Origin of the sequence: Mesobacillus boroniphilus (assembly GCF_018424685.1) — a bacterium.
In the GTDB taxonomy this organism is placed as follows: domain Bacteria; phylum Bacillota; class Bacilli; order Bacillales; family Cytobacillaceae; genus Mesobacillus; species Mesobacillus boroniphilus_A.
Window position 1 is genome coordinate 403,701 of record NZ_QTKX01000003.1, and the last position, 230,686, is coordinate 634,386.

The window sequence follows — 230,686 nt, forward strand, 5'->3', positions numbered from 1 at the left end:
TGCCCATGAAAATAAAGAAAGATATCGGTTTTATCCAGTTTCAGCATTAGTAAGAGAAGTAAGAGTATTAAAGGATTTAAAAGCTACATGGCAATTAAAAAAAATTATGAGTGAATTCCAGCCGGACATCATACACTGTCATAGTTCAAAAGCAGGCGGAGCTGGAAGATTGGCTGCGCTATTTTATAGAAGGAAAAAAATTATTTATACTCCGCATGGCTATATCATGCAATATCCATATATCAGTGAACGAAAAAAACGGTTTTATGGATTGCTTGAAAGATTTCTTGGCAGGTTTACCGATTATACTATCAATGTTTCGAAAGGGGAGCAGGCTGTTGGCCTTCGCCATAATGTCTTTCACTCCCATAAAAGTGTAATCATATACAACGGAGTCGAGGAAAGGGAAGTTCCTGATCAGCGAATCAAAAAAAAGATTGTGATTGGAACTTTAGCAAGGTTTGACCAATCGAAGGATCCGGAAGCCTTCCTGGAGATAGCAAAAGCCGTTGTAGGTGGTAATCCTAATGTCGAGGTCTGGTATGCAGGAGATGGAGAGTACTTTAAGGAGGAATTTTTAGAAACAATAGAACATTTTCCCAGGGTAAAGTATTGTGGATTCCTTAGTTCTACAGATCAATTCCTGAACGAGATTGATCTGTATTTATCAACTTCTTTGCATGAAGCCTTACCGTATTCTGTCATCGAGGCGATGGCAATGAGAAAGCCTGTTGTGGCAACCAATGTTGATGGCAATAATGAGCTAGTTATCCATGAATATAACGGATTCTTATTTACCCCTGGCCAAGTTGATGAAGCTGTATGCTACCTCGAAAAACTGGTCAATGATCCATCAACGGCTTGCAAATTTCAAGAAAACAGCTATCAGCTCTTCAAGGAAAAGTTTCATATCCAGGCAATGATCAATAGATTGGAAGAGTTGTATGAAAAGTAATTCTGGGGAGTATTTTTTCACTTAGAACAATTAATGATAATAGTCCAAATAACGGAGTTGAAAGTAATGGATCAGGTGAAAAACTATTTTCTAAAAACGCTTCTCATCGGGTTGTTATCTTTGTTATTGGGATGCATGGCTATTTATCTTTCATCACCGGTAAATTATACAGAAAATAATGTTCTTCTGGTGATTGTCTTGTCCTTCATTGGAATTGCCGTGTTGGCTATTCTCCTTTTGTTAAAATGGGAGTATTTATTATTTATTTTCGCATTAAGCATCGGGTTTCAAGTTTACGATCCTTCACCCTTTGAACTTATGTTTTTTATCTTAGTTCTCCTGTCATTAGTAAGGCAAATCCCGCTAAATAAAAACATGTTTATTAACATTCTGTTCTTCATGCTGATTGTATTCCTTGTATTTGGAACCTTCGCGGTTATTATGTCCATGAATATTTATAAAGCAGCCGTCTGGCATCTCATTACTGTCTATTTGGCAATCTGTGCACTATTTCTCGCGTCGATCATTAAAAATGATAAACAGCTGTTCTTTTTTCTGAAAGGATATGTATTTGGTGCAGTGGCGAATAGCTTCCTCGGACTGATTACTTATTTAGCCGGTAAAAGCCAGGGAAGGGGAAATCGTTTAGAGGGTTTTTTCCAGGATCCTAATATTTTTAGTCCATATATAATCATTGCCATTTTGTTAGTAATCGAAGATCTTTTTTCTCCTAAATTATTTAAATCCAAAACATTTAAATTTTTGTCAATCCTTCTGATGATCAGTGCTGTCGTTCTAGCAATGTCGCGCGCAGGCTGGATCAATCTCGCGATAGCTTTATTATTATATTTTGCGATTAAAGTAATGAAGCGGCAACTCAAGCTCGGATTCGTTTTAAAGACAATATTAATACCAATATCTTTGCTATTATCCATTTATTTTTTATCACCTGTTTTATCAGATAAAGTGGTGGGACAGTTAAAAGAGCGCACCACTCTACAATCCTATGACAATGAAAGGTTTGGTGCGCAATTCTTCACGCTCGACATTGTAAAAAACAATGCTTTTGGAATAGGGCCCGGAGAAATCACGACTATTTATTATATGGACCCTCACAATACATATCTCAGAGTATTTGCTGAATATGGGTGGGTTTCAGGAATTTTACTGTTGCTCCTCTTCCTGGTCATTACTGGTGTATTGCTGAAAAAAAGTGTGTTCCATCATAAAAGCGAATTCAATATATACTTAGTCCTTTTATGTGCTTTAGCCGGTACTTTAGTGAACATTATCGTTGTTGACGCCCTTCATTGGAGACATTTCTGGGTATTATTTGCCCTTTGTTACTATGTAATCATTTTTAAAAAGGACCATGCTGCTGATATAAAGGAGAAATCCTATGAAAAAATTAATGGGAAATAGATTGGTAGGGAATATTATTTCCTTAATCGTCCTCCAGGGAAGCAACTTTCTATTTCCTCTTATTACTTTTCCTTACCTGGTCAGAACCCTCGGCATTGAAAATTATGGCGTCCTGTTATTCTGTATTTCCATCATGCAATTTTTAAATATTTTGATCGATTACGGTTTTAATATTTCAGGTACAAGAGACATTTCTATCAATAAAGACAGGATGGATAAAGTCAACGCCATCTACAATGTTATTTTGACGATAAAAATCTTACTCGCACTTTTATTTGGACTGATCTATTTTAGCATCATCCTCAGCATCCCGTTTTTCAGTGAGAACCGTGCAGCATTTCTTATAATCTTCCTGATGATTATCGGCAATACTTTTTTTCCTCTCTGGTTGTACCAGGGCCTGGAAAGAATGAAGTATATTACTTATTTCAATGTTATTGCCAAAGCTTTCGTGACCATTTTAGTTTTTATGTTTATCAAAAGTGCAGATGACCTAAGCCTCGCAGCGTTCTTTCACTCCCTTTATTTTATCTTGCCTGCCATCATTTCGGTTCTGTTCGCAAAAATAAAGTTGAAGATGGATTTTAAGATCGTACTGGATGTTCATAAAATTAAAGATGAGCTCAAAAGGGGAAAGCATGTTTTTATGACCAGCCTTTGGGTCAACTTTTACAGCCAGGGGCCGATTGTCATTTTGGGCTTTATCTCTGGAAGCCGCGCTACCGGAATTTATGGAATAGGGGAAAAAGTCCAGGGAGCATTTTATGGGATTTCTCAGCCGTTTACACAGGCGCTTTATCCATATTTATGTGACCTGTTTGAAAATGAAAAAGAGCGATTTGATCAATTCAAACGGAAGTTAATGTGGATTGGAATTTCATTTTCCATTTTGATTGCGATTTCATTATTCATTTTTTCTGCTCCAATCGCAGCAATTGTTTCCGGCACAGCTGACCCAAAAATCACGGCCTTGATCAAAGTTTTTTCGGTCATCGTTTTCTTATCGATTACCAATACGTTAATGGCAAGAATCATGCATGCAGTCAATCTATCTAATGTTTTAAATAAAAATTACTTAATTGCTGCCATTGTTTTTATTGTTTTTTCAATCCCTCTTACGATATGGCTTCATCAATTCGGAATGGCAGTGGCCGTTATTTTTGCTGAAGGTACAGTTTTTGTCCTTAATATCCGGAATGTGACAGGTATCAAAGCAACTGAAATTCTACCCCCCATACAAAACGAGGTTGATAGGCAAAGGGCTTAATCATGAATACAGTGGAAAGGCTTGAATAGACTATAGCATGCTCTAATGTGACCTTGGATTACCTAGTTAGATGCAGGAGGTGCATTGAGCGTCTAGGGAAAATTACTCTTCAATTAAATAGGAAGTAAGGAGTTGACTCTCATGCGAAGTGATAAACAGGGCACTTTTATAATCTCCCTGGATTTTGAACTCTTTTGGGGTGTTCATGATGTATACGAAAAAGAAGAGTATGAGCAAAATGTCCGGGGCGCCCACAATGTGGTTTTGTCATTATTAGAGATGTTTCACCTTCATCAAATTCATGCGACCTGGGCGATTGTCGGCATGATTTATTTTAAGAATATAGAAGAATTACAAAGCATGGTTCCAGAGCATAAACCTGGTTATGATCATCCAAAACTATCTTCCTACCATTACATGGAAAACAATCCGATCACAGCAGAGGATTTTGACCTTTTCTTCGCACCATATCTGATTGAAAGCATTTCATCGACTCCAAACCAGGAGGCAGCTACGCATACTTTTTCCCATTATTACTGCTTGGAACATGGACAAACACTGGAACAATTCTCAGCAGATTTGCAATTAGCACAGCAGATAAGCCGTAAACATGGAAGTGAAATTAAATCAATCGTTTTTCCGCGCAATCAAATTAATGAAGAATATATAAGAGAATGCAAGAGGCTCGGACTGGTATCTTACCGCGGGAATGAGGACAGCTGGGTGTACCGCCTGGAATCACAGGAAAAAAAGCGGTATGTGAAGCGAGGCTTGCGGCTTTTAGACCGGTATATCAATATTTTTGGCCATCAGGCCTTTGATTTGCCCGTTCCGACGGAAAATCTGCCGCTCAATATAAAATCCAGCCGTTATTTGGCGAGATGTTCGGAAATGCTGAAGCCGCTGGAAGGATTGCGGTTGAAGCGAATACTGAACGATATGACCTATGCAGCAAAACATGGCAAGGCTTATCATCTATGGTGGCATCCCCATGACTTTGGTGTGAATACAGCTGGGAATTTAAAATTCTTAGAACAAATCCTGGAGCATTATTTACACTTGCAGGACAAGTATGGCTTCAGAAGCAGGAATATGAATGAACTCGCACTCGAAATAATTTCGAAGGAGGAGGGGTGAAATGTATATCCATTGGAAAAAGCTGATTTTTAAAATGAATGAGATATACGGATCAGATGCAGCAGACAATCTGCCCAAGGCTGATGTTAATGCCTATTTTCAGCAGAAAAGACTAATCGGCCCCGATAAGTGGAATTCGCTCCACAAAGAAACAAAAACACTGCTAATTGACCTAGAGAAAGCCGAAGACCAGCTAAGGAAAGAGCTAAATAAATCAACGCGCTACCAAATAAATAAGGCTGAAAGAGATAATTTGACGATAGAAGTGATTTCCAATCCCAGTTATGAAGATATCGAAGACTACAAAGAATTTTTCAACCCGTATGCAAAAGAGAAAGGTATTGAACCGTTTCAGGATGACAGAGTGGAGGCTATTAGGCAAAAAGGCATGGCAGTCATTACCTATGTGTTCCATAAAGAAGGCCAAAAGCTTGGAGGCCATTTATACTTTGCAGATGCAACCAGGGCCCGGATGTTCTACTCATGCTCCGCCCGGTTCACAGCCGCCGAAATACCCAAAAATGATATAGGCCGGGCAAACCGCTATCTGCACTGGCATGCGATATTATTTTTCAAAATGAAAAACTACCAGGAATATGACTTCTTTGGGTTGTCGATGGACGAAAATAATGTTGACCAGCAAAACATTAACACTTTTAAAAAGAGTTTTGGGGGAGAAGAAGTAACCGAATACCGAAGCTTTATCCCGCAGACGCTGAAGGGGCATATACTGGTTCTCATGATGAAATTGAAATGGCGGAAACAGGTGGAGGTTGTTAGAGGAGAAAGGGCAAGGAAGAAACAGGTTTTATAATTATAGGCTATGTAATAATGGTTATTGATGTAGCGTAGGCCTATCCATTGTTTTTGTTTTGTTAACTTAAAGCTGCTGACGAATTCGTCAGCGGCTTATTATCATTCTTATTTTAATAATTGAACATATCAGGCACTGATGTATAGACCTTACCAACCATAACCCCATTACTGTAATTCAGAATTATAATTATATCTTGTTCCCTAGGGATCAGCCGCTTTATATACAGAGTATGATATCAAACCAGTAGATTTTTTTTATTAGTCTTTTTAAAATATCCAAGTTCTGGTATGAATCATTATTGAAAAAGCTATGAAAAAGGAATACTATTATTCTATATAAAGAACATAATATTAAATAATGATTCTTTATCAAGAATTGGAGGGGGTTTTTTGAAGAGGATAAAAGGGCTGTTATCAGAAGAAAAGGGTCAGTCTTTAGTGCTGGTGGCAATTTTTATGGTGGTCCTCATTGGCTTTGCTGGTCTGGCAATCGATGGTGGCAGATTGTATATTGCCAAATCCCAGCTTCAAAAAGCGGTGGATGCCGGTGCGCTGGCAGGAGCAGATATAATGGTTGATGGGGTGAATGCTTCAGGAGTATTTAACCATACTGATTCAGAAACTGAGGCAAAGGTAATGGCAGTAAAAAATTACAATAGCAACATGCCTTACGAAGTGTCTTTTCCCGAAGACAACATCATAAAAGTTTATGGGAAAGAGAATGTGCCGCTGTTGTTGATGCCTGTGTTGGGTATGGCTGACACCACTTTAGTTGTTGCAGAAGCGCGGGCAGAAGTAGGCAGACTAAAAAGGGTTGTGAAAAATACAATCATCCCAATTGGAATTCACATTAATGATGGTTTTGAATTAACATTTGGAGAGGTTTGGAATTTAACAGAAAGTCCAGGAGATGGCTCTAAAGGAAATTTCAATCTTTTGGATTTCTCAACTTTGCCTGGTGTAACAGGAGGAGAAAACGGCTCCCAGGGAGTTGCTTATTATATTAATAATGGTTCTCCGGTGCCAATTGAAGCTGGGACTACGACAGTATATCCTCAAACGGGAGATCCAATAAACAGCAATGCGATTAAAACCGCAATCACAGCGTTAGAAGGGCAAATTGTTTATGTACCCATTGTAAGCGAATTTTCCCAGGGAAGCAGTGATCCAGTAACGATTACAGGATTTGCAGCTTTTAGAATAGATGACTTTTATAAAGATAGAAGTGTCCATACGATTAAGGCCACTTTTATTAAGACTGTACTTCCAGGTGAAATCGGAACTGTAGTTGAGGAATATGGAACATACGCATCTCAATTGATTTATTAAGCTGTGGAAAATAGAAAAAGAGACAGAATCAGCAGGCTTAAGCTGAAACTGTCTCTTTTACATTTAGTTCTAAAATATCCCCTGTTTGAAGATCAAACTTTTTTATGGTTCCTACAGGAAGCTCCACAACAGAGTATGCGTTAGGAATCGGTTTTACAATTTTCCATGGATCCAAATCACCGACTAATTTGACTATCCTGACCTCCTTATCCAGGAATACAGCATCAATCGGAAAGTTCATAAAAAACATGTGGATCGAGTTGCACGGAGTGATCCACAACCCCTGCCTATCTAAAGGTGACCTTCGGAACATTAGACCTTTTAGTCTTGCAGAAAAAGTATTAGCAATTTTAATTCGGTAGGGAAGTGATTTCTTCGGAATGGTTTTCATATATTAATAATCTCCCTTTAACAATGATTAACTATAGTGTAAATCAAACTATTATCGTTCTCAATAAAGAAAAAAGTCGAAGCTTGACTAATTCTATTTTTAGAAAATTTATGGAAATGTATTTACAAAAAAGGGTGAACCATATATGATTTAATCAATAAGTTCTTTATATAGAACAAACAAAAAGAATGTAAAGAACACGATGTGTGTTTCTTAAAAAGAACATCTGGTAGTTAGGAAATTATCGTTACATTGGTTTCAAGTAAGAAAGGATCGATCCAGATACATAGACATATCAATCCTTACTGCTTAAACATAAATAATTTAAATCTGGGAGGAAAAACAAATGCTAGAAAAAATGAAGAATTTAGTTGTTGAAGAAGAAGGGCAAGCGTTGACGGAGTATGGGTTGATTGTTGGGTTAATTTCTGTTGCAGTAATTGCAGCTTTGCTATTAATTGGACCACAATTAGACAGATTATTTAGGGCGATTGCAACTACTCTTACCGGAGTGACTACACCTTAATTATTATTTAAAAGTTAGCTTAATTTTAAGCCCTACTATTTTGGTAGGGCTCTCATTCTTATATAAAAGAGGTCTTCTTATGGTTAGTATTATTATTTTGATATTGGTACTTCTTATATCCTTAATCACTGATATAAAAAAACGAAAGATATTAAACATTGTTACTTTGCCTGCAATATTATATGGATTTGCTTATTACCTAACAGAAAATGGAATTAATGGTTTTTTGTTTAGTGGAAAGGGCTTTCTAGTTGGTTTGGGGTTATTAGTGATTCCATATCTTTTAGGAGGCATGGGGGCAGGAGATGTAAAGCTAATGGCAGCGATCGGAGCTCTTATGGGAGCAAGTTTCGTTTTTTATAGTTTCATATATACTGCCATAATTGGTGGCATTATAGCACTTGTACTGATTGCGAAGAAGAGGGGGATTATTAATCCAATAAAATCACTTCTTTTCAATCTAACCTTTTTTAGAAGTAATCTTGGATCAATGATAATAGCAGATAAAGAACAAAAACACTCTAGCATTTCATTCCCGTACGGTGTAGCAATCGTATTAGGTACTTTCTGCAATCTAGTCTGGGGAGGCTTTCAATGAGATCGGAGAAAGGACAATCACTGGTTGAGTTCGCACTGGTCCTGCCGTTGTTGGTCCTTTTATTATTTGGAATAGTGGATTTTGCCCGTATTTTTCATGTGTATTTGACAATGGACCATGCCGGGAGGGAAGCAGCAAGGGCTGCTAGCATAGGCAAGGATGATACGACAATCAAAAGTGTGGCGGTTGGTGATGGTGCGAGCATAAATTTAACTGAAGGAAATGTCTTAATTACACCTGAAGGAACACGTACTTCAGGGACAGATGTTGTAATCACCATTAATTATTCGATAAACTTCCTGACTCCCGTCATAGGCAATATTATTGGCGAAGTCAATCTAACAGACAAGACGGTCATGCGGATTGAATAGTCGATGAAATGGAAATTGAAATTTGAGCAGTTTGGCCAATTGGTTGACTGCTTTTATAAATATAAGAAGAGTATGTAGTAAATGAATGCAATCCTGGGGGGAGCATAGTGAGCGTAAAGAAAATCTGGATGATGTCACTGACTATGGGAGTTTTGGTGGCAGTTCTTGCATATATAGTTTTGTTTTACAAGCCGGCAGCAAAGACTTCTACAGAAGAACAGGTTAAACAGGAGGAAAAGGTGGACACGGTCCAGGCTGCTGAAAAAGAGAAGGAAGAGGAGACAGGTGAAATACCGAAGCGTGAAATGACGAACCCGATTGTGGAAGTCAGCAAAGGGATGCGGGCGATCTCTTTATTTGTTGAACTTGCTCCTGGTGTTTCAGGCTATGTCCAGCCAAACTCAATAGTAGATGTAGTTGCCTATGAAACATTTAGAGATGACAAAACTGAAAAAGAATATAAATCCGCTGTCCTAGTACTGGAGAAGGTTAAGGTCCTTACATCTGGTAAGTCTTCTGATAATAAAGAGGAAGCGTTTGGTTATGATACCGTCACACTGGAAGTGACTCCTGAAGAAGGGGTCATGCTCAGTTTGGCTACGAGGGATAAAGATGGGTTTTATTTGATGCTAAGAAATGAAGAAGATGAGGAAGTTGGAAAGCAAGGCTATAAGGAAACAAGAGAGATTTTCAAGGACAAGAAAGAAGAGGAGGAGAAGAAATAATCATGACAATCAATTGGTATTACTTTTCGGACACGAATTCTCCTCCGGGGGAAATCAAGACTTTTTTGCATAAGCTGGATGCATCTTTCACCAGCGTGACACAGGTTGAAAGCCTTCATAAAAAGCTGGCTGAAAATGAACATTCGGTACTGTTCATCAGATCCAACCCTGTTTTAAATGGATATGATCTTTGCCAGGAGGTTTCGATTCTCCATCCTTCTGTCTATATAGTTCTGATTGTTCCGGATAATATGGAAAACCTCAAAAAAGCGATGCATATGGGTGCTTCCGATATTCTCAGGTATTCTTACACCTTTGAAAAGATGAGGGAGACCATCTTACGGGCAAAGAGGTATATGGAATTCAGGTCAAATAAAGAAACTCATAATACCTTTAAATTAATCAATGGCGACAGCAGGGTAATCACTGTGTGCAACCCTAAGGGCGGGATCGGCAGAACAATGCTGACAGTGAACCTGGCAGCTTCCTTTGCCAAACGGGGAAAAAGAGTGGCGATCATTGATGCAAACCTCCAATTCGGCGAAGTAACAATGTTTTTGAACATAAAAACGAAACGGACGATTTACGAGTGGGTCAAGGAAGCATACGGACGGGAAGAACTAACCATTGATCAATATATGGCCACACATGAATCAGGCGTTTCGGTGCTGGCAGCTCCATTAAGGCCGGAGTTTTTTGAAGGGATTACCGAAACTCACGTACGGGCCGCAATTGAAGAAGTGAAACAGTATTATGATGTAGTGCTGATTGACACGCCTGCTTTTATCTCCGATATCCATCTTAGCTGCCTCGATCTATCAGACGAGATTCTGCTCGTGACGATAAATGATTTATCTGTGATGAGAATCAGCAAGCTATATCTAGAAACCCTGGAAACGATCAGACAGAGGGAAAAAGTTAAGGTGATTCTCAATAAACAGGGAAAAAATAAATCCCTTGATCTGAAAAAAATCGAAGAAATCTTAACATCTGAAATATATTCTGTTATTCCAGAGCAGGATTCTGTTTCAAACTCCTCAATATCGACCGGGCAGCCATTCATTATTTCCAATCCCCGGAGTCATATTGGCAAAGCTGTCTGGCAGCTGACGGAAAAGATGCTTGCCCCGGCAGATGGAAGCACCTCAGCAGATAAAAGAGGAAAGCGCTGGTTTTTAGCCGCCAAATAAGGAGGAGACAGACTTGTCACTTTTCAATCGTTATAAACAAGAAAATCGCAGCCTTGAACCGCAATTTCAGGAAAAAACAGTCATTACAAAACCTAAGGAATTCTGGGAAATGGAATCAAAGCTTCATACATTCTTGCTGGAAGAGCTGAAGAAATATCCTAACCAGGATGAAGGGGAAGAAAAAGCTAAAATCAGGGAATTGAGCCAGGTGTTCTTCGATCAGGAAGGGGACCGGATGACTTTTGAGGAAAAGCAGGATGTGCTTACTTATGTGGAGCATGAGTTAATGGCTTACGGGCCGATTACTCCTCTGCTGGAAAATCCGCAAGTCAGTGAGGTCATGGTCAACAGTCCAAACGAAGTGTTTTATGAAAAAAACGGAAGAATCCTGAAGGCTGATGCTGTCTTCCAGGATGACATGCACATCCAGCGGGTGATTGAAAAAATCGTATCTCCAATCGGGCGCCGTGTCGACGAAAGCTCGCCAATGGTTGACGCCCGTCTGCCGGATGGGTCGCGTGTAAATGCCATCATCCCGCCGCTTGCGTTGAAGGGTCCGAGCCTTACAATCCGTAAATTCTCAGAGAAACCTTTTACAATAACTGATCTTGTCAGCTTTGGGACATTGAGCTCTGAGATGGCGGAATTCATTGATATATGTGTTAAGTCTCGCCTTAATATTTTCATCAGTGGCGGAACAGGTTCGGGGAAGACTTCGACATTAAATGTGCTTTCTGCGTTTATTCCAAATGAAGAACGGATTGTAACGATAGAAGATGCTGCTGAATTGAAATTAAATCAGGACCATATTGTTTCCCTCGAATCACGCCCGCCTAATATAGAAGGGAAGGGTCAAATTACGATACGTGACCTTGTAAGGAACTCACTGAGGATGCGTCCTGATCGCATTGTCGTGGGAGAGGTCCGCGGCGCCGAGGCACTGGATATGCTTCAGGCAATGAACACTGGCCATGATGGCAGTCTTAGCACCGGTCACGCCAATTCACCGCGGGATATTCTTTCAAGACTGGAAACAATGGTGCTGATGGCCGGGTTTGATCTGCCGGTAAGGGCAATCCGTGAACAAATCGCCGGGGCAATCGATGTCATCGTCCACCAGGCTCGTTTGAAGGATGGCACAAGAAAAATTACTCATATTACCGAAGTGCTCGGTATGGAGGGCGACACAATTGTTCTTCAGGATTTGTATTTGTTTAGGGAATCGGGACGGACAGAAGATGGCAGGATAAATGGCAGTTTTGTATCTACAGGCATCAGGCCGAAATTTACTGAACAACTTGAACTGAACGGATTTAACCTTCCTGCTTCCTGGTTTGCGGGAGAGTGGTAAAGGTGAATACAGTAGGGACAATTTTATCAATATTTCTAATATCAAGTAGTTTGATCTTCCTTATTTCCTCAAGCTATTTGAAAAAGAAGCGAATGAATTTACGTTTGAAAGAATTTTTGCCTGCCGCGTTTGAAGAGGAAGCAATTGAACAAGCAGCTCCAAAAGAAAGTTTATTGAAAAGGCTTGTTTTAAAGGGCGGCCGCATCCTCCGGAATGTTCAATTCAGCAAGCGGACAGAGAAAACCTTGCTTGAGGCAGGCAGCCAGTTAAAGCCCGAAGAGTATTTTATCATCAGGGTTTTATCTGGGGCGGCTGCAGGATTAGGATTTTTTATGATAGGCTTGCAATGGTTTTTTTGTTTTCCGGCAGCGGCTGTAGGTTTTATGCTGCCGCGCTTATATATGAAGCAAAAAAGGAAAAAGAGGTTGCAGAGGATTTCCTATCAGCTGATTGAAATTCTAGGAATGATGGCGAATTCCATGAGGGCCGGCTACAGCTTCATGCAGGCGATGCAACAGGTGGGAAAAGAAATCCCCGATCCATTAGGTCCTGAATTTGAAAGGGTAATCCGCCAGGCAGGTTTGGGGATTTCATTGGATGAGGTTTTTGAAGAGGTGATGGTGCGCCTGCCGAATAAGGAGCTTGAAGTTGTCATCCGCGCGATCATGGCGCAGCGCAAAAGCGGCGGGAACCTGGCTGGATTAATGGAAACGATGGAGGATACAGTGAGAGGACGGATCCGTATAATGGAAGAATTGAACACCCTGACTTCACAGGGAAGAATGTCTTCCTGGATCATCACATTACTGCCTGTCGGTCTAGCCTTTTATTTAGCGTTTTTTGGCCAAGACTATTTTCAGCCGATGCTCGAACACCCCCTTGGCTGGCTGATGCTGTCTTCGGCAGGCATTAATATTTTAATCGGCTGGTTCTTCATACAAAAGATTATCAAGATTGAGGTGTAGCTGAATGATTAATCTACTGCTTTTTTTCGCTACAGCAGGATTTCTGACTCTTGTAACTGCCGCCTCACTTTTGACTCTATTTCGGAAACAGCTTGCGTTCAATCAACGGGTAGATCAGTATTTTTCAGTGAATATGAAAAAGAAAGCTGATATACCTGAAGAGCAGAATAAGAAAAGTATTGCCAAAAACATTACCGAGAAATACTGGGAACGGGGTACCACATATCTTAACTCAAAGGTATCTCGGTCTGAGAAAAAGAAGTTAGACCAGCTTTTGCGCGATGCAGGAAATCCTTTCAAGTCAGCGGTGGACTTTCGTCTTTTTCAATTTGTCCTTAGCATCGGATTAATGCTGGCTGTAGTGCTTTTATTGCTTCCATCTGCAGACAGTAAGGCAATGGCTTGGCTAATGACTATAGTCCTCGGTATTCTTGGCTTCAGGCTTCCGGTCTTTTATCTCGGCAAGAAAAAGACAGCGAGAATTAAGGCGATCAATAAAGCCATGCCTGATTACTTCGATACTGTAAACCTTCTACTTGAAGCAGGGATGGGGCTTGATCTAGCGTTGGTGGATGTATCCCGAAAATTAAAGGGTCCATTGTCAGAAGAATTCCTGCGGACGATCGATGACATGAAACACGGAATGTCGAGGAGAGAGGCGTTTTATGAGCTGAAAAAGCGGGTACCGTCCGATTCGTTCCAGAGTGTTATCAACTCCTTGATTCAGGCAGACCAGATGGGGATTGGGATGGCAAAGGTCCTGGGCAATCTTACAAGACGAGTCAGGGAGCAGCGAAGGGAAGCAGCCAGGGAACAGGCGATGAAAGCCCCGGTTAAAATGCTGTTTCCGATGGTATTCTTTATTTTCCCGGCATTGTTCATTGTGATCCTGGGTCCGCTGGTGGTTTATTTTGTAACAAAAGGGTTTGGCGGATAAAAGTAAAACGAAAGGACCTTTTCTCAGGTCCTTTTTATTACAAAAAAATATTAATGAGGAGAATCATGCAGAGATATCTAAAAGAGCGGGAAGACTTTGTTAAGGAAAATTGGTTTAGCGGACATGTAGCTACGGTCATCCAACATGGTCCTGTGAAAATTCTTGAGTGGAAAAATCCACTTCAAGAAGTCCATAGCTTTAAATATGTATTTCTGAATGGGGACTTGTTTATTTCTGCGGAGTATTGCCATGCAGTTTTTCATTTCCCCTGGAATGTAAAGATAGAAGAATTGGCAAAAATGAATATCAATGAATGTATGTTTTATTACAAGTGCAGTTACAGTAAAATGTGGAATTTCAATCCTGAACTTGCAATGGAACAACTGCTAGGATGGAAAAATCGCATGAAGAAAGAAATAACGGAAGAACATTTCTATATTTACAAAGAGTTTTATCTCCAAATAGAGGAGTTAATTTGGCAGTCAGAGGATGTCGAGGACTATGAAGAAAGATTAAAGAACAACTTCTCAAAGCCGCATCCCTTTGGAAAAGAATACTCAAGCTTAATCCATTTAGGCAAGGAATACTCGATTGTTTTTATCGCTTATTTGTTAGGACTGCAGCTGGCGAATGAACAATTAAGGAGAGAGCGTTTACAAAAAGGGAGTTTTACCTAAGGAGAAATTGAAAATGGATGTGGTTCGCTACTGCCCTTGCAGCCTACGCTCTATATAAACATGGGGTGTATATCTTTAATTTAATGCGGGATAAGGATTATGGCACTGGGCTCGTATTATTCCGTTTATATTTGTAATTTCGATTATTGGAGCTTATATTCATAATGATAAGCATGGTAATGTATAGCTGTTAAAATAAATTATGAGAACCATGAACACAGGGGTGCTTTTTTACTTAACAATTTAATAGATTTGAGTGCTGTATCAGCCACTGGTTAAGTGGCTGTTTTATTTTACATATAATAAATAATTGACTCTGTGGTGCACTGCATAGTTTAAGATGATTGTATAAGGAGGCCGACATGTACAAGGTAAGCGAATTTTCCAAAATGACAGGGCTGAGCAAAGAGACGCTGCGCTATTATGCGGAAATTAAACTGCTCGAGCCAGTATTTATCGATCCGAATAATAAGTACCGCTATTATGACAACGGCTCCTATTTGGTAGCGCGGCTATTGGTTCACTTAAGGCGGTTCAATTTTAGCATCCAGGAAATGCTGACCGTCGTGAACGATGAATCGTTTGAAAACTTGGAACAAATCTTATTGAAAAAAAGACAGGGACTTGTGGAACAAGTACAGGAGCTGAATACACTCATCGACGAAATGGATGATTTCTTTGAATTTGAAATGGAAGGTGTAGAAAATGATTAAATGGAACGAAGAGAGAATGATACCCGTCAATATCGAGACGATTTGGACATTATTCGAGCTGGAGAACATCCAGAGGATCATGCCGCATGTGGTAGAAAACAAGGTGATAGAAAAGAAAGAAGGAGTTGTCGGCTCGAAATATGAGCAGAAATATAAAGAAGGCAAGCGAATCGAAACATATATCGTTGAAGACCTTGAGTATGAAAACACTCCTGGAAAAAAGCACAACAAAATTGGTTTTACCCTGGCGAAAGCATTTGCAATAGAAGCTTCATTCACTTTAATCAAGGTGGACGAGGAAGAAACCAGGTTCATTTATCAAGGGCAAAACACAGGTCTCAATTTCCTTGGCAAGACTTTGCTGAAATTGGGTGGAGAAAGGAACAACAAGAAAGTAGTTACGGATTTTATGGATCGTGTGGAAAGTGAAGCTCTGGAGGAGACGAAGAAATGATGAAAAGGCTGCCAAGAGGTAATGGCAGCCTGATTTTATGTAATAGGTTTAAATTCAACAGGCGATGATAGATTGATCAAGGTGGATGGGTGTCCGTATTGCATGGAAGCATCGATGAAATCTTCGAGAATTTCCACCGAATCTGCGAGCACCTTCACTAGATAACTATATTGACCAGCTAATCGATGGCATTCGACCACCATAGGGTGCTGAATGCAAAATTCACGGAACTCCTTGCACCGTTTCGTATCAAATAGAATAAATGCCAGAACATGTTTGTTTACTTTATTGGGATTGAGCACAGCTCGGTACCCTATAATTGTGCCGTTTTCCTCAAGTCTTTTTACCCGCTCCTTAACAGCTGGAATCGAAAGTCCCACTCTTTTGCCTAACTCTGTCATCGACATCCTGCCGTCTTCCTGAAGATAATGAATAATATTAAAATCTACCTGATCCATAAGCTCACCCCATTCAATTTTTCCTGAAACTTCTTTGTGTTTTTATATAAGTCTATTAGAAGAAAAAATCCAATTCATCTTAACTTTTAAGGTAAACGCATTAAAAGAAAGTAAATACTTAAGAAAAGACCAATAAATTACGAAAAAAGCGTATGTAAATTATATCCTCTTTTAAATAAAATTACCTTATAAAAGTGTAAAGGGGATGTTAGTATGATATTCACGAAAAATGATCCGCTGATTGTTATAGATGTACAGAAAGCTTTCTTTCATCCTGCCTGGGGCAAACGGAACAATCCTGATGCAGAAAAGAATATTGAAAAATTAATCGGGCAATGGCGGAACATGGGAAGACCGGTCATCTTCGTACAGCATATTTCAAAAAAAAATGGTGATTCCTTCTTTTATGTGGAAAATAAAGAGGCTGTGGAGTTCATGGAATTCATTCAGCCACAGAAGGATGACATAGTAATCACCAAGTCAGTGAACAGTGCATTTATCGGGACAGATTTGCATCAAATCCTCATGGATATGAAGAGCGAACATATTGTCATCACAGGATTGACCACGAACCATTGTGTGGAAACCACGACACGTATGGCTGGAAATTACGGTTTTAACCCAGTGCTTGTTTCCGATGCAACTGCAACCTTTGACAGGAAAGGGATTAATGGAGAGATTTTCCCTGGGGAATTGATACACGCCATGACGATGGCGAACCTGAATGAAGAATTTGCGGTAATTATGGATACTGAATCTCTTTTAAACGAGGGTATTCTGGTAAAATGAAGAAGGTCTGCGTGCTGAAAGTGATTTAGCGGAAATTTGATAATATCATCCTTATTTGTGAATTTAGCAGCGGAAAATTAAATATATCTACCAGATTTCAAAATATATCGACCACATTTTTCATTTTATTGGCGAAAAATAAATTTATTCGACCACATTTTGAATTAATTCGACCACATTTCCGATTAATTCGACCACATTTGGCATTATTTCGACCAAGTCGTTCATTTCACTAATATTAAAAGCCCGGGCCACGCCGCCCGGGCTTCAATTTTTTCACCACAAATTCGGCTTCACGACCATGAACCAGAGCATGGACATCAATAAGATGATGTAGATCCAAATGGTGCGCTTCAGTTTTGCAGCTAATTCTAGCTTGTTCGCGCCTTCTTCGGTGAAATTCCGAAGTGTCGGCGAGAATGCCCTCGCGAGGAAAAATAAGGAAGCGAACAGCAGTGCCAGTGTCCCAACGATCCATGGCGTTTTCCATGTCCATGGGCCGAGGATGACAAGCAGCACTCCTGTTCCGATCAGCACATGGCCAGCATGCTTCGATAGCCGGACGACCGACTTCAAGAGAGCCAGGTATGCCTCTAATTCTTTCTCTATGGCATCAGGCAGTTTTTTTACAATTGGCATCAAAATGAAGAATGGGCCAATTGACGCAATCACGCTTGCGACGTGAAGATAAATGATAAATCGGTAAAATAAATCCATTTCTTATTCTTCGACAGGGCTGAACTCATGCACCCAGACTCTCATTTGCGGAAGCCACGGCATTCCCGGGTGGTAGGATAATATCGCCTGCTTGTACTCCTCGACCGTTTCAAAGCCTTCGCGGTGCGCGTCTGCATCCGTTAATTCCCCGAGTGACTGTGAATAGACATTGTCCACTACGAACTTCTGTCCTTTTAACTCCATGATTTCGCCTACATCTGCATAACGGCCGTTTCGACGAGTCGCTGTTTTCTTGCCTTCTAATACTTTATTGACGTCGTCTTCCATTGTGACAAGACGCTCGATTTCACACGTTTTTGGCGGTAAAGCATTGTTCTGTTCTGTCATTGAAAAAACTCCCTTCCTTTTGCTCCTATTTAATGTACCATACTTCGAAAAAAGAAAGCCAAAGCATTCACGGTGATAATAGTATTTTAAAAGTTTTTCCCAAAACTGCCCATGATGAGTGTAACATTTTATATAGTTCATCGTTTTAGTATTGAGATTTTAAAAATGAGGGGCAGTTGTATGGACGACGGCAGAAGAAATGAACTCGACAATTTATATAGAAAGTACACAAAGCCCCTTTATTATTTTCTGTTAAAGCTTTCGGGGTCGCATCAGCTGGCCGAGGATTTGACACAGGAAACATTTGCCCGGGCAACGGTTTCACTTTCGTTTTACCAGAATGAGGATGTAAGGGCCTGGCTATTCAAAGTGGCCCGCAATGCTTATTTGGATGAATGGAGGCGGCGCCAGCGCAGGAAATGGGTTCCGTTTGCGGATTATTTGTTTTCGAAGGATGAGATGGCGAGTCCTTATGGGCTGCCGGAGGACGAGATGATTCAGGCGGAGACCTCTGAGGACCTACAGCAGCTGATGGCCTTTTTGCCGGAGCAGTACCGATCAATCCTGTACCTGCGCGAGGTTGAGATGTTCAGTTACCAGGAAATACAGGAAGCACTCGAGCTGTCGGAGAACCAGGTGAAGGTCACGCTTCATAGGGCGCGGAATCGGCTGGCGCAAATCGCGGAAAAACACGGATGGAAGGACGATGAACATGGAATGGACTAAGGATAAGGAGAAGAAAATCCTCTTTAAATACCGGTTTACTTTGACGATGAGGGTCATAAGGGTCATCGCAGCCACACTTTTTTTCTTTTGGCTGTATATGTTGGTTGTCTCGATTAGTTATCATGCCCTGGACCTTGATAAGAAACATCTTTTTTACAGCAGGCTGGCGATGGACTGGACACAGCCGAATATGCAGGATGATTTTGGCGGGATTGAATCAGTCGAAATCACCCCGTTCCTCACGCAAAAAATTTCCTATCCAGTCTTCAAGATGATTGGCAAAGAACCAGAACTGGTAGGTACAAAACAGTTAGCTAAACGGATGATTCCGATATACTCTACGAATAATACGGAATACATCAAACCTAAAACCGAAAGGGAATACAACTTTTACCTGCCGGAACATCCGAAGACAGGGAACAAGCTTAATGCGAATGAGGACCCATCAGTTTGGACGAAGCTTGAGAAGGTCCACGAAGGTACGGTGGCCGAGCTTTCTTTTTCAACAAAGGAATATAAGACACCTGAGGAAATGTTAGAGTTTTTGAAGCCATACGATCTCGATGTACTATGGATGCCTTTGTATACCGGGGAGTTGAAGGACTATGAAGAAAGCTGGCACGGCAGCGGGGATTCATTGTCAGTAGAACCCTTTGGCTTCACAGGCGGACGTGAGGCGAGGGACAATTACCGTTCCACAAGCAAATATGGACTTGAGGAAAAATTCACTGACGAAAATAAAAAATTGATGCTGAAGCAAATGAAAAAACTGCTTGATAATGAATCAACCAGCTACCGGGAGAATTTCCTCGGCCTCACTCACCTTGAGGAGCGATACGATTATCTTATGAAAGAAGGATTCCAGGTCTATGGCGCAGTCGTGACCGGTCCGGTAAAAGAATTGCTGAAGCTAAAGGAAAATGAGCAAATCCAGGGTGCCAACCTTGGTGAAATGGCCTACTGGAACTGGGTGGAGTAAAGCTTTTTCATAGCTTTATTGCTTTTACCTTTTTTATAAGTCGGCTTGCTTCAGGTGCTTTGGAATAGAGTTGATTAACCAGCTGATAAATTATAAAAATCAGAAGAAGCAGATTCTATTTCTAGGACTTTTGCTTCTTCTTTTGCATTTGAAAATATACTAAAATAGACTTTTCTAGTAAAATGGGAGTAGAAGGTGGACATCTGTTTTTATTCTGGGGATGCTGCCATTCCAAAGCCATTTATTTCGAATTCAATATAATTACTTTCAAACACAATAAAGATGGTTTGAGACTAAAAGGTGCAGGTGTGCCGACACCAAATAGGGTGGTGAGCGGCTGGGGAGATGAGAAGGATGTTTATCAAATTTGATACGATCGAAGAGCTGAAACGAAGTGTATACATGTGGATGCTGCCGATCATTACGATTGCTCTCGTCATCAACAGCGTCCTGAATACTCTGAGCCAATTCGATGCGATAATAAATTTCACACTCATTTTCTGGTTCTCGGTCAGCTGGTTTCTGGCCTATTTGAATCGAGGGATCCGGTTTGGCGAGTACTCAAATCTATTATTAGTCAGTATATATCATGTCTTAACATTGTTTGATGTTGTCTACAACGACCTGGCGACAACCGGGGGTTCGCTCGGTGATTTCATCGTTTGGATGCCACTGATCATCATGTTTTTCTTTCTGGTGCTGGGAACAAAAAGAGGGATGTATTTCTCGATATTCATCTTCCTGATCACACTAATCATAGCGGTGTTCTACAGCGGGCAAATGACTCCAGAATCGATTGATTCGCTGACACAATTCCATGCTGCGAATATAGTCTATATACTGGTCCTGTTTTATGCGCAAAATATGTTCCGTGCTTTTACAGAGAGGAATTTCTTTAAAATGCATGCTTATATTGATTCCCTGACACGCGTTGCCAACCGCCACCAGATTGATGTTTGGCTTGAGGGAAAGCTCGAGGCCGCTGAAGAGGAAAGTAAGCCATTTTCGATCATCTTTTTCGATATCGATCATTTTAAAAAAGTTAATGATGTATATGGTCATAAAATTGGCGACTGTGTCCTGAAGGAGTTGTCTGCCATTGTTTCTGCCAATCTAACAGACGGAGACCTTTTCGGCCGTTGGGGCGGAGAGGAATTCATCCTGATTTCCAATAGTACTGGTGGACATGCCTATGAAAAAGCTGAGCATTTCCGTAAAATGGTTGAAAATCATTACTTTAAAGGAGCCGGCAGTTTGACTGCAAGCTTCGGGGTCACAGATTATCAGCAAGGGGACAATATCGATTCCCTGCTGAACCGTGCAGATAAAGGCCTGTATGTATCGAAAAACAGCGGAAGGAATAAAGTAAGTGTTAACTAGCCATTCCGTTTCGGCGGGGTGGTTTTTAACTGAGATCCAGCTCCAGCTCCAGCGCTTGTCAGAGCTGACCAAGGCGCTGGAGCTTTTCAACTTCCATTATATTTATGGTTAAACTATATATATAATGTGGTAAGATAACTATGGTTAGGACTCTTTAAAAATGTTTATATATGAAATCGCTTTCAATAGATTTGAAAAGGAGCAGTGCACCATGAAATATCGTTCTGCATTTGATATTATAGGTCCGGTGATGATCGGACCATCGAGTTCGCATACAGCGGGCGCTGCAAGGATTGGACGCGTGGCGCGCACATTATTCGAGAAGCAGCCGACAAAGGCCGTCATCTCCCTGTACGGCTCTTTTGCTAAAACCTATAAAGGACACGGAACAGATCTGGCACTCGTAGCCGGAATCTTGGACTTTGATACATTTGATGAACGAATTCCCAATGCTTTGAAAATCGCCGAGGAATCTGGACTTGAAGTTGAATTCATTACTGAGGATGCTGTTATGGAGCATCCAAATACGGTAAAAATAAATCTTTACGATGGACAGGGTAAGGAGCTAGAAATCGTCGGGATTTCCATCGGTGGCGGAACCATTGAAATTACAGAAATCAATTCGTTTAAGCTGAAGCTGTCCGGCGCCAACCCGGCCATCCTCGTCGTCCATCATGACAGGTTCGGGCTGATTTCAGCCGTGACAACCGTTTTATCAAAACATCAAATCAACATCGGCCATATGGAGGTCTCCCGAAAGGATAAGGGAGATATTGCCGTCATGGTCATCGAAATGGACCACAAACTCGAGGACGGAGTGTATGCGGAGTTAACTGCGCTAGATGGCGTTGACCAGGTCATCCGTCTCGTTGACTAAATTTGAGTTACATCAGGAGGGCTAGCCATGTTTCGTAATGTTGCGGAGCTTGTTGAATTAGCTGAAAAAAATAACGTGAAAATCGCCGAAATCATGATTCGGCAGGAAATAGAGGTTTCTGGCCGTTCCCGTGAAGAGATTATTGCCCAGATGGACAATAATCTCCAGGTCATGGAACGCGCTGTGGAACGAGGTTTGAATGGCGTCAAATCCCAGACCGGCCTTACCGGAGGGGACGCGGTCTTGCTGCAAAAATACATTGACAGCGGAAAATCACTGGCTGGCAATCTATTATTGGATGCTGTCAGTAAGGCTGTTGCCACGAATGAAGTGAACGCGGCGATGGGCATTATCTGCGCGACACCGACTGCAGGATCAGCAGGCGTCGTGCCGGGAACACTTTTTGCCGTAAAGGAAAAATTGAACCCGACACGCATGGAAATGATTGAGTACTTGTTTACGACAGCGGCATTCGGATTTGTTGTGGCCAACAATGCTTCTATTTCTGGTGCAGCAGGCGGTTGCCAGGCAGAAGTCGGGTCAGCTGCCGGAATGGCAGCGGCAGCCATTGTAGAAATGGCTGGCGGAACTCCGCAGCAGTCATCTGACGCTTTTGCGATCACGCTCAAAAATATGCTTGGATTAGTATGCGACCCTGTTGCAGGACTAGTTGAAGTTCCATGTGTAAAAAGAAATGCGATGGGTGCTTCGAACGCCATCACTGCAGCCGACATGGCACTTGCAGGCGTAACAAGCAGAATCCCATGCGACGAAGTCATCGGCGCGATGTACGCCATCGGACAGACGATGCCATCTGCGTTAAGGGAAACAGCAGAAGGCGGACTGGCTGCGACGCCAACAGGGAAACGTCTAGAAGAAGAAATCTTCGGGAAGCCGAAGAAAAAATTGGTAGATTACTTGATTCAGAAATAATGTTTGTGAAGCCACTCTCTATTGAGGGTGGTTTTTTACTTTCTCCGAGCCAAAAGTCGACAGATTCAGCAATTTCTCTGCTATATACTGGAGGAAGAATACATAGAATCAGTCATGCAGACTTGAATAACGGAGGAATAGGGTGTTTAAACGTAGTTTATTTCTCGCAATGACGATTGGGCTGGCAGGGTCAGGTACTTTCCCGGCTGAAGCATCGGTAAAACTGCCGGAAATCCGCCAGCAGCGACTTGATGTGAAAGAAGATTTTACGAAGAAAGAAGAGCAAATTGAAGCAATGGATGCAGCCGAGCAAAAATATCTTTCCGAACTAAAGACATTGGACGATGAGATGACTGAGATTAATCAGAAAATCCGTCATCTGCAAAGCGTCATCGACAGCACCGGAAAATCTTCAGCAAATATGAAAAATGAAATCGACAAGCTGGCTGCCACCATTCAACATCGAGAGCAACTAATCAAAGAACGAATGCGGACCATGCAGGCAAATGATGGTTTGGGGCTTTATGTGGATATGATTTTCGATTCTAAAAGTCTGTCCCAATTATTCGATGTTGCCACTGTGGTCAGCACCATCATGAAAGCTGACAAAGAGTTAATGGCAAAACACCAGGTGGATTTAGAGAAGGTGCGAAAGCAGGAAGCGGTACTCCAGCAAGAGATTGAGCTGCTCGAAGATGACCATAAGGAAATGCAGTCGTTGAAAGCTGAGATGGAAATGAAGGTAGAAGAAAAGCAGCGCTTGCTTGATTCGGTCCAGAAGGAAAAACAGGAAAACGAGTCCGAGCTAATGGACATGTATGAAGTCTATGTGAATCTAGCATCCCAGGAAATCGCTATTTTAAAAGAAAACCAAAGAGTTGAGTATGACTCTGCTGAACTAGAAGACGTATTTATAATGCCGACAAGCGGAGAGTTGACTTCTGGCTACGGACCGAGGTGGGGCAGGCTCCACGCCGGAATCGATATCGCTGATGAATCGCCTGATACTGAAGTAGTCGCAGCCGCGTCTGGAACCGTCATCCGTTCCTATTATTCCGCATCCTACGGGAACACTGTCCTCATCACCCATAAGATCAATGGCAAGACTTTCACCACCCTTTATGCCCATTTGGATAAAAGCATCGTTACTACGGGGCAGTCCATCAGCAAAGGCGAGATGCTCGGCTACATGGGCAACACTGGCGACAGCAGGGGTAAGCATCTTCACTTTGAAATCCACGAAGGACAGTGGAACTATGAAAAATCAAATAGTGTCGATCCAAAGCTATATGTAAAAAAATAAGCCGGATTCCAAAATGGAATCTGGCTTTTTACAGTTGCTCTTTACGTTAACGTCAATGGTATAATTAATTTACTGATTATTCTGTTAAAAAAGAGGTTTTGCTATGTATTCGATTTCTGATTTGGCTGAGGAGTTTGGGGTTACAACAAGGACCATTCGGTATTATGAAGAGCTTGGCTTGTTGGAGCCATCCCGAACAGAAGGGGGCCGGCGAACCTACTCCGGCAGCGATCTTGCAAGGTTGAAGCTTGTGCTAAGAGGGAAACGCTTTGGCTTCTCGCTGGAGGAAATTAAAGAAATGGTCCTGCTATTCGACGAGGACCGGACAGGAGAAAAGCAGCTGAAGCGGACCATCGAGTACGGGGAAGAGAAGTTGGCAGAGGTGAATGACAGAATATGTGAATTGGTTGAGATCAAAGAAGAAATCGAAAGACTGATGACTGAATTTAAAGGGAGGCTAAACCAATGAATTTTTATCAAGAAGAACCACAGTTTCGGGCATTGTTGAAAGAATTACTGGATGAGGAATTTTTTGCGTATGCTGATAAAGAGCTAATGGAATATGGCGAGAAATGTGCAAATGACATCGACCAGCGTGCCAGGTTTACCGACCGCGAAGGCCAACCGAAGCTGATTAAATTCGATGCCTACGGTGAGGACATCTCTGAAGTATGGGTGAATGATGGGTATCGGAAAACAGTTGAAGATTCTTATAACACCGGGATTGTCGGCTACGTCCATAAGGAGATTCCCAAGCTTGGACGGAAGGGGAATTATATCTATTCTTATGCACAGGGCTATCTGTTATCCCAAACAGAGCCAGGCTTTTACTGTCCGGTAACCCTGACGATGGCAACAGCCTATTTATTGGACCAATACGCGTCTCCAGAATTAAAAGAAAAATTCCTTCCCCATGTTTTATCAACAGGGGATACAACGCTGTTCGAAGGCGCAACCTTCCTGACTGAGCGCCAGGGAGGGTCCGATGTCGGCGCAAATGTGGTGAAGGCAGTTCAAACGGCGGAGGGCTACAAGCTCTACGGTGAAAAATACTTCGCCTCCAACGCAGGAATGTGCGGAGTCGCGATGGTGTTAGCAAGAAAAGAAGGAGCACCATCAGGAACAAAAGGCCTGACGTTATTCGCAGTCCCTTGGCGTAAAGAAGATGGAAAACTTAACGGCATCAAGATTCGCAGGCTAAAAGACAAACTCGGAGTCAAAGCAGTGCCATCAGCCGAAGTCGAGTTTGAAGGTGCAGAAGCATTTGTCGTTGGCGATCCAACAAAAGGCTTTTACTATATGATGGAAGCGTTGAACCTATCCCGCGTCTGCAACACCGTCGCATCACTCGGAATCATGCGCCGTGCATACAGCGAAGCAAGACAATACGCATTAAAACGCGACGCCTTCGGCAAAAAACTGGCTGATTTTCCAATGATTAAAGAATCCCTGGTTAAAATGGCCGTGAAGCTTGAAGTTGAAACCAGGACAGTGTTTAAGTATCTTCCGTTGTTTGAGAAAGTCATAAGGAATGAACCGGGAGTATCAGAAAAAGATATCGTCCTCAATAGACTCTACATTGCCCTGTTGAAAAAAGAAACCGCCGAACAAGCCGTCCACTTCGCACACGAAGCCATCGAAATGCACGGCGGGAACGGGTATATCGAAGACTTTGTCACGCCGCGTTTATTGAGAGATGCACAAGTGCTGACCGTTTGGGAAGGTACTGCGAATATCCTCGGACTAGAAGTATTGCGATTGATGGAGAAGTTCAATGCTGGCGAGCTGTTTTTACAGGAAATAAAGGGGCGCATTTCAGGGATGGAGAGTGAATTTGCGAAACAGGTTCAAACAGGAGTAGAGCAGCTAGAGTCCCTGTTAACTTCTCTCAATCATGCATCAGCTGATCATAAAACATTTCATTCTAAAAGAGTTGCCGAGCTGATGGTGAAAATTTTCGAATGCGTCACAGCATTAGAATATGCTGAAAGTGGAGACGAACGTGCAACGAAAGTGATGGAAGTTTTCATCGATACGACATGGAAGTCCAATTATATTTTTGAAGAGAGTCTAAAAGCGGTTGATTTCTTCGGGGAAATCGTAATGGAGGCTGGAAAAAAGCAAGGAGTTACAGCTTAGATGGTGAATGATTGAGTTTTGATTCTAATAAAAAAAGCAATTTAGACTGAAGCAAATGCTTCAGTCTATTTTTGTTCTTTATTAAAAACAATTAAGATAGAAATTTTGAAATAGTGAGTAAACAAGAGATAAAAAGAGATTTATAACGAAAAATGTTCTTTATAAAGAATATATAACCATTTTTAACGTTTTTCAAAAATGATAGACTGGCATATACTTTAATAGAGTTGTTCTCTAAAAAGAACGACATAAGTGTTTTCAATAAGCCTCTATGCTGTGCCAATAAATAATAAATGACTCAAGAGTCGGGAGGTGATAACTATTCGACACACTCGAATGAGAAAATACAGGCGTCCGCCCCGTTTTTTCAGCAGGTTCATTCCAATCTTGGCGGCAAGTTATCTATTGCTATTTTCATTGATTCAACTAAATACGTATACCAATGCAGCTTTCAATGATGTTGAAAAAGTCCGGGCTTCCGTCCAGGTTAGTTGGCCGATAGATGAATGGGATAAAAGTTCATTATCTTTCAATTTTGCAGGTTTGGAAAGAGGGGGCAGCTGTGATCCTCCATATGTATTCACGGATGTATACAATGCTGGTGAAGATATGACGTTCTCCACATGGAAATGGGAATTATTTATGGTTGGAGAAGGCAAAGACTCAAAAAATCCTATTAGTCCAGTACTTGAGAGCGGTGAAGTTCCACAGATAACTGCAAATAAGGCAGGAAGAATCGAGACGTCCAATCTTCAGAGTCTTCCGGGGAATGGACAATATAGATTCAAAATAACAAAGCCTGCTCACCCTGGAAAGGAAGCGATCTGGAGCGATGTTATTAAAGTAAGCGACTGCTCCGTTCCAGAGATAAACAATGACAACGAAAAAAATGAGATTGATCGCGATGCAGGTCCCTCTGAACAGAACAACGATGCTCCACTGACGATAGAACAGGAGAAAGAGAATGACAAACAGAAGCAAGCAACGAATGATCCGCTAGATAGTTCAGATAATGAGGAAAAAGAGTTTGATGAAAAAAGTGTCCAAATAGACCCTTCTAATCAGCCGTCATCCGATCCGGAGAACAATGAACCTGTGGATAGTGGTGATTAGATGTAAAGGAGAGGAATTCCATTTTGAAAAGAACATTTAGGATGATTGGCAACGCTATATATTGGTTCGTTTTTTCGGTCTTCCTGCTCATGCTCATAATGGTGGTTTCTTCTCGGGTTTCAGGTCAAGAACCTGAACTTTTTGGTTATCAATTCAAGACAGTCCTGTCTGGCTCAATGGAGCCAACATTCAAGACAGGATCTTTAATCCTTGTAAAAAAAGCTGAGAATCCAACCATTCTGGAAAAACATGATGTCATCACTTTCAGGCAAAATGAAATGAATATCATTACCCATCGGATTATGGAAGTAATCAAGCAAGGTGAAAACGTCCTTTATCGAACAAAGGGTGATCATAACGAGAATGAAGATATGAACCCGGTAAACAGTCAGAATGTACTGGCTGTATATTCAGGCATTACCATTCCGCTAGTTGGCTATCTGCTGAAATATGCAAGTTCTCCACTTGGAATCGGTCTGCTTCTGATCATACCAGGCTTGTTGCTTCTTGTTTACTCAGCCTGGACAATTTATCAGGCTTTAAGGCAACTAGTAGAAAAAACAAGAGCAATTGCAGCAATGGAGGAAAAACAAACAATAATTTCGTAGTTTTTCACGATGCTAGATTCACATACACGTACAAGAATATGAGGAAAAATTAACAGGGAGGAATAGAAAATGAATATCAAAAAAAGACTAGGTTTAGGAATCGTATCCGGAGCGTTAGGACTATCACTTATTGGAGGAGGAACCTGGGCGGCATTCAATGATGTTGAAGAAGTAGATAGTTCATTCAAAGCAGGTACCTTGGATTTAGCTGTTGGCACGTCTGCTGCCTTTAACTTTAGGAATCTTAGTCTTGGGACAACTATTACAGAACAATTGACACTAAAGAATAAAGGTTCTCTTGACATTGATGATGTTTTTGTTCATGCAAATAAACTAGGGGGCTGGGAAGATAAGGATATTCTTAATCTTGGGTCAGACTACGGGACCAATGATGAGGAAGAATTCCTCTCCCAATTCAGCGTGAAAATCAAAAAGCAAGGTACAGATAATTATGTATATGATGGAACATTACAAGGTTTGCTGGAGCGCCCAGGTACATTTGAATTAACAGGCACAGGAGCAAATGCAGTTGGTCTTGCCTCTGGTAATGGAGAAGTGACCTACGATATTACGATTAAATTCGAAGAAAATAACGAGCGAATCGAAGGCAGTCGTCTCTTCAAGCAAAATAAATTCCAGGGTGAAGAATCTAACTTAGAGTTAGTGTTCGAAGCCACTCAAATGCCAGGCGAAGAGCGCTAAGCATTGGATTTTAGTCAATAAAAAAAGGCAGGGTTGATCCCTGCCTTTCCTATAGAACCTATAGGAAAGGAGCGGAATTATGAAGAAGTTTAGGCTGCTCATCGTTTTTGCAACATTTATCATTACGTGCTTTCCACTCTCGGCTATGGCCGTGTCAAATACGAATTCTCGTGAAATAAAAGAAATAGATCTTTCCACAACTCCTCAAGGCATTTTGTTTAACCTTGATCACCTGAAGCCAGGTGATTGGACGACCAGGACGCTTTTGATTTCCAATGATGGTAAGCAAGATTTTAAATATTCTTTTTCTAACCAATTTCTTAAAGGCTCTGAAAAATTATATAATGAGCTCCTACTGAAAGTAAGTGGAGGAGAAGGGGTTTTATACGAAGGAAAGCTGAAGGATTTTCACAAACTTGACTCAAGATTCATTAAAAGCAAGGGGTCAGAAGAATTGGATTTCCATGTGGAAATGCCTTTTGAACTAGGCAATGAATTTCAGGGACTAGTTGTTGAAGTTAAATTTCCACTCTCTGCTGAAGGTGCCGGACAAGAGGCCATACTGCCATCAAATGGAGGAATAAAACTGCCTAATACGGCCACAGGAATTTTTAATCTCCTGGTTGCAGGGGCAGTGATGATTGCGGCAGGGACTGTTCTCATGCTTATTCATAATAGAAAGAAGGACCATATGAACGTGAACTAGTGACCTTGACCAATTAATTGAGTCAAGGTTGTTTTATTCCCTTACGAAGCTTTGTCAGGTACTTCGGTTTAATCGAATGTAATATACATAGACCAAAAGGGTATGTAAATTAATGATTCATTGTTGGCAATAATGACAGATAGATTTTCAAATTTCCCCTTGAGGTGAAAGTATTGACTCTTCTCTTCTATTATCTTACGTTCCTGAATCTGATTGATGCTTTTGTGACCTGGTTTGGTCTGGAAAATGAGTTCATAACCGAGTTGAACCCAGTGATGAACTTTATATATGAAGTAAATCCATTATTATTTATCTGTTCTAAAGCGGCTCTTTCGCTTTTCCTCTTATTATTTATTGTATTCAAGCAAGTACCCAAAAGCGGTTTTATTAAAGGGATTACACTATTCGCTTCTTTTTCATATACAGGAATTACCCTCATGCACGGCTTCTGGCTGGTGAACATTTTATAAACATGTCCTTTTGGAAAAATTCATTAGAAAATCATTTTTATTTGAACGGATGGGATTCATTTTCTGCTTTTCATCGAAGGTGCATCTTCATATGTTCTATCCAAGGGTAAGCACCTAGTTCCATTTGACGGGAACCTGGTGCTTTTTCTTTTTGAAAAGAAGGGCGGGGTGAAGCCAAAAAGAATTCTATGAGTAATGAAATTAGTGCTGATTAGCCGTCTTGATTCATAAGATAGCAATAACTTCTGTACGTAACCTATTACAAAGGTGCTTTTTGTACGGATGTTCTTTATAACGTTAAAGGGGATGCTCATTCATGAAGGTGCTAGTCACGGGGGGAGCCGGTTTCATTGGTTCTAACATAGTAGATGAACTAATAAAGGAAAACTTTGAGACGATTGCTGTAGATAATTTAGCAGCCGGGAATATGAGGAACCTTCCAAAGGATTCCGTATTCTATAAAGCGGATATATGTGAAAATCTCGATCAGGTTTTTATGGCTGAGAAGCCCGATATCGTCATCCATCAGGCAGCACAGGTTTCCGTTACAAAATCTATGTCTGATCCTGTTTATGATGGACATATAAATGTTATTGGAACTGTAAACCTTCTAAATACATGTGTAAAACATGGAGTGAAAAAATTTATTTTTTCCTCAAGTGCTGCGGTTTACGGCAGTCCTCAGTATTTACCCATCGATGAAAGTCATCCTTCTGCACCGATTTCTCCCTATGGAATTTCGAAACAATGTGCTGAGCAATATATACAGCTTTTCTCAAGTATGTATCATCTGCCTTACACTATTTTAAGATATTCAAATGTCTTTGGCCCACGCCAGGATGTGAATGGAGAAGCCGGGGTAATTGCTATTTTTATAGAAAAGTTAGTAAAGGGTGACATAATAAATATCTATGGTGATGGATTGCAAACGAGGGATTTCGTTTTTGTTAAAGATGTGGCGAGAGCAAATATAGCCGCATTAACTTCTGGAGAAAACAGTATTATTAATATTGGTTCCCAGAGCCAGGTGCCGATTGTGGAGGTATTTAGAAGAATATCCCAAATACTAAATGTAGAAGTCTCTCCAAATTATTCAGATGAAAGACCGGGAGATATAAAACATAGTATTTTATCTAAAGAGTATGCAGAAAAAGCTTTAAAGTGGCTGCCTAAATATAGTTTTTCAGCAGGTTTAAAAGAAACGATTAAATATTATCAGGGCTTGCTATAAAAAAGTGCCACATATCATTCTGGCATAGAAATTTTAAAGATTTACTGTTGCCAAATTTTTCTTATAAAGGTACAATATGAAAAGTAACTTAAGGAGGCAGTCGAAATGTTGAACACTACGAATGGAACAGCAACAACAATTTCATATGATTTATCTTCGGCCTGCCTGCATTGTGTGTAGTGCGTTTATTTTTCATGTAAAATAACTGCTAAACCACGGACTGGGATGTCTGTGGTTTTTTTGTGCCTAAAAATCGAATGTATGTTCTTGGAGAGTGATATGTGTGATTACAGTTGAAAATTTAAAGAAGGAATATAAATTGGTGAAGCGCGATCCTGGTCTAAAGGGAGCGATCAAGTCGCTTTTTAACCGGAAGTATGAGACGAAGCATGCGGTGAAGGGGATTAATTTTTCCATCGAACAAGGCGAAACGGTTGGCTATATCGGCGCGAATGGTGCCGGAAAGTCGACGACGATTAAGATGCTTACGGGCATCCTGACGCCGACTTCAGGAAAAGTGACGGTGAATGGGCTGGTACCATATGAAAACCGTCAGAAGAATGCTGTCAATATTGGGGCTGTCTTCGGGCAGCGTACGCAGCTGTTCTGGGATATTCCTGTACGCGAATCTTATAATCTCTTGAAGCATATTTACGAGATTCCGGAGCAGGAATATAAGGAAACGATCGCGATGTTTACCGAGGTACTTAACCTAGAACCATTGCTTGGCATTCCGGTCAGACAGCTTTCGCTCGGACAAAAAATGCGCTGTGAACTGGCTGCTGCCTTCCTTCACAGGCCTAAGGTTGTCTACCTGGATGAGCCGACAATTGGTCTTGATATTGCGGTAAAAGTGAAAATCCGCAAGTTTATTAAAGAAATGAATCAGCGCTGGGGCACAACAGTGCTGCTGACTACACATGATATGCAGGACATTGAAGAAATCTGTGACAGGATCATTATCATTGATGGAGGTACCATCGTATATGATGGCGGTCTGGATGAAATTAAAAAGCAATTCGGCCAAAAACGGGTGATTCATTTTGAAGTGGCTGATAAAGAAAAGTTCGTATTGCCAGCTTCCCTCGTTGGTCAAGCAGAAGTTTTACCGAATGAGGAAGAAACGAAGGTCAGCCTTTCTTTTGACCATGAGACTGTCAAAAGCTCGTTCGTCATTTCAGAAATGATGAGCATGTATGAAATTGGAGATTTGAATATTGCTGATCCTAAGATTGAGACGATTGTTGAGGAGCTGTACAACAAGCAGGAACAGGGGGTAGAGCATGAGAAAGTATTGGCAAATAGCTAAAGGGCGGATGCAGGAGAATACCGCCTATTCAGCCTGGTACTGGGCCGGGACCGTTTCTGCAGTGATGAGGCTGCTGATTATTTACTTCTTCTGGCAGGCAGTTTATGCGAACCAGACAACTATTCAAAATATTAATCTTGAAACGATGCTGACGTATATCGTAATTGCGATGCTGCTGCAGGGGTTTGTTGGCGGTGTCGGCAATGAGCTTGCGGAAAACATAAAGGACGGACAGGTCGCAATCGAGTTAATGCGCCCATACGATATGATTTTTAAATTATTTGCTGTCGATATCGGAGCAAAGATTATGTACTTGATACAGGGAACTATCCCGATGGTGTTAATTGCTTACTTCTTCATGGATTTAAGCTTTCCAAAATCACCTGAGACGGTCTTGCTATTCGTAGTGAGTGCGCTGGTGGGTATTTGGATCGGTACTTTCTTCGACTTCCTTGTCGGCGTGCTCGCGTTCTGGACGGTCAATGTCTGGGGAGTAAGGGTACTAAAGGAATCCTTGATTACATTTTTCTCAGGCGCACTTGTGCCGATTACCCTTTTTCCTGATTGGCTGAGAACCATCACTGAGTTCCTTCCGTTCCAGGCGATGATTTATCTGCCGGTATCAATCTATTCAGGACTCATAAGCGGGACGGAGGCTTATATGGCTCTGGGTGTACAGCTCTTCTGGCTGGTATCTTTATATGTTTTGGTAAGGGTAATCTGGTCGCAAGCGATTAAACAGATTACGATTTTCGGAGGTTAGGAGGCGTTTCTATGCGTCGTTATACGAGATTATATTGGGAGTTTGCGAAGAGCCATATGAAGGTGATGATGGAGTACCGAATCGATTTTTTGATCGGGGTCGCCTCGGTGATGCTTGAGCAGTTCGCTTCCATCTTTTTTGTAAAAGTAGTGTTCGACCACATTGAGCAGATTAATGGTTGGTCGTTCTATGAGATTTTGTTCATTTACGGAATTGCGGCAACGGGCCGGTCGATCCACCAGATTTTCTTTGATAATTTATGGACGCTTGGCTGGCAGTACATCCGTCCGGGAAAGCTCGACCGCTTGCTGATCAGGCCGGTCAATCCATTGTTCCATGTCGTCGCAGATCGATTGCATCAGGATGGGTTTGGTCAACTGATCATCGGCTTAATCATACTAGGAACAGCGATTCCACAGCTTGATCTAGTATGGGGAGCTGCGGAAATCGCAATGCTGATCATCATGATTATTTCATCAGGATTGATTTTCGTGGCAATCAACTTATTTTTTGCGACATTCAGCTTCTGGATGATCGACAGTCTTCCTATTGTATGGGCGGTCTTCAACCTGAGCGATTTTGCCAGATACCCGCTGACGATCTATCACAAGGGAATCCGCATGTTCCTGACCTGGATCATTCCATACGGGTTCACAGCATTTTTCCCGGCAGCTTATTTTATTGATAAGTCAGGCTACAAGGAATTCGCGCTCTGGACTCCTGTGGCTGCGATTGTTTGCTGTGTCCTTGCCTATGCATTCTGGAATAGGGGACTGAAGGCATTCGCAAGTACGGGCAGTTAAGTGAAAAGCATCCCGACGTATATAGGGAATTATCTGACAATACTTGCAATTCCGGATTGCCCATAGGACTTCAGTCGGGTATGATGAAAATAAACTAGTTTGATAGAGGTGGCGAGTAGGTTGGAGAGCAAATCAATTAGAGAAGTTTGGCAGGAAATCGAGAAGGTCATGAATGAAAAGCCAGAGCCCATCGAGGGCATGAACGTTGTTTATCAGTATGAAATCACAGGTGACGACACTGGAACGTTCCAGCTATTCTTATCTGACGGAACTGCTCGTGTGGTCGAAGGAACGGAAGGAACCCCAGATTGCACCCTGAAGCTTTCAGACAAAAACTTCAAGAAGATGATTGTGGGCAAATTGAACGGAACAGCCGCCTTCATGACAGGAAAACTCAAAGTCCAGGGCAGCATGGGGCTGGCACTGAAACTTGAAGGAATCCTCAATGAATATAATCTAAGTGAAACAGCATAAAAAGCAGTGGACCAGGTATATGAGAACCTGGTCCATTTTTTATTCTATAAAAAATTCCTTTATAGCTATAAAAAATATTTATTAAAAACCACCTCCAAAACGAGACAAAAAGTAACAAGATGCGACACATCCTGCTATAATAAGGCTATCAAGTTTAGGATTTAAGGAGATTCGTATGGATCCACTCAAAAAAAATTCGGTTTTAGTATATGAAGAAGTAAAAGCAGTTAAGTTCTTTTTGTGGACTTTTTATTTAATTCTTGTTCCATATGACTTTGTAATTTATTATTTGGTTCCTTATTTTAATAATGAAAAAATAGGCTTGCCTTTAGGTGGATTGGGTTTTTTCTTTCATGTTTTTTTATTTACGCTGCTCCCTTTAGCTATCTACCTGATAAGGAAAGGTAACCCCGAAAAGATAAAATACATTTACTTTTTTGCCTTTATACTAGTAGATATTATTAATAATTTTATGGTCTACTGGGGAACAGATGGAGAATTCAAAACTGGGCATGTAGTTGAAATTTACTTTATTTTATTTTCACCAATATTTGTGAGTAATCGTTTCTTTTGGACGATGACTCTAGGGTTTTTAATTAAATACGCTCTATCTGGTATTGTTTTTCAGACGACTAGCGTTCTTATTGCTATGGGCTTAATTGTCTTTATTGCTGCGATTGCCTGGATTTTGCTTTTGAGATTCCAATCATATATTAAGGCCATCACTTCTATTCATAACGATTTAAGGCAGCAAGAAAAGCTGGCTGTCATTGGCCAGATGGCTACGGCAATTGCCCATGAAATTAAAAATCCTTTATCTTCTTTGAAGGGTTTTACTCAGTTGCAGCAAGAAAAGGATAAGGGTGATGAACAATACTATCCAATCATGCTAAATGAAATCGATAGAATTAATGCGATTGTAAATGATCTGCTGATTCTCGGCAAACCTCATACCGCTGTAAAAACTCATAAGAAACTTGTTGATATAATACATTACGTTATAACAGTTATTGATCCGCATGCTCAGAGGAAAGATATTCAAATGAAGTATGATGTAGACGATTCAACTGTGCTATTATGTGACGAAAATCAGCTGAAGCAAGTTTTTATCAACTTAATAAAGAATGCCATGGAAGCAATGCCTAATGGGGGGACAGTAACCATTCACTCCAAAATTGAAGACGGTCGTGCTTTAATTTCAGTGAAGGATGAAGGATGTGGTATCCCTCCAGAGAAGCTCGCTAAATTAGGAGAGCCCTTCTATACAACCAAGCAAAACGGAAACGGATTAGGCTTGATGGTCACGAAAAAAATTATTGAAGAACATGAAGGTACATTAAATATTCAAAGTGAAATGGAAAAAGGGACAATTGTTACTATATCCGTACCAACTTTTAAATAAAGCTATGGCTGAATAATGAAAAATTACCCAATAAATAAACCAAAAGGACTATTTTAATAAATAGTCCTTTTGGTTTATAATGGAGAAAAATGTCGAACGATGACAAATTGAACTAGGTCATAATGCTTATTTTATTCTTATTTCAATAAAACTATTAATATATCAAGAATAATGGCGATATGAAGGGAAAATACATAGGTATATTGACAGAAAAAGAGGTACTATCATGCAAAATTCTTTTGAGGAGCCATCTTTGTATCATGAGGAAAAAAGAGCATTAAAGTGGTTTATAACTTTATTTTATATATTATTCATTTCCTTTGAGATTTTCTATTATTATTTATATCCGAAATTTGTTACGAACAAGGATGTTTTGATTTTCTCGAACTATAGATATTATTATCACCTTTTAATCCTATTGTTATTACCAATTGTGTCTTTAATGTTGAAAAAGGGAAAAATTTATTCAGTTAAGTTTATTTTTTTTCTGGGATTTATAGTAATTACAATACTTAATGATTCAGTAACTTACCTAGGTAATGGTTTAGGCTATGACGGTGGAAATATCGTTGAAGTGTTCCTGATTCTCTTTGCTCCAATTTTCGTAAATACTGCTTTTTTTTGGACAGTTTCACTTGGAACTATTTTTAAATACTCGTTCATAGGACTATTACTTAATACAACCGAAGTTTTTTTTCCAATACCGGTGATTTTAATCCTATCATTATTAGGATTCATTATTTTAAAGAGATATCAAGGATATGTGGAAGCTATTAAAGAATCATATGATAATCAACTATCTGGAATTGTTAAAGGAGTAATTGCAACACTTGAGTTAAAGGATCCTTATACCAAGGGTCACAGCGAAAGAGTAGCGTACTATGCAAACTCACTGGCTGAAGCTACTGGGAAATTTACGAAAGAACAACTGCGTTCCTTCACTTATGCGTGTTTATTACATGATATAGGGAAAGTGAATATCCCTGATTCAATACTTATGAAACCTGGTAAACTGACAAAAGAAGAATATGAAATTATTAAAACACATCCAGCGGTAGGGGCAGAAGCTATTATTAAGGTGAATGGACTAGGAGACAGTATTGATATTATAAAATCTCATCATGAAAGGTGGGATGGTACGGGGTATCCTGAACAATTAAAGGGAAGTGAAATTCCTTATTCAGCAAGAGTAGTGTCCATAGCGGATGCTTTCGATGCTATGACATCCTCCCGGTCCTATCGTTCAGCCATGCCTTTTGAAGTGGCATACAACAGGATAATAGAAGGTCAAGGTACACAATTTGATCCTGAACTTGTTGAAAAGTTTAAGGAAGTATTTTCAGAATGGACTGCATTCCATGCGAATTCCGAGCGGAATGAAAATCATTTGGATCAAAAACATAATTGTTTAGAGGAGGTGAGAGCATGAAAATTCGTAAGCTAAAAAAAATCAAAACAACTTGCTGGTGGTGTCCATTTGTTAAACAATAATTAAGGAAGGGGATGTTAAGTTTCTGTAAACATCCCCTTTATATTACTTTAATAAGGTGATGGGTATGGTTTTTACCTATGAAACTCATGTAACACTTAAACAACTAGCTATTCGAAAAGATCAAAAACATTATATTGTTGAAGATGTAATGAATGGTGAATTTTACGAAATGCCCGAAGTTTGTATTGTCGCTATTGAACTAATCAATCATAAAAGATCACTTGATGAAGTGGAAAAAGCACTGCTTGTTAAATATCCTGATGAAGATATAGAAATATTGAACTTTGTCTCTCAACTCCTTGAATTAAACTTAATTAGCAAGCTTAACGGAGAAGAAATATTAAGTGGATCAGTGCAGAAAAATCAAACAGGGTTTTTGTGGCTCCCACAAACCCTAGGCCGCTTCTTCTTCAATCCCATCAGCTCAAAGATGTACTTTCTTTTACTCATTGCAAGCGCAGGCTTAATTCTATTTAACCAGGACCTATTCCCGCGCTATTTTGACCTGTTTGTGTTTGACCTAATGTTCCAAAATATAGTGGCATTGCTGGTGGTCAGTTTCTTCCTTGTGATCCTGCATGAATTCGGCCATGTGCTTGCCGTAAGGTCTGAAGGTTTGCCAGCGAAGATTGAAGTGGGGAACCGTCTGTTTTTTGTTGTATTAGAGACGGATATGTCCCAGGTGTGGAAGTTACCTGCTGAAAAGCGCAATAAGCTTTATCTTGCTGGGATGAATTTTGATATCGTGGTATTGTTCCTTGCATTATCAGCTCAGATCTTCACGAGCGAAAGTACCCTCACAATGGGTCTATTGAAGTTGATCGTGCTGGACACACTTATCCGCCTTTTCTATCAGGCAGCTGTGTTTATGAAGACGGATTTATATTACGTCATCGAAAATAATTCTGGCTGCTATAATCTGATGGAAAATGGACGTAACTACTTAGCGAAATGGCTGCCTTTTCTCCGTGTGCCAGATACGGAAACATTTGCCGAGGAAGAGAAGGTTGTCCGAAGATATGCGGTTTTCTACCTAGCTGGCATCCTACTCACATTCATCATCACCGCCTACTACTACATCCCGCAAATGATGTTCGCTGTGAACGAAATCATGATGCCTGGATTCTTTGAACCAATCACCAGCATCCGTTTTTGGGATTCGGTTGTCTTTTTGCTGCAAGTATTGTTAGTTTCGGGATTATTGATTTACTCATGGACAAAGAAATATCGATTAAGCAGTTAAAAAGACAGCCGTGTGGCTGTCTTTTAGTTTATTTTAATAGGTTTTGACGTAATCGATTAAAATCTCTTTATATTTTTCCAGCGATTCTAGAACGACATATTCGTCATCGCCGTGCCAGTTGGCTCCGCTTGGTCCGAACTCGATTGCCGGAATTCCGTGCGCAGCAAAGTACTGGGTATCAGCCGCACCGTGCTGGCCGAATATCACTGCTTCGCCACCAATATGTTTTTCCAGAACCGGTTTCAGCTGTGTGATGAATATGTTATCCCGCTCTGTTGCGACTGGGATTCCTTTTAGGCCGACGGTAACTTTACCATCTGAAATGCTTTCAATTTGCTGCACAATGGAATCGGGATCTTGCCCCGGAAGATATCGAATATCAAGGGACATGAGACAGCGATCTGGAACCTTATTAAAGACTTCTCCGCCTGCGATGATGGCAAGATTAATAGAAGGTGATTGATAAAACTCTGAGCTTTCCTTGGTGAAAGGCAACTCAAGCAGTTTCTCGTACATTTTATAGGCTTTGACAATTGCATTTTCGCCTTCCCACGGACGGCTGCCGTGAGCTGATTTCCCTGTCACCTCTACTTCAAGCCTTAAGACCCCTTTTGCCTGCAAGGCTATTCCCAGCTGTGTTGGTTCAGAGGAGATGACAAAGTCTCCGCGATAGCCAATTTCAACGAGGTAGCCTGTACAATTTTTGCCGCCGATTTCTTCGTCCGAGACAATCTGCAGCTGGATTTTCACGCCGAGCTTTTGATTTCTTAAGTCTTTCATCGCAACCATCATCGCGGCAACGCCAGCTTTCATATCCGCCGCGCCCCTGGCATAGATTTTGCCATCCTTTTCAACGGGAACGAATTGGTCCTTTTTACCGCTGACCACATCAACATGTCCGTTGAAAACGATGGTATTATCGCCCTCACCAATTTCGCAGACGAGCATTTTATATCCATTATTTTCAATCAAATCCGGTTGTAATTCATGCTCAATCAGCCATTGTTTGCAAAACTCGACTGCCTGGTTGGCCCCTTCCATTGTGGAGCTGTCAATCAGGATCAATTCCTTTAATAATTCCTTCATTGTTTAAACACTCCTTGAAAAAGGTTCTACAATACATTACCACAGGCAGTGGAGTTCAATCGTTAATGTAAATAGTACCAATTTACTTTGAATAATTCCTTAATTATTTTTGGGGAATCACCAATATTAAGCTAGTCCAATAGAATCAAATTTAGAGACTCGAAGAAATTTTCCCAATAAATATTATTGGTAAAATAGTTTAATATACACTTATTTTTAATGAAGAAACAGGAAAAAAGACGGAGTTTATTTTATAAAAAGGCTTTTTCGAGTAAGAAATGCTGGTTTTTATAGGAAAATATTATTATATTATAAAAATTTACAATATTTAAAAACCTTGCTACAATTTCAATCAGATTCTTCAGAATATATGAAAAATCAAAACTTGGAAAATAGCAGGGGGTTATTTTTTTGAAGAAGAGAAGTTCGTTGAAGGTTCTTTCTAGCGTAGCGGCAAGTGCTGTCTTTGCTTCTACTTTATTTGCTGGATCATTTGCAGGGCCAACTGTAGCTCCTAAGAGTGTCGAAGCTGCGACAGCTCCTGTATCTGCACCCATAGACTTAAATATCATTGACCAGGATCGCCTGGCAAAGGCTTTGCAGGAAAGAGGGCTTATTGCTAAAGATGCTTCGTCAGAAGAAATCAACAAAGCGGTAACAGAATATATCAAGAAGAAGCAGGGTGCTAAAGCAGGCAAGACAGATAAGCATACTGCAGAAGATGAAATGGCAAAGAAGTCTAAGGACTTTTTAACAAAGCAGAAAGACAAGCTGACTAAGCAGCTTGAAAAAGGGCATGAAAACTTCAAGCAAGGAAAACCTACAGGATATGCAAAAGTAGATTCAGCAAAACAAGCCTCTTATAAGGGAGAAGTCAGGACTGACAAGGTTCTTGTAATCCTGGCTGAGTTCGCTGATTTCAAGCACAATACTATCGATCAAGAAGAAGGTTACATGTATTCTGACGACTTCAGCCGTGAGCATTATGAGAAGATGCTTTTTGGCGATGAAGAGTTCACACTTTTCAACGGTGAGAAGGTTCAAACCTTCAAACAGTATTATGAAGAGCAATCCGGCGGCAGCTATACTGTTGACGGCCATGTTACAAACTGGGTGACTGTGCCAGGCACTGCAAAGGAGTATGGCGATGACAATCCAGAAGGCGGTCATGACAACTTAAGTCCAAAAGGACCTCGTGATTTCGTAAAGGATGCATTGAAGGCTGCGGTGGCAGATGGAACTGACCTTTCTGAATTTGACCAATTTGATTTATATGACCTTGATGGCGATGGCAACCAAAACGAGCCGGACGGACTTGTTGACCACTTGATGGTCCTTCATGCTGGTGTCGGCCAGGAAGCTGGCGGCGGAAAGCTTGGTGATGATGCAATCTGGTCACACCGCTGGGTATTGAATGGTGTATATCGTGTACCAGGAACAGCTGGAACTGCACAAGTTCCATATTGGGGCGGATCAATGGGTGCCTACGACTACACAATCGAGCCTGAAGATGGAGCGGTTGGCGTCTTCGCACACGAATTCGGACATGACTTAGGTCTTCCAGACGAGTATGACACACAATACACTGGACAAGGCGAGCCGGTAGCTTCTTGGTCCATCATGAGCGGAGGCAGCTGGAACGGTAAGGTTGCTGGGACAGAACCTACAAGCTTCTCTCCACAGAATAAGGAGTACTTCCAAAAAATCATGGGCGGCAACTGGGCGAACATTACGGAAGTAAACTATGAAGACATCGATGCGAATGGTTTAACTGCGGTAATCGACCAGAGCGTAACGAAGTCAAAGAATAACGGCATTGTAAAAGTGAACCTTCCATCTAAAAAGGTTCAAGGCATCAAGCCGGCATTCGGCGAGAAGTACTACTACAGCACAAAAGGTGATGACCTGCATACTGCTTTGGAAACACCTGTATTCGACCTAACGAATGCAACAAACGCTACTTTCAGCTATAAAGCATGGTACGAAGTAGAATTCGATTATGACTATGTATTTGTAAATGCGGTAACAGAAGATGGTACAGAAGTTGAGCTTGATGTAATTGGTGATGAAAACACTGCTGGAGGCATGGAAACAACTCAAGGACAGTGGGTTGACAAGTCTTATGACCTTAGTCAGTTCGCAGGTCAGAAAGTGAAATTGACTTTTGATTATGTAACGGACGGCGGACTTGCTCCTGAAGGTTTCGCAATGGATAATCTGAGCTTGACTGTTGACGGAGAAGTTAGTTTCTCTGACGATGCAGAAGGCACTCAGCAAGTAACTCTTGATGGTTTTATCTCTTCAAATGGTTTGTTTGATAAAGACCACTACTACTACCTTGAGTGGAGAAACTATGCTGGATCTGACAAAGGATTGCTTCAGGCTCGCGGCGTGAAGTACAACACTGGATTGGTTGTTTGGTACGGTGACGACAGCTTCACAGATAACTGGGTTGGCGTACACCCTGGCGAGGGCTTCATCGGTGTAGTTGACTCTCACCCAGAAGCAATCGTAGGCAAGCTGAATGGACAGGATTCTGTAAAGAACAGCACACGCTATCAGATTTCTGACGCAGCCTTTTCACTTGACCAGGCTACTGATTGGTATGTGAATTCACCTTCACGCGGAATCTTTGATTACAAAGGACTTCCAGGCGTGACAACGTTTGACGATTCAAACAAGTACATCAACGAACTAATTCCGGATGCAGGCAAAATCTTACCTAACTACGGATTGAAGTTCCAGGTCATCGGCGAAGCGAAGGATAACTCTGCTGGTGCAGTTTGGATCCATAAATAAGATTGGGATTAGAAGACATCGGGCGATTTCTCGCTCGGTGTCTTTTTATGAATTTAGAAGACAGGGTGGGGTCCTCACTCGATGTCTTTTTGTGAATTTAGAAGACAGGGTGGGGTTCTTCACTCGATGTCTTTTTGTGAAATGTGGAAACATCGGGTGATTCCTCGTTCAATTTTTTCGTAACTTGGAAATAATGATGGTTTTTTTCCAGTTCGCCAATAAAGTTGTGAAAACCGCCAATAAAACGGAGTTAACTAAAAAACGGCTCTATAAAAGTATGCTTTTTCTTAAATAAAACTTGCAAAATGCCTCTTTTCGGGGGAATACTGGACTTATAATCGTGTTTTAGCTAGTATCAATACTAGAATGTTTAACTTAAGGAGAAAATCATGTCAGAAACTCAACCAATTATCGCACAACTGAAACCGTTCCTGCAGCAGGCCTGGGAAAAAGCTGGATTCGAGACGATGACTTCTGTCCAGACGACGGCGATTCCATTAATAATAGAAGGAAAAGATGTCATCGCGGAATCACCGACAGGTACTGGTAAAACTTTAGCGTACCTGCTTCCTGTTTTAAATAAAATCGATGCTAAGATGCAGAATACACAGGTAGTCATCCTCGCTTCGTCACAGGAACTAGTCATGCAGATCCTGTCTGAGGTCCAGAAATGGGGAGAAGGCAGCGATATCAAATCGGCAAGCCTGATAGGTGGGGCCAATTTAAAGCGCCAGATTGACAAGCTGAAAAAGAGCCCGCAAATCATCGTCGGAACGCCTGGGCGGACGAATGAGCTGATCAAGCAGAAAAAGCTGAAAATGCACAAAGTCCATACAGTCGTCCTTGATGAAGGCGACCAGCTTCTTACCCCGGAGCATAATGAAACGGTAAAAAGTATCGTAAAATCAACACTGGCGGATCAAAGACAGCTGTTATTATTTTCAGCCACTCTTCCAGAGACAGTTGAAAAATCAATCAAGAGGTTGGCGAAAGAACCTAAGATTATCAATGTAAAAAAGGATGACACGATTGATGCTGCAAAAGTCGAGCATATTTACTTTCTCAGCGAACAGCGTGACAAGATCAAAATCCTTGAGAAGATTGCCCGCTTAAATGGAACCAAATCACTTGTTTTTATTAAAGATATCCCAAACCTGACCATCTCTGCTGAAAAATTGAAGTTCAAAGACATCCACGTCGGCCAGCTGCACAGTGATTTGAACAAGCAGGACCGTCAGCGTTATTTGAATAAGTTCCGGGACGGCAGCAGCGAAATGCTTCTTGTCACCGATGTCGCAGCGCGTGGCTTGGATATTAAAGGTGTCACTCACGTTGTCCACTATGATTTCCCGAGGGAGCAGGACCAATACGTCCACCGCTCTGGACGCACTGGCCGTTTTGGTGCAGAGGGAACCGTCATCTCGATTGTCAACGAACGTGAAGAACGCGATTTGAAAAAAATTTGCAATGCACTCAATATTACGCCAGTGCAAAAAGAATTTTTTGGCGGTAAAATTGTAGACCCAGAATAATGAGTATCGAAGCTATAGGACCTGTTCCTATAGCTTTTGTTTTGCAAATAAAGGGTTTTATTAAAAGGAGTCAGAATATATTCCGTAGTTTATTTTGAAAGGAGTTGTTGAAGGTGAAAAATCCACGTTTAGATACATTGATGACAGAATGGCTGCCAGAAGCGACAATTGATGAGCTGCAGGAAAAAATGGAGAAGGGTGAGCTGTCTTCACATGATCTTGTCTTGATGTATCAGGCCCGTATTGCTGCTTTTGATCAAACAATCCATTCGGTGCTTGAATTAAATCCCGATGCTCTTCAGATTGCGGCGGCGCTGGATACTGAACGAAAACTGAAAGGTCCCAGAGGCCCTTTACACGGCATTCCGGTCCTAGTGAAAGATAATATTGATACAAACGATAAAATGCATACAAGTGCTGGTTCGCTGGCCTTGAAGGATTCGTTTGCCCAGAAGGATTCCATGGTCGCCGCAAAGCTCAGGGAAGCGGGCGCGGTCATTCTTGGTAAAACCAATATGACGGAGTGGGCAAATTTCATGGCAAATGGAATGAAGAGCGGCTACAGCTCCCGCGGAGGCCAGGTACTGAATCCATATGGTCGCGGGAAATTTAATGTCGGTGGCTCAAGTGCTGGCTCCGGCGCAGCAATCGCTGCTAATTTCGCTGCCGTAGCAGTCGGAACAGAAACAGATGGCTCGATTTTAAATCCAGCTTCACAAAATTCTTTGGTTGGCATTAAACCGACAGTAGGCCTGGTCAGCCGCAGCGGAATCATCCCTATTGCCCACACTCAGGACACGGCCGGACCGATGGCGAGAACTGTCAAGGATGCGGTTTTTCTTTTAGAAGCGATTGCTGGCCATGATCCGCAAGACCCAGCAACGTTGGTGGATTTACCTGATTTCAGACACGATGTCCTGTTTGATGATCAGGCACTAAAAGGAGCAAAAATTGCTGTTGCCAGGGAAGAGTATATTGGCAAATGGACCGAGGAACAGGAGAGGATTTTTAAAGAGGCGGTAGAAAAATTGAAAGAGCTTGGAGCTGATGTAGTCGAAGCAGCAATCCCAGCGACTAAGGCGACTTGGGGCTATAAGGTTCTGAGCTATGAATTCAAAGCTGACTTGAATGCTTATTTGAACGGACTCTTACCGAATGTTGCGATCAGGACACTTTCAGACTTGATTGCATTCAATGATGAGCATGGAGAGAAAATGCTGAAATACGGCCAGGAAGTGCTGTTGGAATCCGAAGCGACAAGCGGAACACTGACCGAGCCTGAATACCTGGAGGAACTCGAATATAACCTTTACATGGCAAGGGAGCAGGGAATCGACTATGCATTGAAGGAGTACGGCGCTGATGCTGTCCTTTTCCCGATGGACGGTTCCACGATTGGCTCAAAGGCGGGATACCCTTCCGTTACGGTTCCAACTGCATTTACAGAAGCGGGAGAGCCGGTCGGTATCACTTTCACCGGTACTGCTTTCAGCGAACCATTGTTGATCAGGCTTGCCTATGCATACGAGCAGGCAACAAGGGTGCGTCAGGCTCCTGAACTAAGAATAAACGACGAGGAAAAAATCCATACTACTTCATGAATCCATCAAAAGGAGCGAGGCAGCATGGGTAAACAAAAGCTCGGCAACGGAAACGCCCAGCGCAACAACAACAAGAAAAAAGGCAACAATACACCCGAAGAATTAGTCGAATTCACAACTGGCCAGAAAGAAAAGAAATTCAACAATCCGATTGATTAACAGCAGAGAGCCCTAGCGATTTCTTCGCCAGGGCTCTCTTTATAGCAATTTTTTCAAGAACAGGACACTTGCCTTTAATATATCGATGAATTCAATCATCGGTCGAGCCATTCAAGATTTTATTGGCGAAAAATTAAATAATTCGACCAGATTTGAAGTTATTTCGACCACATTTCGAAATATATTGGCGGATTTTTTATTTTTTCGACCACATTCAAGGATTATTCGACCAACTGGTGATTCTAACGGGTTTCTAGCCCTTAATTAATGTCCGCCACTCTTATCAAAATTGCTTCCTGAAACGTCGGCGACATTCTCAATGGCGACCAATGCGTTTGGATCGATATCATCGACAACGGAGCGCACGGTGGATAATTCGATCCGGCTGACGATGGTGTAGATGATTTTCTTTGGTTCGTTTGAAAAAACACCTTGGCCCTGGATATAGGTCATGCCGCGGCCTAATTGCTTTAGCAATGCTTCGGCGATTTCTTCCGGGACATCGGAAATGATTGTGACCGATTTAAGCTCTTCCATCCCTTCGACGACGACGTCAATCATCTTGAATGCGATGAAATAGGTGATGATTGAGTACATGGCTGTTTCCCAGCTAAACACGAGCAAGGCAGCCAGTATGAAGATGAACAGGTTCATGACCATGACAATCTGTCCAACAGAAACGGTGCGCTTTTTGCTGACAAGGATGGCGATGATTTCAGTTCCGTCCAGTGCGCCACCTGCTCGGATGACCAAACCGACACCCGTTCCAAGGATAACCGCGCCGATGATGGTTGCTAAAAATAAATCATCCGTCACAGCGTCAAAGTGATGTAAATAAGCAGTCGAGATGGATAAAATAATGACTCCATATAAGGTGCGAAGCGTGAATTTCAGGCCCATTCTCCGATACCCGATATAAAGGAAAGGCAGGTTAAACACAATAAGGAATATACTCATCGAGATATTAGTCAGTTCCGCGGCGATAATCGAAAGCCCGATGACCCCGCCGTCAAGGATCGCGTTAGGAACGAGGAACATATCAAGCCCGAATGCCGCGATAATTGCCCCGAGAGTTATCGTCACAAGCTGTGTTATCTCTTTGATCACTCTTTTTTTCTTCGTTGCAGCCACTAAATATCAAACCCTTTTCTATTAAAAATATCTTCTATGAATTAGTAATGTATGTACTATACTTATTGTATCAAACTTTAAAGTGTATCTGGTATTTTTACATTATATATCCATGATTAGTAAAACCGGTAATTGGGGTAATGAGAAGGGGAAGTTAATTGAAATTACGGAGGGGCTATTTTGGCTAACAATACTCAGTTTAAACATAGATCAAATAATCAACAGTCAGGTTCCAAAAACAAGAAGAATCATCAGACTGGTAACAATAAGAAAAAGTCATATATGAGAACTAACCCTAAGCCGCAGGAAAAAGAGGAAAACAGGTTGAAGCGTGTTAGTGAAAAAAATCAAACGCATGATGGCAATAAAGGAAGCGAAAATGGAAAGTCACCGAATCAATCTAACAGCGGTAATGGTAACTCATCTTCCATGCAGGCTGATAACGGTAATGGCAAACCATCCTCCAATCAATCCAAAAACAGCAACGGGAAAAAGCGTGCCTATGAGAGTGGTAGGAATTCATCGAATCAAAATCCCGATTCAGGAGCTAAAGCTTCAGGAGACCATGAGGTGAAGCATAAGGAGCAGTCCGGAAAATTCGAAACGGCATTTAACAGAATTCATAAAGCGTTGAAGGAAATGGTGAAGGGGACGGACAGCGATGCATTTGTCGAGCTTCTGTACTCCGGCTATAAAAATCATTCATTAGTACGTAAATATAAAAGTGAGCTGCACCAGTTTGCAAAGCTTCGCAATGCGATTGTCCATGAGCGGGTGAACGCTGATTATTATATTGCCGAGCCGCATATTGAGGTGGTCGAACGGATTGAGGAGATTGCCAGGGAGTTTGAGAAACCTCAGACAGCTTTGTCGATCGCGACCTGCCCTGTGTTTTACTATTATGAGGATGCCTATCTTAAAGATGTTCTAAAGGTAATTAATAAGTTTGATTTTACAAGATTCCCTGTTTATGACAAGGATGATAAGTATATTGCCTTACTGACTTCCACGGAGATCATCCAGTGGATGGCGAAGCATTTTTCCGACAGTGTGGTGCATTTCGAGGATGTCCGTGTCAAAGAACTGTTGACGAAGGGGAAAAATTATTTTGTGACCTTTGTTGATGAGGATGCATCCTTGTATCATATTGAAGAATTGTTCGAGCGTTACCATACAAGAGGCAAGAAGCTGCAGGCAGTCATCATCACGGAAACGGGTGACCGCCATGGGAAGCCAATTGGCGTAATAACGCCGTGGGACTTGCTTGACAGTGACCCGGAAGATTGAGTTTCCGGTCTGGTAACTGTCATTGACGAGCTGCCAGTGGTGCTGGTATACTGCAGCTATTAAAAACTATTTTCAGAACCGAAATAACTCTTATCCAGAGCGGCGGAGGGACAGGCCCTGTGAACCCCGGCAACCTTCATATTCAAAATGAAAGGTGCTAAATCCTGAAGATGCAGTCTGAAGATAAGAGAGGCTGATTGAACAGAAACCTCTCCTAATTGGGAGAGGTTTTTATTATAGGCTTTTTTCGTGGTTTTGCATCCACATTCGGAAAAAGCCTTACTATTATAAAAGCAGGTGAGCATATGGAAAAAAGATTTGAAACGGAAGTACTGCATTCAATACATAACAAGCCAAAGGGGATTAAAAGCAAGGCGACACCGATTTATCAGACGTCGGCATTTACCTTTAATGACCTTGATGAGCTTGAGGGCTTTTATCAGGGAGAAGGAAATTACTTGTATTCAAGGGTAGGAAATCCGAATACAGATGAACTTGGTCAATCCGTTGCGGCGCTTGAGTACGCGGAAGATGGGGTAGCGGCTTCCTCAGGTTTAGCTGCCATCTTAGCAGGTGTCCTAGCAGTAGTGAAGAATGGTGATCATATCGTTGCGGCTGATGATGTATATGGAGGGAGTTTCCATATGCTGAAAGCCGAGCTTGAACGCTTTGGAGTCGAAACGACATTTGTATCTTTTTCCGAGTTGGACAGAGTCGAACAGGCGATCAAACCCAATACGAAGCTTCTTTACACCGAATCAATCACGAATCCGCTCCTCCGTGTTGAAAAATTGGAGGAAGTCATTGAGCTGGCAAAGAGAAAAAGTCTTACTGTATTAGTTGATAATACTTTCGCTACACCACTGCATGTCCGCCCGTTTTTACTCGGAGCCGACCTGGTCGTCCACAGCGCGACGAAATACATTGGAGGTCACAGTGATGTCACTTCAGGTGTCGTCGTTGGCAAAAAGGAACTGATTGCAGAAGCGCGTGCAAGAATCGTGAATCTTGGTGCGAACCTTAGTCCGTTTGAAGCGTGGCTGACTTGCAGGGGCTTGAAGACTCTCGCGTTAAGGATGAAGGCTCAATCGGAGAATGCCAGGTTGCTGGCTGACGGTTTGAGTGAACATCAGAATGTCGCAAAGGTTTACTATCCATTTGCTGAAGGTGAAAAAGGCTTCGGTGCCATCGTGACGGTTGAACTGGCAGAACACGTGGATACAGACCAGTTTTTCAAATCGCTTGGATGGATAAAAATTGTCCCAACACTTGCGGGAGTAGAAACGACTGTCTCTCATCCACTGAAAACCTCCCATCGCGCACTGCCTCCAGAGGCTCAAGCAGAGCTTGGCATTACGTATCGATTAGTCAGGATTTCCGTTGGGATCGAAAACCCAGCTGATATTATCGAACAATTTGTGACGGCGCTGGAAAACTCGTGAGAAAGATGGGGGAAGGGGTTAATAATATTTCAATCATTCCGATATTATAGGAAGAATATACTAGTACCCCTAAGAGTTTGTTGAAGGTTAAAAGGAGCGGGCAGGATGCGCAGACTTGTTAATATTTCGTTAAAGACTAAGGTTTTTTCATTTTTCGGCATGTTATTTTTCGTATATGCAATATCAACAGTTTATAATTTTTATTTGTTGAATCATTATAAAGATAGCTCTGGCACATCCGAATTAGTGTCAAAGAGTTTGTATTCAACTACTATTGCTGGAACACTTATATCAATTGGCTGCATTGTTTTTATATTGATCCTTTTTCAGAACGTTTTCCGGCCAATTGATCGTTTAACGGATGCCACCAAGAAAATGGTTAATGGCGATCTATCGATACAGATTGAAAGCGGAACTATGGATGAAATGGGTATGCTCACATCCCATTTCAATGAAATGATTGAAAAGTTACGTGTTCTTGTTTCGCAAAGCCAAAGTAACACCGGATTGATTCTTGATTCAGCCATTAAGCTTTATGAAAGTTCTCATGAGCATGAAAAAGAGAGCGATAGAATCAATTCTTCCATTATGCAAATCTCTGCTGGGGCCGAGCGGCAACAAGAGCAATATACTTATCTGAATGAAATTGCTGAAAATATGGAAGACAGGATCAAAGAAATTGCAGAACTGGCCAATGCCATTGATGCAATGTCCTCGGCCAACGTCGCAAAAAGCGGAGTGGGCATGGAGTTAATTGGTCAAACGAGTGCACAAATTGAACATATGAACCATATCACCAGCGAGGCTGCTGTTAATGCGGAAAAATTAGCTGAAAAAACGAATGAAATTGATCAAATCGTCAGCATTATCTCTGGCATCTCTAATCAAACGAATCTTTTAGCATTGAATGCGGCAATCGAGGCAGCCCGGGCTGGGGAACAGGGAAAAGGATTCGCTGTTGTGGCCGGCGAAGTCAGGGCTCTGGCTGAACAATCTCTTCAAGCATCTAAACAAATCCAGAGTGTAATTGAAAGTGTGAGAACAGAAATAATTAAAATGGTTGAAGTAATGGCTGGCGGAAATTCAGAGGTGCAGAAAGGAAGCAGGTTATTCTCGAATGTACATGAGCAGTATTCTGATATGAGGGAAGGAATCCTTTCCATCCAGAGGGAAATTGACAGGATTGCGCACTATGCAGATGACCTTAAAGAGCAAACTTCCGAGCTGACTACGATGAACCGGGAGTCAATGTCAATTTTACATACAAATTCAGCAGGAATATCAGAAATGGCTGCAGGATTCACGAACCAGGGAGACACCGTGAGAGAATTGACTGCAACTGCGGAGAACTTGAAGAGGGTTTCTTCGATACAGAAGGAAGCCGTTTCAGCATTTCGAAACATTTAATAAACGTTGGACATTAGGTTTACACCTCCTGTATGCGGGTAATTTTAAAAGGACTACTCGTCTAAAGGAGGCTTTTATTATGTTTGAACATGAAAAACATCTTGTTGGAGTATATGATAATGAGCAAGACGCAATTCAAGCTGTTGAGGACCTGAAAAGACAGGGGTACTCAACCGATGATATTTCAGTTATCAGTAAGAACGATGATGAGGTGCACGATGTCAACGAAGCTACCGGTACAAAGACTGAGGAAGGTCTTGCTGCAGGTGCAGCAACAGGCGGCGTTTTAGGCGGCCTTACTGGACTATTGGCAGGCATCGGCGCACTAGCGATTCCTGGAATTGGACCAATCGTTGCTGCAGGACCGATCGCTGCGACACTTACTGGCGCGGCAGTAGGCGCAGGTGCAGGCGGTTTAGCTGGAGCACTGATCGGAATGGGTATTCCGGAAGATGAAGCTGAACGCTACGAAGGCTATGTAAAAGAAGGCAAGATTTTAGTTGTTGTCGAACGCGACGAAAACAGAGTTGGTTTGAACGACGATGCAACAACTGTTGATGGCTTAGATAGCAGAAGGACTCGCAATCCAGTTGATGCACCCCTTACTTCGGACAACCCTGCCAACACTCGTTTTGATAACACACGTGATTTTTAAAAAGTGTCATAAAATGGGCTGCCATTCAATTGGCAGCCTTTTGACATTTATCGAAGTTACTCATCTCTCTTTGTATCCAACAAATCAATCCGACTGGCATCATCCAAATTAAAAGAAGAAGCAATGAAAAACATTAATGTGCCGCCAATTAAACCGAGACAAATGACAAAACCAATGGTCATCACCCAAAGATATCCCATAATTCGCATTCCTCCCTTGATAAAACTATATGCACTGTACTCTTGATGTTTTCTTATAAAAAAATAATGAAGTATAATTTCTTGAATTATTCTCATCCTATCAGTTGAGGAGGAGTGAATAATGCTCAAGAAAATAATATTAGCCCTAGCATTAATGGTAATGGCAATCCCGACTGCTTCGTTTGCTCAGGAGGTCTACACGGTTCGGCCTGGTGATTCCTTATGGAAGATTTCGGTTAGGTATCAGGTCGGCCTTTCTGAGATTATCGCGGCCAACCCGCAATTCAAAAACCCTAACTTGATCTATCCGGGCCAGAGGGTCAATATCCCAAATTTAAGTGCGACAAAGAGTATCGAAAGCCAAGTAATCCAGCTGACAAACCAGGAACGTGCCAAAAATGGACTGAAGCCACTAGCTGCTGACTGGCAGCTTTCCAGGGTAGCCAGATATAAATCTGCAGATATGAGAGATAAGAACTACTTCTCCCATACTAGCCCTACTTACGGCAGTCCCTTCACGATGATGAAGAACTTCGGAATCACATACCGGAGCGCAGGTGAGAATATCGCTGCCGGGCAAAGGACACCGAGTGAGGTTGTGAAATCATGGATGAACAGTCCGGGCCACCGCAAGAACATCCTTAGCCCTACATACACCCATATTGGTGTCGGGCATGCATCTGGCGGCAACTATGGTCACTATTGGACGCAAATGTTTATCGCGAAATAAATATCTAGAATGGAAATAACCCAGTGAATAGCCACTGGGTTATTTTTTATGGATAGGAATTAGAATAGTGTCCAGGTCCAGCGCCTAGCAAGTTTTCATGCCTGCCAATGAAGTCAAAGGACGACTTCACTGCCAGGCCCTCCACCGCTTGGCGGGACTGACCAAGGGGCTTTCGTTTTTCTTATGGTCCGGTCCCCAGCTAAGCCTCAGGTCCTATTCGAAAATCAAGCTCAGGCAGGTTATGGATTTTTTGCGAGAAAGGTAAGATGAACTCATAAGAGATAAGGAGGAATTGAAAATGAAAAAAATTGGTTTACTGGTTGCGGGATTCATTGCTGCCATGGTGTTGATTTCCAACCTTGGCCCGCTTGTTGGCCTTGGTGTCAGCTTGCTGGTGCTCTACTTCGTCGTTAAGCAATTTTTAAAGACAAATTCCACTGCCGGTAAAATCGGCTGGGGAATCGCAGGCTTCATCATCCTAATGGCAACAGCTTCAAACGTGCCAGCCATCCTTGGTATCGCAGCTGCTTATGTCCTGTACCTTGTATATAAAAACTGGGACAAAAAAGAAGAGGCAATACATGAAGCGAACGATCCATTCGTCAACTTCGAAAAGCAATGGGCACAATTGAATAACAAATAATCTTAAAATCAAAGGAGAGATTGTAAATGGCAAATCTATTAACAAGAATCAAGAACACGGTAATGGCAGATCTTCATGAGGCACTGGACCAAAAGGAAAAAAAGAATCCAATCGCCCTATTGAACCAGTATCTTCGTGAGTGTGAAACGGAAACGGAAAAAGTAAGGAAACTGCTTGAGCGTCAGGGTCAGTTGAAGGAACAGTTTACTCGTGAGCAACATCAGGCAGCTGAGATGGCAGAAAAGCGCAAGCACCAGTCAGAAATCGCAATGAGAGCGGGAGAAACTGAGCTTCAGGAGTTTGCCAGCCAGGAGCAGGCACAGTATGAAGAGCGCGCTGCAAGACTGAATGAAGCGGTGGAAAACGCGGGCAAGCAACAGCTTGAGCTTGAGCGGAAGTATGAAGACATGAAGCATAAGCTGAAAGATATGCACATTCGCCGCATGGAATTGATGGGCCGCGAAAACGTGACCCGTGCCCATTACAGGATGGACCAGGTGCTCGATCACAATGCTTACTCTGACAAAGCCTATTCAAGATTCGCAGAAATGGAAAACTATCTTGACCATCTCGAGGAGAAGGTGAACAGCAGCTACAATCGTAATACGATCGACGGCAGGATAGCCCAGCTTGAAAAAGAGTTTAAAAGTAAAGAAACCAATACTATTTAATAGGCAAAACATGGTATTCTAAAGAGGCGCAGGCAGCTGCGCCTTTTGGGTATCACCTCGAATCGGACTTCAAAAAAATATTCCTCTAGTGTTTTGTATTCCATTTTTAAAAATATAGAGGAAGGGAGGAAACAGCATGTTGAACAACATGAAAAATGATTATGTAAGTTGGATTGTGATAACGGGACTCATATTGCTTTTGCTCGAAGTTTCATTTTTTAATGAAGGATTGATTTTCTCCCTTCTTGCAAGCGGAGCGATGGTTTATTTTGGCCGCTCCCTGATGCCAAAGAAGAAAGGGAAGGTGCTATTCTGGGTAGGCCTATTCTTTTTACTGAGCAGTGTTTTCAGCATGATGACGTTCAGGTTTTTCTTATTGGCGGTGCTAATCTATCTTGCGTATCAATTTGCACAGTCGAAAAAGAAACCAGAAGTGATCACTCCAGTTTTACAGGAGCCTGAACATGAAGTCAGGAAGGAAATGCTGATTGAAAAGCCACCTCTATTTAAAAATCGCTTGTTTGGCCATCAGGAAACGCCGTCTCATGTGTATGAGTGGAACGATGTTAATATCCAAACGGGGATTGGCGACAGTGTGGTCGACTTAAGCTTGACGGTGCTGCCAAAGGGAGAAACCGTTATTTTCATCCGTAATATAATTGGCAATGTAAAAGTATATGTGCCATATGATTTAGAAGTCACCCTTCGTCATTCGTCGGTTATTGGCTCTGCTGAAGTGTTTGAGCATGAGGAAGGCAGGGTGCTGAATCAGAGCCTGTATGTGCAGACTCCAGGCTATGACAAAGCTGAGCAAAAAGTTAAAATCTTTACCTCAATGATGGTCGGGAATATCGAGGTGAAACGCATATGACGAGTGCGATGCGCCAGATTTTATGGGGATTGACCCTCGGAATTATTTTATTTATAGCGCTGACTTTGTCTTTTGTACTTGTTTTTCCGATAGCGAAGCTTTCTGATCTATGGAATCGTGAGTTGATGGATATTCCATTCATCATTTTCACCTTCAGCATTAGTGTCGTGTTAGGCGTAGCCTTTGGTATGGCGTCAGGGACATACTGGCGCAAGCAATTCCAGACGGTGGACAGCTGGCTCTTTCAGCTGGAGGAAGGCCAGGAGCCCGAAATTGACAAGAATCAGACTTACGCAGAAATTTCGTCGATTTCGAAAAGAGTTGGCAAGCTGCATAAACAAATCTCTGAAAAAGCGATGCTGTCACAGAGGCTGGCGACTGAAAAAGCGGAGGAGCAAGAGTCGCGGATCCAGGAAATCATTTCTCAGGAGCGCAACAGGCTTGCCAGAGAACTGCATGACTCGGTCAGCCAGCAGCTCTTTGCGGCATCGATGCTGATGTCAGCCATCAATGAAACGAAGGGACCTTCCGAGGAGCGAGAAGCGAAACAGCTAAAGATGGTCGAGGAAATGATCCATCAATCGCAGCTTGAAATGAGGGCGCTGCTTCTGCACCTTCGTCCGGTTGCATTGAAAGGCAAATGTCTGCAGGAAGGAATCGAGGAACTGTTAATCGAATTAAGACAGAAAGTCACAATGAACATTAAGTGGAAGGTCGAGCCGTTCCCGTTGGATAAGGGAGTCGAAGACCACTTATTCAGAATACTTCAGGAGTCTGTTTCGAATACGCTTCGCCATGCAAAAGCAGATCAGCTGGAAGTGCTGCTGATCAAGCGCGATGATAAAGTCATCATGCGGGTGGTCGATGACGGGATGGGTTTTAACGTAGAAGAAGCAAAAGCAGGTTCATATGGCCTCCAGAATATGCATGAGCGCGCCGGGGAAATCGGCGGAACGTTGAAGATTGTGAGTGTTGAAAATAAAGGGACCAGGCTTGAGGTCAAGGTTCCAATATTAGTGGTGGCGGGTGAGAAGAATGATTAAAGTTGTGTTTGTGGATGACCATGAAATGGTGCGGATTGGTGTCTCTTCGTATTTATCGGCGCAGGCGGATATTGAGGTAATCGGCGAGGCGGATAACGGGAAGACAGGTGTCGAGATGGCGCTTGAGCTGCGGCCGGATATTATTCTCATGGATTTGGTCATGAAGGAAATGGACGGAATCGAAGCAACTAGGCAAATCATCGAGCAATGGCCAGATGCAAAAATCATCATTGTCACTAGCTTTCTCGATGATGAAAAAGTGTATCCCGCACTTGAGGCAGGAGCGACTAGCTATATGCTGAAAACATCGAAAGCCAGCGAAATTGCTGATGCTGTAAGAGTTACATACTCAGGACAGCCTGTGCTCGAGCCGGAAGTGACGGGCAAGATGATGATGAAAATGCGCCAGAGAAACAACGTCGAGCTGCACGAAGAATTGACAGAGCGTGAGATGGAAGTCTTGAAGCTGATTGCTGAAGGAAAGACAAACCAGGAAATCGCGGACGAACTATTTATCGCCCTTAAGACTGTGAAGACTCACGTCAGCAATATCCTGAGCAAACTGCAGGTGCAGGACCGTACCCAGGCTGTCATCTATGCATTCAGGCATTCAATCGTAAAATAACAGAGGGAGGTGTTCTGAATGGAGCCGTTTTTTGGTTTGTTTGGCCTGTTTGGAATATTGTTGTCAATCGGATTGCCAATCGTTCTAATTGTACTTTTTGTGATGCTTGTCACCAGCACAAAAAGGCAGGAAGCATTATTGACTGATATCCTCGCTGAGTTGAGAAGGAAGGATTCAACTCAGGATCATCTGAATCGATAAAACAAAAAAGAGGCCAGTGGCCCCAATAAAATCAATTTGCTTTTTTGTCGATTACATCTAATTTCATAAGCATTTCGCTTAACGCTATGGATATGACTTCCCGTTCTTCAAATTCATTTGGATAACGGGAAGCACTATTTATATAGTCATGCTTTTCAGCTAACTTTTCCTTTATCTTTTTACACATCCAGAGCTGGTAATCAGAAAGTTCCAAGTGTCTAAGCATTGCCACCCACTCCTTCGTTATTTATCCCTTACCCGCGGGCCAAGCTTGCTTAAACGCTTTATCCACAAGATTAACTGTTTGGGAAAAATTGAGAAAATCCCAATGTGAAACCACTGAACAGGATTTAATCAAACGTTTGTTTAAGATGGAAACGCTATTGAATAAGGTTGTAACGGACAGAAACACTGGCTGAAGCTGGATGATTTTTAACGGACAGAAATTGTGGTAGAAGCGGAAAATTTGTCCGTCATCGGGGTTATGACGGACAGAAATCGAGGAAGAAGCGGAAAATCTGTCCGTCATCGGGGTTATGACGGACAGAAATCAAGGAAGAAGCGGAAATTTTGTCCGTCATCGAAGGTATGACGGACAGAAATTGATGAAGAAGCGGGAAATCTGTCCGTTATCGTGGGTATGACGGACACAAATCGTGATAGAAATGAAAAAACTGTCCGTCATTAAAATAACAAGAAGCTGATGAAAAACCAGGAACATAAAAGGAAAAACTTGCTAAAATAAATATGTAATTGTAAAATAAAACTAACTATTATTGAACGGAGGTGAGGAGAGATGATCAAGACTGTTTTTGTACGCGGATTTTGGAATGAGTTCCTTTATTTTTGTCGTGCAAAATTTGCTGTTGCAGCTGCCAACGGGATACGTGTGTCCTTTTTTAACAGCTTAATATCAAATACAAACGGTATGATCATCTCTTTTCCCGCTTAATAGCAAGCTTCGGTGAATGGGGAGGGCTCAATGCCCTCCTTTTGTATTCATTGGATTGCAGTAGCCAGGAGCAGAGCCATCTGCCCCTGGCTTTTTTGTGCTTATAAAACAAACCGGGCGGCGTTAGGTGAATAGGGGGATCGTTAATAGGAGGAAAAAATAATGATAGCATGCAGTATTAACCATATAAGCAAAATGTACGGAGGCAATTTGATTTTTGAGGATTTGTCTTTTGAAATAAACGAGAACGACAGGGTTGGCCTGGTTGGACCAAATGGATGCGGCAAGACAACGTTGATGAAGCTGATTGCCGGCATGGAAGAAGCGGATCAAGGGAAGATACATTGGAAAAAAGGCTTGCAAATCGGATATCTTGCCCAGGTTCCTGCCTACGAGGAAGGGATGACAGCGAGGGCAGTTCTAGAAACAGCTTTTGATGAGTTACTGGCTGTTCAGGAGGAGATGAAGCAACAAGAAATCGAGATGGCAGCGGCAGGCGAGGATTCGGTTAAGCTAGAAAGGCTGCTGGCAAAATACGGTGTTCTTCAGGAGAAGTTTTCTCTTGGAGGCGGTTATGAAATGGAGGCGAATATTGACCGCATTGCCAACGGCTTGAAGATTGAGGGCTTGCTGGATTCCGATTTTAACAACCTTAGCGGCGGTGAAAAAACGAAAGTAGGCCTTGGATTGAGTTTGTTGAGAAATCCGGATTTGCTGCTTCTCGATGAGCCGACAAACCACCTTGATATCATGGCTGCTGAGTGGCTGGCCGAATTTTTGAAAGAATACGATGGGACAGTTGTGATCATCTCGCATGACCGTTATTTCCTTGACGAAACAGCGACGAAAATCCTCGACTTGGAGGATGGCGAGATTGACCTCTATCATGCCAATTATTCAGGGTTCATCAAAGAAAAAGAAGCAAAATTACTGCGTGAATTCCAGGCGTATGAAGAGCAGCAGCGGAAAATCAAGAAGATGAAAGAGGCAATCAAGCGTCTGCGTGATTGGGCGAATAGATCGAACCCGCCAAGTGCAGCTCTCCATAAAAGGGCGACGAACATGGAGAGAGCGCTGGCCAGAATGGAGAAGTTGGACCGACCGGTTTTAAACAGGAAGAAAATGAATTTTGAACTGGAGACAGGTGCCCGGAGCGGTAAGGATGTGCTGGTTTATAAGGATGTTGAAAAATCATTTGGAGGGAGAGAGCTTTTTTCAAACGTCAATCTCCAGCTGCACTATAAGGACCGGGCGGCGATTGTCGGCGAAAATGGCTCTGGTAAAACAACTCTGCTAAAATTCATCCAGGGTGACATTAAGCCTGACGATGGAGAAGTGCGTAAAGGAAGCAATGTTAAAATCGGATACCTATCACAGCATATGGAACTTTCCAGTCAGAAAGGCACCGTGCTTGATGCATTCCGGAACGAGGTAGTAATGAATGAGGGAGAGGCCCGAAATGTGCTGGCAGGATTCCTGTTCTATGGTGCATCTGTTTTTAAGAAAGTTTCACAGCTGAGCGGGGGCGAACGAATGAGGCTTCGACTTGCACAGTTGATGCATCAAGATCTTAATTTCCTTATTCTTGATGAACCGACCAATCATCTCGATATCGATTCACGTGAAGTACTGGAGGAGGCGCTGGATGGATTTGAGGGTACGCTCCTGGCTGTCTCCCATGACCGCTATTTCCTGAATAAGCTTTTTGATAAGGTTTACTGGCTTGAGGACGGGGAGCTGACGGAAATAGAAGGCAATTACGACCGGGCGAGAGTGAAAATGGCGGAGAAACGGAAGCGGTGGGAGGCTGCTAATCCAGCTCCTGCGGAATCTGTAAAACCTCCTAAAAGGGAAGAAATAGTCAAACAACCTGTTGTTGATCATGAGGAAGAAGTCCTGTTCGAAGAAATCGAGAGTCATGAAAAATCGATTGCCACACTTGAACAGCAAATGGCCATAATGACCGATCTTGCAATGCTCCAGGAGCTTCACGCTGAAAAAGAAGCTTTAGAGTCAAAACGAAATCAGCTGTATTCAAAGCTTGAGGAAATATCATAAAACAAGTTGAAGAACTGCTTATAGAGGCAGTTCTTCCTTTATTTTACTGGTAAAAATACGCTGGATTTTCCAATTCGCTATAAAAATAAGAATATCGCTATAAAAGAGAAATTATCGCTATAATAAAGAGAATTTCGCTATAAAACCCTTTCGTCTAATGAAGAATCCCTTTTTTGAACCCCCCTTCATATTGTCCAGACTTGTCTCATATGTTTATAGGAGTAAATGAGACGGGATTGGGAGAGAAGCTATGAATACTTTTTTAAAAGGGATGTCTATCCTCGTGATTGCTACTTTTCTTGGAGAAGTGGTGGAGTTCCTCGTCAATATGATTCTGGCAAGGGAGCTCGGGGAAAGCGGTATGGGGCATTACATGACGATATTGCCGACGATTTTCCTGATCATGATGCTCGCGAGCTTTGAGCTGCCGGTGTCGATTTCAAAGATGATCGCGGAGAGGGATGAGTCTTACCACCGGAGCATGATCAGCCATGCCATCAGGCTGGCGGTGGTATTCACAACAGTGTTGCTAATTGGTGCTGCCATTCTGCTTCCAAGCATTCCTGTATTCAAGGATTATCACCCCCTGCTTAAATGGGTCGTGCTGTCACTGATACCGGTGATGACGATTACTGCTATCGCCAGGGGATTTTTCATGGGAAAACAGGATATGGGGAAAATTGCGATTTCCCATTTTATCAGAAGAGCTGTTCAGCTCCTGTTGCTCTCAGCGGTTTTTCAGTTTTTTGAGTTTGGAAGCGAAACGGCGCTCCTGGTTGCTTTTTGCACACTGGCGGGAAGCGAGCTCGTCGTGTTCCTTTATCTATTACACTACTTCATTATGTCTTATCAGAAGATTAAAAGTGTATCAGGTAAGCATGTAAGCGGGCGAGAGGTGAGAAAGAGTCTTGTGGAGGTTTCCGTGCCGACGACCGGCCTGAGGATTTTTCATTCCCTGACGCATGCTGTTCAGCCATTTCTGATAAAATTTGCGATTGTCAGTGCTGGATTAACAGCGGAAATGGCAACGGAACAATTCGGGATGATGGCGGGAATTGCGATGACGATTGGATTTTTCCCGGCGTTTATAGCCCATTCCTTTCTGATCATCCTGATTCCGACTGTATCGAAGGCATATGCGGAAAAAGAGTTCTTTAAGCTGCAAAAATTGCTGCAGCAGGTAATGCTGTTAACATTGCTTTATGGATTGCCGGCTGTAACTGCTTTTTACTTTCTGGCAGAGCCACTGACTAATACCTTCTTTCATTCTAAGCAGGCAGCGGTCTTTTTGCAGCTGCTGGCGCCATACTTCCTGTTCCACTACTTCACCATCCCGATGCAGGCGTATTTGATCGGACTTGGATTGGTGAAGGACGCCTTTATTCACTCCGTTTATGCTACGATTGTTACCTTTTCACTGATTTACCTCGTCGGCTCAAGACCGGAATGGGGGATGGAAGGGGTTATCGTAGGCATGAATACGGGCAGTATGGTTATCTTGCTGCTGCATTACCTGACGATTTGTAAAAAAATCGGCATTACCTGGCGGGCTAAGAGTGTGATCAAAGATTCTAGATTTTAAAGGAAAACAATGATTTTCGGAGAATTAATTAAACAGCTTAATTTTTCAGGAGTGATGATGTGGAAAAAGTATTGCGCGGACACCATCTCCTCTGTGTCCATGGTTTCAGGGGGATGGGCTACAGCCCTGAGTTTGTGAAGAAGATGGAGAGTATCGTAAAAGATATACGCGATCCTGAGCAGGATTTTTACATAAAGGTGGTTGCTGCGTTCGATGACGCATGCATGTCCTGTCCACATAGAGGCCTTGAGATATGTGAGGCGAGTGAGGGGTCGAATGAACATGTGCTGACGATGGATGGGAATGTCATTCGTCATTTAGGTCTTGTGCCGGGCGAACGTTATTTAAAATCTGAGCTTGTCAAATGGACTGCGGAAAAGGTTGAACCCGATGATCTTGATGACCTTTGTAAAAACTGTTCATGGCTCTCATACGGAGTATGCAAGGAAGGAATTGCCGAACTCCGAGCAAACACAAAATGCCTGACTCATGGTGGTTGATTCGAATACCATCGAGTCAGGCATCTTTAAATTTTTCATCTATCAAAGGGTTATTTCCATATAAAACAAGACGGTCACCGGCTTCAAGCTTTGTTTTATGAGATTTCTGCCGGATATTGATATCACCTCTTTTAATAAACAAAAGAATAAGATCGTCTTTTTGAGTGACCACTTCATCAAAGGTCTTTCCGGCGAAGGGAGAATCTTTCTTAATCGAAATCTCCCGTACTTCATCTTCATCATCCATCAAAAGCACATCCCGGATGGGCAAATCCGCAAGCTCGTAGTTCTCCTTTAGTTCTCTTTTCATTTTAGTCGCCATCATTTTTTGCACTGTTGGTGTTTTTAAAATAAATAGCAGGATCAATAGTCCTCCTGCAACATAGGTAATTTCCATCGTGTAAAAATTGTCAGTCAGGAGATTGCTGATCGCGGAAATAATCACTGCAAGCGAGAAAGCTCCAAATAAAATCAAAAAAGCACCCAATCTTCTTCTGACAGGATGGTCGATGATCAGCTCAGATTCACCTGTGGTAAAACCAGTGCCTGTTAGCATGGAAATAACCTGAAACCTGGCAACTTTTCTGTCTAGGCCCGTTGTGACAAAAATAGAAGTGTTAATTTCTATTACAGTAAAAACGATGAAAAAGTAAATAAAAATAAATAGGATACCCACTACCCCAAGCCCCCTCACAGTACCTAGTATTGATTGATGAGGTTAAAATTAAACAAAAATAGACCGGGGAACCATTTCCCCGGACGGTTTATCTTTGTTCTTGCAGATTCTCGTTGTAATAGTTTACCCCGTACATAGCGCCTTCGCTGACCATTTTGTTGTCTTCAACGTCCAATGGGTCAGGGTTTCCAGCTTTTTGTACAGGAATCACATCTGGCTTCGATGGCATGACCTTTTCTTTCACTTGAGTAGCCATATTAGTAATCTTTTCCTTATTTTCAGGTTTCATTGCCATCCATAAAGCGGCAGCTCCCACACCTAACATTACTGCGTTTTTGGTTTTTGTTTGCATTTTATATTCCCTCCTATTAATAACACTTATTTAAAAGTGTATAGAGGCTTGAAGCGATTTTTATCTGCCCCGTATATGTCATGTTTACCCGCTCTATGAAAATCAAAAACATTTTTAAAATGGAAGGCTTGCCAAGTATTAGCCGACATTAGTTTCGAATCCTGCTTTTCAGGGAAAAGTAACACTTGAAAATTGATTGAAAGAGAAAGGTCTGAGACCATTGCGGCAAACATTCAATGAGGAAAAATGGATATGGTTTGATTTTGAGAAAGCGGATCAATCACAAATCGAGGAAGTTATATCCAATTATCCAACATGCGAGAACTGGTATACCAACATAAAAGAAAGGCAGGCGAATCTCCTTCAGCTCAACACTGAAACAAGGGGAGAGGAACATATTTGGGGCTCGCTTATTTATAAACAGAATATCGAAGAACAGCATGAAAAAAATATCTTCCATTTTTATATAAGCAAAGATTTCTTTATTACTATTGATTTTGATTTTACAGTGCTGGAATCAGACCCTTTAAGTGTTAACAAGCAAATGGAGCAATCAGAAAATGCTGTTGATGGCTTCTTTGTACTCCTAGGGGAGATCCTGGTGAATTATCTGCAAAAAATAGATGAATATGAAGAGCGGCTCCATGAGCTTTTATGGAAAATGAAAGAACAAAACAACCGTGAAATCCTTGAAAAAATATATGAAAACAGGCATGAACTGCTAATTTGGAAAAATCTTTTGGTACCAATCAATGAATTGAAGTTCATCGCTGAAGAAGCCTATGGCAAGGAAATTCATGAAATGAGTGAATTTAGCCGGGTTGTGACACGTGTTGAACGGGTACAGACGCTCCTGGATGAGTACCAGCAAGCGATTGACACGATGATCAATCTAGAAGAAGTGGTATCCACCCTTCGCGGAAATGAAATCATGAAGACTTTAACCGTCATGACGGTGTTATTTACACCAGTAATGGCCTGGGGAGCGCTGTGGGGCATGAACTTTAAAGTTATGCCGGAATTAGAATGGAAATTTGGCTACGCACTTGCGGGTGCTTTAATTTTATTCTCCACGATAGCACTTTTTTATTATTTGAAAATTAAAGGCTGGATGGGAGATATATTAAGAGTAAAAGGGAAGAACCGGTTTTTTGAATAGCGGGATGATAATAGAAAAAATCGCCCATTGAAGGGCGATTTTTCTATTCAGCTAATTTTACAAGCATATGGGCCAATGCGTGCTGCTCTTCTTTTGTGCCGACCTTCCATAGTTCCTGTAGCAGCTGCTCCTCTTTGTTGCGAGGTGTCACCTTGTCTGCGAGGTAATCGGCAACCTTTTCAGCCGTTTTCGCAAGCTGCTCTTCATCAAGCCCCGCTGTCTTGCCCAGCTTGATCCGTTTGCTCAGATAGGTTCTGAATTCATTGAAATCACCAAGGATTTCATCTGCCTGTTGTGTATCCATCCGTTCGAGGGTCTCATCTACCTTGCTAGTATCGACATCGCCATCTTTATGAATCATATGGTCTTTTTCCATGATAAAAACCTCCTTGTTAAAGATATATATTAAATACCCAGATGTCGGAATCTAGTAAACCTTTGGGAGCACATTCAGATTGTAAGCTTCATGCAAAAACTCGTGAAGTGTGATACTCAGAGGGTCTTTTCGTTTGTGATAAATTGATCTTTACTAAACTCGATAGGCGTCAAAAAAGAAAAAATCAAAGTGCCGATTTTTTCCTTGCTTAAATATCTTGTGAGGTTTAATACTATGAGGCTCTTTTCGTATGGGATGAAGTTATTTTTTAAAATCTTTATAGACGTTTAAAAAGGAAAAATTCCTAAAGCCGAATTTTTCCTGGATTGCAATTTAATATTAAGATGAAAAGAGCTTTATCAAAAAAGGTGCGGGCCACTGGGCCTGCACCTTTTTTGAGTCCGACATACGGACGATGGGAGGAGTATTCCTCTGTTATTCAATTTGCGCTCTGGGATGAATCGATATTAAATGTATCGATTTAAGACCAGCGTGCCTTGAGACAGCAGCGCGAATCTTCCTCCGCTTGCATAGCCAATGACGTATTCCGAAGTCGCCGTAAAGTCTTCCACTTTAACCAGTCCCTTCATTACTAATATTGGCCTTGCTCATATCCTGCGGACAAACTTAGAGGAGTGCTCTGCTCAAGCTATTTAAAAGCAATGTGGTCTATCGATGTTAAGTCCATCGATTTAAGACCAGCGTGCCTTGAGATAGCAACGCAAATCTTCCTCCGTATGCTAAGCCAATGACATTTTCCGAAGTCGCCGTAAAGTTTTGCACTTTAACCAGTCCCTTCTAGGTTTTGTATTGGCCTTGCATTATATATATACCCAGGTGAAATCACTGAAAACTCATTAAACATGATAAAAAATTGGAAGTTTATCTAAATATTGGTACAAGCAAAAAGGCAGCCGTTGAGGGCTGCCTTTTGAATCATTTTTAGTCATTGCTCGATAGTATCCCGAAGAAACGCAGGATATATAGGAAGAGATTGATGAAATCTAGATATAGATTAAGAGCCATCAGCGGCACTTCTTCTGGACTCACGCCATAATGCTTCATCCTGTTAAAATCAAACAAAACATATCCGCTGAAAACAAGAATCCCAATGAACGAGTATGCCATCATTCCGGTCGAGCTAAGCGGCCAGATCCAGTTAAAAATACCTACAGCAATCAGCGCCAGCAAGGCTGCCATCAGCATGCCGCCAAGGAAGCTAAGGTCACGCTTAGTTTTTGTCGCATAAATCGCGAGACCAGTAAAAACAACGGTAGTGGCTCCGAGAGCATTGATCACTACATTGGCACCAGATACTGCGATGTAATGGGCAATGACAGGATACATCGTCATTCCAGATATGAACGTAAACGCATAAAGAAATGCATAAGAGATAGCTTTCTTTTTTCTTAAAAAGAACACTCCTATCAGCATCGCAAGCTCAATGATGATGAGTGGAAGGAACAGCGCAGGCGGAACAAACACCCCAGCCATTGTGCCAATAAAGGCAATTGCCAGTGAAAACGCGAAGGTTCTCATTACCGATGGCATCATGGAGCTATCTGAGTAAGCGTACATTTAATATGTCACCTCATAATTTTATTTGATTATGTATACGAGTGACAGGCACCACTGGTTTCATCCTGCGTTAAAAATATTTAAATACGTTTTTTTTCTTTTAAAAGATCGCGAATCTCCATCAACAGCTCTTCTTTTGCATCAATTTTAGGAGCTGCAGGCTTGGCTTCTTCTTTTTTTCGATAGCGGTTAATGATTCTCACAAAGAAGAAAATGGCGAAGGCTGTGATGAAAAAGTTGACGACAGCTTGGAGAAACGAACCGTAGTTTACCGCTTTGTATGTAAGTTCTGAAAAATCAGCCCCGAAAGTAGCGAGTCCCACAATCGGCATAATAATGTCATCGACAAGCGAAGAAACGATTTTCCCAAAAGCCGCCCCGATGATTACTCCAACAGCGAGATCCAGCACATTGCCTTTAAAGGCAAATTTCTTGAATTCATTCCACATCCAATATGTACCCCCTAAGATTTATATCTCTTCTATTCTGCGAGATTGTGAGGCAAAAAGCAATAGGGCCTGCTCCCTTGAGTAGGAGCAGGCTAGGAGCAGGCCGAAATAGCTTTTACTGTATCAACCTCATTTTCAACGCTTTGACGGCGGCATCGGTCCGGTTTTTCGCATCGAGTTTCTGGATGATTGCTGAAATGTAATCACGTACGGTGTAGGAACTGAGGTGGAGTGCGTCAGCTGCTTCATTGATGGAAGCACCTTCTGCAATCAGTTTGAGCACCTCGCGCTCACGGATGGTCAGGACGTTTCGCTGTACGCCGAAAAGCTGGACGGCATCCTCATAATACTGGTTCAACAATTCGCCGCCATATTGTCCGAATTTGATAAGAGCGGTAAGAGTTTGATTGTCGACAGTAAAAGATGTATTTTCTCCGCGGTCAAGCAATGCCAGGCCAATCAGTTTATTTTCAGCAGGCACGTAAATTGGCAGGACGACCAATGATTTCAGGCTGTAATCGCGGACGTATTTTCCAGGCAAAATTTCAGCTGCCTCTTCGATAAAAATAGGTTTAGAATGGCTGAAATGCTTCAAGTATTTCGTCAGCAGGGGAAACTCGGCAATGCCTTCCTTGATGTGCTGCACAGACCCAGTATTGACGTTATGAGCATGAACGCCGACTCCGCTGTGCTCCCCCGGGGAATAGATGAAAAGGGCGCAGCGTGTAAAGGGCAGATAATCGACCAAACCCTGCGTAATCATTTTAACGGCTTCCGAGGCACTTTGAGAATGGATCAGCCGCTGCTGGAACAGGAGGGTGGCATCCTTCCACTCAAGTTCACTTTCCAGGTGGTTCAGCTTCATTTGTTTCAGATACATTTTTCGAAGCGTCTCTTTTTGCTCGTCTGTCACGGTCTCCGCTTTTTCCTTCACGCAGATTAACAGTGTTTCAGTCAGGCAGGGAATCGTGATGATTTGAGGGTGGTCCTGACCTGGTGACAACAATCTGGAAAGCGCTATTGCCAGGTCCGATGCATGCTCGGCTTGAAGTCCCTCACACATGGTGACAAGCTGTTCATTCACCACGAGGCCATCGGCGCAGACGACTTTGTTTACCTTGCATTGGGCTTTTTCGTTGCGGATGACCGCAAGCCAATTACTAGGAACAGCCCGCAGGCTCAACATCATCTTCAGCCATTTGTCATCCTGGTATTCTAGCTGCTGCGTGTGCAGGACCTTGTCGAGAATCCTTGTAAAAAAAATCTGTACTGCTTGATGCTCCAGGAATCCAGCATTCTTTCTTTTTAACACCTTGTGAAATAAGTTTTCAACTGCACTGATCAGAAAGATGGCGTCAAAATCATCGACGAAGTCGGGATGGCGTTTTTGCCACCTAAGTACTAGTAGTTGGATGAAATCATTTGAAGAATCAAAGGTGGTACGGGAAAGGTTATTGAAGCCATAAACAATCATGCTTTCAAATTCAGATACAAGCTCGTTTTGCCAGGCTTTCATATCTTTCTTTAAATGGGACCATTCTTTAAGAAACGGTTTCTCGCATTCTTTTAAAAGAACCAAACCTTTAATGGCCAAATCCTCAATCTTATGTTCCATCAGGTAACCTCACTCTCAAATTCTGGTAAAATATTATTCGTTTAAAAATTCAGATTATTGTGCGTCGCTTCTTTATACCCCGACATTTAACGGGGTTAACATGTTGTTAACGATTTTTTTCGCGGTTGTAGGCTAGATTTTTCGGGGATATGTTATAAGCAATAGTTATTTTTGAATTTTAAAAATATTTAAATGGAGGTGGCTTCCTTGAACGGAGCTGTCGTAATGGAAAGCAAGACGAATAAGAAGGTTTTTTGGGGTGCCCTGGCCGCAGGACTTCTTGCGCTTGGAATCTTGCTGGTGTCATTCGGATTGTCAGGCGTGGCTTACGCTGTACCGATTGCCGGGGTTGGCGATTTTTATGTTGAGTTCGATAAGCTAGAAGGAGAAGGCTATAAATTCTATCCAAAACTTGGGGAAACGAGTAATTCAGACGCTACGCCACAAGGAACAAATATCATTGAAAAACTGACAATCGATAACCTGCAATTATACAAGGATTTTCAAGTAGGCGGGGAATGGATCCGAGTAAAAATCCAGGCATCAAAACCTGTACAGATTTCAGGTCTCCAGCATGATGCCGGGTTGATTGAAGCGAACGCCAAATTCCAAAACCTTGCGCTCGAAGAAAACAACAGCACCGATTGGACAAAGCAATTCCAGCAGACATCAAGTACCATCATCCTTGAGAATGCCAAGTTGAAGACACATTACTTATTCCAGGAAACCATCAATATGGCCGGCATGAAACTGACAGTGGAAAAAATCGATAAGAAATAATCGAGGTGATAAGGAATGGTTTTTAAAAAGTGGAGGCATACGAGGCCTTTTTTTGGAGCGATTTTAACTATCTTGAGCGGCCTGATGATTTTATGGGTGCCATTGAACCTGTATCTCAGCACCTTTCTCCCGGGATCGGTCGCCGTCATCGGCTTGCTGTTTGGCGGGCTGATAACGCTGATAGGACTGATGTCTTTCTTTTTACCAAGTGCCTCAAAAGCATTGGGCATCATTGTGATTTTCCTGTCAATTCTATCCGTTATCGGCGCTCTGGGCGGCTTCCTGTTCGGAACGATATTTGGAATCATCGGCGGGGCATTGCTGACAGCCTGGCGGATGGTGCCGGCCGAGGAATCAGCAGGGAGGCCAAGCTCGGACGTGCCTGCGCAGCCTGCCAAAACGGGGTAAAGGGGAGACGAAATGAAGGTTGTAAAACATCGATTATTTTTAATAGTGATGTGCATTCAGCTTGCTGCATTATCCTTATTCCCTTTTATCGAAGAAGTGAATGCAGCCGCCAATGACAAAGAGGGGTTTATCATCCAGGCTGACAGAGTGGTGGGTGAAAATATGAAAGCAATGGTTGTGGCCGGCGAGACATCCGGATCTAATGCCAAGCCGATGCTGCGGATTACCTACGAATCAGCACAGATTTATGGCATGAGGCTGACAAAACAATTCGCGACACCTGGAGGGACTGTGAGCATCACAATGAAAGCAAGCGGTCCGGTCCATATAAAAGGAATGCAGGTCGATGCCAGTGCCATTTCATTCAAGGGAGCATGCATCTATGCAGCAAAGGTAATTCCGGATGCTGCACTTGAAGGAGTGACAATGGTTGCTCATTCGATGAATGCAGCCAACAGCAGCCTCGACCAGTTAAAGCTGCAGACTGTAAATGGAAACGGCGGGGTCCAGAAGCCAGGCACATTGAAAATTTTACAGGATCTCGGATCGATGCCATTTGAACAGATGAATAAGGAAATCAAGAAAATCACCTCCGAACAACTTCCGCTTACGTGCGAAGGCACTCCTGTGGAAGATGAACTATCTTCGGAAGTGGAGGATAAAGTGTCTAAGCCATTCGACTTGCTTGATGAAGTAACCGATGGAACAATCGGCAAAGTGACCGATCCGTTTGAAGATACGGTAGGCAAAGTGACAGACTCACTTAAAGATACAATTGGCAAAGTGACCGATCCATTAAAAGATACAATAATCAAGGTAACAGACCCGATAGAGGGTACGGTCGGTAAGGTAACAACTCCTGTGGAAGAAACAGTCGGCAAGATGACAGAGCCTGTAAAAGAGGTCGTCAAGGAAACGACGGACACGGCCAAAAAAGTGACAGAGCCTGTGGTCGAGCCGGTGAAAAAGACAGTGGACGAAACGGCCAAAACAGCATGTGAAAAGCTGAAGGCAGCCAATGGAGAGATTACTAAGGAGTTGGCGCTGGAATTGATCGACAAGGCACTGAAAGAGAACAAAATGATTGATGAACTATGCCCGGAAGATGCGATATTGACCGCACAGCTTGAAAACTGGACAGAAGGACTGCTCGATTCTCTCGAACTTTTGTCACTTCTCAGGTTGAAGCCAAGCGAGGAAGAACAGCTGAAGAAGATGAGGGAGGCTATTTTAAAAAAGCCTGATGGATCGATAATAGAGTTTTAACTTTTTACACAGAAAAGGCAGAGGATGGCTCCTCTGCCTTTTTAATATTTTATTGCAAATGACTTATAGGTTTCAGTTTTCTCAGTTTCATTCACTTCAATATGGTCAACAGTGGAGAAAGGATTGCCCCTGCGTACCTCATCAATGAACTTCTCAAGGTCAGCTCTAGAACCTGAAGCAAGAATTTCAACGCCGCCTTCCTGTAGATTCCTTACCCAGCCAGTAATACCAAACTGGATCGCTTTCATTTGAGTATAATACCGATATCCCACACCCTGAACCTCTCCCGTCACAATAATTTGTAATTGGATCAAGACGTCGCCCCCAGATAAACGAATAGGTTAACAATATATCTAATGTTATATGTAATAATTTCTTGGTAACTTTATTATAGCACAGTGATTTGGGGTGCATAAGGGAAAGGAAGTTTATATTTTTATTAAGAAGCTGGTAGTACTGAAACGTTCGAGGAAGTAGGGATTGGACAAGACAGGGGAGGAGAGTTGATATGCTGGCAGGCTTAACCCTGAATTAAGATAGGTTTCAAGTGAACAAAGGGAAGGCTGTCAAAATAAAGCTTGGATTAAGGCAGGTGTGAGAGGAACAAGAGAAAAGCTGTCAAAATAAAGGCGGAATTAAGACAGGTTTCAAGAGAACGATGGAAAAGCTGTCAAAATAAAGCTTGGATTAAGACAGGTTTCAAGTGAACGAAGGAGAAGTTGTCAAAATAAAGCTTGGATTAAGACAGGTTTGAGAGGAACAAGAGAAAAGCTGTCAAAATAAAGCTTGGATTAAGACAGGTTTGAGAGGAACAAGAGAAAAGCTGTCAAAATAAAGCTTGGATTAAGACAGGTTTGAGAGGAACAAGAGAAAAGCTGTCAAAATAAAGCCGGAATTAAGACAGGTTTCAAGTGAACAAAGGAAAAGCTGTCAAAATAAAGCTTGGATTAAGACAGGTTTGAGAGGAACAAGAGAAAAGCTGTCAAAATAAAGCCGGAATTAAGACAGGTTTCAAGTGAACGAAGGAAAAGCTGTCAAAATAAAGCTTGGATTAAGACAGGTTTGAGAGGAACAAGAGAAAAGCTGTCAAAATAAAGCTGGAATTAAGACAGGTTTCAAGTGAACGAAGGAAAAGCTGTCAAAATAAAGCTTGGATTAAGACAGGTTTCAAGTGAACGAAGGGAAAGCTGTCAAAATAAAATCCGAATTAAGACAGGTTATAAGTGAACAAGAGAAAATCTGTCAGAATGAAATTTCCGTCCATATAATAAAAACAGCCGAACACATTGTTCGGCTGTTTTCTTAAACATATATCCAATCTTACAATGCCCAGTCTCCGTTGCGGAACACTGGCTCAGCAGTTCCGTCTTCCGTGATGCCGTCGATGTCCATTTTATCGGAACCGATCATGAAGTCGACGTGGGTGATGCTTTCGTTCAAGCCGTTTTCAGCTAATTCTTCTGAAGACATTGTTTTGCCGCCTTCAACACAGAAAGCATAAGCACTTCCGATTGCGAAGTGGTTTGACGCGTTTTCATCAAACAATGTGTTGAAGAATAATACATTTGATTGAGAAATTGGCGAGTTAAATGGAACTAAAGCAACTTCTCCAAGATAGTGTGAACCTTCATCTGTCGCCACAAGCTGCTTCAGGATTTCTTCGCCTTCTTCAGCTTCGACTCCGACGATTTTTCCATTTTCAAAAGTGAGCTTGAAGTTATCGATGATGTTTCCACCATAGCTAAGTGGCTTTGTGCTTGATACATAGCCATTCACACCAGTTTTCAATGGTACAGAGAAGACTTCTTCAGTCGGCATGTTTGCCATGAATTCATTGCCTTGCTCGTTCACGCTGCCAGCGCCAACCCAGATATGCTTCTCAGGAAGTTCGACTGTCAGGTCTGTGCCTGGTGCTTTGTAGTGCAGCTTCTTGTAACGCTTGCCATTCAGGTAATCAACTTTTTCATGAAGGGAAGAGTCATGTTCTTTCCATGCAGCAACCGGATCTTCAGTATTGACGCGAACTGCTTTGAAGATCGCATCCCAAAGCTTCTGAACAGCCGTTTCGGCAGTCTCATCAGGGAACACCATTTTTGCCCATCCTTCAGAAGGAGCAGCAATGACTGTCCAGCTGACTTTATCAGATTGTATGTATTTGCGGTATTTTGAAAGTGCTGTTCCAGCTGCTTTCTGGAAGTTTCCGATACGCTCAGACTTCACACCTTTTAATAGGTCCGGACTTGAGGACACGATTGACATGAATGCCGCACCGTTTTCAGCAAGATCTTCAACCTCGCGTGCACGCCATTCTGGATATTCGTTGAACGCCTCATCAGGTGCAAGGTCGTATTTCGTCCTGTTAACCACGTCATCATTCCAGTTTACCACGACGTTTTTAGCGCCAGCTTCGTATGCCTTTTTCACAACGAGACGGACAAACTCAGCGGAGTCAATCGTCGTATTGATGACAAGCGTCTGGTCTTTCTGGATGTTAACGCCAACCTTGACAGCAAGGTTCGCATATTTCTCTAAATTCGTTTGGAAATCACTCATCTATTTCGCTCCTTTTCTGAATCTTCTTTTACATTGTAACGATTTTATAGGAAAAAAGAAACTTAAGACATTCGACTTAACTAGACATTGGCGAGGTGTGACTGGGAACTTCTTTTCTGTTTAAAATTGCTAGCCTATAAAACTGGCATCCTAACATCAGCGTAGGGTAAAATAGAGCGGTATATAAAAGGGCTAGTAGGAGGATTTTTTAAAAGATGAAATTTGATGTAGTTTTATTGCGGTTATCCGCTATTTATGCTTTCATTGGGGCATTCCTCGGTTCTCATATGGCTGGTGCCGGAAGTTATGCCATCCGTCCAGTACATGCCCATATACTTGTTGTCGGTTGGCTGAGTCTCTTTGCATTCTCAAGTTACTACCGTTCTTATGTGGTGCCGAAAACTTCAAAACTAGCATTATTCCATGTCTGGACAGCAATCATTGGAAGCTTCGGCCTGACTTTAGGTATGTGGCTTTATAACGTGAAGCCATTCCCGCTGCCAGAAACATTCACAATGGTGTTCTATATCGTCGGTGGATCCACTTTGCTGCTCAGCTTCCTGCTATTTGTGTTCATGACATTCAAATATAGCGATGCAAAGATAAAATAATAGATAAAAATCCATGCAGAGTCTGGTTCTGCATGGATTTTTTGTGCGCTGGGTTGTTTTAGTAGCAAAAAAATAAAGATACGTAAGACTCTTACCATCTTATCAGCGTAAATTCTTTAATATATTGGCGAAAATACAAATATATCGACCACTTTTTTCAATATATTGGCGAAAATTCAAATATATCGACCACATATCGAATTATTTCGACCAACTCTTCAAATTCCCTGGTTAAACACCGGCTGCCTTCTTATTTTCATACATCCGGAACATTGCCCAGAACAGTACCGCGCTTAAAACTGCGAGAATGCTGAGGATTGTGAACGTCCAGCCGTAACCGATCCAGACGGTTAGCGGAATGCTGATTGGTGCGATCGTCCTCCCAATCGTATATCTCAATGAAGCGGCCGCAAAATATTGTCCCCGCATCTGCTCAGGTGCGAGATTGGAAATGAATGTCTGCTGCAGACCGGCTGTCATCAGTTCAGCCAATGTGAACACAGCCATCGCCGCAATAAGTCCCCAGATCCAGTTCGTCGCACCAAACATCAGGATTGCGACTGCATAGATTAACGACGACAAGACAAATACATTTCGCTCGCGGAATCGGGTCACCCATCTCGTTACAACGACAGTGAAGAGGGCAACGAGCAATCCATTTTCGGAAAGGATCAATCCAAAAGCCTGCTCGCCATTGACGGTGAATACTTTGCTGCCGAGTTCGAACACGGTTTGATTATGCACCGTATCCTTTGTGTAAACAGGGAATAACAGATCAAGCTGCATGAATGTTTGCGCCGCCAAAATCCCTGCAATGATGAACATGAGGAAGATTTTATCCTGGACGATAATCTTATAATCGGCAATTTGATCTTTAAGGAAGTCATACCATTTCCCATTCTCTGCACGTGCCTGCTTGGCGGAAGCCGGCACCGTTTCACGTGTCCATTTTGCAAGGACGAGCGCAAGAAGGATAGAGATAATCGCCACTGCGATCATCAATTCAAACCGATATTTTACATAAAAAATCGCTCCGAGAATCGGGCCGACTACGACAGCGATATTGATCTGCGTATAAAAAATTGCGAACACGCTGCTTCGGTCTTTTTCCGGGACAACATCAGCGACCATCGCCTGGCTGGCCGGCCAGTAGATGGAGCCGAACATTCCGACCAGCGTAAAGCAGATGAAACCGAGCATCGGCGAGGTGAACCATGGTGAAACCGCATAGGCAAAAACAAGGAAGGCAATTCCCTGGCCAAAGGCTGAGATAACCATCATCCGCTTGCGACCGAACCTGTCAGCCGTATACCCGCCAAGCAGATTGGCGAATACAGAGAAAACCTGAGAAAAAATCAGCAGAAACCCTGCCTTATCCTTACCAAAGCTCTCAGCAAAATAAATCGTTAAAAACGGAAAAAACATCCAAAATGTTATATTCATCAAAGCCTCGCCAAACAGGCGAATCTTCAAGTTGCGATCCCAATCCCTTATCCTCATCGTGTTTCTCCTTTTATATCTAAATGACAACCAACGAATATCATACTACTTTGAAGGAATTTTTTACAAGTTAAATCATTTTGCATTTTCCATTCTCTTTGCAAATAAAAAAGCGGCGCAATGGCCGCTTTTCGTGTAGCTATAGTTTTTAATCCTTATCCTCCATCGCTGCTTTCAGCAAGTCTCCAAGGCTGGTGCCGAAGTTTTCCTGGGATGGCGAGTATTTTTCCTTCAGCTTGCGTTCCTCGCGCTTGGATACACCTTTTTTCTTTTTGTCCTCGGCCTTTTCGACGACATTGCATGGTCGGCATTGGAAGTAGGCGCCTGCCTTGCCGTTGTGGATTTCCATTCGCTTATGGCACTGAGGACAGCGTCTTTGCGAAAGCTTTGGATCCTTATGCTTGCGGAAGCTGCACTCAGGACTGGAGCAGACGAGGATGCGTCCGTCCTTTGTCTTGCGTTCCTTCATGAACTCACCGCACTCAGGGCATTTTGAGCCTGTCAGATTATGGGCTCGGTAGGTTTTGTCGCTCGTCTTGATTTCAGATACAAGGCGGGCAGTCTGCTCACGAATCCGCTTTTTGAAAGCCTTCGGATCACCTTTGCCTCGCGCAATCTCCTCGAGCTCTTTTTCCCATTTTGCCGTCAATTCAGGGGAAGTCAATTCATCATTCACAAGGTCGATGAGCTGCTTACCCTTTTTAGTTGGGTACAGGCGGCCATTCTGTCTTTCCACGACTTCTGATGAGATGATCCGCTCGATGATCTCCGCCCGTGTTGCCGGAGTACCGAGTCCGAATTTCTCCATTTTAGCGAGAATATCCGACTCAGACAGGCGAAGCGGCGGTTCGGTCATTTTTTTATTCAGGGTGACTTGGCCAACAGAGTAGCTCTTCCCTTTTTCGAGGTGGCCAAGTGATTGTGTAGCGGCATCGTCTTCATCTTTCCCGAGAACCTTTTTAAAGCCAAGTTCAAGAATATTCGTTTCCCGTGCTGACAGTGATTCATCTTCAACATCGAAGTTAGCATGGATTACTTCATACTGATAAGCCGGGTAAAATAAAGCCAGGAATCGGCGGACGATCAAATCGTACAGCTTCCGTTCATCTGGCGACAAATCAGCAAGGTGAAGGCGTTCCTCTGTCGGGATGATCGCATGGTGGTCAGTGACTTTCTCATTATTGAATACCCGCCGAGCCTGTACTTTGCCTTTCTGCGCAAGTGCCGGCTTTGCTTCGTCACGGTAACCGGACATGATGCCCTGCAGGCGGTCCGCCATTGTCGCTTCCATATCGGTCGTCAAATAGCGAGAGTCTGTACGGGGATAGGTGACGAGCTTGTGCTGTTCATACAATCCCTGAAGCACATTGGAGGTTTTTTTGGCGGAAAAACCAAAACGTTTGTTGGCATCTCGCTGCAGTTCGGTCAGGTCATATGGAAGCGGCTGCGGTTCTGACTTTTGCTTGCGGTCGATTGATTTTAGGATAGCCTTTTTGTTGGACAGTTTCTTTTGAATCTGTTCTGCTTTTTCCTTTGAAAAAATTCGTTTTTCGCCTTTATGCTCCCATTCTGCATTCAACGAGCCGACCTTTGCCTGGATTGTCCAGTACTCCTTCGGAACGAACTTGTTGATTTCATCCTCGCGTTCAAGGACCATTGCGAGTGTTGGTGTCTGGACACGACCGGCAGATAAAGGATCTTTGAATTTTGTTGTCAATGCCCTCGAAACATTCAGCCCAATCAGCCAGTCAGCTTCGGAACGGCAGACAGCAGATTCATAAAGGTCTTCAAACTGCTTTCCGGGTTTGAGGTTTTTAAAACCATCCTTGATTGCTCGGTCCGTTTGAGAAGAAATCCAAAGTCTCTTGATTGGTTTCTTCCATTTGATGCGCTCGAGGATCCATCTGGCGACAAGCTCACCCTCACGCCCGGCGTCAGTAGCGATAATGAATTCACCGACATCCTTTCGTTCAGCAAGGTGCTCAATTGCCTTGAACTGATGACTCGTCTGCTTAATGACCTTCAGCCCCATTTTATCCGGGATGATTGGCAGCTCTTCAAGTTTCCACACCTTATATTTCGGGTCATAATTCTCGGGCATTTTCAGTTCAATCAAGTGGCCGAGCGCCCAGGTGACGATGTATTGATTTCCTTCGAAATAGCTTTTATTCGTTTTATTGCACCCAAGTACACGCGCAAGCTCGCGGGCAACACTTGGTTTTTCTGCAAGTACTAATGATTTCATGAATACTCCTTTCAAAACACAACAGTTTTGCTTATGCTTTACTTATAATATCAAATTAAAATCATCTCAACTTCGAAAATTGTCTAGCTCCAGCGCCTAGCCAGTTTTCATCCTTTGAGGTTGCTTCTTCGAGTATCTTGCGAGAAGCGTTAGCTTTGAGCAGCTCGAGTCGCTTGTCCAGCTGCGGCTCCTAACTCCTCGAGACGCTTCGGTCCTGCCAATGAAGTCAAAGAGCGACTTCACAGGCAGGCCCTCCAACGCTTGTCGGAGTTGAGCAGTCGCCTCCGCATTTCGAATTGTCTAGTTGCGCCTCCTAGAAACTCCGAAACTTCAACTCCGCCGGCAGAAGCAAAAAGCGCTTCTTTGTCGGAGTCTCCAGTTTCTGTGTTTCTGGACAGTCGGCTATACTTTTTCGATTTCGGTTCTGCCAATAAAGTCAAAGAGCGACTTCACTGTCAGGCCCTCCGAGGCACACGATGTGCTAGACCCGCCAAGCCACAGGACGTGGCGGTTTTCGGCGGGCAACACTTGTCGGGGCTGACCGAGGCGCTTTCGCTTTTCTTAGTATAATGGAAAAAAGAGATTTTTTGTAATGGGGGAGAGCATGAGCGACTATATTAAAGAAATCCGTGAGCTTATTGGCAGCAGGCCATTCATTCTTGTTGGTTCTGCTGTGCTTGTTTTTAATAAAGAGTATGAAGTACTGCTGCAGCTGCGTTCCGATACCGGCAAGTGGGGGATTCCGGGAGGCGCAATGGAACCCGGCGAAAGCTTTGAGGAAACTGCTCGCAGGGAAATATTTGAGGAAACAGGACTTCGTATAAAAAGGCTGAAATTTTTAGACGTGGTTGCTGGAGAAGAGTACTATTTCAGATATCCAAATGGGGATGAAATTTATAATGCGATTGCCTTGTTTGCATGCGAGGAGTGGGAAGGGAAACTACAGATGCTTGATGGTGAAAGCAAGGATCTTCGCTTTTTCCCAATGGATAAGCTGCCTCCGCTAACGGAAAGGCAAGAGCTGATTTTTAAAAAGGTAAAAGATTGCGGATTCCTGCCCGAATTCAGGCAAATCAATCTTAATGTGATTATGGAGTGTGCTGAAGTTCTTGAACTTCAGAGGAAATCGTACAGGATAGAAGCGGATCTGATCGGCACAGATGAAATCCCGCCGTTAAAAGAAACCTTCGAGCAGCTTCAGGATTGCGGCGAAACCTTTATTGGCTGTTATGTCAATGGAAGGCTGGCAGGGGCTGTCTCGTATAAAAAAGAACGGAACGTACTGGATATTCACCGTATGATGGTTCACCCGGAATTTTTCCGCAGAGGGATTGCCAGGAAGCTGCTTGATCAATTGGACCAGATAGGAGCCCCGGAAATGATCGTTTCGACCGGGTCAGCAAACACACCGGCAGTGAAACTTTATGAAAAAATCGGCTTTGAGCGCCAGGAAGATTCAGTAGTTGGCGATGGGCTGGTAATCGCTAATTTCAAGAAGTGGAATTGATTGTGGAAAAGCCCAGCAGGAATCTCAATCCGGCTGGGCTTTTTGATGTTTACGCCAGGTCATACAAGATTATACTTCGTCTTCCTCTACACGATTTTTGAATGCCTCCTGGACGACGAGGAATTCCTCATCTTCCTGCGCTTCGGTTTCAGGACGCTTTGCTTTCAGCGCACCTGAAGGCAGGTCACCGGGATGGCCTTTTTTCTTATGGTTGAACTCTTTGCCTCTGCCCATTCATGAACCCTCCTTTCTTGTCCAAAGTAGTTTTTCCTGTTGGAACCTGAAATATAAAAAATCAATTGCATATGATTGTATAGATAAAAATTTTAAGAAAGAAAGGGCGGCTGAAATGGACGAAAAATTGTACGCTCAAGATTTGGTTGAGTGCCCGACTGTTTTTTGCGCGAACCGTGATGACCAGGCTCCGCTGTTTACAGCAGATGCGTTGATTAATGGTGACATAAAGAAGATCAACCTTGAGGATTACCGGGGGAAGTGGGTCATTTTATTTTTCTACCCAAGTGATTTCACCTTTGTCTGACCGACAGAACTAGCGGCGGTCGCCGCTGTTTACCCTTATATAAAGGCGCTGGGTGCTGAATTGCTGGCAATCAGCACAGACAGCGTATATTCCCATAAGGTTTTTAAGGAGACATCTCCATCTTTGAAGAATGTTACGTATCCAATGGTAAGCGACAGGACTCAGGTAATCAGCCGTGCTTACCGAATCCTTGATGAAACAACGGGGGCTTGCTTCAGGGCATCGGTGTTCATCGATCCTGAAGGGATTATCAGAGCTAAGCTAGTTTATCCAGGCAATGTCGGCCGCAACCTTCCTGAACATGTAAGGCTGTTGCAGGCATTCGAGTATGCCAAGCAAACAGGAAAAGGAGTGCCGGCAAACTGGGTCCCTGGCCAGCAAGGAGTCAGTACAGATCCATCAAATATAGGGAATATTTAATGCTTACAGGTCCTGTTATACAGGTCCTGTTTTTTATGTCGTACAGTTCCTGTGCTTGTCTGGGCTGGACAAGGCGCTTACGTTTTTCTTATTTGTCTGTGACCAGCATCACAAAAGAATAATAAAAATGTCACAAATTCTCTACATAAATCTTCGATATCACTCACAAAGTTTTTTTAAAATAGAATTAAAATTATGTTAAATATTTCACAAACTAAATTTAGGGAGGAACAAAAGATGGATGAGGTCCTGATATTAAGCCGGATCCAGTTTGCTGTAACTGTGTTTTATCACTTTTTATTTGTGCCATTAACGATTGGTTTAGTCATTCTCGTTGCCATCATGGAGACAAAGTATGCGCGCACCTTGGACCAGACGTATAAGCGAATGGCGGATTATTGGGGAAAACTGTTCGCTATTAACTTTGTGCTTGGCGTGATTACCGGCATTACGATGGAATTCCAATTTGGCACGAATTGGTCCGAATACTCAAAGTATATGGGAGATATTTTCGGATCACCGCTCGCGATAGAAGCGCTTGTCGCCTTTTTCCTAGAATCGACCTTCATGGGCATCTGGCTGTTCGGCAAGGATAAGTTTTCACCGAAGCTGCGGGCGATTTCAATTTGGATGGTAGCGCTAGGCACGAATATTTCTGCTCTCTGGATTATTACTGCCAATGGCTTCATGCAAAACCCAGTCGGATATGTCCTAAAAAATGGACGTGTTGAGTTGAATAGCTTTTCGGAGCTTGTTACCAATCCGTATGCCTGGTATATGTTCGTACATACTGTTGTAAGTGCATATATTGTCGGGGCGTTCTTCATGATGGCAATCAGTGCTTACCACCTGCTGAGGAAGAATGAAACCGCGTTTTATAAAAAGTCATTCAAATACGGACTGGCCATGGCGTTGTTTTCTGCGACACTTACGCCGTTCATCGGCCACCAGTCCGGTGTGTTTGCGGCAAAAATGCAGCCGGCAAAAGGTGCAGCGATGGAGGCCGTCTGGGAAACACAAAAGGACATGCCATTCCATCTGATTCAGATTCCGGACCAGGAAAATGAGCGTAATGCTTTTGAGGCAATCAGCATACCGAAGCTGGGCAGCTTCTTCTATACAAACTCCTTTGATGGGGAAGTCACTGGTTTAAATGATATTCCTAAGGATGAACGGCCGAATGTGGAACTGGTCTTTTTCGCGTTCAGAGTCATGGTCGCACTTGGTGTCTTTTTTATGGCTGTTTCATGGTACGGCTTGTACCTTTACCGGAAAAATAAACTGGAGAACTCACCAAAATACTTGAAGCTAGTCCTTTATTCTGTGCTGCTTCCGTACCTGGCGATCAATGCCGGCTGGATGGTAGCAGAGGCGGGACGTCAGCCATGGGTTGTGTACGGTTTGATGAAAACATCCGAGGGTGTGTCGCCAATCGCGTTGTCCCAGGTGGTATTCTCTTTGGCTGCACTTGTCATTTTCTATACAGTTTTGTTGATAGCAGATGTCTATTTGATCATCAAATATGCTAAAAAAGGTCCAGAATCAGAGCTTAAATATGGCCTTGAAGGAGGCGTGAAGCATGTCTCATGATACACTTGCAATCATTTGGTTCGGTTTGTGGGGATTGATTTGGACGGTTTATTTCATCCTCGATGGATACACTCTTGGGACTGGAATGCTGTTCCCGTTCATTGCGAAAAACCGCCAGGAGAGAAACCAACTGCAGGAGGCGGTGGGCCCATTCTGGGGAGGGAATGAGGTCTGGCTAATCACCGCGGGAGGAGCGACTTTCGCAGCATTCCCAGCTGTATATGCGGACATGTTCAGCTTTTTATATACACCACTTTTCTTGGTGCTGATCGCATTGTTTATCAGGGCTATAGGACTCGAATTCATGCATAAGGATGACAACCCACTATGGCAGGCAGCGTGCAAATGGGGCTTTTTCACCGGGAGCTTTTTGATAGCCTTTTTATTCGGAGTGACCTTCGCCAACCTGTACCGTGGATTGTTGATTGGACCAAATGGCTATGAAGGCAATTTGTTCAGCTTGTTGAATGGATACGGTATCCTGGGAGGATTATTGTTTGTCTCATTGTTCCTTCTGTCAGGATCTCTATGGATACAGTTGAAAACAGCAGGACAAACCGCAGTTCGTGCATACAGGTATTCACGTGTTTTGGCCAGTGTTACTCCAGCCATGCTGTCTCTCTTTTTCCTGGCAACTGTGAACAGGACGCCATTGCTCGACAACTACTCACAGCACCCAGTCCTTTGGATTGTGCCGGTTATCGCACTGATTGCAATGCTGGCAGCAGCCTACTTTATTTTTAAAAAGAAAATCGGTTACGCCTTTACTGCTATCTGTGTGACGATTTTTACCAAGATGGCCTTCGGCTTCATCGGGATGTTCCCGAACATGCTGCCGTCAAGAATAGACAGCGCCTATAGTGTGACTCTTTTCGACGCAGCTGGAAGCAAGCTCAACCTGACCATCATGTTCATCGTTGCAGTGATCTTCGTGCCAATCATCATTGCCTATCAATCCTGGAGTTACACACTCTTCAAGGATAAGATATTAAAGGAAAGTGCAAAAGGATATCAATAAGTGTAAGGCGTCTGGGCTGAACGAGTCGCTTGCGCTTTTTGTTCTGCTTGTTAACTCTCTAAACGTTTAATATGTTAAAATCTTCTTTTGCCAAATTTTAAAATTAGAAAATACTGGATTAAAGTAATATAATAATAGTAGAAATGCTGAAATTAAAAGGACTGGAGTGGTTCAGTTGGATTTTTCAATGGTGGTGTCAGAGGATCGAATTAAGCGTGCTTACAAGGACGGAGAGTTTGAAAATTTACCTGGCTACGGGAAACCGTTGAACCTGGAAGATATGTCAGCCGTGCCAGAAGAACTGAGAATGGCCTACAAAATGCTTGAAAATGCTGGCTTCTCTCCGGAGGAACAGAGGCTCAGGCAGGAAGTGATGTCAATCGAGGACCTGATCCGCACTTGTGAAAATCCCGAAGAAAAAGACAGGCTGAACCAGGAACTAAGCCAGAAGCTTCTAAGGTACAATAAAATCATGTCCAGCCGGGGAGCTAAAACAAATTCATCCCTGTTTAAAAACTATGAACGGAAAATTGAAAAGAAGCTGTTGTAAAGTAAAGGGCCAGGCGGAGAAATCCAGCCTGGCCCTTGTGTTATTTGAAATTATCAATCAATCTCGGAGTCACTTACGCTCCGAGCGTTTTGATCTTCTCTGCAGCAGCAGCTGTTTGGCTTACGTACGCTGCGATTGTCTCGTTGTCGTCATTCAATGTTTCTATTGTTGCATTCATTTCCTCCAGGCCTGCGGTTGCCTGCTCGATAATGGCAGCTAACTCACGTGTTGATGCTTCGACATCGCCTGTCTGGTTTTTAACATCACTGACAGTTAATTCGAATTGGCCGAATTGGTTCGTAAGCTCACGAAGGGTACTGCTGACTTCTGTGAAGAAACCGGAAACTTCTTCGACTGCGGAACGGCTTTCTGCCAGCTTTTCGCTGCTGTCGCTCATTTTCTCCAAAGCCGCTGAATTTGTTTCATTTACAGAAGTAAGATTCTCGGTAATCTGGATGGCTGTTTCTTTAGTCATTTCCGCCAGCTTGCGGATCTCATTGGCAACGACCGAGAAGCCTTTGCCAGCTTCACCTGCGCGTGCAGCTTCAATTGAAGCATTGAGCGCAAGCAGATTCGTCTGCTCGGTAATGTTGCGGATGTTGACGATGAATCCGTTCGTTTCTTCGATTTTCTTCGTGAGCATGGAGAATGTCTGGCTCAGCTCGGAAATCGAAGAAGCAAGATCTTTCATATCGCCCTGGAGCTCGGTGATTTTTACAGAGCCGCTTTCGGAAGCCTTAGCTGCCTGTAAAGTATTGTCAGAGAGAAGGACAGACATATCAGACATTTCATCCATTCTTTGCTTAGTCAACTCTGCATTTTCAGAGATTTGATTGATTTGCTCCGTCTGCACCTGGCTGCCAGCAGAAATTTCATTAACAGCGATTTTCATTTCTGTCTGAGAGGAGAGATGTGTCTGGATTTGCTCGTTGATTTTGCCAAGACTCTCAGTTACAACGAGTAGTTCTCCATGAAGCATAGTGCTGTGTTCCTCTTTGCGTGCTTTATCGTTTTCAGAATCAGCAAGAAAAGCTTCCAGAGATTTATACGTGTTTCGGTTTAAACGAATCAGTACAAATAAAACGACTCCAATTAAAACATAAACGAGGATTGTGGCACTAAAGGTATCATTTAAATAATCTATATGGTTGACTGCCAGTATGGTATTCATCACAGTTGCAGTAAGCCCTAACGTGTAACCTGTCAAAAAGATTTTTAAATCAAAATGTACTGCCGAAAAGACCGACATGAACAGTAGGGCGAGCAAAAAGGAGCCATTTCCTCCGAATTTAATAATGTAAAAGAAATGATGAATGTAAATTGCAGCAAATGCTGCATAAGGGAAAAGCTTTTCCTTCTTAAGCCAAAGCTGAAAAATGAAATAAAATAAAACAAAAAAAGCTAGCTCACTTACATAAACCATTGTCTTGAAAATGGGTTCTTTTTCAATGAGGGTATAAGCTGCGGTCGCAATCAAGGATACCGAATAAGTGCTGAGCATTAATGTATTCTTTTTTCTCGTATCCTGCCTGCGGAGATTTTCAATAGCCTCCATGTAAATCCTCCTTAGATGTTCTTTGTCATCACATATGTTATATCGGCATAAAAAATCAGAATCTTTATTGTTTGTGAAAAATTATTTTTACTGGCCATCACTTAAGATTTTTAAAAATATGTCGAAATAAAAAGAGATATTATGGCAGTTAAGAGCTAGAAAAGAAATAGAAGTAAAGCAGACAGGGGAGTCGTACATGGATAAGTCGTCGATCATTGGTGTCATATTAGCGATCATTGCGGTAGGAGTCGGGATGGTGTTCAAAGGCGTAAGTGTAACCGCCCTCGCCAATCCGGCAGCGATCTTAATTATATTGGTGGGTACAGTAGCTGCGGTGACAATTGCCTTTCCTGCAAAAGAATTGAATAAAGTACCCAAGCTTTTCAAGATTTTATTCAAGGAACAGGAAAGTGCTGATTTACCGTCATTGATCCGTTTATTTTCTGAATGGGCCCAGCTTGCCCGAAAAGAAGGTTTGCTTGCACTTGAAGCGAAGACAAGTGAAATCGATGATGAGTTTCTTAAGAATGGGCTATCGCTTGCGGTAGATGGCCAGAGCGCCGACTACATCAGGGACGTTTTAACAGAAGAAGTTGAAGCGATGGAAGAACGTCACCTTTCCGGAGCGGCCATTTTTACCCAGGCTGGCACTTATGCTCCGACATTGGGAGTTCTTGGTGCAGTAGTTGGATTGATTGCTGCCCTAAGTCATATGGATAATACTGATGAGCTAGGCAGAGCAATCAGTGCGGCATTCGTCGCGACGTTATTGGGTATTTTCACTGGTTATGTATTGTGGCATCCATTCGCCAATAAATTGAAGCGTAAATCAAAGCAAGAAGCACAAGTAAAATACATGATGATAGAAGGAATTCTTTCAATCCTAGAAGGGGAAGCACCGCGAGTGATTGAGCAGAAACTTGCTTCCTATCTGCCGGCCGGCGAACGGAAAATGATCCTTGAGGAAAGCGGCGTGGCGAAGGATGAGTAGGAAAAGGAAGAAAAAGCATCACGAAGAGCATATGGATGAGTCCTGGCTGATTCCGTATGCGGACCTGCTCACCCTCCTGCTGGCGCTGTTCATCGTTTTGTTTGCGATGAGCTCGGTAGATGCTAGCAAGTTCCAGCAACTCTCAAAGGCATTCAATGATGTATTTGCCGGAGGGACAGGGGTGTTCGAGTTCCAGAGCCCGATGCCTGAAGGACAAATGGAATCGCCGGAAGAGCGCAAGGAAGATGTCGAAAAGAATGATCAGGATGATATCGCCAAGGACCAAATGGAGCTTCTGGCAATTCAGAAGAAGGTCAATTCATATATAGAAGAGAAAAAGCTGACAGATAAACTTGATACTAAGCTGACGGATGAGGGACTGCTGCTGACGATCCGTGACAATGTCCTGTTTGAATCGGGCAGGGCGGAGGTGCGCTCATCCGATGTGAATATCGCCAATGAGATTGCGGACTTGCTAGTCATGGAGCCGCCGCGGAATATCATTATCAGCGGTCACACGGATAATGTACCAATCAGGACCGCGAGATATGAATCGAACTGGGAACTGAGCGTAATGCGTGCTGTCGAATTCATGAAGATCATTCTGAAAAATGAACAGCTTGACCCGCGCTGGTTCAGCGCCAAGGGCTTTGGTGAATTCCAGCCAGTGGCTACGAATGATACGATCGAAGGCAAAGCAAGGAACCGCCGGGTAGAAATATTAATTCTTCCACGCACAAGCAACAACCCGGGACAATAAGACGAAGAACCGCTGCCAAGCTGTATGGCGGCGGTTTTTTATTTTATAAAGGGTATTTTCATAAATTTGGATATTTGCTATGATTTAGGAATCTAAATTTACGAGGTAAAGAGAAATGAATAAACTTAAAAGCTATTACCGGCAATTCCATCCAATCGTTTGGGTGCTGCTGAGCGGTACTGTTCTTGCAAGAGGTTCAGCATTTGCGACGCTGCCATTCCTGGCCATTTATCTATCTAGGAATCTTGATTTACACCCTGTACTAATCGGTATTACAATTGGAATCAGTCCATTATCGGGAGTGATTGGCGGCTTCCTGGGCGGCCATTTATCTGATAGGTTCGGCCGCAAACCGGTTATGATCGGTTCATTGTTTTCGATGTCTCTCGTCTATTTTGGCTTCATGATTGCGGAAACTCCGGGATGGTTCATTGTTCTTAATGCGTTGAATGGTTTGAGCGGGTCATTTTTCGAACCGACTGGCCAGGCGCTGATTGCCGACTTGACGGAAAAGAGCAAGCGGATGAGAGCATTTTCTCTAAGGTATACGGCGATCAATATCGGAGCTTCGGTCGGCCCGTTGCTCGGTGCCTATCTTGCAGTGGTGTCAGCTAAATCAGCATTCATGGTAACAGGGGTCATGTATTTCATATATGTACTGATTCTGGCTCTGATGATGAAGAAATACAGTATGGGGAATCCAGCAAGTGATAAGGCCTCTAAAGTAACGATTGCAAGCTCTCTGAAAATCATAGGAAAAGATAAGGCATTGAGATATTTGATTTTAGGAACAATCATCATTAACTTTGGTTATTCCCAAATGGAATCGAACGTCCCGCAGTATCTGGAATCAACGATTGCGAACGGCGTATTCGTTTATTCAGTGATGTTGTCCATTAATGCGGTCATGGTCGTCCTGCTGCAGATGCCGATCAGCCACTTTGCAGAAAAGTTCAAGACGATGCAGGTCATGATGGCCGGAGCCGTCTTCCTGTCGGTGGGCATGCTGGCATTCGGGTTTGTAACGGGATGGTATACGGGCATACTGGCCATTGTCTTCATAACAATAGGGGAAATTCTCATCTTCCCATCAAGCAGCTATCTCGTCGATCAGCTCGCAACAGATGAACTGCGGGGAACTTATTTCGGAGCCGCGCAGTTCAGGAGAATTGGCCATTTTCTCGGTCCGATTGCGGGAGGTTATTTATTGAATGAAGCTGGAGGGACCGTATTATTCTCGTTCATCGCCTTGGTGGTGCTCGGAAGTATCCTGTTCTTCATTCAGGGAAACAAGATTTTTATAAAAACATCGCCCACAGTGGTGAAAAACTAATAAAAAGAGCGAGATTCCAAGGGAATCTTGCTCTTTTTGTGTTAGTCAGGCGGCAAAGTAAAGTAGCATAGCGGAATTATCAAAAATAAAAAAGAAAACCGGTCATTTTCACTCGGCTTCCTGTTCTGGCGTATCTGGTTGGGACATTTTATCGACAGCAAAGCCGATCACAAGCATCATCGCGATCGGAATGGAGAAGTTTAAAATATGAACAATTGTCATGTCCAAGTCCTCCCTTAACCTTAATAAGGTTTACATATTATTTATATTATATTGTATTTGTCACAAAATAGACATAACTTTCTTTTGATTATTCTGAAAACTTTATAAGTTTAACGGGTTTACCCCTATTTTCACTAAAAATCTCTTCATTAACTTCAACGATTCCCAACAATTATTTCAAGGTTTCATCACATTTTTTTGCTAGTTTTAAAAAGGAGAATAGTACCGGGAGGAGACAGCTGTATGTGGAGGCTGACAAGGCCGTTTGCAATTTATTTCTTTTTGCTTCTTTTGCTAGTCCCCATTAATACCTATGCTGAAGAATTCAAGGTGGAGGCTGGCCAATCGATCCAGAGAGCTGTTGACAGTTCCAGAAATGGGGATACCATCCTTATCTCTCCTGGATTATACAAAGAAAGCGTCATGATCAATAAGGAAGTCTCCATAAAAGGAGAAAAGGGAGCAATTATTGATGGCGGTGGAAGAGGGAATGTCATCATCGTCACAGCTTCAAATATAGTTATTGATGGACTCACAATCCAGAATAGCGGATCTGGTCAGGAGGACAGCGGAATTCACATAAAAAAAGCCGATCGAAATGTTATCCAAAACAATATATTGAAAAATGTCCAAAATGGAATTTATTTAGCGAACAGCAATGAAAACAAGCTGCTTGGAAATAGCATTACAAGCAACAAATCTCATTTCTCCAAGCGAGGGAACGGCATTCATATATTCAAGGGAGGCGGCCACTTTCTGAAAGGAAATGAGATTGAGAGTGTCCAGGATGGGATTTACTTTGATTTTACTAGTGGCATCCAGGTGTCAGAGAATCATGTCGGCGAATCACGCTATGGAATGCATTTTATGTTCAGTGATGAAATTCTAGCTGAGAGAAATCATGTTGAAAAAAATGTAACTGGCTTCATGGTGATGGATTCGGCTCACATTGACTTCATCCAAAATAAGGTGACAGACCACTTTCATTTCCGCGGCTACGGAATCTTGATATATGAAACGAAGAATGTTTTGGTTGAGGGCAATGAAATACTGCGGAACAGCACAGGGCTGTCCCTGGAATACGGGGTAAATACGTCAATCAAAAGAAATCAGATTGCCGCTAATCAGGTAGGTCTTGAATTCATGGGCAAAAATGAAAATAACACGTTCTCCGAAAACAATTTCATCGGGAATGTCGTTCAGTCGAAGATTTCAGGGGAAGATATGAGGCTGGATGATGGGGTGAAGGGAAATTACTGGGATGATTACAGCAGTTTTGACCTTTCAGGTGATGGTGTGGGAGAAGAAGCATATAAGGCTGGTTCACTGTACGATCGCCTTTTACGAAAACAGCCGTACTGGCAGTTCTTTTTTGAAAGTCCTTCGATCAAGCTGTGGACAAAGGCGGAAGCTTTATTTCCTTCTTTTGGGGCAGCAGATGTGTATGATGCCCGCCCGCTAGTAGAGCCGGTTACCATGTTTCAGGAAACCGAACAGCACAGCAAGGATCGGTTGATGCCAGGATTAATAGGCATATTGTTTGTTGTATTCTCGATATTCGTCATTGTGAAAGGAAGGAAACTGTGATGGTCAAAAAGCTTGGAGTTCTATTGATGATGTCGGTTGGGGTAGTATCGAGCTGCAGCAACAGTGCGATGGAACCAGAGGAAATCAACCCAGAAATTGATGTTTGCGATGTTTGCAATATGGGCCTTGCCCATGAGCATTATGCTACAGAAATTGTCACCGCCGATGGCGAAATATATAAGTTTGATGATATTGGCTGCATGAATGAATTCCTGGAAATGGAGACATCTCTTCAGGAAGAAAGTACAGCGAAAAAATATGTGCGCGACGTGGATACGGGCGAATGGATTGAACTGGAAAAAGCTTACAATGCTTACCATCCGGAGTTCTGGACACCGATGGCAAATGGTGTGGTCAGTTTCAAGGACAAGGAGAGCGCTGAAAACTATATAAAGGAACAGGGAATGGGTGAAGTGCTGGATTATAAGGCATTAAAGAAACATGATTGGAGCTGGGAGCGATGAGGCACATCGCGAGACAGCAGTTGACACTGATGATGAGAAGCCATTGGCTTGCCAGCTTTGGCTTATTGTTCTCATCCCTTGCCGTGCTGGTGGCGTTCCTTGGCAACACAGGCGGAACAGGGTTTGATGGGTTTAATAGGATGACGGCCAGCTTGCTGAATATCAACTTACTGCTGATTCCATTGCTGTCTTTGTTGATCGGCAGCCTGTTCCTGTCAGGTGAAAAGGAAGACCGAGGGCTAATGCTGCTGCTGACATATCCAATTTCACCATGGGCAGTTATCCTTGGGAAGTATACAGGCTTGTTTATTGCAATCTGGTCTGTCTTAACGTTTGGGTATGGTGCGGCATTGCTCGTCATCTTCTTCGTTGGCGGGGGAGTCTCTGTTTCTTTGCTGGTATTATTTTATGTGTATTCTATCCTGCTGGCGGCCATTTTCCTTTCGCTGGCGATGATGATTGGCATAATGGCCAAAACGCGGTTCCAGGCGCTGGGGATCAGCTTGATTGTCTGGGCCTATCTTGTCCTTTTCTATGAATTTATCATTATGGGGTTTAGCATGTTCATGATGAAGCAATGGCTGCTGCCAATGCTGACTGTGTCCATTTTTTTCAATCCGGTAGAGTTAATACGCGTCCAATCGATCCTGTCGCTGGATGGAGCATCAGTATTTGGGCCACGATTATATGATTTAACCATCTGGGCAGATGGATTGCTAGGCCAAACGCTGTTTATTCTTGCTGTTTTACTTTGGACGGTACTGCCTGTCCTATACTCTGTGTACAGGACTAAACGGGGGGTTGAGGATGAATAGCCAGGAATGGATCAGGATAGAAGGATTGGCAAAACATTATAGTCCGACAAAGAAGATTACTGAGATCAGTTTCTCAATCGCCAAGCCTGAAATCTTTGCACTCTGCGGTGGAAACGGTGCAGGCAAGAGTACATTGATCAAGATGCTTACAGGGATTATGAAGCCGACTGCGGGCATGGTATATATGGACGGTATGGAAGTTGAACCGCAAAGCAAAGGTTACAAAAAACTATTTTCCTATATGCCTGATGAAATGCTCTTTCCTCGCCAGCTGTCGGGGTTGGAAGTTTTGACTTTTTTCGCAAGATTAAGAGGAATAAGTGCTGGAAAAGTGACTGCAGCCCTCCAGCAGGTTGGGTTATTTGATGTACGGAATATGCAGATTAAACAATATTCCAAAGGAATGCAGCAGCGGCTTTCACTTGCACAGGCGCTGTTGCCAGATGTCCCGCTGCGAATTCTCGATGAACCAACTAATGGACTAGATCCACTCTGGGTGTACCGCTTCAAGGAGATTATCCTGGAAGAAAAGCGACAGGGCAGGACGATTTTCTTTACTACACATATCCTTAGCCTGGTCGAGGAATTGGCCGATAGAGCTGCGTTCATGCAGGAGGGGCAATTGCAGCATTGTGATTCAGTGAAATCACTAGTACAAAAAAACGGTGTCTATACGCCACTTGAAAAAGTTTTCTTTCATTAGTCCTAATGCGTAAGCGACCTAAATACGACGTAAAAACTCCCGGTGTTGAATTTCACACCGGGAGTTTATTATCTACGGTTATTACAAAATATCCTCCATCAATGGCCACTTTCCTCTTCGCTTTCTCCGTCCATTTCCTTGTCATCCATATCCATATCCATGCTGTCACCATTCATCTTCATTTTTTTCATATAGCGTTCGTTTGCGATTTGGTCGATTTGCTCCCATGTTGCCATAGCAGGATTCTTGTCGCTGTTTTCTGAAATGAATTTCTCGGCGCTTTCGTTGTCCTTGAAGAAAGCGTAGCCGTATTTCATAGGGGTTTTAAGGTCTGCTTTTACAGGAATTGCGGAATCTGCATCGATCCATTCAGATGTTATATAATCACGCACCCATTTTTCCTCGAATTCAACGTCATCACGTCTTGGGATATTCACTAGACAGCCTGAGTCGTCAAAGAATACATACTCTCCATCTTTCATTTTTGCCTGAGCTGTGAAAACGCCCATTGGGTTAGCTTCCGTATATACCTTCATATTGCAGAAAGCACAAACATCATCAGCACCTGGTTCGTGTGGGCCATCTGCATGGTCATCCTCCTCGTGTTTCACCTCTGTTGCTGCAGTTTCTTGACTGTCTTTTTTCTCGTTTTCGCCAGCTTCATCACCGCAGGCAGAAACAATTGTCATTAAAAAGAATGCCATCATAATAGCAAAAAATTTCTTCATTCAAATCTCCTCCTTTGATCGAATTTAATCCTATCAGGGAGTTGTGATTAAAATGCGAAAAATCAGTGGGATAAGCGTGAGAAGCACACTATTTTTATGACGATTTTGTGAAAAATCTCCAAGCTTTTTGAATATTGTATACCAGTGGTTTTAAGTACTCAATCAAATATTAATAAAGTTGTGTATATTCAGATAAAGGTTTAAAATTTAAGTGTAAGCTATATTTTGGAAATAGAGAGGTGCGCAACATGGACGAAAAAGAGGGTCTTATTTTAAAGCTGATAAAAGAGGATCCGTTCATTTCACAGATTGATCTTGCTTCGAAAACAGATTTATCGCGTTCAGCAGTTGCCGGCTATATTTCTTCTTTAATAAAACAAGGAAAGCTTGTAGGACGGGCGTATATTTTACCGGGAAGGCGCCAGGTGCTGTGTGTGGGAGGCGCGAATGTCGACCGCAAAATATGGCCGAAGGGTGTTCTTGAGCTGCGTACTTCGAACCCGGCTGAAAGCTCAAAGTCATGCGGAGGAGTTGCCAGGAATATCGGGGAGAACTTGGGAAGGCTTGGAAGTGATGTCAGCATACTGACGGTTGTCGGTGATGACCATGAAGGCCAATGGCTAATGGAATATACAAAGGCTTTTGCAGATATAACGCCATCAGAAACTCTTCAGGGACAGTCTACGGGAGCGTATACGGCGGTACTGGACCACGAGGGGGAAATGACAGTAGCGTTAGCAGAAATGTCAATCTATGAATTTATCACACCTGAATTCCTGGACCGTAAGTGGAATTATTTTGCTTCATCAGATTTCGTTATGCTGGATACTAATTTCCCGGCGGGCGTTCTTGAAAGGATTATTGAACGTTGCCATAAGGAAAACATTCAGCTATGCATTACTCCCGTTTCATCTCCGAAAGCGAGAAAGCTGCCGGAGGATTTAACAGGGGTGACCTGGCTGATTGCCAATAAGGAAGAGGCAGAAGCCATTTCCGGGATTAGTATCAACAATGAAGGTGACTTCTTCAAGGCAGCAGAGCTGATTATACATAAAGGTGTGGAGAAGGTTGTCATCAGCCGCGGAGACAAAGGTCTGATTTATTTTACCTCGAAAGGCGAAGCTGGCGTCCTGATTCCCCCGGCGATTTCTGTTATTGATGTAACTGGAGCAGGAGATTCGCTTGTTGCAGGAATCATATATGCCCATTTGAATGGCATCCAAACAGAGGATGCCTGCAAGATTGGCATGGCCTGTTCAATCCTGACGCTGCAATCAATCGAAACTGTAAATCCGATTTTGAATAATAAACAATTGCTAGACACATATAAACAAAACTTTAAATAAGCGAGGTACTCCATGCTGGAAAAGTGGCTAGAATATTCACAAGCAGTAATCGAAGCAAAAAAAGCAGGCAAACCGGTCGTTGCCCTGGAATCTACGATCATTTCACATGGGATGCCTTATCCACAGAATGTCAAGACAGCGAGGGAAGTAGAGCAAATCATCCGTGAAAATGGAGCAGTACCTGCAACCATTGCCATACTGGATGGGAAAATAAAAGTTGGCTTGTCAGATGAAGAACTTGAGTACCTGGGGCAGAGCAAAGATGTTGAGAAAGCGAGCCGGCGGGATTTGCCGTATTTGTTATCTGCAAAGAAAAATGGGGCGACAACGGTGGCAGCAACGATGATTTGCGCAGAGCTTGCGAAGATTGAAGTGTTTGTGACCGGCGGAATAGGCGGAGTTCATCGAGAAGCAGAAACTACGATGGATATATCCGCAGACCTTCAGGAGCTTGCAAAAACAAATGTCGCGGTTGTATGTGCCGGCGCAAAATCAATTCTTGACCTTGGCCTGACGCTTGAATACCTTGAAACTCAGGGAGTTCCTGTTATAGGCTATCGGACAGACTCACTGCCAGCCTTCTACACACGAACAAGTCCATTCCATGTTAACTTCCGGCTTGATACACCAGAATCTATAGCAGAGATGATCCAAACCAAATGGGAGCTGGGACTTGATGGAGGAATCGTCGTCGCTAATCCAATTCCAGAAGAAGACGCAATGGAAGAGAGCTTGATCGCAAATGTGATTGAAAAAGCACTGGGTGAAGCCAGGGATAAACAAATCGGCGGCAAGCAGGTAACTCCATTCCTTCTTGGAAAGGTCAAAGAATTAACAGATGGAAAAAGCCTTGTGGCGAATATCGCACTTGTGAAAAATAATGCGAGGGTGGGGGCAAAGATTGCAGCCAGCCTGGCCAAACAGAGAATCAGCCTATAAGGCTGGTTCTTTTTTTAGGATTTTTTCGTAACATTACAGTTTTGAAAAAGGAGATCAAAGCCTTTAAAAACATAATACAAGGGCGTACGAAAAGCGACACTCATACGAAAATATTTGTTCTAAAGTGCTGTTTTGCATTGTAATTTATATAAATGCCTTTACCTACTTATCCTGATTGCTCCGGCTCTTAAACTTCATGAAATCCAGGTAATAAGCAAAATCTTCTTTGCTGATTCCGTTTTTTATGGCTTCATCTATGAGTCCAGCCCATTCCTCATCAACAGGCATCCTTGCAACTTTCATGTTTTGCTGTCCCATCAAATACTCAACAGTTGTATCCAGGTTGTTTGCCAGACGGGACAAAACCTGAAGCGAAGGATTTCCCTGGATCCCTCTTTCGATGTAACTGAGATAGGATTTGGACACATTCGCTTTTTCAGAGAGTTCACTAATGGAATACTTTTTTTCAAGCCTCAAACTTTTAATTCTCTCGCCGACCTTCATCTTCATATGGCAATCTCCTTTAATTTCAATTATTATTCATTATAACGAACAAATAAGTTCTTTTAAAAATACAAAAAACTGAGATAAACGGAGTATTTTCTTAAAAAAGAACGGTTATTGTTCTTTTTTAAGAAAATTAGCCATATTTTAGACTTTTTCAGGAATGATGCAAATGGACTATACTCGAATGGAATAAAGTAAGTAAGAACTATGTAAAGGGGCTGGATGGCCGTGTACAGAAAAAATTGTGATCGTTGTAACCGTCCTTCGTTTAGCAGCAGTGAGGTTGGGGAGTGGCTGTGCCCGATATGCGGAAATGATTTAACGAGATACCCGTTCTTTAATGCCATCAGTCTTGAAAAAGTTGTGACTTTAACTCGCCGGAAAAAGAATCTGTATAAAAAAAACAGCCAGCCATAGAATCATTATCAAATTTATGGGGGTTATTTTTAAAAAAGAATTCAACAATTAGAGATATAATATGACAAATATCCTTGCTTAAATGGTTTAAATTTTCAGATAAAAGGACTTTCACTCTGTGATTTTGTAATTGTTTGGAAAAAAAGAGGAAAAATCCTTATATAGTTGCCGACAAATAGTTACATGTTAAATATATAGAACAAGGTACAATGACATTGGGACTTAAAAAGTGAGTATAGAGATTCAGAAAAAGGCAAACTTGTTGAAAAACTAGGACGCAAAGTTACGGATCTAAGGTGCAAAGTACTATGATGGCCGGACTGCCTGGAATACTAACTGTATTTTGGGGGGAAGAACTTGATTAAAGAGCAGGTAGTTTTTGAAGAACTGGATACAGAATGGATGCAGCTTATATTAGAAGCATTAGAGATGGGAATTAACAAAGAAGAAATCAGGGAGTTTTTAACGAAGACTAACAAGTAGTAAAAGAAATTCAATACATAGACAAAAGAAGTGTGATCGAGCAGCTCTTATGGAGGTGCTTTTTATTTTTTTCTATTAATGAAAATAAAAATGGACAGCGAAGGCTGTCCATTGAAATTTATTTATTGTGTAGTCTCCATTTATTGAATTCCAGAAACTCACGAAACTGGTCTTTTGTGATACCTGAATCCATTGCTTCTTTTACAAGGTGGACCCAATCGGAATCCATATTTTCTTTGTCGGGTTGTTCATGAATTAGATGGTCTACTGGGACATTCAGTACTCCAGCTATCTTTTCTAAAAACTGGATTGAAGGATTTGTTTGAAGATTTCGCTCCAGGGAACTCAAATAGGATTTTGCCACGCCAGCTTGTTCTGCCAATTCAGATAAGGACATTTTTTTTTCTTGTCGAAATTTTTTGACGCGTTCACCGATCACTTTTATCCACACACCTTATCAATTTATAGTTATATCATAACAAATCTGATAAAATAGTTCCATATTAAGAACAACTTATAGAACAATTATAACCAACCTTAAAGTCCTTTTGGTCCACTTTTATAAAAAAATATGTTGGGAAAAATCTCGATGCTTTTATATCGGTCTTTGTTATTAAGAATTGTACATTATTTTATGAAGATTGTTTGAAAAATACAAACGCAATTGTCATTTGTGTTCAAAAGGATATTAAAAAGGTAAAATAGTAGCAATCAGACAAGGTACGGGTGATGTGTATGCAGAAAAAGTATTTATTGATCTACGAAGAAATTTCCAAACAGATCCAGGAAGGTCATTATCCTCCTAAAACGATTTTGCCATCTGAAAATGATTTTGCGGATATGTATCAAACGTCCAGGGAAACCATTCGTAAAGCACTGAATCTTCTTGCGCAAAATGGATTCATCCAAAAAATCCGCGGTAAAGGTTCTCTTGTTCTCGATTTGAAAAGACATCAATTTCCGATTTCCGGATTGATCAGTTTTAAAGAACTGGCGGAGAACATGGGCGGAAAGGCGAAAACGACCGTAGAAGAGTTCACTCTCGAAATGGCAGGACGGGATATAGCCAGGGAATTGAATATTGACGATGATGAAAAGGTTTGGAAGGTAAAAAGAGTGAGGCATATTGATGAAGAACGGGTCATACTCGATAAGGATTTTCTCGTAGAAAGGCATGTGCCAGGACTGTCACGTGAGATTTGTGAAAACTCGATATTTGAGTATATAGAAAAGAAACTTGAGAAAAAAATCAGCTTTGCGAAAAAGGAATTCACCGTAGAGGAACCAAGCCCGCAGGACAGGAAGCTCCTCGATATGGAAGGATTCCATGCGATCGTCATCGTGAAAAACTATATTTATTTTGACGATGCTACCCTGTTCCAATATACCGAGTCAAGGCACCGTCCTGACAAGTTCCGTTTCGTTGATTTTGCCCGACGTATGGATACCCGGTCTATATAAGAAAAAAGAAGCTGCCGTTGATGGCAGCTTTTATTTTTTAATGTTTCGGGTATTTCCCGACAAGATGGATGGCACTGATGATTCTTTTATTAATCCAGGCTCTGTTTTCCTGAGTATTAAGTTGTTCATAGACCATCTTCCGGCCATCTTCTGTAGTGACATAGTGACTTGGAAGAGTGTTCAGGCTGATGGCAATGATATCATTCCGGCACTTCTGGCAATTACAGAAGGTCTGATAATCAGGGCTCATCATCAACACATTGACAAGAGTGGAAACTACCTCTTCCATTACATTGACATATTTAAAATCCATGGTGCCTTCTCTCCCTATTGATGTCCTAAATTAAATTATAGTTGAATGACGGAAATATAAAATGATTTTTTTGTTTTCGATATAAGATGGGTCTATTTACCTGATTTAATACAAAATAATGGAACTTGTATTAAATGTTTCATAGCCGTAAGACAGGGAATTTTAAATAGTGGAGAATTTCTTAAAAGGAGTTGTTGAATCCATGGGTAAAAAAATTGCCTGTTTAATAACCGATTTATTTGAAGATGTAGAATATCTTGAGCCTTCGCGTGCTTTCACCGAAGCTGGTCATGAAGTAGTGACGATTGAAAAGGAACAGGGGAAAGCCGTAACTGGAAAGCAGGAAAAAGCCGAGGTTAAAATTGATGAAAGCATCGATAACGTCAAGCCGGAAGATTTCGATGCACTCTTCATCCCTGGAGGCTTCTCCCCGGACCAGCTGCGTGAAGACGAGCGATTTGTTGAATTTGCCAAGGCATTCATGGATGAGAAGAAACCGGTCTTCGCCATCTGCCATGGACCTCAGCTGCTGCTTACCGCAAAAACGCTTGAAGGCAGAGGAGCCACCGGCTATAAATCCATCCGCGTCGATATGGAATACGCCGGAGCAAAATACATGGACAAAGAAGTCGTCGTCTGCTGCAACCAGCTCGTGACCAGCAGGGAACCGAAGGATATCCCAGCGTTTAATCGAGAGGCACTTAAGATATTGCAATAGAGTTTAAGTTAGAAACCTTCTGCTGAGGCAGGAGGTTTTATTTTGGTTGCTTGTGACGGAAAACTGGAAAAAAACGCCTGGAATTTCCAGTTCGCCAATAAAATTTGATTTTCGCCAATAAGTTGTAGTTTTTCGCCAATAAAATAATTTTTTCGCCAATAAAAATAAATTATCGCCAATAAAATTGTGAACTCCGCCAAAAAATCAAAGGCGAAACTAATTTTGATGTTTAACACCTATACTTTTCGAACTTTTCTTAAGAAAAACAGCCAGATTAACGTTGAAATGAGCCATCATCCAGTTCATTTTGCGAAAATCTATGTATAAGATAATATAGAGGGTGAAATGAATCGGGGAGATGACGGAATGATTGTTTTAAAATCGGCACGTGAGATTGAAAATATGAAGGCAGCGGGCAAGCTGCTCGCTTCCGTGCATAAAGAATTGCGCAAACTGATTAAGCCGGGGGTAACCACTTGGGAAATTGACCAGTTTGTCGAGGATTATTTGAAAAAGCATGGAGCCACTCCTCAGCAGAAAGGCTACCGGAATTATCAATATGCAACATGCGCCAGTATCAATGATGAGGTCTGCCACGGATTTCCTCGAAAAGAGGCGCTGAACGATGGCGATATTGTCACAATAGATATGGTCGTCAACTTGAACGGTGCGCTGGCGGATTCGGCATGGAGCTATGGTGTTGGGAATGTGAGTGAACAAACTCAAAAGCTGCTTGAAGTTACAAAAGAGGCACTGTATCGCGGCATTGCTGCATCTGTACCAGGCAATCGAGTTGGCGATATCGGCCATGCGATTCAATCATATGTGGAAGTAGAAGGTTTTTCGGTTGTCCGTGAGTTCATTGGCCACGGCATCGGTGCGGTGATCCATGAAAAACCTGATATCCCGCACTATGGCTTGCCTGGAAAGGGACCAAGGCTGAAGGAAGGCATGGTGTTCACGATCGAACCGATGGTCAATATGGGCGAATGGAAAACGAAGATGGATAACAACGGCTGGACAGCCAGAACCGTAGACGGCAAGCTTTCCGCACAGTATGAACATACCATTGCGATTACTAAAGATGGTCCTGTCATTTTGACGGAACAGGAATAACAATGAATCGGGCTAAACATAAGTTTGGCCCGATTTTTATAAGAAATATGAAAAAAATTTTCAGCCTGATTACATAGCAATGAAAATCTTTTAGGAATCTATTCAAGGTTGCGAAATGAACCATTTGCTAAAATAATCGAATCAAAAAAGGAGGCAATAAAGTGGCCACTGAACTGAATGGACAAAATGTTGTTGTTAAAATTAATGCCATCTATTCTTCACTTTCCTCAAAGGAGAAGGCGGTTGCAGATTACATATTGAAGAACCCGCAGGAAATCATCCATCTCTCGATTACCGAGTTTTCGGAACAGGCTTCGGTCGCAGAAGCAACGATTTTCCGTTTTTGCAAAAGGCTTGGATTCCGGGGCTATCAAGCTTTTAAAATCGCCCTGGCGAGTGAAGTCGTGGAACCGATCAAAAATATTCACGAAGAAATAAAGCAAGAAGATGAAGTGGTTACTCTAGCGGAAAAAGTTTTCGCCGGACATATTGAAGCGATGAAGGGCACGCTGAATCTTTTGGATGCAAAGGTATTGGAGGACATTATTGAGGTACTCAGCAAGGCATCAAGGATTGATTTTTACGGGTCAGGCGGGTCGTCGGCAATCGCGCTGGATGCCTATCATAAATTTTTGCGGACAGGCATCCATTGCAATGCTCATAGCGACGGACACCAACAAATCATTTCTGCTGCGCTGCTCGGTCCCGGGCAGGCAGCGGTCGGTATTTCGCATAGCGGCAGCAATAAAGATGTCATAGAAGCACTGAAGATAGCAAAAGCTAATGGGGCAGCAACAATAGCGATTACAAGTCATTATAAGTCTCCATTATCCAAGGAAGCAGACTACGTATTATATACAACTTCAAGGGAAACTCTTTTCCGCTCGGAGGCGCTAGCTTCAAGACTGGTCCAGCTAAGTTTGATTGATGTGATGCATGTAGCAGTTTCAGTACGCAGGCAGGAGCAAACTCTTGATAATTTGCAAAAAATCAGGGAAGCAATTTCGATAAAGAGATATTAACGGTGAAAATAATTTTCTTGTTTTTCGTGTACATATGAAAAAATATTTGATACTATTTTGGTATAAACAAAAAGGAGTGCATCGACGTGAAACTTGGAATGGTTGGCCTTGGAAAAATGGGCTATAATTTGGTACTTAATTTAATGGAAAATGGCCATGAGGTTGTGGCGAATGATATTAATGAAGAAGCAATGCAGAAAATCAAAGCAGAAGGTGCTGAGATTGCTGCTGATTATAAGGCAATGGTGGACATGCTGCCAAAACCGCGCGTGGTCTGGCTGATGATTCCCGCTGGTGACTTGATCGACCAGGTAATCGAAAAGTTCACACCTTTCCTTGAAGAGGGCGACATCCTAATCGATGGCGGGAATTCAAATTACAAGGACACCCTACGACGTGCTGAAAAGCTTTCAGCAGCAGGCATCCAATTCATGGATGTTGGGACAAGCGGCGGAATGGAAGGGGCTCGTAACGGTGCCTGCACGATGATCGGCGGAGATGCGGAAGTTTTTGCTCATGTTGAACAAATCTTCAAGGACATTTCGATTGAAAAGGGCTATCTGTACACAGGTAAGGTTGGAAGCGGCCATTTCTTGAAGATGGTCCATAATGGCATTGAGTACGGTATGATGCAGGCGATTGCCGAAGGCTTCGAAATTCTTGAAAAGAGCCCGTTCGATTATGACTACAAAGAAGTTTCCCGCGTCTGGAACCACGGATCCGTTATCCGCAGCTGGCTGATGGAATTGATGGAAAATGCATTCTCCAAAGAGCCGAAGCTCGAGAGCATCAAAGGTGTCATGCATTCATCAGGCGAAGGAAAATGGACAGTCGAAACGGCGCTGGACCTGCAGACAGCAGCACCAGTCATCGCATTGTCACTGATGATGCGCTACCGGTCACTTGAAGACGATACCTTCACAGGAAAAGTTGTCGCTGCATTAAGGAACGAATTCGGCGGACATGCTGTTGAGCGAAAAGAAGATTAAGATTCAGGTTCTCCTCTATTTGAGGGGAGCCTTTTTTTATTTTGGTGGAAACAATCTTATACGTTCATAAAATTATCCTTTTTTGCAAGATGGCTACGTTACTTTTTCCGTTATAGTGGAAGAGAATACGGAAAATGGAGGCGCAGACTGTGAAAACAAAGTGGTATTTCTTTTTTCTGACGACGGTTGCCGTTTCGGCTGTTATATATGCATTTCTTGGCGGCAAGGGAGAAGAGCCCGTTGAAGTTGGCGTCCTTATGATTGGCGAAAACCGCTATGAAAAGTTCATTGGCCTGGAAGCGGGACTAAAGGACCTGGGATACAGTGGCCAGGAAGTCCATTTTACAGTAAAGAATGCTAAAGATAATGAAGAGTTGATCGAAAAGCAAATCGATCAGCTTCTTGCAATTGAACCGAATTTAATCGTTACGCTTGGCGGGATTGAAACCCAGCGGCTTAAGGAAAAGATGGACGATAAAAATATTGAAATTCCAGTTGTATTTGCCGGCCTCGCTGCACCGAAGGAACTTGGCTTGATACAAGATTACAAGTCACCTGGCGGGCTTTTTACAGGAATTAATAACTACCATGCCAGTATCTCGGGCAAGCGCCTCGAGATGCTTACTTCTCTTGTACCCGCTATTGAAAGGGTGCATGTGATTTATGACAGCAAGATAGATGTCAGCAAATTGAGCCTTGAAGAAACAAGGATTGCCGCCAAGACGCTGGGAGTGGAAATTTCCCCATGTGATGCAAGCTCGAAGGAATGTCTGGATAAACTGTGGAAAACAGTTGATGACGGCGAAGCAATCCTTGTCTTACCTAGTTTCAGAATTGAATCGCTGACAGATGAGATTGTGAAGCTGACCAACGAGAAAAGAATTCCTGCCATGGGCTTGTATGATCTGGAAGCGAAAAAAGGGCTGCTGGCGAGCTATGGGTCTAGCTTTTACTCACAAGGATACCAGGCGTCAAGGTTTGTCAGCCTGATTATTCAGGGGAATAAGCCGGGTGACTTGCCTGTCGAACTGCCGGATGGCATTCGTTTTGTCATCAACCAGCAGACGAAGGCAGCACTAGGAGTCACTTACAATCAAGATTTACTGCATATCGCCGACCTGATCCACCCTGAAGTGCAAGGAGGCGGGAAGTAATGAAAGCTCTGATTGATTTCATGCACTCGCAGACAATCCGCAATAAGGTTCTAGTATTCGGAGTTGCGATGTCGACCATTCCGCTGTTGCTTATCAGCCTCTATTACTACTCTTTTGTAAAAACAGATTTGGAAACAAGGATTCTAGAAAAACAGCATCTTGTGCTCGAAAATCTATCCCGGGAAATCGAATATGAATTCAGCAAGACTTTCCAACGTATTCATGTCCTCGCATCTCTTAATCTATTAAATAAAGAACAGAGTGCATTATATGAGCTCCTGCAGCAAAGCGAATCGATCGAGGAGATTGTGATTGCAGATGATAAAGGGTTTGTGGAAAAACGGGTATCCCGATACGAACTCAACATTGCCGGGGATAACGAGCGGTGGTACACGGATGATATGTGGTTCCAGCTGCTAACCCGCGACAAGGTGTACGGCCAGGTGGAATTCAACCAGTACGGACAGCCTGTTATGAAACTTGCGATCCCTTTTTATGAAAATGAAACGAAAAAAGCGATTGGAGTCGTTGTCCAGCTTCAAAAGATGATCGGGAAAATCTCATCAATGCGGCAGGACCACTCCTCATATATATATTTAATCGATGATAAAGACCGGGTCATCGCCCATCAGGATTACAGCAAGCTCTGGCAAAAACAGACGTCTGGCAGCCAGGATGAGATTGGCGTCACTGCAAAAATTGAAGACTTAAACTGGGTGCTCGTGATGGAGCAGCCGAAATCAACAGCGTACGCTCCAATCAACAGAATGCTGCAAAGCGGCATAGGAGCAGTCGCATTGCTGATTTTAACAGTTAGCTTGATCAGTGTCTGGGCAGGGCTTTATTTTACAAGGCCGATTGTTTCGATTGATCGTGAGATGAACAAGTTGAAGCAGGGCCGCAAAATCAAGCCGATAAAAATGAAACGGACCGATGAGCTGGGAAAACTGGCCGATTCCTTCAACGATATGAGCAAGGAGCTGCTCGAAAAATCACGGCTGCTCGAGCAGGAGAAGGAAAGGCTCAATGTTGTTGTTAATGGGATTGGTGCAGGGCTGGCGCTCGTGACAAAAGAGTACCGGATTACATGGATGAACCCAATTTTAAAAGGGTGGCTGAAGGAGGACCGGCTAACCTTGCCGTGTTACGCATTGATCGGCGGAGAAAATACACCTTGCCTGAATTGTCCGATTACCTGTCCAGACCTTGATAAAATTGCTGACGAAGTCATGAAGTTCAAGGATGGCGCCAATGGCGAGCGGATTTTCAGGCACAGGGTGTTCCCGCTCAACCATGCGATTGAAGAAGAGGGAGAATTCCTCGTCGTGCTCGAGGACATCACCGAGCAAAAACAAATGGAAGAAACGATGATCCAGACGGATAAACTGAGCGCGCTTGGCATCATGGCGTCGAGCTTCGCCCACGAAGTCAATAATCCGCTGGCAACGATCAATGTATACGCAGAGGATTTGATCGACCGAATCCAGGCGGGAGACGAGGACCTTGATGAGGATGAAATGGAGCATTATCTTCGCAAAATCAAGGAAAACACTGAACGCTGCAAACGGATCACCGGAAACTTGCTTAATTTTTCCCGGAAGAATGATTGGACTGAGGACCATATTCACGTTAGGGAAATCATTGAAAATAGTATTAGTCTTGTTGAGCATCAGCTGAAAAAGCGGCGCATCCAGCTTGAGCTTCATGTTGATGAAACGTTGCCGGCTGTGAATGGTGACGGTCTGAAGCTGATGCAGGTCATCGTCAACCTGATCAATAACGCGGTCGATGCGATGGAACCAGAAGGAAGACTGGTAGTTTCCGCTTCGGGAAGCAATGGAGAATTGGTTTCAATAAAAGTCACAGACAGCGGTCACGGAATTCCTGCCGAAGCCATGGATAAACTGTTCGATCCATTCTTTACGACGAAACCAATCGGTAAAGGAACCGGACTTGGATTGTCAGTATGTTACGGAATCATCCAGCAATTCGGCGGGAATATCATAATTGACAGCAAGCCATCCGATGGGACGACGGTGGAAATCCAGCTGCCGGCAGAAAGTTCGTTGAAGGCAGAGCGTGATTTGGAACCTGGACCAATGCCAGCAGAGCGTCCGCTGAAGGGAGCACGAGATTTGGGGCAGGAGCCAATAGAGATGGACCGCAGTATCGGCAGCCATGTCACAGCAGAAAAATCAGCAGTGGACCGCGGAAATAACTACAAGCAGACGGCACAAGACACAATGGAGGTGGGCTACGATGTCAGCAACAAGATTGTTAATCGTTGACGATGAACAGGATTTGCTTGAGCTTTTGGTAAGAAGGCTGAAGCGCAAGGGATTTGACGTGGACAGCGCTGGCACGGCAGAGGATGCCCTTGAACTCGTGAAAAAAAATGAATACGACATTGGCGTCTATGATATCAGACTGCCGAATATGGACGGCATTGAGCTTTTAAAAGAAACAAAGAAAGTCCAGCCTGATATTGAGGTACTGATCCTGACCGGGCACGGGACTATTGATACCGCGATCGAAGCGATGAAGGTGGGCGCATTCGATTATATCACTAAGCCTTATAATCTATCAGAATTGGAACTGACAATTGGAAAGGCTGCGGAAAATAAAGCGCTGAAAGAAAAGAATGACAGCATGAAAAAAATCATCGCCCAGCATAACGGGTTCAATATTATTGGTGACAGTGCCAATTTTAAAGAAGTGCTTGAGATGACAAAGAGGATTGCTGACAGTGATGTTCCTGTGCTGATAGAGGGTGAAAGCGGCACAGGGAAGGAATTGTTTGCGAAAGCACTCCATTATTGGAGCTGCCGTGCAGATGAACCATTTGTGCCGGTGAATTCGGGTGCACTGCCTGAGCATTTGCTTGAAAGCGAGTTATTCGGCCATGCTCGCGGTTCTTTTACCGGGGCGAGCCAGGATAAGAAAGGACTGGTTGAAGCAGCAAAAGGCGGGACACTATTTTTAGATGAGCTTGGGGAAATGCCATTGGCTTTGCAGGTGAAATTGCTGCGTTTCCTGGAAACGGGAGAATTCCGCCGGGTCGGTGATGTCAGGGAACGGCATGTTACTGTCCGCGTCGTCGCTGCCACAAATCGAGACATGGAAAAAGAAGTTGCTGAAGGTCGGTTCCGCGAAGATCTGTATTACAGGTTGAATGTCGTCAAGCTAACGATTCCTCCTCTGCGTGAACGGAAGGGGGACCTGCCCGCATTGATTGACTATTTTATCGGAAAAACTAAAGATCCATCGAAGCAGCTTTCGGCAGAAGCACTGGCTGCACTTGAACAATACGATTTTCCGGGCAATGTCCGGGAGCTCAGCCATCTGATCGAACGCGGTGTGCTGTTATCGAAAGGAAGCGTTATCGGAGCGGAGGATTTACTTTTGCCTCAGGCTGTAAAAACAAAGGCTGCGACAGAAGTTCAGTTTTCTCCGCTATGCTCTTTGGAAGAAGTAGAAAAAGTACACATCGAAAACGCCTTAAAGCAGATGAATTGGAACAAAACAAAAGCTGCGGATGTGCTGGGGATCAGCGTCCGGAATCTTTACCGTAAAATCGATCAATATGGGTTGAAAGAATAGGGAATATAGTGTGTAGAAATGCGGTGGCGAACTGGAAAAAAACGCTTGGAAATTCCAGTTCGCCAATAAACTTTGATTTTCGCCAATAAATGGGGTGAAATCGCCAATAAAAGAATTTTTTCGCCAATAAAAAGAAATTATCGCCAATAAAGTTGTGAACTCCGCCAATAAAATGTTCACAATTAAATAAGAAGGTAATATCAGCACAAATAACGAATGATTAGGAGAATCATATAGAAGGAGTGAAGCTTTTGATAGCGAAAGATCGATCCATTCCAAAAGAAATAAAGATATATGAGGCAATTGTAAGACGTTTATCGGTAAATCACCCGCGAAAAGTAGAATTCGAGAACAAATTATTCCGGAAACGGGCAGGCTACAAAGGGGAAAAAGAACTAGATTACCATATCACCCAAATCAACCACTCTAAGTTTACAATCTTGCATGATATCAGAATCCCCCATAACGATACCCACTTTCAAATTGACACTTTATTCATCTCCAATTCCTTAATGATCCCGATTGATTCCAAGTATTATGCTGGGACGCTGGAATTCCACCCAGAATTCAACCAAATGATTCAATATTTAAACGGAAGTGAAAAGGTATACCCTGATCCCATTCTCCAGACGAAAATACAAGCACGCCAACTCAAAGCTTTTCTAAAAAGTCATCAATTTTTTTCTCCTCCATTAGAACCGCTCGTTGCGATCACCAATTCCCAAGCCTTAATCAAAAATCCAACCCAAAATAAAGAAGTTAGCCAAAGAGTATTCAAGTCCCCCGGCATCTTCTATAAAATCAACCCCTACCTTGAAAAATATCAAAAAGAGATAATATCAGACCAAGAAATAAAGAAAGTAGTTAAACTTTTACTCAAAAAAAATAATCCGTATATCCCGGACTTAAAAATATTGAATCTACCTTATGGTGAATTGCAGAAAGGGGTGGAGTGCCCGGCCTGCAACACAATTGGCATGGAAAAGTTTCATAGTCTATGGGGATGCAAGAAATGCGGCCATACTTCAAAGGATGCCCATGTTGCTGCTTTAAAAGATTACTTTCTCATTAATGGACAGTCGATTACTAACGGACAATTCAGGGATTTTCTTGGAATCTCCTCTGTACACCAGGCCAGGAGAATGCTGTCACAGCTGGACCTGAACATATCCGGTGAAAAGAAAGGAAGAGTATATACCCCAGGTAAAAGGTTTCCGTTATGGGATTGAGCACTCTCCTTCCCGGCCATCTCTGCCCACCAGAAGATAGGTCACATGACATTCCGACACACCAGATACAATATCATGCCAATCTGATACACCATGCCAAAATGTCACATGCCAAAATTGCAACACCGTGACAAAATGGCACAGACCAAGCGGCTGATACCGAACCAAAAATTCGGTATCAACTGCTTTTTTTCGTTCACAGAAGTGTCACGAATCCGCTAGCCTTACTCCTGCAAGGAATTGCAGCATACAATCACTCCCGATCACACCATGCCAAAAAAGTTGGCACGCAGCTTGCATTAATAATAAGCAAAGAAAAAATTTTAAAAAGGATGTGGCATCATGCTATCCAATATTGGCATTCCAGGTTTGATTTTAATTCTCACACTAGCGTTGATCATCTTCGGTCCGAAAAAGCTTCCGGAAATCGGCAGGGCGTTCGGCCAGACGCTGAAGGAATTCAAGAAATCGACTCGTGAGCTGACAAGTGATATTACCGATGATATCGCGGATGACATCAAGGATATGAAGGAAATCAAGAAAAATCTAAACGCATAAAAAGAGGTGACGGAAAATGGGTCTTTTTTCAAATGAGAAAAAGGTAGATTACGATAAAATCGTCGACAAGATGCTGCCAGATGCAAAGAAGGAAATGGATGAATCACAGTATGACACAGAGCTCGGCCTGAACATGGCGCGTGATGCCAGGAAGGTCATCAGCGGCAAACTGAAAATCGAAGACTTCCATAAAGTTTATTCTTCTTCACTGACGAAGGAATTCGGCAATTATTACGCTTCAGGTGATGGACCTGACATCAGGAAGGGTGATGGTCCGAAATGGGCGATGGTCATCGACCTGAAAAAATGCGTCGGCTGTGATACATGTACTGTTAGCTGTAAAGCTGAGAACAGGACGCCACCGGGGATTTCCTACAATGTTGTCATGGAATCACTTGAAGGCGAGTTCCCGAATATCAAGGCGGTTAACCTGCCAAGACCGTGCATGCAGTGTGACAAACCGGCATGTGCCCAGGTTTGCCCGACAAGAGCGACTTATAAAATGGAAAACGGAATTGTCGCGATCGACAACGATCGCTGCATCGGCTGCCGTTACTGCATCGTTGCCTGCCCGTATGGAGCGCGCTCCTTCGATTTTGGCGAAAGCTATGAACAGGAAATGCAAGGTGCGAATGATGTAACTAGTCCTGAATACGGCGTCGAACGCGGCAACCGTGAAAAAGGCAAGACACCAATCGGCACGGTCCGCAAATGCAGCTTCTGCTTCCACCGATTGCAAAGAGGCGAAGAGCCTGCATGCGTGGAAACTTGCATTGGTGATGCTCGCTTCTTCGGTGACCTGAACGACCCGAACAGTGTGGTATCCAAACTGGCTGCAAGCCCGAGGGCATTCCGCCTGAAGGAAGAGCTAGGAACACATCCGAATGTTATTTATCTAAGATAGGAGGGACTGGCGATGGCAAATCTTGCTGTTGATTTAAAAGAGAAAAGTACATCAAAATCAAAAATCAATGTGACTCTGTCGAAGTCTTTTAAAATATGGATTTCGGCATTGACAATTGCCTTTCTGATAGGCGGATATTTTATCGTGGAACGCTTCTTCACAGGACTCGCGGCTACGAATCTATCAAGCATAACACCATGGGGAGCTTGGATTGCTTTTTACATTTTCTTTGTTGGTTTGAGCGCGGGTTCATTCTTGCTTTCAACCCTAATCTACGTCTTCGGGATGGAAGAGTACGAGAGAGTCGGTAAGGCGGCGCTTTTTACCGCGATTGTCTGTATGATCGTCGCACTGACCTTTGTCCTGATGGACCTTGGACGTCCCGAGCGCATGCTGAATGCGATCATCTACTGGAACGTTACATCACCACTTGCCTGGGAGGTCCATTTTTACCTGGTATATATTGGGCTATTGACTGTCGAACTTTACATCGCGATGAGGGAAGACCTAGTCCGCGCTGCAAAAACAAACTCATTGAAAGGCTTTGTCGCAAAATTGATTACGTTCAAGAATGCTACCATCAATGCAGCTACGAAAAAACGTGACCATATGTGGATGAAGATCCTTGGAACAGTCGGGATTCCACTCGCAATCCTCGGCGTACACGGCGGAACGGGAACCATCTTCGCTGTCGTAAAAGCAAGGCCGGCATGGCATACTGCCCTATTCCCAATCATCTTCGTCGTATCTGCGATGGTTTCCGGAACTGCCCTGCTTTTAGCAATGTACATCATCAAGAAAAAGGTGCAGAAACAGCCGATTGACCAGGGAATGGTAGTTTCACTGGCAAAACTGATGGTCGGCTTCCTGATCATTGACCTGGGTCTGCAATTCTATGAATATCTGATTGGCTGGTACGGTCTTGAGACGGAACACCTTGATACACTCGCAACAATGATGGCCAGTGAAAAAGCGTGGTCGTTCTGGATCGTGCAAATGTTGATGGGAGCAGTCATCCCGATCACGATTGTCTTCTGGAAAAAAACAAGCCAGAACGTCAATGCCCTGCTCGCAGCTGCCGTCCTGATTGTAATTGGGATCATCGGCGTCCGCTTCAACATAGTTGTCCCGCCGCTTGTCGTGCCAGTTTTTCACGAACTGCCATGGGGCAATTATGCACCAACGATCAAGGAATGGATGGTCAGCGTTGGAGTTGTCGCAATGGGCCTATTAATCTATTCATTCGGCGAGCTGCTGCTGCCAATCGAAGAAACTTCTGACGAGGTGAGCCATAATGGAAAATAAACCAATGAAACGGCGCGGATTTTTAAAAGCACTCGGAACGCTTGGTGCTGTCGCATTTGTCGGTCCGGCATTCGTCGGACCAATCAAGCAGGTGATGGGCGACGTCTGGATCGATTCCCCGCACGGAACGGGAACTGATTATCAGGATTATACAGCAGAAAACGTCATTTTCACGTCATGTCAGCAGTGTAACGCGACATGTACGATCAAGACATATATTACTGCCGGGGCAGCGAGTGGAGCGTATTCTTCCATTGTCCGCAAGATTGCAGGCAACCAGTACAGCCCTATCAATATGGTGCAAATAGGCCATATCAACTACGATACACCAGTATCACAGGCTGTAAAAGGAACAGGCGATGTCGCTAAAATGGGACGCGGCCTCCGCGGCGGCCGTACCTGCTTAAAGGGCCAGGCCGGGATCCAGACGAACTATGACGCTTTCAGGATCCAGAAGCCATTGAAGCGTGTCGGAGAGCGTGGCAGCGGCGTCTGGAAGACGGTGAGCTGGGAAGAGGCTTACAAGGAAATTCTCGAGGGCAGCAAGGACCTCAACACTCCAGGGTTAAAAGAAATGTGGAAATACGTACCTGAAGCAGCTGTCATGGCTGACTGGGATCAATTAAAAGCTGGCGAAATGACAAAAGCTGAATTCGATAAAAAGTATAAGGATGTCCTGATTGATACAAACCACCCTGACCTGGGGCCTAAAGCGAACCAAATCGCAGTGATGGCGGGGCACCGACGCGAATTCATCGAGCGTCTCGCTGCAGGAAGTCTAGGGACAGCCAACTATTATGACCACGGGGGCTATTGCGGAATCACAAGTGTAATGGGAAATGTGCGCTCTCATGATTCAGAAAAGCCGAAAAAACGAATGATTCCAGATTACGATAACGCTGAAATGGTCATCGTATGGGGAACAAACCCGATGGTGGCAAACCGAGGGCCGACTACTTTCGCTCCGCAAATCACCAATGCGATTGATCGCGGCATGAAAATGATCGTCATCGATCCGCGATACAGCAAGACCGCAGAGAAAGCGCATGTTTGGGTTCCGGTGAAACCAGGTGGAGATGGTGCGCTTGCAATGGCCATGTCCCGCTGGATCATCGAAAATAATCGCTATGACGATATTTATCTTCGCAACCCGAACCAGGAGGCTGCGAATGAAGACGGCGAGACAACCTGGAGCGATGCTTCCTTCCTTGTCAATGTAGGAGATAAGAAGCGGCCGTTCGTGCGTGCCAAAGAGCTTGGAATTGGCGAAGAGGAATTCGTTGTTATTCAAAATGGCAAGCCGGTTCCACATACAAAAGCTAGAAACGGCGAGCTTGATATCGACACAACTATCAACGGCATCAAAGTGAAATCCGTATTCAGGATTTTCAAAGATAAAGTGATGGAAAAATCAATCGAGGAATACTCGAAACAGGCAGATGTGCCAGTTGACCAAATCATCCAGATTGCCCGTGAATTCACTTCACACGGCAAAAAGGTCGGCATTCATTCCTACCGCGGACCTGCGATGCATACAAATGGCTATTACAGCGTTAGAGCGATCAACATGCTTAACCACCTTGTCGGAAACCACGACTGGAAGGGAGGCGACACCGTTCTCGGCGCAAAGTACAAAGCAACCGAAGGCCGTTACGATCTTGCAACTGTTCCAAATGCAAACAAAGGCTGGGGCATCCCTGTCACAAGGCATAAGGTACCATATGAAAAAACATCCTTGTTCGCAAAGGACGGCTATCCGGCAAAGCGTCCGTGGTATCCGTTTGGAAATAAACTGCTCCACGATGTCCTTCCAAGCTCTGCGGAAGGCTACCCATACAAAATCAGGGCATTGCTCATCAATAGGACTTCACCAGTAATGTCAGGTCCAAGATCTGAAATGCAGGCTAAATTCATCAGGGATCCTAAAGTGGTTGAACTGGTCGTCGCTTCTGACGTGATCATCGGCGAGACTTCCAAATACGCAGACTTCATTTTACCGGATCTTGCATACCTTGAAAGCTGGAATGCTGAAGACATCTTCCCAATCCTGAAACATAAATTCGCAGGTGTCATCCAGCCAGTGACAAGGGTTGTTCCAGATGCACGTCCAACGGAACAAGTATACATCGATTTGTTAAAAGGAATGGATCTTCCAGGTGTTGGAGACAATGCTTTGGCTGACGGATCGGCAATACACACACCTGAGGACTACTACTTAAAACGTATCGCAAACATCGCCTTTGACGGACAGAAGCCTGTTAAAGATGCAAATGCCGAAGAACTGGCAATTTTTGAAAAAGCAAGGCAGAAGGCGCTAGGCAAATATTTCGACATCCAGAAACTGAAAAATGCCGTCAAACCCGAAGAATGGAAAAAAGTCGTCTACGTGTTGAACCGCGGAGGACGCTTTGAGGCAGCAGGCGATGAGTATGTCGGCAACAAACTTAAGTATCAGTGGGCAAACCAGGTTTATTTTTACGATGAAAAAGCAGCAGGCTTCAAGAGTGCTTTCACAGGTAAGTTCTTCGAAGGTGTTCCGGTAGCAGAGGAAATCAAGACATACGATGGTGAGGTTTACAAGCCAAACAAGCCTCTCCAGTTCATCAACTGGAAATCAAGGAATATGGCAACACACCGCACAGAAGGCAATACATGGCTGCGTGAAATCAAGCCTGAAAATTATTTGTGGATCAATCCGATTGACGCAAAGAAAAAAGGCATCAAGACAGATGACGAGATTTATATCTCATCCAATAATTCCAAGGTAAAAGGCCGAGCGCTCGTAACACCAGGAATCAAACCAGGTGTCGTTGGTGCAAACTTCAGCTTCGGACATGATGCATACGGTTCAAAGTCCGTCAAAGTCGATGGCAAGACCATTGAGCCAGCAGGAAAATATGGCCATACGGGCTATGAATTCAATAAGCCGCTTCATGAAGAATCGGGTTACGCGAAACCGCGTGGACTGGGATTCTCAGTTAATGCCTTATCCGACCGTGACGGCAGCTATTTCGAAGGCTATCTTGCAGACTTGCTAATCGGCGGCCCGGCACAGCAGGACGTATTCGTAGACGTGGAAAAAGCTTAACATCATCGGGGGTGTCTGATAGGCCCCTCGAAATTTCTTGAAAAATGAAGGTGGAGACAATGATGGAAGAACGATATGGAAAACTTGCGATTGCGAATATCATGACAAGCATCTGGCTGGGGGACTGGGACACCTATGAAAAATTCATGAACGATGTTCCTGAAGGAATGCGGAAGGAGCTTTCATTCCATTCCTTATACAATCGGGATGAAGTGCAGCTCTGGTATGACAATCACTTTTTCATACCGGGAGATCACTTTGTCTCTCCTTACTTTTCATCTTATACGAAAAATAATGAAGATGAAGAAGCACGCAGGCATGAGCTCCTTTGCCTGATCGGTCTTTATGAAAAAACAGCTTTTTATTTCCCACTTGAACAAGATAAGCTGCCAGACCACTTCGGCAGCATGACCGCATTCATAAGTTCGATTTTACAGGGAGAGATCAAAGCGGAACAAGAGAGTGACCGCGAACACCTTCAACAGCTGGAAGAAATTGAAGCGGAAATGATGGCCAGATTCATCAAACCAGTCCTGAAACCACTGCTCGAGAATGCAGAGTCAAAAATCAACCATCCATTCTTTAAAGAGTTCCTCAGCTTTTATGCAGAAATGATGAGTGAGAATTGGGTGGAGGCAGCATAAACAAACGAAACGGTCCTCAAAATTGAGGACCGTTTCATTTTATTTATTTGTTTTGCTTGAAGAAATCAATGAACGCATGATAAAACTCAATTCCCTGATAAAAAATAAAGCTCACCGCAGTCAGGGAAAAGAAACCAATCATCAGGAATCGAAACCACATATCCATCCCTCCTTGATTTTTATTGCTTAAAATCAAAGAGGTTTGATCACATAATTCGACTGGAAAAAGACTGCCGTAAGAAATGAAAATAAGCCTGTAATCTTATCTGTTCGGGAATTATATAACATGTAAAATGCTGTTAAAGTGAAAAGGACAAAAGTGGATAGGACGAATGGGGATTTTTTATCGTCCGAATCTGGGCCAGGGAGATTTTCCTGAATTTGATCTAAGGGAAGAATGATTTTTGACTGGGTGTCAGCGTGGATTTTCTCGTCAGGAATCGTTCCGTGGCTGAGTATAAGTAAGATAAACAGGGAGAGGACAGACACAGTCAGTTTTTTCATGATTCCTCACTCCCCTCGAAAGTAGTAACACAATCATATAACAATATATGCATAGTGAAAACTAAAAAGTTTTGACATTTTTCTCAGAACAAAGGCTGTTTTCATAAAGATTGTTGTTAAAATCCTAAAGCCGATTTTAACGTAATATAACGCCACCTTGTAGTTCGGTATTAAGTTTGCACGCTCTTTTCTCATAACAAGAGACTGCTTTGAGAAGAAAATAGTTCATTCACTTCTATTTTGTAGTCAATAACAACAAAGCTTGAGAAAAGAGCCTAACAAAAAAACAGGCACCCGATTAAGTGCCTGCTGCAATTACTGCTTTCTTAAGTTGCCAAGCTCTTCAGCAATCGCCTGCATTTCATTCGGGCTGAAGTTGTTCTTTCTCATGATCATATCATAGATTTCTTTTAATTCTTCATACATCTCGCCGTCAAAATGCGTTGATTTAATAGCGCCAAGGTTCATGAACTTCAATTTTTCCTTGATTTTTTCAATCATGAAATCAACATTTTCAGGGGAATTTTTAGTTAAGTCCACTCCGTTCATCCTTTCAATGGTTGTACAACCATCTTTCCACGTTCGTTAAAAAAAGTCAATTAGAAATCCGGCGCCATGTGACGCCGGATTTCGATTACGCACTGAATGTTTTCGCTTCGTTCTTCTCTTCTTTGATCGCATTTAGGATATTCCTTGTTTCAACTACGACCACGCCAGATAAACCGAGCAGCCCGATCAGGTTCGGGAAGGCCATCAATCCGTTCATGACATCCGCTACACCCCAAACGATCTCGAGTTGGGAAATCGCCCCGACAAAGACAGCCGCGACAAACGCGATTCGGTAGTAGAACACGACTTTTTTGCTGAACAGATAGGAGAAGCACTTCTCTCCGTAATAAGACCAGCCGATGATTGTCGAGGAAGCGAAGAACAACAATCCAACCGCAACGATCACCGAACCGGTCTGGCCAAGGAACTTGCCAAAGGTCGCTGAAGTAAGGTCGGCTGCAGTCGTGTCCCCTGTATACAGCCCGCCCATGACGATAGTGATACCGGTAATCGAACAGATGACGATGGTATCAATGAACACCTGGGTCATCGATACAAGTGCCTGGCGTCCAGGCAGGTCCGTCTTTGCTGCCGCGGCAGCAATCGGTGCAGAACCCAAGCCTGCTTCGTTGGAGAAAACGCCGCGGGCTACACCCATTCGGATAACAGTTCCAAGCGCCCCGCCGGCAACAGCCTCTCCAGTAAATGCATCTGTAAAAATAAGTGCGATTGCCGCTGGCACGAGGTCAAAGTTCATGATCATGACCGCTAGACCAGCAAGAAGGTAAAATCCTGCCATGACTGGGACGAATAAAGCAGTGATTTTCCCGATGCTCTTAATTCCTCCAATCAGGGCAAAAGCCGTAAAAATTGTCAATACAAGTCCCGTAACCCAGGCAGGCACTGAAAATGTTGATTGTACGACGCTAGCAACTGAATTTGATTGAACAAGGTTGCCAATCCCAAAAGCGGCAATCGCTCCAAATAACGCGAATAAAACACCAAGCCATTTTTGGCCAAGGCCGCGTTCAAGATAATACATCGGTCCGCCCGACATTTCTCCATCCTTGTCCTCAACCCGGTATTTAACGGCTAAAACAGCTTCCGCGTATTTTGTTGCCATTCCGAAAAATGCGGTAACCCACATCCAGAAAACGGCACCTGGTCCGCCCGTAAAGATCGCCGTTGCGACACCAGCGATATTACCGGTGCCCACCGTTGCAGCAAGTGCGGTCATCAAAGCCTGGAAATGAGAAATATCCCCTTCGGATCGTTTGTCCTGATTTTTAGTAAATGCAAGCTTTAGTGAGTAAGGCAATAGCCTCATTTGCAAGAAGCCAATGCGGAAGGTCAGGTAAACTCCCGTTCCAACAAGCAGGATCAATAGAGGAGGGCCCCAAACCCAGCCGCTGATTTTTCCAATCCAATCTTCAAATGTCATGATGCTCCCCCTTGAAAAGTTATATTCGGAAAATGTTCTCCAACAAGAATATTCTGATAATTGGTGGTAAGTCAAGCGATATCCATTAGGGAAATCTTAGAAAGACTGGTGAATTCATATGAGAGTAGTTGTCGTTAAGGTATTTTCCGGATGCAAAAATAATTATTCGATTTCTAAATTCACACGCATTTATAGTGTTGATTAATGACTGATTTAGGCAGCAATATTCATAAAAACCAGCAATATTTGTCACAACACTTGCATGAAGTGATGGCAATCGTGGAAAATGTTAGTTAGGAGGCAGGCAAACGGAGGTCTGCAAAATGAGAAGGAAGACTCTAGGAGGAGAAATAATGGGCAGTTCGAAAAAGTTTTGGTTGGGCATGGTTTTAGGTGCGATGGCAGGGGGAGCGGTCACTCTTTTGGAAAAATCGACCCGGCAGGCTGTAAAAGAGGATTTCAGCAAGTTATCCAGCGGCGTTGAGTATGTCGTCAAAAACCCAAATGAATTTATTGAAGACCTAAGAGAAACAGCGAATAAAGTACGGACAACAGTGGAACAAGTAACAGAGGACGTTGCTTTTATCACTGAAAAAGTAGAAGAAATAAGGGATGTACCTCCTCAGGTCACGGAACTGGTCAAAGATACAAAAGAAACGCTGAGGAAGATTACGGCATCCGGACAAACACAGAAGCATATAGATGAAAAAGAATGATGGATTGACAAGCCCCTGGAAGGAACCAGGAAAGCACAAATGAGGTGAATCAATGGTTGATATATCATTTTTCAGGCATATGTGGCAGAGGATTCAGGAGGACGATGTTCCTGCACTTGCTGCTCAGCTTGCATATTTCTTTTTGCTTTCTTTGTTTCCACTGTTGATTTTCCTTGTAACGCTTGTTCCATATCTGCCAATCTCCGAAGTGGATATCCTCGGCTTTTTTGATGACTATGCACCTGGTGAATCAATGGATTTAATCAAAAACAGCCTGGAGGATATCATGAAAAAAGACGGCAAATTGCTGAGCTTTGGATTATTGGCGACAATTTGGTCAGCCTCGAACGGTATCAATGCAATTGTAAGGGCATTTAACCGTGCATACCGAGTAGAAGAGACTAGGTCGTTTATCGTAAGCAGGTTAATGGCAATCTTTTTGACATTTGCCATGATATTTGTGTTCCTGGTCGCTTTGATCCTGCCTGTGTTTGGAAAAGAAATCGGGAGTTGGCTGTTCTCAAATTTTGGCCTGAAGGAAGAATTCGTCTACGTCTGGAATATGTTCCGCTGGCTGATCAGTATTTTGATTTTATTCATCGTTTTTCTTGGACTATACTGGATTGCTCCGAACAAGAAGCTCACCTGCGTTAGCGGCATACCAGGCTCGATTTTCGCAACCGGAGGGTGGGTGCTCGTATCCATCGGATTCTCCTACTATGTCAGCAACTTCGCTTCCTACACCGCCACATATGGCAGCATCGGCGCAATCATCGTCCTGATGATCTGGCTCTATTTATCCGCGTATATCATTATCATAGGCGGAGAAATAAATGCTTATTATAGCGAAAAGAAAGCAGGCTGCTGACTACATTCTTTATCCTGAAATTACCTCGATAACGTCTGCTATTTTAGCAGAAGATACAAAAGAGGCTTGTTCCTCATTTTGATAAAGGGGGATTTCAGGATGGCAAAGAAAACGAAGAAAGACGGAAGTACCAAACAAAAAGGCAAAAGCAACCACAGCCAGAAAACATCAGGTTCAGCAAACGGACCAAACGGATATCACTAACAAAAAGCGCCCCCATTCGGAGGGCGCTTTATCATTGTATGCAGACAAATTCAGTAACGAGAAGAATACATAGGAAAGTCCAAATAGAAGTTATGACGGACAGAAATTGGCGGAGACAGAGAAAGAGTGTCCGCCATCAAGGCCATGACGGATAGAAATTGGCGGAGACAGTGAAAAAATGTCCGTCATCATGGTTATGACGAACAGAAATTGGCGGAGACAGAGAAAGAGTGTCCGTCATCAAGGCCATGACCGACAGAAATTAACGGAGACAGAGAAAAAATGTCCGTCATCAAGGTTATGACGGACAGAAATTGGTGAAGACAGAGCAAAAATGTCCGTCATCAAGGTTATGACGGACAGAAATTGGTGAAGACAGAACAAAAATGTCCGTCATCAAGGTTATGACGGACAGAAATTGGCGGAGACAGAGCAAAAATGTCCGTCATCAAGGCCATGACGGACAGAAATTGGCGGAGACAGAGAAAGAGTGTCCGTCATCAAGGCCATGACCGACAGAAATTGGCGGAGACAGAGAAAAAATGTCCGTCACTAAGATGATATAGTTTCAGAACCGGGGTGCAACAAAAAACTCCCGCAGAATATAATTCATGCGGGAGCCAGCTTCATTATTTCAATAGCCTCAAACTATTCAATATAACCAAAATCGTGCTTCCTTCGTGGCCGATGACCCCGTATGGCAGGTCGAGCAGTTGCATGAAGTTCGATGCGATCAGCACCATGATTACCAGGATGGAGAAGACGATGTTTTGCTTGACGATCCGGTTCATCCGGCGTGATAGGTTGATTGCTTCGGCAATCTTTGGCAGGTCGTTTTTCATCAGCACGACATCTGCTGTTTCGAGCGCGACATCAGACCCTTCGCCCATTGCGATGCCGACATTAGCCGTTGCGAGTGCCGGAGCGTCGTTAATGCCGTCGCCGACCATTGCAACCTGGCCGTATTGTTCTTTCAGTTTCTTCAATTCCTGGACCTTTGTTTCAGGTAAACACTCAGCGATATATCCTTCGACATGGCTTTCGGCAGCGATTGCTTTTCCAGTGGTTAGGCTGTCACCAGTGAGCATGACAGTGTAAATCCCTTCAGATTTCAGCAAATCGATGGCCTGCTTTGTTTCTTCGCGAACTACATCCTTTAAGGCAATCAACCCGGTAATCTGCCCATTCCGTTCGATAAAAACAACCGTTTTTCCTTCAGCTGCAAGTTCTACCGCAGCGCCGTCAGAAAATGATTCAGCGGCAGGTCTTCCCACAAAGTCAGCCTTGCCGATTTTCCAATCCTCATTTTCATAATGAGCCTTTACGCCCCAGCCAGAAACATCCTCAATGCTTTCTGGATGTACAAGCTCTTTCTCAAGCGTTTCCTTGGCGTATTTTACAATAGCGTTGGCCAATGGGTGATTGGAGTGGCTTTCAATCGATGCTGCCTTTAGCAGTACTTCATCGCGATCCAGTTCATCACCCACAATCAAATCAGTTACTTCAGGCTTACCTTTTGTCAGTGTCCCTGTTTTATCAAACGCAATTGCTTTAAGGTGACTCAGGTTCTCCAGATGGACGCCGCCTTTAAATAAAATTCCGTGCTTCGCGCCATTCGAAATAGCCGACAAAGTGGCCGGCATAATCGAGGCAACAAGTGCGCATGGGGAAGCGACGACCAGAAGAATCATCGCACGGTAAAACGACTCCGTCCAGCTCCAGCCCAGCAGATAATGTGGAACAAACATCATTAGTACAACTACTGCCAGAACGACCTTTACGTAAGTGCCCTCAAACCGTTCGATGAACAGCTGGGAAGGAGACTTTTCACTTTGCGCGTTTTGGACAAGCTGGATGATTTTTTGGAACAGTGTTTCGTCATTTCGTTTTGTAATCTCAACGGTAAGCGAACCGGTCAGGTTTACCGTACCGGCAAATACATCGTCGCCGGAATCCTTTGAAACCGGAATCGATTCCCCGGTGATGGCTGCCTGGTCAATCGTCGTCTGTCCCTTGGCAACCTTACCGTCAGATGGGACTCTTTCACCTGGTTTCACCAAAATTAAATCGCCAATTTCCAATTTTGAAACATGGACCCTTTCCTCAACACCATCTGTAATCCTCAATGCTTCCTCTGGCTGCAGTTCCATCAAAGAGGAAATCTCCTTATGGCTTTTGTTCATCGTATACGTTTCAAGCGCTCCGCTCATAGCAAAAATGAAAATCAGGATCGCGCCTTCTGTCCAGTATCCAATAATGGCAGAGCCAATCGCTGCGAATATCATCAACATTTCGACATTCAATTCTTTGTCTTCAATTGTGGCTTCAATGCCTTCCTTCGCTTTTGCAAAACCACCGATAACATAGGCCAGGATAAAAGCGATGACAGATGCTGTTTGTGAATCCCCCTTGCCCAAAATCCAGCCTGCAGCAATCAGAATACCGCTGATAATGGCGGCGACCAGTTCTGCGTGAGGCTTGATTTTTTCAAAAAAGGTTACTTCAGGAACCGAGTTTTGCTTTGCTAACGCATTTGCTCCCTGAGCCATGCTTTTCTCCTCCTTTAATTTCTCTAATTGATACTAATAATCACAATCATTCCCCTTAAAAAACACGAAAGCTGCCACCAGATTGGTGACAGCGGAATTCCAAGTCAAAAGATACTATTGTTTTCTCTATTATGTTACCATACAATATATGCTTTTTAAAAGAATAATGCGTTTGTCTAAGGAGATTGTTTGATGACAACTAAAGACTTTTTTACACACCCGCTTGGGATTGCTGTTTCGGCTGCCGGGGCGACCTTATTATGGGGGAGCGCGTTCCCATTTATAAAACTCAGCTATAACAGCCTTGATATTAAGCCGGAGGAAATGGGGGAACAAATGCTGTTTGCAGGATACCGCTTTCTGCTTGCAGGGCTGTTGATCCTGATCATGTTCCTGTTATTGAAGAGGAATATGAAATTCAGGCCGGAGACGACAAAGTCTCTTCTGAAAATTGGCCTGTTCCAGACGTTCCTCCAATATGTCCTGTTTTATATCGGACTAAGCTATTCAACCGGGATCCAGGGTTCAATCATTGCCGGGACAACATCGTTTTTCCAGATCCTCCTTGCGCATTTCCTTTATCCAGATGACAGGATGAGCCGTTTGAAGGTTGCTGGACTGATGGTTGGATTCACCGGGGTCATTTTCGCGAATTGGCCAAATGGGGATTATGAAATCAGCTTTGGTATCGGTGAAATTCTGCTAATGGGAGCAATGATGGCTGGTGCGTACGGAAATATCCTTGCTAAACAGGGCAGTGGAAAAATGGAAGTCATTTATTTAACCGCTTACCAGATGATTCTGGGGTCCTTAGGCTTGATTGCAATTGGCGCTTTTTCAGTGGGACTTGCTCCATTCGATTTCAATCTAAAGTCTGGTTTGATGCTACTCTATCTTTCATTCCTGTCAGCTGCAGGCTTTATTTTGTGGAACAATGTGATGAAGTACAACCAGGTTGGCAAGGTGTCATTATACCTGTTCCTGGTCCCTGTATTCGGTGTAATTTTATCAGCAATCCTACTAGACGAACTGTTACATTATTTTGTCATAGCCGGATTAATATTGGTAGTGGTCGGAATCGTTCTTGTCAACCGGCCTGCAAGAAAAAGAAACAGCCTCCCTGCGAAATAGAGAGGCTGTTTTTCGTTACACAGATTCTGCCTCGTTGGGTGAAGCGCCATGGCGAACGGTCACAAGGGCGATGAAAATCAATAGAAGCATCGTGCTGATCACGTAAAAGAAGCTGATGCCTTCAAGCCATTGTATAGCCAGTCCACCAATAAATGGGCCGCTGATGCTCCCGAAGCTGAAGAAAATCCCGCACATCAGGTTTCCTGCCGGCAGGAGCTGCTTTGGCAGAAGGTCAGCCATATAACTGATGCCGAGTGAAAAAGTGGATCCGACGAGCGTACCAGCTAAAAAGAAGCAAATAAGCAAGCCGGTGGTCGAATTCTCGAGCAGTCCCGCCGCGGTAAAAGAAATGAAGCCTGATAGCGTGACAACAATTAATACATTCCTTCTTCCAAGTTTATCGCTTAATATCCCTAGTGGCAGCTGTGAGAGAATCCCGCCGATGGCAAAGGCAGGAAGCAGGAGTGCGACGGCATCGACGCCGATTCCTGACCTCATAGCATAAACAGGGAAGTTCCCATTCAGGCTGGCCTCAAGGAACCCGTAGCCAAACGGTGGCAGAAAAGCAACCCAAGCGTATTTGAAAACTTTTCCGAACCTTCTCATCGTCCCGAAAAAAGAAGTACTGTCGGTGTCATGTTCGGGACGTTCATTTTTCAACAGCCATACCGTAAGCCAGGCGGCAAGGCTGATGGCAGAAGAAATGATGAAAGGCAGAGTCATGTTTATTTTTACAAACCCAGTCATCAACGGGCCAGCAGCGAACCCCAGCCCGAAAAACAATCCGTAGAGCGAGATATTCCTTCCAATCCGGTCTTTAGGGGTAAAAGAAGTAATCCATGTCTGAGTCGCAAAATGAAGCATGTGATCGCCAATCCCGATTGCCAGCCTTAAAATGAACCAGAACCAAAAAGACTTCCATAATGGAAATAGAGCAAGCGAGATGGCTACGGTAAAGCCGCCAATAAGAATGATGGGCTTGTAGCCAAAACGGCGTAGCGGTGCTTCCATTAATGGTGAAGCAAGCAATATTCCTATATATAAACCTGTGGCGTGCAAGCCATTCATCGATGATGACACGCCGTCCTGCTCAAAAATAATCGCAATCAATGGCAGCAGCATTCCCTGGGAAAAGCCTGAGATGGCGACTATGCTGACCAAAATCCAGAAACGAAGCTTGATACTTATATTCATGTAAATAAAATCTCCCTAATTACTTAATACTCTTTAGATGTTAACGATATAAAAATTTAAGTGCAACGGTTTTTATTTTAAATTACGGAGAAAATAGTGTAATCTCATGGTATTAATCAAAATTAACTTGTTTATTAAGATGTTGCGATAAGGGAGAGAGTAACATGGAATTCAAAATGAAACCAGATGTTGGATTTTATACAGAAGTAGATTTCGGAAGGCTGGATGTTGCTGGTGACGAACAGCATGGTTTCAGGCCATACCAGCTTTTAGTTTCATCAGTGGCTGTATGCAGCGGCGGTGTCCTTCGCAAGGTATTGGAAAAAATGAGGATGGACATCAAGGATATCCATATTCAAGCTAATGCAGAACGAGTGGAAGAAGAGGCGAACAGGGTCAGCAAAATCCATGTTCACTTTCGCATTGCCGGAAACAATCTCGATGAAAAGAAAATCGAGAAGGCAATGGTATTGACCAGGAAAAACTGCTCGATGGTCCAATCAGTCATAAACAGCATCGAGGTAGAAGAAACCTTTGAAATCGTTCAATAAATTGACCAAAAGACGAGTTTCGCTTTTTGCCAAATATGCTATAATGAGTATTGGAATTCACCTGCTTTAATATAATAGAAACAATGAACTCTGTTCCAGGAGGACAGGGTTCTTTTTTCGCTGTAAAAAAGCAAGTTCCTATTGGATCAGCTATGAAATAGCATCCTGAGAGATGTTTAATGGACATTTCGCAGCCAGTGGGCAGCCAAAATGTCCAAGAAAAGTGTTTTAATGGACATTTCGCAGCCAGTGGGCAGCCAAAATGTCCAAGAAAAGTGTTTTAATGGACATTTCGCAGCCAGTGGGCAGCCAAAATATCCAAGAAAAGTGTTTTAATGGACATTTCAGATCCAATGGGCAGCCAAACTGTCTAAGAAAAGTGTTTTAATGGACATTTCAGAGCCAGTGGGCAGCCAAAATGTCCAAGAAAAGTGTTTTAATGGACATTTCGAAGCAAGCGAGCAGTCAAAATGTCCAAGAAAAGTGTTTTAATGGACATTTCAGAGCCAATGAGCAGCCAAAATGTCCAAGAAAAGTGTTTTAATGGACATTTCGAAGCCGACGAGCAGTCAAAAATGTCCATTAGAAGGTTATAGAAGAAGGAGAATATGTACTTATGGCTTTTGTTTATCGCACTCTATTTTTCATCATTGGGTTAACGATTCTATCTTTTGGAGTATCGATGACCATTAAAGCTGGTTTGGGGACAGGTGCCTGGGATGCCCTTAACGTTGGCCTGTCCAAAACTGTTGGGCTGACTCCCGGCAGTTGGGTGGTCATTGTGGGGATTATTATGATATTTATCAATGCAGCCCTGGTAAAAAGAAGACCGGATATTGCGGCGATCATCACGTTGCTCATCACGGGCTTGCTTATTGATTTCTGGCTTTTGCGTGTGTTCGATGACTTGATAGTTACCGGGTACCTAAAGCAATTTGGAGTCTTTCTGCTGGGAATGGTGGCGCTGAGTTTTGGATTGGCTGTCTATCTTCAGCCGAGGTTCCCGTTGATTCCGATTGATAATTTCATGATGGCTTTAAGGGAACGATTCGGTCTAAATTTAATGGTGGCAAAAACGCTTGGTGAAGTTCTTGCCTTGTCTGCTGCGTTCATTTTTAAAGGGCCAATCGGTATTGGAACATTGATTGTAACGTTCGCAATCGGTCCGCTGATTCAATTGTTCTATCCGTACTGTGAGAAGCTTTATAATAAATTGATCACTTCTGTCCGATAAAATAACCCCCTGAGGCTCTGTTCATGCAACAGAGCCTTTCCTGTAGACAAGTTTTGTAAAAGCTGTTCAAAACTTTGGATAAAGTGATGCGACTCCGAAAACACTATAAACAAACTTATAAGTTTCCTGTAGTGAAAGGAGAAAACAACACCAATGAAAAAAGCAGCAGCTATCCTTGTTATGACGATGGTTTTCATGATGTCAATTTTAGCGCCGGCCTTTGCGGAAGAAGGGAAGGCGAAAAAAGCTCCTCAGCCTAAGCAAGCTGAAAAGGCAAAGTATACAATTCCGAATTCAGTAATGAATATCACGAAGGACAACACATATCCAAACCCAACGGAGGATTTGCCCTTCCTTCAGCCAAGCGAGCTGACGAAGAACTTGATCAAAACATCAAAAGTGAAGATTGAGAACCCTGATTTAATCCGAATGCTAAATGAAACGACCATTAACAGCACTCCTTTTGCAATCGGCTATCGAGCGATTGTTTACCTTGGAGAATGGCCGTTGAATTATGTATCTACTGAGACTTCCACGAACTGGGAGTACCAGAAAATCAATACGAATTATTATGATAATCGCGGCGGAAATGCTATCTATCAAATCCATTATGTCCAGGAACAGCAAAAGGTTGTGAAGGGCGGCTTGACGGCGAAAATCAATAATGCCGAAGACGTGCAGAAGATGATGATGTTGAAAGCGGCCAAGAAAACCGGACTCCCGCTTGCGTTTGAGACAATCATTGGCGCTGGTACGAAAAAAGACCATATCTATAATATCCAGCCAAAACGTCTAGGTTACCTGTACGCCTACGCACCAGCCATTAATGAAAAGGGCAAGGTGACATATGGTGAGGTCTACTTGATGCTAAAAGGAAACAAGAAAGTCATCGTCGTAAAAAATGTTGTCTCGCAGGGAATCGGTGCATGGATCCCGGTTCAGGACCATGTAAGCTTTGGCTTTGTGTCCAGTGAAAGGCCAAGATAATTAATATTGAAAAGACAGCCTTATTCCTTTAAATAGGAGTAAGGTTTTTTTTAGTAATTTTTCCCTCTTGACAAAAGGTATATATATCCTGTTTATCGGTTATCTAAGGCGGGAAAGAGTTATACATAACCATTAAATCTACGAAATTTAAAGGAGGAAATAGATTATGTCTGACAATACTCTTTCCAGCAACAACCAGAATTCAATGGGGAACAACTCAAACTCTTATAGTATGAATAACAACACTTACACTTCTGCAAATGAAAATGCTTCTTATGATACAACAACTGGCACAACAACGTATGCAAGCACAGCATCAAACGATTCTTATTCTAACAACACTTCCATGGGAGGCTACTCTAACAGCTACGGAGTAGACAGCTCAAATAACTCAAGCTCATCAAACGGCAAGCTCATGAAAGGCGTCCTCATTGGTGCGGCGATCGGTGGTGCATTGACTTTACTCGATTCCAACACCCGTTCAAAGGTGAAAAATAAGGCAGTAGATGTGAAGGACACATCAATGAACGTGTTCAGCGAAGTTAAAAACAACCCTTCTGATGTGAAGGAGCAAATGATGGGGAGCTTTAAGGAAGCTTCTAACATTTTAAAAGAAGCAATAAGTGATGCACAAAACCTTTACCAGCGTCTGAATGACGATGTATTCAGCAAGATGAATGAGGCAAAGTCCAATTCTTCCGAAGCTATGAATACAGTAATGGATGCAAAGGATGATCTCAAGGAAGTTGGATCAAAAGTCAAGGAAGCAGGCTCTACTGCAATGGACAACCCTGTTGTCAACTCTGCGACTGATTCAACATCCAACAATAATTCTGGTACAGGCTCTAGCTCTAGCAATCCTGCTGGTGCTTATGCAACAGGAATGGACAGCCGACAGTCAGATACAACAGGTCTAGGAAATACATCTAACACATTTACTGTATCTCCTGAAGAACAGAACAACGATAATAATCGATAAGATTCACTAACGAGGCTGACACAAAAGGTCGTATAATGCGACCTTCTGTGTCAGTTTTTTTATTTTCGCGTGTTTATTGAACCTGAACGAAAAGAACTCGAACAAAAAGGATAAGGAATGAGATTCTGGTATGAAAAGCCAAAGCCCAGGTGCAAAACAATGTTCGACCTTATGTCAATGCCAGTATTTTGCTAGTTTCTTTATAGATTTTGAGGGGTAACTATACATATACAAATTGACTGATAGATATTTTGGGAGGTTACCGTCAATGGAGAAGGAATTTAAACCACGTTCAGATAGATGCGATTATGATAGAGAAACAGCTAAAGGAAAAGTATCAATTGCCGCTTCGGCTCATCCTATTGCGACAGATGCGGCAGAAAAAATTTTACGTGATGGTGGTAATGCCATCGATGCAGCTATAGCTATTCAATTTGGGTTGAATGTCGGGGAACCGATGATGACAGGTATTGGCGGCAGCGGTTTTTTTATGGTGTACCATGCAGAAAGCAAGACAACGAAAATATTTGATGGCCACACGCGGGCACCAGCTGCTGCGCACCCAAAATTATTTCTTGATGAGCACGATGAAGTCATCCCTTTTCGCGAAAGATCAACGCATGCCACTGCCGTGGGTGTTCCGGGGATTTTAAAAGCAATGGAAGCAGCAAGGAAGGAATATGGTACGAAGCCGCTTGCTGAACTGATTGAACCCGCTGCACAGGCCGCGGAAAAGGGCGTTGAAGTCAATTGGGTTATGGACAACACGCTTAAGACCTTTGAATACCGGCTTGGAGACCATGCCCGGGAACTTTTCATGCCCGGCGGTAAGGCATTATGTGAAGGGGATCGTTATCAAAAGGAGAATCTTGCCAAGACGTTCCGCATCCTTCAGAAAAAAGGAATCGAAGCCTTTTATGAAGGAGAAATAGCTGAAGCCATTGTCTCTACTTTAAAGGAACTTGGCGGAATCATGGAACTTTCCGATCTTAAAAGTTACAGGATTTCAATCGATGAACCAGCCTGGGGAACATATAGAGATTACAAAATTGCCTCTTCAAACATGCCAAGCGCGGGCGGAACCACTATGCTTCAAATATTGAAGCTTCTAGAAGGTTTTGATCTGAGCAAGTATGATGTGAAGTCCTGGGAGAAATATTATTTATTTACGGAAGCGATGAGAATTGCTTTTGCTGATAAAATTGCTTTTGCCGGAGACCCTGAATTTGGCGACATCCCATTGCAAGGGATGCTGAATGAAGAGTACCTTGCCGAGCGTCGTAAATTGATTAATTTTGAACGCAGAAATGATTCGATCGATTTCGGCAATCCATGGGCTTATTCGGATGGAAAAGAAATCAATGTGGTCCGTCAGCCATTCGAGCCTGAAAGAGAAAGAAGTGAAACAACGCATTTTACCGTGATGGATAAATGGGGAAATATTGTTGCTTGTACTTCTACCGTTGAGCATCCGTTCGGATCGGGTATCATGGTGAAGGATTATGGGTTTGTCCTAAATAATGAGCTTACAGACTTTGATGCAATTCCAGGCGGGCTGAATGAGATCAAGCCTGGAAAACGGCCGGTAAGCTGCAAGACGCCAACGATTGTTTTCAAGGATGATGAGCCAGTGCTCACCCTTGGATCTCCGGGTGGTCCGACGATTGTTGGCTCTGTATTCCAAACACTTGTCAATGTTCTTGATTTTGGCATGGAACTTAAGGAAGCCATCGAGGAGCCGCGAATATTCAACAGTACTGGGCCGCTCATTGGCTGGGAAGCGGGAATCAGTATGGAAGCGAAAGGGGAATTGGAATCGAAGGGTTTCGAGTTCGCAGATGGACCATTCCCGTTAGGAAATGTCCAGGCAATTCAGATCGATCGTGAAAAAGGCATTATCCATGGAGCGGCTGATTCAAGCCGTGAAGGGAAAGCGACTGGACTGGATGAATAAAAGCATTGAAAGAAGCAGGCTGGAGTAAATCAGCCTGCTTTCTTATTGTTCAACGTTATCCAAAGTATTCGTCTCTGATTCAGTTTTTTTAATGACCGATATAGTGCCATCTGTCTCAAGGACCACGGCTTCCACTTGATGCATTGAATTGATGCCGCTTGAGCGTGCTGCCTGAAGAATTTCAACTTCGAGAACCCGCTCTTTGACTATTTTTTCTTTTAAATAATTTCCACGATAAAATAACAACTGCGGTTCCGACTTGATCAATTTTTTGAATCTACTAGAGCGGATGGACAGCCAGGCAACCAGGTATTGCAGGGCAATCAAAATGAGAAATGCCGCAATGCCTTCAACTAGCGCTATATTTTTGTTCAAAAGGGTTGTCGCCAGGGTAGATCCGAGCGCAACTGTGACAATCAGGTCAAATGCATTCATTTTGGATAAAGTCCTTTTGCCGGAAACGCGCAGCAATAAAACGAGAGCGGAATAAGCAAGCAAACCTATAATCAGTGGCCGCAAAGCCGCTTCCCAAGAATTAAAAAACATTTCATCACCTCATATATGTTTTTTTCCTAAAAAAGCATGGACAAACATTGTTTAGGGGGAATACTACCCAATAGCAGATATGAAGGTTTGATTAATATTGCACAATCGTCCATTTTTAGGTAGGATGTTAACGATAGTGAAAGGAGCGAGAAGTTTGGGAAGTCCGATAAATGAGAAAAATACACAGGTAGTGTTTTTGAAGCAGCGTTTGGATATGTTTGCTGAGTTACTTGAGGCAATCGATCCAGTGGAAGCAGATCTTGAAGATATCGACCGCATGATCCAAATCGTCGAAGAAATGGATGCAAAATGCCGGGAATTTAAAAATCGCGATTTGTAAGGGACCCTTTTGTGAGGTCTCTTTTGTTTTTAAGGTATTTATAAAGTTATTAAGTTGTGGATAACTACATGTAGTTTTCTTAATCCAGCTCCAGCACGCTTGTCGGGGCTGAACAAGGCGTTTGCGTATTTCTATTTGTAAACGATTCCATATTCTATCTTTAAATCAATAGGGCTTAGGAGTATAATGGTATCGGAGAAATTGTTATAAAATTTTCACATATAAAGAGCTAGAAAGACAAGGGGAGAGGGGAAGACAGATGAATATCGAAAAGTTTCAGGAAAGCATGTATGAGCTGATTGTTGAAACATCCACGAACCTGCCGAAGGATGTGCGCAGGGCGATCAAAGCTGCGGCTGAGCGTGAAAACGCGGGAACCCGTTCAGCGATGAGTCTTGATACCATCACGAATAATATTAAAATGGCGGATGACAATGTATCGCCAATTTGCCAGGATACTGGACTGCCAACCTTTAAAATCAAAACTCCGGTTGGAGCGAACCAGATAGAAATGAAAAAAGCGATTTACAATGCAATTGCACAAGCAACAAAGGATGGAAAGCTGCGGCCGAACTCTGTTGATTCGCTGACTGGGGAAAATAGCGGGGACAACCTTGGCGGAGGAACTCCTGTCATTAAATTTGAGCAATGGGAAAATGATTATATCGACGCACGCCTGATCTTAAAGGGCGGCGGCTGTGAAAATAAGAATATCCAATACAGCCTTCCAACTGAGCTGGAAGGACTTGGGCGAGCAGGTCGTGACCTTGACGGAATCCGCAAATGCATCATGCACTCGGTCTACCAGGCACAGGGACAAGGCTGCAGCGCCGGCTTTATCGGCGTTGGTATTGGCGGGGACCGATCTTCCGGATACGATCTTGCCAAGGAGCAGCTGTTCCGTACGGTGGAAGATGTTAATCCACATGAGGATCTGCGCAGCCTTGAAGAATATGTAATGGAAAATGCTAATAAGCTTGGAATAGGCACGATGGGCTTTGGCGGGGAGACCACTCTGCTAGGGTGCAAAATCGGTGTCATGAACCGTATTCCTGCCAGCTTCTACGTTTCTGTAGCGTACAACTGCTGGGCATATCGCCGCCTTGGTGTAGCAGTGAATCCTGAATCAGGAGAGATCCAGGAATGGATGTACCAGGAGGGCGAGAAAATCGACTTCGCACAGCCTGCTGCCCAGGAAATCGCTGCAGCAGTTGAAGCTCCGGTTGAACAGGATGTCGTTACACTGACAGCTCCTATTACCGAAGAACAAATTCGTGAACTGAAAGTTGGAGATGTTGTCAGGATTGACGGCATGATGTATACAGGCCGCGATGCAATTCACAAATACCTGTCCGACCATGATTCACCTGTTGACTTGAACGGCCAGATCATCTATCATTGCGGTCCGGTTATGCTGAAGGATGAAGAAGGCAAGTGGCATGTGAAGGCTGCCGGCCCGACAACAAGTATTCGTGAGGAGCCTTACCAGGGTGATATCATGAAGAAATTCGGCATCCGTGCGGTCATCGGTAAAGGCGGAATGGGCGCGAAGACGCTTGCTGCTTTGAAGGAACATGGCGGTGTTTATCTGAATGCAATCGGTGGGGCTGCTCAGTATTATGCTGACTGCATCAAGTCTGTTGAAGGTGTTGATCTGATGAACTTCGGGATTCCTGAAGCAATGTGGCACCTCAACGTCGAAGGCTTCACGGCGGTTGTCACGATGGACTCTCACGGCAACAGTCTGCATGAGGACGTAGAAAAATCATCCCTTGAAAAATTGGCTCAGTTCGCTGATCGAGTTTATAAGTAATATCACGAAAGGAGGCTCGCTTTTTAAAGCAAGCCTCCTTTTAGTTTTTCTTCTGCTTTGCGAGCTGGTTTCGATCCACATTTCTCGGTTGACTTTCCAACCACTCATGCTCGATTTGAATATTCCCTCCATCCTCAGCAAAGTTTGCTGTTTCCATTAGGAATCTTATGTAGGTGGCCCCGAGGTCATGACGGGGGCTGACTGCCATAGAGTCTCCAAAGTTCCGGACTTTTGCGGAGGATAAGTTGGAGATATGGAAGAGCATCAATTTATCTGAGTATGGAGCCTCAGTGGACTCGGTGACCATAAACTGGCTTGGGATTGAGACAGGCAATTCTTCTTTGTACATGATTTGTGAAAGTATATTGTGCTGCTTGATATTGATTTTTTTCCCGCGCAAAAAATATTCACGTACTTCCTCATGCTTAGCGACCTGGCTGAACCCCATGACAAGAATCATTTTAACCGCATTCACCTGGGTGTTCAAAAAAAGATGGGTGATTTCCATTGCTGTAAGAGGCCTTTTGTCACCAAAATATCCATTGAAAAAGCTTTGCTTTTCCACAAAAGATACCTCGCTTGGGGTAGGGATGTATGGAGGTCTGACATGCAAACCCTTTTCAAGCATCACTTCTGTAACCTTATTTGAAAGGTTAAGAGAAGAAATATTGATATCCGTGATCAAGTGCCGCAAGTCCATCTTTGAGAAACCAGGCAGCGCGACGCTGTAATATAGCGCGCCATATTTCACCATCATATCCAGGTAGTTCAGGTAAAAGCTGTCTGAGAACAGCTTCGGTGCTTTTGCATTCACATCTGCTTCTGAAAATCCCTGTGGCACAGCCATTCCTTCAGTTGTAAAAAGGTTTTCCAGTTGCGAGAGAATTTTTTTGCTCAATTCATCAGCTGCCAGAAGGCAATCCTTTACCTCTTCATCTTCTACATTCAGCAAAAAATGACGGAACATGCAGACAGCCATTGAGTTAGCAATGTATATATTCCAGAGGTTGCCGATTTCACTAGATGTCCAATCGATTTTTTGTTCTTCTGACATAGATTTCTCCTTAGTGTTTTGTATGTTTTTACTATTCGCTTTTTAAATTGAAATATACTTACAAGAATTTTTTTTACCTGCTGACGAACACTAAGGAAAAACATCAATGGAGGAACATCATGAAAACGATTGTTAAAATTTTGCTTGCTTCGGCACTGCTGCTGTTGATTACTTTACCAGCAACAACCGGTGCGGAGGAGAACTCAAACTCACCCATGCACTGGGGATTCAAGAAGGGCCGGAATGGAAGGCAGGCTGATGCCGGCAGGATGTTCGAGGTCATCCTTGAAGATCACGGAGCTGTTTATAAAGGGGACAAAAATTCAAAGGATATTTATCTGACCTTCGATAACGGATATGAAAATGGCTATACCGAGAAAATCCTCGATATTTTAAAAGAAGAAAAAGTCCCAGCCGCGTTTTTTGTTACGGGTCACTATCTTGATAGTGCTCCAGAGCTAGTGGCGCGGATGGCGAATGAAGGCCATATCATTGGAAACCATTCCTGGCACCATCCTGACCTGACCAAGATCAGCGATGAGAAAATAAAGAAGGAACTGGAAATGGTCAGATCTGAAACAGAAAGAATTACGGGTAAAAAGCATATGACCTATTTACGTCCGCCGCGCGGGATTTTCAGCGAAAGGACAATGGCAGTAGCCAAAGAAGCCGGCTACACCCACATTTTTTGGTCACTCGCCTTCGTTGACTGGAATACTGACCAGCAAAAAGGAGCGCAATATTCTTATGATAAAATCATGACGCAAATCCATCCAGGTGCCGTCCTGCTGCTCCACACCGTTTCGAAGGACAACGCGGACGCCCTTGGAAAAGTAATCAGGGATTTGAAAGAACAAGGTTATGAATTTAAAAGCCTTGATGATTTGATGCTAAGCAAGGGCGGAATGAAGGACCCAATGTTGTACTGATGGGATGTCCCGGCATTTGTATAATGCCGGGCTTTTGAATTGGTAAAAAAGCTCGTTTTTTCCAAGTCGCCAATAAAATCATATTTTCGCCAATAAAAATAAATTTTCGTCAATAAAGTTGTGAACTTCGCCAATAAAATCTGAAAATCGCCAATAAAGTTGTGAACTCCACCAATAAAACTTGATATCACCAAATAAAATATGAACACCATCTAAATTCAGCTCGATTATATAAAACCAGAACCGCAACCTTCACTATTTTCGTAAAAAAACCGAGGAAATGCTATAATACGGGGAAAATACTAAAGGGCGGTTTGTATATGTGGGAAGAAAAGGTGGCGGTTTCCGGGCCATATGATTTTGATCTTGCTTTAAGCAGGCTTGCGCTCGATCCTTTGCATTCGGTTGATATTGAGCAGAGACTTGTAAAGGTACCGCTTGTTTTTGAAAATAAAAGAATCGTCGCAGATGTCATCGGTACAGGTACTCTGGAAAATCCTGAATTCCTTATCCGTGCTGATTACGATAAAGAAAAGACGTTACAGCGTTTGACTGAAATTTTTCAATGGAACTTGGAGTTAATCCATATTCATGAACATTTCCAAACGACGGAGTTAAAGAACTTGTTCAATGAACATTATGGGACTCCGCTTGTCCTGGAATTTGATCCCTTTTCAAGTTTGATCAAGAGCATTATCCATCAGCAGCTGAATCTGAAGTTTGCTTTTACACTGACAGAACGATTTGTAAAAACATACGGCGAAGAACTGGGTGGAGTCTGGTTTTATCCAACACCTGAAAAAGTGGCGCAGCTTTCGGTTGAAGAGCTGCGTGAATTGCAATTCAGCGGACGGAAGGCAGAATATGTGATTGGAATCGCTGAACTGGCAGTATCCGGACAGCTTGATTTTGAAAAAATGAAAACAAAGCCCGATGCGGAAGTTGCCCAGGAATTGATCAAAATCCGCGGTGTTGGACCCTGGACGGTTGAAAACTTCCTGATGTTCGCACTTGGGCGGCCGAATCTGTTTCCGATGGGGGATATCGGCATTCAAAATGCATTGAAGAAATATTTCAATCTGGATGAAAAGCCGACTCTAGCCGAAATGGAAAAGTATAAAAAACCATGGAATCCTTATTTAAGCTATGCTTCGCTCTATTTATGGAGAAGCATTGAATAATTGGAGTGAAGTTTTATGAAAAAAGAGCAGCAAATGCCAAAAGAGCATCAACAGCAAAAACATCAGCAATCCAAAAAAGGAAAGCAAATAAGCAAAGATGGGCATAAGACAAAAGGACAGCACTTGAACAAAGGTGATTATAAGAAAAAAGGACAGCAAGTGAACAAAGACCAACAAACAGCGAAATTGGAGCTCAAGCAGACCTTCCCGCTGACAATCAAGCGTCTCGGGATCAATGGCGAAGGCGTCGGCTATTTCAAGCGCCAGGTCGTGTTTGTGCCTGGTGCCCTGCCGGGTGAGGAAATCGTCGCGGAGGCGACAAAGGTGCACCCGAAGTTTGCGGAGGCGAAAATCAAGAAAATTCGCAAGCGATCCGAGCATCGGATCAAGCCGCTTTGTCCAGTTTATGACCATTGCGGCGGCTGCCAGCTCCAGCATTTGGGCTACGATCAGCAGCTCAATGAAAAACGCGATATTGTTATCCAAGCATTGGAGCGCCATACGAAGCTGAAAATCGACGAGCTTGACATCAGACCGACGATCGGAATGGAGAATCCGTGGGGCTACCGGAATAAAAGCCAATTCCAGGTTGGCGAAAAGGACGGGAAAGTGCTTGCCGGCCTTTATGGTTTGAATTCTCACAACCTGATCAATATCGAGCAGTGTGCAGTCCAGCATCCGGCTACGACCAAAGCTACCGAAGTGGTAAAAGGCATTCTTCAGGAATTGAAGATCCCGATTTACAATGAGAAAAAGCACAAAGGACTCGTGCGGACAATTGTTGCGAGGACGGGAGTCCAGACTGGCGAGCTGCAAATTGTGCTGATTACGACCAAGAAAGAACTGCCGAAAAAGGATATAATCATCCAGGAAATCAAGAAGCGGCTTCCCGAGGTCAACTCTATTGTCCAAAATATCAATGGGGAAAAGACATCCGTCATTTTCGGAAGCGAAACCGCGACACTGGAAGGCAGCGACTTTATCCAGGAGACACTGGGAGACCTGCAATTCGAATTGTCAGCGCGGACATTCTTCCAGCTGAATCCTGAACAGACTGTAAAACTTTACAATGAAGCGAAAGCAGCCGCCATGCTGACTGGCAAGGAAAAGCTTGTTGATGCGTATTGTGGTGTCGGCACCATTGGATTGTGGATGGCCGGCGAGGCGGGTGAGGTACGCGGCATGGACGTCATTCCGGAGTCAATCGAGGATGCGAAGAAGAATGCGTACAAGCACGGCGTCAACCATGCAAAATTCTATTTGGGCAAAGCGGAGGAACTGCTGCCTAAATGGCTGGAGGAAGGCTGGCGCCCGGATGTGATCGTCGTCGATCCGCCACGTACCGGATGCGATCAGGAATTCCTGAATACAGTGCTGAAAATAAAGCCGAAAACCTTCGTATACGTATCCTGCAACCCTTCAACACTTGCAAAGGATATTCAGACACTAGGCGGCAAATACAAAGTTGAATACATCCAGCCAGTGGACATGTTCCCGCACACTTCACAGATTGAGAGTGTCACGATGCTTGTTTTAAAATGATCAAAAGCGCCGGCCCGGATTGGGCTGGCGCTTTATCGTATATTTGATAGTCCACGATTGATGAAGTTGTTGATGATTTCGGCCATTTCCCTCGGTGATTTATCCATCCCGTTCTCCACCCAATTTTTAATCACATAAATACTTCCGCTGACAACAAAAATATTTATATATTCAATCGTTTCGCGGTCAAACTGGCTGTCAGTGATCCAGTTTTTGAAAATGAACTCCTGGGTAATCATCATCCCTTTTTTCTGGAAGTGGATATCGCTATTTTCACTTAGGAGTGTTTGGCATACATCGCTATTCCTGGCAATATACTCAAGAATCTTCTCTGTCATCTTCAAAGCTTCATCTTCTTTGGAAAAATTGTATTGGTTCAAAGTTGAAACCATGTCTTCAATGAATTCTTCTTCAATCGCATTGAGCAGGTAATATTGACTGGAGTAATGTGAATAAAAGGTGGAACGATTAATGTCTGCCAAATCACAAATCTCTTTTATCGTGATGCTCGAAATTGGCTTTGTCTTCATTAATTCCATAAGACTATCCTTTAAAACCATCCTTGTATACTTTTTTCGTCTGTCCATTTAAAATCCATCCTTTTTCTGTTAAACAATGATTTAACCAACAAAAAAGCGTTTTCTGTTGTGAATTGAACGTTATGTGCCCAACTGTTTGTTGAATAGACAACACGGTGTTTATATAATGATAAAGTGAAATTGCAAAAGACTCAAGTGAGGGTGAAGAATGATAAGCATTGCTGAAAAAATCATAAAACATAAAAAGGCTGTTGTGATCGCATTTGCATTAATTGCACTAATTTCAACTGTGGCGCAATTTTTTGTGTCGGTCAATTATAATATGGTGGATTACCTGCCGGATGATGCCCAATCAACAAGGGCATTGGAAATCATGGAAAAGGAATTTACCGCTGAAGTACCCGATACGAGGGTCATGGTAAGGGATATATCCTTACAGGAAGCAATCACCTATAAAGAACAATTGTCAGCCATTGATGGGGTAGGAGAGGTCATCTGGCTGGATGATGTGGTTGATTTGAAAACACCACTTGAAATGGCAGATAAAGAGACGATAGAAAACTATTACAAAGACGGAAACGCACTGTTCTCGATCAGCGTCCGCTCTGGTGATGAGGTAGCGATTACCGATGCGATTTATGAATTGATTGGTGAAGACGGAGCGATTGCCGGTGAAGCCATTAACACAGCGTCTTCACAAAAAATGGCTGGTACGGAATCAATGTATGCTGCCATCTTGCTCGTTCCAATCATTATATTCATTCTCGTCATCTCAACTACGTCATGGATAGAGCCGTTGTTTTTCCTGACGGCAATTGGCGTTTCGGTACTGATTAACCTGGGAACGAACATCTTTATCGGAGAGGTTTCCTTCGTAACTCAATCGGTTGCCCCGATTTTGCAGCTGGCGGTTTCACTCGATTATGCCGTCTTCCTGCTTCACAGTTTCTCCGATTATAGGAAAAAAACGAAGGATCCGGAAGAAGCGATGATGCTTGCGATGAAAAAGTCATTCCCGGCGATTACGGCCAGTGCTGCGACAACCTTTTTTGGGTTCATCGCCCTGACGTTCATGAAATTCGAAATTGGCTCAGACCTGGGCATCAATCTCGTTAAAGGAATTATCCTGAGCTTCATCAGTGTCATGGTGTTTTTACCGGCGATGACCCTGCTGTTCTATAAATGGATGGATAAAACAAAGCATAAAAACTTTGTGCCAAGCTTTTCAGGTATTGGAAACTTTGTGGTGAAGCTAAAAATCCCAAGTCTGCTGCTGGTATTTGCGATTCTCGTTCCAAGCTTTTTGGCGCAAAGTAACACTGCCTTTACCTACGGCCTTGGCGAACAACCGGAGACTACTCGTGCAGGCAGTGATTTTACAGAGATTAAAGCAGCGTTTGGAGAGACGACTCCGATTGTTCTTCTTGTTCCAACAGGAGACCGGGCAAAGGAGACAGAGCTCGTCCAGGAGCTGGAAAACCTTGATTATGTCACAAGTGTAATCGCTTATGTCAATATGGTGGGCTCGGTCATTCCGCCTGAGTACCTGGATGAATCGATCACGAACGAATTTTATTCGGAAAATTACAGCCGTATTATCATCAACACAAATCAGGGAACAGAAGGGGATATTCCTTTTTCAATCGTTCAAAATGTAAATGAATCGGCTGAGAGATATTATGGCGACAAGGCATTGAGCTTAGGGGAAAGCGTAACATTGTATGATATTAAGAATGTCGTGAACAAGGATAACATTGTTGTGAACGTGTTGACGGTTGTAACAATTGCGATTGTCCTGCTGGCAACCTTTAAATCGATTTCGATTCCGATTGTACTGCTGATCACGATTCAATCAGCCGTCTGGATCAATCTGTCGATTCCGTATTTCACCAGCTCTTCACTTGTGTTTGTCGGATATTTAATCATCAGTACGGTACAGCTGGCGGCAACAGTCGACTATGCGATTCTGCTGACTGAAGCTTACCAGCATAACCGCCAGGAAATGTCCGCAAAAAAAGCAATCATGAAAACATTGGATGAAAAGACGTTCTCCATTTCGATATCTGCGGCGATATTATCAAGCGTTGGGTTCATTTTATGGATGACATCTTCCAATCCGATTGTTGGATCCATCGGCCTGCTATTAGGCAGAGGGGCATTGCTTGCCTTTGTAATGGTCGTGTTCTTCTTGCCGGCCATGCTGCTGGTATTTGATAAATTCATTAAAAAGACGACCTATAAAGCAAATTTTTATGAGGAGAAATGATGATGAGAACAAAACAAATACTGTTTGCTGCGCTCGCTTTGATGATCTTCTTGCCTTCATTTCTTAATTATGCTGCTGCGGCAGAAGCGGAAGGCAGAGTCACTTCTAAGGATGAAGTGGTGTATGCTACGTTAAAAGCCAATGGAGAACTTGATGATATTTATGTCGTCAATACTTTGGAAGTAGCGAAGGCTGGAGAAATTATTGATTTTGGGCAGTATAGCAGCGTCAAAAACCTGACTGATCTGTCCGAACTGAATCAAAACGGGCAGGCAGTCCAAATCGATGCCCCTGAAGGAAAGTTTTATTATCAGGGGAACATGGAAGACAATGCTGAATTGCCATGGGATATAGAGATTACCTATTTGCTTGATGGACGTGAGGTTGAAGCGTCTGAGCTTGCGGGAAAAGAAGGCCATGTAGAAATCAAAATCGATACTGCAGCGAATGAAAATGCAGATGCAGTCTATTTTGAGAATTACTTATTGCAAATCTCCTTCATGCTCTCGAATAATTATCAAAACATTGAAGCGTCTGGCGGCATGGTAGCAAATGCCGGAAAGAACAAACAAATTACTTTTACAGTCATGCCTGGGCAAGAGGAGAGCCTTAGTGCCGAAGCAGATGTCGAGGATTTTGAATTCAATGGCATTGATATTGCAGCGGTACCATCTACACTGCCAATCGATACTTCAGAGATGGAAAGCATGACGGATGACATGTCGGCATTATCAGATGCAATCAGTGAATTGAATAATGGGGTTGCTGACCTGAAAAAGGGTGTTTCCCATTTGAATGGAGGATCAGCAAGCCTTCGTGATGGTTCTGCACAATATAAAAATGGAATCAATCAGCTGGACGGTTCTTCATCTGAATTAACAGGAGCATCACGTTCCATTGGCGATGCATTGAAAAAAATCAGCGCATCACTATCAGGGGATTCTGCCCAGATGGACATGACGAGCCTGAGTGAACTGCCGGGTCATCTGACACAGCTAGCAAATGGCCTGAATCAAGCAGCAGATGGACTAATAACTTTGCGTGATAATTACGCGATGGCATATGGAGCATTGGATGGTGCAATCAAGGAAATCCCCGCTCATCAGCTTTCCGAGGATGAAATAACTGGATTACTTAGCAGCGGTGCTGATACAAATGTAGTCAATAAACTGGTTGAGTCCTATAAGGCAGCTCAGAAAGTAAAGGGAACATATGCGCAAGTACAAGAAGCTTTTGCAGCCGTGGACCCTACGTTGAACCAGGTCAGTGGATCAGTAAAAGAAATGAGCGGGTCGCTTACAGCAATTGCCAACGAACTTTCCGCATCACTTGAGGATATGGATACGAGTGCACTAGGCGAATTGCAGAAAGGTCTTGCAGCTTTGTCATCCAATTATGGAGAGTTCCATACCGGTTTGGTAGGTTACACAAAAGGAGTAAGCAAGCTTTCCTCTTCTTACAGTGAGCTGCACTCAGGAATCGCTGGATTGGCGGGAGGCACAAGCGAATTAAATAATGGGGTCGGCGAACTCCATAACGGAACAAGTGAGTTGCATCAGGAAACGAAAGATCTGCCTGAGCAAATGCAACAGGAAATCAATGAGATGATCAAGGAATATGACAAATCTGACTTTGAGCCAGTATCCTTTGTTTCCGCTAAAAATGAAAAGGTCACTTCCGTACAATTTGTAATAAAAACGGAAGCTATTGAAAAAGAAGAACAAGAAACGAAGAAAGCAGAGCCTGAGAAAAAGAAAGGCTTTTGGGATCTGTTGTTAGAGTTGTTTTAATGAGATAGGGACAGTTCAGGAGGCCTGTTAATTGGCTTCCGGGACTGTCTCTTTGTTTTCACCGCCATTTTAGGCTAGAACGATGGTTTTACGGAGGAGAAAAGGGTAAAATTCGATTGTGAAGGCAAAATAACTATGGTAGCGTAAAAAAAGAAAAAAGCTGCATGGATTGAGGAGGAATCACAATGATTAGTGATAAGCTGGTAAATGGATTGGTTGAACAAATGAATTATGAGTTTTATTCTGCGCACGCGTACATGGCAATGGCTGCGTATTGCTCAGCGGAGAATTTGGATGGTTTTGCGAATTTCTTTTTGGTACAAGCTGAGGAAGAACGGTTCCATGCGATGAAATTTTACAACTTCATTAACGATATGGGTGAGCGCGTGACATTCGATGGATTCCACGCACCATCAAACGACTTCGAGTCTGTTCTTGATGTTTTTGAAAAAGGACTTGGGCACGAAAAGGAAGTAACGCGCCGCATCTACAATCTTGCGGATATCGCACTTGATGAGCGCGAACACGCAACCATGACATTCCTGAAATGGTTCATCGAGGAACAGGTAGAAGAAGAAGCCCTGTTCGACAGCCTGATCCAAAAGCTGCGCCGCATAGACCAGGACAGCAACGCATTCTTCATGCTCGAAAATGAACTCGCACAGCGTTCATTCACAGCACCTGAGTGAAAATAAGTACGAAAAACAGGGTTCCTGGCTAGAATCCTGTTTTTTTATGCGAAAAACGAGTTCCTTAGACCATTTTGGAAGGTGGGTTTTCCCTTTTGGTATGATATATTTCCGGTCGCAGCAATTTTAATTCCGGTTGTTAAGGATATATTACCGGTTAGAGGAGTTTTATTTCCGGTTGGGAAAAATTTATTACCGGTTGCGGAGATTTTAAAACCAGTTACAGTAACCTGCTAAAAAGAGCGTCTGCCAATTCCAACCAAATATCACGAAAACTTTTTCCGCTTGCTTAAAAGGGTATAAGTATTTTAAGAGAATCTTAAGACAAGGAGGATCTTATGAAGAAACTACTTATATCTTTAGCAGCCGCGGGAGTTCTGGCTGGGTGCAGTGCTGATGATTCCGAAATCGGCCAGGAGGGTCCGCCGGATACGGAAGTAAAGACGGAAGAGGACCCGGTGACCACTGATTACCTGCAAGAGAGGTTCTATGAAGGAATGGATTATGATGCCTACGCTGTTGAGGTCCAATCCTGGGTGGATAAGGGACAGGCAACAATTGCTGATACTGTTGAACCTGAAGGGCAAAACAATGTTTCTGCGGATATTATCCAGGTAGCGGATGGATTCCTGGCAGTTGCCAACGACGGCAAGGAAATCACCTTTATAAAGCCATTCGCTTCCACTGAGGAAGCGAAAGAATACCTAAATGGAAATTTGTAAAGGCTCCTTTCGTAAACTTGAAAGCAACAATTAAAGCGAAAGCAGTTTACTGAAAAACAAAGCCCGCTAAATAATCGTTTAGCGGGCTTTGCCTTGTGGTATACGTCCATAGAGGAGCATCACCGTAAGTGTGTCAATTGTGGCATCCTGCGGAAGTTCATCTTGTGAACAGTTAATCCGGATTTCCACCGCCGTGATCTATTCGATGCAATCGAGATAGGGAACTACCATGAATATGAACTTGGCGTCCAAATGATATGATCGATGCCTTCAGTTTTGAACTCGGAAAAGTAAAAAGCAAGGATGTACAGCAGCAGGTGGTCGAGATGCTCTGCAATATTGATACCTTCCTGGCTGAACAGGCAGCTGTAAACTTAGGGGCTGAAAAGCCTGCAAGCAAACCAGCGGAAGTTACCCTGACTTCACCTGCTTTGAGCCAGATGAATACAGTGAAATTGCCGAATACAAGGAAGGTTGCAATCCTTGCTGACAATGGCTTCAATGGAGCGGAAGTTTCAGGTTTGATGGAAAAGTTGAAAAAGAACGCCATCATGGCTGAAATCGTCAGCAAGAATCTTGGTATGATCAAGGGAGATGACGGTACAGAGCTTGAGGTACAGCACACACTTCTTACAAGCAGTTCTGTTCTATTTGATGCTTTATATGTCGCTGGAGGACAGGAAAGCGTCGACAGCCTGAAGCAGAAGAAAGAAGCTGCCTACTTTGTCGATGAGGCCTTCAGCCATTTTAAAGCCGTCGGAGCTGGAAAAGAAGCGGCTGAAATGCTGGCTGCAGCAGGAAGCAAACTCGAAACTGCACCTGGTGTTGTCGTATTCGGTGACAGCGAAGAAGTAGCAGACGACAGTGAGAAATTCATTGAGGCGATTACCGCCCACCGTCATTGGAACCGAATGATTCAATAAGATAAATGAAAAAGAGAGACGGAGGAATCTGTTTCTCTTTTTTTACAAAAGTATTAGAAATGAGGAGGGAACGCAAATGAAAGTTATCGTCTTCGGTGCACACAGCAGTGTCGGGGAGCATGTGGTCAGCAAGCTTATGAAAAAGGGATATACATCCTGCGCGGTCATCGGCAATGAGAACCAAACCGAACTCTTGAAAAACCGTGGGGCCACTGATGTGGTTGTCTATGAAGAGCACTTGCTCACGTCTTTGTTCCATGGTTATGATGCGGCAATTTATCTGACAGGGATTAATCCAAAAGGCCAATCTGGAAAAACGGTCATGGTTGACCACCAATCGGTGATCGAAACTGTTAAAGAAGCTGAAAAACAGGGAGTTCAGCGTTTTGTCATGATGAGCGCAATCATGGCTAATGAAACGGCAGACGATGAAAGCCGGGAAATAGGGGCAAAAGAGATGCCTGATGAATTACTGAGGCAGGCAAACCTGACCTACACTGTCGTGCAGCCAGGAGCTTTGACAGATAAACCTGGTGATGGAAAAATTTCAGCTGCAATCACGCTGGATTCAAAAGAGCTTGAGATTTCACGGGAGGACCTGGCAGAAGTACTGGTCATGTCGCTTGAAGTGGAATCAGCCTTTAACAAAACGTTCGAGGTAGCAGAAGGAGATACGGTTGTATCCAAAGCACTTGCTTCATTATAGGAAAGGAGGATTTAAATGGGTTTAACGGATCTTCTAGTGATTGGCCTGTTTATTTTCATAGCTTTAATCATTCTGGTGCCGGTCGTGCTATTTATCTATTTATATATTAAAGACGACAAGCAAAAGCAGCATTCTATATTAAGGAACTTCCCCGTAATCGGGAAAGTTCGTTATTTTACAGAGCATATCGGGCCGGAGCTAAGACAGTATTTGTTTGATGCTGACAATGAAGGGAAACCTTTTTCGCGCAAGGAATACCAGGATGTCGTTAAAGCAGGCAAGTATAAAGAAAGATTAATAGGTTTCGGGTCATTAAAGGATTTCGAGGCGGAAGGCTTTTACATCAGAAATACGCTTTTTCCTAAGTTGACTGATGAAATGAAGGTAGATAATGCGAAAAAAATAAAAACAAGAGTGTACAAGATTGATGGAGAGGGCCTCTTCACAAGGAAAGAACATAACGAGGCAAAATTGGCTGACCCATATTATTTGCAGGATGATGACGCTGTCGTGCTTGGTGAACATACTTGCCGCTATCCATTTAGAGTAAAAGGGCAGGTAGGCCAATCGGCAATGAGCTATGGTGCACTTGGCGAGAAAGCGATCCAGGCAATGTCAAAAGGGCTCGGACTGGCTGGCGGAACGTGGATGAATTCGGGGGAAGGCGGGTTATCTGATCATCATCTCGCCGGAAATCCCGATATAATGATGCAAATCGGTCCTGATTTATTTGGTGTCCGTAAGCCGAACGGAGAGTTTTCATGGGAGGAGTTCAAGAAGAAAAGTGAAATGCCTCAGGTAAAAGCTTTTGAAATCAAGCTGGCACAGGGGGCGAAAACACGCGGAGGCCATGTAGAAGGGGAAAAGGTTAGCGAAGAAATCGCTAAAATCCGTCTTGTTGAAGTCGGGAAGACAATTAACAGTCCAAACCGATTCTATGAATTCAGCGATGTCCCATCCATGTTTGATTGGATTGAAGAATTGCGTTCGGTTGGCGGCAAGCCAGTAGGCATCAAAATCGTCGTCGGTGATATGGATGCGCTCGAAAACATGATATCCTACATGAAAGAAAGCGGGAAAGGCCCAGATTTCATCACAGTAGACGGCGGGGAAGGCGGTACAGGAGCAACCTACCAGGAGCTGGCGGATACGGTTGGACTTCCGATTAATTCTGCCCTTCCAGTCGTCGATGAAATGCTAAGGCAATACGGAATAAGAGACAGAGTGAAGCTGATTGCTTCAGGGAAATTGATCACTCCTGATAAAATCGCGATCGCGTTGGCAATGGGAGCAGACCTCGTGAATATTGCGCGCGGAATGATGATCAGCGTCGGCTGCATCATGGCTCAGGTATGCCACACGAATACATGCCCGGCGGGTGTAGCGACCACGGATAAGAAACTTCAGGATGGGCTGGTTGTGGATGAAAAAATGTACCGGGTCGCCAACTATATTGTGTCGCTCCGAGAGGGCCTTTATAATCTGGCAGCCGCAGCAGGAGTCGACAGCCCAACGCAATTCGAACGAAAACATATTGTCCATAAAGATGAACTTGGACGCGTGTCTCCGGTGGAAGACTTGATTATTGCTGCGAGAAGAGCACAATTGCAAAAGGAACGGCAGGTAGACTAAGGAAAATGCAGCCAGTCCCATTTTTGGGCTGGCTGTTTTAAAATTTTCTTATCAGGCAAATTATGAAATAATAAAGTATCATGCTTATTATTAGGGGGTTACTTGCTTGGCGGGAAAAACAGCTTTGATTGCCGGAGCAACCGGTTTGATTGGAAAGGAACTGCTGCAGTTTTTATTAAATTCGAATGAATATGATAAGGTCATCGCGATTGTGAGGAGGCCGGTGGAGCTTGACCATACTAAGCTCGATGAAAGAGTTGTGGATTTTGAGCAACTCGAACAATCCAAAGAGATTTTTGCCGTGGACGATGTATTCTGCTGTCTGGGCACAACAATCAAAAAGGCCAAAACAAAGGAAGCGATGTGGAAAATAGATGTTGATTATCCAGTGGAGATTGCCCGGTTAGCCAGTTCTCAGGGAGCAAGGAAGTTTCTGCTCGTCAGCTCGATGAATGCCGACTCAAATTCTCCGATTTTTTATTCGAAAATGAAAGGAAAGCTTGAAGAAGAAATCAAGCAGATCCCATTTGAAACAACAGCCATTTTCCGCCCATCCCTTTTGCTTGGAAATCGGGAAGAATTCAGGCTTGGGGAGAGAGCGGCAGCTGCTATTTTTACAAAAGTGCCTTTTCTTTTTGCCGGGCCGTTAAAAAAATTTAAAGCGATCGAAGGAAGAACTGTGGCTTCGGCTATGTATCGCGTTGCCCAGAAAAACATTCAAGGGGTAACTGTCTATCCTTCTGAACAAATACATGAAATTGGCGGCTGATCTTTCAGCCATGGAGAGAAAAAATGATGCTATATATATTATTGATTTTAGCGGGGATTGTCGTGATTGCTTATGCTGTCCTGAATTACTACCCAGCTTTTGGGGGAAAGCATTCCAATGAAAAGAGGGCTATCTACGCCCAATCCCCGCAATATAGAAACGGCAAGTTTGAAAATCAGCTTCAGACAGGATGGGATACTAGCTTCAGCTCGATGATATCAATGATGATGGACTTTTTAAAGGGCAATCCAGAGAGAAGGCCACGTGCCGCCGTTCCAATGGTTTCATTCTCTCCAAAAGTTAATCGAGATTCAGCAGCCAAGGTCACCTGGTTTGGTCACTCCGCTTTCCTGCTGGAGATCGAGGGCAAGACGATTTTATTCGACCCGATGTTCGGGAAGGCTCCTACACCATTTCCGGTAAGGAACCAGCGCTACAGCATGGAGCTGCCTTTTAGGATAGAAGAACTGCCAGTTATAGATGCGGTTGTATTTTCACACGACCATTATGATCACCTTGATTTTGGTTCGATCATGAAACTGAAGGGGAAGGTAAAGCAATATATAACCCCTCTTGGAGTTGGGGCACATCTGGAACGTTGGGGAATACCTTCTGAAAATATCCAGGAACATGATTGGTGGAATGAGTTCACCTTCGAAGGGCTTAAGCTTGCCTGTACCCCGGCCCGCCATTTTTCTGGGCGAGGAATTACCGACCGAAATTCCACACTTTGGTGCTCATGGGTCATCATTGGCCGGGATACAAAAGTTTATTTCAGCGGCGATGGCGGCTACGGACCTCATTTTAAAGAAATAGGCGAGAAATATGGTCCATTTGATTTAACCCTTATGGAATGCGGCCAGTATGATGCTCGCTGGGCAGCTATTCATATGCTGCCAGAAGAAACGGTTCAAGCCCATCAAGATGTGAAAGGAAAGCTGTTAATACCTGTCCATTGGGGAGCATTCACATTGTCGCTTCATGCCTGGCATGATCCGGTTGAGAGGGCGGTCCGGGCAGCGGAAGAATCAGGGGTCGAAATTGCCACGCCGAGGATTGGGGAGACGGTAAGTGTTGGTTCTCTAGAAATTCCAAATTTATCCTGGTGGCGGATGAATGAAGTGAGACATTTATAAATGCCAGTCAGGGGTGTTTTCACATCCCTAACCGACATTATTAAATTTTAAGCTTTTATAAGTAAAAGAATAACAGCAGAAATGATACCAATTTGAGTGGTATCTTTTTTTAAGGACGGAAATGGAACAGGCTGGTAGGTTGCTAGGTCAATAGATTCGTTTGTGATTTATCATACAAGAGTAAACTCCTCAAAAAGAATCATTTTTCGCAAAATTTACAATTTCATCATATTTCGACAACTTTTTTACATTATGATTATCTTGGATTTATATTCGAGGAGGTAGTCAAAGTTGAAGAAAATGATGTCTATTTTACCAGCAATTATTTTATTGTTTTCAACTCTTTACCCGTCATTCTTGACCAGTACACCAACCGTGAATGCAGCTGAAACCGCGAATGTGGTCATCAGTGAAGTTGCCTGGATGGGCACGAACAACAGCTACAGTGATGAATGGATCGAGCTTTATAACAATTCAGGTTCTGATGTGCTGCTTGACGGCTGGCAGCTGAACGCAGCTGATGGTGCCCCGGCTATTGCGCTAAGCGGCACTCTTCCAGCAAACAGTTATTTTTTACTTGAGAAAACAGATAACCAATCCGTTACTGAAATACAAGCTGACCTTATTTACAGCGGCTCGTTAGGAAATACTGTTGAACACCTTAAATTGATTGATGCATCCGGTGCTGTAGTCGACGAGGTTGACAGCTGGTATGCAGGCGATAATACGGCAAAAGCAACAATGGAACGAATCGACCCAGCCGTTTCTGGTCTCGATTCCACGAACTGGGCAACTGCCAATGCCAGCTATGCCGATGGACTTGGAACACCAAAGGCCTTCAATTCAACTGGAACTGATGGCAGCGGGTCAGGTGGCGATGCTGGCGGCGGCTCTAATCCTCCAGAAGCTCCTAGTGTATGTGACGATAGAACACAGCGCCTGAATAATGTTTCAGAAGCTGAAGGAGCAATGAATGTTTATTTTAATAAATGCGCATTCCCTCAATATGCTTCAGCAGGGAACGAAGCGAATTATAATGTGAACTTTGAGGATATTTTAATCAAGAGGCTCAACTCGGCAACAAAAAGCATTGATTTTGCTACATATGAAATCAACCTACCGCGTGTAGTTGATACATTGATCCAGAAAGCAGCACAGGGTGTCGATGTGCGTGTGATTGCAGATTCTAAGGACGCAGCAGATCCTCACTATGCGGAACGCTTTGAAACTATGCGACTTTACCTGGAAAAAATGGCTCGTGGCCAGGATGCGAAAATGGGCACAGCTGATGACATAGTGGTCTTTTCAGACTCGCCAATGTTTGCAGTGGAAGACAGTGCGAAAAGAGCAGCTAAAGGATTGCCAGCCAGTGTAAGTGATATTGCACAAGTAACCGTCACTGTTGGGAATAGTACGACGACAGGCAGAATGTTTGTTGATGCAGAGGCGAAAGCAGCAGAAAGCTACTACGGCCCTGGAAACCAGATGCACAATAAATTCGCAATCGTCGACGACCGCTGGGTGTTTACAGGCACGTGGAATTTTACCGTCACCGGCCTATATGGATCAGATGAAAACATGCAGCAGGGCATCCTTGACGGCAACCAGAATCAAATCATCGAAATTAACTGGCCTCAGTTAGCAGGTATCTATGAAACTGAATTCAATGAGATGTGGGGCAGCAATACATTGAATCCAGATCCTGTCGTCTCGAATTTCAGCACGCGTAAAACTGACAATACAACACATGTTATTGATATCAATGGAAAAAAGGTAGAGATCTATTTTTCAGCGGGGGATAATGCAGTTGGGAAAATGGCTGATTTGATTCGCAATGAAGCCCATTTCAATACATATTTCTCGATCTTTGCATGGAGCGACCAGGCACTCACCGATGAATTGAAGAATAAGTGGGAAGGGTCCTACAATGACATGGAAGGAACCCTGACGGGATTTGATGTAAAAGGATTGTTCGACTCTGATTTCTGGAACCAGTGGTGGTCTGCAAGTGTCGATATGACAGGCCGGACTGCTACACAGACAAGCGTCAATAACCCAAATACACGATGGAACAATCCGGCTCCTGTCTATGCTGACGCAGAAACACGCAAGCTCCACAGCAAAACAATGCTGATAGACGCCGACACAAACAGTGATCCAACTGTCATCGTCGGATCGACAAACTGGAGCAACAACGGAAACAATGTAAATGATGAAAACATGCTAATCATCCATGACTCAGCCATCACCAACCAGTTCGTACAGGAATTCAATGCCCGCTACGTACAGGCTGGAGGAACATTGCAGTAACATAAAAAGTGCCTGACCTCGGTCAGGCACTTTTATAAATTATATTAATAGGTAATACGATTAGATGCTTCCCCCGAAAGACAGTGAGGGAACGAAAAGGGGAAATAAGAAAAGGTTTATGCTGCGTGAAAACCTATCATAAAAGAAACAACGAGGCAAAACGATCGAAGTCGTTTTGCCTCGTTGATGTTTAGCTCAATATTTCTGGAACAGGTGTGATGGTTTCTTTACTTTTCTTGGCTTTCCTGCTGAACCAGCGTCTTTTTTCTGCACTTTTTGTGAAAATGCGGTAAACTGCCGGGATCAGCAGCAAGGTGATCAGGGTAGCGAAACTTAGACCAGCGATGATGGCAGTTGCCATTGGTGCCTGGTAATTGCCTGATCCTCCTGTAGCCATTGCTAATGGCAGCATGCCGCCAACTGTTGTCAGTGTTGTCATCAGGATTGGGCGTATGCGGTTTTTCCCGGCTTCGACAAGTGCTTCCTGTACTGTGTAGCCTTCATTGCGAAGCTGGTTCGTGCGGTCGATCAATAAAATAGCATTATTCAATACGATACCTATCAGCATGATGATGCCCATGCCTGACATGACGCTTAATTCACGCTGGGTCAGGAACAACCCGAGTATCACACCAACAATTGTCATCGGGATGACGGACATAACGATCAACGGGTGGCCAAGGTGGTTGAACTGTACCGCCATGACCAAGTATACAAGGAATATGGAAATAGCAAGGATCAGAATCATATCCTGAATCATTTCCTGCTGCTGCTCTAGGTCTCCAGCAGGTGCAATGCTATAACCCGCTGGTACAACATAGCGGTCCATCAGTTTTTGGACTTCGCGGTTGATGGTGCCAAGGTCTTTGCCTTCAATATCAGCAGAGATGGAAATGAATCGTTCGCCATCAGTATGTTTGATTTCGTTCGGATTTTCGACACTTGCTAGTGAGATGAACGCAGAAAGGTTTTTCTCGCCAGATGGAGTTGGCACTTCCAGGTCGAGAAGCTCTGATTTTGAAGTGGTTGCTTCATCCCATTTCACTGTCAGAGGAACATTCTCCTCATCGATTTTTAGCTCTCCTACAGGCATTTGTAAAAACGCCTGCTCGATAAATTGTTTAATTTGCAGCTGTGATAACCCAGATTTTTCAATTTCAGTTTCCTTAAGCTGGACAACCTGTTCAACCGACGTTCTTTCAATGGAATTTTCAACCGCGACAATCCCGTCTATCTCTTCAAGCTCTTTCGTAAAACCATCTGCAATTGTTTTGAGCTCATCGAAACTTTCGCCAGATATATTAATTTGAACAGGTGAGCCGCCACCACCAGACATCGCAGCCTGTGCACCTTTAACTGGTACCTTACCTTCGAGATCTCTTAGAACCTTAAGGATTTCTTCGTTTACTTCTTTTTGTTCCCTGGTAATCTCATCGCCCTTTGTCATGTTGATGACGGCAAACATCATATTACCGGAATCCATAATATAATTTGTTTCAACATCTGTGACGCTTTCCAAGGCTTTGTTCATTTCTGATGCGACTTCCTGTTTATCCTCCAGACTCAAACCTGGCTCAACAGGAACAATGATTTCGGCATAACGATTCAGCATATCCGGCATAATGGTCATCGGAATCTTCGTCACAAGCATAAGCGATCCGGCAAGCATTAGGAAGAACAGACCGATAATGGCAAAGCTATGACGTTTTTTCTTTATCGTCCATGAAATAATGCTGCTGTAAGTGCGCAACAGTGGCCCTTCTTTTTGAGCCTTTTGTTCCTTTCTTAACTTTAAAAATTTCTCTGACAGAGAAGGGATTAAAGTGAAGGATACTATAACGGAACTGATTAAGGTTATAGCGACAACCACTGACAGCATGATCATGAATGAGCCCATTTCACCGCCAAGAAGGCCGATTGGCAGGAAAACAACAATGGTCGTCAACATTGACGCCAGTACGGCTGTAGCAACTTCCTTAGTTCCTTCAATTACCGCACCCATGCTCTTAAGGCCAAGTTCTTTTTTACGATAAATGGATTCAAGGATAACAATAGATGAGTCAACCATCATCCCTATTCCGAGTCCAAGCCCGATCAATGTCAAAATATTAAAGCTGTAACCGAACATCCACATTGAAGCGAAAGTGAGAAGCACCGATGTTGGGATTGACAGCCCGACAATCAATGTGGCTCGGATATTTCTTAAAAACAGCATAAGGATCACAACTGCAATCCCAGCTCCAATCAGGATATTGCTTGTAACTCCATCAATGGATTCCTTCACATAATCAGCCTGGGCAACCATTTCGTTCATTTCAAAGCCGCTAACCAAACCTTCGTTTCGAATCTTTTTAATTTCCTTTCGAACCGCCTCAGCCATCTCTATTTGTGTCGCATCAGATACTCTTCCAATCTGGATAAAGATAAAGTCCTTCGTACCATTTTTCCAGACAAGAGAGGAGTTTTCCAATGGTTGAATGGAAACGTCCGCGATTTCAGAAAGCTTTATAAAACCATTTTGAGCAGGAATGTGAAGGTTTTTGATATTCTCAACAGATTCCAATTGCGTATTCCATCTCAAAGAAGGTGAATTTGTTTCACTGTTCAACTGGCCCAATGTAGCTTCACTGTTTGCTTGCTGAATCGCACCGATAACCTGTGTTGCATCCAGCCCACTTGTTGTGAGTTCGTCACGCTTTAATTCAACAGTAACTTCTTTTTGTGAAATTCCAGATAGTGACACATCACGAACTTCAGGAAGATCTTCTAGCCTTGGTTCAAGGATGTTTTTTGCGAACGCAGTCATTTTCTCCATGTCAGAGCCAGAAACATCCATGAAGAAGTCGTAGGCCTGGTTTGTGCCGGATTGAGCGGCCACCACATCTTTAATGCCGATGATACTTGAGGTTGTGGAATTGATGACTGATTCAACTTCCTTGAACACATCATCCCCACGGCCCCGTTCAATCGCAAGCCTCAAGGAGCTTCTGCCGATACTGCTTGTGGATTGGATTTCTTCCACTCCCTCGATGCCGAGGATTTTCTTTTCAAGCGGGGTAGTGATGGTTCTTTCTACTTCAATTGCCGGCATATCCCCCGCATTGATCTCAACGTAAGCACCATCCATTTGAATTGATGGCAATAGTTCTTTATCCAGCTTTAAAACCGAAAAGCTGCCAATCAATAAAACTAACACAACCATTAAGCTGACTAAGATTTTTCTCTGAACAATAAATTTCAATAAATTCATAAAATCCTCCCCGATATTATCGTAAAATAGGAATGTAAAAATTTTCTATTTTATTCACCCAAAAACAGATTATACACATATTACTAGGAAAAAATAACTATTTATTTGTGAATTTTAATTATTTTTCACTATAAATACTGGTGGTGGTAATATGTCTGTGGTAAAAAATAAGAAACTTTTAAGTTCCTTTAAGATATTTCCATTTTATCCCTTGAGTTGAAGATTCATAATGAGCCAGAGACAGATTTTTATATAGGGCTGAAGGCTGAGAAGGAATAGGCAGTAAAAAGGAGAATAGTTAATTTCCATAGGAAAGATGAGGTGAGCGTAATGTTTAGTCAGTCTCCTTATGAATGCAAGATAGAATGGGGAAGGCGTGGGGCCAGGGAAGCGGCAGAGCGAGGGGACATTGTTGTTATTGTCGATGTTCTCAGTTTTTCGTCAACGGTCGTTTCCGCTTTGAGCGCGGGTGCAATCATTTTTCCATATCCGCCTGAACTGGATGGAATTAAATATGCGGAAAGTATTGGAGCAGAATACATTCTCGGCAGGGCAGAAGCAGCCAGGGGTGGGCGACCGACTTTATCGCCGGTGACCTTCAATGAGGAGCATCGAAATAATCAGTATGTTTTATCTTCCCTCAATGGAGCTTATTGTTCGTGGATTGCATCTAAGGTACCTGCTCTATTAATAGGGTCATTGCTCAATGCTTCAGCTGTTGCAGCCACTGCGGAAAGGATCCAGCAGGAAACAGGAACAGGTATTACAGTAGTGCCATGCGGGGAAATGTGGGATGGTACTCATGAAAATGAAGACCGGCTTCGCCCTTCGGTTGAGGATTATTTAGGGGCAGGTGCGATCCTTGCCAAGCTGAATGGCGAAAAATCACCGGAAGCGGAAGTATGCACAGGAGCCTTTAATAGTTCGGTAAATCGATTAAAAGATTTGATATGGGATTGCGGAAGCGGGCGTGAATTGCGGGAACGAGGTTATGAGACAGATGTCCGATATTGCAGCCAGCTCAATGTGAATAACATCGTGCCAATCATGAAAGAAGGAAGATTTATAATGTGTAAATAGAAAGTGCCTGGCATGGAGCCGGGCACTTTTAATAGTGTTAATCATAACTATGTCAATTTTTTGATATTAAAATTATCCTCTAGCAATGCCCAGTTTTGCGGGAAAGGGTAACCCAAGACCCAGTAACTGACACCACGCAGATTGTATTGCTTGATCAAATCAAACTTTGCCTGTGCGCTGCGGGCGTCTTCGAACCATACTTCGTGTTTGCGGCCCTGTTCATCTGTGTAGCGGAAGTATGGTGACGCGGCTACTGTGTCATATTGAATTGCAGCTCCATACTTGATGGCACGGCTGACTGCTTCCTGTGGGCTGTATGTTTCAGCTTCCTGGCCCTGTACATGGGGGATGATCCAGTCTCTGGCATATAGCTGAAAGCCCATCAGGATTTTATTCCTCGGAATAGCCGTAATCGCGTAATCTAGCACTCTGCGGATTTCGTTCAATGGCGAAACAGCCTGTGGTGAACCGTAACGGTAGCCCCATTCGTAGGTCATCAAAACGACATAATCTGCTATTCTGCCGTGTGCGGGATAATCATGCGCTTCATATAATAATCCTTTCTGGTCGGCACTGATCTTTGGCGCAAGAGAAGTTGATACAAAATAGCCTTCCTTATGGAGAGCATCCACTGCTTCCTGAAGAAACGTATTATAAAGCTCACGATCAGCAGGCAGGACATTTTCAAAGTCTATATTTAAGCCACGGTAACCTTTTTCACGCATGACAAAAAGGATATTGTTGAGGAGTGTGGTACGATTTGCTTCACTAGCCAGAACTTCATGGGCGATATTCTCACCAGCCTCAGTCGCTGTAAAGTTGGTGATCGACATCATTGGCAGTGCACCTTTTGCCAGTCCTGTCTGGATAGCTTCGGTATCATCCTTCATGTAAAGGACAAGTGACCCGTCAGGCTGGATGACGTATGCGAACGGAGCGATATAGGTCATCAGGTCGGCTACTTCGCCTACCAGCTCAATTGCTTTTTCGTCGGAATGGTAGGTGAATGAATTTGATTCAATTGTTGGTTTCCGTTTTGGAATGACTAGAATGGTCCCTGGATATAGAAGGTTTGGATTTTGGATTTGATTGGCCTTAATGATTGCCTGTACTGTTACCCCATAGCGCTGGGATATGTGCCATAGGGTTTCACCGCGTTGAATGGTGTGGCGGGTTGCGGGTATGCGGAGTACGGTGCCTGGGTAGATAAGAGCAGGGTTGGTAATGGCATTCGCCTGGATGATGGCATCTATGGTTGTTCCGTAACGCTGGGCAATTGACCATAATGCTTCGCCGTATCGAACTGAATGGAATGTATCATGGGATGGAATGAGCAAGGCCTGGCCCACCACTAGTTGATTTGGATTTTCGAGACCGTTAATATCAGTAATCTGTGGAATTGTCACTTGATATCTGTTCGCGATTTGCCACAGTGATTCACCTCTTTGGACAACATGAATGATCATTATGAACCTCCCCGGGAAAAAGTCCTGCAATGATAAGATATATATGTGAATGGAAGGTCTTTTATTAAGGCTGTTTTGGAAAAAGGTGGCCGAAATGGACGAATCAGATTTTGCTTTCCGGGAGGATATAGAATTTTTAATTGATTTTTCAAATGGACTTTATCCATGCGTTTTCATCTATTTTACGCGCTAGATAAATTCCAAGTGTTCTACTATCTTTCATTACTAGGAATTGTAGCTTCTTCTTTGTTCAACACAGCCCAAGAAATAATAGTAGTGCTATCGCGTACATTGTTGGCTTGAATACGATCAAGTAACCTCGATACCCCGTCTTTGTTAGATGAATTGGAAAACTCACCAAAGATTGCTTTTGGTTCAATGAATGGTTCTCCTGGGCACTCAACCAGGCCATCCGTTATCATAAGAAGATGATTGACGCCTTTCCGCAATTCCTTTGCTCCGCTGCTGAAGCAAGGAACAGCTTGGCTAAAGGTATTTACTTGACCAATCCATTCAAAAAAATGCCTTTGGTTCACTTGATATTGGCCAAGGGAGGAAAGTTCAGGATGATGCAAGTAGAATAGGCAGTCGCCAACTGAAAACCACCAGCAGTAGTTGCCTTTCCTGGCCACGATTAAGCAAGCGGTTTCTCCTTTTATTCTCTCGCAAGCTTCTAAAAAATCTTCACTTTGAAAAAGATTAAGGGTAATACGCTGCAGATTTTGAAAAGCCTCATTGGTCGAAAGTGATAGCGCACCTTGGACATCCCCTTTTATTTGACTGAAGGCTTCAACAATCAGTTCAGCGCTTTCTGAGCTATTGTGGGCATCTAAAAGAATCACAAACTCCCAATCTTGTTCAGGATTTGACATAACGAAGCATCCATCCTCATTTTTGTATTGACCTGCACTGGAATTACCTCCGTATCGGCCAATGATCATATTGCCCAGTTCAATAATACTCGGCTCGTCTACAAAACTCTCCCGATTTCCTACCCAATTGAAAACTAGATGATTATTCATATGTACTTCCCTGCCTATTCTATATTCATTCAACCTTTCCTTTTGAGTAATCTGTTTAGTTATTAGTCTACTACTTTTATTGTGTAAATAAATCAAAAAAGGAGCTAGTGGGTTTCTTAAAGGATATCCCACTATATCTCTGGTAAAAAATGAAGTCTTTTATGAAATCCCTTAGGGGGTGAGATTTGGAACACCAAAACGGACAGCCCTTCTGGCAAAGACGATTGAACGTCTCAGTGAAATACAATAATCGGTGAAACTACGAGTTAAAACGTTACCCTTGCTTATCTCCAGTATGCAGGGGGCGCTTTTTTTGTTGGATTGACCTGTTAAGAGTTATACTTACTAAAAGTAAATAAATTAATATGCTGTTGAAACAAGTCAGGAGGGGTAAGATGTTCAAAAGAGATATCAAGAAACATTGGACAGTTCAATATGAAGAGAGAGGGATGCCGCATGTCCAGGCAGGACTAGTGCTGAACCCACAAAACTGGAGGGAGTTGGATCCATTCATTCTAATGGCGGAAGACTGGTTTAAACGTGGGACATTTTCTGATCACCCGCATCGTGGCTTCCAGACAATCACGTATATCATTGACGGAAGGCTTGAGCACATTGACAACCATGGCGGACACAGCATTCTGGAATCTGGTGACATCCAGTATATGAATGCAGGCAGCGGTGCGCGACATGCTGAAGAGGCAGTGGACAATGACATAGCGCATACACTGCAGCTCTGGCTGAACCTGCCTAAGGAGTTGAAAGGCACAACGACTTCTTATCAAAACGTGTATTCCGAAAATGCACCAGTTGTCCAGTTTGAAGGCGGAACTTTAAAGGTGTATTCAGGAGAAACTGCCGGAGTGAAAGGGCCTCTCGAATCAAGAGTGCCATTTACCCTATCAGAAATTCAGCTAGCTGAGGGGGCGAATTTCACATATGAATTGCCGGAATCGCATAACGCGTTCCTATATATACTTTCAGGTGAAGTCGATGCCGGCTCAAGCCAAACAAATCTTCAAAAGTCTTCTGCGGCGACTTTGACATTTAATGACGGAGGCGAAGGTACAAGCGAACTAATGCTGAAAGCGAACAAGCGCTCAAAAGTATTGGTATATTCCGGGAAGCCAATCAAAGAGGAAGTGGTCGCCTACGGACCGTTCGTGATGAATTCGATGGAGGAGATTCGCCAGGCTTACCGCGATTATCAGGAAGGCAAATTCGGCGAGGAAGCCAAGTAGATGGGTATAATTACCCAAATACTTTGAATTATAGTCTTTTTTAAACATTTCTATTTCTTTTTGTCTGTCGAAAAAGTAAGATAAAAGTAGAATTAAAATCCGATAATGGCAAACCTAGGGAAATCTGGGGGCGCAAAGCTACAGGGGCTAAAGTCGTCGACCATGCCAGCCAGTTGCCGAAGAATCACATAGCCAATGTATGTGTGCTGCTCTCGGACAGCACTTTTTTATGTCGATTTTAATTCCAATATTAAAAATAGTGGGGGTATTGGAATGAAGAAGCTTTTAGCATCAACAATTTTGACCGGAGTGCTTGCATTTGGGACGGCAGCATCTGCAAGTGAGGTAGTTGAAACGGTAGACCCGGGCACGACACCAGATGAGTTTTTGTTTACGTTTGACCAATTATTTGAGGAATTGAAGCTTTTAGTCACCTTCGATGATGAAAAAGAAGCCCAGCTCCTCCTTGAATTCGCGAACGAGAGACTGGCTGAAGCTACCGCAATGTCAGAAGAAGAAAAAACAGAATTCGTCCAACAAGCGTTTCAAGAATATTTAGAAGCTCTTGAGGCAGCTGAAGAGAAGGTCACAGAAGTAATTGTAGAAGAACAGACTGATTCTGAAGGTGAAGACGAACTGACTGAAGAGCTGGAAAACGTTTCTGAAGTTAAGGATGAACTTACTGAGGAGCTTGAAGATGAGCTAAAGGAAGAGGTTGAAGAAGCAACGGAAAAAGCGAAGGTGGTTGCTAACGTTGTAAAGGGCCTGGATCAGGAAATGGTTTCCCAGCTGCGAGAACAAGAGCTAGGGTACGGCCAAATCGCTCAAATCTTCTGGCTTGCAGAAGCAGCTGGGAAAACAGTAGAGGAAATCGCTTCTTTATATACAGAGGAGAAAGTTGGATTCGGACAGGCAGCTAAGCAGCTTGGTGTCCATCCATCAAAGATGAAAGGACTTGCATCAGGGAAAAAACAGGCTTCCGAAGAAGAAACAGATGAAGAAGCAGAAACTGATGGATCCGAAGAGGGCACTGAAGAAGCAGAACAGCCAGGCGAAGCAGCGGTTACTGAAGATGAAAATGAAGACACAACTTCAACTGAGCAAACGACTGAACAGCAAGTGAGTGTCGCATCAGCTAGTACCACTGAAACAAAAACTAACACTAAGAATAGTGTCACAAAAGCAGAAGAAAAGAAAGCTGAAGCTGTAAAGAAGGCAGAAGAGGCAGCAAAGAAGGCTGCTGAAAAGAAAGCGGAAGCTGAGAAAAAAGCAGAAGAACAAAAACGTGAAGCAGCAAAGAAAGCTGAAGAAAAGAGACAAGAAGCAGCAAGAAAACAGGAAGAAGCCAAAAAGAATAAACAAAAACAAGAAGAAGATAATGATGAGCAAAAAGATGATGACAGCGATGAAGATTCCAACTAAGAAAAAGGGGAAAATAACGGTAAGTAAAAGCAGGCAAAAGGCCACCCAAAAAGACTGTTAATACTGGTGATGTATTTGACAGATTTTGAGTTGTCATTTATCATAATCGTATACATTTGAATAGTTCTCCTAAAGGGGAGTAGCTTTCACAACAGAGTCGTCATTACGGAGATCACTCCCGGCTTTGTTGGCAACGACCGTTGTTAGCAAGACCTTTGCCATATTTGGTGAAGGTCTTTATTTGTTTTCCAGACCTTCACCTAAGCGGGTGGAGTTTTTTTATGGAGAAAGCACAGAGATGTATTGCAATGAAACTGGCAAAAAATAGTCTTATCAGAGGCGTTTTCCTGCGGTTAAACATAAATTTAAGTATTGGAGTGTGATTTTGTGAAGAGATTACAGCTTAGTTTTAATGAATTGGTAAAAAAGAACAAGGAAGAATTATTAGCAGACCAAAAGCGGATCGAGATAATTGAGAAGCGGCTTGATGAGAAATACACCAACCTAAAAAAGTAAACATAAATGGAGGACCAGGATGCTATTGCGAAAGTATATGTCATTGCTAGGAGTAGGTTCCGCCCAGATTGACCTGATTTTGGAGAAAGATGTTTTAATCCCTGGTGATTCGGTGAATGGGAAGTTTTTGATAAAGGGAGGGACGGTTGACCAGGACCTCCAGCTAATTGAGTGTGCCCTTGTCATGGTTAACTTGAAGACAGAAGCAGAAAATGTACTGGATACTGTAACAATTGATATACAGTTGAGGATTCAGCCAGATGGTGATGATGAAGTGCCGTTCAGCTTCCTGCTTCCCGCGGATGTGCCTCCTTCAAACAAGGATATCTCTTATCATTTTAAAACAAAGCTGGTCTTTAAACAGGGAACCGAAAGCTGGGATGAAGACATGATCAAGGTGGTTAAGGGCTGAACTGGGTATCTGTGAGTGTGGAACACAACCTGTTACTACCGTTCGGGCAAACTATGAAAGGAGCGAGAGAAATGAATCAATATGAACATCTGGCAAATAGTGTTGTTTATTCCATCCGAGGATCAAAAGCAGCTTTGGTTCATAAAGATTCATCACTGAAGCTGGTTGGAGAGGGCAGAAGTGCGTTCGCGTTCAGAATCAGCGGAACAGACCTTGTTATAAAGGTTTTTTTTCCTCAGTTTGAGAAGGTTGCAGCAGAAGAAGCCGAGATTTATAAGGAGCTTGCTGGAAATCCATTTTTCCCTTCACTCCATGAATCGGGAAGCAATTATTTGGTCATGGATTATGTCCAGGGCATGACACTCTATCAATGTTTGGTAAATGGCATGCCGATTGCCGCCGGCCATATTGAGGAAGTCGATCATGCCCTTACGCTTGCAAGAGAGAAAGGCTTGAACCCCTCCGACATACATCTGCGGAACATCATCATCACTCCTGATGATGAAATCAAGCTTATAGATGTGGCTCGATTCCGGCAGACGAAGCGATGTTCTCAGTGGGAGGACTTGAAAACAGCTTTTTATAAATATTACAGGCATCAACGCTTCCCGAAAAAAATGCCAGTGCCTGCGATGAATTTAATTGCATATTGTTATAAAAGAGGAATGCTGCCAACTATTAACTAATCTTGAATGGCCGCAGTCCTCTTTTTAAATTACATAAATTCCGAATAGAAAGCTAGATAAGAAAAAAGAAGCTGGTTCACTCGTTTCGCAAACGAGGTCGGTGAACGTCCATAAGTTCAAAAACTTGTCCTGCATTCTAACCCTGCGTTATGATGGGTTATAACAGTGCATTTTGGAATAGAATCCGTAGAAGTATATATAAAATTGTCTTTGAACACATGGAGGAATCTAAATGACCACAGAACTGCAAGCATTAGGGGAAGCAATTGTCAGCAGGAAGCACGAAATCGCCAAAGCTGTCCACGAAGACAGGTATTCTGAAGCTGTTTTAACAGAAGCTCAAAAATATGATCTTGGCAAAATTGAACAACAGATCCTAGAGATTCGAGCGAACTTCATTGAAATATTCGGTCAGGCATTGATTGAGCATGAAGACCAGGAAAAGGTATTTGCTAAAATTACAACCTGGGGTAAGGAAACCGGAGAGTATATCTATAAGCTGGGCGCCTCTCTTGATGAAGCTCTTAAAGATACTAGCTATTACCGTGATCATATCTGGAAGGCAATCAAAGAAGAAGCAAAGGATATGTCCGCTTCTGCCATCTTTGGGGTATTAGATATCATTGATCCATTAATGGACCATGCTATATACAGCTTCAGCCTAACGTTTGTCGACGCGCATCAAAAGAGCCTTGAAAATGCAAAAACTGCATTGCTGGAACTGTCAGTACCGGTTGTTCCGTTACTGCCTGGTGTCGGTGTATTGCCTCTTGTCGGGAACGTTGATACTGAAAGGGCGCAGCTGTTGATGGAAGAAACACTGGACCAGGCTGTAAAACTCAAGCTTACTCACCTGATCTTTGATGTTTCTGGAGTCATGATCGTCGATACGATGGTTGCGGACCAGCTGTTCAAGGTCATCAATGCCCTGTCGCTAGTTGGGGTAAAGACCATCATGACCGGCATCCGTCCTGAGGTTGCCCATACAATGGTGACGCTGGGCCTCAACCTCGAGGGTATAATGGTAAAATCAAATCTTCATCAGGCATTCAAAGAGATCCAGACAATGCAAAATGCATAAATTCGAAAAAGCTGCTCAGGCAGCTTTTTTATTTTTGCGAAAAAAGAGGAAATACCAGTTAAGAAGAGAATTTGAAATTTAACTATAGACAAAGTGATGATGTTTTATGACAAATGATCAAATGAAGAAAATCCATATCATTGGTTCTGTCGGAAGCGGAAAGACGACCCTGGCCAGGAGTCTGTCAACCAGATTCGATTTGCCGCACTATGAGCTCGACAATGTTGTCTGGAAAAGAACCGATAGGGGGGATATTAGACGAAGCGAAAAGGAACGAGATGAATATTTGCAATCAATCGTTAAAGCCGATTCGTGGATTATCGAGGGTGTTCATTACGAGTGGGTTGCGGAAAGCTTTGAAAACGCGGATATGATCATATTTTTGGACATTTCCTATGGAAAAAGGAAATACAGGATCATCCGAAGATTCATCTTGCAAAAGCTTGGACTTGAAAAGGCAAATTACGCTCCGACTTTTAAGATTTTCAGGAAGATGTTTGTTTGGAATAGATATTTTGAGGAGAAGAGCAGACAGGAAATCTTGACTATTCTTGGCGTCCATCAGCATAAACTGTACATCGTAAAAGAGTCTATAGATCTTGAGAAAATATATTTCCGGAGGCGAGAGCATGGCAGAACTGACTATACGACCTGCTGAAGAACGAGACATTCCAAAGTTATACGATTTAATGACCCAATACATTGTTGGTTTTTACAAAAAACCAGAACCAAATGAAGCAGAATTGAAAAATTTGATTCAACACTTGCTGGATCATCCAGACTCAGGGTTGCAGTTTGTGGCTGAAAGAGAAGGAGAAATTGTGGGATTCGCAACCCTGTATTATACTTTCAGTACTCTACAGGTAAAACGGGCGGCAATTTTAAATGACTTATTTGTTTCAGCCGAGGCAAGAGGCCAAAAAGCAGGAGAGCAGCTCTTTGAAAAATGCCTCGCACATATCAGGGGAAATAACTTCGCTTATATGACTTGGGAAACGGCCAAGGATAATTATGCTGCTCAAGGGCTTTACAATAAAATGGGCGGAAGCCAGTCAGACTGGCTGGTATATGAAATTGAATAAATGGTTTCTGGGCATTGGATAGTCCATTCTCTCCGAGTCGAATTTCGTGTATTTTACAAGCTTAACACCTATACTATAGGGGGAAATAACGAACTGGAGGGATCCATCATGCAGATTGAAATGTGGACAGACTTTGCTTGACCGTTCTGCTATATTGGCAAAAGGCGTCTGGATGACGCTATTAATCAGATCGATCACCCGATTGAAGTGACGTATCGATGCTTCGAGCTTGATCCGAACATGGGACGGGACATTGAGTATAATATTTACGAAGCTTTAGCGAAGAAATATGGGATGAGCATTGCCCAGGCGAAAGCGAGCACGCAAAACATGGTGCAAATGGCCAAGGAATCTGGCCTGGAATATAATATGGACACACTTATTTTAACCAATACTTTTGATGCTCACCGTTTGACGATGTTTGCGAAAAAGCATGGAATGATGGCAGAGATGACCGAAAGAATTCTACGTGCCTATTTTACCGAATCGAAGCATATTGGGGACCATGCAACATTGACTGAATTGGCTGTAGAAGTTGGCCTTGACCGTGAAGCAGTAGAAAAAATGCTTGCTAGCAATGAAATGGCTGATGAAGTCCGTTCTGATGAAAGCACTGGCCAGCAGTACGGAATCACAGGTGTACCATTCTTCCTTATCAATAAGAAGTATGCCATTACAGGCGCACAGCCGACTGATGTTATAGTCCAGTCATTGAAAAAAGTCATTGCCGAGAATGAAATCACCATCTTGAACAATGATGACAGCATGATTTGTGATGACGATGGTTGTGAAATTCCTAAGAAGTAATAAAAAGAACTAGTCCGCGGACTAGTTCTTTTCTATCTTTTCTATGAGCTTATATAAATTCTACGATTTCCTCGATCGAAAGCCGAGTTGTTGGATGCCCAGGTGCAGCAGCCTTGCCAAGAGACAGCAGCAGGACAGGCATATAGCGTGCATCAATGTTGAATCTTTCAATGAATTGCTGCTTGTTGAATCCGCCCATTGGTACAGTATCATAACCTCTGGCTCTGGCAATCAGCATGAGCTGCATCGATACAAGACCGGCATCGAAAGAAGCGATGTTCTCCCTTATACCAACGGGAGCAGAAGGGTATAATTTATTAGTATTCTCAATCATTCTGTTCATGGTTGTCTCGTCCATATATCCAGCTTCAAATGAACCGCGGTATACTTTTTCGGCATTACGATACATTTCTCTGTCGCCAAGAACCGCAATAACTGCTGAAGAGGTTTCGACCTGCTCCTGATTATTGGCAATCATTCTTAGTTCTTTTTTTGTTTCCTCGTCCTGTATGACGAGGAACTTCCATGGCTGGAGATTACTTGAAGATGGTGACAGGGCAGCTTCCTTTAATATATCTAAAATCTCTTCTCTTGAAATTTTAAAGTTGGGGTTATATTTTCTGACAGAACGCCGTTCGCGTATTACCGTGGACAGGCTTGTCTCAGAATTAATCATTATCTATTCCTCCAAAGGTGTAGTTACTTTTTGTAAGCATTATTCAGGTTACTATTAGTAAGTGATGAAGTCAAACAAGATGACCTGAATATTCATTCCAATAAATGGACCGTATGACAAAGTCCTTCTAAGCTTAGTTAATACGAAGAGGATATTTGTCTGATGGCTGGGGAAGGTAATGCCGCTGACATGGAATTTCAGATTGAGAGGAAGCTTGTCCGGAAGCTAACCAGGCGATATATCCTGACGGAGAAAAAGGTGTATGAAATCAAATTTAAATAAAGAGTGTCCGTGTTCACGGGACACCCTTACTTAGATTTCTCAGCAAGAATATTATGCCATCCTTCTGTTTCAGCTGGACTCTTGCTGTTGATGAAAATCTTGTTAGTATCTGTTTCGATGAATAAAAAAGGTGCAGAGCCTTTGTGGATAAAAAGCAGGCTGCTTCCGTAATCTTTTACCTTGAAATGGCCTTTTGCCATCATGGCAAGACCGAACCCATTTTGTTTCCGTGTCACTTCTGGCATATCCTCTAAAAGTTCAACATGACGAATTTCTGCGTATTCCCATTCTCCGCCATACATGCCAGTGATTTCAAAGGAATCCTCATAGTCCTTCAGTTCAAAGTCCTGGTACCCTACAAAGAAAAGGCCCACTAGGAACCCAATAGTACCAATGGCGAGAAGGGTACTGAAGATATAGCTGCGCCTTCGCTTCTCTTTTATTTCATATTTGGAAAGGTAAATGAGACCGCCTAGAAGGAACACCATCATGAAACCGAGCTGGACCTCGATGGAATATTGGAAAGATGTGTAGCTTAAAGGCAGCAAAACGCCCATTCCCACGGCAGTAGCGAGCATCAGCTTCCCGACTCTTTGTGGATACCCATTCTTGATTAATTGCTGCTGCTCATCCTTCGGTTTGCCATTGAAATTAGAAATCAGCCAGTACCATTCTTTTTTCACGATTGCCCAGCTGAAGAACAGGAACAACACAATCATAAAAAGCTGGATCCCGATAAATAACGACATTAATATCACTCCTAAAACGAGTCCTTATCTATGTATACGGATTGCCAGGAACACAAGTTTCAAACATTAAGGATTGGCTTGTTTCTTTTCTTATCGTAGAGATCCATTAATAAGGCAATCGAAATTGCTATTACCGATAATACCAACAACCACGAACTTATGACTGCGGTTAACAGCCAGCCATATCTAAGTAAGACTGAAAGCCAGCCCAAACAGCCTAGTGCAAACAAAACTAGTGCTACATAGTACTTCAGTTTTGCTGAATGAGGGAAATGAATATTAATTCCATAAAAAAATAATGCCATTATAAATGTCAAGCCGATAAGGATCACGATAGAGTCCATGGTCATTTGCACTCCTTTTCTCGTATAATCTGATACCACTAAAATTTATGCTATAAAAAGCTCCTTAATTAAGCATTGATGAAAAACTTATAATCTACTAGTGTTCGAAATGAAGGATAAGAATTTTGGGTTTTAAAAGAAAAGTGTCCGTCATAGCCCCGATGACGGACAGAAAATAGTTAATCAAAGAGAAAAATGTCCGTCATAATATCAATTTTCGCTATCTCCTAACTCACCATGTAAAAAACAAAAAGCTGCCAGTGTTTTCATGGCAGCTTTTCGTATAATTTACTAGCTTACGCTTTGCTCAGTTTCCGCGGAGGCTCTTAAATTGCGTGACCTAATGAAAAAGACCGCAGTCATTACAATCGACAATGCACCAAACATGACGCTCATATTCTGGAGGCCGACTGCATCGAGAAGGAATCCAGTCATCAACAGGACGACCTGGAAGAAGACGCGATCCATCATATTCCTGAACGAGAAGAAACGGCCATGGTAGTCCTTAGGCACTCGAGTCTGGAAAATAGTAGCTGCTGTCGGGAAGAAGCACCCTACTGAAAATCCGAACATTAGAAATGCGATGATTGTCAAGAATGGCTGATTGGCAAAATAGAGCATCAGCTGGGAGAAGCCGATTAGCAGCGAGCTTGCAAACAAAATTTTATACGGTGAAAATTTATAGCTGATTCGTTTGATCAAAAAAGCTCCGCTCATGAAGGCGAGACCTTCTGCTGTATAGATCCAGCCTTTGATGGCACTACTGTCCTGGAGTTCACTTATATTGATCACGACGAGGTTAAAGCCTCCCAGGAAAATGAGCGGAATCAAGGTTAAGATCAAGGTCATCATTACAATCGGCAGCTTGACGATGACAGGAAACACGTCTTTGAAGCCTTGTTTTTGTCCGTCCTTTATGACTGAAGAGGCCTTTTTGTTTTCGTCAAACTGTAAAAACCAGGTCAGTCCAAATAGGACGATGTAGGCAGCCATCGAAAGGAGATATACAGCATTTAAAGGAATGGCCACTAGCAAAATTCCTGCAGCGGCAGTCCCGATAATACGAGACAAGGTGGAGACATTCATATGGATTCCATTCAGCTGCAATAAGTCCTTCTCACTAACAACAAGTGGGATTGCTGCCTGGAGTGCCGGAAAGTAAAAAGCGGCGGATATTTGCAATAACACGAGGAAGATAAGCATCCACCATACAGACCCAGTTTGAATGGCGATCAGCATGAACACGACACTGATTATCCGCACGAAACCAGATATCAGCATGACAGCCTTTTTGCTGTACTGGTCAGTCAGCCTTCCCGCCATAGGTCCAACTAAAATCCCAGCCAGTAGTCCAGCTGCAAGCAGCAGCGATTTTAAAAAGTCAGAAGGAATCTTTTCCTGCATAAACTCAAGATTCCCTATGATACCTAGCCAAAGTCCTAACCCGGCTATAAACTCACCGGTCAATAAAATCCAAACATTCTTGTTTCTCCACATACTCTTTGCCTCTCGGTTTCGTATATTTTCTACTACTTAATTATCGGATAATTATAAACCTTCGTAAAGCTAAATATTTTTACAGTATATTCTAATAACGTTAAGATAATGAAAAAAGATATGGGAATATGAAATTTATACCATTAACAATAACCATTTCCATTCTTTTGTACGAGTTTTCCATTTGGATAACAGGGAATGGTATATGGATATGAAAAAAGGAGGTGCTCTTGTTAGTCCGCTGGAAAGGATCATACATACAAGTTAAAAGAAATGGGAGTGGAGATTTTGAAGAAGTACATAAAAAGCCTGGCAGCTGCATTTGTCATTTTTGCTATCCTTGTTTTTGGACAGCCAGGAGCTCAGGCAGCAACCATTGGAATGGGGTCAGTTGGGTCCGATGTCACATATGTTCAATCTATTTTGAAAAAGCTCGGCTATTTTAATACGACGACAACTGGCTACTATGGGCCAATCACTACTGAAGCAGTGAAGCAACTTCAAAGGGACTTTGGCCTTGAACCGATTGGAGGCGTCGGTCCGAAGACATCCAGGCTTATTCAGGAAATAGAGACGATGGCTCATGTTGTATATGGGGAATCCCGGGGTGAGAGCTACCAGGGACAAGTTGCAGTGGCAGCGGTGATTTTAAACAGGGTTGATTCTGATGACTTTCCTGACACAGTTCATGATGTCGTATTTCAAAGAAATGCCTTTACAGCGGTAAATGATGGCCAGTTTAATCTTCTGCCGAACGATACAGCGTACCATGCAGTAAAGGATGCCATGCTTGGATGGGATCCTTCTTATGGGTCGGTTTATTATTACAATCCAGAGCTTGCGACTGATCATTGGATTTTCACGAGGACAGTGACCAAACAAATAGGCAATCACCACTTTGCTTATTAAAAGACTGCGACCAGCACCGGTTTCTTAGAAACCGGTGCTTTCTATGCATTTAGAGGTAATAAAAGGCACAAACTATCTTTTAAACAAGGTAATTTTGCAGCTATTTCTTTAAATCTCAAAGTGGAGAGAAGTGCCGATAAGTCTATAACAAAGGAGTGATCAGTTTGAATATAGATATAGACGAACTTGATGGGAGCCTGCCTGACTTTAGTACTCACGAAGAAGCAAGCGAGTGGTTTTCTAACAGGTTTGGAACTCAATTTATACTAAAAGACGAAGATTTTTCGGAAGGAAAGCGTGTTTATTATTACCACATAGTTAAAAATCGTGATGCTTATGACCGTTATATGGCATCGTTAATGGATGATGGCAAGATGGAGCTTAAGAGCATGGAGCCTTTTGAAAGCTATTCAACAGTGGAAATAAGCGAGGACGGAGATGTAAGTATTTCAATTTAGGAGGGATGGGAATGAAAAAGAAGGATCATCAATTTAAATTAAGCTATGAATCCGACGGGAAAATGGATGATAAGAAAAACGAAGAAAAGAAAAAGAATAAAAGTGCCAACTTTTTTAACATAACGCCTGACAGCGAATAAAGTGCAGTGAAGGAGTAAAATGATGGCTGTAGAACAAATTGAACGGGCAACCGAAGAGGATTTGCCTGTCATCGGAGACATGTTTTCGGAATGCAAAGAGTACCTTGAGTCGAGAGGCATTTTACAATGGGATGAAAAATACCCCAACCGTGAGTATTTTGAGAATGCAATGCAGGGTGAAGAGTTGTTTGTATTGAAAAAAGGAGAGGACACCTTTGGCGTGATGGTGCTCGATGAGTGGCAGGCTTCGGAATGGGAGAATGCAGACTGGACAGGAACAAATGGTAAGCCGTTGATTCTCCATTCGTTTTGTGTAGACCCATCTGCACAAGGTGGTGGATATGGCAGCAAGATGCTGCAGTTTGCCGAGGAATTTGCAAAGGGTCACGGATACGGTGCGCTCCGGCTTGATACATACTCCGGGAATGAAGGAGCGGTCCGCTTTTATGAAAAAAGGGGTTATAAGATTACCGGAAAAGTAATGATGAATGGAAAGCCTGAAGGACATGAGTTATATGTTTGCTTTGAAAAGTTGTTCTGATATAGATAGAAACCCTGGCTTCGCAATAAATGGAGCTAGGGTTTCTTACTTTTATAGTTTTACTAATACCTCAGTGCCATCATTCAATCTCACATCAACAAGCACAGTTCCTTTGTGCTTGCCTAGTTCTCGAATGATTTCATTCATCAGCTTCTTGTTTAGTAAAGTATTGAAAAGCGCGTCGGGAATATGTTTATGCTCAAGATCCTGATTCGCCCATTTGTGCATCTGGTTCCGAAATTTTTTAGATGCTAGAATGGAACTCGCAGCTTTTAAAATTGAGTATGGGACAGGGAGGGAGAAGGCGATCTTGTTAGAAGTTTTTATTTTTATTTTCATCATTTGTTTTACTCAATGACGACTTTAACTGTATCGCCGTTTGCTGATTGGATGTCAACGATGTTGCCGTCCAGCTCATTTTCGATTGCTTCGATCAGCAAGTTGATATCGAGGTCCTTGACGTATTGCTGGGATTGAGGGATGCCTGCAGCGATGCTGTGTCCGGTTTTGAGAAGTGCTTTTACAAGTTTGATCGGCACATTAACGTTTACATTGTCATTTTCCTTGGATACAACACGGATTTTTAATGTTTTATCTAAGTATTTATTTTGTTTGTTAGGTAAGGCAGGAGTTTCTTTTTCCTTGAGTACGGCAATCAGTTGGGCACCTTTTTCAGAATCAATTTTTCCTTCTTGTACCATCGTTAAAATCTTTGAAATTTCTTCACTCATCACAATTCCTCCTATTCACCTTTTAAAAGTTTGATTGCATCTTCTGGAGATATTTCACCCTTCTCCAGCATCGTAACGATTTTCTTCTCATCCAGCTCATTTTTCTTTTGAGTATCATATCCAAGGGCAGTAATAATATCGTTAAGCTTTCCCCGGACAGTCGGATAGGAAATTCCGAGCTCTTTTTCCACTTCTTTAATATTTCCGCGGGATACAAGGAAGGTTTCAACGAAATGAAGTTGTTCCTTTGTTAAAGAAGCAAGCTTTGAAAGTTCGAATTCATTTTCAATGGTCGTATCACAGTGATTGCATTTCAGCTTGGTGATTTTAAGGGTTTGGCTGCAAACAGGACAAGTTGTTAGTACAGGATATGCCATGACTGCCTCCTTCCGGTGTTATGTAGGTATATGATATATATAAAAATTAAAAATGCAAATATTTAATAAAAAAATAATTAACAAATTTAATTTTATTATTAAATATATAAAAACAAACTAAAAAACCTGTCCTGATCAGGACAGGTTTTTTAGCTTAATTGCGCGGATCGACATAATCCGGGTAATCCGTAATAATGCCATCCACCTTCATATCAATCAGGAATTGAGCGGCTTCCGGGCTTCGTACTGTCCAGGATTGGATCTCCATTCCAAGACTGTGGACTTTATCGACAAGTTCCTTTGAAACGAGTCCATAACTTGGGTTGATCAAATCAGCGTATTTTGCGAATTCTTGAAGGGCAGCATCCGTTGTATGGAGACTGGAATAGGTTAAGACACCAATCGGTACTTTTGGAAGCAATGCATCCATCTTTTTCATGGATTCAAAGTTAAATGATTGAATGATAATCTTGTCATTTTGCGGCTTGTCCAGGTTTCTTTCCTGCAATTCCTGCGCCACTTCTTCTTCGATTCCAGGATAAAGCTCAGGTGCCTTCAATTCTATTAATATGCCAATTTTTCCGTGATAGCGGTCGAGTATTTCTTCGAAGGTAGGGATTTTTTCACCGGCAAAATGCTCGCCTTTGAAGCTCCCGGCATCAAGGCTGCGTAGTTCTTCAAGGGTCAAGTCGCCAACTTTCCCAGTACCATCTGTTGTCCGATCTACAGTAGTGTCATGAATGACAACCAGTTCGCCATCCTTGCTGCGCTGAACATCGATTTCAATGTAATCAGCCTTCATTTCCAGTCCCTTATCAAATGCGGCGATTGTGTTTTCTGGTGCATAACCTGCAGCTCCGCGGTGGGCGACAGTATCGAACTGCCTCAATTCACCAGTGGTGGGTTCAGCAGCAAAGGTCTGTTGGAAAGGACTAAGCATAAGGGTTAAGGCAACTCCAGTTCCAATTAATGTTTTCTTCATTTCTCCATCTCCTCTATCTGATTTATGTAACAATGATAGATTAACTGAGAAATGTTTAGAGCCTATTTCACTTTTGTATAAAGTGAGTAATGGATTTATAAAATTATTTAGGAATATTTCCTTAGCATTATTTACAATTGGATGAGTGATTCTTGCCTATATTTCTATCCCCATAAATTTGCTGACGTCCTTGAAGCCTACTTTCTCATATAAGGAAATCGCTTTTTGATTAAAAGAAAATACATTCAAGCGGACATCATCATAGCCAAGGTGCTTGAATTCCACCAGACTTTGATCAATCAAGGATTTTGCGACCCCATTCTGCCTGTACTCTTGTTTTACATACACATCACTGATCCAGCCAATCTCCTTATGAGTGAACCAGTCCAGGCTCCGGTCGACCAGTACCCAGCCAATCAAAGACTCCTGAGTTCTCGCAACAAGAAAGTAAGCCCCATGGTCCAGGGAATTTTCATAGGCAGCTATCATCTCTTCTTTATTATTATCTGCCTGTATTCCTGTAGCCTCGGCCCTATTCACACCTGCCATGCTAAAAATCTCCTGCAATTCACTTTCTGTTGCTTTGCCGTATTCTATTTCCACTTGATCACCTATCATTTATTAGAATATTAAAACTAAAGCCAATTTTACGAGTTTAAAAGGTATATATCCATTGTTAACTATAGTAAAATTTTTAATACATCCAATTTAAGTCTAAACCGAGAAACGAGGTCTGCGAAATGAAAATACTTATTTCCGGCTTTGAGCCGTTTGGAAAAATGAAGATCAATCCTACTGAGGAATTGTTGCTGGAAGCGGAAAAGTTTGAGATGGAGAATGTTGAAATCTCAACGATCCTATTGCCGGTTAATTATGATGAGTGCGCGGAAGAGTTGATTAAAAAAATGGAAGATATCCAGCCTGATGTGGTGATTTCCTGTGGTTTAGCAGCAGGCAGGACGGCGATTACTCCAGAGCGAATCGGAATCAATGTGAAGGATACAGGTTCCGGTGACCCTTATCCTGATAATAAAGGGAATATCCCAACAGATGAAATGATTGACGATGATGGACCTGACGGCTTGTTCACTACCTTGCCGAACCGTCTGATTGAGAAGAATCTAAAGGAAATGGGAATTCCTGCTGCGGTATCGAACAGTGCCGGTACATTTATCTGCAATAACACCTTATACGCTGTTTTAAATCATATCAGGAAAAATAATCTGCACATCAAGGCTGGATTTATCCATTTTCCTGCATCGACGAAAATGGCAGCACTCAATCCATCCCTGCCTTCATTGCCACAGGAAACAATGGCCAAAGCACTGAAGGTAATTGTTGAGACTTGTGCCACGGTTGGAGTACGACAATAAGCTATGATGCCAGATGAAACTTGTCTGGCATTTTTAAAAGGAGAGAAAGGATGGAGTATGTAATCTCGCCGCTGGGTGATTTGGCGGTTGTTTTGTCATTCGGTAATGAAATCAATGAAGAAACGAACTGGCGAATACAGCGCTTCGTTAGCAAGCTGGAAAAAGAAAAGGTTAGAGGCATTGTAGAGTGGGTACCTGCCTATACGTCCCTGACGATTTATTATCAACCTGAAGTCATCGCCTATGACTCTCTTAAAGCTGAGCTTGAAAAAGTCAGTCTGTCTCCTGGAAAATCTAAGCCAGAAAGGCCGCTTGTCTATGAAATCCCGGTATGTTATGGCGGAGAATGGGGCCAGGATTTGGCTTATGTCGCTGATTATCATGGCCTGGACGAGCAGGAAGTCATCAATCTTCATGCTAATAGAGAATATCTCATCTATATGATAGGATTCATGCCGGGGTTCCCGTACCTTGGAGGTTTGCCTGAAAAGCTGGCTGTTCCAAGACTTGAGAAGCCAAGGCAAAATGTGATGCCAGGTGCTGTCGGGATTGGCGGGAACCAGACAGGTATTTATCCTGCTGACGTTCCTTCAGGATGGAGGGTCATTGGCACTACTCCAGTAACCTTGTTTTCCCTGGAGAAGGAGGAACCGTTCCTGTTCAGTCCCGGTCATTATATTAAATTTGTACCAATCAGTAAGGAGCAATTTTTAACGATAAAACAAATGGGCGATGCCTACCAGGTAAAAAGGTGTGAAAAGAGGTGAGGAAAGTGTTATCAGTTGATCTTAACTGTGATTTAGGCGAAAGCTACGGATTATTTAAAATTGGCAATGACAAGGAAGTGTTAAAGCATATCACATCTGCCAATATTGCCTGCGGCTATCATGCAGGCGACCATAATGTCATGATGGAGACGGTGAAAATGGCAAAAGTATATGGAGTGAAGATCGGCGCACATCCCGGCTTTCCTGACTTGCATGGATTCGGCAGGAGAGAAATGAAGATGAGTGCTGAGGAAGTTTACAATCTGACGATTTACCAGATTGGCGCTCTTGCTGCGATAGCGAAGACTTGCGGCACAAAAGTAGTTCATGTAAAGCCTCATGGCGCACTGTACAATATGGCTGTAAACGATAAATCAATCGCCGATGCGGTTGCTGGTGCTGTGGCAGTTGTCGATCCAACACTAGTTTTATTCGGTCTCGCAGGCAGCTCGCTAGTGAAAGCAGGAAGGGAAAAAGGCCTGCAGGTGTCGCAAGAAGTATTTGCTGACCGAAGCTATCAGCCTGATGGTTCGCTGGCGCCGCGTTCACACCCTAATGCGATTATCCACGATCCTGATTTAGCAATCAAAAGAGTGATCCGGATGGTACGCGAAGGAAGAGTAGAGGCAGTTGACGGGGCAGACATTGAAATCAAGGCAGATACAATCTGTATCCACGGGGATGAACCTCGGGCACTAGACTTTGCAGTAAAGTTGAAAGAGGCTTTAAAAGCGGAAGGTATCGAAGTCGGCAGAGGCTGTGATGCCAAATGACGGCCCCCTTGTTTAAAGTACTTAAGCCCGGCCTGCAGACAACAGTACAAGATTTAGGAAGAACTGGCTATCAGCAGTATGGTATCAGTCCTTCTGGAGCGATGGATTCTTATTCTTTGCAGATGGCCAATCTGCTTGTCGGGAACCCTCTTGGTGAAGCAGGGCTGGAAGCGGCGATACTCGGACCCAGTCTTGAAGCATTGAGCAATGTGGCTATTGCAATTTGCGGAGGGAATCTTCAGCCGATGGTGAACAAGAAGGAAGTATCGATGTGGAAAAGCTTTGTTTTTAGAAAAGGAGACATTCTGTCATTTGGTAAAGTAGAAAGCGGGGCGAGGGCGTATATTGCCTTTGCTGGCGGTATTGATATCCCGCTGGTGCTAGACAGCAAGTCCACGTTTGTTAATGGAACGATGGGTGGCTATAATGGCCGGGCACTGGAGTCAGGGGATGTATTGTTTGGATGGCCCTATGTCCGGAAAAATCGGTTTCTACATAAAGACTTTATTCCTGAGTATAAATCCGAGCTTGAAATACGGGTGATTCCCGGCCCTCATCTGGAAAAATTTCATCCAGACACAATAGAGCGATTTTTGTCAGCTGAATACACGGTATCACCCCAGTCAAACAGAATGGGGTATCGCCTTGAAGGCCCCGAGCTTGGCCATATTGGCGGAGCTGATATCATCTCTGATGCCATTCCAGCAGGAGGAGTCCAGGTTCCATCTAACGGGCAGCCAATCATTTTGATGGCAGAACGACAGACCACAGGCGGCTATGCCAGGATTGCCACCGTGATTTCTGTTGATATTCCTCTGCTTGCCCAGGCAATGCCGGGAATAAAAATCCGCTTAGTCGGAATCACCATAGAAGAAGCGCATGAGCTTTATCGGAAACAGAAACAGCTTTTCAAAGTACTTTCTACTGGTGTTCGATAACCTTCCGTTCGAGAGACCTGACTTTCAGTATCAGGTCTTTTTGAATTGGTTTAAAAACCTTTCTACTGGAAAATAACTGATAAAATCAATGTTTGTCATTTTATTAGCCATCTTTTGTTGCCCAGGAAATTATTAGAAAAAAACCGAAGATTAAGACATAAACCAACATCTTTATGTTTTGGGCTCCATTTGTTAATTGCTCTATACAGATGGATAGAGATACAATAGTTGCAGTGCTAAACCACCATCTGATATGTATGGAAGTCCCCGAAAATACTTGGTCGTGTTTTTTATTTATGATAAAACTAATTAGATAGAGAGCCACTGATATAAATAAAACCCAATAAAACATATTTTCACTTCAATTGAAGAACTTAAGTTCTTCAAGTTAGCTACCCTAATATTATCATTAGAATCCAATATACCTTGGGAAAATTTTATTATTATACCTAGATTAGAATAACAATTAACACAAAAACTCTCTCATCGACAATAAACTTCTTTCCGCTGTTTTGGGACCGGTGCTTGGCGGAGTCTTCTTTGGCATCATTCAAATCCACCTCTTCATGGCGTTGAACATACTTACTTATCTCATCTCAGCTTTTGCAAGCATCCTCATAGAATACAACCTATTTTCAAAGAAAGCGCAATATAAAAAAACAACCAGCACAGAGCGGCATCTATTTAAAAGAAAAAGGATGAGCGGAGTCGCTCATCCTTTTACCATTCCTTTGGCTCGTAATCCAATTCGCTGAAAAGCTGCTTTTTCTCTTTCTTCGTCAAGTCACGCCATTGACCAATTGGCAGGTTTCCGAGATGGATGTTCATGATTCGGATGCGCTGAAGCCTGAGGACTTGGTATCCAAGGGTTTCACACATCCGGCGGATCTGCCTGTTCAATCCTTGTGTAAGGATGATATTGAACTCGTATTTTGAAAGCTGAACAACCTTTGCAGGCAATGTTTTCGTTCCCAGGATCCTGACGCCTTCGGACATAGCCTTGACGAATTCAGGCGTTATTGGCTTGTCTACTGAAACAATATACTCTTTTTCATGCTTGTTTTCAGCACGTAGGATTTCATTGACAATATCTCCGTCATTCGTCAGCAGGATCAAACCTTCAGAATCCTTATCAAGTCGTCCGATGTTGAATATCCTTAGCGGGTGATTGACAAGGTCGATGATATTGCCCTTCACATGCCTTTCAGTCGTACTGGTGATGCCGACCGGTTTATTCAAAGCAATATATACATAGTTTTGCGTCATCCTGATTTCTTCGCCATTTAGCTTAACGACATCGCCAGGCTCAACCTGGCTGCCGATTTGCGCAATCTTCCCATTGATCGACACTCGCCCTTCCTCAATGAGCCTGTCAGCGCCACGCCTTGACGTTTTACCAGTTTCGCTGATGAATTTATTGATACGCAGGTTAATCCCATCCTTAAATATGAAGTATACATTTAAGAATATTCCACTGCGGGTTTATTTTCAAGCTTTCCTGCGTCTGCAAGAAGAAACTGCAAGCTGATAGACGACTCTGACGTAAATTATATTATAATGTTTGATAAGGCTAAAATTTGGAGGAATTATATTGGTAGACGTCCAGACAGAAATAGAAATTAAATCCCCGGTTGAGAGGGTATCAGAATATGCAGCCAATCCAGACAACGCTCCTGAATGGTATGTGAACATTGATTGCGCTGAATGGATCACAAAGAAACCGTTAAATCTTGGTTCAAAGATTGCGTTTAAGGCAAAATTTCTTGGCCGGGATCTTGCTTATATTTATGAGATCGTAGAGTATGTCCCAGGAATGAAATTGGTGATGCAAACCTCAGAAGGGCCATTTCCGATGAAGACTACATACACATGGAAATCAATTGACTCAAACACAACACTGATGACGCTGAAGAACCAGGGTGAACCAAAGGGGTTTTCAAAACTGGTTTCACCTTTTATGGCTTCGATGATGAAAAAGACAAATATGAAGGACCTAAGAAAACTGAAAGAAATTATAGAAGGGTAAGGAAAAGCATCAAAGAAGGATAAGACTTCTTTGATGCTTTTTTACTGTCCCTTGCATACCTTACTAAAAAAAGAAGGTGTGTGCTGGGATGAGTGATGAACGGTTAGACAGGATTTCACTGCCAAAGGATGCAGGGCCACATGGAGATTCAAATATTGAATGGTGGTATTTTTTCTCTTTTTTGAATGGGGACAGGGGCGGCCGGTATGCGGTGATGGCATCATTTTTCCGGGTGGGCGAGTTTGAGATTGGCAAAGGGCATTATATCATCCATACTTTGATTGACCTGGACAGAAAAAAACGCTTCAATTTTTCAAGTTTCGATTCAAAGGTGAAGCTAGCAATGCTAGCTATATATCTGCCTTTCTACCTTTTGCTCCATCCGACAGATAAAAGGATCTGGAGACTCTATAAAAAATTGCTTAAAGGCGAAATACCTGCACAGCATACGATGTTGGAGGCTGCGAGAATCAATCAACACCCACTTGAGTTGATCTATGGGAGCCACAAGCTTCGCTTCAAGGGGGAAGAGGCAGTTGGTTTTGATGCACTTTTAAAGGAGAAAAACTCAGAGATCGAACTTGAATTCACACCAATCAAGCCTGTCGCACTGATAGGCGGTGATGGAAAGCCTGATGATCTGTACTATTATTCTACTACGAGGAATTCTGTGAATGGAATAATAAAGACGGACGGGAAGACGGAAAATGTAAGCGGTACTGGCTGGTTTGACCATCAATGGGGACGTGATTACTCTTTAGTAAAAGGGTCAGGCTGGGACTGGTTCGGGATCCTGCTTAGTGACGGGCGTGAGCTGCTGCTAAATCAAATGTCCTCCGGAAAGCCAATGGCAAATGTCATTGAAGAGGACGGCAGTATCCGTTTTACGAGAAATTTAACTTTCCAGAAAGTAAAGTACTGGAAAAGCCTGAAAACAAATGCCAGGTATCCAGTAGAATGGGAGATTCGCATTCCCGATTTCGGGATCGAGCTTAATGTCGAAGCTGAGTTCCCTAACCAGGAAATGCCTATCATTGGCCCGATACAGGCTATTTGGGAAGGAACATGCAAAGTAACCGGTCGGGAAAAGCATAGCGATGGAAAGAGCAGGCCACTGAGCGGAAGAGGTTTTATGGAGCTTGTAGGGTATGCGAATTAAAAATGGAACCTTGCTGTAATTGGCAAGGTTTTTTGTTTTCCTGGATTATGAAAAAATGACGATTGGGTTGGAAACAGTGGATTTTTAGCGGAAAAGTGGCATTAACATAGCTCCAATTAGACTAAAAAGGATTAAACCTCCACTAAATGGTCTAAATAAGTAAGGAAAGAGTTGGTAACTTAAGGGGCTGGGAAGTTTGTTGAAAAAGATAGTTTTACGAATAAGGGAAAGTATGTGGCTGAGACCAGGTATTTATAGTGTACTGGCATTCCTGCTGGCATTGGCTGTGATTTATGTCGATCATAATGAGCTCGCTCAGGGAACAGTCCCTTCGTTTCTGCTGACGAATGTTGAGTTGGCGCAAACGATATTAGGTTCGATTTCTGGAGCACTGCTGACAATGACGACGATCACTTTTTCTACGATCATGGTCGTGCTGACTACATATTCATCTCAATTTTCACCGAGGACGCTAAGTAACTTCGTCGAGGATCCTGTGACGATGCGGGTGCTCGGAATCTTCATGGGCGGCTTTGTCTACTCGATCCTGTCGCTGCTGTTCATGAGTGAAACGTGGTATGAGAGTCAGGTGATCTCAGCTACGGTTGGAGTTATCATTGCGTTCATCTGCCTCGCATTCTTCGGCTATTTTATTCATAATGTCGCAACCTCAGTCCAGGTCAGCACGCTGATTCGGGAAATCACTGAGGGTGCTTTAAAGGTCATTAAAAGGCAGGAGGATACACTGGAAAGTGACTACACAAACGTGATAGATGACAGAAAAGATGCAGGATTCACCTATGAATTTGTCCGGGATGTAAAATGCAGAGGATTCGGTTATGTCCAGCTGACAGACTATCAGGGACTATTAAAATATGCATCACAAAACGCACTTGGGGTTGAAGCGAATTTTTTGAATGGTGATTTTCTGACAGAGGACAGCATTGCCTTCAGAGTCCACCATAGTGGCAAGATTGATAAGGATATCGATGCCGTCATGAATCAATATTTAAAGCTGGGTAAAGAGCGGTCATCGATCCAGGATCCTGAATTTGCGCTTCAGAAGATTGTGGAGGTTGCCTTGAGGGCCATCTCACCAGGCATTAATGACCCGAATACCGCAAGAGTCTGCATTTCCTATTTAGGCATGGCCTTGTCTCATTTATGCCGAATCCGTTCGAACGGACGGTATATAGCCTATTATGATGAAGAGATGCAGCCAAGGATTATAGGGAAACAAAAGCGGACGATGGATATCTTATATTTATCCTTTTATCAAATTATCCATTATGGGAGTCAAGATTTTTCCATTCTTACTGCCCTCATCGACGCTTTTCTGTTGATTGGAAAAACAGCCGACGATTCCTTGAAGAAAAGCATATGGGAGCTGTATATTTACAGTATGGAAAAGTTCGATTCAAACGAGTTGAAGGAGCTTGACCAAATCTATTTGAACGAGAAAAAGAGAGAACTATCAACGGTGCTGGGGATCGCTCTTTAATGTATCCCCATATTGTCAGGGTGAAAAATGACAAAATTCTTCAATTATCTGGGTCATATGTAATATTTCATTGTGCCGGACCTAGTATTTTTGTTATGTTAATAATGGGGCTACTCCAGAATATTTAGATTTTAATAAAGGCTTTTTTCGAAAACTTTTATACTTGCACTACTGATAGTAAAAACTGGCACCTGGGCTTTTACGAGTTTGAATGCAGTCCCAGTGAAAAGATCCCGGTACCTTTCAGTATGCGAATGTAAAGATATGTTCGAAAAGCAACAATTAATATGAAAACAGCCTTTATATACAATCATGTAGCTTGGCACAGGGGGAAATGTCTGAATGGGCAATGACGGAAAGATACAAAAATACACCGGATTATCTATAGTTTTCTTTCTCCTGTTCGCGGAGCTGATTGATTGGTTGACTTCGTTTTATTTTTCCATAAGTAAAGAGGTTGGCTATTTGATAGATTTGGCCGTGTCCTTTGTTTTTATTGCATTGGTCTTCCGAGTATTCAAAGGGATGAAAAATACAGCAGAAGATCTACAGGAGCATAAAAAGAGGCTTAAAAGCATCTTTGACACTCTGGATGTCGCCATCTGGTCACATGACATGAAGACGGATACACTGCTGATTACATCTGGTATTGAAAAACTGTACGGACATTCGTCTGAAGAATTTTATCATGACAACACACTTTGGAAAAAAGTTATCCACCCTGAGGATCTGCCTATTTTAGCTGAAAGGGAAGCTGGATTTTCAAGAGGGGAAGCAGTTACCAGTATATATCGGATCATTCGTCCCGATGGAGAGGTGCGCTGGATTCAGGATCGAGGCATTCCTGTCATTGATGAAAGCGGAAATTTCGTTGATTTTACCAGTGTCCTTTTCGATATTACCGATCGGCAGGAAAGTGAAGGACGATATCGCAGCCTTGTGGAAATGTCGCCCGATTTGATTGCGGTGTACAGCAGAGGAAAGCTGGAATATATCAATGAAGCCGGCTGCAAGCTGTTTAAGGCGGAAAGACCGGCAGAGTTGATTGGACAGCCGATATCAAAGCTGATTCCCCCTGATGTACTGGCCCGTATAAAAAATCGCGAATTGACAATAGGTGAAGATTTTGAGGAAAAATTGTGGTTTGAATTTAAGGCAACACAGATAGACGGGCAAGAAATTGATGTAGAGATGTCCGCTATGCCGATTTTATATGAAGGAAGAATGGCTGAACAAATTGTAGGCCGTGATTTGACTCAGCGTAAAAAGGCTGAAAAGACCATCAAATATATGGCCTATTATGATGTGCTTACTGGTCTGCCGAATCGGAACATGGTGAAGAAGCACCTGAATGCTTCGCTGGCAAACGGAAACGAGGAGATAGCCGTAATCTTCCTTGACCTCGACCGGTTCAAGATTATCAATGACACCAAAGGCCACCGTTTTGGCGACCTATTATTAAAGGTTGTCGCCAGCAGGCTGAAAAATGCTGTCCAAGAGCAGGGACTTGTTTCTCGGCAGGGCGGTGATGAATTCATTATTGTACTTAAGGGGCTCGGTAAGGAACAAGTCATTGAAGTCGCAGATAGGATTCTTGATGAGTTTAATGAGGGGATTATCATCGAAGGCCAGGAGTTCTTCGTGACCCCAAGCATTGGAATCAGCATGGCACCAGAAGACGGCCAGGATGAGGAAACACTGATCAAGCATGCAGATACGGCGATGTACCTGGCAAAGGATCGCGGGAAAAATAATTACCAGTTTTACACTAATCAGCTGCACGGGCTTTCCTCCCGCAAAATGGAGCTGGAGAATGGCTTGAGGAAAGCGTTGGAGCAAAACCAGCTTATCCTTCATTATCAGCCACAGGTAAATCTGAACACCGGGGAAATCATCGGAGTAGAGGCACTTGTACGCTGGATGCACCCGGAGAAAGGCATAATTTCACCAGCTGAATTCATTCCACTTGCGGAGGAAACAGGGTTAATCGTCCCGCTTGGGAAATGGGTGCTGGAAAAGGCTGCTGCTCAAAACAAGGTATGGCAGGAGAAAGGCTATAGCCCTATACCGATTTCAGTGAACATTTCTGTGCGCCAGCTACAGGAAGACCGTTTCATTGATACAGTAAAACAGGTATTGATCGATACTCAGCTGCCACCGAAATATCTGGATTTTGAGATCACTGAGAGTGTCATGCAGAACAGCGAGAAAACAGCGATGATTCTTGATCAATTAAAAGAGCTTGGCGTAACCCTTGCGATTGACGATTTTGGTACCGGATATTCATCGTTAAGCTTACTGAAGCATTTGCCGATTGATAAAATCAAAATTGACAAATCTTTCGTCGACGATATCGTCCATCATGCCAATCAAGGAGCGATGGTCAAAACGATCATTGATATGGGACATAATCTGCAATTCAATGTCATTGCTGAAGGCATCGAGGACCAGGAACAGGTCACATTTTTGCTCGAAAACGGTTGCTTGGTCGGACAAGGCTATCATTTCAGCAGACCGCTTTCAATGGAAGCAATGGAGGAATTGCTTAGCAAAAATAAGAAACTTAAAGGCATTCTGCAGTAGCAGAATGTCTTTTTTGTAGACTGTATAACGAATCCGGATCTAGAGAGATGCCATGGTTAAAAAAGGAGTGCCTGAAAATAAAAAGGTCAATAATGGCAACAGCTTTGGTTCTTGCTCTCTTTTTACCAGCAGCTGTGCAGGCTCAGGGTAATGCAAATTGTGATAAGCTGGAAAAGATATTTGATACAAGGGTTGAAACCGAAAAGGGAGTCTGCAAGGTGGAAATCGTAAGGGAAAGTATAAAACCGACGCATATGGGGAAAAAGCAATCTCCAGAAACGATGGAGCTAATCTTCTATTTTGGATTTGAAAAGGTAGACGGACAGGTTGCTGTCATGGGAGAGCTTGCGCTTCTGCAGGAAGAGGTAAATCCAGTCCTGGATGTATTGCGAAAAGGGAAGCTGGAAGTAACAGCTGTTCATAATCATATGCTGCATTAGGAACCGAGAATCATGTATGCCCATTTCCAGGGGATTGGCGATATGGAACAGCAGGCAAAAACGATTCGGGCAGCCATCGATAAAACGGGTAAATAAGAAAAAACAGCGGAATATATTTCGCTGTTTTTTTTCGAGCAAAACACAAATAATAACCAGGATGTTTAACGGTAGTCAGTTTAGGCTATTACACTTTCGTATACTAAAGAAGGAGGATCACATCAATGAATGAAAAATATAAAACATTATTTGATTCGTTTACATTCCAAAATGGAATTAATCTGAAGAATAGGCTCGTCATGGCGCCGATGACCAACTTTTCATCGAATGAGGATGGAACTGTAACGGACGCAGAAGCAGAATATTACGCCCGCCGTTCAAAAGGCGTCAGCATGGTGGTAACTGCTTGTACATATGTAACCCGTAGTGGGAAAGGCTTTCATGGGGAATTTGGTGCGGATACGGATGAAATGATCCCAAGTCTTAGGAAGCTGGCATCTGCGATAAAAGCTGAAGGTGCTAAAGCGGTGCTGCAAATTTTCCATGGCGGCCGCGAGTGTCCTCCTGAGCTTGTACCAAACGGGGATATCGTCAGTGCGAGCGATGTTCAATCAGAGCGTAACAGCGCCAAAGCACCGCGAGCATTGACTGGGGAAGAAGTGGAAGAGATCATTGCTGCGTTTGGCGAGACAACCCGCCGAGCGATTGAAGCAGGCTTTGATGGCGTAGAAATCCATGGAGCCAACGGTTATTTGATTCAGCAATTCTTCTCACCTCATTCAAACAGACGTGAAGATAAATGGGGCGGTTCCCTGGAAAAAAGGATGGCATTCCCGCTTGCTGTTGTGGATGAGGTAAAGAGAGTAACCGCAATGCACGCAAAGGAACCGTTTATCGTCGGATACAGATTCTCACCGGAAGAACCTGAGGAGCCGGGAATTACGATGGCTGATACATTGGAACTGATTGAAACCCTGGCTGAAAAGGACCTTGACTACTTGCATGTATCTTTAAATGATTTCTGGTCAACGCCAAGAAGGGGTGTTGACGATGATCGTTCGAGGATGGAAATCATCCACGAGCGCGTCGGCGGCAAAGTTCCTGTCATCGGTGTCGGCTCACTTTATAGCGCAGATGATGTTATCCAAGCCTTTGAAACAGGAGTCCCGTTGCTTGCATTAGGCCGTGAACTGATTATTGATCCAGATTGGGTCGAAAAAGTCGAAACAGGCCGTGAAAATGAAATCGAAACAAAGCTCGATACGGGTGCGCAGGCGCGACTTGTCGTTCCGGATCCATTATGGCAGGCAATCGTCAATACACCAGGCTGGTTTCCGGGAGTTCAATAGTAAAGGTTGTCTTAAAAAGAACCGAAGCTGCTGCTTTGGTTCTTTTTAGCGTCCATTTTAATGGGAATTTCCTTAACAAAACTCTTTATTGGCGAAAACCCGAGACTTATTGGCGATATTTTAATTTTATTGGCGAAAATCTCATTATATTGGCGATAATTCAAGTTTATTGGTGAAGTTCACAAATTTATTGGCGAACTGGAAATTACCCTCGGTTTTTTCCAGTTGATTTGCCATAGAAGTGTAAGATATATCACCGTAAGCAGCAGCTAAAGTCTTTATAATGAAAATATGTAAGGGCTTACATTTATTTGTTGATCTGGAAACTACCTATACTGACGCAGCTTTGCCAGGTCCGATTACGGGAGGGGATGTTTGTGTTGCTTACGGAAGAACAGAAAAAGGTGCTGGATATTTTTGAGGAAATGAAAAACCAGGGGCATGAACAGGTGATTTTCAACTATGACAAGGCAACTGGATTGAAGTCGATTGTCGCTATCCATGATACGACGCTCGGTCCGGCGCTTGGGGGATGCCGGATGTGGGATTATGAATCGACTGAAGACGCGTTGCGGGATGTTCTGCGACTATCAAAAGGAATGACATATAAATGTGGCGTTTCAGGTGTGACCTATGGAGGAGGGAAAGCGGTCATCATCGGCGACCCTAAGTCAGAAAAATCGGATGAATTGTTCCAGGCCTTTGGTTCATTTATCGAAACGTTAAAGGGGCGCTTTTACACTGGAACGGATGTCGGTACGTTCGGCATGGATTTTGTTTCCGCATCAAAGCAAACTTCGTATCTCGTTGGCTTGCCTGAAGAATATGGCGGCAGCGGCAACTCGGCTGTTATCACGGCGTTCGGTGTGTGGAAAGCAATCAAGGCTACGGCAAAAGAGATTTTTGGTACAGATTCACTGATGGAGCGGAAAATTGCCGTTCAGGGACTTGGAAAAGTTGGCCGCTTTCTCGTTGGCCACCTTTATGAAGAAGGAGCGAAGCTGATCGTCACCGATATTTTTGAAGAGAATGTAAAAGAAGTTAAGGAGCAATACCCGGATATCGAAACAGTTGAGCCTCTTGATATATACAGCGTAGAATGCGACATTTTTTCACCAAATGCATTGGGCGCTGTTATCAATGACCTCACGATACCGAAACTCAAGTGCCTGGCTGTTGCTGGAGCAGCGAACAATGTGCTGGCTGAAGAACGACACGGCGACATGCTGCATCAGAAAGGCATCCTCTATGCACCGGACTACGTGGCAAATGCTGGCGGTTTGATCCAGGTAGCAGATGAACTCCATGAGTATAGCAAGGACCGGGCGTTCAAGAATGCAAGCCTGATTTATGACATTCTTGAAAAGATCTATAAAATCTCCAAAACTCATGATATCCCAACGTATAAAGCCGCAAATATATTAGTAGAAGAGAAGATTGAAAAGATCAGCCGAATCCAGAGTATGTATACAGGTTAAGCAACAGGAGGTGAGAAGCATGCGCTATAAAAGCTTTAATGAGGTGATCGTTGAAGCACAAAAAAGGCCGCCGGTTAAAATGAGCGTCGCCGCTGCACACGACAGGGATGTGCTTGAAGCTGTGAAAGCGGCTGTGGATCTCGGAATCATTGAGCCATATCTAGTCGGAGATCCGCAAAAAATCTTTGAGCTGGCAAGGGAACTCGACTTTTCTGTTGAGGAATATCCTGTTTATCCGGCCTATACGGAGAACGAAAATGCTTTTATTGCGGCCAAACTGGCAAGCGAAGCTCAAGTGCAGGTAATCATGAAAGGCTTCGTGAATAGCACTCCATTTTTAAAAGGGGTGCTGCATAAGGAGCTTAACTTAAAAACTGGCCGAGTCATCAGCCATATCTCCGTGTTCGACATCCCGGGGGCCGAACAGCTTATTAGTATGAGTGATGGCGGTATAAATATTGCGCCAGATTTTCAGCAGAAGAAGCAAATCGTCCTGAATGCGGTAGAGTTCCTGGACAGAATTGGAGTGGACCAGCCGCGGGTAGCGATTTTAGCAGCGAACGAACGAGTCAGCGAGAAGATGCCAGTGACCGTGGAAGCCGACCATTTGGCAATGGTAATTAAAAATGAATGGAGCCAGTCGCTGCTGATAGAAGGACCTCTTCCGTTGGATCTCGCAATCAGCAGGGAGTCTCTTCTGCATAAAGGACTGGATAGCGAGCTTGATGGAGCAGCGGATTTACTCATTGTCCCAACAATAGAGGCAGGAAATTTCCTTGGCAAGGCGATTACTTATTTTGCAAAGGGGACGATGGCGGGAATCGTGCTAGGAGCAAAAATACCGCTTGTCTTAAACTCCCGGTCAGATACTGCGGAGGCAAAATTGGCTTCGATTGCACTGGCCGTCGTTGCGGCATCCAATACAAAGGTCAGCGTGTGAAAGATAGGAGAGAGGTATAATGAGAATCCTAGCGATAAATCCAGGCTCCACTTCTACTAAGCTAGCAGTTTATGAAGATGAAAAATTACTTTTTGAAGAAACCATCCGTCATGCTGATGCTGAAATCATCAAGCTGCCAGATTTAGCCGACCAGCTGCCGTACAGGCTTGAATCCATCTTGGGTGCATTACGGATGAATGACTTCAAGCCTTCAGAGCTGGACGCGGTTGTAGGACGGGGTGGAATGCTGAAGCCCATGGACAGTGGAACATATATTGTTGATGAACATCTGCTGGATGATGCACGTTCAGGAAAACATGGCAATCATGCTTCGAATTTGGGATCGATCATCGCAGCGGAAATAGCTGGCACTCATCAAATACCAGCCTTTATAGTTGATCCTGTATGTGTGGATGAACTGATCGTGGAAGCGAGGATTTCCGGTCTGGCTGATATTGAAAGGAAAAGCCATGTTCACGCTCTCAATATCAAGGCAGTTTCCCGTAAAATGGCAGCAGAGCTCGGGAAGGATTTGGATGATACAAGCTTTGTCGTGGCCCATCTAGGGAGCGGCATTTCAGTCGCTGCACTTCGGAAGGGCAGGATCATAGACGTCAATAATGCCGAAAATGAGGGACCATTCTCTCCCGAACGGGCAGGCGGACTCCCAGCAAAACAGCTCGTTCAGCTTTGTTTTTCAGGAAAATACACCGAAAAAGAATTGCTTCAACGAATGACAAGACAGGGTGGAATGTATTCTTATCTTGAAACAAAGAGTGTTATAGAAGTAGAGCAGCAGGCGCAGGATGGGGACAAGGAAGCTGCTATTATTTTAAAAGCAATGGTACATCAGATAGGAAAAGAGATTGGGGCCATGGCCACCGTACTGGAAGGTAAGATGGATGGATTCATCCTTACCGGGGGAATCGCCCATTCAGATATGATTGTACGATTAATTCAGGAGAAAATCAGTTTCCTGGGAAAAGTTTTCGTCCGGCCAGGTGAAGAGGAATTGGAAGCACTGGCTGCAGGTGCTTTTCGAGTGATGATTGGCCAGGAAGACGCGAAAATTTATTAAAAATGCCTGAGCTTATGTGTTTTTCGAGGACACATAAAGGCTCAGGCACTTTTTTTGATTAGAATAATGGAGTTGTTTGCAAAAATAGATTTTAATCGCAAAAAATAGAATTTATTCGCAAAAAACATACTTTTATTCGCAAATATTACGATGTATTCGCAAAAACCATCCTCTTATTCGCTAACTGGAAATTATCGCAGATTTTTTCCAGCGCCAAGTCCATTCTCGTAGATCTTCACATTTCCATAGATCGCAGATAGAATCGGCGCTGCCAAACCCAACTTTTCAGCATTCTCCAGCAAGTAGCCAAAGAGGTGATCTCCTTCTGTAAGAAGGGATTTTTCCATATCACGCTGCAGGGAGGATTTCATTCCATGGCCGATTTCCTTCATTCTCCCCAGGGTGGCCTCCATAGCTCCTGCTGCAAGCGGGGCACCGATTTTCTCCATGATTGCCGCCGTTTCATTAACCAGGCCCTCAATTGTTTTCCAGCCATGCTCTTTTTCGCGAATAGGACCGATTGGGGACCTGAACAGGGAGGTGATGCCGCTTAGTGAAGTGATGAATAAGTATTTGTGCCACATCTCCTGCTCGATTTTTTCAGAAAGGCGGAAGCTTGCTTTCGTTCCATTGAATGTTTCTTCTAGCTGCAAGATTCGCTCCGTTTTTTCGTCATTCCGTTCACCGAAGACCAAATCATGGATTGGGCTGGTTTGGATTATTTTTCCATCCTGAGTCAGGGTCGTCTCGATAAAGCATAGGCCTCCAATTACCTTTTCAGTCCCGAATGCTTCTATCAACACATCAAGATGCGCAATTCCATTCAATAATGGCAAGATCATCGTCTCGTTTCCTACATAAGGCCTGATGTCCTCAACCGCGCCATCCAGATGGTAGGACTTCGTGGAAACAAGCACTACATCAAAGGGTTCCACATTTTCCCCTGATAAAACGGTCTTAGGTTCTGCAAAACGCATATCTCCATGAATGCTTTCCACCACCAACCCATTTGAACGAAGCTGCTGTTTGCGATTTTCTCGCACCAAAAACGTAACATCTTCTCCTTTTTCCAAAAGGCGACCGCCGAAGTAACCGCCAATTGCACCTGCTCCTACGATTAATATTTTCATATCCATCAACCTCCTTGACTATGTAAAAGTGCACGCCTGGAATCAAGCGTGCACCTGGTGTTGTCTTATTAATATGCGAGGAGGGCAGCAAGAAGCCCTCCTGCAGTAATAATGACAATGATAATTTTAGCGAAAAGGGGAAGCTGCTCTTTCCCTTTGTCATTAACCTGTGCTTCCTTCTCATTGACCGATTTGCGGTATTCCGGACTGCAGCATCCGCTCATCGTTATGCCACCTTGTTGTAGTTGGAAATATCTTCATCAAGCGGAATATTATTAGCTCGTGCTTTTTTAGCAGCGTTGAAGAAAATAACTGTGATGACAGCTGTTACGATTAACGCTCCGATATTGGATACTGTCAGCGACTGGCCGAATCCAATTTGAGCATTAAGAATGTAGGAAGTCGTAGCTGCTGTCATGAACATACCAGGAATCATCGCGATCCAGTAATTCTTCTTGGCAATGAACAGGTACATGGCACCAACCCAAAGCGCGATAACCGCTGTTGATTGGTTAGCCCAGGAGAAGTATCTCCAAAGAAGTGTGAAATCCACCTTTGTTAGTGCGAAAGAGATAACGAACAACGGAATCGCAATCCATAGACGGCTAGCAATTTTCTTTTGTGAAAAATTGAAGTAGTCAGCAATGATCATACGCGCGCTACGGAAAGCTGTATCACCTGAAGTGATTGGAAGTACGATTACGCCAAGAACTGCTAGAGTTCCGCCGATTGCGCCAAGCATCAATGTTGAAGCTTCACTTACGATTGCAGCAGGTCCGCCGTTCGCAAGCATGTCGTTCAAGCCGTTGTAGCCATCGAACAGGCTCATCGCAGCTGCAGCCCAGATCATGGCGATGATACCTTCAGCGATCATCATGCCGTAGAAAATCTTGCGGCCGCTCTTTTCATTTTGCGTAGTACGAGAAATGATCGGTGTTTGTGTTGCATGGAAACCTGACAGCGCTCCGCAAGAAATTGTTAAGAATAATAGCGGGAAAATCGCTGCGCCCCCTGGATGGAAATTCGTCAAGGAAAGCTCAGGAATCGGTGCTCCAGTAATTACAAGCATTGAGCCTACTCCGATTGCACTGATTAACAGCAATGCACCGAAAATCGGGTAGAAGCGGCCGATGATTTTATCAACTGGCAGAAGTGTCGCTAAGATATAGTAAATAAAGATTGCCCCGATAATAAGGCCCATTGTAACCTTTCCGTCCATCAAGTTGTGAAGCAAGCCAGCCGGAGCTGTGACGAAAACGGTTCCAACTAATAGTAAAAGAAGAATCGCAAACGCGTTAACAACATGTTTCATGAATTTGCCGAGGAACTTTCCTGCAAGTTCAGGAAGGTGTGCGCCTCTGTTACGGATTGAAATCATACCAGTAAGGTAATCATGGACAGCACCAGCGAAAATTGCGCCAAGAACGATCCAAAGGAAAGCAACCGGTCCATAAAGCGCTCCCATGATCGGCCCGAAAATAGGACCTACACCAGCGATATTAAGAAGTTGGATCAAAGAGTTCTTCGCTGTAGACATCGGCAAATAGTCAACGTCATCCTTATGAGTGAATGCCGGAGTGGAACGAGTCTCGTTCACGCCGAACACCTTTTCTACAAATTTGCCATACGTGAAATAACCAATAATTAAAAGTGCGATACCAGCTAGAAAAGTATACATATGAAACCTCCTCAAAGTAAATTGTATGCGTTTTCATTAAGTATAATAGAGAAGGAGAAATTATGGCTGTTTTGTGAACAAGATGCAAGAATATGAGCCTGAAATGCAAAAAATGTCGATTAAAATGCAAAAAAGCATCCTTAAGATGCTTTAAGAGAATTTATAATTCCAGCTGAATCCTCAATGCTTTTACATAATTACGGCTGACTGATAACATTTCATTGCGGCCTTCGAGTTCCAGTTGATAGGCCCCATTGAACCATGGGGTAAGACGGATAACATAATCCAGATTCACAATATAGCTTTTATGAATGCGGAAAAATGAGTATGCCGTCAGCCTCATTTCAAGATCCTTTAAAGGTATTCTTGTTTCATATTCCCTTGTTTTTGTAATGATTTTTGAATATTTTTCCTCTCTCGAAATGTACAGGATATCCTTCGGGTCGAGATAAATGATCTCTCCATCACCTTCAACGGCAAGCTTGCCAGTTTGCTTGCCTGACTCCTGTTCAGCGGGCATCAGGAAATGCTTCTCAATCCTGAGGACCGTCTCCCTGAGTTGATTCTCGTCATAGGGTTTAAGCAAGTAATCAACTGCTTCATATCTGAAAGCCTCGGCAGCAAATTGAGGATAGGCGGTTGCGAACACAATCAGCGGTGATTTTCTTAATTCCATCAGCGCTTTTGCTGCTTCCATCCCATTCATTTTCGGCATTTCGACATCAAGGAAGACGACATCCGGGTGGAGCTGCAAAGCCTTCATGACCGCAGTTTCACCTGATTCTGCTTCCCCGACAACCTGGATGGAAGGGAAGGACTGCAATAAATGCTTCAATTCATCCCTGCTATATAATTCATCATCAACGATTAGAGTACGTATCATCTTGTCCATCTATAATTCCTCCGCTTGTGGAATTGTAAAGGAAATCTTTGTGCCTTTTCCAGTCGCACTATCAATCCGCAGTGAGGCTTCTTCCCCAAAATTCATCGTAAGTCTTCTGTTTACATTGAAAAGTGCGATTCCACTTCCTGTTTCTGAATCAATTATTTGTTTACCCAACTGATTAATCCGTTCTTTGCTCATTCCCTGCCCGTTATCTCTCACCGTTACAATCGTACTATTATCACTTTTGTGAATGTCTATATTAATTTGGCAGTCATGATCCATATTCTTAATCCCATGTTTTACGGCGTTTTCTACAATTGGCTGGAGCGTCAGCGGCGGGATTTTTACAGGTAAAGCGTCATCCTCGATATCATAGGTAACCTTCAGTTTTTCCACAAACCTGGCCTCTTCAATAGATAAATAGGCTTTCACGTGGGCTAATTCCTGCTCAAGTGTAGTCATCGACACCGTCGTCGCAGTCAGGTTCTGACGCAGGAAATGCGACAGAGAGACAAGCAGCTTCCTCGCTTTTGCAGGATCAATCCTGATCAGAGAGGTGATGACATTCATTGTATTGAAAAGGAAGTGAGGACTGATTTGTGCCTGTAGGGCCTTTACTTCAGCTTCCTTGGCAAGCTGATAGGCTTTATCCGCTTCAGCGATTTCAAGCTGGTTGCTGAGCAGGTTGCTGAGACCGGATATGAGCTCAATGACGACATTGGTGATTTCTTTTTCCGATTTAAAATAAAACTTCAGCGTGCCAATCGTTTCGTCGCGCAGTTTCAATGGGGCAATCACTGCAGCTCCAAGAGGGCAGCTTTGCTCACGGCAGTGAATCGTTTCATCATTGGCGACGACAAGCTTGCCGCTTTTCAGCACATCCCTCGTAATCTGCGTCTGGATGGGGCTTGTGGAACGATGATGGTCATCACCAAGGCCGACATGTGCCAGGATTTCAGATTGGTTTGTGATTGCGACCGCACTAGTCTGAACCTCGTTGTGTAAAATCTCGCAGACTGACCTTGCTGAATCCGGATTGATGCCTTTGCGCAGGTACGCGAGCGTCTGGTCGGCGATCCGCAGTGTTTTTTGCGCAAGCATCGCACCAGTCTTTTCCTCTTCGGAAACAACATTCTTTATCACCATCAAAAATAAAGCAGAGCCAAGCCCGTTTGCGAGAATCATTGGAACACCGATAATTTCGACGAGTGTTTGCGCTTGATCATAAGGCTTGGCTATCAAAAGGATAATCAGCATTTGCACCGTTTCTGCAATCGCCCCAACCAGGAAGGCTGTCCTCAGATTGACATTGTTTTTCTTCTTTTGAAAACGGCCGGCAATGATTCCGGCAACGATGGCCGCAAGTCCGCAGGCAAGAGCGGTGAACCCGCCGAGCGTAAAGCGATGCAGACCCGCGATAAGGCCTGCGCCTATACCTACCTTGTATCCGCCAAGCATACCGGCAATCACGATCCCGATGACACGTGAATTGGCAATTGCCTCATCTGATGCCAAGTCAGCAGCCCAGGGGTTGAACTGAAGTGTATCAGTTGAGAAGCTCATGCCTGAATATGTACCAATAATCCCGAAAAAACCAAAGAATACAATCGCAAAATATTGCTGTCGCTTGTTCAGGGAATTATGATAAATCAATCCCCGGAAGAAGCGGAACCTCGTTAAAATGAAAGCAATCGTCACAATGATGCCGAGCCGTTCCAGCATCGTAATGAGTAATTCGAACATAACCGTACCCCTCAGGAAGTGTTTGCATTCATTTTAAATGAACGATGATGAAAAACAAAGATATATAGATGTAGAAAGAAGCCCGGTCAGCAGCAACCAGGCTTTGTTTCGGTTGATAATATGATTCTAATCCAGCTTTATAGCGAAAATATTAATTTTATAGCGGAAAAGGATTTTTATAGCGGAATTGACTTTTTAATAGCGAAAAATAAATTTTTAATAACGATTTGGAAATTATTAGCTAATTTTTCAGGCCAATAATATGGATATGTGCACTCTCCGGTTAAAGTTCCCACCTTTATTGGCGATAATCTTATTATATTGGCGGAGTTCACAGTTTTATTGGCGATAATCCCTCTTTTATTGGCGAAAATATAAATTTATTGGCGAACTGGAAATTCTGCGCGTTTTTTTCCAGTTCGCTAGGCGCATTTATCTGGCGAAATACATTCGCTCTACCACAATGTAAAATGGCAAACTGGAAAAATCAGTTTGCCAACTCATTTCATTAAAAGATTTCAATATCGCCGCTTGATACATCAGCGTTGATTTCATACTTTCCGCTTCCGTGTTTGCCGCTCAGGCGGTTATCGTTTTCTTCTTTGTTATCAAGCGGAAAGTCACTTGATAGGTCTCCGCTGCTTATTTTTCCGTTTAACGTAAAATCGGCATCATCTGGCAAATCCAGCTCGATATTACCTGAGCTTACATTTAAGTTAACGTCATCTGTCAAACGATCCATCTGGATGTCCAGCTCACCCGATGAAACATCTGCATCAAGTTTGCCAGAGTAATTCTGCACATTGACGCTTCCGGAGCTGACTTCAAATGAACCAGAGCCAGCAGCTATTGAATTGATTTCCACATCGCCTGATGAACTGTGGTGCATGTAGGTTTCAACATCCAGGTTTTCCAAAACCATGCTTCCTGATCCGATATCAATCGCAAGCTTCTCTAGCTTCATTGGAGAATCAATAGAATGACCTTTGAATACTACTTCGCCTGAACCGAGCTCGATTTCCATATTCTTTTCATAGTCTTCAGGAATATAAACTGTCAGAGTGGTTTTATCCATCTCAAACCAGTTGAACCAGAAGAACCCTTTTCGTTGAACAGCAACCTCGATATCATCGCCATGCTTATCAACTTTTACCGTACCTTTGCCCTTCAGCTCGGCGCGTACATCATCCCGGTCTTCAGGCACGATCATCGTCTCGACGCTTGAAATATCAAACGTGATATTTTCCGTTTGATTGGTCACCTTCACCGCGTCTTCCGCTTTTGCAAAGTTAACTCCGCTGCCATCAACAAAGTAGTTCCAACCGATATAAGCCCCGGTTATTACCAGGAAAATAACCAAAATCCGTTTCATTTTTAAAATCTCCTCTCAATCTCATTCTATATTTAGAATAAGGCAAAACATGCTGATCCCCAATGCACCTCCGATTTAAATCAGGATAGGACCTAAGGCGGATATTGAGATAAGCTACTCATGAAAAAAACCAGATTCCTTTCAGTTTGGGAATCTGGCTTCTTGTTGTAATTTGTTAGGCTTTCGCTTCGAAAAGTTTAGCTATTTCTACAATTGTTTCCACTGATTTAATCATATTATCTACAGAAATATATTCGAACCTTCCGTGGAAGTTCTCACCGCCTGTAAAAATATTCGGTGTCGGCAGTCCCATATAGCTAAGCTGGGAACCATCTGTGCCGCCGCGGATTGGCTTTACGATCGGCTTGATTCCGAGGTTTTCCATCGCCTCGTACGCAATGTCGACAATTTCTTTTACCGGCTCGATTTTATCCTTCATGTTGTAGTACTGATCGTTCATTTCTAGATCAATACGGGTCTCGCCGTATGTCAGTCTTAGTTCATTGGTGATTTTCTGCATCAATTCCTTCCGCTCCTGGAAGCTGTCACGGTCGAAGTCACGTATGATATAGTGGAGCGTTGTCTCCTCGACATCTCCGGTGATGGAGCTGAGGTGGAAGAAGCCTTCATATCCCTCCGTATGCTCGGGTGCCTCTTCAGCTGGAAGCTTGCTGTTGAACTCCATCGCGATTTTTGCGGAGTTCACCATTTTCCCTTTTGCTGTGCCAGGGTGGACGTTCTTGCCTTTAAAAGTAACCTTGGCGCTTGCTGCGTTAAAGCTTTCATACTCCAGCTCGCCAAGCGGTCCGCCGTCAATCGTATAAGCGAACTTTGCATTAAATGCTTGTACATCGAACTTATGCGGTCCTCTGCCAATTTCCTCATCCGGAGTGAAAGCAACACGGATTTTTCCATGCTTGATTTCCGGATGCTGGATCAAATAAGCCATCGCCGTCATGATTTCTGCGACTCCTGCCTTGTTGTCCGCACCGAGGAGTGTAGTTCCGTCGGTGGTAATCAATGTGTGGCCCTTATATTGTGGCAGCTCAGGGAAATCAGCAGGCGAAAGGATGATTTTCAATTCCTTGTTTAGGATGATTTGGTTTCCATCGAAGTTATCAACAACCTGAGGATTGACATTTTTGCCGGTAAAATCCGTTGCTGTATCGACGTGGGCAAGGAAGCCGATTGTTGGCACTTCTTTATCTGTATTGGCAGGAAGTGTCGCCATAACATAACCATTTTCGTCAATCGTTACTTCCTCCATGCCAATTGTTTTTAACTCTTCAACAAGCATATTGGCAAGTGTAAGCTGACCTTCTGTCGATGGGGTGGTTTCACTGTTTTCATTAGACTGCGTGTCCACTTTTACATAAGAAGTAAATCTTTCAATAATTTCGTTCTTCATTATCGTTCAACTCCCATTCGTATGTATATTTTCATCTTAGCATATATCGTTAAGAAGGCCATTTTTCAAAAAAAGAAAATTCCATTTTTTGTATCAGGTTTATTGTATAATTGGATAAAAGGAGGCTGGGGCAATATGGGCTTTGTTTTCACGTTTATTGTGCTTTTTGTGGTTTTTTATATTATTTTTAAAATAATCCGGTCTGGGAACTTGCCGAGCAATAACTATACACCATTTGATGATCTTGTCGAGGGAAAAGTGGATAAAGATGATGATTGATATTGGCGTAATCATTGTTCTATTGTTAGCGCTCTGGTCCATAACGATAACATTAGAAAAATTGGCTGCAAGAATCATCGATAAGCAGGACCAGCAAAATCAGCTGCTGGAAGAAATCAAAGAACTTCTAAAATCTGAAAAATAACAGAATATGAACTTTTCACTTTACATATAAAAGAGTTAAGGCTAGGATAAAGACAATTGAATATTCGATGTACTACTAGGGGTGCCCTGCTACGGGCTGAGAGAAAGACGGTATGTCTTTTAACCCTTCGGACCTGATCTGGTTAATACCAGCGTAGGAAAGTAGTGTGAGAGATGTTTTCTTTCTTACTTTGCTTTTAAGCCAGGTCCTTTCAAGGATCTGGCTTTTTTATATTTTAAGGAGGTTTTATCAATGAAACTAAAAGATCAAGTTGTTCTGGTGACTGGCGGGAGCCGGGGACTGGGGGCAGAAACGGTTAAGGCGTTTGCAAGGGAGGGTGCGCGAGTCATTATTAACTATTACCAGAACGAAGAAAAGGCAAAGGATCTGGAAGGTATGTTTGTTGAGAATGCCCTTGCTGTAGGGGCGGATGTAAGAGACCCAGCACAGGTCCAAAGCATGTTCAGGCAAGCAAAAGAACATTTTGGCTCTCCCGTCACGACAATTGTGAATAACGCTCTTGTGGATTTCAAATTTGACCCTGTGGCAAACAAGGATGCTTTTGCAGTTGGCTGGGAGGAGTATCATCAGCAGCTTGAAGGAGCGATACGCGGTGCATTGAATACAATCCAGTCGGGACTTCCAGACATGAAAGAATTAAAGTTTGGCAGAATCATCAACATTGGCACGAACCTGTTCCAGAACCCGGTTGTCGCTTATCACGACTATACAACAAGCAAAGCTGCCTTGTTGGGGTTCACCAGGAATATGGCAAGTGATCTCGGGAAGTATGGCGTTACCGTCAATATGGTTTCCGGAGGATTGCTTAAAATGACCGACGCAAGCTCAGCTACTTCAGAGGAAGTATTCCAGCTCATCGAATCATCCACTCCGCTTAAAAAGGTAACCGACCCGGCAGAAGCTGCAGATGCGATATTGTTCTTCGCATCACCCTGGGCACGTGCGGTTACTGGACAAAATCTGGTCGTTGACGGCGGCCTTGTGATGGATTAAGAAGGAGGGGATTTTACATGGAAGTAAGAGAGATTGCTAGTTTGCTAGAAAAAGTTCGCCGGGGAAACCCGCTAGTGCACAATATTACGAATGTTGTGGTCACTAATTTTACCGCCAATGGCCTTCTGGCTCTAGGAGCATCTCCTGTTATGGCATATGCCCATGAGGAGGTTGCCGAAATGGCCAGGATGGCTGGAAGCCTTGTTCTCAATATCGGAACGCTGAGAGCCGAAATCGTTGAGTCGATGCTGATTGCAGGCAAAGCGGCAAATAAACAGGGAGTGCCGATCATTCTTGATCCGGTTGGTGCAGGGGCTACCGCCTATCGAACCGAAACGGCAAGAATGCTGATGCAAGAATTAGAAATTTCAATCATCCGAGGAAATGCTGCAGAGATTGCGAATGTGGCTGGAGAAACCTGGAGCATCCGGGGCGTTGATGCTGGTGAATCCAGCGGAAATGTTTTCGAGTTGGCCGTATCTGCTGCTAAAAAACTCAAGACTACCGTCGTCGTTACTGGCAAAGAAGATATTGTTACAGATGGCAAGACGGCTATTATTGGGCATAACGGGCATCCGCTGCTGACGAAAGTGACGGGAACAGGCTGCTTGCTTACATCTGTTATTGGTGCCTTTGCAGCTGTTGAAAAAGATTTGATCAAGGCAGGAGCAGCTGCAGTAACCACATATGGAGTGGCAGCAGAAATCGCTGCAGACAAAAATGCTGAACGGGGGCCGGGGAGTTTCCAGGTTGAATTCTTGAACCAGCTATACCTTGTCAACAAAGAGGAGATTAATAGAAAAAGTTCTTTTGATCAACAGGAGGTAGATTGATATGAAAAGAGCAATGACCATCGCAGGTTCGGATAGCGGGGGCGGAGCCGGAATCCAGGCGGACCTGAAAACATTCCAGGAACTGAAGGTATTTGGCACGTCTGCACTGACAGCTGTTACTGCGCAAAACACGCTTGGCGTCCAGGGAGTTTTTCCGATGGATGCAGAGGCAGTCGCTAAACAAATTCAATCAGTCGGGGAGGATATCGGGACAGACGCCTTGAAAACGGGGATGCTTTTTAATGCGGAAATCATCGAAGCTGTCGCGGAAAAAATAAAGCAGTTCGGCTGGGAAAAGGTCGTTGTCGATCCGGTAATGATCGCGAAAGGAGGAGCATCATTGCTCCAGCAGGAAGCTGTTTCGGCCCTGAAAAATCATTTGCTGCCGCTCTGCCTCGTGGTCACACCCAATATTCCCGAAGCAGAAGTGCTGACCGGGATGACTATTCACAGTCAGGATGACAAAAAGGAAGCGGCCAGGCGCATACATGTCCTTGGAGCAAAAAATCTCGTCATAAAAGGCGGCCATGATAAGGATGCGAATGAATCTGTTGATCTTCTTTTTAATGGGGAAAACTTTGAGGTCTTCTCCTTTCCGAGAGTTGAAACCAGGAGCACTCATGGTACTGGCTGCACTTTCTCAGCTGCCATCACTGCACAGCTTGCGAAAGGATTGACTGTATATGACGCGGTATCTGTAGCGAAGGAGTTCATCCATTCTGCCATCGCAAACCCGCTGAATATCGGGCAAGGCCATGGACCCACGAACCATTGGGCTTTTAACACGGAGAAAGGAGGGATTACGTCATGGCAAGGATAAGTCCTGATCAAATGAGAAGCTGGCTGAAGGTGTATTTTATTGCCGGCAGCACAAATTGTGTGCAGGATTCCGTTAATGTGCTTGAAGAGGCGATTCGCGGAGGCATCACTATTTTTCAGTACCGTGAAAAAGGGAGTAACTGTCTTGAGGGGGAGGAAAAGCTCGAGCTAGGCAAGAGACTGCAAAGAATCTGCAAGGAAAACGGCATGCCGTTCATTGTGAACGATGATATCGAAATGGCCCTTGAGCTTGATGCGGACGGCGTCCATATTGGCCAGGAGGATGAGGATGCCCAGGAGGTCCGCAAAAAAATCGGTGACAAGATTCTGGGAGTTTCTGTGCACAATCTGAAGGAAGCTGAAAGAGCAAAGCGTGCAGGTGTCGATTATTTTGGCGTTGGCCCGATTTTTCCAACGGCAACAAAAAAGGATACAAGAGCGGTTCAGGGAACAGCCATGCTCGAGCAGTTAAAAGACTTTGGCATACCGATGGTCGGCATTGGCGGAATCAATGCGGGTAATGCGGCAGTTGTCATGAATGCCGGGGCTGATGGTGTTTCAGTGATTACTGCGATAAGCCATGCAGATGACGCGAGGGAAGCAGCAGCCAAATTGAAAGGCAAAATTTTTCGCTAAACGGAGGTTGAAATGAGAGACACACAAAAGCTTACACTTACTGCCATGATGGTAGCCATCGGTACATTGACCAGCCATATGTTGTTTATCCCACTTGGCATTGTAAAGGTATTTCCCGTACAGCATTTCATCAATATATTGTCTGCCGTGTTGCTTGGACCCTATTACGCAGTGGCCCAGGCTTTGGGCATATCACTACTGAGGAATTTGTTCGGCACTGGTTCTGTCTTTGCTTTTCCGGGAAGCATGATTGGTGCACTCCTGGCTGCATATTTATATAAAAAAACGAAGAAATTAGGATACGCTTTTGCCGGGGAGGTAGTTGGAACCGGAATCATCGGTGCAATTGCCAGCTATCCAGTCGCGGTGCTTTTCCTTGGCAAAGAGGCAGCTGTATTTGGATTCATTCCCGCGTTCTTGGCGAGCTCACTGGCTGGCGCGACATTGGGCTTTGTTTTATTGAAAATTTTTCTGAAGAATGCTGCGGGCAGTATTAATATGACCAGCAAGCTGTGATTTGGAAATAGTTTCATACGTATGTCTTTAGCTGGAAATGGGTGAATTCCTGCTATATGATTATAAATAGATTCATATACTCCAGCTGAAAAGGGTGACATTTTTGAACGAAGAGAACAAGCTTGGATTGGTAGTGGACGTAGAGACAACTGGACTGGGGCCAGATTCAGATGAAATAATAGAATTGGCTGTGAAGCTTTTTTCCTTTCATGAGGAATCAGGAGAAATAATCGATATTCTTGATGAGGATTCTTATTTAAGGGAGCCGCTGTCCACGACCGCGCAAAGAAATTATGACAGAGCTTACCGGATTCATGGGATTTCTTATGACCTGGTTCGTGGAAAGACGTTTTACGATGAAAAAATTATGGATTATTTCAATCGCACTGATGCGATTTTTGCCCATAATGCCTCATTCGACAGAAGCTTTTTATTCAGGATGTATCCAGAAGTCAACGAGATGAAATGGTATTGCACAATGAAAAATGTTCAATGGAAGAACCACGGCTTCCCAAACAGCAAGCTGCTGACGTTGCTGCAGGCGCATAACATCTCGAAATTCCAGACGCACAGGGCGATGGATGACATTACATATTTGACAGAACTGCTTAAGCAGCAAAATCCAAACGGCGATTATTATTTGAAAGAAGTATTGGATTACGGCCCGATGCGGAAGTATCAGCCTGCCCAAAAGCAAAGAAGAAGGATGTTTTATTAGAAAAGGTGCCTGTTTCTGACAGGCACCTTTTGGTATTTTTATAGGACATAAAGGTAAACGCTCAGGAAATGGGCAAGGCTCCCGAGCATGATGAAAATATGGAAAATCTCATGAAAACCCAGATGCTTGGATCGTAGGAAATCAGGTTTCAAAGCATAAATGACACCGCCGATTGTGTACATGATTCCTCCGGCAACCAACCAGTAAATCCCAGCAGGAGTCAAGACGGAGGAGAGGGGTGATACGACGAAAATAACCATCCAGCCCATGACGATATAGATAGAGGTCGACAGCCATCTTGGACTCCTGAACCAAATCATCTTAAAAAGAATTCCGCACAATGCAGCCAATGTAATAATACCGAATAATGTCCAGCCTGTGATTCCATTAAGGCTAATCAGGCAAAACGGCGTATAGGTGCCGGCAATCAATACAAAAATCATGGAATGGTCGATTTTTCGAAGGAAGGCAATCACGCTATCTTTGCTGATGACCATATGATAGGTAGCGGATGCCGTATACAGCAGGATCATACTAATGCCAAAAATCGTAACGGCTGTAATAGCCAGCGCTGAGCCAGTGGTAAGTGAAGCTTTGATGACGAGCGCAAGCAGTCCGGCAAAGGATAGTAAAGCACCTGCCAAATGGGTCAGGCCATTGATTGGTTCGCGGATGTAGCTGTTCATTTAGAAACCTCCATATCGTTATATGTAGTTTAGATAACTACTTATAATAATATATGCATAATGATATGTAGTCAATATTTACGACTGCGTTTTTTTGCATTATAATAAAATAAGGCTCTTTTCTCAAACTTTGTTGCTATTGACCACAAAATAGGAGTGAATGAACTATTTTTCTTCTCAAAGAAGACTCTTGTTATGAGAAAAGAGCATGCAAACTTAGTACCGAACTACAAGATGGCTTTATATCCCGTTAAAATCGGCTTTAGGATTTTAACAACATACCTTACGAAAACAACCTAAAATAAAAACATGAGGGGTTAATAGTGAATAATTTTGCCGATTTGCTTGCTGAGCTTAACCTTGAAAACAACATCGCACTTACTGACATTCCGGAAATCGACTTGTACATGGACCAGGTCATACAGCTGTTTGAGAACAACTTTGGCAGCTCGATAAGGAATGAGGACGAAAAAGTCCTGACGAAAACAATGATTAACAACTATGCGAAAGGAAAGCTGTTCTTTCCGATAAAAAATAAAAAGTACTCGAAGGAGCACCTTATCCTGATCAGCTTGATTTACCAGCTGAAGGGGGGCTTGTCGATCCAGGATATCAAACAGACCCTGGAGGGAATCAATGAAAGGATTGAGTCCGGGGATTTTCCACTCAACCATTTTTATCAAAGTTATTTGAATCTCCATGAGAAAAATATTGAGATTTTTAATGAGGATGTACTCAAAACAGAACAGGAAGTAAAACAAGAAGTAAATCAGCTGGAGACAGATAATCCGGAGGAGCTTGAAGCGATTCTCCTGATTGCATCGCTCGTTAATATAAGCAATTTTTACAGAAGGACAGCAGAGAAGCTTGTTGACAGGCTTGCAGCAGAAAATAAGAAAAAGGACTGAACCAAAGTGTATTTGACAGTAAAACAAGCAGCAGAATATTTATCGATCCCGGAATCACAAGTAGAAAAGATGATATTCCAAAGGAAAATAAGGGCCATTCACGATGGCGATACTTATTTGATATACAAAGATCAATTCAATACGCATATGAAACAGGTTGAGAAATATAAGAAACTTGTTGAGGAATTAATGAATGAACCGGTGCCTGAGGATATCGATATTAAAGATGAGGATTAAAAAAACGCGAAAGGACGGATCCTTTCGCGTTTTTAGTTAACCGATGTTTCGACTCTTTTCATTTTATCAGCGTGCTTGATTGGCAATTGAACAATTACTTCTGTACCTTTATAAGGTTCGCTTCTGAACTTAATTGTGCCATTATGGGATTGGACAATTTTGAAGCTGACCGTCATTCCGAGTCCGGTACCTTTTTCTTTAGAAGAATAAAAAGGTTCGCCAATTCTTTCGAGCAATTCTTTTGATATCCCCACACCCTGGTCCTTGACCACAACTGTTACTTTGTTATCAAAGCTCTCAAGTGTGATGTTGACGACATCACCAGCAGAAGAAGCTTCAATAGCATTCTTTAATATGTTGATGAACAACTGCTTCAGCTGATTCGGTTCGCATTCAATCATGACAGGATGACTGTGAACCTGGAACTCGATTTGGATATTATGCAGGCTCGCTTCTGTTTTTAAAAGTGAGATGACATCATGCAAAATAACCTGCAAATCTGCTTCTGTGTATTTTATTTGCTGCGGCTTCGCCAATAATAGCAATTCGCTGACGATATGGTTAATCCTGTTCAGTTCATCGATCATGATTTGGTAGTATAGCTGATGCTTCTCATCCTCCATCTGCAATAGCTGGACAAGTCCCTTTAAAGAAGTAAGCGGATTGCGGATTTCATGGGCAACGCTCGCGGATAGCTCGCCGACTACAGACAGCTTGTCCGTCCTTCGTAAACGCTCCTCTGTTTGGCGCAGCTCCGTAACGTCCCTTGAGTTGCAGATAATTCCGGCGATTTTTTCATTCACAATGATCGGTAAGGTTGTGCTTTGGAAAATTAACGGCTTACCGTTCTTATGCAGCAATTCCAATTCAAACATTTGCGGGCATTGATTTTCTACCACGCTGGCAACCTTATCTAAAACAATGTGCCTGTGGGAATCTGGAATTAAGTCAGCCAGGTTTTTTCCGATATATTCATCGTTGCTATAACCCGTGATTTTTTCAAACTGTGGATTAAGGTTTGTAATCGTGCCATTCAAGTCGAGCATCGACACAATATCAGGACTGTACTCAAATAATGATCGATATTGCTGCCTGCTCTCCTCAAGGAGGTTTTCCACGTTTTTTCGTTCGGTTATATCCCGGCCGATGATGACTAGTCCCTGCCGGCTGCCATCATCATTAAAGAGGGGTACCTTTATCGTGTCAAACGTCTTGGTTGTCCCATCCGGCTGTGGAAGTACTTCCTCGACACTAATGATTCCTCCTGCTTTCCATGCTTCTTCATCGGAAATCTCGCAATATCTTAATGCATCGCTGAAATAATTGCTGTACTCCGCAAGCTCCGAGTCTTTCTTTCCTCTATAGTCAACGTTTTCAATATCAAACAGTTTCAAACCAAAATCATTGGCCTGAATCCATCTGCCTTCTCCATCCTTGAAGTTGACAAAATCGACCATTGAATTGATCAATGTGGATAGGCGCTCTTCTTCTTCTTTTGAGGCACTCAATTCCTCCATCTTCGAAATGAAAAAATAAAAGAACCATCCTGCCAACAGAACATAAAGGACTTCCTTCGAATGTTCGATAACTGCGACAAATTCTGAAGGAGCGTATAAAGTAAGCAGATAGTTTGTACCGAAAATCCAGGTAATGCTCAGTATGAAAAAGATCAGGACATATTGCTTTTTTTTCATCTCTTGACTCCTAAAGTAAGCTTCCAGCTCACGTAATTTAAAAAAGTGTTACTAATCTATAGTAGCACAATTTTTTCAAATTAAATTAAGATTATTTCTAATATAGCTTCTCATTCATTTGGAAAATTATTCAAAGGACCGAAACAGGATTCGGTCCAGAATTCCTTTTTAAAAATCTCCATCAGATGCCTGGAAAGATATATTCAAACGGTTTTCAACAGTTCGGAGCCTCTGGTTTAAACGGTTTAAACGGCGTGTGTGCCGCTCGTCGTTTTGACTTAAGCGAGTAATTTCATTGTTTAAACGTCCAATCTCCTTATTAAGCCGTGCAATCTCCCTGTTTTGGCGGCCAATTTCTTTATTCTGTCTATCCAGCTCTGTTTTCTGGACCTGGAATTGCCTTTCAAGCTGATTCACTCTTCGTTCGAGAGCCGGCTGCCTTTCATGATCATGTGAAGCCTGCTGTTGCGCGTAATAGCTGAAATCATAATGGGTATAAGGGTCGAACTGCTGAGGGCTGTAAACATATTGATGCGGATACATACGGGCACACTCCTTATTTTTCAGGCTGTGTTAAAGGTTATTGTTGATTTTTGCAGACCGTTGATTGGAGCGGAAGGCGCTTGACTCCTGCGGGAGCAGCCTGACAGGTGAGACCCCGCAGGAAGCACAAGCGCCGAGGAGGCTCACCGCCGGCCCCGCGGAAAGCAAAAGCCTGGAGCGGAAATCAACAGCCAAGTTTAACAGAGCGATTTTTTTAAGAAATTCGCCTAAGCTGGCGATAAATTCTATATAAAGTATGTAGGTAAACGTGGAGAGTGAAGGGCAGTTGCCTAAAGAAGGAAAAAACTGGTGAAGAGGCGAATGGATAAACAGGTGGTGAGATATTAATGGGAATGTCTAATTACTATCAGGATCTTCGAAAAAAAGTAGGAAGTGGCTTGATTTTTATGCCCAGCGTGGCAGGAATTATCCGGAATGAAGCCGGAGAAATCTTATTCCAGAACAAAGGGAATGGAGAGAAGTGGAGCCTGCCAGCGGGAGCGATTGAATTAGGTGAAGCACCTGCGGAAGGCGTTGTCCGGGAAGTGCGGGAAGAAACAGGGCTACATGTTGTACCGGAAAAATTACTAGGTGTATTTGGCGGGAAAGAGTTCCGCTATGAATACCCAAACGGCCACAAGGTTGAGTATGTTGTGTTCGTTTTTGACTGCAGACCTGTCGGGGGTGAACATAAGCCAATCGACAGCGAGACTGCGGAACTCCGTTACTTCATCCCTAAAGACATGCCAGAATTGGCACTGCCTTATCCTGAGAGCATTTTTGTTAAGACTGATCGGGAAAAAACTGAGTTTCAGTTGGATGACGAATGGGTGAGGAAACTGCCAGGTAAGAGGAGATGAAGCTGTGGATTGCAAAGTAAGAAAGGGCAATATTAATTATGAAGTCTTTGGGGAAGGGTTTCCGTTGCTAATCCTTCATGCTATGGGTACAGACCACCGATCGATGAAAGGATGGCTGGAACCTGTTTTTAATAAAGTTGAAGGTTTCCAAAGAGTATATATTGATTTACCTGCCCATGGGCGGAGTTTTATTGATGATCGTGTGAAATCTACGGATGACTTGATTGAGAATCTGCTGGACTTTATTGATGAGACTTTCGGGGAAAAAGAACTTTCACTGATTGGTGCTTCCTTTGGAGGATATTTGACGCAAGGAATTCTTCATAAAAGACGGGCGCAGGTAAAAGGGATTTGCCTATTGGCCCCAGCGCTGCATTTAAAAGAGAGGAATGTACCTGAACGAGTTATTCTAGCAAAAGATGAAGGGCTGCTTGACACTCTAGAACCTGATATAAGAGCTGCATTCGAAACCCTCTTCATCCACCAAAATGAAGTAACTCTTGAGGCGTTTATGAAAGAAATCCAGCCTGGCAGGCTTTTGGCAAATCGTGAATTTCTTGCTTCAGATTGGAAGGCCAAGCGCTATTACCTGATTGATGAACCTTTTCACGATGCAGAGACTCTTCCGAATTCGGCGCTGTTTATTCTCGGGAAGCAGGATTATATTTGCGGGTATAAGGACCATCTATCCTTGCTTGAAAAATTCCCAAATTCTACAGTGGCAGTATTGGATCAGGCAGGCCATATGCTGCAAATCGAGAAGCGTGAAGTTGTCCAGATTTTATTGAAGGATTGGCTAATTAGAAGTCACTAAAAAAGAGAGCGCGTATCTGCGCTCTCAACCTTTACGGAGTTGTTCCAATATAACCTGCGCCTCATAACCGGCGGCGAAATTAATAATCGTCGCTTCTTCACCTTTGATCGCTTTTACAAGATTATCAACCAATGAATCTGTCAGGGATTCGTCTGTATTGAGCGGTAAGATTTCTTCCCCTAGCTTCCCGCCTACTAGTTGTCCCCAGTTCAGCAGCGATAACGTCCCCTCATCTCCATAAGCAGTGAAGGCAATTTCCTCCTTGCCGGCAATCTGGCTCATGCCATCAATCAGTACAGGAGTACCATCCGAAAGTTCTAATATTGCCAAAATCGCATTTTCACTTGCCTGTGGATCTTCAGGGAACTGCACTTGCACGTCTTTTACTGTTACAGATCCAAAAATCTTCTGCAGCTGCTGGATGAAATGGACCCCAACCTCAAGAACATAACCACCCTGTTCTTTGCTCGCAACCCACGCATTCTGCTGCCACGGTCGCGGCCATTGTGGGAAGTGCATCTTCAATTGGACCCTTCGAAGCTTTCCAACAGAGTTTTCCTTGATTAATTTTTCAAAAGTCTTGCTGCCAGCACTGTAGTTCAGCGGAAAGTTCATCGCATGTACCACCCCAGCATCCTGCGCCTGTTTTAATAGACTTTCAGCTTCTTCAACCGAGTTAGCCAGCGGCTTTTCGCATAAAATATGGATGCCTTTAGTGAGAACATCAGATGCTACGGCATGGTGGAACTTAGGGGGAACAGCGACATATACAAGATCTAACTCCGTCTTCTCGAGCATTTCTTGATGGTCGACATAAGACGGAATACCACCAAGTTCCGCTGCCGTTTCCTTAGCTCTTGTTTGCAAAGAGTCGCAAACAGCCGCAATTTCCATCTCCGGATGTTCTTGAAAACCTCTTATCAAACGCTGGCCAATCGCACCCAGGCCAATCACTCCAACTTTTATCATAGGGAACCTCCAATAAAATCTTTATACAACACTAGTATACAGACAATTTTAACAATTTAATAGTTTAGTGAGACGAAATATTTTTCTTTAAAAATGAGGCTTTCGGACTATAGAAATTTAAATATTTAGATATTTTAGAATATTGAAATAAAATTCTGCGCTAGGTAAAATAATAATGTAATAGACTAAATTACAGGGAGGGGTAAGAAATTGAAAAAGAAAATAGGTCTTAAGGTCCTATCAAGCATTACGATGACCGCAATGCTTGCAAGCACGCTATCATTTGCGTCAGCTGGACCAGCTAATGTTAATGCAGTTGAAAAAGCAAGTTTTCAGTCCCAGGGTGGAGCACCAATAGATTTAGGCATCGCGAACGATGAGAGATTAATAGAGATGCTTAAGAAGAACGGCACTATTGCAAAGAACGCAACTCCGGCAGAAGCAGAGAAAGCATTGCAAAAGTACTTGCATAATAAGGCAGCTGGGGCTTCAAAAGAGCCTGGAGAGTTACATAAACATGAGAAAGAGTTAAGCAGCACGTTAAACGAAAAGCTTGCTTCAACCGGACTGGTTAATGGCAAAGGAAATAAGAGCGGACAAACGAAGGGCACTACTGTTGACACAGTAAAGGAAGAAGCCTGGAATGGGGTACAGAGAAAGGACAATGTCCTTGTACTATTAATAGAATACCCTGACCATCCAGCTGCTCAAATTACCTCACAAGATACAGATATGTACTATGATGAATACATCAAACAGCATTATACAGATATGATCTTCGGCGCGGATGGCTATGTTGGCCCTAACGGAGAAAAACTCGTGTCCGTAAAGCAATACTATGAGCAGCAATCTGGCGGAAGTTATACAATTGACGGCCAGGTAGCAGGATGGTACAAGGCTTCTCAGCCAGCAGCATATTACGGGGGAAATAATGCAAGTGACAATGATAGTAATGCACGAGCTCTGGTAAAAGAAGCACTATATGCTGCAGCCGCAGACAGATCAGTGGATCTGAATAAGTATGACCAGGAAGACCGTTATGACCTTGATGGCGATGGAAATTATCGTGAGCCAGATGGTCTTATTGATCACCTGATGGTTGTTCACTCTTCAGTTGGTGAAGAAGCGGGCGGAGGTCAATTAGGTGCAGATGCAATCTGGTCACACCGTTGGAATCTTGGTGGTGTAACGACATTACCACGTACTAAAACTAAAGTTCCATACTGGGGCGGCAAACTTGCTGCATACGATTACACAATCGAACCTGCAGATGGGGCTGCTGGTGTATTCGCGCATGAATACGGCCATGATTTAGGGCTTCCAGATGAATATGATACGATCTACAGCGGTGCGGGTGAGGCAGTTGCATACTGGTCCATCATGTCTAGCGGAAGCTGGGCTGGAAAGGTTGCTGGAACAGAGCCTACTGGATTTAGCCCATATGCAAGGGAATTCCTGCATGCAACAATGCCAGGCAGCAACTGGCTGACAGGTTCGACAATCCATGCTGATGGTGTAAAGAGCACAGGTGTTGAGGTCCTGCTTGACCAGGCAAACTCAAAAGGAACGAATAACGATGCTGTAAAGGTTGATTTGCCAGATAAAGTTAACTTGATTAACACACCAGCAGCTGGATCTTGGGAATTTTATGGCGGAAAAGGCGATGAAATAGACCACAATATGGTTACTCAAGTTGATTTAACAAATGCATCAAATGCCACTTTAGAATTTGATGCATGGTATGATATCGAATCGAATTGGGATTTTGCTATGGTGCAGGTGTCAACAGACGGGGGTACTACCTGGAAGTCATTATCAACGCCAAACACAAACTCAGACATTGTCTCAGACGGCTATCCTGCCATTAAGGAAAATCTTCCTGGTTACACAGGGTCAAGCAATGGCTGGGTCCATGAATCTATTAACTTAAATGAATATGTTGGCCAAAGCGTCCAACTGCAATTCCGTTATATGACAGACTGGGGAACTGCATTGAATGGATTCTTCGTTGACAATGTAAAGGTGACTGCTGATGGTGCTACACTAATAAATGATGGTGCTGAAGGTGCATCAGCTTTTGAATTCCATGGCTTTGAAAAGCATGCAGGAAAAAACTCTACAAAACATTACTACCTGTTAGAGTGGAGATCACACAACGGTGTAGATGAAGGATTGAAGAACATCCGCCGAGGTGCAAGCTTAATGACTTATGATTCTGGATTGGTAGTATGGTATGTTGATAACGGGTATGACAATAACTGGACGGGAGTACACCCAGGAGACGGTTACCTTGGAGTCGTCGATGCCGACCAGACTATCAACAGATGGAGTGATGGATTGCTTGGCTCAACTCGCTACCAGATTCACGATGCAGCATTCAACCAAGGTAAGACAGAAGACATGTTCCTTGATTATTCTAGTTTGTACGGTATCACAATGAAGGATAATGCAACTCAAAGAACACCAGTTTTCGACGACAGTGCAAATTACCTATCGCCAGTATTGCCTGATGCAGGCCGCAACGTACCAACATACGGCCTGAAGTTCCGTGTGTTAGGACAGAGCGCTGACGGTACAGTTGGTAAAGTATTAATCCATAAGTAAAAATGGAGGACGCTGCTGGATTTCCGGCAGCGTTTTTCCATGATTGTACCATTTGCTATGTTCATGATAGACCAACTATATTAGTATCATAATAGAAGTCTTTTACGTTGGAGGAACCATGATGACAGAGGCAGCAGTCCATTGGGGAGGAGCAATGTTTGGTTTAGTCATTGCCATCATCCTTATCTTTAAAAGAGTAAATCCAGTATATGCTCTGTTTGCCGGTGCCATTACAGGAGGGGTGTTAGGTGGAGCATCACTGAATGAGACTGTTGGTATCATTATTGAAGGAACGAATAGTGTGATGCCCGCAGTTGTGCGAGTCCTTGCGGCAGGTGTGCTCGCTGGTGTGCTGATTGAATCAGGAGCTGCTGAAAAAATGGCAGAAACAATTGTAGGGAAGCTGGGAGAAAAGAGGGCTGTCTTCGCAATCGCTTTAGCGGCGATGATCCTCACTGCAGTAGGAGTTTTTGTCACTGTTTCAATTATCATCGTCGCGCCTATAGCCCTGTCTGTTGGAAGGAGGACGGGTCTTTCCAAGCCTGCGATTCTGCTGGCGATGATTGGGGGAGCGAAAGCAGGGAATATCATTTCGCCCAACCCTAACTCAATTGCTGTTGCAAAAGGATTTAACGTCGACCTTTCTCAGGTCATGCTTTATGGCTTTTTGCCGGCAGTAGGAGGCATTCTAGTCACGGTTATGATCGCAAAATTGCTCCAAAATAAGGGTTCGAAAATCACAGAGCCACAACATCAGTCCGGCCAGGCTGAAATAAAGGACAAGCCGAGTTTTGGCAAAGCGATTGTCGGGCCTGTTATAGCAATCACATTGCTTGCCATTAGCCCAATAGGCAGCATATTGCATATTGATGCCCTTGCTGCTGTAAAAATCGACTCGATGATCATTTTACCGTTTGCAGGGATAGTCGGCCTGATCGCAATGGGCAAGTTTGACAGAATCATAGAATATACAACAGCAGGATTCAATAAAATGACTGGCGTAGCCATGATTCTGATTGGCGCAGGATCGATTGCCGGGATCATCTCCAATTCGAATTTAAGTGAGGTCGTCGTCGACAGCATCCAGGCTGCCGGTATTTCAGGGACTCTTCTAGCTCCAATCGCTGGTATTTTAATGTCGGGAGCCACAGCAGCAACCTCAATGGGAGCGATTGTTGCCGCGGGTACCTTCGGTGATGCCATTCTCCAAATGGGAGTTGCACCGTTGAGCGCAGCTGTCATGGTCCATACCGGAGCAACTGTGTTGGATCACTTGCCTCATGGAAACTTTTTTCATGTCTCAGCTGATTCGGTTAAAATGAGCATCAGGGAACGTATGAAACTTATCCCGTACGAATCTGCTATTGGCTTTACAATGACGGTAATTGCAACAATTTTATACGGATTCTTATTATGAAAAATGGCTTTCCACGGAGGAAAGCCATTTTTATGATCAGTCAACATCCGGTTGGAATCCAATTAACTTCGCTTTCTTATCAGCCATAGGATCTGCATCCGGAAAAGTAATGACGGAAGCAATATAATCCCAGCGCAAAAACATATGAGTGATGCAGGTTTCCTCGACTTGGTCTTCGGCCGGAATCGCGGTTCCATCCTCCTTCTGGACGGGAGTCCGCTTATAACAAGGGTTCTCTATCCAAATCCCCATATTCTCAGCATGTACTATTTTTACAAGATACCATTCATCTGGCTGGTAGATTCCTGTGATATCCCCAATCATGCTTTCGGGGAAATTTTTCAGCTTAACCTGGACCTTTTGGTTAACATAAGCATCTAAAAACATCAGCAATCTCCTTTCTATAAGACTCATCCTTTACCTACTTCCTTTTTCAGCAAAAAATAAACATGAAAAAAAGGCCAATATTGGCCTCCTATAAAAATAACACCATTAATTCCTCATCATAGTACTTATCCCCGACCCGCATTGCTCTCTTGTCAACCCCATAAGTTTCAAAGCCCAGTGAAGAGTAAAGCTTTTTCGCTGGTTCGTTGTTTCCGGTAACCGTCAAATAGATTTGTTCAATCCCTTTAAGTTCAGTCGCCTTGCGCATTGCCATTTTCATTAAATATCTCCCAGTGCCCTCTCCGCGTTTTGCTGGAGTTACATACATAGCGAAAATATTTGCACGGTGCTTTAATTTAACCTTTCCTTCTGGGACAAGTGTAACGACACCGACCAGCTTTCCTTCATCAAACGCACCAAAAGTGTATGTGAATTTACTATCTAGCCGTTGCCTGTACTCTTGCTCCTCATAGTACATCTCATCTTCATAACTGGAACTGAACGCCTCAGGATTGATCCGCAAGGCTTCGTGGCGGAGGAGTCGATACATCTCCGCATCGTTCCCGTGTAATTGTCTTATTTCCATAATACACACCTCTGTAATAAATCGTTGCTTAATAAATTTCTAGATTAAAAGCAGATTTCCTTTAAAAATGAGAATTAATGTTTGTGACAGTATTGCGGGGGAACAGATGAAAGCTGTCAAGACTCATCCGTTATAATGACAGGTTTGGAGGCAAGCACGGAAAAGCTGTCAAGAAAAAATCGTTATTATGACAGGTTTGGAGGCAAGCAAGGAAAAGCTGTCAAGAAAAAATCGTTATTGTGACAGGTTTGGTGGGAAGCAAGGAAAAGCTGTCAAGAAAAAATCGTTATTATGACAGGATTGGAGGCAAGCACGGAAAAGCTGTCAAGAAAAGGTCGTTATTATGACAGGTTTTGTGGGAAGCACGGAAAAGCTGTCAAGAAAAAATCGTTATTATGACAGGTTTGGAGGACATAACAGTATAGTTATACGAAAACGGCAGCCTATTCCGAACCAAGCACACCTGCATCTTTCCTAAACCACAATAACAAAAACCTCCCCGTATCAAACTCCGGGGAGGTCAGGAAACCATATATTAAAGCTTGAACGAGCTCTTCAGCGAAACAATGCGGTTAAAGACTTTCTTGTCTTCTGTTGTGTGCTTTGGATCGACGTTGAAGTAGCCGTGGCGGAAGAACTGGAATTTGTCCTGCGGCTTGGCGTCCTCCATGTTTGGCTCGATGTATCCGTTCACGATTTCCAGTGACTTTTCGTTTACATAATCCAAGAATGATTTAGTATCCGCTTCTTCTGCTTCATCCTCTTCGCTGTCCAGAATCAACGGCTCATACAAGCGGAATTCTGCTGGAAGTGCATGCGTTGCGTCAACCCAGTGCAAAGTTCCTTTTACCTTGCGGCCAGTGAAGCCAGATCCGCTCTTTGTTTCTACATCATATGTGCAGCGAAGCTCAACGACTTCACCATTTTCATCCTTGATGACTTCATTACATTTAATGAAATAAGCGTGCTTCAAACGTACTTCATTGCCAGGGAAGAGGCGGAAGTACTTAGCTGGCGGATTTTCCATGAAGTCGTCCTGCTCAACATAAATCTCACGGGAGAATGGGATTTTGCGAGTCCCCATTTCTGGATTCTCAGGGTTGATGTCAGCATCGAGCCATTCCACTTCGCCTTCCGGATAGTTCGTGATGACGATTTTCAGTGGACGAAGCACTCCCATCGTACGCGGAGCTTTCAGCTTAAGGTCTTCACGTACAAAGTGCTCGAGCATTTGCGCGTCAACTGTAGAATATCCTTTGGAAACACCCGCAGCTTTTACAAACTCACGAATTGCATCTGGTGTGAAACCGCGCCTTCTCAAGCCGGAGATTGTCGGCAGGCGAGGGTCATCCCAGCCATCGACATATCCTTCTTCGACAAGCTGCTTTAGTTTGCGCTTGCTCATTACCGTATTTGTAAGGTTCAGGCGGCCAAATTCGATTTGCTGAGGTGTTGCTTCCATTTCGCACTCACGGACAACCCAGTCGTAAAGAGGACGCTGATCTTCAAACTCGGTTGTGCACAGACTGTGGGTAACACCTTCAAGCGCATCCTCAATCGGATGGGCAAAAGCGTACATTGGGTAGATACACCACTTGTCGCCTGTGTTATGGTGTGTTGCATGGGAAATCCGGTAGATGACTGGGTCACGAAGATTGATGTTTGGTGATGACATATCAATCTTAGCCCGTAATACCTTTTCACCGTTTGCGAACTCTCCATTGCGCATCTTTTCAAAAAGCTCAAGGTTCTCTTCCACTGAACGACCGCGATACGGGCTTTCTTTACCAGGTTCTGAAAGTGTGCCGCGGTATTCACGAATCTCATCAGCTGACAAATCATCCACATAAGCCAGGCCTTTTTTAATTAAAAGGACAGCGCGGTCATACATTTCATCAAAATAATCAGATGCGTAAAACAACCCTTCCCATTCATAGCCAAGCCATTCCACATCTTCCTTGATGGCATCAACGAATTCCTGATCTTCCTTCAATGGGTTTGTGTCATCAAAACGCAGATTTGTCCTGCCGCCGAATTCATCAGCAAGGCCAAAGTTGATGACGATGGATTTTGCGTGACCGATATGTAAGTATCCATTTGGTTCTGGAGGGAATCGAGTCACGACTTTATCGCGCTTGCCGCTCTCCAAATCTTCCTTTATGATCGTTTTTATAAAATTAGAGTTTTCTTCCAATTCAAATCAGCCTTTCCTTTGATCAGTCTCATTATCTTTATTTTAATGATTACTATAATATATTTCCACTGAACTATATAGTAATAAGAAAAAAGCGGAAAAACAAGTGGTGAACGGGTATGTTTATACAAAAAAGGTGCCTGAAAACTAGGCACCTGCAAATTATTTGGCTAAAACATTCCGAATGACTTCGTAAGTCAGGTTTGGGACTATTTTAACAGAGTAGTCTATTTCCATTCGTTCATATCGTTTATGGGCGTCCAGCCCGTAAGGCCCGATGTTAATGACTGGCACATTAAGCTCACGGATTTCCTGGTAGTCCACAAAAAATTTCGTTCCCCAGCCTGGATTGTTCCTGAATGCGAAGTCCAGAGCTTCATCATCATCACTCAAAGCTACAAAACTCATATCGGATATATAAGGAAAGAAATTGCGGACAACGATGGGTGCATCGTATTCCGGCTGTACCGTTTTGACAGCGGCATCCAATGCTTCAATCAAATTTCGCTCATCGTCGGTTTCACCGGCTACTTCAATCCTTGGCGAGTAAAGGGAGGAGTAGAAGACAATGATTGCCGGACTCTGGTCGGGCATCCACTTCCAGGCTTCTTCGACGACTCTGACTGCATACATTCTCAGGTCAAGGCTGGCATCGAGAAGGAGGTGATCCTTGAATTCCACCATATGGGCAGTGTATTCATAGCCATGTGCCTCGATGAGTTCGGTTTCCATTTCTTCATAAGTCATAACCCTCGGTTTCCATTGCATTCTCCTGCCTGGCTCACCGCTGATTTTGCAAAATTGCTGATAACGTTCCTCGTACAGCTTCAATGCTCTTTCAAAAGCAATATGAGCTTGCTCCTTCAATTTTTCCAAAACGTCCTTAGGGGTCCAGGAGTGAATGAAGAAATTGTAGTATACATAAGCAGCCAATGCCGTTTGCACGTTATAGTTAGGCTTAAGATCCATCTGCTTCAAGGAAACCGGCGGTATCGTCGTTTCCCCGAGAGCTTCATTGCAGAGGTCAGGGTTATAGTCGATTTGTCTGGTCAGTTCAGCAGCGATCAGGTTCGGATCCAATCCTTCGAAAGCGGAACCGACATGGGTTTCGGCACCTGTTATAAAAAAAGAAGGAAGCAGCTTTCCAACAGTTCCTTTATAGATATAGCGGTTTTTATCTCCTGAAAAACGTGGTGAGACAAAGTCGCTGTTGACCGCAGCAACATATTCAAAGCCATGCTCTTCTTTCCAGGCGTTCAGGTCTTTGACGGCAGAGAGAATTCCATACGAGCTGTCCTCTTCATCACATTCCGCTAAAAAAATAAGATTACCCTCGAGCTCCTCTGGGTTTTCAGAAAAGTATTTCAGGAGATAAAGATTGGAAGCAACACCGCTCTTCATATCGAGCACCCCGCGGCCGAACATCCAGTCGCCTGATTGCGCATGCTCGTTTACAAGTGGGGGCAGCTTCTCTTTTTTAAGCTCAACAAGCAGTTGGTCCGGATCAAACGCCAAATCAGCCAGCTGTGTAAAATCATCAATCCCCACTGTATCAAGATGCCCCATCAAAATGACAGTACGGTTGCTGTTTCCTTTTGTGCCCTTTACAAAAGCCATGACATTATATCGTTCGAGGACATCATTCTGGGTTTGCGGTTTGATCACGTGCGTTGGGTTCGCTATAAAATAAGGAAACGATGATATCATCGTATAAAGCGCCTGGGCAATCTCGTTCTCTCCATTGGTGTTAACAATGCTCCCGATGTTCACAAGCTGCTTCGTATAAAATAAAACTTCATCCCGGCAATCAAGCATCCAAAGCATCCCCTTTCAGAATATTCTGGTTTAATTATCAAGCTAACGCATATTGCAGCTAATTACAATAGAAAAAAGTGGGTGCAGTGATAATGGGATTTAAATGAAATCGAAAAAAATGCGTGTCCATGTCAAGGAAGGAGAGACCCCTTATACCGCTCTTTTTAAGCAAAACCCTCACTCCTTATAAAATTCTCTCCTCTGGGAAAAGTATAAAAAGAATCTCCAGAGGAGGAAGGAAAATGGAATTAGACTTTATTTGGAAAGCGTTTGTGCTGATAGTATCCGGAATTTTATTATTAAGGGTTGCCGGGAGAAAATCTATTTCGCAAATGACCCTTGCCCAGACGATAGTTATGATTTCCATAGGTACAATCATTGTTCAGCCAGTAGTCGAGAAAAGTGTATGGAAGGCTATTATAGGTGCGGGTGTATTCGTGGCGGCAATCGTCATCATTGAAACTTTGGAACTTAAAATAAACTTCTTTGAAAAGCTTATTACAGGCAAGTCCAAGGTTGTGATTCAAAATGGTAAGCTGAATATCAAGACGCTGAAAAAGATGCGCCTAACTGTTGACCAGCTGGAGATGAGAATGAGGAATAAAGGAATTTCAAAAATTGAAGACATTAAAATGGCAACAGTAGAACCTAATGGTCAACTCGGATATGAACTTATGGATGACGCAAAACCGCTCACTGTCGGGGAATTTAAAAAGGTGCTGAATGATTATCTTCCAGCAATGCTCATGAAAATGGAAGAGAAGCCGGCATCGGCAAAGCCGGACATTTTTCAAGAACTAAATAAATCAAATAAACAGCACAATCCAAAATACCTTCAGTGAAACAAATTTTTCCTTTTATTTATATCACTGGCTGTGCTATTATTTAGAAATGCGAAATAATATTTAAAATCTTCTTCTGCAGAAGATTTTTTTCTTTTTCATATAAAGGGGAGAGTTTCATTGTCACAAATAAAAGAACCGTTATGGACCTCGTCGTTCATTAAACTGATGGTCGGGAATCTGTTTGTCTTCATGTCATTCCAAATGCTGATTCCTACGCTGCCACCATATATAAAATCAATCGGTGCCAGTGGGACGGAAATTGGCCTTGTTACCGCGCTATTTTCGATAGGGGCTGTTTTGAGCAGGCCGTTTATCGGATTTATGCTGGAGTACAGAGCGAGAAAACCTCTTGTTTTGATTGGGGCACTCATGCTGCTATTGATTACATTCTTGTATCCGTTGTCTCAAGTTGTCGTTATTTTCCTGGCGTTTCGCTTGCTTCACGGTCTTGCGTGGGGCTGGTCAACAACGGTGAATGGTACGGCTGCAGTCGATGTAGTCCCTAATTCCCGTCTTGGTGAGGGCATGGGGTATTATGGTCTTTCAATCACCATAGGGATGATCATCGCTCCAAGTCTAGGAATATTCTTATTCCAGGTCACTTCTTTTGAAAATCTCGTCTATATATCTGGAGCGCTTGGTGTCATAGCGCTCATACTCCTTGGAACAGTACAATATCAAACTCCTGCGGAAGTTCTTAAAAATAAGAAAGAGGATCTAAAGTTCACCTATTTAGGCTCCCTGGTAGAAAAATCAGGGTGGTTCCCGGCATTTATTACCCTGATGATATGCTTAGGCTATGGAGCAATTGTTACTTTCATTGTCATCTTTGCTGAGGAACGGGGAATCAATCAAATCTTCCTTTTTTACCTGCTTAATGCGATTTTTGCATCACTTTCACGTCCGGTAGCCGGTAAGTGGTTTGACCGGAAAGGGCCAAGAGGACTCGTAATGGTCACCATCGCTATCACCTTTATTGGGATGTGGGTGCTTTCATTTGCTCATTCCAACCTTACGATAGCTGTTGCAGGGGTGCTATTCGGCATCGGTTTTGGTTCATTGATTCCGACACTCCAGTCGTGGACCATATCAATGACGCCTTCAAACCGCCGTGGAGTTGCTAACGGCATGTTCTTCTCCTCGATTGACCTTGGCATAGGCGTCAGCGGTTTTGTTTTCGGAGTGATGGCACAATTCTTTTCAATTGCTGTTTTGTTCCAGATATCAAGTCTGTTTTTGATCATTGCATTGATCTTAACTATTTTGGAGGGACGCAGATCTAAAGAAGTCCGCCAGCCAAAAGAAGCACTTTCATAGTTTCGATGCCTGAGGCCAGCCCTGTTAAACGGACTGGCTTTTAATATGGTTGCTAATAGGGACTGTTTTGATTTAAACTGATAAAGAAATTTACATAGTACGGATTGGTAAGTGAGGACTTTTATGGAGAATCAGGATCAAACATTCGAAGTGATGCGTGCTTGCATGCTAGCGGGCAAAATCATGCTTCAAAGCGGCGCTGAGACATATCGGGTAGAGGACACGATGTCTCGGATGGCCTCTGCGTTCGGCATTGATAAGACGCATAGCTATGTGACACCGACAGGCATTATTTTTTCAGTAGAAGGGGTTGGCCCTGAACGTACAAAGCTTGTGCGCATTTCCGAGCGGACAACAGATTTAAGAAAAGTTGCGATGGTTAACAGTATCTCGCGGAATATAAGCAGCGGCGAGGTTGGATTGGCAGAAGCTTGCAAACTCCTCATGGAGATTGAACAAGCTAATTTAACTTACTCATTTCCAGTCCAGATTACTGCAGCAGCAATCGCGAGCGGCTGTTTTACGATCATGTTCCAGGGAAGCTGGCTGGATTTCCTCCCTTCGATGGCTGCTGGAGGAATCGGCTTTTTCCTGGTTGTTTACTTTCATAAGATTGTCCCGGTGAAATTTTTCGCTGAATTCCTGTCATCCTTCTTTATTGGCATGTTGTCGTTCTTCTTTGTGAAATTTGGCCTTGGGCAGGAGCTTGATAAAATCATCATCGGCTCGGTTATGCCACTTGTACCTGGATTGCTGATCACGAATGCGGTCAGGGATCTGATGGCAGGACACCTGGTTTCAGGATTGTCAAAAGGAGCAGAAGCACTGCTGACTGCATTCGCTATCGGATCGGGGATTGCGGCCATATTATCTTTTTTATAGGAGTAAAAGCGATGATTTATGTTGAACAGCTAATAACTAGTTTTATTGCGTCCGCTGCGTTCGGTGTCATTTTCAACGCACCGAGAGAATCGTTGGTTAAATGCGGCATTTCCGGGATGGTAGGCTGGGTGGTTTACTTTGCACTAGATACCAATGGTTTCGGGACGATTTTTGCCACATTGATGGCTTCATTTTTAATCGCCGTTGTCAGCCAGGTATTCGCAAAAGCTTATCGGACTCCAATCATTATTTTTAGTGTTGCCGGAATTATCCCGTTGGTGCCAGGCGGCCTTGCCTACGATGCAATGAGGAATTTCGTTGAAAATGATTATAGTGTAGCTCTTTCTTTGGCTGCAAAGGCATCGATGATTTCCGGTGCAATAGCTGTCGGACTTGTGTTTTCAGAGGTGATCAATCAAGTGATTAGAAGGTCAAGCCTGGGACCAGCAAAATAATGAGAAGACTCGCATATGGATTAAGTAGTTCAGTTATTGTAGAAAAAATCTAAGTAACAGGCTGAATAACATTTGAATTTAAACAGTTCATAACACACAAAGCTCAGAGTATTATGACTCTGAGCTTCTCTTAAGTATGAGGATTATTTCATTAAAACCCCCGTTAAAGAAAATGATATTTATTAATTTCCATTGATTCTATGCCATTTAAAATCTTCGTTTCTAAATACATTTGTATCTTTTGGGTATCCGTAATAATAAAGTTTTTTTCCATCCTTATTAAATGCAGTTGGGTAAAGAAAGTCTATTTGTTCACTAAATGGAAACAAGAAAGAAATGCGTTCTCCTTTGCTTATTTCCTTTCTTTCAACATAAGGCTCGACACCAGCCTCTATATATGCGACTTCTTCATCGTGTGAAATTATGCTCAATAACGTGGCTGCATCATTTTCAGTGGTAACGCTAATACCTCCAACTGTTTGAATCTTATCAGAACTATACGGAATATTGGTTGATACACTACCGCGGAATAACACATCTGACTTTTCAGATAGTACCGTTTGATATATCTCTTCTTCATCGCTCTTAAATAAAAAGATAAAAGATGAACCTGTATCATATTGTTCAATCAACTCTGCATCTTTTGAAAGGAAAGAATGACTTTTCGCAGCACTTAACGCTGTAAACCTATAGCCGCTTAAAAAAAAGATAAATATGATTAGAATTAACAGTGGTACTACAAAAATCATTTTTTTCATTTATAAGCTCCCCCTAGAGATTTCATATCCCTTATTTCAAAAAAGCAGCCCGTTCACGGAGCAAAAGTTTTTTTGCTTCCTTTAATATTTTAACATATATTTCCTATGATAATTCTATAGTTCTTCCATATTATCTGGACTAATTTCACTTTGGGTGTGAGCCTTTTTTTATTTTTGTCACAAGGATTTTTTCCTGAATATGGAGAATTAATCTAGGTAATTTATGTGAAAAGGGATGAGATTAATGGAGATTTTATTAATCAGACATGGCGAGTCGGAAGGGGATATTCTTCAGGTGCATGAAGGACGGGCAGATTTGCTGCTGACGGACAATGGCCGCAGGCAGGCAAAGGAAATGGCGAAAGTGGTAAAAGAGAAATACATGCCTGAGGTCGTCTGGGCAAGTACATTGAAAAGGGCGCGTGAGACAGCGGAGATTCTTAGCCGGGAAACTGGTATTTCCGTAATTGAGGATGATGGATTAAGAGAATACAATAATGGAATCCTGGCAGGACTGCACTATGCGGAAGCAAAGATTCGCTATCCAGAGCCAGAGGGAGGCAGGAAACCTCATGAAGCGATTGAGGAAGGGGAGTCTGAACTAGAATTCCGATTCCGGGCTCAAACAGTATTTTCAAAGATTCTTGCCGAAAGCGCTGGCTGGAAAAGAATCGCGATCGTCTCCCACGGCGGGATGATCTCTAATTTGTTAAGGGCTTTTTTAAACTTGCCTGTATTATCGGATACCTATTTCCCAACTGGAGATACAGGCATTCACTTACTAAGGCTTAATGGCAGCCAGAAGGTCGTGATGTTCATGAATGACTGCGGGCATCTGGCAAAAGTAGAGTCAGAGAAAACAGTTGCTAAGAGTTACTAGACTTAGTTGCATTTAAACAGCCCGGATTCTTAGACGAATCCAGGCTGTTTCTTTTTACATCTTTACTATTGTCCGTCCGCGATTCTCGCCTTTTAAGATGCTGAAAAGGACGCCAGGCAGTTCTTCTAATGTTACCTCATTTTGAATGGTTTCCAAAAATCCCTCTGGCTTCAAGTCAGAAGCCATACGCTGCCAGAGAAGCTTTCGAGTCTCCATTGGGCAGTATACAGAATCGATGCCGAGAAGGTTGATTCCTCTAAGAATAAAGGGGAATACAGTCGTTGCGACATCTGTTCCGCCAGTCAGGCCGCTGACAGCAACCGAACCGTTGTACTCAAGCTTGCTGAGGATCGCAGATAATGTCTTGCCGCCTACTGGGTCGACTGCTGCTGCCCATAGTTGTTTATCCAGAGGCTTCACCTTTTCACCCACTAAATCTTCGCGACTGATAATTTCTGATGCGCCAATTTTCCGGAGGTAATCATGTTCGGTCTCTTTCCCCGTACTGGCTACCACATGATATCCTCGCTTGGCAAGCATCGACACAGCCACGCTGCCAACTCCTCCGGTTGCCCCTGTGACGAGGACCTTCCCTTTTTCTGGAGTAAGTCCGTTTTCTTCTAGTCGGTGCACGGACAATGCTGCGGTGAATCCTGCTGTTCCAAAAACCATGGCTTCCCTTAAATTCAATCCATCAGGCAAATGCACAATCCAGTCTGCCGGAATACGAGCAAATTCGCTAAACCCTCCATAGTGGGAAACCCCTATTTCATAACTGGTGGCGATGACTTCATCGCCTTCCTTGAAGCGGCTGTCATCTGAACGGACAACCGTACCAGCAAGGTCGATTCCAGGGACAAACGGATAAGACCTGACAATCTTGCCATTGGGGATGCTTGCAAGCCCGTCTTTAAAGTTGACGGTTGAGTAGGCCACCTTGATTACCACATCTCCAGCAGGCAAATCTTCCAATCCGATCGTTTTTACTTCCGCTGAAAAATCATCATCTGTCTTGTTCACCATAAATGCTTTGAAATTGTCCATAACTTCCCAACCTTTCTAGCTTGATAGCTTAAGTATATGGCATAAGTATGCCGGACTTCTAATAACTCAACTTACTCAAGGCTATCCATTTTAACATCCATTAATAAAGCTGAATATGACTTTTGTTGCCTAATACAAGCTTCGAAAAAGTTAAGTCCATCACGAATTTATTACGATTTTGTGTCCACTTATAATGGTGTGACGGACTTCACATATCTTTTAATCTGCCTCCCTTAAGATTTAGATAAGTAAGGTTCACCATGCAGGATAGGGCTATAAACATTATCAAATCAATTTTTCACTATTCACAAAGTGTTTACATTTTGCCTCTATTTTGACTTTTTTTCCATGATAAGATGATTTTTGAAATCGGGAACGATTTACAGGGAGGTAGCAAAGTTGTACAAATTCGAGAAATCCTTTTACTCCAAAACAAGCATGTATTCCTTTGTCGTTGTGCTTCTATTATTTTTCTCAATGTGGTATTCGACTTCGAAGTTTGTCCATATCGATATGGCGCTTCTGGGATATGCCATCTCATCTGCGGTCTTTGCGATCGGGCTGACAATCAGGGTGAGCTTTTGGATGTGGCGCAAAGCCACGAACAGAGTGGCGAAGCGAAGTGTTGATAACCTTTTTAATAAAGAAAGACTGAAACGAAATTCCAAAGCACTAATCAAAACATTAATTGACAACATTATTTTACAAAAATTCATTTTCCAGCGCGGAATATACCGCGGCATCCAGCATTTCATGATTTCATGGGGCTGCATCATCTCCTTCGCGATCACATTCGGGCTTACATTCGGATGGATGCGTTTCGACCTGATTGACCCGGAAACATACCAGATCATCGTGTTCGATATGCCGACCATCACGATGGCAGCACACGGCCTTTTCGCTGAAATCGTCTATAACGGCCTGAATATTGGTGCCATCATGGTGTTAATTGGAGCAGGGATGGCCCTCTACCGACGCATCACTGATTATGATGTAAAAGTAACCCAACGATTCGAGTTCGATATTTTACCATTGATCATTTTATTGTCAGTAACAGTTACAGGTTTGATCCTGACAATCATGTACACTTTCCTGGATGGATGGATGCACCATTATATGTCCCTGATCCACCAGGTAACAGTCATTATCATGCTCATGTACTTCCCATTCGGAAAACTGTTCCACGTTCCGATCAGGCCGCTGGCTACAGCTGTACCAATGAGTTATCAAGAGGTGGTCAAAGTGGATACGAAATCATGTAAAAGCTGCGGACAGCCATACAGCAATGACGACCAGATTGCGGATGTCCAGGCAATTTTAAAAAGCCAGAATTTCGACCTGCAGCTTGCAGATGGCACTTACCTATCAGACTACTGCACGGGCTGCCGCCGCAGGATGAGAGCATTGAAACAAATGAATCTTGAAGCACCGCAGGGCAACCCATACGGACCAGTAAGCACAAATAACGGAATTCACATATCAGGCTTCAGCAAGAAGCGTTCAGAAGAGTTTTACGGACTTGACCAGGATTCAAAGGAGGAAAAAATCGATGAGCCAGTTTCTCGTTAAAGAAGGCGTAAAGAACCAAATCCGCAAAGGGGAAAAGCTAGTCACAACCCATTGCTGCTACTGCGGGATGCAGTGCGGGATGCACATACGCGTCGATGAAAAAAACAATAAGGTTGTTGGTGTCGAACCTCGTTATGACTGGGTTTTAACAAGAGGAAAGATGTGTCCTAAAGGTGTTACAGCCTATCAGACAATCGACCATCCGGACCGCATCAAAACTCCGTTGATCAAAAAGAATGGCAAGTTCGTCGAAGCAACCTGGGATGAAGCGCTCGATTTGATTGAAAGCAAATACAAAGGCATCCAGGAAAATTACGGCAAGGACGCAATCGGCGTTTACGGCGGCGTTTCCATGACAAATGAGAAGTGCTACCTTGTTGGAAAGTACGCCCGTGTAGGCCTTGGCACTCGTTACATTGACTATAACGGCCGATACTGCATGAGCTCTGCTGCCGGCGGTTTTAACAAAACACTTGGGATGGACCGTGGATCTACGCTTCCTTGGACAGAGCTGGAGCATACGGATACTTTCTTCATGGCAGGCTCTAACACAGCAGAGTGCCATCCAACAAGTATCCAGTGGTTCTGGAAGGCGAAGGACAAAGGAGCGAAATTCATCGTAGCCGATCCTCGTGAAACCGCTACTGCACGTGTGGCTGACGTACACCTGGACCTGCTTCCAGGAACAGACGCTGCTTTAGCAAACGGCATCATGCACCTTCTGATCAAATATGATTATGTTGATCACCAATATGTGCAGGATCGCTGCAACAATTTTGAGGAATTAAAAGAAATGACGGCGAAATTCACACCTGAATATACATCGAAACTTACAGGTGTCGCAGTGGAGAAGATCATCAAGGCTGCGCACATCTTCGGAAAATCACCACGATCAGTCGTTATGTTCGCACGCGGTGCAGAACAACAGACTGCTGGTGTTGACAACGTAAGTCTTTATACATCAATGGCTTTATTGAGAGGCCAAATCGGCAAATTTGCTTCTGGCGTTGCGACTTTTACCGGTCAGGGCAATGGCCAGGGCGGACGCGAACACGGCCAGAAAGCAGATGCTCTTCCTGGATACCGAAAAATCGCTAACCCTAAAGATGTCGAGCACGTTGCTGGAGTATGGGGCATCAAGCCGGAAGAAATGCCGAAGGAAGGCGTTTCCGCATACGAAATGTTCCATTTGATGCAGAACAAGACGATCCGTGCATTGCATGTCATCTGCTCGAATCCAGTTGTTTCATCACCAAATATCAACTATGTCCAGGATTCACTAGAGAAGCTTGACTTTCTTGTCGTAAATGACTTCTTCATGTCAGAAACAGCGGAGCTTGCAGATGTAGTTCTTCCGGCAACGACTTGGGCTGAAGACGAAGGTACGACAACGAATATCGAAGGCCGCGTCATCAGGATCCGCAAAGTAGTTGAGCCTCTTGGAGAATCGAAGCCTGACTGGGAAATCATGAAGCTAATCGCTGACCGCCTTGGAAAAGGAAAGTTCTTTGATTACAGCGAACCAAGAGAGATCTTTGACGAGCTTCGCCACGCTTCAAAAGGCGGCAAGGCTGACTACTACGGAGTGACTTACGAAAAAATCGATGAACAGGACGGCGTGTTCTGGCCGGCTCCAGCAGAGAATCACAAGGGAACGCCTTCTGTGTTCCAGGAACGTTTTGCTACGGAAGACGGAAAAGCAAATCTTGCAGTTTGCGATTTCAGAGGACCTGCAGAAGTTCAATCTAAGGAATTCCCATTATGGCTGACAACTGGCCGCGTCGTATTCCACTATCTATCAGGCAACCAGACAAGACGTGTTGACTTCCTGATGGAGCAATGCCCTGAGCCATTCGTCGAAATGCATCCTGAACTTGCAAGCCAGTACCAGATCGAGAACGGTGAAAGAGTGAAACTTACAACTCCGCGAGGCGACATGGTCGCTCCGGTAAAAATAACAAAAGCAATCCGTAAAGATACAATGTTCGTCCCTTACCACTGGGGCAAAAAGCTGGCAGTCAACCAATTGACCAGCCCGGCACTGGATCCATTCTCAAGGATGCCAGAATTCAAAGTCTGTGCTGTAAAGCTCGAAAAGCTGACTAAATAGGAGGAACGGCTGTTATGAATAAAATTATGTACCTTGAATTTGAACGCTGTATTGGATGCCGTGCCTGCCAGGCAGCCTGCCGAGAGTGCGGCGACCATGACGCTAAAGAACGCAACTATGTAGAATATGTTGACTTTACCGAATCACGACAGACCTTCCCGATGCTGTGCATGCAATGTAAAGACCCGGCATGTGCGCGTGTCTGCCCGGCAAACGCGATCCAAATCACGGATGAGGGCGTCGTGCTATCAGCGATGGAAGAAAAATGTATAGGATGCCGCAACTGTACATTCGGCTGTCCGTTCGGAATTCCGAAGTTCGATTTTGAAACGAATAAGATGTACAAATGCGATATGTGCTATGACAGAACGCGTCATGATATTGCGCCAATGTGTGCATCTGTCTGCCCGAGCGATGCAATCCGCTTCATCGACTTCGATGAAATGCAGCAATTGCGCAGAAAACGTACCCAGATGAACCTCGTTGAAGGCAAAAAGCCGCAAGAGGGCAATAAATGGGATTACGTACCTGAATTTTTCGGGGTTTATACAGATTCTCAATCATAATTTAATGCAGCCGGCCGGAAAAGAGCGCTAAGTTCATTAGGGCCGGCTCTGTTTTTGAATCGATTTTAGTGATATTGGCGAAAAAACGATTTTATTGGCGGAGTTCACAGGTTTATTGGCGATAATCTGATTTTATTGGCGGACTTCACAACTTTATTGGCGAAAATGAAATTATATTGGCGAACTGGAAATTCAAAGCGATTTTTTCCAGTTTGGTTTCAACCAATTTTAGATAAGGTAGGGAATAAAAAACCAACCAAAAAAGAGGTGCTTTTTAAATGTTAAAAGGAAATGTACTGGCGGTGACAAGCGGAAAAGGCGGAGTGGGTAAGTCTTCTTTATCAGTGAATCTTGCGCTTGCGCTCCAGAAGCTTGGCAAGTCTGTTGCAATCATCGACCTTGATATATATGGATTCAGCGTACCGAAAATACTTAATATAGATTCAAAACCAAAAACGTTCAACGGCAAAATCATTCCGGTTGAGGCTCACGGCATCAAGGTAATGTCCATGGGTTTCCTTGTAAAGGACAACGAACCAATCGTCTGGCGCGGACCAATGCTGGGCAAAATGATTCAGCATTTTACCGACGATGTGATGTGGGGAGAAATGGATTATTTCATTCTTGATATGCCTCCTGGAACGGGAGATGTCGCTCTTGATATGCACCTGATGATTCCCCAGAGCAAGGAAATCGTTGTGACTACTCCGCATAAGGCCGCTTCATTCGTAGCGGAGCGGGCTGGATCGATGGCGATTAAAAGCAAGCATGAAGTCATTGGTGTGGTCGAAAATATGTCATATTTCAAGCCAGAGGACAGCGATCAGAAATATTTCATTTTTGGAAAAGGCGGCGGCGAGGAGCTGGCAGCACAGCTAGGTACGGAATTGCTGGGACAGCTGCCGATCCAGGAAGCTGATGAGAATAGTGACACACCTGCGATTGCGACGGAAAACACCCCGCTATTCAAGGAATATCTAAACCTGGCAGAAAAAATCGATGCTAAGTTTTAGCTCTAGGAACAGGAGGATTTGACTATGAGTGATGATAAAAAGCAGACCCATCATGAAGATGATAAAGATATGATCAAGCTGATTGATAATCTGAACAGGAAAGACGATGTCCATTTGAATAGAAGAGCGTTTTTGAAAGCTTCGTTTGGAGCCACAGTCGCCATCGGACTTGCGACGACTCCATTTGGGATCTTCACATTCCTGCGCGATGAAAACGGTGAAGTTAAGCGAGTAGAAATCACGGATATCAAAGACCTGGCAATCGGGGAATCAAGAAACTTCAACTACCCGACAAAAAATGAACCGGCTATTTTGGTGAGGACACCGGAGGACAAATTTGTCGCGTACAATAATAAATGTACCCACCTTCAATGCCCAGTCTTTTATGAGCACAAGGAAAATGTTTTGCTGTGCCCTTGCCACAAAGGTTATTTCAATGTAGACAGCGGCCAGCCGATGGCAGGACCGCCGCAGCGCGAGCTTCCGAAAATCCTTCTTGAAATCAAGGATGGCAAGGTATTCGCAGTAGGGAGGGAAGTAAGGCATGGATAAAAAAAGAGCAGCATTTTTCTCGATTTTCTTGTTCCTTGCCGTGAATGTTTTCGCTCTATCCAATGCGATAGAGGGCTATTATGGCCAGGAAGATGAACGTGTATATGGAGCGGTGATTGTCGCACTTATTTCTACTGTCCTGGCAACAACAGCCTTCTTCATCTGGAAGAAGGCAGAGTATAAAAAATAAGCTAGTGGCGATGATAAAAGGAGAGCTCTTTTCAATTTGTAATTTGGAAAGTACTCCTAAAAAAGGAGCTTAAGGGGAGGATTAAGAGAATGGATTCCCATCCTTTTCATCACGATAGCAAAAAAGAATCAATTGAGGAAGTAATTGAAAATTCCGTTGAGATTGAAGAAGATTTGATGCGTACTTATTTAATAACGGCTGAACGAGTCCATGACGATCCGGAGCTGAAAGAACGTCTTGAAAACTTCGCGGAAGGGAATGCGAAACGGACAAAGCAGTTGATTGATGAATTGAATAAAGAAAAATGAAGAAGCAGCGGAATTCCGCTGCTCTTCTTTAGTTAAGGATCATTTGTCGGGGCTGGACAAGGCGCTTGCGCTTTTCTTAGCTAAACTGGTTAGTCGGCACAATCTTAATATTTTCTCCTTCGAACTTCCTTTCCCCGAAAAGGGTGATCAAGGTGCAGCTCGTGATTCGGAACGGGTTTTCAGCGATTTCATACTCAGCGAGAAGGCCGGATCCAAGTTCTTCGCCTTCTGGATTTAAAGCCTGCACGTTCTGGCCTTCAAGTGTCCTTAGCTTGGCTTTCATCAAGAATAACTTCCACTCTTCCCAATTCTTAATCAAAAACGCCTTCTCACCGTTCTCCAGATAACCCAGCTGGCAGCCTCTTTCATCGATGGCGGCTTCGTTTCCGTAGCTGAGCTCCATGATCATATCCCGTAAAAATTGAAATTCCTCGAGGTCAAGATAGGGATCAATCTGGAATTCAACTTTATTACCTGTTTCCCTGATTGCAGCCAGCGTTTTGTTGTTCCTCATGACAGATTTGTTTTTGATATGTTCGGATTTAATATGTTCTAAGGGAGTACCCAAAAGTTTCAAGATCAGCATAATAATCTCCTTTTTTCGGTCGTCTAGATACCTCCATTATAATGATTTTGCCCTATACGCGGTGTGACAAACTTCATTGATTCCCCATAAATCCTGGATATAGTTCGAAAGCTATAGGTAGCGACATGTTTCGACGATAACTGGCAAATAAATGGATTGTTTATTAAAAAGGTTACAAACTTTGCAGTGCTTGTAGCAAAACTGAAAGCTGGCTGAAATCTTGAATGAAAAATAGTTTGATAGAATACAATGATAAGGTTTGAGGGCTAGCCGCAAAAGGGAAAAAGAACAGTTAGCTAAAACAAATTTTTTATGCCTGAAGGAGTCTGAAGGCTCTTTTTTTGGATTGATATTATGAAAAGGTCGGAGGAAAGTCATGACATTTGAAGAGCAATTAATCAAAAAGTCGTATTTTGAAACTTATATGGAATCAGGAAACAGGACACATCCGATTCAAGTACTCGGGGAGCTTTTCCTTGAAGAGCAAAAGATTGATATGCCCGATTTGTCGAATCTCCGTTTTGCTCAGGGAGAGGTATATTTTAACAATAAAGATTATGAAGCTGCGATTTTTAAGTGGGAGAACATTACAAATGAATTCGAGCCTTGGGCGAAAAAGAACATGGGCGATGCATTCCTTGAACTGGGTCTGCTTACTTCCGCGGAAGAGCTATACCTGTCGATTGAAACGGAAAGCAATATTCTCAGGA

The 230,686-nt window shown here is 43.2% G+C and carries 233 protein-coding genes, 1 pseudogene and 4 riboswitches (2 of these 238 only partly in view); of the genes and pseudogenes, 171 read left to right on the plus strand and 63 right to left on the minus strand.

Annotated features, from left to right (window positions below; translation table 11 throughout):
* The 6 genes from DYI25_RS19285 to DYI25_RS19310 all read left to right on the plus strand — a co-directional run.
* Window positions 1-955 carry the 3' portion of a glycosyltransferase family 4 protein gene (locus DYI25_RS19285; protein ID WP_213371980.1) on the plus strand. It extends 149 nt beyond the left edge of the window, so the window shows 955 of its 1,104 coding nt (coding positions 150-1,104); the start codon falls outside the window, past its left edge; it ends in the stop codon at window positions 953-955.
* A gap of 66 nt (window positions 956-1,021) precedes the next feature.
* Complete coding sequence (locus DYI25_RS19290) at window positions 1,022-2,377, plus strand: O-antigen ligase family protein (protein ID WP_213371982.1); 1,356 nt, start codon at window positions 1,022-1,024, stop codon at window positions 2,375-2,377.
* Window positions 2,355-3,644 carry a flippase gene (locus tag DYI25_RS19295; protein ID WP_213371984.1) on the plus strand — a complete coding sequence of 430 codons (1,290 nt, stop codon included), beginning with the start codon at window positions 2,355-2,357 and terminating at the stop codon, window positions 3,642-3,644. Before DYI25_RS19290 ends, DYI25_RS19295 begins: the two co-directional genes overlap by 23 nt.
* 141 nt (window positions 3,645-3,785) lie before the next feature.
* Window positions 3,786-4,781, plus strand: coding sequence for a polysaccharide deacetylase family protein (locus DYI25_RS19300; RefSeq protein WP_213371986.1), 996 nt, complete (start codon window positions 3,786-3,788; stop codon window positions 4,779-4,781).
* Between the two features lies 1 nt (window position 4,782).
* Window positions 4,783-5,595, plus strand: a complete 813-nt coding sequence (locus DYI25_RS19305; RefSeq protein WP_213371988.1) for a hypothetical protein — start codon at window positions 4,783-4,785, stop codon at window positions 5,593-5,595.
* A 392-nt stretch (window positions 5,596-5,987) separates the two neighbouring features.
* A complete protein-coding gene (locus tag DYI25_RS19310) occupies window positions 5,988-6,926 on the plus strand; it encodes a Tad domain-containing protein (RefSeq protein ID WP_213371990.1) in 939 nt (312 codons plus the stop codon).
* A gap of 37 nt (window positions 6,927-6,963) precedes the next feature.
* Here the strand turns inward: DYI25_RS19310 and DYI25_RS19315 are convergent, their stop codons facing one another.
* On the minus strand, window positions 6,964-7,317 hold the full coding sequence (locus tag DYI25_RS19315) for a DUF192 domain-containing protein (RefSeq protein WP_213371991.1): 354 nt from the start codon (window positions 7,315-7,317) through the stop codon (window positions 6,964-6,966).
* Window positions 7,318-7,663: 346 nt separating this feature from the next.
* On the opposite strand from DYI25_RS19315, the gene DYI25_RS19320 reads away from it, so the two are divergent.
* From DYI25_RS19320 to DYI25_RS19370, 11 genes are all read left to right on the plus strand, one after another.
* A complete protein-coding gene (locus DYI25_RS19320) occupies window positions 7,664-7,843 on the plus strand; it encodes a Flp family type IVb pilin (protein WP_213371992.1) in 180 nt (59 codons plus the stop codon).
* A gap of 79 nt (window positions 7,844-7,922) precedes the next feature.
* Complete coding sequence (locus tag DYI25_RS19325) at window positions 7,923-8,441, plus strand: A24 family peptidase (protein WP_213371993.1); 519 nt, start codon at window positions 7,923-7,925, stop codon at window positions 8,439-8,441.
* Complete coding sequence (locus tag DYI25_RS19330; protein ID WP_213371994.1) at window positions 8,438-8,812, plus strand: TadE/TadG family type IV pilus assembly protein; 375 nt, start codon at window positions 8,438-8,440, stop codon at window positions 8,810-8,812. The genes DYI25_RS19325 and DYI25_RS19330 overlap by 4 nt, the downstream gene beginning before the upstream one ends.
* A 107-nt stretch (window positions 8,813-8,919) precedes the next feature.
* Window positions 8,920-9,537, plus strand: a complete 618-nt coding sequence (locus DYI25_RS22760) for an RcpC/CpaB family pilus assembly protein (RefSeq protein ID WP_213371995.1) — start codon at window positions 8,920-8,922, stop codon at window positions 9,535-9,537.
* A gap of 2 nt (window positions 9,538-9,539) precedes the next feature.
* Window positions 9,540-10,727: an AAA family ATPase gene (locus tag DYI25_RS19340; protein ID WP_213371997.1), complete on the plus strand. Its 1,188-nt coding sequence runs from the start codon at window positions 9,540-9,542 to the stop codon at window positions 10,725-10,727.
* A 13-nt stretch (window positions 10,728-10,740) separates the two neighbouring features.
* A complete protein-coding gene (locus DYI25_RS19345; RefSeq protein WP_249745552.1) occupies window positions 10,741-12,078 on the plus strand; it encodes a CpaF family protein in 1,338 nt (445 codons plus the stop codon).
* A 92-nt stretch (window positions 12,079-12,170) separates the two neighbouring features.
* Window positions 12,171-13,043 carry a type II secretion system F family protein gene (locus tag DYI25_RS19350; protein ID WP_213371999.1) on the plus strand — a complete coding sequence of 291 codons (873 nt, stop codon included), beginning with the start codon at window positions 12,171-12,173 and terminating at the stop codon, window positions 13,041-13,043.
* A 4-nt stretch (window positions 13,044-13,047) separates the two neighbouring features.
* Window positions 13,048-13,980: a type II secretion system F family protein gene (locus DYI25_RS19355; RefSeq protein ID WP_213372001.1), complete on the plus strand. Its 933-nt coding sequence runs from the start codon at window positions 13,048-13,050 to the stop codon at window positions 13,978-13,980.
* 65 nt (window positions 13,981-14,045) lie between these two features.
* A complete protein-coding gene (locus tag DYI25_RS19360) occupies window positions 14,046-14,657 on the plus strand; it encodes a hypothetical protein (protein WP_213372003.1) in 612 nt (203 codons plus the stop codon).
* Window positions 14,658-15,019: 362 nt separating this feature from the next.
* A complete protein-coding gene (locus tag DYI25_RS19365; RefSeq protein WP_213372005.1) occupies window positions 15,020-15,370 on the plus strand; it encodes a MerR family transcriptional regulator in 351 nt (116 codons plus the stop codon).
* Window positions 15,363-15,824 (plus strand): SRPBCC family protein, encoded by a 462-nt coding sequence (locus DYI25_RS19370; RefSeq protein WP_213372007.1) that lies wholly within the window; start codon window positions 15,363-15,365, stop codon window positions 15,822-15,824. The genes DYI25_RS19365 and DYI25_RS19370 overlap by 8 nt, the downstream gene beginning before the upstream one ends.
* 35 nt (window positions 15,825-15,859) lie before the next feature.
* On the opposite strand, the gene DYI25_RS19375 is transcribed toward DYI25_RS19370, so the two are convergent.
* Entirely contained in the window at window positions 15,860-16,282 is a 423-nt protein-coding gene (locus tag DYI25_RS19375; protein ID WP_213372009.1) for an Lrp/AsnC family transcriptional regulator, read from the minus strand.
* A gap of 213 nt (window positions 16,283-16,495) precedes the next feature.
* Between DYI25_RS19375 and DYI25_RS19380 the strand changes: the two genes are divergently transcribed.
* Window positions 16,496-17,071 (plus strand): cysteine hydrolase family protein, encoded by a 576-nt coding sequence (locus DYI25_RS19380; protein ID WP_213372011.1) that lies wholly within the window; start codon window positions 16,496-16,498, stop codon window positions 17,069-17,071.
* Window positions 17,072-17,347: 276 nt separating this feature from the next.
* Here the strand turns inward: DYI25_RS19380 and DYI25_RS19385 are convergent, their stop codons facing one another.
* Window positions 17,348-17,788 (minus strand): hypothetical protein, encoded by a 441-nt coding sequence (locus tag DYI25_RS19385; protein WP_213372013.1) that lies wholly within the window; start codon window positions 17,786-17,788, stop codon window positions 17,348-17,350.
* Window positions 17,789-17,791: 3 nt separating this feature from the next.
* Entirely contained in the window at window positions 17,792-18,136 is a 345-nt protein-coding gene (locus DYI25_RS19390) for an ASCH domain-containing protein (protein ID WP_213372015.1), read from the minus strand.
* A gap of 180 nt (window positions 18,137-18,316) precedes the next feature.
* Here DYI25_RS19390 and DYI25_RS19395 point away from each other — a divergent pair, with 180 nt between their 5' ends.
* The 21 genes from DYI25_RS19395 (at window position 18,317) to DYI25_RS19495 (ending at window position 38,789) form a co-directional block, all read left to right on the plus strand.
* Window positions 18,317-18,862 (plus strand): sigma-70 family RNA polymerase sigma factor, encoded by a 546-nt coding sequence (locus DYI25_RS19395; RefSeq protein ID WP_213372016.1) that lies wholly within the window; start codon window positions 18,317-18,319, stop codon window positions 18,860-18,862.
* Window positions 18,849-19,841, plus strand: a complete 993-nt coding sequence (locus DYI25_RS19400) for an anti-sigma factor (protein WP_249745553.1) — start codon at window positions 18,849-18,851, stop codon at window positions 19,839-19,841. Before DYI25_RS19395 ends, DYI25_RS19400 begins: the two co-directional genes overlap by 14 nt.
* A gap of 354 nt (window positions 19,842-20,195) precedes the next feature.
* The gene (locus DYI25_RS19405; RefSeq protein WP_213372020.1) at window positions 20,196-21,221 is read left to right on the plus strand and encodes a GGDEF domain-containing protein; all 1,026 of its coding nucleotides are present in this window, start codon (window positions 20,196-20,198) and stop codon (window positions 21,219-21,221) included.
* Between the two features lie 211 nt (window positions 21,222-21,432).
* Window positions 21,433-22,098 carry an L-serine ammonia-lyase, iron-sulfur-dependent subunit beta gene (gene sdaAB, locus DYI25_RS19410; RefSeq protein ID WP_213372023.1) on the plus strand — a complete coding sequence of 222 codons (666 nt, stop codon included), beginning with the start codon at window positions 21,433-21,435 and terminating at the stop codon, window positions 22,096-22,098.
* A 27-nt stretch (window positions 22,099-22,125) separates the two neighbouring features.
* Window positions 22,126-23,031 carry an L-serine ammonia-lyase, iron-sulfur-dependent, subunit alpha gene (gene sdaAA, locus DYI25_RS19415; protein WP_213372024.1) on the plus strand — a complete coding sequence of 302 codons (906 nt, stop codon included), beginning with the start codon at window positions 22,126-22,128 and terminating at the stop codon, window positions 23,029-23,031.
* Between the two features lie 142 nt (window positions 23,032-23,173).
* Window positions 23,174-24,334, plus strand: a complete 1,161-nt coding sequence (locus DYI25_RS22765; RefSeq protein WP_213372025.1) for a murein hydrolase activator EnvC family protein — start codon at window positions 23,174-23,176, stop codon at window positions 24,332-24,334.
* Between the two features lie 103 nt (window positions 24,335-24,437).
* A complete protein-coding gene (locus DYI25_RS19425; protein WP_213372026.1) occupies window positions 24,438-24,803 on the plus strand; it encodes a MerR family transcriptional regulator in 366 nt (121 codons plus the stop codon).
* Window positions 24,800-26,473 carry an acyl-CoA dehydrogenase family protein gene (locus DYI25_RS19430; RefSeq protein ID WP_213372027.1) on the plus strand — a complete coding sequence of 558 codons (1,674 nt, stop codon included), beginning with the start codon at window positions 24,800-24,802 and terminating at the stop codon, window positions 26,471-26,473. The genes DYI25_RS19425 and DYI25_RS19430 overlap by 4 nt, the downstream gene beginning before the upstream one ends.
* A 336-nt stretch (window positions 26,474-26,809) precedes the next feature.
* Window positions 26,810-27,586: an amyloid fiber anchoring/assembly protein TapA gene (gene tapA / locus DYI25_RS19435; protein WP_213372028.1), complete on the plus strand. Its 777-nt coding sequence runs from the start codon at window positions 26,810-26,812 to the stop codon at window positions 27,584-27,586.
* Between the two features lie 23 nt (window positions 27,587-27,609).
* A complete protein-coding gene (gene sipW / locus DYI25_RS19440) occupies window positions 27,610-28,194 on the plus strand; it encodes a signal peptidase I SipW (protein ID WP_213372029.1) in 585 nt (194 codons plus the stop codon).
* A 69-nt stretch (window positions 28,195-28,263) separates the two neighbouring features.
* On the plus strand, window positions 28,264-28,896 hold the full coding sequence (locus DYI25_RS19445; RefSeq protein WP_213372030.1) for a TasA family protein: 633 nt from the start codon (window positions 28,264-28,266) through the stop codon (window positions 28,894-28,896).
* Window positions 28,897-28,975: 79 nt separating this feature from the next.
* Window positions 28,976-29,602 (plus strand): LPXTG cell wall anchor domain-containing protein, encoded by a 627-nt coding sequence (locus DYI25_RS19450; protein WP_213372032.1) that lies wholly within the window; start codon window positions 28,976-28,978, stop codon window positions 29,600-29,602.
* A gap of 173 nt (window positions 29,603-29,775) precedes the next feature.
* Window positions 29,776-30,072: a DUF5658 family protein gene (locus DYI25_RS19455; RefSeq protein WP_213372034.1), complete on the plus strand. Its 297-nt coding sequence runs from the start codon at window positions 29,776-29,778 to the stop codon at window positions 30,070-30,072.
* A 316-nt stretch (window positions 30,073-30,388) separates the two neighbouring features.
* A complete protein-coding gene (locus tag DYI25_RS19460; protein WP_213372036.1) occupies window positions 30,389-31,303 on the plus strand; it encodes an NAD-dependent epimerase/dehydratase family protein in 915 nt (304 codons plus the stop codon).
* A gap of 283 nt (window positions 31,304-31,586) precedes the next feature.
* A complete protein-coding gene (locus tag DYI25_RS19465; RefSeq protein WP_213372038.1) occupies window positions 31,587-32,612 on the plus strand; it encodes an ABC transporter ATP-binding protein in 1,026 nt (341 codons plus the stop codon).
* Entirely contained in the window at window positions 32,587-33,375 is a 789-nt protein-coding gene (locus DYI25_RS19470; protein WP_213372040.1) for an ABC transporter permease, read from the plus strand. The genes DYI25_RS19465 and DYI25_RS19470 overlap by 26 nt, the downstream gene beginning before the upstream one ends.
* An 11-nt stretch (window positions 33,376-33,386) precedes the next feature.
* Window positions 33,387-34,178 carry an ABC transporter permease gene (locus DYI25_RS19475; protein ID WP_213372042.1) on the plus strand — a complete coding sequence of 264 codons (792 nt, stop codon included), beginning with the start codon at window positions 33,387-33,389 and terminating at the stop codon, window positions 34,176-34,178.
* Window positions 34,179-34,298: 120 nt separating this feature from the next.
* A complete protein-coding gene (locus tag DYI25_RS19480) occupies window positions 34,299-34,652 on the plus strand; it encodes an SCP2 sterol-binding domain-containing protein (RefSeq protein ID WP_249745554.1) in 354 nt (117 codons plus the stop codon).
* A 175-nt stretch (window positions 34,653-34,827) separates the two neighbouring features.
* The gene (locus tag DYI25_RS19485) at window positions 34,828-36,054 is read left to right on the plus strand and encodes an ATP-binding protein (RefSeq protein ID WP_213372046.1); all 1,227 of its coding nucleotides are present in this window, start codon (window positions 34,828-34,830) and stop codon (window positions 36,052-36,054) included.
* 226 nt (window positions 36,055-36,280) lie between these two features.
* Window positions 36,281-37,483 (plus strand): HD-GYP domain-containing protein, encoded by a 1,203-nt coding sequence (locus DYI25_RS19490; RefSeq protein ID WP_213372048.1) that lies wholly within the window; start codon window positions 36,281-36,283, stop codon window positions 37,481-37,483.
* Between the two features lie 127 nt (window positions 37,484-37,610).
* Window positions 37,611-38,789 (plus strand): hypothetical protein, encoded by a 1,179-nt coding sequence (locus DYI25_RS19495; protein ID WP_213372049.1) that lies wholly within the window; start codon window positions 37,611-37,613, stop codon window positions 38,787-38,789.
* A gap of 33 nt (window positions 38,790-38,822) precedes the next feature.
* On the opposite strand, the gene DYI25_RS19500 is transcribed toward DYI25_RS19495, so the two are convergent.
* Window positions 38,823-39,875: a M20 family metallopeptidase gene (locus DYI25_RS19500; protein ID WP_213372050.1), complete on the minus strand. Its 1,053-nt coding sequence runs from the start codon at window positions 39,873-39,875 to the stop codon at window positions 38,823-38,825.
* A 411-nt stretch (window positions 39,876-40,286) separates the two neighbouring features.
* Here DYI25_RS19500 and DYI25_RS19505 point away from each other — a divergent pair, with 411 nt between their 5' ends.
* From DYI25_RS19505 to DYI25_RS22695, 4 genes are all read left to right on the plus strand, one after another.
* On the plus strand, window positions 40,287-42,674 hold the full coding sequence (locus tag DYI25_RS19505) for an immune inhibitor A domain-containing protein (RefSeq protein ID WP_213372051.1): 2,388 nt from the start codon (window positions 40,287-40,289) through the stop codon (window positions 42,672-42,674).
* Window positions 42,675-43,063: 389 nt separating this feature from the next.
* Window positions 43,064-44,206 carry a DEAD/DEAH box helicase gene (locus tag DYI25_RS19510; protein WP_213372052.1) on the plus strand — a complete coding sequence of 381 codons (1,143 nt, stop codon included), beginning with the start codon at window positions 43,064-43,066 and terminating at the stop codon, window positions 44,204-44,206.
* A gap of 113 nt (window positions 44,207-44,319) precedes the next feature.
* Window positions 44,320-45,807, plus strand: a complete 1,488-nt coding sequence (locus tag DYI25_RS19515) for an amidase family protein (protein ID WP_213372053.1) — start codon at window positions 44,320-44,322, stop codon at window positions 45,805-45,807.
* Between the two features lie 24 nt (window positions 45,808-45,831).
* Window positions 45,832-45,966 carry a hypothetical protein gene (locus tag DYI25_RS22695; RefSeq protein WP_260983522.1) on the plus strand — a complete coding sequence of 45 codons (135 nt, stop codon included), beginning with the start codon at window positions 45,832-45,834 and terminating at the stop codon, window positions 45,964-45,966.
* A gap of 264 nt (window positions 45,967-46,230) precedes the next feature.
* On the opposite strand, the gene DYI25_RS19520 is transcribed toward DYI25_RS22695, so the two are convergent.
* A complete protein-coding gene (locus DYI25_RS19520) occupies window positions 46,231-47,097 on the minus strand; it encodes a YitT family protein (RefSeq protein WP_213372054.1) in 867 nt (288 codons plus the stop codon).
* Window positions 47,098-47,277: 180 nt separating this feature from the next.
* On the opposite strand from DYI25_RS19520, the gene DYI25_RS19525 reads away from it, so the two are divergent.
* From DYI25_RS19525 to DYI25_RS19540, 4 genes are all read left to right on the plus strand, one after another.
* Window positions 47,278-48,384, plus strand: coding sequence for a CBS domain-containing protein (locus DYI25_RS19525; RefSeq protein WP_249745555.1), 1,107 nt, complete (start codon window positions 47,278-47,280; stop codon window positions 48,382-48,384).
* A gap of 87 nt (window positions 48,385-48,471) precedes the next feature.
* Window positions 48,472-48,574, plus strand: a riboswitch (SAM riboswitch).
* A 115-nt stretch (window positions 48,575-48,689) separates the two neighbouring features.
* Window positions 48,690-49,826, plus strand: coding sequence for a trans-sulfuration enzyme family protein (locus tag DYI25_RS19530; RefSeq protein WP_213372056.1), 1,137 nt, complete (start codon window positions 48,690-48,692; stop codon window positions 49,824-49,826).
* A 105-nt stretch (window positions 49,827-49,931) separates the two neighbouring features.
* Entirely contained in the window at window positions 49,932-51,233 is a 1,302-nt protein-coding gene (locus DYI25_RS19535; RefSeq protein WP_213372058.1) for a methyl-accepting chemotaxis protein, read from the plus strand.
* Window positions 51,234-51,312: 79 nt separating this feature from the next.
* On the plus strand, window positions 51,313-51,888 hold the full coding sequence (locus DYI25_RS19540) for a general stress protein (protein ID WP_213372060.1): 576 nt from the start codon (window positions 51,313-51,315) through the stop codon (window positions 51,886-51,888).
* A 56-nt stretch (window positions 51,889-51,944) separates the two neighbouring features.
* Here the strand turns inward: DYI25_RS19540 and DYI25_RS19545 are convergent, their stop codons facing one another.
* Window positions 51,945-52,088 carry a hypothetical protein gene (locus tag DYI25_RS19545; protein WP_213372564.1) on the minus strand — a complete coding sequence of 48 codons (144 nt, stop codon included), beginning with the start codon at window positions 52,086-52,088 and terminating at the stop codon, window positions 51,945-51,947.
* 121 nt (window positions 52,089-52,209) lie between these two features.
* Between DYI25_RS19545 and safA the strand changes: the two genes are divergently transcribed.
* From safA to DYI25_RS19580, 7 genes are all read left to right on the plus strand, one after another.
* Window positions 52,210-52,818: a SafA/ExsA family spore coat assembly protein gene (gene safA, locus DYI25_RS19550; protein ID WP_213372062.1), complete on the plus strand. Its 609-nt coding sequence runs from the start codon at window positions 52,210-52,212 to the stop codon at window positions 52,816-52,818.
* A gap of 298 nt (window positions 52,819-53,116) precedes the next feature.
* Complete coding sequence (locus DYI25_RS19555; RefSeq protein WP_213372063.1) at window positions 53,117-53,461, plus strand: flagellar basal body rod protein; 345 nt, start codon at window positions 53,117-53,119, stop codon at window positions 53,459-53,461.
* Between the two features lie 26 nt (window positions 53,462-53,487).
* Window positions 53,488-54,132: a PspA/IM30 family protein gene (locus DYI25_RS19560; protein WP_213372065.1), complete on the plus strand. Its 645-nt coding sequence runs from the start codon at window positions 53,488-53,490 to the stop codon at window positions 54,130-54,132.
* Between the two features lie 136 nt (window positions 54,133-54,268).
* Entirely contained in the window at window positions 54,269-55,003 is a 735-nt protein-coding gene (gene liaF / locus DYI25_RS19565; protein ID WP_213372066.1) for a cell wall-active antibiotics response protein LiaF, read from the plus strand.
* Complete coding sequence (locus tag DYI25_RS19570; RefSeq protein WP_213372067.1) at window positions 55,000-56,046, plus strand: sensor histidine kinase; 1,047 nt, start codon at window positions 55,000-55,002, stop codon at window positions 56,044-56,046. The genes liaF and DYI25_RS19570 overlap by 4 nt, the downstream gene beginning before the upstream one ends.
* Entirely contained in the window at window positions 56,039-56,671 is a 633-nt protein-coding gene (locus tag DYI25_RS19575) for a response regulator (protein WP_213372068.1), read from the plus strand. Before DYI25_RS19570 ends, DYI25_RS19575 begins: the two co-directional genes overlap by 8 nt.
* An 18-nt stretch (window positions 56,672-56,689) precedes the next feature.
* Window positions 56,690-56,872: a hypothetical protein gene (locus DYI25_RS19580; RefSeq protein ID WP_213372069.1), complete on the plus strand. Its 183-nt coding sequence runs from the start codon at window positions 56,690-56,692 to the stop codon at window positions 56,870-56,872.
* A gap of 31 nt (window positions 56,873-56,903) precedes the next feature.
* Here DYI25_RS19580 and DYI25_RS19585 read toward each other — a convergent pair whose 3' ends face one another.
* Window positions 56,904-57,098 (minus strand): hypothetical protein, encoded by a 195-nt coding sequence (locus tag DYI25_RS19585; protein ID WP_213372070.1) that lies wholly within the window; start codon window positions 57,096-57,098, stop codon window positions 56,904-56,906.
* A gap of 570 nt (window positions 57,099-57,668) precedes the next feature.
* Here DYI25_RS19585 and DYI25_RS22770 point away from each other — a divergent pair.
* From DYI25_RS22770 to DYI25_RS19600, 4 genes are all read left to right on the plus strand, one after another.
* Entirely contained in the window at window positions 57,669-57,824 is a 156-nt protein-coding gene (locus tag DYI25_RS22770) for an RAxF-45 family protein (protein WP_342032543.1), read from the plus strand.
* 162 nt (window positions 57,825-57,986) lie between these two features.
* Window positions 57,987-59,882, plus strand: coding sequence for a ribosomal protection-like ABC-F family protein (abc-f, locus tag DYI25_RS19590; RefSeq protein ID WP_213372071.1), 1,896 nt, complete (start codon window positions 57,987-57,989; stop codon window positions 59,880-59,882).
* A gap of 250 nt (window positions 59,883-60,132) precedes the next feature.
* Entirely contained in the window at window positions 60,133-61,464 is a 1,332-nt protein-coding gene (locus DYI25_RS19595) for a polysaccharide biosynthesis protein (protein ID WP_213372073.1), read from the plus strand.
* Window positions 61,465-61,577: 113 nt separating this feature from the next.
* The gene (locus tag DYI25_RS19600) at window positions 61,578-61,964 is read left to right on the plus strand and encodes a DUF1284 domain-containing protein (RefSeq protein ID WP_249745596.1); all 387 of its coding nucleotides are present in this window, start codon (window positions 61,578-61,580) and stop codon (window positions 61,962-61,964) included.
* A gap of 16 nt (window positions 61,965-61,980) precedes the next feature.
* Here DYI25_RS19600 and DYI25_RS22775 read toward each other — a convergent pair whose 3' ends face one another.
* Together DYI25_RS22775 and DYI25_RS19610 are read right to left on the minus strand one after the other, a co-directional pair.
* Window positions 61,981-62,640 (minus strand): TrkA C-terminal domain-containing protein, encoded by a 660-nt coding sequence (locus DYI25_RS22775; protein ID WP_213372077.1) that lies wholly within the window; start codon window positions 62,638-62,640, stop codon window positions 61,981-61,983.
* 88 nt (window positions 62,641-62,728) lie between these two features.
* Complete coding sequence (locus DYI25_RS19610) at window positions 62,729-62,992, minus strand: hypothetical protein (protein ID WP_213372079.1); 264 nt, start codon at window positions 62,990-62,992, stop codon at window positions 62,729-62,731.
* Window positions 62,993-63,212: 220 nt separating this feature from the next.
* Here DYI25_RS19610 and DYI25_RS19615 point away from each other — a divergent pair, with 220 nt between their 5' ends.
* The gene (locus DYI25_RS19615) at window positions 63,213-64,151 is read left to right on the plus strand and encodes a magnesium transporter CorA family protein (protein ID WP_213372081.1); all 939 of its coding nucleotides are present in this window, start codon (window positions 63,213-63,215) and stop codon (window positions 64,149-64,151) included.
* A 43-nt stretch (window positions 64,152-64,194) separates the two neighbouring features.
* Here DYI25_RS19615 and DYI25_RS19620 read toward each other — a convergent pair whose 3' ends face one another.
* The 4 genes from DYI25_RS19620 to DYI25_RS19635 all read right to left on the minus strand — a co-directional run bounded on the left by DYI25_RS19620 (window position 64,195) and on the right by DYI25_RS19635 (window position 68,169).
* Window positions 64,195-64,530, minus strand: coding sequence for a DUF3243 domain-containing protein (locus DYI25_RS19620; protein WP_213372523.1), 336 nt, complete (start codon window positions 64,528-64,530; stop codon window positions 64,195-64,197).
* 939 nt (window positions 64,531-65,469) lie between these two features.
* Entirely contained in the window at window positions 65,470-66,105 is a 636-nt protein-coding gene (locus DYI25_RS19625) for a Bax inhibitor-1/YccA family protein (protein ID WP_213372083.1), read from the minus strand.
* 80 nt (window positions 66,106-66,185) lie between these two features.
* Window positions 66,186-66,554 (minus strand): large-conductance mechanosensitive channel protein MscL, encoded by a 369-nt coding sequence (gene mscL / locus DYI25_RS19630; protein ID WP_213372085.1) that lies wholly within the window; start codon window positions 66,552-66,554, stop codon window positions 66,186-66,188.
* A 115-nt stretch (window positions 66,555-66,669) separates the two neighbouring features.
* The gene (locus tag DYI25_RS19635) at window positions 66,670-68,169 is read right to left on the minus strand and encodes a LuxR C-terminal-related transcriptional regulator (protein ID WP_213372087.1); all 1,500 of its coding nucleotides are present in this window, start codon (window positions 68,167-68,169) and stop codon (window positions 66,670-66,672) included.
* A 207-nt stretch (window positions 68,170-68,376) separates the two neighbouring features.
* On the opposite strand from DYI25_RS19635, the gene DYI25_RS19640 reads away from it, so the two are divergent.
* Genes DYI25_RS19640 through DYI25_RS19650 form a run of 3 tightly spaced genes read left to right on the plus strand, consistent with a single transcriptional unit; the run spans window position 68,377 to window position 70,623 of the window.
* On the plus strand, window positions 68,377-68,949 hold the full coding sequence (locus DYI25_RS19640; RefSeq protein WP_213372088.1) for a DUF6230 family protein: 573 nt from the start codon (window positions 68,377-68,379) through the stop codon (window positions 68,947-68,949).
* 15 nt (window positions 68,950-68,964) lie between these two features.
* The gene (locus DYI25_RS19645) at window positions 68,965-69,357 is read left to right on the plus strand and encodes a DUF6114 domain-containing protein (RefSeq protein ID WP_213372090.1); all 393 of its coding nucleotides are present in this window, start codon (window positions 68,965-68,967) and stop codon (window positions 69,355-69,357) included.
* 12 nt (window positions 69,358-69,369) lie between these two features.
* On the plus strand, window positions 69,370-70,623 hold the full coding sequence (locus DYI25_RS19650; protein ID WP_213372092.1) for a hypothetical protein: 1,254 nt from the start codon (window positions 69,370-69,372) through the stop codon (window positions 70,621-70,623).
* 41 nt (window positions 70,624-70,664) lie between these two features.
* Here DYI25_RS19650 and DYI25_RS19655 read toward each other — a convergent pair whose 3' ends face one another.
* Together DYI25_RS19655 and DYI25_RS19660 are read right to left on the minus strand one after the other, a co-directional pair.
* A complete protein-coding gene (locus tag DYI25_RS19655) occupies window positions 70,665-70,937 on the minus strand; it encodes an acylphosphatase (RefSeq protein ID WP_213372094.1) in 273 nt (90 codons plus the stop codon).
* A 1,006-nt stretch (window positions 70,938-71,943) separates the two neighbouring features.
* Window positions 71,944-73,176: an aminopeptidase gene (locus tag DYI25_RS19660; protein WP_213372096.1), complete on the minus strand. Its 1,233-nt coding sequence runs from the start codon at window positions 73,174-73,176 to the stop codon at window positions 71,944-71,946.
* Between the two features lie 215 nt (window positions 73,177-73,391).
* Here DYI25_RS19660 and DYI25_RS19665 point away from each other — a divergent pair, with 215 nt between their 5' ends.
* The gene (locus DYI25_RS19665) at window positions 73,392-73,787 is read left to right on the plus strand and encodes a hypothetical protein (RefSeq protein ID WP_213372098.1); all 396 of its coding nucleotides are present in this window, start codon (window positions 73,392-73,394) and stop codon (window positions 73,785-73,787) included.
* A 231-nt stretch (window positions 73,788-74,018) separates the two neighbouring features.
* Here the strand turns inward: DYI25_RS19665 and DYI25_RS19670 are convergent, their stop codons facing one another.
* Both DYI25_RS19670 and DYI25_RS19675 read right to left on the minus strand, forming a co-directional pair.
* Complete coding sequence (locus DYI25_RS19670) at window positions 74,019-75,287, minus strand: MDR family MFS transporter (protein WP_213372100.1); 1,269 nt, start codon at window positions 75,285-75,287, stop codon at window positions 74,019-74,021.
* Window positions 75,288-75,435: 148 nt separating this feature from the next.
* A complete protein-coding gene (locus DYI25_RS19675) occupies window positions 75,436-77,532 on the minus strand; it encodes a DNA topoisomerase III (RefSeq protein ID WP_213372102.1) in 2,097 nt (698 codons plus the stop codon).
* Window positions 77,533-78,136: 604 nt separating this feature from the next.
* Here DYI25_RS19675 and DYI25_RS19680 point away from each other — a divergent pair.
* A pseudogene (locus DYI25_RS19680) lies at window positions 78,137-78,568 on the plus strand (NUDIX hydrolase); the annotation flags it as partial.
* Between the two features lie 54 nt (window positions 78,569-78,622).
* Entirely contained in the window at window positions 78,623-79,039 is a 417-nt protein-coding gene (locus tag DYI25_RS19685) for a GNAT family N-acetyltransferase (protein ID WP_213372525.1), read from the plus strand.
* A 69-nt stretch (window positions 79,040-79,108) separates the two neighbouring features.
* On the opposite strand, the gene DYI25_RS19690 is transcribed toward DYI25_RS19685, so the two are convergent.
* On the minus strand, window positions 79,109-79,273 hold the full coding sequence (locus DYI25_RS19690) for a hypothetical protein (protein ID WP_170169129.1): 165 nt from the start codon (window positions 79,271-79,273) through the stop codon (window positions 79,109-79,111).
* A gap of 115 nt (window positions 79,274-79,388) precedes the next feature.
* Between DYI25_RS19690 and DYI25_RS22525 the strand changes: the two genes are divergently transcribed.
* The 4 genes from DYI25_RS22525 to DYI25_RS19715 all read left to right on the plus strand — a co-directional run bounded on the left by DYI25_RS22525 (window position 79,389) and on the right by DYI25_RS19715 (window position 83,158).
* On the plus strand, window positions 79,389-80,000 hold the full coding sequence (locus DYI25_RS22525) for a peroxiredoxin (protein ID WP_249745557.1): 612 nt from the start codon (window positions 79,389-79,391) through the stop codon (window positions 79,998-80,000).
* A gap of 237 nt (window positions 80,001-80,237) precedes the next feature.
* On the plus strand, window positions 80,238-81,590 hold the full coding sequence (locus DYI25_RS19705) for a cytochrome ubiquinol oxidase subunit I (RefSeq protein ID WP_213372104.1): 1,353 nt from the start codon (window positions 80,238-80,240) through the stop codon (window positions 81,588-81,590).
* Window positions 81,580-82,608 carry a cytochrome d ubiquinol oxidase subunit II gene (cydB, locus tag DYI25_RS19710; protein ID WP_213372106.1) on the plus strand — a complete coding sequence of 343 codons (1,029 nt, stop codon included), beginning with the start codon at window positions 81,580-81,582 and terminating at the stop codon, window positions 82,606-82,608. Before DYI25_RS19705 ends, cydB begins: the two co-directional genes overlap by 11 nt.
* A gap of 175 nt (window positions 82,609-82,783) precedes the next feature.
* Entirely contained in the window at window positions 82,784-83,158 is a 375-nt protein-coding gene (locus DYI25_RS19715; protein WP_213372108.1) for a DUF1992 domain-containing protein, read from the plus strand.
* Window positions 83,159-83,231: 73 nt separating this feature from the next.
* Here DYI25_RS19715 and DYI25_RS19720 read toward each other — a convergent pair whose 3' ends face one another.
* Entirely contained in the window at window positions 83,232-84,713 is a 1,482-nt protein-coding gene (locus DYI25_RS19720; RefSeq protein WP_213372110.1) for a methyl-accepting chemotaxis protein, read from the minus strand.
* A gap of 196 nt (window positions 84,714-84,909) precedes the next feature.
* On the opposite strand from DYI25_RS19720, the gene motA reads away from it, so the two are divergent.
* The 7 genes from motA (at window position 84,910) to DYI25_RS19755 (ending at window position 91,588) form a co-directional block, all read left to right on the plus strand.
* Window positions 84,910-85,704: a flagellar motor stator protein MotA gene (motA, locus tag DYI25_RS19725; protein ID WP_213372112.1), complete on the plus strand. Its 795-nt coding sequence runs from the start codon at window positions 84,910-84,912 to the stop codon at window positions 85,702-85,704.
* Window positions 85,697-86,464: a flagellar motor protein MotB gene (gene motB, locus DYI25_RS19730; RefSeq protein WP_213372113.1), complete on the plus strand. Its 768-nt coding sequence runs from the start codon at window positions 85,697-85,699 to the stop codon at window positions 86,462-86,464. The genes motA and motB overlap by 8 nt, the downstream gene beginning before the upstream one ends.
* Before the next feature lie 115 nt (window positions 86,465-86,579).
* Window positions 86,580-87,797 carry an MDR family MFS transporter gene (locus DYI25_RS19735; RefSeq protein WP_213372115.1) on the plus strand — a complete coding sequence of 406 codons (1,218 nt, stop codon included), beginning with the start codon at window positions 86,580-86,582 and terminating at the stop codon, window positions 87,795-87,797.
* A 465-nt stretch (window positions 87,798-88,262) separates the two neighbouring features.
* Entirely contained in the window at window positions 88,263-89,606 is a 1,344-nt protein-coding gene (locus DYI25_RS19740; RefSeq protein ID WP_213372117.1) for a right-handed parallel beta-helix repeat-containing protein, read from the plus strand.
* Window positions 89,606-90,070, plus strand: coding sequence for a nitrous oxide reductase accessory protein NosL (locus tag DYI25_RS19745; protein WP_213372119.1), 465 nt, complete (start codon window positions 89,606-89,608; stop codon window positions 90,068-90,070). The genes DYI25_RS19740 and DYI25_RS19745 overlap by 1 nt, the downstream gene beginning before the upstream one ends.
* Window positions 90,067-90,885 (plus strand): ABC transporter permease, encoded by an 819-nt coding sequence (locus tag DYI25_RS19750; protein ID WP_213372121.1) that lies wholly within the window; start codon window positions 90,067-90,069, stop codon window positions 90,883-90,885. Before DYI25_RS19745 ends, DYI25_RS19750 begins: the two co-directional genes overlap by 4 nt.
* Entirely contained in the window at window positions 90,878-91,588 is a 711-nt protein-coding gene (locus tag DYI25_RS19755) for an ABC transporter ATP-binding protein (RefSeq protein WP_213372123.1), read from the plus strand. The genes DYI25_RS19750 and DYI25_RS19755 overlap by 8 nt, the downstream gene beginning before the upstream one ends.
* A gap of 98 nt (window positions 91,589-91,686) precedes the next feature.
* Here the strand turns inward: DYI25_RS19755 and DYI25_RS19760 are convergent, their stop codons facing one another.
* Window positions 91,687-92,316, minus strand: coding sequence for a nitrous oxide reductase accessory protein NosL (locus DYI25_RS19760; protein ID WP_213372125.1), 630 nt, complete (start codon window positions 92,314-92,316; stop codon window positions 91,687-91,689).
* Window positions 92,317-92,564: 248 nt separating this feature from the next.
* On the opposite strand from DYI25_RS19760, the gene DYI25_RS19765 reads away from it, so the two are divergent.
* Window positions 92,565-93,662 carry a carbohydrate kinase gene (locus DYI25_RS19765; protein WP_213372127.1) on the plus strand — a complete coding sequence of 366 codons (1,098 nt, stop codon included), beginning with the start codon at window positions 92,565-92,567 and terminating at the stop codon, window positions 93,660-93,662.
* A gap of 12 nt (window positions 93,663-93,674) precedes the next feature.
* Window positions 93,675-94,601, plus strand: coding sequence for a pseudouridine-5'-phosphate glycosidase (locus DYI25_RS19770; protein ID WP_213372129.1), 927 nt, complete (start codon window positions 93,675-93,677; stop codon window positions 94,599-94,601).
* A 162-nt stretch (window positions 94,602-94,763) separates the two neighbouring features.
* Here the strand turns inward: DYI25_RS19770 and DYI25_RS19775 are convergent, their stop codons facing one another.
* Entirely contained in the window at window positions 94,764-95,111 is a 348-nt protein-coding gene (locus DYI25_RS19775; protein ID WP_342032544.1) for a helix-turn-helix domain-containing protein, read from the minus strand.
* Window positions 95,112-95,767: 656 nt separating this feature from the next.
* Window positions 95,768-95,853, plus strand: a riboswitch (cyclic di-GMP riboswitch).
* 29 nt (window positions 95,854-95,882) lie between these two features.
* Here DYI25_RS19775 and DYI25_RS19780 point away from each other — a divergent pair.
* On the plus strand, window positions 95,883-96,008 hold the full coding sequence (locus DYI25_RS19780; protein WP_213372131.1) for an anti-repressor SinI family protein: 126 nt from the start codon (window positions 95,883-95,885) through the stop codon (window positions 96,006-96,008).
* A gap of 118 nt (window positions 96,009-96,126) precedes the next feature.
* On the opposite strand, the gene DYI25_RS19785 is transcribed toward DYI25_RS19780, so the two are convergent.
* Window positions 96,127-96,447: a helix-turn-helix domain-containing protein gene (locus DYI25_RS19785; protein ID WP_213372133.1), complete on the minus strand. Its 321-nt coding sequence runs from the start codon at window positions 96,445-96,447 to the stop codon at window positions 96,127-96,129.
* Window positions 96,448-96,743: 296 nt separating this feature from the next.
* On the opposite strand from DYI25_RS19785, the gene treR reads away from it, so the two are divergent.
* Window positions 96,744-97,469 carry a trehalose operon repressor gene (treR, locus tag DYI25_RS19790; RefSeq protein ID WP_213372135.1) on the plus strand — a complete coding sequence of 242 codons (726 nt, stop codon included), beginning with the start codon at window positions 96,744-96,746 and terminating at the stop codon, window positions 97,467-97,469.
* Between the two features lie 37 nt (window positions 97,470-97,506).
* On the opposite strand, the gene DYI25_RS19795 is transcribed toward treR, so the two are convergent.
* Window positions 97,507-97,782: a late competence development ComFB family protein gene (locus DYI25_RS19795; protein WP_249745558.1), complete on the minus strand. Its 276-nt coding sequence runs from the start codon at window positions 97,780-97,782 to the stop codon at window positions 97,507-97,509.
* Between the two features lie 202 nt (window positions 97,783-97,984).
* On the opposite strand from DYI25_RS19795, the gene DYI25_RS19800 reads away from it, so the two are divergent.
* The 13 genes from DYI25_RS19800 to DYI25_RS19860 all read left to right on the plus strand — a co-directional run bounded on the left by DYI25_RS19800 (window position 97,985) and on the right by DYI25_RS19860 (window position 114,109).
* Window positions 97,985-98,500, plus strand: coding sequence for a type 1 glutamine amidotransferase domain-containing protein (locus DYI25_RS19800; RefSeq protein ID WP_213372137.1), 516 nt, complete (start codon window positions 97,985-97,987; stop codon window positions 98,498-98,500).
* 366 nt (window positions 98,501-98,866) lie between these two features.
* Window positions 98,867-99,616 (plus strand): type I methionyl aminopeptidase, encoded by a 750-nt coding sequence (map, locus tag DYI25_RS19805; RefSeq protein ID WP_213372139.1) that lies wholly within the window; start codon window positions 98,867-98,869, stop codon window positions 99,614-99,616.
* Between the two features lie 173 nt (window positions 99,617-99,789).
* Window positions 99,790-100,638 (plus strand): MurR/RpiR family transcriptional regulator, encoded by an 849-nt coding sequence (locus DYI25_RS19810; RefSeq protein WP_213372531.1) that lies wholly within the window; start codon window positions 99,790-99,792, stop codon window positions 100,636-100,638.
* 86 nt (window positions 100,639-100,724) lie between these two features.
* Window positions 100,725-101,627 (plus strand): phosphogluconate dehydrogenase (NAD(+)-dependent, decarboxylating), encoded by a 903-nt coding sequence (gene gnd, locus DYI25_RS19815; protein ID WP_213372141.1) that lies wholly within the window; start codon window positions 100,725-100,727, stop codon window positions 101,625-101,627.
* A 149-nt stretch (window positions 101,628-101,776) separates the two neighbouring features.
* Window positions 101,777-102,781, plus strand: coding sequence for an ABC transporter substrate-binding protein (locus DYI25_RS19820; RefSeq protein ID WP_213372143.1), 1,005 nt, complete (start codon window positions 101,777-101,779; stop codon window positions 102,779-102,781).
* Window positions 102,781-105,069 carry an ATP-binding protein gene (locus DYI25_RS19825; protein ID WP_213372145.1) on the plus strand — a complete coding sequence of 763 codons (2,289 nt, stop codon included), beginning with the start codon at window positions 102,781-102,783 and terminating at the stop codon, window positions 105,067-105,069. The genes DYI25_RS19820 and DYI25_RS19825 overlap by 1 nt, the downstream gene beginning before the upstream one ends.
* A complete protein-coding gene (locus DYI25_RS19830; RefSeq protein WP_213372147.1) occupies window positions 105,041-106,381 on the plus strand; it encodes a sigma-54-dependent transcriptional regulator in 1,341 nt (446 codons plus the stop codon). The genes DYI25_RS19825 and DYI25_RS19830 overlap by 29 nt, the downstream gene beginning before the upstream one ends.
* Before the next feature lie 251 nt (window positions 106,382-106,632).
* Window positions 106,633-107,610, plus strand: coding sequence for a nuclease-related domain-containing protein (locus tag DYI25_RS19835; protein WP_213372149.1), 978 nt, complete (start codon window positions 106,633-106,635; stop codon window positions 107,608-107,610).
* Between the two features lie 342 nt (window positions 107,611-107,952).
* Complete coding sequence (gene tatA, locus DYI25_RS19840; protein WP_213372151.1) at window positions 107,953-108,168, plus strand: twin-arginine translocase TatA/TatE family subunit; 216 nt, start codon at window positions 107,953-107,955, stop codon at window positions 108,166-108,168.
* A gap of 16 nt (window positions 108,169-108,184) precedes the next feature.
* The gene (locus tag DYI25_RS19845; protein ID WP_213372153.1) at window positions 108,185-109,072 is read left to right on the plus strand and encodes a 4Fe-4S dicluster domain-containing protein; all 888 of its coding nucleotides are present in this window, start codon (window positions 108,185-108,187) and stop codon (window positions 109,070-109,072) included.
* Window positions 109,073-109,084: 12 nt separating this feature from the next.
* Window positions 109,085-110,377, plus strand: coding sequence for an NrfD/PsrC family molybdoenzyme membrane anchor subunit (gene nrfD, locus DYI25_RS19850; RefSeq protein WP_213372155.1), 1,293 nt, complete (start codon window positions 109,085-109,087; stop codon window positions 110,375-110,377).
* On the plus strand, window positions 110,367-113,465 hold the full coding sequence (locus DYI25_RS19855) for a molybdopterin-dependent oxidoreductase (protein ID WP_213372157.1): 3,099 nt from the start codon (window positions 110,367-110,369) through the stop codon (window positions 113,463-113,465). Before nrfD ends, DYI25_RS19855 begins: the two co-directional genes overlap by 11 nt.
* A 59-nt stretch (window positions 113,466-113,524) precedes the next feature.
* Entirely contained in the window at window positions 113,525-114,109 is a 585-nt protein-coding gene (locus DYI25_RS19860) for a molecular chaperone TorD family protein (RefSeq protein ID WP_213372159.1), read from the plus strand.
* A gap of 192 nt (window positions 114,110-114,301) precedes the next feature.
* Here the strand turns inward: DYI25_RS19860 and DYI25_RS19865 are convergent, their stop codons facing one another.
* From DYI25_RS19865 to DYI25_RS19875, 3 genes are all read right to left on the minus strand, one after another.
* Window positions 114,302-114,613: a hypothetical protein gene (locus tag DYI25_RS19865; RefSeq protein WP_213372161.1), complete on the minus strand. Its 312-nt coding sequence runs from the start codon at window positions 114,611-114,613 to the stop codon at window positions 114,302-114,304.
* Between the two features lie 315 nt (window positions 114,614-114,928).
* Window positions 114,929-115,153, minus strand: coding sequence for a DUF1128 domain-containing protein (locus DYI25_RS19870; protein ID WP_213372163.1), 225 nt, complete (start codon window positions 115,151-115,153; stop codon window positions 114,929-114,931).
* A 94-nt stretch (window positions 115,154-115,247) separates the two neighbouring features.
* Entirely contained in the window at window positions 115,248-116,603 is a 1,356-nt protein-coding gene (locus tag DYI25_RS19875) for an alanine/glycine:cation symporter family protein (protein ID WP_213372165.1), read from the minus strand.
* 353 nt (window positions 116,604-116,956) lie between these two features.
* Here DYI25_RS19875 and DYI25_RS19880 point away from each other — a divergent pair, with 353 nt between their 5' ends.
* A complete protein-coding gene (locus DYI25_RS19880) occupies window positions 116,957-117,319 on the plus strand; it encodes a YtxH domain-containing protein (protein WP_213372167.1) in 363 nt (120 codons plus the stop codon).
* 52 nt (window positions 117,320-117,371) lie between these two features.
* Window positions 117,372-118,187 (plus strand): YihY/virulence factor BrkB family protein, encoded by an 816-nt coding sequence (locus tag DYI25_RS19885; protein WP_213372169.1) that lies wholly within the window; start codon window positions 117,372-117,374, stop codon window positions 118,185-118,187.
* Between the two features lie 833 nt (window positions 118,188-119,020).
* On the opposite strand, the gene DYI25_RS19890 is transcribed toward DYI25_RS19885, so the two are convergent.
* Window positions 119,021-120,940 (minus strand): heavy metal translocating P-type ATPase, encoded by a 1,920-nt coding sequence (locus tag DYI25_RS19890; protein WP_213372171.1) that lies wholly within the window; start codon window positions 120,938-120,940, stop codon window positions 119,021-119,023.
* Between the two features lie 192 nt (window positions 120,941-121,132).
* On the opposite strand from DYI25_RS19890, the gene DYI25_RS19895 reads away from it, so the two are divergent.
* On the plus strand, window positions 121,133-122,071 hold the full coding sequence (locus DYI25_RS19895) for a DMT family transporter (RefSeq protein WP_213372173.1): 939 nt from the start codon (window positions 121,133-121,135) through the stop codon (window positions 122,069-122,071).
* A 15-nt stretch (window positions 122,072-122,086) separates the two neighbouring features.
* Here the strand turns inward: DYI25_RS19895 and DYI25_RS19900 are convergent, their stop codons facing one another.
* Window positions 122,087-123,265 (minus strand): MFS transporter, encoded by a 1,179-nt coding sequence (locus DYI25_RS19900; protein WP_213372175.1) that lies wholly within the window; start codon window positions 123,263-123,265, stop codon window positions 122,087-122,089.
* Window positions 123,266-123,429: 164 nt separating this feature from the next.
* On the opposite strand from DYI25_RS19900, the gene DYI25_RS19905 reads away from it, so the two are divergent.
* The 5 genes from DYI25_RS19905 (at window position 123,430) to ggt (ending at window position 128,970) form a co-directional block, all read left to right on the plus strand.
* Entirely contained in the window at window positions 123,430-123,816 is a 387-nt protein-coding gene (locus DYI25_RS19905; protein WP_213372177.1) for an OsmC family protein, read from the plus strand.
* Between the two features lie 616 nt (window positions 123,817-124,432).
* On the plus strand, window positions 124,433-125,050 hold the full coding sequence (locus DYI25_RS19910; RefSeq protein ID WP_213372179.1) for a YczE/YyaS/YitT family protein: 618 nt from the start codon (window positions 124,433-124,435) through the stop codon (window positions 125,048-125,050).
* Between the two features lie 153 nt (window positions 125,051-125,203).
* Complete coding sequence (locus DYI25_RS19915) at window positions 125,204-126,037, plus strand: YfkD famly protein (RefSeq protein ID WP_213372181.1); 834 nt, start codon at window positions 125,204-125,206, stop codon at window positions 126,035-126,037.
* A gap of 166 nt (window positions 126,038-126,203) precedes the next feature.
* The gene (locus tag DYI25_RS19920) at window positions 126,204-127,016 is read left to right on the plus strand and encodes a YtxH domain-containing protein (protein WP_213372183.1); all 813 of its coding nucleotides are present in this window, start codon (window positions 126,204-126,206) and stop codon (window positions 127,014-127,016) included.
* Between the two features lie 268 nt (window positions 127,017-127,284).
* Window positions 127,285-128,970, plus strand: a complete 1,686-nt coding sequence (gene ggt, locus DYI25_RS19925) for a gamma-glutamyltransferase (RefSeq protein ID WP_213372185.1) — start codon at window positions 127,285-127,287, stop codon at window positions 128,968-128,970.
* 42 nt (window positions 128,971-129,012) lie between these two features.
* On the opposite strand, the gene DYI25_RS19930 is transcribed toward ggt, so the two are convergent.
* Window positions 129,013-129,516 (minus strand): DUF421 domain-containing protein, encoded by a 504-nt coding sequence (locus DYI25_RS19930; protein ID WP_213372187.1) that lies wholly within the window; start codon window positions 129,514-129,516, stop codon window positions 129,013-129,015.
* A 154-nt stretch (window positions 129,517-129,670) separates the two neighbouring features.
* On the opposite strand from DYI25_RS19930, the gene DYI25_RS19935 reads away from it, so the two are divergent.
* Window positions 129,671-129,856: an SE1561 family protein gene (locus DYI25_RS19935; protein WP_213372189.1), complete on the plus strand. Its 186-nt coding sequence runs from the start codon at window positions 129,671-129,673 to the stop codon at window positions 129,854-129,856.
* A gap of 259 nt (window positions 129,857-130,115) precedes the next feature.
* The gene (locus tag DYI25_RS19940; RefSeq protein ID WP_249745560.1) at window positions 130,116-131,669 is read left to right on the plus strand and encodes a fumarate hydratase; all 1,554 of its coding nucleotides are present in this window, start codon (window positions 130,116-130,118) and stop codon (window positions 131,667-131,669) included.
* Between the two features lie 40 nt (window positions 131,670-131,709).
* Here DYI25_RS19940 and DYI25_RS19945 read toward each other — a convergent pair whose 3' ends face one another.
* Complete coding sequence (locus DYI25_RS19945) at window positions 131,710-132,723, minus strand: DUF3231 family protein (RefSeq protein WP_213372191.1); 1,014 nt, start codon at window positions 132,721-132,723, stop codon at window positions 131,710-131,712.
* A 119-nt stretch (window positions 132,724-132,842) separates the two neighbouring features.
* Here DYI25_RS19945 and pdaA point away from each other — a divergent pair, with 119 nt between their 5' ends.
* The 3 genes from pdaA (at window position 132,843) to rlmD (ending at window position 136,375) form a co-directional block, all read left to right on the plus strand.
* Entirely contained in the window at window positions 132,843-133,652 is an 810-nt protein-coding gene (gene pdaA, locus DYI25_RS19950) for a delta-lactam-biosynthetic de-N-acetylase (RefSeq protein ID WP_213372193.1), read from the plus strand.
* A gap of 320 nt (window positions 133,653-133,972) precedes the next feature.
* Entirely contained in the window at window positions 133,973-134,833 is an 861-nt protein-coding gene (locus DYI25_RS19955; protein ID WP_213372195.1) for a DNA-3-methyladenine glycosylase family protein, read from the plus strand.
* A 15-nt stretch (window positions 134,834-134,848) separates the two neighbouring features.
* Window positions 134,849-136,375, plus strand: coding sequence for a 23S rRNA (uracil(1939)-C(5))-methyltransferase RlmD (rlmD, locus tag DYI25_RS19960; protein ID WP_249745561.1), 1,527 nt, complete (start codon window positions 134,849-134,851; stop codon window positions 136,373-136,375).
* Window positions 136,376-136,407: 32 nt separating this feature from the next.
* Here rlmD and DYI25_RS19965 read toward each other — a convergent pair whose 3' ends face one another.
* Complete coding sequence (locus tag DYI25_RS19965) at window positions 136,408-136,962, minus strand: TetR/AcrR family transcriptional regulator (protein WP_213372197.1); 555 nt, start codon at window positions 136,960-136,962, stop codon at window positions 136,408-136,410.
* A 160-nt stretch (window positions 136,963-137,122) separates the two neighbouring features.
* Here DYI25_RS19965 and DYI25_RS19970 point away from each other — a divergent pair, with 160 nt between their 5' ends.
* The 11 genes from DYI25_RS19970 to DYI25_RS20020 all read left to right on the plus strand — a co-directional run bounded on the left by DYI25_RS19970 (window position 137,123) and on the right by DYI25_RS20020 (window position 149,857).
* Window positions 137,123-139,180, plus strand: a complete 2,058-nt coding sequence (locus tag DYI25_RS19970) for an efflux RND transporter permease subunit (protein ID WP_213372199.1) — start codon at window positions 137,123-137,125, stop codon at window positions 139,178-139,180.
* A gap of 2 nt (window positions 139,181-139,182) precedes the next feature.
* Window positions 139,183-140,970 (plus strand): YhgE/Pip domain-containing protein, encoded by a 1,788-nt coding sequence (locus tag DYI25_RS19975; RefSeq protein ID WP_342032545.1) that lies wholly within the window; start codon window positions 139,183-139,185, stop codon window positions 140,968-140,970.
* A gap of 185 nt (window positions 140,971-141,155) precedes the next feature.
* Window positions 141,156-141,659, plus strand: coding sequence for a ferritin (locus tag DYI25_RS19980; protein ID WP_213372203.1), 504 nt, complete (start codon window positions 141,156-141,158; stop codon window positions 141,657-141,659).
* Window positions 141,660-141,997: 338 nt separating this feature from the next.
* Window positions 141,998-142,381, plus strand: a complete 384-nt coding sequence (locus tag DYI25_RS19985) for a hypothetical protein (RefSeq protein ID WP_213372205.1) — start codon at window positions 141,998-142,000, stop codon at window positions 142,379-142,381.
* 210 nt (window positions 142,382-142,591) lie between these two features.
* Window positions 142,592-142,642: a hypothetical protein gene (locus DYI25_RS22835; RefSeq protein WP_425374538.1), complete on the plus strand. Its 51-nt coding sequence runs from the start codon at window positions 142,592-142,594 to the stop codon at window positions 142,640-142,642.
* Complete coding sequence (locus tag DYI25_RS19995; RefSeq protein ID WP_213372207.1) at window positions 142,639-143,304, plus strand: DJ-1/PfpI family protein; 666 nt, start codon at window positions 142,639-142,641, stop codon at window positions 143,302-143,304. The genes DYI25_RS22835 and DYI25_RS19995 overlap by 4 nt, the downstream gene beginning before the upstream one ends.
* Before the next feature lie 76 nt (window positions 143,305-143,380).
* Window positions 143,381-144,010, plus strand: coding sequence for an NAD(P)H-binding protein (locus DYI25_RS20000; protein ID WP_213372209.1), 630 nt, complete (start codon window positions 143,381-143,383; stop codon window positions 144,008-144,010).
* A 15-nt stretch (window positions 144,011-144,025) separates the two neighbouring features.
* Window positions 144,026-145,642 (plus strand): FMN-binding glutamate synthase family protein, encoded by a 1,617-nt coding sequence (locus tag DYI25_RS20005; protein ID WP_213372211.1) that lies wholly within the window; start codon window positions 144,026-144,028, stop codon window positions 145,640-145,642.
* A gap of 106 nt (window positions 145,643-145,748) precedes the next feature.
* Entirely contained in the window at window positions 145,749-146,411 is a 663-nt protein-coding gene (locus DYI25_RS20010) for an oxidoreductase (protein WP_213372213.1), read from the plus strand.
* A gap of 23 nt (window positions 146,412-146,434) precedes the next feature.
* A complete protein-coding gene (locus DYI25_RS20015) occupies window positions 146,435-147,547 on the plus strand; it encodes an MBL fold metallo-hydrolase (RefSeq protein ID WP_249745562.1) in 1,113 nt (370 codons plus the stop codon).
* A gap of 300 nt (window positions 147,548-147,847) precedes the next feature.
* Window positions 147,848-149,857, plus strand: coding sequence for a phospholipase D-like domain-containing protein (locus DYI25_RS20020; protein WP_249745601.1), 2,010 nt, complete (start codon window positions 147,848-147,850; stop codon window positions 149,855-149,857).
* Window positions 149,858-150,047: 190 nt separating this feature from the next.
* On the opposite strand, the gene DYI25_RS20025 is transcribed toward DYI25_RS20020, so the two are convergent.
* The gene (locus DYI25_RS20025; RefSeq protein ID WP_213372215.1) at window positions 150,048-153,107 is read right to left on the minus strand and encodes an efflux RND transporter permease subunit; all 3,060 of its coding nucleotides are present in this window, start codon (window positions 153,105-153,107) and stop codon (window positions 150,048-150,050) included.
* Between the two features lie 330 nt (window positions 153,108-153,437).
* Here DYI25_RS20025 and DYI25_RS20030 point away from each other — a divergent pair, with 330 nt between their 5' ends.
* Window positions 153,438-154,187 (plus strand): 2-phosphosulfolactate phosphatase, encoded by a 750-nt coding sequence (locus DYI25_RS20030; RefSeq protein ID WP_213372217.1) that lies wholly within the window; start codon window positions 153,438-153,440, stop codon window positions 154,185-154,187.
* Between the two features lie 47 nt (window positions 154,188-154,234).
* On the opposite strand, the gene DYI25_RS20035 is transcribed toward DYI25_RS20030, so the two are convergent.
* Window positions 154,235-155,653, minus strand: coding sequence for a LysM peptidoglycan-binding domain-containing protein (locus DYI25_RS20035; RefSeq protein WP_213372219.1), 1,419 nt, complete (start codon window positions 155,651-155,653; stop codon window positions 154,235-154,237).
* Between the two features lie 212 nt (window positions 155,654-155,865).
* Window positions 155,866-156,675 carry a protein phosphatase 2C domain-containing protein gene (locus DYI25_RS20040; RefSeq protein WP_213372221.1) on the minus strand — a complete coding sequence of 270 codons (810 nt, stop codon included), beginning with the start codon at window positions 156,673-156,675 and terminating at the stop codon, window positions 155,866-155,868.
* 395 nt (window positions 156,676-157,070) lie between these two features.
* On the opposite strand from DYI25_RS20040, the gene DYI25_RS20045 reads away from it, so the two are divergent.
* The 9 genes from DYI25_RS20045 (at window position 157,071) to DYI25_RS20085 (ending at window position 163,922) form a co-directional block, all read left to right on the plus strand.
* Complete coding sequence (locus DYI25_RS20045) at window positions 157,071-157,916, plus strand: pirin family protein (RefSeq protein WP_213372223.1); 846 nt, start codon at window positions 157,071-157,073, stop codon at window positions 157,914-157,916.
* A gap of 97 nt (window positions 157,917-158,013) precedes the next feature.
* Window positions 158,014-158,097, plus strand: a riboswitch (cyclic di-GMP riboswitch).
* 92 nt (window positions 158,098-158,189) lie between these two features.
* Window positions 158,190-159,338 carry a DUF5667 domain-containing protein gene (locus DYI25_RS20050; RefSeq protein WP_213372225.1) on the plus strand — a complete coding sequence of 383 codons (1,149 nt, stop codon included), beginning with the start codon at window positions 158,190-158,192 and terminating at the stop codon, window positions 159,336-159,338.
* 387 nt (window positions 159,339-159,725) lie between these two features.
* Window positions 159,726-159,854 carry an FbpB family small basic protein gene (locus tag DYI25_RS20055; protein ID WP_213372227.1) on the plus strand — a complete coding sequence of 43 codons (129 nt, stop codon included), beginning with the start codon at window positions 159,726-159,728 and terminating at the stop codon, window positions 159,852-159,854.
* Between the two features lie 19 nt (window positions 159,855-159,873).
* The gene (locus DYI25_RS20060; protein ID WP_213372229.1) at window positions 159,874-160,266 is read left to right on the plus strand and encodes a sporulation protein; all 393 of its coding nucleotides are present in this window, start codon (window positions 159,874-159,876) and stop codon (window positions 160,264-160,266) included.
* Between the two features lie 71 nt (window positions 160,267-160,337).
* On the plus strand, window positions 160,338-160,952 hold the full coding sequence (locus tag DYI25_RS20065) for a protein kinase family protein (RefSeq protein ID WP_213372231.1): 615 nt from the start codon (window positions 160,338-160,340) through the stop codon (window positions 160,950-160,952).
* 232 nt (window positions 160,953-161,184) lie between these two features.
* Complete coding sequence (locus DYI25_RS20070) at window positions 161,185-162,033, plus strand: STAS domain-containing protein (protein WP_213372233.1); 849 nt, start codon at window positions 161,185-161,187, stop codon at window positions 162,031-162,033.
* Window positions 162,034-162,139: 106 nt separating this feature from the next.
* Window positions 162,140-162,691 carry an AAA family ATPase gene (locus DYI25_RS20075; protein WP_213372235.1) on the plus strand — a complete coding sequence of 184 codons (552 nt, stop codon included), beginning with the start codon at window positions 162,140-162,142 and terminating at the stop codon, window positions 162,689-162,691.
* A complete protein-coding gene (locus tag DYI25_RS20080; protein WP_213372237.1) occupies window positions 162,663-163,115 on the plus strand; it encodes a GNAT family N-acetyltransferase in 453 nt (150 codons plus the stop codon). Before DYI25_RS20075 ends, DYI25_RS20080 begins: the two co-directional genes overlap by 29 nt.
* A gap of 153 nt (window positions 163,116-163,268) precedes the next feature.
* The gene (locus DYI25_RS20085; RefSeq protein ID WP_342032550.1) at window positions 163,269-163,922 is read left to right on the plus strand and encodes a DsbA family oxidoreductase; all 654 of its coding nucleotides are present in this window, start codon (window positions 163,269-163,271) and stop codon (window positions 163,920-163,922) included.
* Between the two features lie 49 nt (window positions 163,923-163,971).
* Here the strand turns inward: DYI25_RS20085 and DYI25_RS20090 are convergent, their stop codons facing one another.
* The 4 genes from DYI25_RS20090 to DYI25_RS20105 form a co-directional block, all read right to left on the minus strand.
* Window positions 163,972-164,598 (minus strand): nitroreductase family protein, encoded by a 627-nt coding sequence (locus DYI25_RS20090; protein WP_213372241.1) that lies wholly within the window; start codon window positions 164,596-164,598, stop codon window positions 163,972-163,974.
* A gap of 308 nt (window positions 164,599-164,906) precedes the next feature.
* Window positions 164,907-165,629, minus strand: a complete 723-nt coding sequence (locus DYI25_RS20095; RefSeq protein ID WP_213372243.1) for a DUF3784 domain-containing protein — start codon at window positions 165,627-165,629, stop codon at window positions 164,907-164,909.
* Between the two features lie 59 nt (window positions 165,630-165,688).
* Window positions 165,689-165,973 carry a hypothetical protein gene (locus DYI25_RS20100; RefSeq protein ID WP_213372245.1) on the minus strand — a complete coding sequence of 95 codons (285 nt, stop codon included), beginning with the start codon at window positions 165,971-165,973 and terminating at the stop codon, window positions 165,689-165,691.
* A 291-nt stretch (window positions 165,974-166,264) separates the two neighbouring features.
* Window positions 166,265-167,470, minus strand: coding sequence for an MFS transporter (locus DYI25_RS20105; RefSeq protein WP_213372247.1), 1,206 nt, complete (start codon window positions 167,468-167,470; stop codon window positions 166,265-166,267).
* Window positions 167,471-167,749: 279 nt separating this feature from the next.
* Here DYI25_RS20105 and DYI25_RS20110 point away from each other — a divergent pair, with 279 nt between their 5' ends.
* The 4 genes from DYI25_RS20110 (at window position 167,750) to DYI25_RS20120 (ending at window position 169,518) form a co-directional block, all read left to right on the plus strand.
* On the plus strand, window positions 167,750-168,379 hold the full coding sequence (locus DYI25_RS20110) for a cell wall hydrolase (protein ID WP_425374534.1): 630 nt from the start codon (window positions 167,750-167,752) through the stop codon (window positions 168,377-168,379).
* A 164-nt stretch (window positions 168,380-168,543) separates the two neighbouring features.
* On the plus strand, window positions 168,544-168,837 hold the full coding sequence (locus tag DYI25_RS20115; RefSeq protein WP_213372251.1) for a hypothetical protein: 294 nt from the start codon (window positions 168,544-168,546) through the stop codon (window positions 168,835-168,837).
* Between the two features lie 11 nt (window positions 168,838-168,848).
* Window positions 168,849-168,977 (plus strand): hypothetical protein, encoded by a 129-nt coding sequence (locus DYI25_RS22700; protein ID WP_274609541.1) that lies wholly within the window; start codon window positions 168,849-168,851, stop codon window positions 168,975-168,977.
* 22 nt (window positions 168,978-168,999) lie between these two features.
* Window positions 169,000-169,518, plus strand: a complete 519-nt coding sequence (locus DYI25_RS20120; RefSeq protein WP_213372253.1) for a GNAT family N-acetyltransferase — start codon at window positions 169,000-169,002, stop codon at window positions 169,516-169,518.
* A 51-nt stretch (window positions 169,519-169,569) separates the two neighbouring features.
* Here the strand turns inward: DYI25_RS20120 and DYI25_RS20125 are convergent, their stop codons facing one another.
* The 5 genes from DYI25_RS20125 to DYI25_RS20145 form a co-directional block, all read right to left on the minus strand.
* Window positions 169,570-169,860 (minus strand): hypothetical protein, encoded by a 291-nt coding sequence (locus DYI25_RS20125; protein WP_213372255.1) that lies wholly within the window; start codon window positions 169,858-169,860, stop codon window positions 169,570-169,572.
* Between the two features lie 5 nt (window positions 169,861-169,865).
* On the minus strand, window positions 169,866-170,249 hold the full coding sequence (locus DYI25_RS20130) for an SHOCT-like domain-containing protein (protein WP_213372257.1): 384 nt from the start codon (window positions 170,247-170,249) through the stop codon (window positions 169,866-169,868).
* Between the two features lie 11 nt (window positions 170,250-170,260).
* A complete protein-coding gene (locus DYI25_RS20135; RefSeq protein WP_213372259.1) occupies window positions 170,261-170,626 on the minus strand; it encodes a DUF2089 domain-containing protein in 366 nt (121 codons plus the stop codon).
* Window positions 170,627-170,780: 154 nt separating this feature from the next.
* Window positions 170,781-171,608 carry a glycerophosphodiester phosphodiesterase gene (locus DYI25_RS20140; RefSeq protein WP_213372261.1) on the minus strand — a complete coding sequence of 276 codons (828 nt, stop codon included), beginning with the start codon at window positions 171,606-171,608 and terminating at the stop codon, window positions 170,781-170,783.
* A 156-nt stretch (window positions 171,609-171,764) separates the two neighbouring features.
* The gene (locus tag DYI25_RS20145) at window positions 171,765-172,226 is read right to left on the minus strand and encodes a GNAT family N-acetyltransferase (protein ID WP_274609542.1); all 462 of its coding nucleotides are present in this window, start codon (window positions 172,224-172,226) and stop codon (window positions 171,765-171,767) included.
* Window positions 172,227-172,348: 122 nt separating this feature from the next.
* Here DYI25_RS20145 and DYI25_RS20150 point away from each other — a divergent pair, with 122 nt between their 5' ends.
* From DYI25_RS20150 to DYI25_RS20165, 4 genes are read left to right on the plus strand one after another with little or no spacing between them, the layout of a single operon-like run.
* The gene (locus tag DYI25_RS20150; protein WP_213372264.1) at window positions 172,349-172,981 is read left to right on the plus strand and encodes a pyroglutamyl-peptidase I; all 633 of its coding nucleotides are present in this window, start codon (window positions 172,349-172,351) and stop codon (window positions 172,979-172,981) included.
* Between the two features lie 50 nt (window positions 172,982-173,031).
* Window positions 173,032-173,748 carry a 5-oxoprolinase subunit PxpB gene (gene pxpB, locus DYI25_RS20155; RefSeq protein WP_213372265.1) on the plus strand — a complete coding sequence of 239 codons (717 nt, stop codon included), beginning with the start codon at window positions 173,032-173,034 and terminating at the stop codon, window positions 173,746-173,748.
* Window positions 173,749-173,753: 5 nt separating this feature from the next.
* Entirely contained in the window at window positions 173,754-174,521 is a 768-nt protein-coding gene (locus DYI25_RS20160; protein WP_213372266.1) for a LamB/YcsF family protein, read from the plus strand.
* An 8-nt stretch (window positions 174,522-174,529) separates the two neighbouring features.
* On the plus strand, window positions 174,530-175,459 hold the full coding sequence (locus tag DYI25_RS20165) for a biotin-dependent carboxyltransferase family protein (protein WP_249745564.1): 930 nt from the start codon (window positions 174,530-174,532) through the stop codon (window positions 175,457-175,459).
* Between the two features lie 720 nt (window positions 175,460-176,179).
* Here DYI25_RS20165 and rluF read toward each other — a convergent pair.
* Window positions 176,180-176,887, minus strand: coding sequence for a 23S rRNA pseudouridine(2604) synthase RluF (rluF, locus tag DYI25_RS20170; RefSeq protein ID WP_213372547.1), 708 nt, complete (start codon window positions 176,885-176,887; stop codon window positions 176,180-176,182).
* 163 nt (window positions 176,888-177,050) lie between these two features.
* On the opposite strand from rluF, the gene DYI25_RS20175 reads away from it, so the two are divergent.
* The 9 genes from DYI25_RS20175 (at window position 177,051) to buk (ending at window position 188,010) form a co-directional block, all read left to right on the plus strand.
* Window positions 177,051-177,485 (plus strand): SRPBCC family protein, encoded by a 435-nt coding sequence (locus tag DYI25_RS20175; protein WP_213372268.1) that lies wholly within the window; start codon window positions 177,051-177,053, stop codon window positions 177,483-177,485.
* 88 nt (window positions 177,486-177,573) lie between these two features.
* Window positions 177,574-178,644, plus strand: a complete 1,071-nt coding sequence (locus tag DYI25_RS20180) for a lipocalin family protein (protein WP_213372269.1) — start codon at window positions 177,574-177,576, stop codon at window positions 178,642-178,644.
* A 196-nt stretch (window positions 178,645-178,840) separates the two neighbouring features.
* The gene (locus DYI25_RS20185) at window positions 178,841-180,145 is read left to right on the plus strand and encodes a DUF2254 domain-containing protein (protein WP_213372270.1); all 1,305 of its coding nucleotides are present in this window, start codon (window positions 178,841-178,843) and stop codon (window positions 180,143-180,145) included.
* A gap of 342 nt (window positions 180,146-180,487) precedes the next feature.
* The gene (locus DYI25_RS20190) at window positions 180,488-182,728 is read left to right on the plus strand and encodes a sensor domain-containing protein (protein WP_213372272.1); all 2,241 of its coding nucleotides are present in this window, start codon (window positions 180,488-180,490) and stop codon (window positions 182,726-182,728) included.
* A gap of 92 nt (window positions 182,729-182,820) precedes the next feature.
* Window positions 182,821-183,168 carry a DUF1259 domain-containing protein gene (locus DYI25_RS20195; protein WP_213372273.1) on the plus strand — a complete coding sequence of 116 codons (348 nt, stop codon included), beginning with the start codon at window positions 182,821-182,823 and terminating at the stop codon, window positions 183,166-183,168.
* 221 nt (window positions 183,169-183,389) lie between these two features.
* Entirely contained in the window at window positions 183,390-184,514 is a 1,125-nt protein-coding gene (locus tag DYI25_RS20200; protein WP_213372274.1) for an NADH-dependent flavin oxidoreductase, read from the plus strand.
* Window positions 184,515-184,921: 407 nt separating this feature from the next.
* Complete coding sequence (locus DYI25_RS20205; RefSeq protein WP_213372549.1) at window positions 184,922-185,992, plus strand: Glu/Leu/Phe/Val family dehydrogenase; 1,071 nt, start codon at window positions 184,922-184,924, stop codon at window positions 185,990-185,992.
* A 19-nt stretch (window positions 185,993-186,011) separates the two neighbouring features.
* Window positions 186,012-186,932 carry a phosphate acyltransferase gene (locus DYI25_RS20210; protein WP_213372275.1) on the plus strand — a complete coding sequence of 307 codons (921 nt, stop codon included), beginning with the start codon at window positions 186,012-186,014 and terminating at the stop codon, window positions 186,930-186,932.
* A 19-nt stretch (window positions 186,933-186,951) separates the two neighbouring features.
* Window positions 186,952-188,010 (plus strand): butyrate kinase, encoded by a 1,059-nt coding sequence (gene buk, locus DYI25_RS20215; RefSeq protein ID WP_213372276.1) that lies wholly within the window; start codon window positions 186,952-186,954, stop codon window positions 188,008-188,010.
* 191 nt (window positions 188,011-188,201) lie between these two features.
* On the opposite strand, the gene DYI25_RS20220 is transcribed toward buk, so the two are convergent.
* The 7 genes from DYI25_RS20220 to pepT form a co-directional block, all read right to left on the minus strand.
* On the minus strand, window positions 188,202-189,140 hold the full coding sequence (locus DYI25_RS20220) for a ketopantoate reductase family protein (protein ID WP_213372277.1): 939 nt from the start codon (window positions 189,138-189,140) through the stop codon (window positions 188,202-188,204).
* A gap of 68 nt (window positions 189,141-189,208) precedes the next feature.
* The gene (locus DYI25_RS20225; protein WP_213372278.1) at window positions 189,209-189,364 is read right to left on the minus strand and encodes a hypothetical protein; all 156 of its coding nucleotides are present in this window, start codon (window positions 189,362-189,364) and stop codon (window positions 189,209-189,211) included.
* Between the two features lie 2 nt (window positions 189,365-189,366).
* Window positions 189,367-190,818, minus strand: coding sequence for a carbon starvation CstA family protein (locus DYI25_RS20230; RefSeq protein WP_213372279.1), 1,452 nt, complete (start codon window positions 190,816-190,818; stop codon window positions 189,367-189,369).
* A 160-nt stretch (window positions 190,819-190,978) separates the two neighbouring features.
* Entirely contained in the window at window positions 190,979-191,710 is a 732-nt protein-coding gene (locus DYI25_RS20235) for a LytR/AlgR family response regulator transcription factor (RefSeq protein WP_213372281.1), read from the minus strand.
* On the minus strand, window positions 191,711-193,447 hold the full coding sequence (locus DYI25_RS20240) for a sensor histidine kinase (protein ID WP_213372283.1): 1,737 nt from the start codon (window positions 193,445-193,447) through the stop codon (window positions 191,711-191,713).
* A 508-nt stretch (window positions 193,448-193,955) separates the two neighbouring features.
* Entirely contained in the window at window positions 193,956-194,819 is an 864-nt protein-coding gene (liaG, locus tag DYI25_RS20245; protein ID WP_213372285.1) for a LiaG family protein, read from the minus strand.
* A 175-nt stretch (window positions 194,820-194,994) separates the two neighbouring features.
* The gene (gene pepT, locus DYI25_RS20250; protein ID WP_213372287.1) at window positions 194,995-196,227 is read right to left on the minus strand and encodes a peptidase T; all 1,233 of its coding nucleotides are present in this window, start codon (window positions 196,225-196,227) and stop codon (window positions 194,995-194,997) included.
* A 135-nt stretch (window positions 196,228-196,362) separates the two neighbouring features.
* Here pepT and DYI25_RS20255 point away from each other — a divergent pair, with 135 nt between their 5' ends.
* The 8 genes from DYI25_RS20255 (at window position 196,363) to DYI25_RS20290 (ending at window position 201,187) form a co-directional block, all read left to right on the plus strand.
* Window positions 196,363-196,506, plus strand: a complete 144-nt coding sequence (locus tag DYI25_RS20255; RefSeq protein WP_213372289.1) for a hypothetical protein — start codon at window positions 196,363-196,365, stop codon at window positions 196,504-196,506.
* Window positions 196,496-196,651 (plus strand): hypothetical protein, encoded by a 156-nt coding sequence (locus DYI25_RS20260; RefSeq protein ID WP_213372567.1) that lies wholly within the window; start codon window positions 196,496-196,498, stop codon window positions 196,649-196,651. Before DYI25_RS20255 ends, DYI25_RS20260 begins: the two co-directional genes overlap by 11 nt.
* A gap of 67 nt (window positions 196,652-196,718) precedes the next feature.
* Window positions 196,719-196,828: riboswitch (TPP riboswitch) on the plus strand.
* Window positions 196,829-196,903: 75 nt separating this feature from the next.
* The gene (locus DYI25_RS20265) at window positions 196,904-197,665 is read left to right on the plus strand and encodes a 3-oxoacyl-ACP reductase (RefSeq protein WP_213372291.1); all 762 of its coding nucleotides are present in this window, start codon (window positions 196,904-196,906) and stop codon (window positions 197,663-197,665) included.
* A gap of 17 nt (window positions 197,666-197,682) precedes the next feature.
* Window positions 197,683-198,498 (plus strand): hydroxyethylthiazole kinase, encoded by an 816-nt coding sequence (thiM, locus tag DYI25_RS20270; RefSeq protein WP_213372292.1) that lies wholly within the window; start codon window positions 197,683-197,685, stop codon window positions 198,496-198,498.
* 1 nt (window position 198,499) lies between these two features.
* Window positions 198,500-199,318: a bifunctional hydroxymethylpyrimidine kinase/phosphomethylpyrimidine kinase gene (thiD, locus tag DYI25_RS20275; protein ID WP_213372293.1), complete on the plus strand. Its 819-nt coding sequence runs from the start codon at window positions 198,500-198,502 to the stop codon at window positions 199,316-199,318.
* Entirely contained in the window at window positions 199,306-199,953 is a 648-nt protein-coding gene (gene thiE / locus DYI25_RS20280; RefSeq protein ID WP_213372294.1) for a thiamine phosphate synthase, read from the plus strand. The genes thiD and thiE overlap by 13 nt, the downstream gene beginning before the upstream one ends.
* 12 nt (window positions 199,954-199,965) lie before the next feature.
* Window positions 199,966-200,469: an energy coupling factor transporter S component ThiW gene (thiW, locus tag DYI25_RS20285; protein ID WP_213372295.1), complete on the plus strand. Its 504-nt coding sequence runs from the start codon at window positions 199,966-199,968 to the stop codon at window positions 200,467-200,469.
* Window positions 200,470-200,572: 103 nt separating this feature from the next.
* Entirely contained in the window at window positions 200,573-201,187 is a 615-nt protein-coding gene (locus tag DYI25_RS20290; protein WP_213372296.1) for an exonuclease domain-containing protein, read from the plus strand.
* 38 nt (window positions 201,188-201,225) lie between these two features.
* On the opposite strand, the gene trhA is transcribed toward DYI25_RS20290, so the two are convergent.
* Window positions 201,226-201,873 (minus strand): PAQR family membrane homeostasis protein TrhA, encoded by a 648-nt coding sequence (trhA, locus tag DYI25_RS20295; RefSeq protein WP_213372298.1) that lies wholly within the window; start codon window positions 201,871-201,873, stop codon window positions 201,226-201,228.
* Window positions 201,874-202,196: 323 nt separating this feature from the next.
* On the opposite strand from trhA, the gene DYI25_RS20300 reads away from it, so the two are divergent.
* Together DYI25_RS20300 and DYI25_RS20305 are read left to right on the plus strand one after the other, a co-directional pair.
* Entirely contained in the window at window positions 202,197-202,781 is a 585-nt protein-coding gene (locus DYI25_RS20300) for a DUF1836 domain-containing protein (protein ID WP_213372300.1), read from the plus strand.
* Window positions 202,782-202,787: 6 nt separating this feature from the next.
* Window positions 202,788-203,018 (plus strand): excisionase family DNA-binding protein, encoded by a 231-nt coding sequence (locus DYI25_RS20305; protein WP_213372302.1) that lies wholly within the window; start codon window positions 202,788-202,790, stop codon window positions 203,016-203,018.
* Between the two features lie 32 nt (window positions 203,019-203,050).
* Here the strand turns inward: DYI25_RS20305 and DYI25_RS20310 are convergent, their stop codons facing one another.
* A complete protein-coding gene (locus DYI25_RS20310; RefSeq protein ID WP_213372304.1) occupies window positions 203,051-204,712 on the minus strand; it encodes a PAS domain S-box protein in 1,662 nt (553 codons plus the stop codon).
* Window positions 204,713-204,880: 168 nt separating this feature from the next.
* The gene (locus DYI25_RS20315) at window positions 204,881-205,255 is read right to left on the minus strand and encodes a hypothetical protein (protein ID WP_213372306.1); all 375 of its coding nucleotides are present in this window, start codon (window positions 205,253-205,255) and stop codon (window positions 204,881-204,883) included.
* 347 nt (window positions 205,256-205,602) lie between these two features.
* Between DYI25_RS20315 and DYI25_RS20320 the strand changes: the two genes are divergently transcribed.
* Both DYI25_RS20320 and DYI25_RS20325 read left to right on the plus strand, forming a co-directional pair.
* Entirely contained in the window at window positions 205,603-206,115 is a 513-nt protein-coding gene (locus DYI25_RS20320; RefSeq protein WP_213372308.1) for an NUDIX domain-containing protein, read from the plus strand.
* A 4-nt stretch (window positions 206,116-206,119) separates the two neighbouring features.
* Window positions 206,120-206,929, plus strand: coding sequence for an alpha/beta fold hydrolase (locus DYI25_RS20325; RefSeq protein ID WP_213372310.1), 810 nt, complete (start codon window positions 206,120-206,122; stop codon window positions 206,927-206,929).
* Between the two features lie 24 nt (window positions 206,930-206,953).
* On the opposite strand, the gene DYI25_RS20330 is transcribed toward DYI25_RS20325, so the two are convergent.
* The gene (locus tag DYI25_RS20330; protein WP_213372312.1) at window positions 206,954-207,898 is read right to left on the minus strand and encodes a Gfo/Idh/MocA family protein; all 945 of its coding nucleotides are present in this window, start codon (window positions 207,896-207,898) and stop codon (window positions 206,954-206,956) included.
* Window positions 207,899-208,150: 252 nt separating this feature from the next.
* Here DYI25_RS20330 and DYI25_RS20335 point away from each other — a divergent pair, with 252 nt between their 5' ends.
* Both DYI25_RS20335 and DYI25_RS20340 read left to right on the plus strand, forming a co-directional pair.
* Window positions 208,151-210,502 carry an immune inhibitor A domain-containing protein gene (locus tag DYI25_RS20335; RefSeq protein WP_213372551.1) on the plus strand — a complete coding sequence of 784 codons (2,352 nt, stop codon included), beginning with the start codon at window positions 208,151-208,153 and terminating at the stop codon, window positions 210,500-210,502.
* 121 nt (window positions 210,503-210,623) lie between these two features.
* Window positions 210,624-211,919: a GntP family permease gene (locus tag DYI25_RS20340; RefSeq protein WP_249745608.1), complete on the plus strand. Its 1,296-nt coding sequence runs from the start codon at window positions 210,624-210,626 to the stop codon at window positions 211,917-211,919.
* Window positions 211,920-211,955: 36 nt separating this feature from the next.
* Here the strand turns inward: DYI25_RS20340 and DYI25_RS20345 are convergent, their stop codons facing one another.
* The 4 genes from DYI25_RS20345 to DYI25_RS20360 all read right to left on the minus strand — a co-directional run bounded on the left by DYI25_RS20345 (window position 211,956) and on the right by DYI25_RS20360 (window position 216,901).
* Window positions 211,956-212,306 carry a hypothetical protein gene (locus DYI25_RS20345; protein WP_213372314.1) on the minus strand — a complete coding sequence of 117 codons (351 nt, stop codon included), beginning with the start codon at window positions 212,304-212,306 and terminating at the stop codon, window positions 211,956-211,958.
* 88 nt (window positions 212,307-212,394) lie between these two features.
* Window positions 212,395-212,892 (minus strand): GNAT family N-acetyltransferase, encoded by a 498-nt coding sequence (locus DYI25_RS20350; protein WP_213372316.1) that lies wholly within the window; start codon window positions 212,890-212,892, stop codon window positions 212,395-212,397.
* A 535-nt stretch (window positions 212,893-213,427) separates the two neighbouring features.
* Window positions 213,428-215,086, minus strand: a complete 1,659-nt coding sequence (locus DYI25_RS20355; RefSeq protein ID WP_213372318.1) for a glutamine--tRNA ligase/YqeY domain fusion protein — start codon at window positions 215,084-215,086, stop codon at window positions 213,428-213,430.
* A 162-nt stretch (window positions 215,087-215,248) separates the two neighbouring features.
* On the minus strand, window positions 215,249-216,901 hold the full coding sequence (locus DYI25_RS20360) for a M20/M25/M40 family metallo-hydrolase (protein WP_213372320.1): 1,653 nt from the start codon (window positions 216,899-216,901) through the stop codon (window positions 215,249-215,251).
* A gap of 242 nt (window positions 216,902-217,143) precedes the next feature.
* On the opposite strand from DYI25_RS20360, the gene DYI25_RS20365 reads away from it, so the two are divergent.
* The 4 genes from DYI25_RS20365 (at window position 217,144) to DYI25_RS20380 (ending at window position 220,400) form a co-directional block, all read left to right on the plus strand.
* Window positions 217,144-217,743 (plus strand): DUF421 domain-containing protein, encoded by a 600-nt coding sequence (locus tag DYI25_RS20365; protein WP_213372322.1) that lies wholly within the window; start codon window positions 217,144-217,146, stop codon window positions 217,741-217,743.
* A gap of 129 nt (window positions 217,744-217,872) precedes the next feature.
* Window positions 217,873-219,063, plus strand: coding sequence for an MFS transporter (locus DYI25_RS20370; RefSeq protein WP_425374540.1), 1,191 nt, complete (start codon window positions 217,873-217,875; stop codon window positions 219,061-219,063).
* A 123-nt stretch (window positions 219,064-219,186) separates the two neighbouring features.
* Window positions 219,187-219,945, plus strand: a complete 759-nt coding sequence (locus DYI25_RS20375; protein ID WP_213372324.1) for a threonine/serine exporter family protein — start codon at window positions 219,187-219,189, stop codon at window positions 219,943-219,945.
* 11 nt (window positions 219,946-219,956) lie between these two features.
* On the plus strand, window positions 219,957-220,400 hold the full coding sequence (locus DYI25_RS20380; RefSeq protein ID WP_213372326.1) for a threonine/serine exporter family protein: 444 nt from the start codon (window positions 219,957-219,959) through the stop codon (window positions 220,398-220,400).
* Window positions 220,401-220,582: 182 nt separating this feature from the next.
* On the opposite strand, the gene DYI25_RS20385 is transcribed toward DYI25_RS20380, so the two are convergent.
* Window positions 220,583-221,158 carry a hypothetical protein gene (locus tag DYI25_RS20385; RefSeq protein WP_213372328.1) on the minus strand — a complete coding sequence of 192 codons (576 nt, stop codon included), beginning with the start codon at window positions 221,156-221,158 and terminating at the stop codon, window positions 220,583-220,585.
* 244 nt (window positions 221,159-221,402) lie between these two features.
* Between DYI25_RS20385 and DYI25_RS20390 the strand changes: the two genes are divergently transcribed.
* The gene (locus DYI25_RS20390; RefSeq protein WP_213372330.1) at window positions 221,403-222,038 is read left to right on the plus strand and encodes a histidine phosphatase family protein; all 636 of its coding nucleotides are present in this window, start codon (window positions 221,403-221,405) and stop codon (window positions 222,036-222,038) included.
* Window positions 222,039-222,092: 54 nt separating this feature from the next.
* On the opposite strand, the gene DYI25_RS20395 is transcribed toward DYI25_RS20390, so the two are convergent.
* Window positions 222,093-223,082 (minus strand): NADPH:quinone oxidoreductase family protein, encoded by a 990-nt coding sequence (locus DYI25_RS20395; protein ID WP_213372332.1) that lies wholly within the window; start codon window positions 223,080-223,082, stop codon window positions 222,093-222,095.
* A 399-nt stretch (window positions 223,083-223,481) separates the two neighbouring features.
* Between DYI25_RS20395 and DYI25_RS20400 the strand changes: the two genes are divergently transcribed.
* The 7 genes from DYI25_RS20400 to DYI25_RS20430 all read left to right on the plus strand — a co-directional run bounded on the left by DYI25_RS20400 (window position 223,482) and on the right by DYI25_RS20430 (window position 229,390).
* Window positions 223,482-224,651: an MFS transporter gene (locus tag DYI25_RS20400; protein ID WP_249745565.1), complete on the plus strand. Its 1,170-nt coding sequence runs from the start codon at window positions 223,482-223,484 to the stop codon at window positions 224,649-224,651.
* The gene (gene fdhF / locus DYI25_RS20405; RefSeq protein WP_213372334.1) at window positions 224,632-226,761 is read left to right on the plus strand and encodes a formate dehydrogenase subunit alpha; all 2,130 of its coding nucleotides are present in this window, start codon (window positions 224,632-224,634) and stop codon (window positions 226,759-226,761) included. Before DYI25_RS20400 ends, fdhF begins: the two co-directional genes overlap by 20 nt.
* 14 nt (window positions 226,762-226,775) lie before the next feature.
* Window positions 226,776-227,327, plus strand: coding sequence for a 4Fe-4S dicluster domain-containing protein (locus DYI25_RS20410; RefSeq protein WP_023625614.1), 552 nt, complete (start codon window positions 226,776-226,778; stop codon window positions 227,325-227,327).
* Between the two features lie 278 nt (window positions 227,328-227,605).
* Window positions 227,606-228,340 carry an Mrp/NBP35 family ATP-binding protein gene (locus DYI25_RS20415; RefSeq protein WP_213372336.1) on the plus strand — a complete coding sequence of 245 codons (735 nt, stop codon included), beginning with the start codon at window positions 227,606-227,608 and terminating at the stop codon, window positions 228,338-228,340.
* A 24-nt stretch (window positions 228,341-228,364) separates the two neighbouring features.
* On the plus strand, window positions 228,365-228,892 hold the full coding sequence (locus DYI25_RS20420) for a Rieske 2Fe-2S domain-containing protein (protein WP_213372338.1): 528 nt from the start codon (window positions 228,365-228,367) through the stop codon (window positions 228,890-228,892).
* Entirely contained in the window at window positions 228,885-229,082 is a 198-nt protein-coding gene (locus tag DYI25_RS20425) for a hypothetical protein (protein WP_213372340.1), read from the plus strand. The genes DYI25_RS20420 and DYI25_RS20425 overlap by 8 nt, the downstream gene beginning before the upstream one ends.
* 89 nt (window positions 229,083-229,171) lie before the next feature.
* Window positions 229,172-229,390: a hypothetical protein gene (locus DYI25_RS20430; protein WP_213372342.1), complete on the plus strand. Its 219-nt coding sequence runs from the start codon at window positions 229,172-229,174 to the stop codon at window positions 229,388-229,390.
* Window positions 229,391-229,466: 76 nt separating this feature from the next.
* Here DYI25_RS20430 and DYI25_RS20435 read toward each other — a convergent pair whose 3' ends face one another.
* A complete protein-coding gene (locus tag DYI25_RS20435) occupies window positions 229,467-229,976 on the minus strand; it encodes a hypothetical protein (protein ID WP_213372344.1) in 510 nt (169 codons plus the stop codon).
* A gap of 376 nt (window positions 229,977-230,352) precedes the next feature.
* Between DYI25_RS20435 and DYI25_RS20440 the strand changes: the two genes are divergently transcribed.
* A protein-coding gene (locus DYI25_RS20440) for a dynamin family protein (protein ID WP_213372346.1) crosses the window boundary here: on the plus strand, window positions 230,353-230,686 show its start. It continues 2,411 nt past the right edge of the window; the window shows 334 of its 2,745 coding nt (coding positions 1-334); the start codon lies at window positions 230,353-230,355; the stop codon falls past the right edge of the window.

What these genes read in the sequence shown, in the direction of transcription:
- DYI25_RS19290 (WP_213371982.1), top strand. Translation starts at nt 1,022, where the DNA reads ATGGATCAGGTGAAAAACTATTTTCTAAAAACGCTTCTCATCGGGTTG.
- DYI25_RS19295 (WP_213371984.1), top strand. Translation starts at nt 2,355, where the DNA reads ATGAAAAAATTAATGGGAAATAGATTGGTAGGGAATATTATTTCCTTA.
- DYI25_RS19300 (WP_213371986.1), top strand. Translation starts at nt 3,786, where the DNA reads ATGCGAAGTGATAAACAGGGCACTTTTATAATCTCCCTGGATTTTGAA.
- DYI25_RS19305 (WP_213371988.1), top strand. Translation starts at nt 4,783, where the DNA reads ATGTATATCCATTGGAAAAAGCTGATTTTTAAAATGAATGAGATATAC.
- DYI25_RS19315 (WP_213371991.1), bottom strand. Translation starts at nt 7,317, where the DNA reads ATGAAAACCATTCCGAAGAAATCACTTCCCTACCGAATTAAAATTGCT.
- DYI25_RS19320 (WP_213371992.1), top strand. Translation starts at nt 7,664, where the DNA reads ATGCTAGAAAAAATGAAGAATTTAGTTGTTGAAGAAGAAGGGCAAGCG.
- DYI25_RS19325 (WP_213371993.1), top strand. Translation starts at nt 7,923, where the DNA reads ATGGTTAGTATTATTATTTTGATATTGGTACTTCTTATATCCTTAATC.
- DYI25_RS19330 (WP_213371994.1), top strand. Translation starts at nt 8,438, where the DNA reads ATGAGATCGGAGAAAGGACAATCACTGGTTGAGTTCGCACTGGTCCTG.
- DYI25_RS19340 (WP_213371997.1), top strand. Translation starts at nt 9,540, where the DNA reads ATGACAATCAATTGGTATTACTTTTCGGACACGAATTCTCCTCCGGGG.
- DYI25_RS19350 (WP_213371999.1), top strand. Translation starts at nt 12,171, where the DNA reads ATGAATTTACGTTTGAAAGAATTTTTGCCTGCCGCGTTTGAAGAGGAA.
- DYI25_RS19355 (WP_213372001.1), top strand. Translation starts at nt 13,048, where the DNA reads ATGATTAATCTACTGCTTTTTTTCGCTACAGCAGGATTTCTGACTCTT.
- DYI25_RS19360 (WP_213372003.1), top strand. Translation starts at nt 14,046, where the DNA reads ATGCAGAGATATCTAAAAGAGCGGGAAGACTTTGTTAAGGAAAATTGG.
- DYI25_RS19365 (WP_213372005.1), top strand. Translation starts at nt 15,020, where the DNA reads ATGTACAAGGTAAGCGAATTTTCCAAAATGACAGGGCTGAGCAAAGAG.
- DYI25_RS19370 (WP_213372007.1), top strand. Translation starts at nt 15,363, where the DNA reads ATGATTAAATGGAACGAAGAGAGAATGATACCCGTCAATATCGAGACG.
- DYI25_RS19375 (WP_213372009.1), bottom strand. Translation starts at nt 16,282, where the DNA reads ATGGATCAGGTAGATTTTAATATTATTCATTATCTTCAGGAAGACGGC.
- DYI25_RS19380 (WP_213372011.1), top strand. Translation starts at nt 16,496, where the DNA reads ATGATATTCACGAAAAATGATCCGCTGATTGTTATAGATGTACAGAAA.
- DYI25_RS19385 (WP_213372013.1), bottom strand. Translation starts at nt 17,788, where the DNA reads ATGGATTTATTTTACCGATTTATCATTTATCTTCACGTCGCAAGCGTG.
- DYI25_RS19390 (WP_213372015.1), bottom strand. Translation starts at nt 18,136, where the DNA reads ATGACAGAACAGAACAATGCTTTACCGCCAAAAACGTGTGAAATCGAG.
- DYI25_RS19395 (WP_213372016.1), top strand. Translation starts at nt 18,317, where the DNA reads ATGGACGACGGCAGAAGAAATGAACTCGACAATTTATATAGAAAGTAC.
- DYI25_RS19400 (WP_249745553.1), top strand. Translation starts at nt 18,849, where the DNA reads ATGGAATGGACTAAGGATAAGGAGAAGAAAATCCTCTTTAAATACCGG.
- DYI25_RS19405 (WP_213372020.1), top strand. Translation starts at nt 20,196, where the DNA reads ATGTTTATCAAATTTGATACGATCGAAGAGCTGAAACGAAGTGTATAC.
- sdaAB (WP_213372023.1), top strand. Translation starts at nt 21,433, where the DNA reads ATGAAATATCGTTCTGCATTTGATATTATAGGTCCGGTGATGATCGGA.
- sdaAA (WP_213372024.1), top strand. Translation starts at nt 22,126, where the DNA reads ATGTTTCGTAATGTTGCGGAGCTTGTTGAATTAGCTGAAAAAAATAAC.
- DYI25_RS19425 (WP_213372026.1), top strand. Translation starts at nt 24,438, where the DNA reads ATGTATTCGATTTCTGATTTGGCTGAGGAGTTTGGGGTTACAACAAGG.
- DYI25_RS19430 (WP_213372027.1), top strand. Translation starts at nt 24,800, where the DNA reads ATGAATTTTTATCAAGAAGAACCACAGTTTCGGGCATTGTTGAAAGAA.
- tapA (WP_213372028.1), top strand. Translation starts at nt 26,810, where the DNA reads ATGAGAAAATACAGGCGTCCGCCCCGTTTTTTCAGCAGGTTCATTCCA.
- DYI25_RS19445 (WP_213372030.1), top strand. Translation starts at nt 28,264, where the DNA reads ATGAATATCAAAAAAAGACTAGGTTTAGGAATCGTATCCGGAGCGTTA.
- DYI25_RS19450 (WP_213372032.1), top strand. Translation starts at nt 28,976, where the DNA reads ATGAAGAAGTTTAGGCTGCTCATCGTTTTTGCAACATTTATCATTACG.
- DYI25_RS19460 (WP_213372036.1), top strand. Translation starts at nt 30,389, where the DNA reads ATGAAGGTGCTAGTCACGGGGGGAGCCGGTTTCATTGGTTCTAACATA.
- DYI25_RS19470 (WP_213372040.1), top strand. Translation starts at nt 32,587, where the DNA reads ATGAGAAAGTATTGGCAAATAGCTAAAGGGCGGATGCAGGAGAATACC.
- DYI25_RS19475 (WP_213372042.1), top strand. Translation starts at nt 33,387, where the DNA reads ATGCGTCGTTATACGAGATTATATTGGGAGTTTGCGAAGAGCCATATG.
- DYI25_RS19485 (WP_213372046.1), top strand. Translation starts at nt 34,828, where the DNA reads ATGGATCCACTCAAAAAAAATTCGGTTTTAGTATATGAAGAAGTAAAA.
- DYI25_RS19490 (WP_213372048.1), top strand. Translation starts at nt 36,281, where the DNA reads ATGCAAAATTCTTTTGAGGAGCCATCTTTGTATCATGAGGAAAAAAGA.
- DYI25_RS19495 (WP_213372049.1), top strand. Translation starts at nt 37,611, where the DNA reads ATGGTTTTTACCTATGAAACTCATGTAACACTTAAACAACTAGCTATT.
- DYI25_RS19500 (WP_213372050.1), bottom strand. Translation starts at nt 39,875, where the DNA reads ATGAAGGAATTATTAAAGGAATTGATCCTGATTGACAGCTCCACAATG.
- DYI25_RS19510 (WP_213372052.1), top strand. Translation starts at nt 43,064, where the DNA reads ATGTCAGAAACTCAACCAATTATCGCACAACTGAAACCGTTCCTGCAG.
- DYI25_RS22695 (WP_260983522.1), top strand. Translation starts at nt 45,832, where the DNA reads ATGGGTAAACAAAAGCTCGGCAACGGAAACGCCCAGCGCAACAACAAC.
- DYI25_RS19530 (WP_213372056.1), top strand. Translation starts at nt 48,690, where the DNA reads ATGGAAAAAAGATTTGAAACGGAAGTACTGCATTCAATACATAACAAG.
- DYI25_RS19535 (WP_213372058.1), top strand. Translation starts at nt 49,932, where the DNA reads ATGCGCAGACTTGTTAATATTTCGTTAAAGACTAAGGTTTTTTCATTT.
- DYI25_RS19540 (WP_213372060.1), top strand. Translation starts at nt 51,313, where the DNA reads ATGTTTGAACATGAAAAACATCTTGTTGGAGTATATGATAATGAGCAA.
- DYI25_RS19545 (WP_213372564.1), bottom strand. Translation starts at nt 52,088, where the DNA reads ATGGGATATCTTTGGGTGATGACCATTGGTTTTGTCATTTGTCTCGGT.
- safA (WP_213372062.1), top strand. Translation starts at nt 52,210, where the DNA reads ATGCTCAAGAAAATAATATTAGCCCTAGCATTAATGGTAATGGCAATC.
- DYI25_RS19555 (WP_213372063.1), top strand. Translation starts at nt 53,117, where the DNA reads ATGAAAAAAATTGGTTTACTGGTTGCGGGATTCATTGCTGCCATGGTG.
- DYI25_RS19560 (WP_213372065.1), top strand. Translation starts at nt 53,488, where the DNA reads ATGGCAAATCTATTAACAAGAATCAAGAACACGGTAATGGCAGATCTT.
- liaF (WP_213372066.1), top strand. Translation starts at nt 54,269, where the DNA reads ATGTTGAACAACATGAAAAATGATTATGTAAGTTGGATTGTGATAACG.
- DYI25_RS19570 (WP_213372067.1), top strand. Translation starts at nt 55,000, where the DNA reads ATGACGAGTGCGATGCGCCAGATTTTATGGGGATTGACCCTCGGAATT.
- DYI25_RS19575 (WP_213372068.1), top strand. Translation starts at nt 56,039, where the DNA reads ATGATTAAAGTTGTGTTTGTGGATGACCATGAAATGGTGCGGATTGGT.
- DYI25_RS19580 (WP_213372069.1), top strand. Translation starts at nt 56,690, where the DNA reads ATGGAGCCGTTTTTTGGTTTGTTTGGCCTGTTTGGAATATTGTTGTCA.
- DYI25_RS19585 (WP_213372070.1), bottom strand. Translation starts at nt 57,098, where the DNA reads ATGCTTAGACACTTGGAACTTTCTGATTACCAGCTCTGGATGTGTAAA.
- DYI25_RS22770 (WP_342032543.1), top strand. Translation starts at nt 57,669, where the DNA reads ATGATCAAGACTGTTTTTGTACGCGGATTTTGGAATGAGTTCCTTTAT.
- abc-f (WP_213372071.1), top strand. Translation starts at nt 57,987, where the DNA reads ATGATAGCATGCAGTATTAACCATATAAGCAAAATGTACGGAGGCAAT.
- DYI25_RS19595 (WP_213372073.1), top strand. Translation starts at nt 60,133, where the DNA reads ATGAATACTTTTTTAAAAGGGATGTCTATCCTCGTGATTGCTACTTTT.
- DYI25_RS19600 (WP_249745596.1), top strand. Translation starts at nt 61,578, where the DNA reads ATGGGCTACAGCCCTGAGTTTGTGAAGAAGATGGAGAGTATCGTAAAA.
- DYI25_RS19610 (WP_213372079.1), bottom strand. Translation starts at nt 62,992, where the DNA reads ATGCAAACAAAAACCAAAAACGCAGTAATGTTAGGTGTGGGAGCTGCC.
- DYI25_RS19625 (WP_213372083.1), bottom strand. Translation starts at nt 66,105, where the DNA reads ATGTACGCTTACTCAGATAGCTCCATGATGCCATCGGTAATGAGAACC.
- mscL (WP_213372085.1), bottom strand. Translation starts at nt 66,554, where the DNA reads ATGTGGAATGAATTCAAGAAATTTGCCTTTAAAGGCAATGTGCTGGAT.
- DYI25_RS19635 (WP_213372087.1), bottom strand. Translation starts at nt 68,169, where the DNA reads ATGGAACATAAGATTGAGGATTTGGCCATTAAAGGTTTGGTTCTTTTA.
- DYI25_RS19645 (WP_213372090.1), top strand. Translation starts at nt 68,965, where the DNA reads ATGGTTTTTAAAAAGTGGAGGCATACGAGGCCTTTTTTTGGAGCGATT.
- DYI25_RS19650 (WP_213372092.1), top strand. Translation starts at nt 69,370, where the DNA reads ATGAAGGTTGTAAAACATCGATTATTTTTAATAGTGATGTGCATTCAG.
- DYI25_RS19660 (WP_213372096.1), bottom strand. Translation starts at nt 73,176, where the DNA reads ATGAGTGATTTCCAAACGAATTTAGAGAAATATGCGAACCTTGCTGTC.
- DYI25_RS19665 (WP_213372098.1), top strand. Translation starts at nt 73,392, where the DNA reads ATGAAATTTGATGTAGTTTTATTGCGGTTATCCGCTATTTATGCTTTC.
- DYI25_RS19670 (WP_213372100.1), bottom strand. Translation starts at nt 75,287, where the DNA reads ATGAGGATAAGGGATTGGGATCGCAACTTGAAGATTCGCCTGTTTGGC.
- DYI25_RS19675 (WP_213372102.1), bottom strand. Translation starts at nt 77,532, where the DNA reads ATGAAATCATTAGTACTTGCAGAAAAACCAAGTGTTGCCCGCGAGCTT.
- DYI25_RS19685 (WP_213372525.1), top strand. Translation starts at nt 78,623, where the DNA reads ATGGAGTGTGCTGAAGTTCTTGAACTTCAGAGGAAATCGTACAGGATA.
- DYI25_RS19690 (WP_170169129.1), bottom strand. Translation starts at nt 79,273, where the DNA reads ATGGGCAGAGGCAAAGAGTTCAACCATAAGAAAAAAGGCCATCCCGGT.
- DYI25_RS19705 (WP_213372104.1), top strand. Translation starts at nt 80,238, where the DNA reads ATGGATGAGGTCCTGATATTAAGCCGGATCCAGTTTGCTGTAACTGTG.
- cydB (WP_213372106.1), top strand. Translation starts at nt 81,580, where the DNA reads ATGTCTCATGATACACTTGCAATCATTTGGTTCGGTTTGTGGGGATTG.
- DYI25_RS19720 (WP_213372110.1), bottom strand. Translation starts at nt 84,713, where the DNA reads ATGGAGGCTATTGAAAATCTCCGCAGGCAGGATACGAGAAAAAAGAAT.
- motA (WP_213372112.1), top strand. Translation starts at nt 84,910, where the DNA reads ATGGATAAGTCGTCGATCATTGGTGTCATATTAGCGATCATTGCGGTA.
- motB (WP_213372113.1), top strand. Translation starts at nt 85,697, where the DNA reads ATGAGTAGGAAAAGGAAGAAAAAGCATCACGAAGAGCATATGGATGAG.
- DYI25_RS19735 (WP_213372115.1), top strand. Translation starts at nt 86,580, where the DNA reads ATGAATAAACTTAAAAGCTATTACCGGCAATTCCATCCAATCGTTTGG.
- DYI25_RS19740 (WP_213372117.1), top strand. Translation starts at nt 88,263, where the DNA reads ATGTGGAGGCTGACAAGGCCGTTTGCAATTTATTTCTTTTTGCTTCTT.
- DYI25_RS19745 (WP_213372119.1), top strand. Translation starts at nt 89,606, where the DNA reads ATGGTCAAAAAGCTTGGAGTTCTATTGATGATGTCGGTTGGGGTAGTA.
- DYI25_RS19750 (WP_213372121.1), top strand. Translation starts at nt 90,067, where the DNA reads ATGAGGCACATCGCGAGACAGCAGTTGACACTGATGATGAGAAGCCAT.
- DYI25_RS19755 (WP_213372123.1), top strand. Translation starts at nt 90,878, where the DNA reads ATGAATAGCCAGGAATGGATCAGGATAGAAGGATTGGCAAAACATTAT.
- DYI25_RS19760 (WP_213372125.1), bottom strand. Translation starts at nt 92,316, where the DNA reads ATGAAGAAATTTTTTGCTATTATGATGGCATTCTTTTTAATGACAATT.
- DYI25_RS19765 (WP_213372127.1), top strand. Translation starts at nt 92,565, where the DNA reads ATGGACGAAAAAGAGGGTCTTATTTTAAAGCTGATAAAAGAGGATCCG.
- DYI25_RS19770 (WP_213372129.1), top strand. Translation starts at nt 93,675, where the DNA reads ATGCTGGAAAAGTGGCTAGAATATTCACAAGCAGTAATCGAAGCAAAA.
- DYI25_RS19775 (WP_342032544.1), bottom strand. Translation starts at nt 95,111, where the DNA reads ATGAAGATGAAGGTCGGCGAGAGAATTAAAAGTTTGAGGCTTGAAAAA.
- treR (WP_213372135.1), top strand. Translation starts at nt 96,744, where the DNA reads ATGCAGAAAAAGTATTTATTGATCTACGAAGAAATTTCCAAACAGATC.
- DYI25_RS19795 (WP_249745558.1), bottom strand. Translation starts at nt 97,782, where the DNA reads ATGGATTTTAAATATGTCAATGTAATGGAAGAGGTAGTTTCCACTCTT.
- DYI25_RS19800 (WP_213372137.1), top strand. Translation starts at nt 97,985, where the DNA reads ATGGGTAAAAAAATTGCCTGTTTAATAACCGATTTATTTGAAGATGTA.
- map (WP_213372139.1), top strand. Translation starts at nt 98,867, where the DNA reads ATGATTGTTTTAAAATCGGCACGTGAGATTGAAAATATGAAGGCAGCG.
- DYI25_RS19825 (WP_213372145.1), top strand. Translation starts at nt 102,781, where the DNA reads ATGAAAGCTCTGATTGATTTCATGCACTCGCAGACAATCCGCAATAAG.
- DYI25_RS19830 (WP_213372147.1), top strand. Translation starts at nt 105,041, where the DNA reads ATGTCAGCAACAAGATTGTTAATCGTTGACGATGAACAGGATTTGCTT.
- tatA (WP_213372151.1), top strand. Translation starts at nt 107,953, where the DNA reads ATGCTATCCAATATTGGCATTCCAGGTTTGATTTTAATTCTCACACTA.
- DYI25_RS19845 (WP_213372153.1), top strand. Translation starts at nt 108,185, where the DNA reads ATGGGTCTTTTTTCAAATGAGAAAAAGGTAGATTACGATAAAATCGTC.
- nrfD (WP_213372155.1), top strand. Translation starts at nt 109,085, where the DNA reads ATGGCAAATCTTGCTGTTGATTTAAAAGAGAAAAGTACATCAAAATCA.
- DYI25_RS19855 (WP_213372157.1), top strand. Translation starts at nt 110,367, where the DNA reads ATGGAAAATAAACCAATGAAACGGCGCGGATTTTTAAAAGCACTCGGA.
- DYI25_RS19860 (WP_213372159.1), top strand. Translation starts at nt 113,525, where the DNA reads ATGATGGAAGAACGATATGGAAAACTTGCGATTGCGAATATCATGACA.
- DYI25_RS19865 (WP_213372161.1), bottom strand. Translation starts at nt 114,613, where the DNA reads ATGAAAAAACTGACTGTGTCTGTCCTCTCCCTGTTTATCTTACTTATA.
- DYI25_RS19875 (WP_213372165.1), bottom strand. Translation starts at nt 116,603, where the DNA reads ATGACATTTGAAGATTGGATTGGAAAAATCAGCGGCTGGGTTTGGGGC.
- DYI25_RS19880 (WP_213372167.1), top strand. Translation starts at nt 116,957, where the DNA reads ATGGGCAGTTCGAAAAAGTTTTGGTTGGGCATGGTTTTAGGTGCGATG.
- DYI25_RS19885 (WP_213372169.1), top strand. Translation starts at nt 117,372, where the DNA reads ATGGTTGATATATCATTTTTCAGGCATATGTGGCAGAGGATTCAGGAG.
- DYI25_RS19890 (WP_213372171.1), bottom strand. Translation starts at nt 120,940, where the DNA reads ATGGCTCAGGGAGCAAATGCGTTAGCAAAGCAAAACTCGGTTCCTGAA.
- DYI25_RS19895 (WP_213372173.1), top strand. Translation starts at nt 121,133, where the DNA reads ATGACAACTAAAGACTTTTTTACACACCCGCTTGGGATTGCTGTTTCG.
- DYI25_RS19900 (WP_213372175.1), bottom strand. Translation starts at nt 123,265, where the DNA reads ATGAATATAAGTATCAAGCTTCGTTTCTGGATTTTGGTCAGCATAGTC.
- DYI25_RS19905 (WP_213372177.1), top strand. Translation starts at nt 123,430, where the DNA reads ATGGAATTCAAAATGAAACCAGATGTTGGATTTTATACAGAAGTAGAT.
- DYI25_RS19910 (WP_213372179.1), top strand. Translation starts at nt 124,433, where the DNA reads ATGGCTTTTGTTTATCGCACTCTATTTTTCATCATTGGGTTAACGATT.
- DYI25_RS19915 (WP_213372181.1), top strand. Translation starts at nt 125,204, where the DNA reads ATGAAAAAAGCAGCAGCTATCCTTGTTATGACGATGGTTTTCATGATG.
- DYI25_RS19920 (WP_213372183.1), top strand. Translation starts at nt 126,204, where the DNA reads ATGTCTGACAATACTCTTTCCAGCAACAACCAGAATTCAATGGGGAAC.
- ggt (WP_213372185.1), top strand. Translation starts at nt 127,285, where the DNA reads ATGGAGAAGGAATTTAAACCACGTTCAGATAGATGCGATTATGATAGA.
- DYI25_RS19930 (WP_213372187.1), bottom strand. Translation starts at nt 129,516, where the DNA reads ATGTTTTTTAATTCTTGGGAAGCGGCTTTGCGGCCACTGATTATAGGT.
- DYI25_RS19940 (WP_249745560.1), top strand. Translation starts at nt 130,116, where the DNA reads ATGAATATCGAAAAGTTTCAGGAAAGCATGTATGAGCTGATTGTTGAA.
- DYI25_RS19945 (WP_213372191.1), bottom strand. Translation starts at nt 132,723, where the DNA reads ATGTCAGAAGAACAAAAAATCGATTGGACATCTAGTGAAATCGGCAAC.
- pdaA (WP_213372193.1), top strand. Translation starts at nt 132,843, where the DNA reads ATGAAAACGATTGTTAAAATTTTGCTTGCTTCGGCACTGCTGCTGTTG.
- DYI25_RS19955 (WP_213372195.1), top strand. Translation starts at nt 133,973, where the DNA reads ATGTGGGAAGAAAAGGTGGCGGTTTCCGGGCCATATGATTTTGATCTT.
- rlmD (WP_249745561.1), top strand. Translation starts at nt 134,849, where the DNA reads ATGAAAAAAGAGCAGCAAATGCCAAAAGAGCATCAACAGCAAAAACAT.
- DYI25_RS19965 (WP_213372197.1), bottom strand. Translation starts at nt 136,962, where the DNA reads ATGGACAGACGAAAAAAGTATACAAGGATGGTTTTAAAGGATAGTCTT.
- DYI25_RS19970 (WP_213372199.1), top strand. Translation starts at nt 137,123, where the DNA reads ATGATAAGCATTGCTGAAAAAATCATAAAACATAAAAAGGCTGTTGTG.
- DYI25_RS19975 (WP_342032545.1), top strand. Translation starts at nt 139,183, where the DNA reads ATGAGAACAAAACAAATACTGTTTGCTGCGCTCGCTTTGATGATCTTC.
- DYI25_RS19980 (WP_213372203.1), top strand. Translation starts at nt 141,156, where the DNA reads ATGATTAGTGATAAGCTGGTAAATGGATTGGTTGAACAAATGAATTAT.
- DYI25_RS19985 (WP_213372205.1), top strand. Translation starts at nt 141,998, where the DNA reads ATGAAGAAACTACTTATATCTTTAGCAGCCGCGGGAGTTCTGGCTGGG.
- DYI25_RS19995 (WP_213372207.1), top strand. Translation starts at nt 142,639, where the DNA reads ATGATCGATGCCTTCAGTTTTGAACTCGGAAAAGTAAAAAGCAAGGAT.
- DYI25_RS20000 (WP_213372209.1), top strand. Translation starts at nt 143,381, where the DNA reads ATGAAAGTTATCGTCTTCGGTGCACACAGCAGTGTCGGGGAGCATGTG.
- DYI25_RS20005 (WP_213372211.1), top strand. Translation starts at nt 144,026, where the DNA reads ATGGGTTTAACGGATCTTCTAGTGATTGGCCTGTTTATTTTCATAGCT.
- DYI25_RS20015 (WP_249745562.1), top strand. Translation starts at nt 146,435, where the DNA reads ATGATGCTATATATATTATTGATTTTAGCGGGGATTGTCGTGATTGCT.
- DYI25_RS20020 (WP_249745601.1), top strand. Translation starts at nt 147,848, where the DNA reads ATGATGTCTATTTTACCAGCAATTATTTTATTGTTTTCAACTCTTTAC.
- DYI25_RS20025 (WP_213372215.1), bottom strand. Translation starts at nt 153,107, where the DNA reads ATGAATTTATTGAAATTTATTGTTCAGAGAAAAATCTTAGTCAGCTTA.
- DYI25_RS20030 (WP_213372217.1), top strand. Translation starts at nt 153,438, where the DNA reads ATGTTTAGTCAGTCTCCTTATGAATGCAAGATAGAATGGGGAAGGCGT.
- DYI25_RS20035 (WP_213372219.1), bottom strand. Translation starts at nt 155,653, where the DNA reads ATGATCATTCATGTTGTCCAAAGAGGTGAATCACTGTGGCAAATCGCG.
- DYI25_RS20040 (WP_213372221.1), bottom strand. Translation starts at nt 156,675, where the DNA reads ATGAATAATCATCTAGTTTTCAATTGGGTAGGAAATCGGGAGAGTTTT.
- DYI25_RS20045 (WP_213372223.1), top strand. Translation starts at nt 157,071, where the DNA reads ATGTTCAAAAGAGATATCAAGAAACATTGGACAGTTCAATATGAAGAG.
- DYI25_RS20050 (WP_213372225.1), top strand. Translation starts at nt 158,190, where the DNA reads ATGAAGAAGCTTTTAGCATCAACAATTTTGACCGGAGTGCTTGCATTT.
- DYI25_RS20060 (WP_213372229.1), top strand. Translation starts at nt 159,874, where the DNA reads ATGCTATTGCGAAAGTATATGTCATTGCTAGGAGTAGGTTCCGCCCAG.
- DYI25_RS20065 (WP_213372231.1), top strand. Translation starts at nt 160,338, where the DNA reads ATGAATCAATATGAACATCTGGCAAATAGTGTTGTTTATTCCATCCGA.
- DYI25_RS20070 (WP_213372233.1), top strand. Translation starts at nt 161,185, where the DNA reads ATGACCACAGAACTGCAAGCATTAGGGGAAGCAATTGTCAGCAGGAAG.
- DYI25_RS20075 (WP_213372235.1), top strand. Translation starts at nt 162,140, where the DNA reads ATGACAAATGATCAAATGAAGAAAATCCATATCATTGGTTCTGTCGGA.
- DYI25_RS20080 (WP_213372237.1), top strand. Translation starts at nt 162,663, where the DNA reads ATGGCAGAACTGACTATACGACCTGCTGAAGAACGAGACATTCCAAAG.
- DYI25_RS20090 (WP_213372241.1), bottom strand. Translation starts at nt 164,598, where the DNA reads ATGATTAATTCTGAGACAAGCCTGTCCACGGTAATACGCGAACGGCGT.
- DYI25_RS20095 (WP_213372243.1), bottom strand. Translation starts at nt 165,629, where the DNA reads ATGTCGTTATTTATCGGGATCCAGCTTTTTATGATTGTGTTGTTCCTG.
- DYI25_RS20100 (WP_213372245.1), bottom strand. Translation starts at nt 165,973, where the DNA reads ATGGACTCTATCGTGATCCTTATCGGCTTGACATTTATAATGGCATTA.
- DYI25_RS20105 (WP_213372247.1), bottom strand. Translation starts at nt 167,470, where the DNA reads ATGTGGAGAAACAAGAATGTTTGGATTTTATTGACCGGTGAGTTTATA.
- DYI25_RS22700 (WP_274609541.1), top strand. Translation starts at nt 168,849, where the DNA reads ATGAAAAAGAAGGATCATCAATTTAAATTAAGCTATGAATCCGACGGG.
- DYI25_RS20120 (WP_213372253.1), top strand. Translation starts at nt 169,000, where the DNA reads ATGGCTGTAGAACAAATTGAACGGGCAACCGAAGAGGATTTGCCTGTC.
- DYI25_RS20125 (WP_213372255.1), bottom strand. Translation starts at nt 169,860, where the DNA reads ATGATGAAAATAAAAATAAAAACTTCTAACAAGATCGCCTTCTCCCTC.
- DYI25_RS20130 (WP_213372257.1), bottom strand. Translation starts at nt 170,249, where the DNA reads ATGAGTGAAGAAATTTCAAAGATTTTAACGATGGTACAAGAAGGAAAA.
- DYI25_RS20135 (WP_213372259.1), bottom strand. Translation starts at nt 170,626, where the DNA reads ATGGCATATCCTGTACTAACAACTTGTCCTGTTTGCAGCCAAACCCTT.
- DYI25_RS20140 (WP_213372261.1), bottom strand. Translation starts at nt 171,608, where the DNA reads ATGAAGAAAACATTAATTGGAACTGGAGTTGCCTTAACCCTTATGCTT.
- DYI25_RS20145 (WP_274609542.1), bottom strand. Translation starts at nt 172,226, where the DNA reads ATGATAGGTGATCAAGTGGAAATAGAATACGGCAAAGCAACAGAAAGT.
- DYI25_RS20150 (WP_213372264.1), top strand. Translation starts at nt 172,349, where the DNA reads ATGAAAATACTTATTTCCGGCTTTGAGCCGTTTGGAAAAATGAAGATC.
- pxpB (WP_213372265.1), top strand. Translation starts at nt 173,032, where the DNA reads ATGGAGTATGTAATCTCGCCGCTGGGTGATTTGGCGGTTGTTTTGTCA.
- DYI25_RS20180 (WP_213372269.1), top strand. Translation starts at nt 177,574, where the DNA reads ATGAGTGATGAACGGTTAGACAGGATTTCACTGCCAAAGGATGCAGGG.
- DYI25_RS20190 (WP_213372272.1), top strand. Translation starts at nt 180,488, where the DNA reads ATGGGCAATGACGGAAAGATACAAAAATACACCGGATTATCTATAGTT.
- DYI25_RS20195 (WP_213372273.1), top strand. Translation starts at nt 182,821, where the DNA reads ATGGCAACAGCTTTGGTTCTTGCTCTCTTTTTACCAGCAGCTGTGCAG.
- DYI25_RS20200 (WP_213372274.1), top strand. Translation starts at nt 183,390, where the DNA reads ATGAATGAAAAATATAAAACATTATTTGATTCGTTTACATTCCAAAAT.
- DYI25_RS20210 (WP_213372275.1), top strand. Translation starts at nt 186,012, where the DNA reads ATGCGCTATAAAAGCTTTAATGAGGTGATCGTTGAAGCACAAAAAAGG.
- buk (WP_213372276.1), top strand. Translation starts at nt 186,952, where the DNA reads ATGAGAATCCTAGCGATAAATCCAGGCTCCACTTCTACTAAGCTAGCA.
- DYI25_RS20220 (WP_213372277.1), bottom strand. Translation starts at nt 189,140, where the DNA reads ATGAAAATATTAATCGTAGGAGCAGGTGCAATTGGCGGTTACTTCGGC.
- DYI25_RS20225 (WP_213372278.1), bottom strand. Translation starts at nt 189,364, where the DNA reads ATGAGCGGATGCTGCAGTCCGGAATACCGCAAATCGGTCAATGAGAAG.
- DYI25_RS20230 (WP_213372279.1), bottom strand. Translation starts at nt 190,818, where the DNA reads ATGTATACTTTTCTAGCTGGTATCGCACTTTTAATTATTGGTTATTTC.
- DYI25_RS20235 (WP_213372281.1), bottom strand. Translation starts at nt 191,710, where the DNA reads ATGGACAAGATGATACGTACTCTAATCGTTGATGATGAATTATATAGC.
- DYI25_RS20240 (WP_213372283.1), bottom strand. Translation starts at nt 193,447, where the DNA reads ATGTTCGAATTACTCATTACGATGCTGGAACGGCTCGGCATCATTGTG.
- liaG (WP_213372285.1), bottom strand. Translation starts at nt 194,819, where the DNA reads ATGAAACGGATTTTGGTTATTTTCCTGGTAATAACCGGGGCTTATATC.
- pepT (WP_213372287.1), bottom strand. Translation starts at nt 196,227, where the DNA reads ATGAAGAACGAAATTATTGAAAGATTTACTTCTTATGTAAAAGTGGAC.
- DYI25_RS20255 (WP_213372289.1), top strand. Translation starts at nt 196,363, where the DNA reads ATGGGCTTTGTTTTCACGTTTATTGTGCTTTTTGTGGTTTTTTATATT.
- DYI25_RS20260 (WP_213372567.1), top strand. Translation starts at nt 196,496, where the DNA reads ATGATGATTGATATTGGCGTAATCATTGTTCTATTGTTAGCGCTCTGG.
- DYI25_RS20265 (WP_213372291.1), top strand. Translation starts at nt 196,904, where the DNA reads ATGAAACTAAAAGATCAAGTTGTTCTGGTGACTGGCGGGAGCCGGGGA.
- thiM (WP_213372292.1), top strand. Translation starts at nt 197,683, where the DNA reads ATGGAAGTAAGAGAGATTGCTAGTTTGCTAGAAAAAGTTCGCCGGGGA.
- thiD (WP_213372293.1), top strand. Translation starts at nt 198,500, where the DNA reads ATGAAAAGAGCAATGACCATCGCAGGTTCGGATAGCGGGGGCGGAGCC.
- thiE (WP_213372294.1), top strand. Translation starts at nt 199,306, where the DNA reads ATGGCAAGGATAAGTCCTGATCAAATGAGAAGCTGGCTGAAGGTGTAT.
- thiW (WP_213372295.1), top strand. Translation starts at nt 199,966, where the DNA reads ATGAGAGACACACAAAAGCTTACACTTACTGCCATGATGGTAGCCATC.
- trhA (WP_213372298.1), bottom strand. Translation starts at nt 201,873, where the DNA reads ATGAACAGCTACATCCGCGAACCAATCAATGGCCTGACCCATTTGGCA.
- DYI25_RS20310 (WP_213372304.1), bottom strand. Translation starts at nt 204,712, where the DNA reads ATGAAAAAAAAGCAATATGTCCTGATCTTTTTCATACTGAGCATTACC.
- DYI25_RS20315 (WP_213372306.1), bottom strand. Translation starts at nt 205,255, where the DNA reads ATGTATCCGCATCAATATGTTTACAGCCCTCAGCAGTTCGACCCTTAT.
- DYI25_RS20320 (WP_213372308.1), top strand. Translation starts at nt 205,603, where the DNA reads ATGGGAATGTCTAATTACTATCAGGATCTTCGAAAAAAAGTAGGAAGT.
- DYI25_RS20330 (WP_213372312.1), bottom strand. Translation starts at nt 207,898, where the DNA reads ATGATAAAAGTTGGAGTGATTGGCCTGGGTGCGATTGGCCAGCGTTTG.
- DYI25_RS20335 (WP_213372551.1), top strand. Translation starts at nt 208,151, where the DNA reads ATGACCGCAATGCTTGCAAGCACGCTATCATTTGCGTCAGCTGGACCA.
- DYI25_RS20340 (WP_249745608.1), top strand. Translation starts at nt 210,624, where the DNA reads ATGACAGAGGCAGCAGTCCATTGGGGAGGAGCAATGTTTGGTTTAGTC.
- DYI25_RS20345 (WP_213372314.1), bottom strand. Translation starts at nt 212,306, where the DNA reads ATGTTTTTAGATGCTTATGTTAACCAAAAGGTCCAGGTTAAGCTGAAA.
- DYI25_RS20350 (WP_213372316.1), bottom strand. Translation starts at nt 212,892, where the DNA reads ATGGAAATAAGACAATTACACGGGAACGATGCGGAGATGTATCGACTC.
- DYI25_RS20360 (WP_213372320.1), bottom strand. Translation starts at nt 216,901, where the DNA reads ATGCTTGATTGCCGGGATGAAGTTTTATTTTATACGAAGCAGCTTGTG.
- DYI25_RS20365 (WP_213372322.1), top strand. Translation starts at nt 217,144, where the DNA reads ATGGAATTAGACTTTATTTGGAAAGCGTTTGTGCTGATAGTATCCGGA.
- DYI25_RS20375 (WP_213372324.1), top strand. Translation starts at nt 219,187, where the DNA reads ATGGAGAATCAGGATCAAACATTCGAAGTGATGCGTGCTTGCATGCTA.
- DYI25_RS20380 (WP_213372326.1), top strand. Translation starts at nt 219,957, where the DNA reads ATGATTTATGTTGAACAGCTAATAACTAGTTTTATTGCGTCCGCTGCG.
- DYI25_RS20385 (WP_213372328.1), bottom strand. Translation starts at nt 221,158, where the DNA reads ATGAAAAAAATGATTTTTGTAGTACCACTGTTAATTCTAATCATATTT.
- DYI25_RS20390 (WP_213372330.1), top strand. Translation starts at nt 221,403, where the DNA reads ATGGAGATTTTATTAATCAGACATGGCGAGTCGGAAGGGGATATTCTT.
- DYI25_RS20395 (WP_213372332.1), bottom strand. Translation starts at nt 223,082, where the DNA reads ATGGACAATTTCAAAGCATTTATGGTGAACAAGACAGATGATGATTTT.
- fdhF (WP_213372334.1), top strand. Translation starts at nt 224,632, where the DNA reads ATGAGCCAGTTTCTCGTTAAAGAAGGCGTAAAGAACCAAATCCGCAAA.
- DYI25_RS20410 (WP_023625614.1), top strand. Translation starts at nt 226,776, where the DNA reads ATGAATAAAATTATGTACCTTGAATTTGAACGCTGTATTGGATGCCGT.
- DYI25_RS20415 (WP_213372336.1), top strand. Translation starts at nt 227,606, where the DNA reads ATGTTAAAAGGAAATGTACTGGCGGTGACAAGCGGAAAAGGCGGAGTG.
- DYI25_RS20420 (WP_213372338.1), top strand. Translation starts at nt 228,365, where the DNA reads ATGAGTGATGATAAAAAGCAGACCCATCATGAAGATGATAAAGATATG.
- DYI25_RS20425 (WP_213372340.1), top strand. Translation starts at nt 228,885, where the DNA reads ATGGATAAAAAAAGAGCAGCATTTTTCTCGATTTTCTTGTTCCTTGCC.
- DYI25_RS20430 (WP_213372342.1), top strand. Translation starts at nt 229,172, where the DNA reads ATGGATTCCCATCCTTTTCATCACGATAGCAAAAAAGAATCAATTGAG.
- DYI25_RS20435 (WP_213372344.1), bottom strand. Translation starts at nt 229,976, where the DNA reads ATGCTGATCTTGAAACTTTTGGGTACTCCCTTAGAACATATTAAATCC.